The 228,749-nt window shown below is 68.6% G+C and carries 194 protein-coding genes, 5 tRNA genes and 3 pseudogenes (1 of these 202 cut by a window edge); 131 read left to right on the top strand and 71 right to left on the bottom strand.

What is annotated here, in order from left to right; genetic code table 11:
* From BpN12_RS27780 to iscX, 7 genes are all read left to right on the top strand, one after another.
* Positions 1-682: the 3' portion of an IscS subfamily cysteine desulfurase gene (locus BpN12_RS27780; RefSeq protein WP_246795398.1), read on the top strand. Its footprint begins 542 nt before the window's first position; the window shows 682 of its 1,224 coding nt (coding positions 543-1,224); its start codon lies off the left edge, out of view; it ends in the stop codon at positions 680-682.
* 52 nt (positions 683-734) lie between these two features.
* Positions 735-1,142, top strand: coding sequence for a Fe-S cluster assembly scaffold IscU (iscU, locus tag BpN12_RS27775; RefSeq protein WP_246795397.1), 408 nt, complete (start codon positions 735-737; stop codon positions 1,140-1,142).
* A gap of 94 nt (positions 1,143-1,236) precedes the next feature.
* Positions 1,237-1,560, top strand: coding sequence for an iron-sulfur cluster assembly protein IscA (iscA, locus tag BpN12_RS27770; protein ID WP_246795396.1), 324 nt, complete (start codon positions 1,237-1,239; stop codon positions 1,558-1,560).
* A gap of 106 nt (positions 1,561-1,666) precedes the next feature.
* Positions 1,667-2,194: a Fe-S protein assembly co-chaperone HscB gene (gene hscB / locus BpN12_RS27765; protein ID WP_246795395.1), complete on the top strand. Its 528-nt coding sequence runs from the start codon at positions 1,667-1,669 to the stop codon at positions 2,192-2,194.
* A gap of 71 nt (positions 2,195-2,265) precedes the next feature.
* Positions 2,266-4,134, top strand: coding sequence for a Fe-S protein assembly chaperone HscA (gene hscA / locus BpN12_RS27760; RefSeq protein WP_246795394.1), 1,869 nt, complete (start codon positions 2,266-2,268; stop codon positions 4,132-4,134).
* 67 nt (positions 4,135-4,201) lie between these two features.
* Positions 4,202-4,543: an ISC system 2Fe-2S type ferredoxin gene (fdx, locus tag BpN12_RS27755; protein ID WP_246795393.1), complete on the top strand. Its 342-nt coding sequence runs from the start codon at positions 4,202-4,204 to the stop codon at positions 4,541-4,543.
* A 26-nt stretch (positions 4,544-4,569) separates the two neighbouring features.
* Positions 4,570-4,776 (top strand): Fe-S cluster assembly protein IscX, encoded by a 207-nt coding sequence (gene iscX, locus BpN12_RS27750; RefSeq protein WP_246795392.1) that lies wholly within the window; start codon positions 4,570-4,572, stop codon positions 4,774-4,776.
* Between the two features lie 95 nt (positions 4,777-4,871).
* Here iscX and BpN12_RS27745 read toward each other — a convergent pair whose 3' ends face one another.
* The 5 genes from BpN12_RS27745 to BpN12_RS27725 form a co-directional block, all read right to left on the bottom strand.
* Positions 4,872-5,594, bottom strand: coding sequence for a glycine zipper 2TM domain-containing protein (locus tag BpN12_RS27745; protein WP_246795391.1), 723 nt, complete (start codon positions 5,592-5,594; stop codon positions 4,872-4,874).
* A gap of 305 nt (positions 5,595-5,899) precedes the next feature.
* Positions 5,900-7,426 (bottom strand): lysine--tRNA ligase, encoded by a 1,527-nt coding sequence (lysS, locus tag BpN12_RS27740; protein ID WP_246795390.1) that lies wholly within the window; start codon positions 7,424-7,426, stop codon positions 5,900-5,902.
* A gap of 174 nt (positions 7,427-7,600) precedes the next feature.
* A complete protein-coding gene (prfB, locus tag BpN12_RS27735) occupies positions 7,601-8,629 on the bottom strand; it encodes a peptide chain release factor 2 (RefSeq protein WP_246798025.1) in 1,029 nt (342 codons plus the stop codon).
* Between the two features lie 369 nt (positions 8,630-8,998).
* Positions 8,999-10,693: a single-stranded-DNA-specific exonuclease RecJ gene (gene recJ / locus BpN12_RS27730; RefSeq protein ID WP_246795389.1), complete on the bottom strand. Its 1,695-nt coding sequence runs from the start codon at positions 10,691-10,693 to the stop codon at positions 8,999-9,001.
* Positions 10,694-10,702: 9 nt separating this feature from the next.
* Positions 10,703-11,839: a regulator gene (locus BpN12_RS27725; RefSeq protein WP_246795388.1), complete on the bottom strand. Its 1,137-nt coding sequence runs from the start codon at positions 11,837-11,839 to the stop codon at positions 10,703-10,705.
* Positions 11,840-12,162: 323 nt separating this feature from the next.
* Here BpN12_RS27725 and BpN12_RS27720 point away from each other — a divergent pair, with 323 nt between their 5' ends.
* The 9 genes from BpN12_RS27720 to ftsB all read left to right on the top strand — a co-directional run bounded on the left by BpN12_RS27720 (position 12,163) and on the right by ftsB (position 23,665).
* Entirely contained in the window at positions 12,163-13,416 is a 1,254-nt protein-coding gene (locus tag BpN12_RS27720; protein ID WP_246795387.1) for a lipoprotein-releasing ABC transporter permease subunit, read from the top strand.
* Positions 13,409-14,158 (top strand): lipoprotein-releasing ABC transporter ATP-binding protein LolD, encoded by a 750-nt coding sequence (gene lolD, locus BpN12_RS27715; protein ID WP_425306330.1) that lies wholly within the window; start codon positions 13,409-13,411, stop codon positions 14,156-14,158. The genes BpN12_RS27720 and lolD overlap by 8 nt, the downstream gene beginning before the upstream one ends.
* Positions 14,159-14,162: 4 nt before the next feature.
* Positions 14,163-14,951 carry a TatD family hydrolase gene (locus BpN12_RS27710; protein WP_246795385.1) on the top strand — a complete coding sequence of 263 codons (789 nt, stop codon included), beginning with the start codon at positions 14,163-14,165 and terminating at the stop codon, positions 14,949-14,951.
* Between the two features lie 250 nt (positions 14,952-15,201).
* On the top strand, positions 15,202-17,865 hold the full coding sequence (locus tag BpN12_RS27705) for a DNA internalization-related competence protein ComEC/Rec2 (RefSeq protein WP_246795384.1): 2,664 nt from the start codon (positions 15,202-15,204) through the stop codon (positions 17,863-17,865).
* 233 nt (positions 17,866-18,098) lie between these two features.
* Positions 18,099-18,911, top strand: a complete 813-nt coding sequence (locus tag BpN12_RS27700; protein WP_246795383.1) for an alpha/beta fold hydrolase — start codon at positions 18,099-18,101, stop codon at positions 18,909-18,911.
* A 357-nt stretch (positions 18,912-19,268) separates the two neighbouring features.
* The gene (locus tag BpN12_RS27695; protein WP_246795382.1) at positions 19,269-20,930 is read left to right on the top strand and encodes a CTP synthase; all 1,662 of its coding nucleotides are present in this window, start codon (positions 19,269-19,271) and stop codon (positions 20,928-20,930) included.
* On the top strand, positions 20,927-21,781 hold the full coding sequence (kdsA, locus tag BpN12_RS27690; RefSeq protein WP_055138983.1) for a 3-deoxy-8-phosphooctulonate synthase: 855 nt from the start codon (positions 20,927-20,929) through the stop codon (positions 21,779-21,781). Before BpN12_RS27695 ends, kdsA begins: the two co-directional genes overlap by 4 nt.
* A gap of 98 nt (positions 21,782-21,879) precedes the next feature.
* Positions 21,880-23,163, top strand: a complete 1,284-nt coding sequence (gene eno / locus BpN12_RS27685; RefSeq protein WP_042625464.1) for a phosphopyruvate hydratase — start codon at positions 21,880-21,882, stop codon at positions 23,161-23,163.
* Between the two features lie 82 nt (positions 23,164-23,245).
* On the top strand, positions 23,246-23,665 hold the full coding sequence (ftsB, locus tag BpN12_RS27680) for a cell division protein FtsB (protein WP_246795381.1): 420 nt from the start codon (positions 23,246-23,248) through the stop codon (positions 23,663-23,665).
* 90 nt (positions 23,666-23,755) lie between these two features.
* Here the strand turns inward: ftsB and BpN12_RS27675 are convergent, their stop codons facing one another.
* Genes BpN12_RS27675 through BpN12_RS27665 form a run of 3 tightly spaced genes read right to left on the bottom strand, consistent with a single transcriptional unit; the run spans position 23,756 to position 25,730 of the window.
* Complete coding sequence (locus tag BpN12_RS27675) at positions 23,756-24,163, bottom strand: hypothetical protein (RefSeq protein ID WP_246795380.1); 408 nt, start codon at positions 24,161-24,163, stop codon at positions 23,756-23,758.
* A gap of 53 nt (positions 24,164-24,216) precedes the next feature.
* The gene (hslO, locus tag BpN12_RS27670) at positions 24,217-25,167 is read right to left on the bottom strand and encodes an Hsp33 family molecular chaperone HslO (RefSeq protein ID WP_246795379.1); all 951 of its coding nucleotides are present in this window, start codon (positions 25,165-25,167) and stop codon (positions 24,217-24,219) included.
* Between the two features lie 38 nt (positions 25,168-25,205).
* A complete protein-coding gene (locus BpN12_RS27665; protein ID WP_246795378.1) occupies positions 25,206-25,730 on the bottom strand; it encodes a gamma carbonic anhydrase family protein in 525 nt (174 codons plus the stop codon).
* A 180-nt stretch (positions 25,731-25,910) separates the two neighbouring features.
* On the opposite strand from BpN12_RS27665, the gene BpN12_RS27660 reads away from it, so the two are divergent.
* From BpN12_RS27660 to BpN12_RS27615, 10 genes are all read left to right on the top strand, one after another.
* On the top strand, positions 25,911-26,768 hold the full coding sequence (locus tag BpN12_RS27660) for a ferritin-like domain-containing protein (RefSeq protein WP_246795377.1): 858 nt from the start codon (positions 25,911-25,913) through the stop codon (positions 26,766-26,768).
* 138 nt (positions 26,769-26,906) lie between these two features.
* Entirely contained in the window at positions 26,907-27,803 is an 897-nt protein-coding gene (locus BpN12_RS27655) for an alpha/beta fold hydrolase (protein WP_246795376.1), read from the top strand.
* Positions 27,804-27,894: 91 nt separating this feature from the next.
* Entirely contained in the window at positions 27,895-28,725 is an 831-nt protein-coding gene (locus tag BpN12_RS27650) for a 3',5'-nucleoside bisphosphate phosphatase (RefSeq protein ID WP_246795375.1), read from the top strand.
* Between the two features lie 86 nt (positions 28,726-28,811).
* The gene (locus BpN12_RS27645) at positions 28,812-29,447 is read left to right on the top strand and encodes an L-threonylcarbamoyladenylate synthase (protein WP_246795374.1); all 636 of its coding nucleotides are present in this window, start codon (positions 28,812-28,814) and stop codon (positions 29,445-29,447) included.
* Between the two features lie 93 nt (positions 29,448-29,540).
* Positions 29,541-30,203 carry a site-2 protease family protein gene (locus tag BpN12_RS27640; RefSeq protein ID WP_246795373.1) on the top strand — a complete coding sequence of 221 codons (663 nt, stop codon included), beginning with the start codon at positions 29,541-29,543 and terminating at the stop codon, positions 30,201-30,203.
* A 9-nt stretch (positions 30,204-30,212) separates the two neighbouring features.
* Complete coding sequence (locus BpN12_RS27635) at positions 30,213-31,415, top strand: tryptophan--tRNA ligase (RefSeq protein ID WP_042625457.1); 1,203 nt, start codon at positions 30,213-30,215, stop codon at positions 31,413-31,415.
* A 23-nt stretch (positions 31,416-31,438) separates the two neighbouring features.
* A complete protein-coding gene (locus tag BpN12_RS27630) occupies positions 31,439-32,071 on the top strand; it encodes a class I SAM-dependent methyltransferase (protein WP_425306378.1) in 633 nt (210 codons plus the stop codon).
* A 44-nt stretch (positions 32,072-32,115) separates the two neighbouring features.
* Positions 32,116-33,018, top strand: a complete 903-nt coding sequence (gene dapA, locus BpN12_RS27625; protein WP_246795371.1) for a 4-hydroxy-tetrahydrodipicolinate synthase — start codon at positions 32,116-32,118, stop codon at positions 33,016-33,018.
* A 102-nt stretch (positions 33,019-33,120) separates the two neighbouring features.
* Positions 33,121-34,266 carry an outer membrane protein assembly factor BamC gene (gene bamC / locus BpN12_RS27620; protein WP_246795370.1) on the top strand — a complete coding sequence of 382 codons (1,146 nt, stop codon included), beginning with the start codon at positions 33,121-33,123 and terminating at the stop codon, positions 34,264-34,266.
* A 4-nt stretch (positions 34,267-34,270) separates the two neighbouring features.
* Entirely contained in the window at positions 34,271-35,044 is a 774-nt protein-coding gene (locus BpN12_RS27615; RefSeq protein WP_246795369.1) for an MBL fold metallo-hydrolase, read from the top strand.
* Positions 35,045-35,650: 606 nt separating this feature from the next.
* Here the strand turns inward: BpN12_RS27615 and BpN12_RS27610 are convergent.
* On the bottom strand, positions 35,651-36,874 hold the full coding sequence (locus BpN12_RS27610; protein WP_246798024.1) for a cupin domain-containing protein: 1,224 nt from the start codon (positions 36,872-36,874) through the stop codon (positions 35,651-35,653).
* Positions 36,875-36,906: 32 nt separating this feature from the next.
* On the opposite strand from BpN12_RS27610, the gene BpN12_RS27605 reads away from it, so the two are divergent.
* Complete coding sequence (locus BpN12_RS27605; protein ID WP_246795368.1) at positions 36,907-37,458, top strand: FKBP-type peptidyl-prolyl cis-trans isomerase; 552 nt, start codon at positions 36,907-36,909, stop codon at positions 37,456-37,458.
* Positions 37,459-37,507: 49 nt separating this feature from the next.
* Here BpN12_RS27605 and BpN12_RS27600 read toward each other — a convergent pair whose 3' ends face one another.
* Positions 37,508-38,851 (bottom strand): hypothetical protein, encoded by a 1,344-nt coding sequence (locus BpN12_RS27600; RefSeq protein WP_425306329.1) that lies wholly within the window; start codon positions 38,849-38,851, stop codon positions 37,508-37,510.
* A complete protein-coding gene (gene mutS / locus BpN12_RS27595; RefSeq protein WP_246795367.1) occupies positions 38,835-41,546 on the bottom strand; it encodes a DNA mismatch repair protein MutS in 2,712 nt (903 codons plus the stop codon). Before mutS ends, BpN12_RS27600 begins: the two co-directional genes overlap by 17 nt.
* Before the next feature lie 159 nt (positions 41,547-41,705).
* Here mutS and BpN12_RS27590 point away from each other — a divergent pair, with 159 nt between their 5' ends.
* The 6 genes from BpN12_RS27590 to BpN12_RS27565 all read left to right on the top strand — a co-directional run bounded on the left by BpN12_RS27590 (position 41,706) and on the right by BpN12_RS27565 (position 44,347).
* Positions 41,706-42,023: an integrase arm-type DNA-binding domain-containing protein gene (locus tag BpN12_RS27590; RefSeq protein ID WP_342346209.1), complete on the top strand. Its 318-nt coding sequence runs from the start codon at positions 41,706-41,708 to the stop codon at positions 42,021-42,023.
* A complete protein-coding gene (locus BpN12_RS27585) occupies positions 41,989-42,447 on the top strand; it encodes a hypothetical protein (RefSeq protein WP_246795366.1) in 459 nt (152 codons plus the stop codon). Before BpN12_RS27590 ends, BpN12_RS27585 begins: the two co-directional genes overlap by 35 nt.
* The gene (locus BpN12_RS27580) at positions 42,444-42,677 is read left to right on the top strand and encodes a hypothetical protein (RefSeq protein ID WP_246795365.1); all 234 of its coding nucleotides are present in this window, start codon (positions 42,444-42,446) and stop codon (positions 42,675-42,677) included. Before BpN12_RS27585 ends, BpN12_RS27580 begins: the two co-directional genes overlap by 4 nt.
* Before the next feature lie 65 nt (positions 42,678-42,742).
* Positions 42,743-43,009, top strand: coding sequence for a BrnT family toxin (locus tag BpN12_RS27575; protein WP_246795364.1), 267 nt, complete (start codon positions 42,743-42,745; stop codon positions 43,007-43,009).
* Complete coding sequence (locus tag BpN12_RS27570; protein ID WP_246795363.1) at positions 42,993-43,280, top strand: BrnA antitoxin family protein; 288 nt, start codon at positions 42,993-42,995, stop codon at positions 43,278-43,280. The genes BpN12_RS27575 and BpN12_RS27570 overlap by 17 nt, the downstream gene beginning before the upstream one ends.
* 245 nt (positions 43,281-43,525) lie before the next feature.
* A complete protein-coding gene (locus tag BpN12_RS27565; RefSeq protein WP_246795362.1) occupies positions 43,526-44,347 on the top strand; it encodes a c-type cytochrome in 822 nt (273 codons plus the stop codon).
* 45 nt (positions 44,348-44,392) lie between these two features.
* Here BpN12_RS27565 and BpN12_RS27560 read toward each other — a convergent pair whose 3' ends face one another.
* Positions 44,393-45,223 (bottom strand): SDR family oxidoreductase, encoded by an 831-nt coding sequence (locus BpN12_RS27560; protein ID WP_246795361.1) that lies wholly within the window; start codon positions 45,221-45,223, stop codon positions 44,393-44,395.
* 110 nt (positions 45,224-45,333) lie between these two features.
* Here BpN12_RS27560 and BpN12_RS27555 point away from each other — a divergent pair, with 110 nt between their 5' ends.
* Positions 45,334-46,245 (top strand): LysR family transcriptional regulator, encoded by a 912-nt coding sequence (locus tag BpN12_RS27555; protein ID WP_246795360.1) that lies wholly within the window; start codon positions 45,334-45,336, stop codon positions 46,243-46,245.
* A 54-nt stretch (positions 46,246-46,299) separates the two neighbouring features.
* Here the strand turns inward: BpN12_RS27555 and BpN12_RS27550 are convergent, their stop codons facing one another.
* From BpN12_RS27550 to BpN12_RS27540, 3 genes are all read right to left on the bottom strand, one after another.
* A complete protein-coding gene (locus BpN12_RS27550; protein ID WP_246795359.1) occupies positions 46,300-47,340 on the bottom strand; it encodes a hypothetical protein in 1,041 nt (346 codons plus the stop codon).
* Between the two features lie 289 nt (positions 47,341-47,629).
* A complete protein-coding gene (locus tag BpN12_RS27545) occupies positions 47,630-48,574 on the bottom strand; it encodes a response regulator (RefSeq protein WP_425306377.1) in 945 nt (314 codons plus the stop codon).
* Between the two features lie 34 nt (positions 48,575-48,608).
* Positions 48,609-52,262 (bottom strand): hybrid sensor histidine kinase/response regulator, encoded by a 3,654-nt coding sequence (locus BpN12_RS27540; protein ID WP_246795357.1) that lies wholly within the window; start codon positions 52,260-52,262, stop codon positions 48,609-48,611.
* A gap of 177 nt (positions 52,263-52,439) precedes the next feature.
* On the opposite strand from BpN12_RS27540, the gene urtA reads away from it, so the two are divergent.
* From urtA to BpN12_RS27495, 9 genes are all read left to right on the top strand, one after another.
* Positions 52,440-53,711 carry an urea ABC transporter substrate-binding protein gene (gene urtA / locus BpN12_RS27535; RefSeq protein WP_055139522.1) on the top strand — a complete coding sequence of 424 codons (1,272 nt, stop codon included), beginning with the start codon at positions 52,440-52,442 and terminating at the stop codon, positions 53,709-53,711.
* A gap of 82 nt (positions 53,712-53,793) precedes the next feature.
* Entirely contained in the window at positions 53,794-54,711 is a 918-nt protein-coding gene (urtB, locus tag BpN12_RS27530) for an urea ABC transporter permease subunit UrtB (RefSeq protein ID WP_246795356.1), read from the top strand.
* 46 nt (positions 54,712-54,757) lie between these two features.
* The gene (urtC, locus tag BpN12_RS27525) at positions 54,758-55,975 is read left to right on the top strand and encodes an urea ABC transporter permease subunit UrtC (protein ID WP_246795355.1); all 1,218 of its coding nucleotides are present in this window, start codon (positions 54,758-54,760) and stop codon (positions 55,973-55,975) included.
* Between the two features lie 2 nt (positions 55,976-55,977).
* Positions 55,978-56,721, top strand: a complete 744-nt coding sequence (gene urtD / locus BpN12_RS27520; protein WP_246795354.1) for an urea ABC transporter ATP-binding protein UrtD — start codon at positions 55,978-55,980, stop codon at positions 56,719-56,721.
* Between the two features lie 38 nt (positions 56,722-56,759).
* The gene (gene urtE / locus BpN12_RS27515) at positions 56,760-57,449 is read left to right on the top strand and encodes an urea ABC transporter ATP-binding subunit UrtE (RefSeq protein ID WP_198251713.1); all 690 of its coding nucleotides are present in this window, start codon (positions 56,760-56,762) and stop codon (positions 57,447-57,449) included.
* Positions 57,450-57,552: 103 nt separating this feature from the next.
* A complete protein-coding gene (gene fmdA / locus BpN12_RS27510) occupies positions 57,553-58,791 on the top strand; it encodes a formamidase (protein ID WP_246795353.1) in 1,239 nt (412 codons plus the stop codon).
* Positions 58,792-58,838: 47 nt separating this feature from the next.
* A complete protein-coding gene (locus BpN12_RS27505; protein ID WP_246795352.1) occupies positions 58,839-59,237 on the top strand; it encodes an FmdB family zinc ribbon protein in 399 nt (132 codons plus the stop codon).
* A 103-nt stretch (positions 59,238-59,340) separates the two neighbouring features.
* Positions 59,341-60,387: an aliphatic amidase gene (locus tag BpN12_RS27500; protein ID WP_246795351.1), complete on the top strand. Its 1,047-nt coding sequence runs from the start codon at positions 59,341-59,343 to the stop codon at positions 60,385-60,387.
* Positions 60,388-60,498: 111 nt separating this feature from the next.
* Complete coding sequence (locus BpN12_RS27495; protein WP_246795350.1) at positions 60,499-61,143, top strand: LysE family translocator; 645 nt, start codon at positions 60,499-60,501, stop codon at positions 61,141-61,143.
* Between the two features lie 38 nt (positions 61,144-61,181).
* On the opposite strand, the gene kdgR is transcribed toward BpN12_RS27495, so the two are convergent.
* From kdgR to kduI, 3 genes are all read right to left on the bottom strand, one after another.
* The gene (kdgR, locus tag BpN12_RS27490) at positions 61,182-62,015 is read right to left on the bottom strand and encodes a DNA-binding transcriptional regulator KdgR (RefSeq protein WP_246795349.1); all 834 of its coding nucleotides are present in this window, start codon (positions 62,013-62,015) and stop codon (positions 61,182-61,184) included.
* Between the two features lie 63 nt (positions 62,016-62,078).
* The gene (kduD, locus tag BpN12_RS27485; protein ID WP_246795348.1) at positions 62,079-62,840 is read right to left on the bottom strand and encodes a 2-dehydro-3-deoxy-D-gluconate 5-dehydrogenase KduD; all 762 of its coding nucleotides are present in this window, start codon (positions 62,838-62,840) and stop codon (positions 62,079-62,081) included.
* Between the two features lie 37 nt (positions 62,841-62,877).
* On the bottom strand, positions 62,878-63,714 hold the full coding sequence (gene kduI / locus BpN12_RS27480) for a 5-dehydro-4-deoxy-D-glucuronate isomerase (RefSeq protein ID WP_246795347.1): 837 nt from the start codon (positions 63,712-63,714) through the stop codon (positions 62,878-62,880).
* A 285-nt stretch (positions 63,715-63,999) separates the two neighbouring features.
* Between kduI and kdgT the strand changes: the two genes are divergently transcribed.
* Positions 64,000-65,028, top strand: coding sequence for a 2-keto-3-deoxygluconate transporter (kdgT, locus tag BpN12_RS27475; protein ID WP_246795346.1), 1,029 nt, complete (start codon positions 64,000-64,002; stop codon positions 65,026-65,028).
* A 403-nt stretch (positions 65,029-65,431) separates the two neighbouring features.
* Positions 65,432-66,052, top strand: a complete 621-nt coding sequence (locus BpN12_RS27470) for an HAD family hydrolase (RefSeq protein WP_246795345.1) — start codon at positions 65,432-65,434, stop codon at positions 66,050-66,052.
* 128 nt (positions 66,053-66,180) lie between these two features.
* Here BpN12_RS27470 and BpN12_RS27465 read toward each other — a convergent pair whose 3' ends face one another.
* On the bottom strand, positions 66,181-67,002 hold the full coding sequence (locus BpN12_RS27465; RefSeq protein ID WP_246795344.1) for an inositol monophosphatase family protein: 822 nt from the start codon (positions 67,000-67,002) through the stop codon (positions 66,181-66,183).
* 355 nt (positions 67,003-67,357) lie between these two features.
* Here BpN12_RS27465 and BpN12_RS27460 point away from each other — a divergent pair, with 355 nt between their 5' ends.
* Together BpN12_RS27460 and cysE are read left to right on the top strand one after the other, a co-directional pair.
* Positions 67,358-68,215: an RNA methyltransferase gene (locus tag BpN12_RS27460; RefSeq protein WP_246795343.1), complete on the top strand. Its 858-nt coding sequence runs from the start codon at positions 67,358-67,360 to the stop codon at positions 68,213-68,215.
* A 313-nt stretch (positions 68,216-68,528) separates the two neighbouring features.
* On the top strand, positions 68,529-69,293 hold the full coding sequence (gene cysE / locus BpN12_RS27455; RefSeq protein WP_246795342.1) for a serine O-acetyltransferase: 765 nt from the start codon (positions 68,529-68,531) through the stop codon (positions 69,291-69,293).
* A 270-nt stretch (positions 69,294-69,563) separates the two neighbouring features.
* Here cysE and BpN12_RS27450 read toward each other — a convergent pair whose 3' ends face one another.
* The 4 genes from BpN12_RS27450 to BpN12_RS27435 all read right to left on the bottom strand — a co-directional run bounded on the left by BpN12_RS27450 (position 69,564) and on the right by BpN12_RS27435 (position 72,322).
* Positions 69,564-70,367: a UDP-2,3-diacylglucosamine diphosphatase gene (locus BpN12_RS27450; RefSeq protein WP_246795341.1), complete on the bottom strand. Its 804-nt coding sequence runs from the start codon at positions 70,365-70,367 to the stop codon at positions 69,564-69,566.
* Positions 70,368-70,389: 22 nt separating this feature from the next.
* Positions 70,390-70,881, bottom strand: a complete 492-nt coding sequence (locus tag BpN12_RS27445; RefSeq protein WP_042625422.1) for a peptidylprolyl isomerase — start codon at positions 70,879-70,881, stop codon at positions 70,390-70,392.
* A gap of 86 nt (positions 70,882-70,967) precedes the next feature.
* A complete protein-coding gene (locus BpN12_RS27440; RefSeq protein WP_246795340.1) occupies positions 70,968-71,543 on the bottom strand; it encodes a peptidylprolyl isomerase in 576 nt (191 codons plus the stop codon).
* A gap of 62 nt (positions 71,544-71,605) precedes the next feature.
* A complete protein-coding gene (locus tag BpN12_RS27435) occupies positions 71,606-72,322 on the bottom strand; it encodes a tetratricopeptide repeat protein (RefSeq protein WP_246795339.1) in 717 nt (238 codons plus the stop codon).
* A gap of 228 nt (positions 72,323-72,550) precedes the next feature.
* Between BpN12_RS27435 and cysS the strand changes: the two genes are divergently transcribed.
* The 6 genes from cysS (at position 72,551) to BpN12_RS27405 (ending at position 79,340) form a co-directional block, all read left to right on the top strand.
* Complete coding sequence (gene cysS / locus BpN12_RS27430) at positions 72,551-73,945, top strand: cysteine--tRNA ligase (protein WP_246795338.1); 1,395 nt, start codon at positions 72,551-72,553, stop codon at positions 73,943-73,945.
* Between the two features lie 47 nt (positions 73,946-73,992).
* The gene (locus BpN12_RS27425; RefSeq protein ID WP_246795337.1) at positions 73,993-74,904 is read left to right on the top strand and encodes a DNA-3-methyladenine glycosylase family protein; all 912 of its coding nucleotides are present in this window, start codon (positions 73,993-73,995) and stop codon (positions 74,902-74,904) included.
* Positions 74,905-75,009: 105 nt separating this feature from the next.
* Positions 75,010-75,981, top strand: a complete 972-nt coding sequence (locus BpN12_RS27420; protein WP_246795336.1) for an acetyl-CoA carboxylase carboxyltransferase subunit alpha — start codon at positions 75,010-75,012, stop codon at positions 75,979-75,981.
* A 43-nt stretch (positions 75,982-76,024) separates the two neighbouring features.
* Positions 76,025-77,470, top strand: a complete 1,446-nt coding sequence (gene tilS / locus BpN12_RS27415; protein WP_246795335.1) for a tRNA lysidine(34) synthetase TilS — start codon at positions 76,025-76,027, stop codon at positions 77,468-77,470.
* A gap of 351 nt (positions 77,471-77,821) precedes the next feature.
* Positions 77,822-79,072, top strand: coding sequence for an aspartate kinase (locus tag BpN12_RS27410; RefSeq protein WP_070106862.1), 1,251 nt, complete (start codon positions 77,822-77,824; stop codon positions 79,070-79,072).
* Between the two features lie 174 nt (positions 79,073-79,246).
* Positions 79,247-79,340: transfer RNA gene (locus BpN12_RS27405), tRNA-Ser, on the top strand.
* A 198-nt stretch (positions 79,341-79,538) separates the two neighbouring features.
* On the opposite strand, the gene BpN12_RS27400 is transcribed toward BpN12_RS27405, so the two are convergent.
* Positions 79,539-80,552: a hypothetical protein gene (locus tag BpN12_RS27400; RefSeq protein ID WP_246795334.1), complete on the bottom strand. Its 1,014-nt coding sequence runs from the start codon at positions 80,550-80,552 to the stop codon at positions 79,539-79,541.
* Between the two features lie 1,238 nt (positions 80,553-81,790).
* Between BpN12_RS27400 and BpN12_RS27395 the strand changes: the two genes are divergently transcribed.
* The 5 genes from BpN12_RS27395 (at position 81,791) to BpN12_RS27375 (ending at position 87,338) form a co-directional block, all read left to right on the top strand.
* A complete protein-coding gene (locus tag BpN12_RS27395; RefSeq protein ID WP_246795333.1) occupies positions 81,791-82,684 on the top strand; it encodes a transporter substrate-binding domain-containing protein in 894 nt (297 codons plus the stop codon).
* Positions 82,685-82,807: 123 nt separating this feature from the next.
* Positions 82,808-84,370 (top strand): amino acid ABC transporter permease/ATP-binding protein, encoded by a 1,563-nt coding sequence (locus tag BpN12_RS27390; RefSeq protein ID WP_246795332.1) that lies wholly within the window; start codon positions 82,808-82,810, stop codon positions 84,368-84,370.
* An 82-nt stretch (positions 84,371-84,452) separates the two neighbouring features.
* Positions 84,453-85,223 carry a maleate cis-trans isomerase family protein gene (locus BpN12_RS27385; protein WP_246795331.1) on the top strand — a complete coding sequence of 257 codons (771 nt, stop codon included), beginning with the start codon at positions 84,453-84,455 and terminating at the stop codon, positions 85,221-85,223.
* A 5-nt stretch (positions 85,224-85,228) separates the two neighbouring features.
* A complete protein-coding gene (locus tag BpN12_RS27380; protein WP_246795330.1) occupies positions 85,229-86,368 on the top strand; it encodes a M20 family metallopeptidase in 1,140 nt (379 codons plus the stop codon).
* A gap of 97 nt (positions 86,369-86,465) precedes the next feature.
* Positions 86,466-87,338 carry a LysR substrate-binding domain-containing protein gene (locus BpN12_RS27375; protein ID WP_246795329.1) on the top strand — a complete coding sequence of 291 codons (873 nt, stop codon included), beginning with the start codon at positions 86,466-86,468 and terminating at the stop codon, positions 87,336-87,338.
* A gap of 36 nt (positions 87,339-87,374) precedes the next feature.
* On the opposite strand, the gene BpN12_RS27370 is transcribed toward BpN12_RS27375, so the two are convergent.
* The 3 genes from BpN12_RS27370 to BpN12_RS27360 all read right to left on the bottom strand — a co-directional run bounded on the left by BpN12_RS27370 (position 87,375) and on the right by BpN12_RS27360 (position 91,046).
* Positions 87,375-88,475: a porin gene (locus tag BpN12_RS27370; RefSeq protein WP_246795328.1), complete on the bottom strand. Its 1,101-nt coding sequence runs from the start codon at positions 88,473-88,475 to the stop codon at positions 87,375-87,377.
* Between the two features lie 193 nt (positions 88,476-88,668).
* The gene (locus BpN12_RS27365; protein WP_246795327.1) at positions 88,669-89,970 is read right to left on the bottom strand and encodes a dicarboxylate/amino acid:cation symporter; all 1,302 of its coding nucleotides are present in this window, start codon (positions 89,968-89,970) and stop codon (positions 88,669-88,671) included.
* Positions 89,971-90,182: 212 nt separating this feature from the next.
* The gene (locus tag BpN12_RS27360) at positions 90,183-91,046 is read right to left on the bottom strand and encodes an amidohydrolase family protein (protein ID WP_246795326.1); all 864 of its coding nucleotides are present in this window, start codon (positions 91,044-91,046) and stop codon (positions 90,183-90,185) included.
* A 162-nt stretch (positions 91,047-91,208) separates the two neighbouring features.
* Between BpN12_RS27360 and BpN12_RS27355 the strand changes: the two genes are divergently transcribed.
* Positions 91,209-92,165: a LysR family transcriptional regulator gene (locus tag BpN12_RS27355; RefSeq protein ID WP_246795325.1), complete on the top strand. Its 957-nt coding sequence runs from the start codon at positions 91,209-91,211 to the stop codon at positions 92,163-92,165.
* A gap of 50 nt (positions 92,166-92,215) precedes the next feature.
* Here BpN12_RS27355 and BpN12_RS27350 read toward each other — a convergent pair whose 3' ends face one another.
* Both BpN12_RS27350 and BpN12_RS27345 read right to left on the bottom strand, forming a co-directional pair.
* Entirely contained in the window at positions 92,216-92,680 is a 465-nt protein-coding gene (locus BpN12_RS27350; RefSeq protein ID WP_246795324.1) for a GNAT family N-acetyltransferase, read from the bottom strand.
* Between the two features lie 150 nt (positions 92,681-92,830).
* Entirely contained in the window at positions 92,831-93,769 is a 939-nt protein-coding gene (locus BpN12_RS27345; RefSeq protein ID WP_246795323.1) for an AraC family transcriptional regulator, read from the bottom strand.
* A 101-nt stretch (positions 93,770-93,870) separates the two neighbouring features.
* Between BpN12_RS27345 and BpN12_RS27340 the strand changes: the two genes are divergently transcribed.
* From BpN12_RS27340 to BpN12_RS27285, 12 genes are all read left to right on the top strand, one after another.
* Positions 93,871-94,272, top strand: a complete 402-nt coding sequence (locus BpN12_RS27340; RefSeq protein WP_246795322.1) for a hypothetical protein — start codon at positions 93,871-93,873, stop codon at positions 94,270-94,272.
* 349 nt (positions 94,273-94,621) lie between these two features.
* Complete coding sequence (locus BpN12_RS27335; protein ID WP_246795321.1) at positions 94,622-95,647, top strand: porin; 1,026 nt, start codon at positions 94,622-94,624, stop codon at positions 95,645-95,647.
* Positions 95,648-95,874: 227 nt separating this feature from the next.
* The gene (locus tag BpN12_RS27330; RefSeq protein ID WP_246795320.1) at positions 95,875-96,600 is read left to right on the top strand and encodes a GntR family transcriptional regulator; all 726 of its coding nucleotides are present in this window, start codon (positions 95,875-95,877) and stop codon (positions 96,598-96,600) included.
* Positions 96,600-97,652 carry an ADP-ribosylglycohydrolase family protein gene (locus BpN12_RS27325; RefSeq protein WP_246795319.1) on the top strand — a complete coding sequence of 351 codons (1,053 nt, stop codon included), beginning with the start codon at positions 96,600-96,602 and terminating at the stop codon, positions 97,650-97,652. The genes BpN12_RS27330 and BpN12_RS27325 overlap by 1 nt, the downstream gene beginning before the upstream one ends.
* 32 nt (positions 97,653-97,684) lie before the next feature.
* Positions 97,685-99,133, top strand: coding sequence for a purine-cytosine permease family protein (locus tag BpN12_RS27320; protein WP_246795318.1), 1,449 nt, complete (start codon positions 97,685-97,687; stop codon positions 99,131-99,133).
* Positions 99,130-100,059, top strand: coding sequence for a PfkB family carbohydrate kinase (locus tag BpN12_RS27315; RefSeq protein ID WP_246795317.1), 930 nt, complete (start codon positions 99,130-99,132; stop codon positions 100,057-100,059). Before BpN12_RS27320 ends, BpN12_RS27315 begins: the two co-directional genes overlap by 4 nt.
* Positions 100,060-100,566: 507 nt before the next feature.
* Positions 100,567-100,920 (top strand): hypothetical protein, encoded by a 354-nt coding sequence (locus BpN12_RS27310; RefSeq protein ID WP_246795316.1) that lies wholly within the window; start codon positions 100,567-100,569, stop codon positions 100,918-100,920.
* A gap of 314 nt (positions 100,921-101,234) precedes the next feature.
* Positions 101,235-103,151 (top strand): extracellular solute-binding protein, encoded by a 1,917-nt coding sequence (locus tag BpN12_RS27305; RefSeq protein ID WP_425306328.1) that lies wholly within the window; start codon positions 101,235-101,237, stop codon positions 103,149-103,151.
* 85 nt (positions 103,152-103,236) lie between these two features.
* Positions 103,237-104,277 carry a microcin C ABC transporter permease YejB gene (locus tag BpN12_RS27300; RefSeq protein ID WP_042625397.1) on the top strand — a complete coding sequence of 347 codons (1,041 nt, stop codon included), beginning with the start codon at positions 103,237-103,239 and terminating at the stop codon, positions 104,275-104,277.
* A 1-nt stretch (position 104,278) separates the two neighbouring features.
* Entirely contained in the window at positions 104,279-105,376 is a 1,098-nt protein-coding gene (locus BpN12_RS27295) for an ABC transporter permease (RefSeq protein WP_246795314.1), read from the top strand.
* Complete coding sequence (locus BpN12_RS27290) at positions 105,373-107,091, top strand: ABC transporter ATP-binding protein (protein WP_246795313.1); 1,719 nt, start codon at positions 105,373-105,375, stop codon at positions 107,089-107,091. Before BpN12_RS27295 ends, BpN12_RS27290 begins: the two co-directional genes overlap by 4 nt.
* A gap of 114 nt (positions 107,092-107,205) precedes the next feature.
* Positions 107,206-107,889 (top strand): C40 family peptidase, encoded by a 684-nt coding sequence (locus BpN12_RS27285; RefSeq protein WP_246795312.1) that lies wholly within the window; start codon positions 107,206-107,208, stop codon positions 107,887-107,889.
* Between the two features lie 457 nt (positions 107,890-108,346).
* On the opposite strand, the gene BpN12_RS27280 is transcribed toward BpN12_RS27285, so the two are convergent.
* Entirely contained in the window at positions 108,347-109,279 is a 933-nt protein-coding gene (locus tag BpN12_RS27280; RefSeq protein WP_246795311.1) for a patatin-like phospholipase family protein, read from the bottom strand.
* 741 nt (positions 109,280-110,020) lie between these two features.
* Between BpN12_RS27280 and gltX the strand changes: the two genes are divergently transcribed.
* The 6 genes from gltX (at position 110,021) to BpN12_RS27250 (ending at position 113,186) form a co-directional block, all read left to right on the top strand.
* Complete coding sequence (gene gltX / locus BpN12_RS27275; protein ID WP_246795310.1) at positions 110,021-111,421, top strand: glutamate--tRNA ligase; 1,401 nt, start codon at positions 110,021-110,023, stop codon at positions 111,419-111,421.
* Positions 111,422-111,616: 195 nt separating this feature from the next.
* A tRNA-Ala gene (locus BpN12_RS27270) sits at positions 111,617-111,692 on the top strand.
* A gap of 175 nt (positions 111,693-111,867) precedes the next feature.
* A tRNA-Ala gene (locus BpN12_RS27265) sits at positions 111,868-111,943 on the top strand.
* Positions 111,944-112,106: 163 nt separating this feature from the next.
* Positions 112,107-112,182: transfer RNA gene (locus tag BpN12_RS27260), tRNA-Glu, on the top strand.
* Positions 112,183-112,255: 73 nt separating this feature from the next.
* Positions 112,256-112,332: transfer RNA gene (locus tag BpN12_RS27255), tRNA-Asp, on the top strand.
* Positions 112,333-112,718: 386 nt separating this feature from the next.
* A complete protein-coding gene (locus BpN12_RS27250) occupies positions 112,719-113,186 on the top strand; it encodes a GNAT family N-acetyltransferase (RefSeq protein ID WP_246795309.1) in 468 nt (155 codons plus the stop codon).
* 25 nt (positions 113,187-113,211) lie between these two features.
* Here BpN12_RS27250 and BpN12_RS27245 read toward each other — a convergent pair whose 3' ends face one another.
* Entirely contained in the window at positions 113,212-114,114 is a 903-nt protein-coding gene (locus BpN12_RS27245; protein WP_246795308.1) for an AraC family transcriptional regulator, read from the bottom strand.
* A 286-nt stretch (positions 114,115-114,400) separates the two neighbouring features.
* On the opposite strand from BpN12_RS27245, the gene BpN12_RS27240 reads away from it, so the two are divergent.
* A complete protein-coding gene (locus BpN12_RS27240) occupies positions 114,401-114,805 on the top strand; it encodes a gamma-glutamylcyclotransferase family protein (protein WP_246795307.1) in 405 nt (134 codons plus the stop codon).
* A gap of 94 nt (positions 114,806-114,899) precedes the next feature.
* Here BpN12_RS27240 and BpN12_RS27235 read toward each other — a convergent pair whose 3' ends face one another.
* On the bottom strand, positions 114,900-115,673 hold the full coding sequence (locus tag BpN12_RS27235; RefSeq protein WP_246795306.1) for a haloacid dehalogenase type II: 774 nt from the start codon (positions 115,671-115,673) through the stop codon (positions 114,900-114,902).
* Between the two features lie 156 nt (positions 115,674-115,829).
* On the opposite strand from BpN12_RS27235, the gene BpN12_RS27230 reads away from it, so the two are divergent.
* Positions 115,830-116,732, top strand: coding sequence for a LysR family transcriptional regulator (locus tag BpN12_RS27230; RefSeq protein WP_246795305.1), 903 nt, complete (start codon positions 115,830-115,832; stop codon positions 116,730-116,732).
* A gap of 121 nt (positions 116,733-116,853) precedes the next feature.
* Positions 116,854-117,291 (top strand): universal stress protein, encoded by a 438-nt coding sequence (locus BpN12_RS27225; protein ID WP_246795304.1) that lies wholly within the window; start codon positions 116,854-116,856, stop codon positions 117,289-117,291.
* A gap of 272 nt (positions 117,292-117,563) precedes the next feature.
* On the opposite strand, the gene aceA is transcribed toward BpN12_RS27225, so the two are convergent.
* The 3 genes from aceA to BpN12_RS27210 all read right to left on the bottom strand — a co-directional run bounded on the left by aceA (position 117,564) and on the right by BpN12_RS27210 (position 121,595).
* On the bottom strand, positions 117,564-118,871 hold the full coding sequence (gene aceA, locus BpN12_RS27220; RefSeq protein ID WP_246795303.1) for an isocitrate lyase: 1,308 nt from the start codon (positions 118,869-118,871) through the stop codon (positions 117,564-117,566).
* Between the two features lie 406 nt (positions 118,872-119,277).
* Positions 119,278-120,864 (bottom strand): DEAD/DEAH box helicase, encoded by a 1,587-nt coding sequence (locus tag BpN12_RS27215; protein ID WP_246795302.1) that lies wholly within the window; start codon positions 120,862-120,864, stop codon positions 119,278-119,280.
* Positions 120,865-121,325: 461 nt separating this feature from the next.
* Entirely contained in the window at positions 121,326-121,595 is a 270-nt protein-coding gene (locus tag BpN12_RS27210) for an acyl-CoA-binding protein (RefSeq protein WP_246795301.1), read from the bottom strand.
* 144 nt (positions 121,596-121,739) lie between these two features.
* Here BpN12_RS27210 and tsaB point away from each other — a divergent pair, with 144 nt between their 5' ends.
* From tsaB to BpN12_RS27190, 4 genes are read left to right on the top strand one after another with little or no spacing between them, the layout of a single operon-like run.
* Positions 121,740-122,561, top strand: coding sequence for a tRNA (adenosine(37)-N6)-threonylcarbamoyltransferase complex dimerization subunit type 1 TsaB (gene tsaB, locus BpN12_RS27205; protein WP_246795300.1), 822 nt, complete (start codon positions 121,740-121,742; stop codon positions 122,559-122,561).
* Positions 122,558-123,055, top strand: coding sequence for a ribosomal protein S18-alanine N-acetyltransferase (rimI, locus tag BpN12_RS27200; protein ID WP_246795299.1), 498 nt, complete (start codon positions 122,558-122,560; stop codon positions 123,053-123,055). Before tsaB ends, rimI begins: the two co-directional genes overlap by 4 nt.
* A complete protein-coding gene (locus BpN12_RS27195; protein WP_246795298.1) occupies positions 123,042-124,208 on the top strand; it encodes a uracil-DNA glycosylase in 1,167 nt (388 codons plus the stop codon). The genes rimI and BpN12_RS27195 overlap by 14 nt, the downstream gene beginning before the upstream one ends.
* A complete protein-coding gene (locus BpN12_RS27190) occupies positions 124,205-125,164 on the top strand; it encodes a DUF1853 family protein (protein ID WP_246795297.1) in 960 nt (319 codons plus the stop codon). Before BpN12_RS27195 ends, BpN12_RS27190 begins: the two co-directional genes overlap by 4 nt.
* Positions 125,165-125,382: 218 nt before the next feature.
* On the opposite strand, the gene thiD is transcribed toward BpN12_RS27190, so the two are convergent.
* The gene (thiD, locus tag BpN12_RS27185; RefSeq protein ID WP_246795296.1) at positions 125,383-126,192 is read right to left on the bottom strand and encodes a bifunctional hydroxymethylpyrimidine kinase/phosphomethylpyrimidine kinase; all 810 of its coding nucleotides are present in this window, start codon (positions 126,190-126,192) and stop codon (positions 125,383-125,385) included.
* Between the two features lie 145 nt (positions 126,193-126,337).
* Positions 126,338-127,645 (bottom strand): lysophospholipid transporter LplT, encoded by a 1,308-nt coding sequence (gene lplT, locus BpN12_RS27180; protein ID WP_246795295.1) that lies wholly within the window; start codon positions 127,643-127,645, stop codon positions 126,338-126,340.
* 212 nt (positions 127,646-127,857) lie between these two features.
* Here lplT and alr point away from each other — a divergent pair, with 212 nt between their 5' ends.
* The 3 genes from alr to BpN12_RS27165 all read left to right on the top strand — a co-directional run bounded on the left by alr (position 127,858) and on the right by BpN12_RS27165 (position 130,716).
* Positions 127,858-128,928 (top strand): alanine racemase, encoded by a 1,071-nt coding sequence (gene alr / locus BpN12_RS27175; protein WP_042625374.1) that lies wholly within the window; start codon positions 127,858-127,860, stop codon positions 128,926-128,928.
* A 10-nt stretch (positions 128,929-128,938) separates the two neighbouring features.
* Positions 128,939-130,315 (top strand): DNA repair protein RadA, encoded by a 1,377-nt coding sequence (radA, locus tag BpN12_RS27170; protein ID WP_246795294.1) that lies wholly within the window; start codon positions 128,939-128,941, stop codon positions 130,313-130,315.
* Positions 130,316-130,452: 137 nt separating this feature from the next.
* Positions 130,453-130,716 carry a DUF2866 domain-containing protein gene (locus BpN12_RS27165; RefSeq protein ID WP_246795293.1) on the top strand — a complete coding sequence of 88 codons (264 nt, stop codon included), beginning with the start codon at positions 130,453-130,455 and terminating at the stop codon, positions 130,714-130,716.
* Between the two features lie 192 nt (positions 130,717-130,908).
* On the opposite strand, the gene BpN12_RS27160 is transcribed toward BpN12_RS27165, so the two are convergent.
* Complete coding sequence (locus tag BpN12_RS27160) at positions 130,909-132,837, bottom strand: ATP-binding cassette domain-containing protein (protein WP_246795292.1); 1,929 nt, start codon at positions 132,835-132,837, stop codon at positions 130,909-130,911.
* A gap of 232 nt (positions 132,838-133,069) precedes the next feature.
* Between BpN12_RS27160 and BpN12_RS27155 the strand changes: the two genes are divergently transcribed.
* Positions 133,070-133,549 (top strand): glutathione peroxidase, encoded by a 480-nt coding sequence (locus BpN12_RS27155; protein WP_246795291.1) that lies wholly within the window; start codon positions 133,070-133,072, stop codon positions 133,547-133,549.
* 45 nt (positions 133,550-133,594) lie between these two features.
* On the opposite strand, the gene cls is transcribed toward BpN12_RS27155, so the two are convergent.
* The 6 genes from cls to dapC form a co-directional block, all read right to left on the bottom strand.
* Positions 133,595-135,034: a cardiolipin synthase gene (gene cls, locus BpN12_RS27150; RefSeq protein ID WP_246795290.1), complete on the bottom strand. Its 1,440-nt coding sequence runs from the start codon at positions 135,032-135,034 to the stop codon at positions 133,595-133,597.
* A 215-nt stretch (positions 135,035-135,249) separates the two neighbouring features.
* Positions 135,250-136,185: a 50S ribosomal protein L3 N(5)-glutamine methyltransferase gene (gene prmB / locus BpN12_RS27145; protein ID WP_246795289.1), complete on the bottom strand. Its 936-nt coding sequence runs from the start codon at positions 136,183-136,185 to the stop codon at positions 135,250-135,252.
* A gap of 10 nt (positions 136,186-136,195) precedes the next feature.
* Complete coding sequence (gene dapE / locus BpN12_RS27140; protein WP_246795288.1) at positions 136,196-137,335, bottom strand: succinyl-diaminopimelate desuccinylase; 1,140 nt, start codon at positions 137,333-137,335, stop codon at positions 136,196-136,198.
* A 168-nt stretch (positions 137,336-137,503) separates the two neighbouring features.
* Positions 137,504-137,860 carry an ArsC family reductase gene (locus BpN12_RS27135; RefSeq protein ID WP_246795287.1) on the bottom strand — a complete coding sequence of 119 codons (357 nt, stop codon included), beginning with the start codon at positions 137,858-137,860 and terminating at the stop codon, positions 137,504-137,506.
* Positions 137,860-138,687 carry a 2,3,4,5-tetrahydropyridine-2,6-dicarboxylate N-succinyltransferase gene (gene dapD, locus BpN12_RS27130; RefSeq protein WP_246795286.1) on the bottom strand — a complete coding sequence of 276 codons (828 nt, stop codon included), beginning with the start codon at positions 138,685-138,687 and terminating at the stop codon, positions 137,860-137,862. Before dapD ends, BpN12_RS27135 begins: the two co-directional genes overlap by 1 nt.
* A gap of 62 nt (positions 138,688-138,749) precedes the next feature.
* A complete protein-coding gene (gene dapC / locus BpN12_RS27125) occupies positions 138,750-139,967 on the bottom strand; it encodes a succinyldiaminopimelate transaminase (protein WP_246795285.1) in 1,218 nt (405 codons plus the stop codon).
* 289 nt (positions 139,968-140,256) lie between these two features.
* On the opposite strand from dapC, the gene BpN12_RS27120 reads away from it, so the two are divergent.
* The 5 genes from BpN12_RS27120 to def all read left to right on the top strand — a co-directional run bounded on the left by BpN12_RS27120 (position 140,257) and on the right by def (position 149,135).
* Entirely contained in the window at positions 140,257-141,189 is a 933-nt protein-coding gene (locus BpN12_RS27120) for a DMT family transporter (protein WP_246795284.1), read from the top strand.
* Between the two features lie 130 nt (positions 141,190-141,319).
* A complete protein-coding gene (gene smc / locus BpN12_RS27115) occupies positions 141,320-144,838 on the top strand; it encodes a chromosome segregation protein SMC (RefSeq protein ID WP_246795283.1) in 3,519 nt (1,172 codons plus the stop codon).
* A gap of 57 nt (positions 144,839-144,895) precedes the next feature.
* Positions 144,896-146,236, top strand: coding sequence for a cell division protein ZipA C-terminal FtsZ-binding domain-containing protein (locus BpN12_RS27110; RefSeq protein WP_246795282.1), 1,341 nt, complete (start codon positions 144,896-144,898; stop codon positions 146,234-146,236).
* Between the two features lie 134 nt (positions 146,237-146,370).
* Positions 146,371-148,605, top strand: a complete 2,235-nt coding sequence (ligA, locus tag BpN12_RS27105) for an NAD-dependent DNA ligase LigA (RefSeq protein WP_246795281.1) — start codon at positions 146,371-146,373, stop codon at positions 148,603-148,605.
* Positions 148,602-149,135, top strand: a complete 534-nt coding sequence (gene def, locus BpN12_RS27100; protein ID WP_246795280.1) for a peptide deformylase — start codon at positions 148,602-148,604, stop codon at positions 149,133-149,135. The genes ligA and def overlap by 4 nt, the downstream gene beginning before the upstream one ends.
* A 134-nt stretch (positions 149,136-149,269) precedes the next feature.
* Here def and BpN12_RS27095 read toward each other — a convergent pair whose 3' ends face one another.
* The 3 genes from BpN12_RS27095 to map form a co-directional block, all read right to left on the bottom strand.
* On the bottom strand, positions 149,270-151,237 hold the full coding sequence (locus BpN12_RS27095) for a pseudouridine synthase (protein ID WP_246795279.1): 1,968 nt from the start codon (positions 151,235-151,237) through the stop codon (positions 149,270-149,272).
* A 19-nt stretch (positions 151,238-151,256) separates the two neighbouring features.
* Positions 151,257-153,833, bottom strand: a complete 2,577-nt coding sequence (locus tag BpN12_RS27090) for a [protein-PII] uridylyltransferase (protein WP_246795278.1) — start codon at positions 153,831-153,833, stop codon at positions 151,257-151,259.
* A 198-nt stretch (positions 153,834-154,031) separates the two neighbouring features.
* A complete protein-coding gene (gene map / locus BpN12_RS27085) occupies positions 154,032-154,841 on the bottom strand; it encodes a type I methionyl aminopeptidase (protein WP_246795277.1) in 810 nt (269 codons plus the stop codon).
* A gap of 449 nt (positions 154,842-155,290) precedes the next feature.
* Between map and rpsB the strand changes: the two genes are divergently transcribed.
* From rpsB to BpN12_RS27005, 16 genes are all read left to right on the top strand, one after another.
* The gene (rpsB, locus tag BpN12_RS27080; RefSeq protein ID WP_246795276.1) at positions 155,291-156,031 is read left to right on the top strand and encodes a 30S ribosomal protein S2; all 741 of its coding nucleotides are present in this window, start codon (positions 155,291-155,293) and stop codon (positions 156,029-156,031) included.
* Between the two features lie 173 nt (positions 156,032-156,204).
* The gene (gene tsf / locus BpN12_RS27075) at positions 156,205-157,086 is read left to right on the top strand and encodes a translation elongation factor Ts (RefSeq protein ID WP_246795275.1); all 882 of its coding nucleotides are present in this window, start codon (positions 156,205-156,207) and stop codon (positions 157,084-157,086) included.
* A 167-nt stretch (positions 157,087-157,253) separates the two neighbouring features.
* A complete protein-coding gene (pyrH, locus tag BpN12_RS27070; protein WP_042625354.1) occupies positions 157,254-157,967 on the top strand; it encodes a UMP kinase in 714 nt (237 codons plus the stop codon).
* Positions 157,968-158,053: 86 nt separating this feature from the next.
* Positions 158,054-158,614 (top strand): ribosome recycling factor, encoded by a 561-nt coding sequence (frr, locus tag BpN12_RS27065; RefSeq protein ID WP_246795274.1) that lies wholly within the window; start codon positions 158,054-158,056, stop codon positions 158,612-158,614.
* A 55-nt stretch (positions 158,615-158,669) separates the two neighbouring features.
* Positions 158,670-159,452 carry a polyprenyl diphosphate synthase gene (gene uppS, locus BpN12_RS27060; RefSeq protein WP_246795273.1) on the top strand — a complete coding sequence of 261 codons (783 nt, stop codon included), beginning with the start codon at positions 158,670-158,672 and terminating at the stop codon, positions 159,450-159,452.
* A complete protein-coding gene (locus BpN12_RS27055) occupies positions 159,446-160,279 on the top strand; it encodes a phosphatidate cytidylyltransferase (protein ID WP_246795272.1) in 834 nt (277 codons plus the stop codon). The genes uppS and BpN12_RS27055 overlap by 7 nt, the downstream gene beginning before the upstream one ends.
* 16 nt (positions 160,280-160,295) lie before the next feature.
* Positions 160,296-161,492 carry a 1-deoxy-D-xylulose-5-phosphate reductoisomerase gene (locus BpN12_RS27050; protein WP_246795271.1) on the top strand — a complete coding sequence of 399 codons (1,197 nt, stop codon included), beginning with the start codon at positions 160,296-160,298 and terminating at the stop codon, positions 161,490-161,492.
* 13 nt (positions 161,493-161,505) lie between these two features.
* A complete protein-coding gene (gene rseP, locus BpN12_RS27045; protein ID WP_246795270.1) occupies positions 161,506-162,888 on the top strand; it encodes an RIP metalloprotease RseP in 1,383 nt (460 codons plus the stop codon).
* Between the two features lie 67 nt (positions 162,889-162,955).
* Positions 162,956-165,262 carry an outer membrane protein assembly factor BamA gene (gene bamA / locus BpN12_RS27040; RefSeq protein WP_246795269.1) on the top strand — a complete coding sequence of 769 codons (2,307 nt, stop codon included), beginning with the start codon at positions 162,956-162,958 and terminating at the stop codon, positions 165,260-165,262.
* A 67-nt stretch (positions 165,263-165,329) separates the two neighbouring features.
* Positions 165,330-165,833 (top strand): OmpH/Skp family outer membrane protein, encoded by a 504-nt coding sequence (locus BpN12_RS27035; RefSeq protein ID WP_042625347.1) that lies wholly within the window; start codon positions 165,330-165,332, stop codon positions 165,831-165,833.
* Positions 165,834-165,849: 16 nt separating this feature from the next.
* Positions 165,850-166,935, top strand: a complete 1,086-nt coding sequence (gene lpxD / locus BpN12_RS27030; protein ID WP_246795268.1) for a UDP-3-O-(3-hydroxymyristoyl)glucosamine N-acyltransferase — start codon at positions 165,850-165,852, stop codon at positions 166,933-166,935.
* A gap of 123 nt (positions 166,936-167,058) precedes the next feature.
* Positions 167,059-167,526: a 3-hydroxyacyl-ACP dehydratase FabZ gene (gene fabZ, locus BpN12_RS27025; RefSeq protein ID WP_042625345.1), complete on the top strand. Its 468-nt coding sequence runs from the start codon at positions 167,059-167,061 to the stop codon at positions 167,524-167,526.
* Between the two features lie 51 nt (positions 167,527-167,577).
* Positions 167,578-168,366, top strand: a complete 789-nt coding sequence (lpxA, locus tag BpN12_RS27020; protein ID WP_246795267.1) for an acyl-ACP--UDP-N-acetylglucosamine O-acyltransferase — start codon at positions 167,578-167,580, stop codon at positions 168,364-168,366.
* Positions 168,367-168,370: 4 nt separating this feature from the next.
* Complete coding sequence (gene lpxB, locus BpN12_RS27015; protein WP_246795266.1) at positions 168,371-169,540, top strand: lipid-A-disaccharide synthase; 1,170 nt, start codon at positions 168,371-168,373, stop codon at positions 169,538-169,540.
* A complete protein-coding gene (gene rnhB, locus BpN12_RS27010; protein WP_246795265.1) occupies positions 169,537-170,184 on the top strand; it encodes a ribonuclease HII in 648 nt (215 codons plus the stop codon). The genes lpxB and rnhB overlap by 4 nt, the downstream gene beginning before the upstream one ends.
* Before the next feature lie 11 nt (positions 170,185-170,195).
* Positions 170,196-170,978, top strand: a complete 783-nt coding sequence (locus BpN12_RS27005) for a TrmH family RNA methyltransferase (protein WP_246795264.1) — start codon at positions 170,196-170,198, stop codon at positions 170,976-170,978.
* A 94-nt stretch (positions 170,979-171,072) separates the two neighbouring features.
* On the opposite strand, the gene ppsR is transcribed toward BpN12_RS27005, so the two are convergent.
* On the bottom strand, positions 171,073-171,888 hold the full coding sequence (gene ppsR, locus BpN12_RS27000; protein WP_246795263.1) for a posphoenolpyruvate synthetase regulatory kinase/phosphorylase PpsR: 816 nt from the start codon (positions 171,886-171,888) through the stop codon (positions 171,073-171,075).
* Positions 171,889-172,378: 490 nt separating this feature from the next.
* On the opposite strand from ppsR, the gene ppsA reads away from it, so the two are divergent.
* The 3 genes from ppsA to BpN12_RS26985 all read left to right on the top strand — a co-directional run bounded on the left by ppsA (position 172,379) and on the right by BpN12_RS26985 (position 176,349).
* On the top strand, positions 172,379-174,781 hold the full coding sequence (ppsA, locus tag BpN12_RS26995) for a phosphoenolpyruvate synthase (RefSeq protein ID WP_246795262.1): 2,403 nt from the start codon (positions 172,379-172,381) through the stop codon (positions 174,779-174,781).
* A gap of 152 nt (positions 174,782-174,933) precedes the next feature.
* Entirely contained in the window at positions 174,934-175,368 is a 435-nt protein-coding gene (locus BpN12_RS26990) for an NfeD family protein (RefSeq protein ID WP_246795261.1), read from the top strand.
* Between the two features lie 48 nt (positions 175,369-175,416).
* Positions 175,417-176,349, top strand: coding sequence for an SPFH domain-containing protein (locus BpN12_RS26985; RefSeq protein ID WP_246795260.1), 933 nt, complete (start codon positions 175,417-175,419; stop codon positions 176,347-176,349).
* Positions 176,350-176,468: 119 nt separating this feature from the next.
* Here BpN12_RS26985 and smpB read toward each other — a convergent pair whose 3' ends face one another.
* On the bottom strand, positions 176,469-176,924 hold the full coding sequence (smpB, locus tag BpN12_RS26980) for an SsrA-binding protein SmpB (protein ID WP_198251805.1): 456 nt from the start codon (positions 176,922-176,924) through the stop codon (positions 176,469-176,471).
* A 94-nt stretch (positions 176,925-177,018) separates the two neighbouring features.
* Here smpB and BpN12_RS26975 point away from each other — a divergent pair, with 94 nt between their 5' ends.
* Complete coding sequence (locus BpN12_RS26975; protein WP_042625335.1) at positions 177,019-177,456, top strand: type II toxin-antitoxin system RatA family toxin; 438 nt, start codon at positions 177,019-177,021, stop codon at positions 177,454-177,456.
* A 2-nt stretch (positions 177,457-177,458) separates the two neighbouring features.
* Positions 177,459-177,782, top strand: a complete 324-nt coding sequence (locus tag BpN12_RS26970) for an RnfH family protein (RefSeq protein ID WP_246795259.1) — start codon at positions 177,459-177,461, stop codon at positions 177,780-177,782.
* A 182-nt stretch (positions 177,783-177,964) separates the two neighbouring features.
* Here BpN12_RS26970 and BpN12_RS26965 read toward each other — a convergent pair whose 3' ends face one another.
* Positions 177,965-178,957: a DMT family transporter gene (locus BpN12_RS26965; RefSeq protein ID WP_246795258.1), complete on the bottom strand. Its 993-nt coding sequence runs from the start codon at positions 178,955-178,957 to the stop codon at positions 177,965-177,967.
* Positions 178,958-179,314: 357 nt separating this feature from the next.
* On the opposite strand from BpN12_RS26965, the gene guaB reads away from it, so the two are divergent.
* From guaB to guaA, 3 genes are all read left to right on the top strand, one after another.
* Positions 179,315-180,775 (top strand): IMP dehydrogenase, encoded by a 1,461-nt coding sequence (guaB, locus tag BpN12_RS26960; protein WP_246795257.1) that lies wholly within the window; start codon positions 179,315-179,317, stop codon positions 180,773-180,775.
* Positions 180,776-180,781: 6 nt separating this feature from the next.
* Positions 180,782-181,456 (top strand): hypothetical protein, encoded by a 675-nt coding sequence (locus tag BpN12_RS26955; RefSeq protein ID WP_246795256.1) that lies wholly within the window; start codon positions 180,782-180,784, stop codon positions 181,454-181,456.
* Between the two features lie 162 nt (positions 181,457-181,618).
* The gene (guaA, locus tag BpN12_RS26950; RefSeq protein WP_246795255.1) at positions 181,619-183,238 is read left to right on the top strand and encodes a glutamine-hydrolyzing GMP synthase; all 1,620 of its coding nucleotides are present in this window, start codon (positions 181,619-181,621) and stop codon (positions 183,236-183,238) included.
* 18 nt (positions 183,239-183,256) lie between these two features.
* On the opposite strand, the gene BpN12_RS26945 is transcribed toward guaA, so the two are convergent.
* On the bottom strand, positions 183,257-183,472 hold the full coding sequence (locus BpN12_RS26945; protein ID WP_246795254.1) for a hypothetical protein: 216 nt from the start codon (positions 183,470-183,472) through the stop codon (positions 183,257-183,259).
* Between BpN12_RS26945 and BpN12_RS33510 the strand changes: the two are divergent.
* A pseudogene (locus BpN12_RS33510) lies at positions 183,465-184,407 on the top strand (tyrosine-type recombinase/integrase); the annotation flags it as partial. The gene BpN12_RS26945 and the pseudogene BpN12_RS33510 overlap by 8 nt on opposite strands.
* 11 nt (positions 184,408-184,418) lie before the next feature.
* Here the strand turns inward: BpN12_RS33510 and BpN12_RS26935 are convergent.
* The gene (locus tag BpN12_RS26935) at positions 184,419-184,670 is read right to left on the bottom strand and encodes a hypothetical protein (protein WP_246795252.1); all 252 of its coding nucleotides are present in this window, start codon (positions 184,668-184,670) and stop codon (positions 184,419-184,421) included.
* Between the two features lie 296 nt (positions 184,671-184,966).
* On the opposite strand from BpN12_RS26935, the gene BpN12_RS26930 reads away from it, so the two are divergent.
* From BpN12_RS26930 to dddI, 6 genes are read left to right on the top strand one after another with little or no spacing between them, the layout of a single operon-like run.
* Positions 184,967-187,957 carry a type VI secretion system tip protein TssI/VgrG gene (locus BpN12_RS26930; protein ID WP_246795251.1) on the top strand — a complete coding sequence of 997 codons (2,991 nt, stop codon included), beginning with the start codon at positions 184,967-184,969 and terminating at the stop codon, positions 187,955-187,957.
* Positions 187,957-188,826: an ankyrin repeat domain-containing protein gene (locus BpN12_RS26925; protein WP_246795250.1), complete on the top strand. Its 870-nt coding sequence runs from the start codon at positions 187,957-187,959 to the stop codon at positions 188,824-188,826. Before BpN12_RS26930 ends, BpN12_RS26925 begins: the two co-directional genes overlap by 1 nt.
* Positions 188,826-189,260: a hypothetical protein gene (locus BpN12_RS26920; RefSeq protein ID WP_246795249.1), complete on the top strand. Its 435-nt coding sequence runs from the start codon at positions 188,826-188,828 to the stop codon at positions 189,258-189,260. The genes BpN12_RS26925 and BpN12_RS26920 overlap by 1 nt, the downstream gene beginning before the upstream one ends.
* A gap of 52 nt (positions 189,261-189,312) precedes the next feature.
* A complete protein-coding gene (locus BpN12_RS26915) occupies positions 189,313-189,783 on the top strand; it encodes a DUF1795 domain-containing protein (RefSeq protein WP_246795248.1) in 471 nt (156 codons plus the stop codon).
* 21 nt (positions 189,784-189,804) lie between these two features.
* Positions 189,805-194,082, top strand: coding sequence for an RHS repeat-associated core domain-containing protein (locus tag BpN12_RS26910; RefSeq protein ID WP_246795247.1), 4,278 nt, complete (start codon positions 189,805-189,807; stop codon positions 194,080-194,082).
* A 1-nt stretch (position 194,083) separates the two neighbouring features.
* The gene (gene dddI, locus BpN12_RS26905) at positions 194,084-194,455 is read left to right on the top strand and encodes a CDI system double-stranded DNA deaminase immunity protein DddI (protein WP_246798070.1); all 372 of its coding nucleotides are present in this window, start codon (positions 194,084-194,086) and stop codon (positions 194,453-194,455) included.
* Between the two features lie 311 nt (positions 194,456-194,766).
* On the opposite strand, the gene BpN12_RS26900 is transcribed toward dddI, so the two are convergent.
* Entirely contained in the window at positions 194,767-195,681 is a 915-nt protein-coding gene (locus BpN12_RS26900) for a LysR family transcriptional regulator (protein WP_246795246.1), read from the bottom strand.
* A gap of 248 nt (positions 195,682-195,929) precedes the next feature.
* On the opposite strand from BpN12_RS26900, the gene BpN12_RS26895 reads away from it, so the two are divergent.
* The 4 genes and pseudogenes from BpN12_RS26895 to BpN12_RS33470 form a co-directional block, all read left to right on the top strand.
* A complete protein-coding gene (locus BpN12_RS26895; protein WP_246795245.1) occupies positions 195,930-196,733 on the top strand; it encodes an NADPH-dependent F420 reductase in 804 nt (267 codons plus the stop codon).
* Positions 196,734-196,998: 265 nt separating this feature from the next.
* A complete protein-coding gene (locus tag BpN12_RS26890; RefSeq protein WP_246795244.1) occupies positions 196,999-197,700 on the top strand; it encodes an NADPH-dependent F420 reductase in 702 nt (233 codons plus the stop codon).
* A gap of 66 nt (positions 197,701-197,766) precedes the next feature.
* Positions 197,767-198,534 (top strand): SDR family NAD(P)-dependent oxidoreductase, encoded by a 768-nt coding sequence (locus tag BpN12_RS26885; protein WP_246795243.1) that lies wholly within the window; start codon positions 197,767-197,769, stop codon positions 198,532-198,534.
* A 32-nt stretch (positions 198,535-198,566) separates the two neighbouring features.
* Positions 198,567-198,937 (top strand): annotated as a pseudogene (locus tag BpN12_RS33470) (IS66 family transposase); the annotation flags it as partial.
* Positions 198,938-198,983: 46 nt separating this feature from the next.
* On the opposite strand, the gene BpN12_RS26880 reads toward BpN12_RS33470, so the two are convergent.
* The 18 genes and pseudogenes from BpN12_RS26880 to BpN12_RS26795 form a co-directional block, all read right to left on the bottom strand.
* Positions 198,984-200,288 (bottom strand): TIGR02679 family protein, encoded by a 1,305-nt coding sequence (locus BpN12_RS26880; RefSeq protein WP_246795242.1) that lies wholly within the window; start codon positions 200,286-200,288, stop codon positions 198,984-198,986.
* A gap of 23 nt (positions 200,289-200,311) precedes the next feature.
* Positions 200,312-204,439 (bottom strand): annotated as a pseudogene (locus tag BpN12_RS26875) (TIGR02680 family protein).
* A complete protein-coding gene (locus tag BpN12_RS26870; protein WP_246795241.1) occupies positions 204,436-205,698 on the bottom strand; it encodes a TIGR02678 family protein in 1,263 nt (420 codons plus the stop codon). Before BpN12_RS26870 ends, BpN12_RS26875 begins: the two are co-directional and overlap by 4 nt.
* Positions 205,695-207,239 carry a TIGR02677 family protein gene (locus BpN12_RS26865; protein WP_425306327.1) on the bottom strand — a complete coding sequence of 515 codons (1,545 nt, stop codon included), beginning with the start codon at positions 207,237-207,239 and terminating at the stop codon, positions 205,695-205,697. The genes BpN12_RS26870 and BpN12_RS26865 overlap by 4 nt, the downstream gene beginning before the upstream one ends.
* Before the next feature lie 388 nt (positions 207,240-207,627).
* Positions 207,628-209,175: a methyl-accepting chemotaxis protein gene (locus tag BpN12_RS26860; protein WP_246795240.1), complete on the bottom strand. Its 1,548-nt coding sequence runs from the start codon at positions 209,173-209,175 to the stop codon at positions 207,628-207,630.
* A gap of 148 nt (positions 209,176-209,323) precedes the next feature.
* Complete coding sequence (locus BpN12_RS26855; protein WP_246795239.1) at positions 209,324-210,361, bottom strand: XdhC family protein; 1,038 nt, start codon at positions 210,359-210,361, stop codon at positions 209,324-209,326.
* A 48-nt stretch (positions 210,362-210,409) separates the two neighbouring features.
* A complete protein-coding gene (locus BpN12_RS26850; protein WP_246795238.1) occupies positions 210,410-211,768 on the bottom strand; it encodes an MFS transporter in 1,359 nt (452 codons plus the stop codon).
* A 53-nt stretch (positions 211,769-211,821) separates the two neighbouring features.
* On the bottom strand, positions 211,822-213,483 hold the full coding sequence (locus BpN12_RS26845; RefSeq protein ID WP_246795237.1) for a UbiD family decarboxylase: 1,662 nt from the start codon (positions 213,481-213,483) through the stop codon (positions 211,822-211,824).
* A 256-nt stretch (positions 213,484-213,739) separates the two neighbouring features.
* Positions 213,740-215,212: an NAD-dependent succinate-semialdehyde dehydrogenase gene (locus BpN12_RS26840; protein ID WP_246795236.1), complete on the bottom strand. Its 1,473-nt coding sequence runs from the start codon at positions 215,210-215,212 to the stop codon at positions 213,740-213,742.
* Positions 215,213-215,289: 77 nt separating this feature from the next.
* Positions 215,290-215,880, bottom strand: a complete 591-nt coding sequence (locus tag BpN12_RS26835; RefSeq protein WP_246795235.1) for a UbiX family flavin prenyltransferase — start codon at positions 215,878-215,880, stop codon at positions 215,290-215,292.
* Positions 215,873-217,534 (bottom strand): UbiD family decarboxylase, encoded by a 1,662-nt coding sequence (locus tag BpN12_RS26830; protein ID WP_246795234.1) that lies wholly within the window; start codon positions 217,532-217,534, stop codon positions 215,873-215,875. Before BpN12_RS26830 ends, BpN12_RS26835 begins: the two co-directional genes overlap by 8 nt.
* Before the next feature lie 109 nt (positions 217,535-217,643).
* Positions 217,644-218,372, bottom strand: coding sequence for an enoyl-CoA hydratase/isomerase family protein (locus BpN12_RS26825; RefSeq protein ID WP_246795233.1), 729 nt, complete (start codon positions 218,370-218,372; stop codon positions 217,644-217,646).
* A 64-nt stretch (positions 218,373-218,436) separates the two neighbouring features.
* Entirely contained in the window at positions 218,437-220,803 is a 2,367-nt protein-coding gene (locus BpN12_RS26820; RefSeq protein WP_246795232.1) for a xanthine dehydrogenase family protein molybdopterin-binding subunit, read from the bottom strand.
* Between the two features lie 4 nt (positions 220,804-220,807).
* Entirely contained in the window at positions 220,808-221,320 is a 513-nt protein-coding gene (locus BpN12_RS26815; protein WP_246795231.1) for a (2Fe-2S)-binding protein, read from the bottom strand.
* A gap of 19 nt (positions 221,321-221,339) precedes the next feature.
* A complete protein-coding gene (locus BpN12_RS26810) occupies positions 221,340-222,221 on the bottom strand; it encodes an FAD binding domain-containing protein (RefSeq protein ID WP_246795230.1) in 882 nt (293 codons plus the stop codon).
* 35 nt (positions 222,222-222,256) lie between these two features.
* On the bottom strand, positions 222,257-222,958 hold the full coding sequence (locus BpN12_RS26805) for an SRPBCC family protein (RefSeq protein ID WP_246795229.1): 702 nt from the start codon (positions 222,956-222,958) through the stop codon (positions 222,257-222,259).
* Positions 222,959-223,071: 113 nt separating this feature from the next.
* Positions 223,072-223,866, bottom strand: a complete 795-nt coding sequence (locus tag BpN12_RS26800) for an alpha/beta fold hydrolase (protein ID WP_246795228.1) — start codon at positions 223,864-223,866, stop codon at positions 223,072-223,074.
* A gap of 165 nt (positions 223,867-224,031) precedes the next feature.
* Positions 224,032-224,433 carry a carboxymuconolactone decarboxylase family protein gene (locus tag BpN12_RS26795; RefSeq protein ID WP_246795227.1) on the bottom strand — a complete coding sequence of 134 codons (402 nt, stop codon included), beginning with the start codon at positions 224,431-224,433 and terminating at the stop codon, positions 224,032-224,034.
* Between the two features lie 137 nt (positions 224,434-224,570).
* Here BpN12_RS26795 and BpN12_RS26790 point away from each other — a divergent pair, with 137 nt between their 5' ends.
* The 3 genes from BpN12_RS26790 to BpN12_RS26780 all read left to right on the top strand — a co-directional run bounded on the left by BpN12_RS26790 (position 224,571) and on the right by BpN12_RS26780 (position 228,540).
* Complete coding sequence (locus tag BpN12_RS26790; RefSeq protein WP_246795226.1) at positions 224,571-225,254, top strand: GntR family transcriptional regulator; 684 nt, start codon at positions 224,571-224,573, stop codon at positions 225,252-225,254.
* Between the two features lie 399 nt (positions 225,255-225,653).
* On the top strand, positions 225,654-226,952 hold the full coding sequence (locus BpN12_RS26785; RefSeq protein WP_246795225.1) for an MFS transporter: 1,299 nt from the start codon (positions 225,654-225,656) through the stop codon (positions 226,950-226,952).
* A 166-nt stretch (positions 226,953-227,118) separates the two neighbouring features.
* Entirely contained in the window at positions 227,119-228,540 is a 1,422-nt protein-coding gene (locus BpN12_RS26780) for a uracil-xanthine permease family protein (protein ID WP_246795224.1), read from the top strand.
* The last annotated feature ends 209 nt before the right edge of the window (positions 228,541-228,749 follow it).

Raw genomic sequence — 228,749 nt, 5'->3', positions numbered from 1 at the left:
CGTCGACGCGGCGCAGTCGACCGGCAAGGCGCCGATCGATCTCGCGAAGCTGAAGGTCGACCTGATGTCGTTCTCGGCGCACAAGACCTACGGCCCGAAGGGCATCGGCGCGCTCTACGTGCGCCGCAAGCCGCGCGTGCGGATCGAGGCGCAGATGCATGGCGGCGGCCACGAGCGCGGCATGCGTTCGGGCACGCTGGCGACGCACCAGATCGTCGGTATGGGCGAGGCCTTCCGCCTCGCGCGCGAGGAAATGGCGGTCGAGAACGAGCGCGTGCGCGCGCTGCGCGACAAGCTGCTGCGCGGCCTCTCGCAGATCGAGGAAACCTACGTGAACGGCGACATGGAGCAGCGTGTCCCGCACAACCTGAACATCAGCTTCAACTTCGTCGAAGGCGAGTCGCTGATCATGGCGATCAAGGACGTGGCGGTATCGTCCGGTTCGGCCTGCACCTCGGCGTCGCTGGAGCCGTCCTACGTGCTGCGCGCGCTCGGCCGCAACGACGAACTCGCCCACAGCTCGATCCGCTTCACGGTCGGCCGCTTCACGACCGAGCAGGACGTCGACTACGTGATCAACCTGCTGCAGGGCAAGATCGCGAAGCTGCGCGACCTGTCGCCGCTCTGGGAAATGCACAAGGACGGCATCGACCTCTCGACGATCGAGTGGGCCGCACACTGAATGAAGTTCGCGCGGCCCGGCGCCGCGTACACGTAACGCACAGGAGTCGAACATGTCTTACAGCAACAAGGTTCTGGATCACTACGAAAACCCGCGCAACGTCGGTTCGTTCTCGAAGGACGACGACGCGGTCGGTACCGGCATGGTCGGCGCGCCGGCCTGCGGCGACGTGATGAAGCTGCAGATTCGCGTCGGCACCGACGGCGTGATCGAAGACGCGAAGTTCAAGACCTACGGCTGCGGTTCGGCGATCGCCTCGAGCTCGCTCGTCACCGAATGGGTGAAGGGCAAGACGCTCGACCAGGCGCTGGCCATCAAGAACACGCAGATCGCCGAGGAACTCGCGCTGCCGCCGGTGAAGATCCACTGCTCGATCCTTGCCGAGGACGCGATCAAGGCGGCCGTGGCCGACTATCGCAAGCGTCACGACGCGACGGCGGAAGACGGCCAGGCGGCCTGAGCGCCGGCAGCAGGTGCGGTGCGCCGCCGGCACGGCCGGTGGCGAGGTTTATCGAGGAAGACGCACGCGCAAGACGCGTGCGACCAGGAACATCATGGCAATCACACTGACCGAAAAAGCAGCGCAACACGTACAGAAGTACCTGACGCGACGCGGCAAGGGGCTGGGCCTGCGGCTCGGCGTGCGCACGACCGGTTGCTCGGGGCTCGCCTACAAGCTCGAGTATGTCGACGACGTCGCGACCGAGGATCAGGTGTTCGAGAGCCATGGCGTGAAGGTCGTGGTCGATCCGAAGAGCCTCGCCTACATCGACGGCACCGAACTCGACTTCGCGCGCGAAGGGTTGAACGAAGGCTTCAAGTTCAACAATCCGAACGTGAAGGACGAATGCGGCTGCGGCGAGTCGTTCCGCATCTGAGGGCGAACCGCGCGATGCGGGCGACAGGCGGCACTGGCCGCCTTTTTCTTGTGCGGCACGCGCCGCGCCCATGCACTCCCTCATGCCCCTGGTTGGACGCCACGCGATGAATTCGCTGAAAGACAGCTATTTCGAACTCTTTCACCTGCCGGCGCAGTTCGCGCTCGATGCCGGCGCGCTCGACACGGCTTATCGCGCCGTGCAGTCGCAAGTGCATCCGGACCGCTTCGCCGCGGCCGGCGACGCGCAGAAGCGCATCGCGATGCAGTGGGCGACGCGCGCCAATGAGGCGTACCAGACGCTGCGCGATCCGTTGAAGCGCGCGATCTATCTGTTGTCGCTGCGCAGCGTGGACGTCGGCGCGGAAAACAACACCGCGATGGAGCCGGCGTTCCTGATGCAGCAGATGGAATGGCGCGAGGCGATCGAGGATGCGGCGGGCGCGAAGAACGTGCCGGCGCTCGATGCGCTGCTCGCCGAACTGCGCGACGAGAAACGTGCGCGCTTCGACAAGCTCGCGGCCCTGCTCGACAGCGGTTCGGATCAGGGCGCGGCCGAGGCCGTGCGGCAGCTGATGTTCATCGAGCGCGTGGCCGCCGAAGTGGCCGTGCAGATCGAACGTCTCGAAGATTAACCGCGCTTCGCCGTGTCTCGCACACGGCGCGCGATGCAAGCGGGGCCGCAGGCCCCTCACCGAAGATACCGATGGCTTTACTGCAAATCTCCGAACCCGGCATGGCGCCCGCGCCGCATCAGCGGCGCCTCGCCGTCGGCATCGATCTCGGCACGACGAACTCGCTCGTCGCGTCGGTGCGCAACAGCGTGCCCGAAGTGCTGCCCGACGACGAAGGCCGCGCGCTGCTGCCGTCCGTGGTCCGCTACCTCGAGAAGGGCGGCCGCCGGATCGGCCACGCCGCCAAGGACGCGGCGGCCAGCGATCCGCGCAACACGATCGTCTCGGTCAAGCGCTTCATGGGCCGCGGCAAGGCCGAAGTCGAACACGCGGCGAACGCGCCCTACGACTTCGTCGACGCGCCGGGCATGGTGCAGATCCGCACCGTCGACGGCGTGAAAAGCCCGGTCGAGGTGTCGGCCGAAATCCTCGCGACGCTGCGCCAGCGCGCCGAGGATACGCTCGGCGACGATCTGGTCGGCGCGGTGATCACCGTGCCCGCCTATTTCGACGACGCGCAGCGCCAGGCGACCAAGGACGCCGCGCGGCTCGCCGGCCTGAACGTGCTGCGCCTCCTGAACGAACCGACCGCGGCCGCGATCGCCTATGGCCTCGACAACGGCGCGGAAGGGCTCTATGCCGTCTACGACCTCGGCGGCGGCACCTTCGACCTGTCGATCCTGAAGCTGACCAAGGGCGTGTTCGAAGTGCTCGCGGCGGGCGGCGATTCGGCGCTCGGCGGCGACGATTTCGACCACGCGCTGTTCGCGCAGGTGCTCGCGACGGCCGGCATCGAGGCGGCCACGCTGTCGGCCGAGGACGTGCGCGCGCTGCTCGACCGCGCGCGCGCGGTCAAGGAAGCGCTCACCGATCAACCGCAGGTGGCGTTCGAACTGACGCTGTCGAACGGCGTGGCGATCGCGCAGACCCTCACGGCCGAGGCGTTTGCCGCGCTGGTCGAGCCGCTGGTGGCGCGCACGCTGGCGCCGACGCGCAAGGCGCTGCGCGACGCGCAGGTGACCACGGCCGAGATCAAGGGCGTGGTGCTGGTGGGCGGCGCGACGCGCATGCCGGTGATTCGCGCGGCGGTCGAGCGCTTCTTCGGCCAGCCGCCGCTCGTCAATCTCGATCCGGACCAGGTCGTCGCGCTCGGCGCGGCGGTGCAGGCCGACCTGCTGGCCGGCAACCGCGCCAACGGCGACGACTGGTTGCTGCTCGACGTGATCCCGCTGTCGCTCGGCGTCGAAACCATGGGCGGCCTGGTCGAGAAGATCATCCCGCGCAACTCGACGATCCCGGTCGCGCGCGCGCAGGAATTCACGACCTTCAAGGACGGCCAGACCGCGATGGCGATCCACGTCGTGCAGGGCGAGCGCGAACTGGTGGCCGATTGCCGTTCGCTCGCGCGCTTCGAGCTGCGCGGCATCCCGCCGATGACGGCCGGCGCGGCGCGGATTCGCGTGACCTATCAGGTGGACGCGGACGGGTTGCTGTCGGTGTTCGCGCGCGAGCAGCATTCGGGCGTCGAGGCGTCGGTGGTGGTGAAGCCGTCCTACGGCCTCGCCGACGACGACATCGCGAAGATGCTCGAGGACAGCTTCAAGACCGCCGAGGTCGACATGCGCGCCCGCGCGCTGCGCGAAGCGCAGGTCGAGGCGCAGCGCATCGTCGAGGCGACCGACGCGGCGCTCGCGATCGACGCCGACCTGCTCGACGCGGACGAACGCGCGGCGGTGGACGCGCTGATCGCGAAGGTGCGCGCGCTCGCGGGCGGCGACGACGCCGACGCGATCGAGGCGGCCACCAAGGCGCTCGCCGAGGGCACCGACGAATTCGCGGCGCGGCGCATGGACAAGAACATCCGGCGCGCGCTCGCGGGGCGCAGGCTCGACGAAATCTGAAACCGGCATCGCGCCCGGGCGCGATGCGATGTGGCGCGATGCGCCATCGATGAATCACGGAACCAACATGCCTCAACTCGTAGTGCTGCCTCACGTGGAACTCTGTCCGGACGGCGCGGTGATCGACGCGACGCCCGGCAAGAGCATCTGCGACAACCTGCTCGACAACGGCATCGAGATCGAGCACGCGTGCGAGAAGTCGTGCGCCTGTACGACCTGCCACGTGATCGTGCGCGAAGGCTTCAACTCGCTCGATCCGTCCGACGATGACGAGGACGATCTGCTCGATCGCGCCTGGGGGCTCGAACCGCAGTCGCGCCTGTCGTGCCAGGCGATCGTGAAGGACGATTCGGAGCTCGTCGTCGAGATTCCGAAGTACACGATCAACCACGCGAAAGAAAACCACTGATCCCCAACCCGTCACGAGGTGCGACGATGAAATGGACCGATTCGCGCGAGATCGCGATCGCGCTCGCCGACAAGTATCCCGACGTGGATCCGAGGACGATCCGCTTCACGGACCTGCATCAATGGGTGCTCGGACTCGACGGTTTCGACGATGCGCCGGACCGTTCGGGCGAGAAGATCCTGGAGGCAATCCAGCTGCTCTGGATCGACGAAGCCGACTACGACGACGTTTGATTCTGAGTCGCCTCGGCGTCCCTCCATGCAAAAACGCCTCGCGATCCGATGATCGCGAGGCGTTTTGCTTTGCGGCGCTGGCGTTGCCGCGGCGGTCAGCCCGCCACCAGCGTGCCGCGCTCGATGTGGACGCGCTGGCCCTGGCCGAACGGCGGAGGCTTGCGATAGGTGAACGTGCGGGTCGTGCCGTTTTCCATGTGGACGCGCACGTGGTAGTCGGTTTCGCTGCGCAGATGCTTCTCGACCGAGTTGCCGGCCAGGCCGCCGCCGAGCGCGCCGATGATCGTCATCGCGGTGCGGCCGCCGCCGCGCCCGAACTGGTTGCCGACGAGCCCACCGGCGGCCGCGCCGCCGACCGCGCCGAGCCCGGTGCCATGGCCCTCGGTGCGCGTCTCGGTGATGGCCACCACGGTGCCGCAGGTGTGGCAGACCGAGGCTTGCGGCTCGGCCGGCTGCTGCGCGTATTGCGGCGGCTGCGGCGTGGCGGGCGCGGCGCTCTGCGCCGGCGCGCGGGCCACGACGACGGGGGCGGGCGCGGGCGCCGGCTCGGCAGCCTGCGTCGGAGCCGGCTGCTGCGGCTGTTGGGCCTGCAGCGTCGCCGGGCTGGCCGTGCCGTTGGCCGGCGCGGCCGTATCGATGGTGGCGGGCGGCGTGTCGGCGGCCGGCGTGCCGCCGGCCTTCGGGAATACGCCGGTGATCGCGGCGGTGGCCGCGAGGCTCGCGACGATCACGGCGCCGGCGGCCGTGGCCACGAGCGGATGAAGGCGCTTGCGCGGCGCGGATGCGGTGGAATTCGTAGCGTTGTCCGGGTTGTCCATGTCGACTCTCCTGCGCACTCGATGTGCGTTTTTTCTATCGGAAAGTGTCGATCAACCGGACGCAGGGCGCGGTATCAAGTTGTAACGATTGCCGCGCCCGGGCGCTGAGCAAACGGGGCGGGAAGGCGGGAGGAGGGTGGCGCGGCCGGCCCGGCGCGGGGTGCGCGTCAGCAACCGCCGTGCCGCGGGAGCGGGAAATTTTACGTGCCGTTACAAAGCTGCCGCACGGGCCGCCCGGCAAAAGCGCGGCGGCCGGATCGTTCACGCGGATGGATGATCCGTGCGAGCGATCCGGTATGCGGGCATCAGTCCTCGCGGCGCAGATGCGGGAACAGCAGCACGTCGCGGATCGTCGGGCTGTCGGTCAGCAGCATCACGAGGCGGTCGATGCCGATCCCGCAGCCACCCGTCGGGGGCATGCCGTACTCGAGCGCGCGGATGTAGTCGGCGTCGAAGAACATCGCTTCCTCGTCGCCGGCGTCCTTCTGCTCGACCTGCTTCCTGAAGCGTGCGGCCTGGTCTTCCGGATCGTTGAGCTCCGAGAAGCCGTTGGCGATCTCGCGGCCCGTCATGAACAGCTCGAAGCGCTCGGTGATGCCGGGCACCGTGTCGGAGGCGCGCGCGAGCGGCGAGACCTCGACCGGGTAGTCGATGATGTAGGTCGGCTCCCACAGCTGCGACTCGGCGGTTTCCTCGAACAGCGCGAGCTGCAGCGAACCGAGGCCGGCGTTCAGGAACGCGGGCTGGTTCACGTCCACGCCGAAGCGCTTCAGCTCGGTGCGCAGGAACGCCGGATCGGCGAGCTGCGCGTCGCTGTAGTCAGGCGCGTACTTCTGGATCGCCTGCGTGATCGTGAGGCGGTGGAACGGCTTGGCGAGATCGAGTTCGCGGCCCTGATACTGGATCGTCGCGGTGCCGAGCGCGTCGATCGCGGCCTGGCGGATCAGCTGTTCGGTGAAGTCCATCAGCCAGCGGTAGTCGGTGTACGCGGCGTAGAACTCCATCATCGTGAATTCCGGGTTGTGACGCGGCGAGACGCCCTCGTTACGGAAATTCCGGTTGATCTCGAACACGCGCTCGAAGCCGCCGACGATCAGGCGCTTCAGGTACAGCTCCGGCGCGATGCGCAGGAACATCTGCATGTCGAGCGCGTTGTGGTGCGTGACGAACGGCTTGGCCGCCGCGCCGCCCGGGATCGGGTGCAGCATCGGCGTCTCGACTTCCATGAACTCGGCGTCGCTCATGAACTTGCGGATCGACGAGATCGCCTTGGTGCGCGCGCGGAACGTGCTGCGCGTCTCGGGCGTGACGATCAGGTCGACGTAGCGCTGGCGATAGCGCATCTCCTGGTCGGCGAGGCCGTGGAACTTGTCCGGCAGCGGACGCAGCGCCTTCGACAGCAGCCGCAGCTCGCTGCACTTGACCGACAGCTCGCCCTTGTTGGTGCGGAACAGCACGCCGCGCGCGGCGACGATGTCGCCGAGGTCCCACTTCTTGAACGCGTCGTAGGTCTCGGCGCCGACGTCGGCCGGCGTCACGAAGAACTGGATCTGGCCCGAGCCGTCCTGCACGGTCGCGAAGCTCGCCTTGCCCATCACGCGCTTGAGCATCATCCGGCCGGCGAGCCGGACCTCGAGCGTCTGCGCCTCGAGCGCGTCCTTGTCGGCATCCGCGTAGGTCGACTGCAGGTCGGCCGCGTGGTGCGTGGGCTGGAAGTCGTTCGGGTACGCGATGCCTTGCTCGCGCAGCGCGCGCAGCTTCTCGCGGCGCTCGGCGATGATCTGGTTTTCGTCGGTCGCGGGCGCGGCCTGCGGTTGGGTCGGTTCGGTCATGATGGTCGGAATTCGATGGGTAACTCGGGTGCGGCTTGCAACGAGCGTGGCGGCCCGGGCCGTCGCCACGCGCGGGGCGCGCTCGCGGCGCCGGCTCGCCCGCGGCGTCCGCGCGGGGCGCGGTGCCGCCGCGGCGGACTTGGCGGATCGGGCGGCGCGCGGCGCCGCCCGCGCTCAGACGCCCTGTTTCAGGCTCGCGCCGATGAAGTCGTCGAGATCGCCGTCGAGCACGGCTTTGGTGTTGCTCATTTCGACGTTGGTGCGCAGATCCTTCACGCGGCTCTGGTCGAGCACGTAGGAGCGGATCTGATGGCCCCAGCCCACGTCCGTCTTGCTCGATTCGAGCTTGTCCTGCTCGGCCTGGCGCTTGCGCATCTCGGCCTCGTAGAGGCGCGACTTCAGCATCGCCATCGCCTCGGCGCGGTTGCGGTGCTGCGAGCGGTCGTTCTGGCACTGCACCACGATGCCGGTCGGCATGTGCGTGATCCGCACCGCCGAATCGGTCTTGTTGATGTGCTGGCCGCCCGCGCCCGAGGCGCGATAGGTGTCGATGCGCAGGTCGGCCGGGTTCACCTCGACCTCGATCGAATCGTCGATCTCCGGATAGACGAACACCGACGAGAACGAGGTGTGGCGGCCGCCCGACGAGTCGAACGGCGACTTGCGCACGAGGCGGTGGATGCCGGTCTCGGTGCGCAGGAAGCCGTAGGCGTAGTCGCCGCTGACCTTGATCGTCGCGTTCTTGATGCCGGCCACGTCGCCGTCGGATTCTTCGAGCACCTCGGCCTTGAAGCCCTTGCGCTCGCAGTAGCGCAGGTACTGGCGCAGCAGCATCGACGCCCAGTCGCAGGCTTCGGTGCCGCCCGCGCCGGCCTGGATGTCGATGAAGCAGTTGTTCGGATCGGCCGGGTTCGAGAACATCCGGCGGAACTCGATGTCGGCCACGCGTTTTTCCAGCGCGGCGGCATCGCTCTCGCTCGCGACGAGCGTGTCCTCGTCGTCCTCTTCACGCGCCAGGTCGAACAGGTCGCGCGCGTCGCGCAGATCGTCGTCGAGCGCGCTCAGCGTCAGCACGACGCCTTCCAGCGACTTCTTCTCGCGGCCGAGCGCCTGGGCGTTCTTCGAATCGTTCCAGACGTTCGGGTCTTCGAGTTCCTTGTTGACTTCGGCTAGACGCGCGGACTTGGCGTCGTAGTCAAAGATACCCCCGTAGCTCGCCCGCGCGCCGGCGCAGGTCCGAGAGAGAGCTTTCGATCGCGTTGAGGCGTTCCGCTTCCATGATGTTGATCGCTTTTCCGGCTTCGTGAAAAGGCGAAATTATAGCCGATCGGGGGCGCCGGCCGGTGCGCCCGGCCGGGCGGGCGCGCTGCGCGATGGGGTTGGCGTGCAGGGAAATCGGGTACGAACCGCGTTGGCGGCCCCTGGTTGATGTCCCGGGCGCGGTGGCCGCCGGGGCGCGAGGGCAGGCGCGTGCGTTTCGGCCCGCGCTTCGCGGGAGCGGGGCGTTCTTTTGCCCGAAACGCCGTGTTGCCGGCCGTGCTTCGTCGGTACGCCCGCCGCTTTCGCGCCCGCTCAGGCCGCGTGTTCGACGATCAGCTGCACGCGCGTGACGCCGTTCCAGGTGTCGGCCGAGAGCCGGTAGGCGACGGTCGCGCGCGCCGGCAGCGGCTCGGTGTGGTTGAACCAGATCGCGCCGAAGCGCTGGCGGCCGCGCGTCAGTTGCAGCTTCAGGTGCTTGTCCTTGACGAGCGCCTGCGAGGCGACCTCGAACTCGCCCGAGAACAGCGGGGCCGGAAAGCCCTGGCCCCAGACGGCCGCGTCGATCAGCTCGACGAACTGCGGCGTGAAATAGGCGTCCTCGAGGTCGCCGTCGGTTTCGACCACGCGCGCGAGCGCGTCGGCGGACAGCCATTCGCGCGCGACCGCCTCGAACGCGGCCGCGAAGCGCGGCACCTTGTGCGTGTCGAGCGTGACGCCGGCCGCCATCGCGTGGCCGCCGAACGTGACGAGCAGGTCCGGCTCGCGCTTCGAGACAAGGTCGAGCGCGTCGCGCAGGTGGAAGCCCGGAATCGAGCGGCCCGAGCCCTTCACGCGCGCGCCGCTGTCGTCGGCGTGCGCGAACGTGAACGACGGCCGGTGGAACTTCTCCTTGAGCCGGCCCGCGACGATGCCGATCACGCCCTGGTGCCAGTCGGGATTGAACAGCGTGATGGTGGCCGCCTCGGCCGGATCGACGCTGGCCAGGTCGGCCAGCGCCTGCTGCTGCATGCCGGCCTCGATCTCGCGGCGCTCGCGGTTCATGGTGTCGAGTTGCTGGGCCAGATCCCAGGCGCGGCCGGCGTCGTCGGTGGTCAGGCATTCGATGCCGAGCGACATGTCCGAGAGCCGGCCCGCCGCGTTCAGGCGCGGCCCGAGGCCGAAGCCGAGGTCGAACCCCGAGGCGGTGCGCGCCTCGCGCGCGGCGGCGCGGAACAGCGCGGCGATGCCGGGCTGCATGCGGCCGTTGCGGATCCGCTGCAGGCCCTGCGCGACCAGCACGCGGTTGTTGCCGTCGAGGCGCACCACGTCGGCCACGGTACCGAGCGCGACCAGGTCGAGCAGGCCGTCGAGGCGCGGCTCGGGGCGCGCGGCGTCGAACGCGTTGCGGCGGCGCAGCTCGGCGCGCAGCGCGAGCAGCACGTAGAACATCACGCCGACGCCGGCGATGTGCTTGCTCGGGAACGTGCAGCCGGGCTGGTTCGGGTTGACGATCGCGCGCGCGGCCGGCAGCGTGCTGCCGGGCAGATGGTGGTCGGTCACCAGCACGTCGATGCCGAGCGCGTTGGCGGCGGCCACGCCGTCGACGCTGGCGATGCCGTTGTCGACCGTGATCAGCAGCTCGGGCTTGCGCGCCGCGGCGAGCTCGACGATCTCGGGCGTGAGGCCGTAGCCGTACTCGAAGCGGTTCGGCACCAGATAGTCGATCGTCGCGCCGAGCATGCGCAGCCCGCGCACGGCCACCGCGCAGGCGGTCGCGCCGTCGCAGTCGTAGTCGGCCACCACCAGCATCCGCTTGCCGGCGGCGAGCGCGTCGGCCAGCAGCGCGGCGGCGGCGTCGCAGCCCTTCAGGCCGCTGGGCGGCACGAGCCGCGCGAGCGTGGTCTCGATGTCCTCGGGGCAGGTGACGCCGCGCGCCGCGTAGAGGCGGGCGAGCACGGGATGCAGGCCGTGGCGCGCGAGCGCTTCGGCGTCGGCGGGGGAGGCGCGGCGGGTGACGATTCGGGTCATGCGATGTCGTTATTCGAACAGGGAGGCGAGCGCGCGGCGCCGCCAGAATTTGCGGAGCTCGCCGCGCGTCACGGCGAGCGTGGTCGAGCCGGTGTCGCCGCAGAGCGTGAGCGTGAGTTCGCGCAGCTCGCCCGTGCGCAGCGCGTCGAGCGCGGGCGCGAACCAGTCGCGCTCGAGCGCGTCGAGCGCCGCGCGCCAGCCGTACCAGTCCTGCTGGATGAACGGCACGGTGAGCGGATCGAGCTCGATCAGCGTGGCGCGTTCGTCGTCGCCGGCGTTGCCGGACGCGGCATCGGCTGCGGCGGACGCATCGAGCGCGCCGAACGCGCCGAACGCGGCCGGCGGCGCGGCGGCCGGCACGCGCGCCGCGAGCGCGAGCCCGCGCGTCGCGCAGGCGCTCGACAGCACGCGCGCGAACGGGCTCGTGACGGGCCGCAGCGTGCCCTGCCCGTGGAACCAGATCGAGTTCGCGCTGAACTGGCCGCGCGCTTCGCGGGCCTCGTTGACGGGATGGCCGAACCAGGCCATCTGCACCTCGTTCTGCAGTTTCATCCAGAGGCGCGAGCGTTCGCCCGTCTTCGCCTCGTGCGGCAGCCAGATCTCGATGTTGCGGCCGCTCGCGCGCAGCGGCGCGGCGCCGGCCAGCGCCGCGAGCGCCTCGCTCGACAGATACCAGCGGCGCGGGTCCGGCGCCTGCAGCCGTACCCCGAGTTCCTCGACGAGCGGCCGCGCGATCGCGAGCAGCGTCGCCGCCTCGGCTTCGGGCAGTGCCAGCGAGGTCGGGTCGATCAGCACCAGATGGTCGGTCGCGATCTGCACGTGGACCGGCTGCACGCAGGCCCATGGCGTGTCGCCGGGCGTCCCGCTGTCGGCGAGCAGCATGTAGGGGGCGAGCGGCGCTTCGTCGGCCGCGTGGCTATCGATTGCGCCGAAGCGCGCCGCGAGCCAGCGCTCGTGCGGCAGCGTGCGCTGGAAATCCTCGCCGGGCATCCGCTCGACGAGGCGCGCGCGGGCCAGCAGCGCGGCCAGCGCGGGGCTCGCCAGGTCGCGCAGCGAGGTGGCCGCGTCGGCGGCGGACGGCAGGGCGAACGGCAGCAGGAAATGGAGGCGACGGGGGGGAGGGTGGGCACGCATGATGGTGCGCATTGTAGGCCAAACGGCTGGGCCGGGCGGCGCCGATCGCGCGCCGCGCCTCCACGGCGCGGCCCCGGAGGACGGGAGGGAACGGCCACCGGGCGAGGCGCGGCGGCGCGCTGCCCGGCCTGACGTCCGGTCTTCTGTCCGGCGTATCGGCGTGCCTCCGATGCACCTCGCCGACACGGCGCTTTTTCAGAGATGGTTAAGCAATGTGTGGCAAACTTCGCGCGTGATCGGTGATGCCGCGCGCCGGTGCCGCCCCGGCGCATCGCCGCGTGCCGGAACATGCCGCCGGCCTTCCGCGGCCGCCGCAACCAGTGAAAAGGACCCGCTTGAAACTCCCGTATGAATGGCAGATCGGCTGGCGCTATACGCGTGCCGGCAAACGCACGACCGGCAACGGTTTCATCTCGTTCATCGCGGCCGTGTCGATGCTCGGCATCGCGCTCGGCGTCGCGGCGCTGATCGTCGTGCTGTCGGTGATGAACGGCTTCCAGACCCAGGTGCGCGATCGCATGCTGTCGGTGCTCGCGCACGTCGAGATCTTCTCGCCGACCGGCTCGATGCCCGACTGGCAGCTGACCGCCAGCGAGGCACGCCGCAATCCCGAGGTGATCGGCAGCGCGCCCTACGTCGAGGCACAGGCGTTGCTGACGCGGCAGGACGCCGTGAGCGGCGTGCTGCTGCGCGGCGTCGAGCCCACCCTCGAGCCGCAGGTGTCGGACGTCGGCAAGGACATGCGGGCCGGCTCGCTCGCGGCGCTGCAGCCGGGCGGCTTCGGCATCGTGCTCGGCACCGCGCTCGCCGGCAATCTCGGCGTATCGGTCGGCGACAAGGTCACGCTGGTCGCGCCCGAAGGCACCATCACGCCGGCCGGCATGCTGCCGCGCCTGAAGCAGTTCACGGTGGTGGGCGTGTTCGAATCGGGGCATTACGAATACGACAGCACGCTCGCGATGATCGACATCCAGGACGCGCAGACGCTGTTCCGCCTGCCCGCGCCGACCGGCGTGCGGCTGCGCCTGAAGGACATGCAGCGCGCGCCGCAGGTGGCGGTGGAGCTCTCGCATTCGCTGTCGGGCGAGCTTTACATCCGCGACTGGACCCAGCAGAACAAGACCTGGTTCTCGGCCGTGAAGATCGAGAAGCGCATGATGTTCATCATCCTGACGCTGATCATCGCGGTGGCCGCGTTCAATCTCGTCTCGTCGCTGGTGATGACGGTCACCAACAAGCAGGCCGACATCGCGATCCTGCGCACGCTCGGCGCGCAGCCGGGCTCGATCATGAAGATCTTCGTGGTGCAGGGCGTGACGGTGGGCTTCGTCGGCACGCTCTCGGGCGTCGCGCTCGGCAGCCTGATCGCCTGGAGCATCCCGTGGCTGATCCCGATGGTCGAGCACGCGTTCGGCGTGCAGTTCCTGCCGCCGTCGGTCTACTTCATCAGCGAGCTGCCGTCGGAACTCGTCGCGGGCGACGTGATCCGGATCGGCGTGATCGCGTTCGTGCTGTCGGCCGTGGCCACGCTCTATCCGAGCTGGCGCGCCGCGAAGGTGCGTCCGGCGGAGGCGCTGCGCTATGAATGACCGAATCGTGGAACCGGCAATGAACCAGAACAACCATCGGCCCGGCGCGCGCGAAGTCGTGCTCGCGGCAAGCGGCATCACCAAGTCGTTCGGCCAGGGCGGCCTCGACGTGAGCGTGCTGGCGAGCGCCTCGGTCACCGTGCATCGCGGCGAGAAGCTCGCGATCGTGGGCGCCTCGGGCTCCGGCAAGAGCACGCTGTTGCACGTGCTGGGCGGGCTCGACGAGCCGGGCACGGGCGAGGTGTCGCTGCTCGGCAAGCCGTTCACGCGGCTCGCCGAGCGCGAGCGCAACGAGCTGCGCAATCGCGCGCTCGGCTTCGTCTATCAGTTCCACCATCTGCTGCCGGAATTCTCGGCGCTCGACAACGTCGCGATGCCGCTGCGGATCCGCCGGCTGACCACGGCCGAGGCGCGCCATCACGCGCAGGACATGCTCGAGCGCGTGGGCCTCGGCCATCGCGCGAAGCATCGTCCCGGCGAGCTGTCGGGCGGCGAGCGGCAGCGCGTGGCGGTGGCGCGCGCGCTCGTCACGAAGCCGGCCTGCGTGCTGGCCGACGAGCCGACCGGCAACCTCGACGGCAGCACCGCCGATCACGTGTTCAACCTGATGCTCGAACTGTCGCGCACGCTCGACACGAGCTTCGTGATCGTCACGCACGATCCGGAACTGGCCGGGCGCTGCGACCGCATCCTGCGGCTGCGCGACGGCGTGCTGCACGAGGAGCCGGCCGTGCCGGCCTGAGGCCATGTGGATCGATACGCACTGCCATCTCGACGCCGGTGAATTCGACGCCGACCGCGACGCGGTGGCGGGCGCGGCGCGGGCGGCGGGCGTGTCGGGCATCGTGATCCCGAGCGTCGGGCGCGGCAATTTCGAGGTGGTGCGCGAACTCGCGCATCGCACCGCGGGCGGCAGCTACGCGCTCGGCATCCATCCGTTGTTCACGCCCGCCGCGCGCGACGAGGATCTCGACCGGCTGCGCATGGAGATCGAGGCGAGCCTCGACGATCCGCGTTTCGTCGCGATCGGCGAGATCGGCCTCGATTACTTCGTCGACGGGCTCGACAATCCACGCCAGGAACATTTCTATTACGAGCAGTTGAAGCTCGCGCGCGAGTTCGACCTGCCGGTGCTCTGCCACGTGCGCAAGTCGCAGGACCGTGTGCTGGCCGGGCTGCGCCGCTTTGGCGTGCAGCGCGGCATCGCGCACGCGTTCAACGGCAGCTTCCAGCAGGCCGAGGCGTTCATCGCGCACGGGCTGCATCTGGGCTTCGGCGGCAACGTGACGTTCGAGCGTGCGCGGCAGATCCGGCGGCTCGCGGAACAACTGCCGCTGGAGGCGCTGGTGATGGAGACCGATGCGCCCGACATCGCTCCAGAGTGGCGCTACAAGCAGCGCAACACGCCCGATCAGGTGCCGCGTATCGGTGAGACGATCGCCGCGCTGCGCGGTAGTGATATCGAGGCGATTGCGCGTGCGACTTCGGCGAACGCGCACGCGGCGCTGCCGCGTCTGGGTGGCGTGCCGGGCTGAGCGGGGCGCTTGCCGGGCTGTTGCTGCTTTTTTCTTCTTCCTTCTTCCTGCTTGCTGTTTCGGGCGTCGCGTTCTCGTTGCGTCGTTGAGCCGTTGTGTCGTCGCGCGATGCGGCGGCGACGCCGCACTACGCTGTCGCTCGTTATCCCGTTCGGCTAACGCGTGGGCGATGCCGGCCCCGCGCGCCCGATCGTCCGCATAATGATTCGCACGATGCGTCGCCTTCGCGGCGCGCGGGACGGGAGGCGCGATGCGGGAAGGCTGGATCGCGTTCGCGCTCGGCGTCGTGCTGTTGCAGCGGCGGCCCGTGCTGCCGGATGCGTTCGGGATGGCGGCCGTGGTGGCGGGCTGCGTGCTGCTGGCCGCCGTGTCGTGGCGCTGGCGCCGCGCCGCGGACCGGCGCGCGAGATGGGCCTCGGGCGTAGCGACGCTGGCGCTCGCGCTGCTGATCGGATTTGCGTATGCCGCCGTGCGCGCGCACTGGCGGCTTGCCGATTCGCTGCCGCTCGAATGGGAGCGGCGCGACATCGTCGTGACGGGCGTCGTGCATGGCCTGCCGGCGCGTGATGAAGCGGGCCTGCGCTTCCGGTTCGACGTCGACGGCAACGATGCCGGGCTCGCGCGGTTTCCGGCGCGGCTGCGCTTGTCGTGGATCGCGCGCGGCCGGCAGCCGGCGCCGCCCGTGATGCGGCCCGGCGAGCGCTGGCGCCTGACGGTGCGGCTGAAGCGTCCGCACGGGTACGCGAACCAGGGCGGGCGCGACGCGGAGGCGGGCTGGCTCGCGAACGGCATTCGCGCGCTCGGCTATGTGTCGGCGCCACGTCTTGCGACGCGCCTCGATACGCGGCTGCATGTGGGGCGACATATGCCGCGCGCGGCCATCGACCGGTTGCGCTTCGCGCTGCGCGAGCGGATTCGCGCGGTGCTCGGCGGCGCGCCGCACGCGGGGATCGTCGTCGCGCTCGCGATCGGCGCGCAGGACGACATCCCCGAAGCCGACTGGCAAGTGCTGCGCGCCACCGGCACGAGCCATCTGGTCGCGATCTCGGGGCTGCACATCAGCCTTGTCGGCGGCCTCGCGGGCTGGTTCGCGGCGGCGCTGTGGCGGCGCGCCTCGCTGCGCGGACGCGCGTTGCCGCTCGTGCTGCCGGCGCAGTACGCGGGCGCCTGCGTGGCCGTCTGCGCGGCGGGAGCCTATGCCGCACTGGCCGGGTTCAACGTGCCGGCGCAGCGCGCGTGGTGGATGCTGGCGGCGGCCTGCGTCGCCTATCTGAGCGGGCGGACCATCGCGCCGTCCACGACGCTCGCGTTCGCGCTCGGCTGCGTGCTGATCGCGGACCCGTGGGCCGTCCTCGCGCCGGGCTTCTGGCTGTCGTTCGGCGCGGTGGGAGTGATCCTGTTCGCGGTGTCGGGGCGGCGGGGGCGGCGGGCACGACGCGACGAGTCCGATCTCGATGACGCCGGCGAGGTGCCGCGGCAGGCGGGGCCGAACGGTGCGAGCGAGGCGGAGAGGGCGACAACGGGTGCAAGATGCGCCGCGAGGGCGGCTAGCGCGGCGAATATGGCGACGACGACGGCAGCGCCGATGCCGGCTGCGTCGCGCGTCGGTCCGGCATTGGCTGCCGCCGTGCGGGCCGGGAGACGCGCGCTGTTCGAACGCCTGCGCCGCGCCGGCCATCGCCTCGTCGAGGGCGCGCGCGTCCAGTATGCGGTGACGCTCGGACTCGCGCCGTTGACGGTCGTCTGGTTCGGCCAGATTCCGCTCGGCGGCGCGCCGGCGAACGCCATCGCGATTCCCTGGGTAAGTTCGCTCGTCACGCCGCTCGTGCTGATCGGGGTGATCGTGCCGGCGCCGCTCGATGCGTTGGCGTTCCATGCCGCGCGGGCGCTGCTCGCCGTGCTGTTCGCCGGTTTCGACGCGGCCGGCATGGACGGGCGCGCGATGCTGTGGATGCCGGCGCCGGGCTGGCCCGCACTCGCGGCGGCTTGCGTCGGCGCAGGCTGGGCGCTGATGCCGCGCGGCTGGCCGCTGCGCTGCGCCGCGCCGCTGGCCTGCTTGCCGTTCGTGTTGCCGCCGTCGCAGGCGCCGCCGCCCGGTGCGTTCCGGCTGACCCTGCTCGATGTCGGGCAGGGCTTGTCCGCGGTGGTCGAGACGGCGCGTCACGTACTCGTGTTCGATGCCGGACCCGGTGCCGAGTCGACGCACGCAGGCGAGCGCGTGGTCGTGCCATACCTGCGCGCGCGCGGCATCCGCACGCTCGACACGCTGATGATCAGCCATCCGGACGCCGATCACGCCGGCGGCGCGGTTGCCGTGCTCGAGGCGCTGCGGGTGCGCCAGCTGACCGGCGGCCTGCCGCGCGACAACGGCCTGTGGCGGCTCGCGCGCGAACGCGGCGTGCGCGACCGTCTGGTCTGCGCGGCCGGGCAGCGCTGGCGCTGGGACGGCGTCACGTTCGCGGTGCTGTGGCCGCGCGGCGGCCCGCGGTCGGGGCCGTCGAACGCGCAGTCCTGCGTGCTGCGCGTCTCGGCCGGCGGCCAGGCGGCGCTCCTGACCGGCGACATCGAGCGCGGCGCCGAGCAGGCGCTGCTGGCCGGCGCTCGCGCGAGTCTCTCGGCCGACGTGCTGGTGGTGCCGCACCACGGCAGCCGGACCTCGTCGTCGGAGCCGTTCGTCGACGCGGTCGCGCCGCGCAGCGCGTGGTTCCCGCTCGGCTACGCGAACCCGTTCGGGCATCCGCATCGGACCGTCTGGGCGCGCTTCGTCGCGCGCGGCATCCCGCTCGCGCGCAGCGACCGCGACGGCGAGGTCAGCACGATGCTCGGCGAGACCGGCACGGAGGGGAGGGCAGGCGGCGAGCCGCGCATCGAGCGCTATCGAACCACGCATCGCCGTTACTGGATGGAACGCTGACGCCCCGCCCGGGCCGCGACGGCACCCGAGTAGAGGGAACCATCGAAGCGTCGTCGGTGGCGGCGAATCGATATAAATCAATCGCTTACCGGGCCATTTCGAAAGCCGGGCACGGCATCCGGCGCGAATCGGCGGCCCATGCGACGACCGGGCCGCCGGGACGCGCTATGCTCGCTGGCAACGGCTCGTGCGGCCCCATGCGCACGGCCACGGAAACAGGAGACCCCGCCGTCTTGAAGGACATCCTCCATTTCTCGCACGCGAACGGCTTTCCCGCGTCGACCTACCGCACGCTGTTCGCCGAACTCGCCGATCACTACGAGATCCGCCATCTCGAACGGATCGGCCACGACCGCCGCTACCCGGTCACGCGCGACTGGCCGCATCTGGTCGAGGAACTGCTTGCCGAGGTCGGTCGCCAGTACACGCACCCGGTCTGGCTGGTCGGCCATTCGCTCGGCGGTTACCTGTCGCTGATGGCGGCGCTGAAGAAGCCGCAGTGGGTGAAGGGCGTGGTGATGCTGGACTCGCCGGTGATCGCGGGCTGGCGCAGCAGCCTGCTGCGCGTGAGCCAGTGGACGGGGCTCGACGAACGACTCTCGCCGGCCGCCGCCACGCGCACGCGGCGCACCCACTGGCCGAGCCGCGACGCCGCCTGGAAGCACTTCCGCGAGAAGCCGGCCTTCGCGCGCTGGGACGAACGCATGCTGGCCGACTACATCGACTACGGCATTCCGCAGACCGGTCCGTCGGGCGAGCGGCGCCTCGCGTTCGAACGCGACATCGAATACATGATCTACCGGACGCTGCCGCATACGCTCGGTGCGCGGCTCGCGCACGGCGCGCCGGTGCCGGTCGGGTTCCTGGCCGGCACGCGGTCGCGCGAAGTGCGGCAGGTCGGCCTCGACGCCACGCGCCGCGTCACCCACGGCCGCATCGAATGGCTCGAAGGCTCGCATCTGTTTCCGATGGAGCGGCCGATCGAGACGGTCCGCGCCTTGCAGCGGATGCTGAATACGTTGCGCGCCGTGCATGGCGGCGCGTGAGCCGCGCGCGGTGACGCGGCGATGACACGGACATGGCGCGCGGCAAGCGCAGGGAAGCGGCCGGCATCCACCGGCCCTGCCAGCGGCACCAGTGAGGCTCCTGCGCAAGACATGCCCGGACACGGCAGCGCTGGCACGATACCGGCATGATTAGCGGCAAACCCGGCGGCAAACCCGGCGGCAAACCCGGCGGCAAACCGGTGCCGCCACCGCCGCGCCGGCAAGCCACCCGGCGCCCCGCGCGACGCATTGAACGCTGCACCGACGGCGCGCGTGGATAGGGTGGGATCGACCCACAATTGCTGAGGGATGGGCGGCCTTTACGGTATAATCCGTTTTTCCCGCGAGCATCCAGCGATGACCAAATATGTTTTCGTCACCGGCGGCGTAGTGTCTTCACTCGGCAAGGGTATTGCCGCCGCTTCTCTCGCCGCGATCCTCGAATCGCGCGGTCTCAAAGTCACCCTCCTCAAGCTCGATCCGTACATCAATGTCGACCCCGGCACGATGAGCCCGTTCCAGCACGGCGAAGTGTTCGTGACGGAAGACGGCGCGGAGACGGACCTCGACCTCGGCCACTATGAGCGCTTCATCAGCACGAAGATGCGCAAGGCCAACAACTTCACGACCGGTCAGATCTACGAGTCGGTGATCCGCAAGGAGCGCCGTGGCGACTACCTGGGCAAGACGGTCCAGGTGATTCCGCACATCACGAACGAGATCCAGGCGTTCATCGAACGCGGCGCCGCGTCGGCGACCTGCGGCGAGCCCGACGTGGCGATCGTCGAGATCGGCGGCACGGTCGGTGACATCGAATCGCTGCCGTTCCTCGAGGCCGCGCGCCAGATGAGCCTGCGCATGGGCCGCAACAGCGCCTGCTTCGTCCACCTGACGCTGGTGCCGTATATCGCCACCGCCGGCGAACTGAAGACCAAGCCGACCCAGCACAGCGTGCAGAAGCTGCGCGAGATCGGCATCCTGCCGCACGTGCTGCTGTGCCGTGCGGACCGCCGCATCCCGGACGACGAATCGAAGAAGATCTCGCTGTTCTCGAACGTGCCCGAAGACGCCGTGATCTCGGTGTGGGACGTCGACAGCATCTACAAGATTCCGCAGATGCTGCACGACCAGGGCCTCGACAAGATCATCTGCGAGGAGCTGAAGCTCTCGCCGAAGGACGCGGACCTGAGCATGTGGGCGGGCCTCGTCGACAAGCTCGAGAATCCGCGCCACGAAGTGACGATCGGCATGGTCGGCAAGTACGTCGAGCTGACCGAATCGTACAAGTCGCTGATCGAGGCGCTGCGCCACGCGTCGATCCACACCTCGACGAAGGTCAACATCCAGTACCTCGACTCCGAGGAGATCGAGGCGAACGGCGTCGACAGCCTCAAGCATCTCGACGCGGTGCTGGTGCCGGGCGGCTTCGGCCGGCGCGGCACGGAAGGCAAGATCGCGGCGATCCGCCATGCGCGCGAGGCAAAGGTGCCGTATCTCGGCATCTGCCTCGGCATGCAGCTGGCGGTGATCGAATTCGCGCGCGACGTGGTCGGCCTGGCCGACGCGAACAGCACCGAGTTCGATCCGAACACGCCGAACCGCGTGGTCGCGCTGATCACCGAGTGGTACGACCGCGAAGGCAAGGTCGAGAAGCGTACCGAGGAATCGGATCTGGGCGGCACCATGCGGCTCGGTTCGCAGCGCTGCCCGATCAAGGCCGGCACGCTCGCGCAGGAAATCTACGGCACCGACGTCAACGAGCGTCACCGCCACCGCTACGAAGTGAACAACCGCTTCGTGCCGCAGCTGGAAGCGGGCGGCCTCGTGATCAGTGCGCGCACGCCGAGCGAGGATCTGCCGGAAATGATGGAGCTGCCGCGTTCGATGCACCCGTGGTTCGTCGGCGTGCAGTTCCACCCGGAATTCACGTCCACGCCGCGTGACGGCCATCCGCTCTTCAAGTCGTTCGTCGAAGCCGCGCTGGCTGGCCAGCAGGCGCGTGCCGGAGTGCAAGCATGAAACTGGGCGATTTCGAAGTCGGCCTCGACCGGCCGTTCTTCCTGATTGCCGGCACCTGCGTGGTCGAATCGGAGCAGATGACGATCGACACGGCGGGCCGGCTCAAGGAAATCTGCGCGAAGCTGAACGTGCCGTTCATCTACAAGTCGTCCTACGACAAGGCGAACCGCAGCTCCGGCAAGTCGTTCCGCGGGCTCGGCATGGACGAGGGGCTGCGCATCCTGTCCGAGGTCAAGCGCCAGCTCGGCCTGCCGGTGCTGACCGACGTCCATGCGATCGAGGAGATCGACGCGGTCGCGTCGGTCGTCGACGTGCTGCAGACGCCGGCGTTCCTCTGCCGCCAGACCGATTTCATCCAGGCCTGCGCGCGCTCGGGCAAGCCCGTCAACATCAAGAAGGGCCAGTTCCTCGCGCCGCACGACATGAAGAACGTGATCGACAAGGCCCGTGACGCGGCGCGCGAAGCGGGGCTCTCGGAAGACCGCTTCTTCGCCTGCGAGCGCGGCGTCTCGTTCGGCTACAACAATCTCGTGTCGGACATGCGCTCGCTCGCGATCATGCGCGAGACGGGCGCGCCGGTCGTGTTCGACGCGACCCATTCGGTGCAGCTGCCGGGCGGGCAGGGCACCAGCTCGGGCGGCCAGCGCGAATTCGTGCCGGTGCTCGCGCGCGCGGCGGTGGCCACCGGCGTGGCCGGGCTGTTCATGGAGACTCACCCGAATCCGGCCGAAGCGAAGTCCGACGGCCCGAACGCGGTGCCGCTGAACCGCATGGCCGCGCTGCTCGAGACGCTCGTCACGCTCGACGCGGCGGTCAAGCGCACGCCGTTCCTGGAAAACGATTTCAACTAATGCATGAACTTGACGGCGGGTGCGGGCGTCTGTAGCAAGGGTCCGCTTCGCCGTCACAGCCATCAAGACGGAATCCATCGTCATCCTCAGAGGAAATCATGAGTGCAATCGTAGATATCATCGGCCGCGAGATTCTGGATTCGCGCGGTAATCCCACTGTCGAGTGCGACGTGCTGCTGGAGTCGGGCACGATGGGCCGCGCGGCGGTTCCGTCGGGCGCCTCGACCGGTTCGCGCGAAGCGATCGAGCTGCGCGACGGCGAAGCCGGCCGCTACAACGGCAAGGGCGTGCTGAAGGCGGTCGAGCATATCAATACGGAAATTTCCGAAGCGATCATGGGCCTCGACGCCTCGGAGCAGGCATTCCTCGACAAGACGCTGCTCGAACTCGACGGCACCGACAACAAGTCGCGTCTCGGCGCGAACGCGATGCTGGCCGTCTCGATGGCCGTCGCGAAGGCCGCCGCCGAAGAGGCCGGCCTGCCGCTGTACCGCTACTTCGGCGGGTCGGGCGCGATGCAGCTGCCGGTGCCGATGATGAACATCGTCAACGGCGGCGCGCACGCCAACAACAGCCTGGACATCCAGGAATTCATGATCGTCCCGGTCAGCCAGCCGAGCTTCCGCGAAGCGCTGCGCTGCGGCGCCGAGGTGTTCCATGCGCTGAAGAAGATCCTGTCGGATCGCGGCATGAGCACGGCGGTCGGTGACGAAGGCGGTTTCGCGCCGAACTTCGGCAGCAACGACGAGTGCCTGTCCACCATCCTGCAGGCGATCGAGAAGGCCGGCTACCGCGCCGGCGAAGACGTGCTGCTTGCGCTCGACTGCGCGGCCTCCGAGTTCTACCACGACGGCAAGTACCAGCTCGCGGGCGAAGGCCTGCAACTGTCGTCGTCCGAATTCGCCGACTACCTGGCCGCGCTGGCCGACAAGTTCCCGATCGTCTCGATCGAGGACGGCATGCACGAAAGCGACTGGGACGGCTGGAAGATCCTGACCGAGCGTCTCGGCAAGAAGGTGCAGCTGGTGGGCGACGACCTGTTCGTCACCAACACGCGGATCCTGAAGGAAGGCATCGAGAAGGGCATCGCGAACTCGATCCTCATCAAGATCAACCAGATCGGCACGCTGACGGAAACCTTCGCGGCGATCGAGATGGCCAAGCGCGCCGGCTACACGGCCGTGATCTCGCACCGCTCGGGCGAAACGGAAGATTCGACGATCGCCGACATCGCCGTGGGCCTGAACGCCGGCCAGATCAAGACCGGCTCGCTGTCGCGCAGCGACCGCATCTCGAAGTACAACCAGCTGCTGCGCATCGAGGAAGATCTCGGTGACATCGCCAGCTACCCGGGCAAGTCGGCGTTCTACAACCTGCGCTAACGCGCTACTATCCGGACTTGTCATCCCTGTCGCCGCTTCGCGTCTGTCGTGAAGCGGCGCTTCTTATATCTGCGGCTCGTAAATGCGGCTCGTCACTGTCGTCCTGATCGCCTTGCTGGTGTTGATTCAGTACCCACTGTGGTGGGGGCATGGCGGCTGGCTGCGTGTTCACGAGCTGCGCCAGCAGCTGCTGGACCAGACGCAGAAGAACGCCGACGAGAAGCTGCGCAACGAGAGGATCGCGGGCGAGGTGCAGGACCTGCAGAACGGCACCGCGGCCATCGAGGAGCGTGCGCGCTACGAGATGGGGATGGTCAAGGACGGCGAGGTGTTCGTGCAGTTCGTCTCGCCGAATTCGCCGGCGCCCGCGACGCCGGCCGACAATTCGACGGCCTCGCTGACGAACCACGGCGACACCACCGGCTCGCCGGTGCGGGTCGTGCCGAATCCCGTCTCACGGGCGAAGCCGGAGCGCCACCACGGCCACGGCGCTGCGCATTGAGCACCCGGCAGGATAAAAAAACGCGACCCGAAGGTCGCGTTTTTTATGCGTGAATGGATGCCTGAAGCCCGCGCCGCCGGGCCGCGCGCCTCACCAGCCCCAACCCCAGCCGGGATAGCCGTAGCCATACCCGTAGCCCGAATTCCAGCCGCCGTAATAGCCACCGTAGTAACCGCCATAGTAGACGGGCGTGGGCGCGTAGTAATAGGTGCGCGCGAGCGCATCGGCCGCGATTGCCTCGTTCTGCTCGCGCAGCACCTGCTTGTCGATCGCGTCGTAGCGCTTGCGTTCGGCGGGCGTGAGCACCGTACCGGGCGCGGCCGCCGCGCCGGGTTGGCCCTCGGGCAGCCGGCTCAGCACCGTCGAGGTGGGCGGCACCACGCAGCCGGCGAGCGTCGCGGCGAGCGCGACGGCCAGCGCGGCGGTGCCCGGCGACGGCCGGACCACGGCCGTGGCGCGCGCGGCGCCGTGGCGGACAAAGCGGAACTTGGACTTCATGCTGGCTTCTCCTTCGGCGCGCGAGCCGTGAGGCGGCGCGCGCCGCATGCTGCTCAGTGGCGCTGTTCGCTCGCCGGCGCGACGCCGGCGCCGAGTTCCGGCGTCACGAACAGCTGCTCGACGTCGACCGGATCGAACTCGTAGCGCTGGTTGCAGAACTCGCAGTGGATTTCGACGTGGCCGCGCTCCTCGATCACGCTGTCCACTTCCTCGCGGCCCAGCATGCGCAGCATCCCGCCCACCTTCTCGCGCGAGCAGGTGCACTGGAAGCGCGTGCCGGCCGGCTCGAAGTGGCTCACGTTCTCCTGCCAGAACAGACGCCGGAACACCGTCTCCGGTTCCACCTCGAGCAGTTCCTTCGACGACAGCGTGCTGCCGAGCGTGCAGACGCGCTCCCAGGTGTCGGCGTCGGGCGCGTCAGCGCGCGGCACGATGCCGCCGTCACCGGGCAGCTTCTGCAGCAGCATGCCGACCGCGCGCTCGCCGTTGGCCGCGAGCCAGAGCCGCGTGTCGAGCTGCTCCGAGTGGTGCATGTAGTGTTCGAGCACGCGCGCGACCGATTCGAGCGGGCCGTCGTGGTCGTTGAGCGGCACGATGCCCTGGTAGGGCTGCTGGCCCGGCTGCTTGTCGGCCGGATCGAGCGTGATCACGCAGCGGCCGTGGCCGCTCGCGTTGACGAGTTCGGCGAACGGCATCTCGTCGCCGAGCGTCTGCTCGGCGCCTTCCGAGAGCTTCGCGGTGGCACGGATCGACAGGTCCGAGCCGCACTGCACGACCAGCATCTTCACCGGCCCGTCGCCGTAGATCTGCATGATGAGCGTGCCGTTGAACTTCAGGTTCGCGGACAGCAGCGCGCAGGCGGCCATCATCTCGCCGAGCACGTTGCGCACGGGCGCCGGATAGGCACGGCGCGTCAGGACTTCCTGCCAGGTGTTGCGCAGCGAGACGATCTCGCCGCGCACCGGCGCCGTGTTGAACATGAATTTCTGTAACTGGTCGCTCACTTCGGTTCCTCGATTGTCGGACAGCGGCGGCGCGGCGTTCAGCCGATCCGCACGAGCTGTTCCTTGAAATACACGCGTCGCTGCGCGTAATTTTGCGTGTTGGTGCGCATCCGCGCGATGTCCTCGTCGGTCAGCGTGCGAACCACCTTGGCGGGCGCCCCCAGAATCAGCGAATTGTCCGGAAAGGTCTTGCCCTCGGTCACCACCGCGCCCGCGCCGACCAGACAGTTGCGGCCGATCACCGCGCGATTCAAGACCACCGCCTGGATTCCGATCAGCGAACCCTCGCCGATCGTGCAGCCGTGCAGCATCGCCTGGTGCCCGATCGTCACGTCGCGCGCGACCGTCAGCGGGCAGCCCGGGTCGGTATGCAGCACCGCGCCTTCCTGCACGTTGCTGCCCTCGCCGATCACGATCGGCTCGTTGTCGCCGCGGATCGTCGCGCCGAACCAGACGCTCGCGTTCTCCTCGAGCACCACCTTGCCGATGATCGCCGCGGTATCCGCGACGAACACGCTTTCATGAATGGTCGGGGCGTCGTCGCCGAGCTTGTAGATGGTCACGTTGTCTCCTGGGTTTGCTGCCGGGCCGGTATCGCGCGTCGGTACAATGTGCGTGGCGCGCCGGTTGCCGCCGGGCCGCCACCGTGTTGCGAGGGGTCATGCGCGGGTTGCGCACGCCGTGATCCGTCATTGTAAATGCTTGCGTGGTTTGGCCGCGCACGCCGTTCCGGCGCTGTTTTCATGTCCGACCCGAATTCCCTGTCCGAACCCGCTTCCTGCGCCCGTGCCGCCGCGCTGGCCGCGCTGCTGGAGACCGATCCCGCCGCCAAGGCCGGGCAGACACGCGCGCTGCATGCAGCGCTGCTCGCCGGGCACGTCCGGCTCGACGCCGCGGCCCGTTTCGAGGCGCCGCCGGCGCTGCCGGGGCGCCCGGCACGGCCTGAGCTGGTCGAGCCGCGCCTGCTGCGGCGCCGCTCGATGCGTTCGCCGGAAGGGCGCGCCACGCTGCTGCACGCGCTCGCCCATATCGAATTCAACGCGATCAATCTCGCGCTCGACGCGGTCTGGCGCTTCGCCGGCATGCCCGAGGCGTTCTATGCGGACTGGCTCAAGGTGGCGGCCGAGGAGGCCTGTCACTACGGACTGCTGGCCGGGCGCCTGCGCGACTACGGCCACGCCTACGGCGATTTCCCGGCCCACGACGGCCTCTGGGAGATGTGCGAGCGAACCGCCGGCGACGTGCTGGCGCGCATGGCGCTCGTGCCGCGCACGCTCGAGGCGCGCGGGCTCGACGCGTCGCCGCCGATCCGCGCGCGGCTCGCGCAGGCCGGCGACGACGCCTCGGCGGCGATCCTCGACGTGATCCTGCGCGACGAGATCGGTCACGTCGCGATCGGCAACCGCTGGTTCCGCTACCTATGCGGGCAAGCGGGGCTCGACGCGCATCCAACCTATCTGCGGCTTGCCGCGCAATACCACGCGCCGCGCCTGCGCGGGCCGTTCAACTTCGACGCGCGCCGCGACGCCGGTTTCGACGAGACCGAACTGGCCGCACTGGTCGCCCAGGACCGCGACGCGTCGCCGCCCGCCACGGCGTGAGCGTCGGCCCCGGCGCCGGGCCGGCGCGCCTCGCCGGCTAGAGAAGTGCCTCGACACGCACGCAGCTTGCGCCTGCCGGGGCGCATCGTTCGGCGGGTATCGATATAATCGAACGGTCATTCTTTTTTGGCGGCCGCAATGATCCGAACCCAATCCGATTCCATTTCCGAATTCGTGACCGTGCGCGGTGTGCGGCTGCACGTGCGCCGCTGGGGCCGTCCGGACGCCCCGACGCTCTACATGCTGCACGGCTGGATGGACGTAGCGGCCTCGTTCCAGTTCGTGGTCGACGCGCTGGCTGGCGACTGGCAGGTGATCGCCCCGGATGCGCGCGGCTTCGGGCTGTCCGACTGGCCGGTGGCCGCGCAGGGCGGCGGCCACTACTGGTTCAGCGACTATCTCGGCGACCTCGACGCGCTGATCGACCACTACACGCTGGCCGGCGAGGTCAATCTGGTCGGCCACAGCATGGGGGCGAACGTGGTGTGCCTGTACGCGGGCGCGCGGCCCGAGCGCGTGCGCCGCGTGGTCGACCTGGAGGGCTTCGGGCTCGCGCCGCCGCCGGCCTCGCTCGCGCCGGTGAGGCTGCGCGGCTGGCTCGACGACCTGCGCGAACCGCCGCGGCTGATGAGCTATGCCTCGCTCGCCGAGGTGGCCGGGCGCCTGATCAAGACCAATCCGCGGCTCGCGCCGGAACGCGCCACGTTCCTCGCCCACCACTGGTCTCGCCGCGAGGCGGACGGCCGCTACCATCTGCTCGCCGATTCGGCGCACAAGCAGATCGGCCCGCTGCTGTACCGGCTCGACGAGGTGATGGCGATCTGGTCGCAGGTGAGCGCGCGCGTGCTGCATGTCGAAGCCGTCGATTCGCCGATGCTGCGGCGCCTGGCCGGCGGCATTCCGCTCGACGAATTCAGGGCACGCTTCGCCGCGTTTCCGGACTGGCGCGAGAAACACGTCGAGGATGCCGGCCACATGGTCCACCACGACCAGCCGGAGCAGATCGCCGCCCTGATCGAGGCGTTCTGCGCCTGACGCCAGACCGGCCGACCGGAAGCCGGCAACGGGGCGTCGCGGCGATCGCGCGACCTTGCAGTAGAATGGCCGGATGCGCCCGACACCGACCATGAACGCCGATCTGCACTGCCATTCCAACGTTTCCGACGGCCATTTCGCGCCCGCCGAGGTTGCCCGGCGCGCCCATGCGGCCGGCGTGACGCTCTGGGCGCTGACCGATCACGACGAGGTCGGCGGCCAGGCGGCCGCGCGCGAGGCGGCCGAGGCGTTCGGCATGCGTTATCTGAGCGGCGTCGAGGTGTCGGTGACCTGGGCCTCGCGGACCGTGCATGTGGTCGGCCTGAATATCGATCCGCTCGATCCGGCGCTCGTCGACGGCCTTCACCAGACCCGCAATGGCCGCGCCGGGCGCGCGAAGGAAATGGCCGAGCAACTCGCGGCGATCGGCATTCCCGGCGCCTACGAGGGCGCGCTGCGCCACGTATCGAATCCGGACCTGATTTCCCGCACCCATTTCGCACGCTTCCTCGTCGAGGCCGGTTACGCGGCCTCGACCTCGGAGGTGTTCGCGCGCTATCTCGGCGACGGCAAGCCCGGCTTCGTGCCGCACCGCTGGGCCACGCTGGCCGACGCGGTCGGCTGGATCCGCGCGGCGGGCGGCGAGGCCGTGATCGCGCACCCGGGCCGCTATCCGTACACGCCGGTCGAGTTCGGCGCGCTGTTCGGCGAGTTCATCGACCTGGGCGGCCGCGCGATCGAAGTCGTCACGGGCAGCCATACGCCCGATCAATACCGGGAATACGCGGACGTGGCGCGGCGCTACGGCTTCGAGGCGTCGCGCGGTTCCGATTTCCACGCGCCCGGCGAGAGCGTCGTCGAGCTCGGCAGCCTGCCGCCGCTGCCGCCGGACCTGACACCGGTCTGGGAGCGCTGGCTCTGACCCGATCCAAGACCGCGTCACGTTCGGCGCGGCGCGTCCCCGGCGCATGAGGCGCACGGGCGGCGCTCCTCCTCAGCACAGTCCCCATGTCCCAGTTCTTCAGGATTCATCCGGAAAACCCGCAGCCGCGGCTGGTACGCCAGGCGGTCGAGATCGTGAAGCAGGGCGGCGTGATCGCCATGCCGACCGATTCGAGCTACGCGCTCGCCTGCCAGCTCGATGACCGCGCGGCCGTCGAACGCGTGCGCCGCATCCGCGGCCTCGACGAGAAACAACTGCTGTCGCTGCTGGTGCGCGACCTGTCCGAGCTCGCGAACTTCGCGATGGTCGACAACCACCAGTACCGGCTGATCAAGTCGGTCACGCCCGGCCCCTACGTGTTCGTGCTGCAGGCCACCAAGGAGGTGCCGCGCCGGCTCTCGCATCCGTCGCGCAAGACGATCGGGCTGCGCGTGCCGGATCATGCGATCACGCTGGCGGTGCTGGAGGCGCTCGGCGAGCCGCTGCTCGGCACCACGCTGATCCTGCCGCCCGACACCGATCCGCTCAACGATCCGGAGGAGATTCGCGAACGCCTCGAGAAACAGGTCGATCTCGTGATCGACGGCGGCGCGTGCCCGCGCGAGCCGTCCACGATTGTCGACCTGACGGGCGCCGAGCCGGTGCTGGTGCGCGCCGGGCGCGGCCCGCTCGAGCCGTTCGGACTCAGCGCCGACGCCTGAGCGCGCGCCTGCTTACACGCCGTAACGCGAGCCCGCTATTTCGGTGTCCGCGTTTCGGCGTTCGACTTTTCCTGCTTGTTACAATACCGCGCTATGGACAACCTGATTCAGACGATTGCCGTCTACGCATTGCCCGTGATCTTCGCGATCACGCTGCATGAGGCCGCGCACGGCTATGCCGCGCGCCTGCTCGGCGACAACACCGCCTACGCGCTCGGCCGCGTGTCCTTCAATCCGATGCGCCACATCGATCCGATCGGCACGATCGCGATGCCGCTGGTGCTGTATTTCCTGACGAGCGGCGCGTTCCTGTTCGGCTACGCGAAGCCGGTGCCGGTAGCGTTCCGCAACCTGCGCAACCCGCGCTGGGGCAGCCTGCTGGTGGCGGCCGCCGGCCCGGCCTGCAATCTCGTGCAGGCACTGCTGTGGGGCTTCGTGGCGGTCGGTCTCGCGGTGGCGCAGATCGACGAACCGTTCTTCACGCGGATGGCCGCGGCCGGCGTCGGCACCAATCTCGTGCTGGCCGCGCTGAACCTGTTTCCGCTGCCGCCGCTCGACGGCGGGCGCGTGCTCGCGGCGCTGCTGCCGCCGCGCCCGTCGATCGCGCTCTCGAAGCTCGAGCCCTACGGCTTCTTCATCGTGCTGATCCTCGTCTCGACGGGCCTGCTGACGAAGATCTGGCTGCGTCCGCTGGTCGGCCTCGGTCAAACCGTGCTGGCGGCCATCCTGAATCCCCTTGCTTCGCTTTTCTTCTAAAACATAATCATGTTCCCCGATCGTATCTTTTCCGGCATGCGTCCCACCGGGTCGCTCCACCTCGGCCATTACCACGGTGTGTTGAAGAACTGGGCGAAGCTGCAGTCCGAGTATCCGTGCTTCTTCTGCGTGGTCGACTGGCATGCGCTGACCACGCACTACGAAACGCCCGAGGTGATCGAGAAGAACGTCTGGGAAGTGCTGATCGACTGGATCGCGTCCGGCATCGACCCGACCCAGGCCACGCTGTTCATCCAGAGCAAGGTGCCGGAGCACGCCGAACTGGCGCTGCTGCTCGGCATGAGCACGCCGCTCGGCTGGCTCGAACGCGTGCCGACCTACAAGGAACAGATCGAGAAGCTGCGCGACAAGGATCTGTCCACCTACGGCTTCCTCGGCTATCCGGTGCTGATGGCGGCCGACATCCTGCTCTACCGCGGCTCGCTGGTGCCGGTCGGCGAGGATCAGGTGCCGCACGTCGAGATGACGCGCGAGATCGCGCGCCGCTTCAACTACCTGTACGGCCGCGAGAAGGGCTTCGAGGAGAAGGCGCTCGAGGCCGCGAAGAAGCTCGGCGGCAAGCGCGCGAAGCTCTATCACGAGCTGCGCAACGCCTATCAGCAGGAAGGCGACGACGAGGCGCTCGAACAGGCGCGTGCGATGTTGCAGGAATCGCAGAGCCTGTCGATGAGCGACCGCGAGCGGCTGTTCGGCTATCTCGAAGGCGCGCGCAAGATCATCCTGGTCGAGCCGCAGGCGCTGTTGACCGAGGCGTCGCGGATGCCGGGGCTCGACGGCGGCAAGATGTCGAAGTCCTACGGCAACACGATCGGGCTGCGCGAGGACGCCGAGACCATCACGAAGAAGGTCCGCACCATGCCGACCGATCCGGCCCGCGTGCGCCGCACCGATCCGGGCGATCCCGAGAAGTGCCCGGTCTGGCAGTTCCATCTCGTCTATTCGGACGACACCACGCGCGAGTGGGTGACGCAGGGCTGCAAGTCGGCCGGCATCGGCTGCCTCGACTGCAAGCAGCCCGTCGTCGAAGGCATCCTGCGCGAACAGCAGCCGATGCTCGAACGCGCGCAGAAGTACATGGACGATCCGTCGCTGCTGCGCGCGATCGTGGCCGATGGCTGCGACAAGGCACGCAAGCACGCGGTCGAGACGATGCGCGACGTGCGTGACGCGATGGGCCTGTCCTACAACTGAGCGGGCGGGACGTTCCGATGACGATGTCCGTTCCCGGCGACGCCGCGGCTTCGCAGGCCGCACCCGGCGCGGCGGCTGCGGCTACTGCGGTGGATGCGGCCGCCGCGCCGTCGCGCTGGATCGCCGCGTGGTCGCATCTGGTCGCGCCGGGCGGCGCGGTGCTCGACGTCGCCGCCGGCCAGGGCCGGCATGCGCGCTGGTTCGCCTCGCGCGGCCATCCGGTGCGGGCGCTCGATCGCGATCCGGCCGCGCTCGCGACGCTGGCCGCGCTCGACGGTGTCGAGGCCCACGCGGCCGACCTCGAAGGCACGCCGTGGCCGCTGCCGGCCGGGGTGCGGTTTTCCGCCGTAGTGGTCACGAACTACCTGCATCGCCCGCTGCTGCCGCGGCTCGTCGAAGCGGTCGCGCCGGGCGGCGTGCTGCTCTACGAAACCTTCGCGCGCGGCAACGAAACGCTCGGCAAACCGTCCAACCCGGCGTTCCTGCTCACGCCCGGCGAACTGCTCGACGCGGTGCGCGGCGAGTTGCGCACGATCGCGTTCGAGGACGGTTACGTCGACCGTCCGCGGCCGGCGTTCGTGCAACGAATCTGCGCGGTGCGGGAGCACGCCGCGCAACAAGGGGCGGGATTTCCGCGTTACGGACTGCTCGGGTAATCCGCTACAATCGACGTTTATTGAGTTTACTTTCATTGCGTTTCATGGCTAACGGCACTCAAGACGGTATTCAATTCCGCGGCAGCATTCCCGCGATCGTGACCCCGATGCTCGAAGACGGCAGCCTCGATCTGCCGGCGTTTCGCAAGCTGATCGACTGGCACATCGAGGAGGGGACCAACGGGCTCGTCGTGGTGGGCACGAGCGGCGAATCGGCGACGCTGTCGGTCGACGAGCACGTGCTGACGATCAAGACGGCGGTGGAGCACACGGCCAGGCGGATCCCGATCATCGCGGGCGCGGGCGGCAATTCGACCTCGGAAGCGATCGAGCTGGCGCGCCAGGCGAAGTCGGTCGGCGCCGACGCCACGCTGCAGGTCGTGCCGTATTACAACAAGCCGACGCAGGAAGGCATGTTCCGCCATTTCCAGGCGATCGCCGAGGCGGTGGACCTGCCGGTGATCCTCTACAACGTGCCGGGCCGCACCGTGGCCGACATGGCCAACGAGACGATCCTGCGCCTCGCCGAGGTGCCGGGCATCGTCGGCGTGAAGGACGCGACCGGCAACATCGACCGTGCCGCGCAGCTGATCAAGGCCGCGCCGGCCGGCTTCGGCATCTATAGCGGCGACGATCCGACCGCGATCGCGCTGATGCTGCTGGGCGGCCACGGCAACATCTCGGTCACGGCCAACGTCGCGCCGCGCGCGATGAGCGAGCTGTGCCGCGCGGCGATCGCGGCCGACGCGAAAACGGCGCGCGAGATCCATCTGAAGCTGCTGTCGCTGCACAAGCACCTGTTCGCCGAGGCGAACCCGATTCCGGTGAAGTGGGCGCTGCAGGAAATGGGCAAGATCCGCGGCGGCATCCGCCTGCCGCTGACGCCGCTCGACGAGCGCTATCACGATGTCGTGCGCGGTGCGCTGCGCGAAGCCGGCATCGTTTAACCGATCCGGGCGGCCGCGCCGCCCGGACTTTCGATCCACTCCGACTCCTGTCCGGCCCGCCGGCATCGCGCGTCACACGCCTTTAGCAAGACGAAGGATTTCATGAAACATTTCGCCTTTTCCTCTCGCGCCTTCCAGGCGTCCGTGATGGCGCTCGCGCTCGGCGCGCTGGCCGGCTGCGATACGCTGAACGACTACCTCGCGCCGGACCGGGTCAACTACAAGGCGACCGGCTCGGCGCCGCCGCTGGAGGTGCCGAAGGATCTGACCTCGGTGCCGGTCAACCCGTCCTACATCGCGCCGCCGACCAACGCCGGCCTCGGCTCGCTGCCGCAGCGCGCGGTCACCGCGGCCGGCAATGCGACGGAAGGGCAGCCGAGCGCGCAGGACCCGTTCGGCATGCACGTCGAGCGTGACGGCGACCGCCGCTGGCTCGTCGTCGACGGCCGCACGCCGGAGCAGCTCTGGCCGCAGCTGAAGGACTTCTGGGCCGACAACGGCTTCGCGCTGAAGACCGATGCGCCGCAGACGGGCATCATGGCGACCGACTGGGCCGAGAACCGCGCCAACATCCCCGACGACTGGTTCCGCCGCACGATCGGCCGCGTGATCGATTTCGCGTATTCGTCGGGCACGCGCGACAGCTTCCGCACGCTCGTCACGCGCGCGTCGGACGGCTCGACCGACATCTCGATCACGCACAGCGCGATGGAGGAAGTGCTGACTGGGCCGCAGGGCGGCGACGCCTCGCGCTGGGTCGAACGGCCGCGCAATCCGGTGCTCGAGGCCGTGTTCCTCGCCAAGCTGATGGAGAAGTTCGGGCTGACCGACGCCCAGGCCAAGCAGCTGCTGACCGACGCACGCCCCGCCACGGCGCCGGCGAAGGTGGTCGACACGAGCTCGGGCGCGACCACGCTCGATCTGGCCGAGTCGTTCGAGCGCGCCTGGCTGCGCGTGGGCCTCGCGCTCGACCGCACCAACTTCGCCGTCGACAACCGCGACCGCACCAAGGGCGTCTACATGGTCCGCTACGCGAATTCGGCCGAGGAGCTGAAGCGCGAAGGCGTGTTCGGCAAGCTGTTCTTCGGCGGCCCGAGCGCGGCCAAGCCGGGCAAGGAGTTCTTCGTCAGCGTGCGCGCCAACGGTGACGCGCAAACGCAGGTCGCCGTGGTGGACGAGAACGGCCAGGTCGACAATTCGGCCGATGCGCAGCGCATCATCAAGCTGCTGCACGCGCAGCTGAACTGAGCGCGTGAGATTCACGAGCCTCGGCAGCGGCAGCGAGGGCAACGCGCTCGTCGTCGAGGCCGCGTCGGGCACCACGACCACGCGCGTGCTGCTCGACTGCGGTTTCTCCGCCAAGGAAATCGACCGTCGCCTGACGCGCGTCGGGCTCGCCTCCGACGAGCTCGACGCGATCCTGATCACACATGAGCACAGCGATCACATCGGCAGCGCGCTGACGCTGGCCCGACGTTTCGGACTCCCGTTGTTCATGAGCTGGGGCACCGCGCGCGCGGTGGGCGCCGATGCGGCCGACGTCGACCTGCACGTGATGTGGGGCGACGAAACGACGCCGATCGGCGACCTGGCGATTCATCCGTATACGGTGCCGCACGACGCGCGCGAGCCGCTCCAGTTCGTGTTCTCGGACGGCGCGGCGCGGCTCGGCGTGCTGACCGACGCGGGCATGTCCACGCCGTATCTGTGCGCCGTACTGAGCGGCTGCGACGCGCTCGTGCTGGAGGCCAACCACGACGTCGCGATGCTGGCCGGCAGCCGCTATCCGGCCTCGCTGAAGGCGCGCATCGGCGGTTCGCACGGACACCTTAGCAATGACGCCGCGGCCGCGATCCTCGCCTCGCTCGACCGGGCCCGCCTGCGGCACCTGGTGGCCGCGCACCTGAGTCAGCAGAACAACCTGCCCGAGCTCGCGCAGGCCGCCCTGGCGGCGGCGCTGGGTGGCGCGCCAGGCGACGTCACGGTGGCCTCGCAGGACGACGGCTTCGACTGGCTGAGCCTCTGATCGACGCCGCCTGCGGCGTCTCGTTCCCGCTTCAAAACTTCAAGACGCAGGGACGAAAAAAAACCGGCCCAAGGGGCCGGTTTTTCGTATCAGCGTGAGCTGATGAGCGCTTACTGGCTCGCGCCCGAAGCCGGAGCTGCAGCCGATGCGCCAGCGTCCGATGCCGGAGCAGCAGCAGCGGATGCCGAAGCGGCGTCGCTCGCAGCAGCAGCCGTGCTCGACGCTGCGTCCGAAGCAGCCGTAGCCGCCGACGAAGCAGCCGAAGCTGCTGCCGATGCGTCGCTAGCAGCCGACGAAGCGGCTTGGTCCGAGCTCTTGTTGCACGCAGCGAGTGCAACGGCGGCCAACAGGGAAGCTACGAGGAGGGATTTCTTCATGATCACGTCCTTTTATGGTTAAAGGTAAGCAACAGCGCGAAACAATACCGGTAATGTGCTCCAACACCGACCTGGGCCGCTGGTGGAGATGCACTGCCAGAGCGTGAATCTTCCCTACGGCTTGGGCGGAAATTATATGCACTTTCGTATCGACCGTCGACAAATGCGGGGTCAATACGTTGTCTTTCCCATACAAGTTTGACTCGTATGGGCTCCTGCGAAGGCAACCTTACGACAGGTCGCCCAGCCTGATCCAGCCCGCACAATACCACTCGTGCAGCAAGGCTGTCATGAGGGGGTGGCGGGAGTGTGTTACAAAGCGTTTCGCCCCCAGATGACGTCGATCGGCCAATTCCGGCAGCCATTTCGCGTTGCCGGCGAGCGGATTTTCTTCGCCATTGATGAAGTACGATCGCGCGTTATACAGCAACGCCGCTTTTCTGTCGAGGCGCACGCCGCGGCGGCCGGCCTCGACGATGAACGCGGCCTCGCCGAGCGGCTTGTCTGGGGCGTCGAATACCACGTTCGACTTCGGCTCGCTGAGGTAGCTGCCGAGGAAATTCTCGACGTCGCGCGTGGTCCAGCGGATCCCCTTCAGAATCGTCTCGACGCGCTCGACCAGCGCGGCCGGCAGTCGCGCCGGATCGGCGACGGGCGGCTGCGCGGGATCGCGATAGAGTTCGCCGGCACGCGCGCTTTGCCGCAGCGCACCACGTTCCGCCAGGTAATAGAGGAACTGTCCCGTCAATTCCCCCGCGGACGGGGCGCGAAAGCCGATCGAGCAGGTCATGCATTCGCCCTCGGCGATGCCGTCATGGGCGATGTGCGGCGGCAGGTACAGCATGTCGCCGGGCTCGAGCACCCACTCGTCGGTCGGCTCGAAATGCTCGAGCACCTTCAGCGGCAGATCCTCGCGCAGCGTCAGATCCTTCTGCGCACCGATGTGCCAGCGTCGCCGGCCATGCACCTGCAGCAGGAACACGTCGTAGGAATCGAAGTGCGGGCCCACGCCGCCGCCGTCGGTCGCATAGGAGATCATCAGGTCGTCGAGGCGCGCGTCGGGAATGAAGCGGAACCGTTCGAGCAGCGCGCGCGCGGCATCGTCGTGCAGGTCCGCGCCTTGCACCAACAGCGTCCATTCACGCTTCTTCACGGACGGCAGCGCATCGGGCTCGAACGGCCCCTGCGCCAGTTGCCATCTGTTACGAAAATGGGTGATGAGTCGCGATTCGGCGTCGTAATCGGCGGCCAGCTCGAACAGCGCGTCGCGCGAGAGCGGCGGGACCACGCCGGGGATCGCCTGGCGGATCAGCAGCGGCTTTTTCTGCCAGTAGCGGCGCATGAATTGCGACGGCGTCAGGTTGCCGAGCAGCGGCGTGGCGGTATCGGGCTGGGGCGCGCCGGACGGGGCTCGGGCAGCGCCCGTCGGTTCGGTTTCGGACCGTTGGGACATCGTATAATGCGGCTGGTAATTGGGAGATTTGGATGAAAATCGCAAAAAACACCGTCGTGTCGGTTGCATACAAGCTGTCTGACACTCAAGGCAACCTGATCGAAGAAAGCGACGAGCCGATGGTCTATCTGCACGGCGGCTATGATGGCACGTTCCCCAAGATCGAGGAACAGCTCGACGGGCAGGAAGCGGGCTTCGAGACGCAGGTTCAGTTGGAACCGCAGGATGCGTTCGGCGATTACGATCCGGAGCTCGTGAAGATCGAGTCGCGCGACCGTTTCCCCGAGCCGCTCGAAGTCGGCATGCAGTTCGAAGGCACGCCGGAGGACGGCGACGAGGAAGTCGATTCGCTGATCTATACCGTCACCGACATCGCCGAGGACAAGGTCGTGCTCGACGGCAACCATCCGCTCGCCGGCATGGCGCTGCGTTTCGCGCTGTCGGTCAAGGAGGTGCGCGCGGCCACCGAGGACGAGATCGAACACGAGCACGCGCATGGCGCGGAAGGTCTCGAGATCGTCGATGAAGACGAAGAGGATGACGACGAGGACGACGCGTCGGCGCAAGGCCGCACGCTTCACTGAGTCGCGGGCTGCGCCGGCCGCGGATTGACCGGCGCGCGCCGATCACGATTCAATGCGGGGTGGTGGCCGGGCGGGAAGTCCGCCAGTCGTCGCCTTCCGGCAGGCTGCCCGGCATGGAAGCGGGGAGGTTGCCCGAGCCGGCCGACGCACCAATCGAAGCGGCGGTCGATACGCCCGCCGACGCACCGAGCGATGCGCCGCTCGAGGCCGGCTGCGGCGGCAACGTGCCGCTCGCGGCCGAGTCCGGAATCTCGGGCAGCGCGGGGATCTCCGGCATCGGCGGCAACGGCGTGTCGTCGTGCGGTGTCAGCGGCAGCGCGGGCGGCACCGGCAGGTTGCTCGGCACGTCCTGCACGCTCACCCCGAACATCGGCCGCCGGGCCGGATTCACCGTGATCCTGATCCATTGCACGAGCCGCTCGCGCGGCGCGATCGCGATGCGCGTCAGGTTGTTGATGCGATCCCCTTTTTCGTCGTGCAAGGGCTGGTCGATGCGAAAGCCGCCGCGCAGCGGCTCGTCGTTCGCGTGGATCACCAGGATCGTGCCGTGGAACGTCGCGGCCGCCTTCACCAGCGCGCGCTTGAACTCCAGAAAGCCGTCACGGCGCGTGTGCCCGAACCGCAGCCACGCGAACCGCTCGCGCTCGTAGTGTTCGAACTGCGGGTCGCCCTCGATCAGGATCACTAGCGCGCGCGCGTTGCGGCGCTTCGCGAACTCGGCCGAGTGGTCGATCCAGAACGCGTTGGCGATCGCGCGATCCTCGAATTCCCCGTTGCGCCCGCCCGCCGTCAGGTAACGATTGTTCGGCGAGGGCGCGTTCATCGCGACGAACACCGTGTCGCCCTGCGTCCAGCGAATGTTCTCGCGGAACGGGCGAAAGCGCGCGACCTCGCTCTCGCGCGTCAGCGGCTGCGGCGTCACGCCAAACGATTCGGCATCCGGGAGGAACGTCTGGCGCAGGTAGTCGAGCCGCTCCACCGCGTCGTAGCCGCCGTTCTCGCGCGCCGCGCAGGCGGCCCAGTCGGCCTGCCCGGGGACGTAGAACACCGGCACGCGCGAGGCCTTCAGGATCGCGAAGCGCGCGTCGTAGACCGCGTCTCGACAGACTTCGCGCGGGCCTTTCAGGTTGCCGTCGTAGACGACGAAGGCCACCCCGCGGTCGCGCGAGATCGCGTCGAGCACGCGTTGCGCGGCCGGTTCGTCGGCCGGGCCGACCAGCACGCCGGACAGCACCGCGAACGCGTAGCCGGGCTCGACGCGATCGCGTGCGACCGCGGCCGGCGCCGCCCTCGCGGTGACCGCAGCGGTGGCCATCGCCGCCGCGAGCAGCAGCGCCGCCACGGCCGGCGTGGCGCGCGGGCGGCGTGGCGGCACGTCAGTGCGCCGTCTCATCGTCGGCTTGCCGGCCGGCAAGCGCGTGCAGTTCATAGAGCAGGTCGAGCGCCTCGCGCGGCTTCAGGTCGTCGGGATCGATGCCGCGCAGGCGCGTGAGCGCTGGATGCGGTTCGGCCGGCGGCGCCTCGTGGAGCTCGGCGGCGGGGCGGCCGTAGTCCGGCTCGTCGTCGTAGACGGGCGGCGGCGCCGCGAACAGGTCGAGCTGCGGCGTGGGCTGGCCCGCCGACTGTTGTTCGAGATGGGCGAGGTGCTTGCGCGCCGCGCGGATCACCGCGGGCGGCACGCCGGCGAGCTGCGCCACCTGCAGGCCGTAGCTCTGGTTCGCCGGGCCTTCGTCGACCGCGTGCAGGAACACGATGCCGTGGCCGTGCTCGACCGCCGACAGGTGGACGTTGGCCGCATGCGGGAATTCAGCCGGCAGCTGCGTGAGTTCGAAGTAGTGCGTCGCGAACAGCGTGTAGCAGCCGTTGTGCGACAGCAGATGGCGCGCGATCGCCCAGGCCAGCGCGAGGCCGTCGAAGGTCGAGGTGCCGCGGCCGATCTCGTCCATCAGCACGAGGCTTTGCGGCGTGGCGTCGTTGAGGATCGCCGCGGCCTCGGTCATTTCCACCATGAACGTCGAACGGCCGCCGGCCAGATCGTCGGCAGCGCCGATGCGCGTGAAGATCCGGTCGATCGGGCCGAACGTGGCCGACTTCGCCGGCACGTAGCTGCCGACGTAGGCCATCATCGCGATCAGCGCCGTCTGCCGCATGAAGGTCGACTTACCGCCCATGTTCGGGCCGGTGATCAGCAGCAGCTTGCGATCGTTGCCGAGCCGGCAGTCGTTCGCGATGAACTGCTCGACCTGGGCCTCGACCACCGGATGGCGGCCCTGCTCGATGTCGATGCCGATCTCGTCGGAGAAGCGCGGCGCGACCCAGTCGAGCTCGCGCGCGCGTTCGGCGAACGCGCCCAGCACGTCGAGTTCGGCGAGCGCGCCGGCGACGCGCTGGCAGTCCTCGATGAACGGCAGCAGCGATTGCAGCAGCGCGTCGTAGAGCGCCTTTTCGCGCGACAGCGCGCGTTCCTGCGCCGACAGCGCCTTGTCCTCGAAAGTCTTCAGCTCGGGCGTGATGTAGCGTTCGGCGTTCTTCAGCGTCTGGCGGCGACGATAGTCGTCGGGCACCTTGTCGGTCTGGCCGCGCGTGACCTCGATGTAGAAGCCGTGGACGCGGTTGAACTCGACGCGCAGGTTCGGAATGCCGGTGCGCGCGCGCTCGCGCGCTTCGAGATCGATCAGGAACTGGCCGCAGTTCTCGGAGATGTCGCGCAGCTCGTCGAGTTCGGCGTCGTAGCCGCGCGCGATCACGCCGCCGTCGCGCACCATCGCGGCCGGCTCCGGCGCGATCGCGCGCGTGAGCAGGCCCGCGCAGCCGGCGGGCGGCTCCAGCGCCGCTTCGAGGCGCGCGAGCGTGGCGGCGTGCTGCGTGATCGGGGCGACCAGCTCGCGCAGCGCCGGCAGCGCGGCGAACGTGTCGCGCAGGCTCGACAGGTCGCGCGGGCGCGCCGACAGCAGCGCGAGGCGGCCCGTGATGCGTTCGACGTCGGCGATCTGGCGCAGCGCGCGGCGCAGGTTGTCGAGGCTCGCTTCGCCGGCTGCTTCGAGCAGTGCGCCGATCGCCTGCTGGCGGCCCTGCGCTGCCACCGAGGCGCGCGGCGGATGGTGGAGCCAGTGGCGCAGCAGGCGGCTGCCCATCGTCGAGCAGCAGGTGTCGAGCAGCGAGTAGAGCGTGGGCGACTCGGTACCGCGCAGCGTTTCGGTCAGTTCGAGATTGCGGCGCGTGGCCGGATCGAGGCCGATGTATTCCGATTCCGTCTCGACCTTGAGACTGCGCACGTGGCGCAGCTGCTGGCCCTGCGTGGACGCCGCGTAGAGCAGCAGCGCGCCGGCCGAGCCGCAGGCGCTCGTCAGCGAGTGCGCGCCGAAGCCTTCGAGGCTGGCGACGTCGAGCTGGCTGCAGAGCCGCTGGGTGCCCGAGGCGACGTCGAAATGCCAGACCGGCACGCGCGTGACCGCGCCGGCGCCGGGCGGCACCGCCTCGATCGCGCCGTCGGCCGCGAGGATTTCGGCCGGGCGGATCCGTTCGAGCGCCGCGCCGAGTTCGTCCGGCGCGATCTCGGCGAGCCGCAGCGCGCCGCTCGCGAGGTTCAGCCAGGCCAGGCCGATGTTGGTGACCACGCCGCGCTTGTTGTGGCCGAGGCTCAGCGCGAGCAGGAACACGTCGGCCTTGTCGGACAGCAGTGCCGCGTCGGTCAGCGTGCCGGGCGTGACGACGCGCACCACCTTGCGCTCGACCGGGCCTTTCGAGGTGGCCGGGTCGCCGATCTGTTCGCAGATCGCCACCGACTCGCCGAACTTCACGAGCTTCGCCAGATATTGCTCGACCGCGTGATGCGGCACGCCGGCCATCCGGATCGGATTGCCGCCCGACGCGCCGCGCTGCGTCAGCGTCAGGTCGAGCAGGCGCGCGGCCTTCTCGGCGTCGTCGTAGAACAGCTCGTAGAAGTCGCCCATCCGGTAGAAGACGAGCGTGTCGGGGTGCTCGCTTTTGATGCGCAGGTATTGCTGCATCATTGGCGTATGCGATGAAAGATCGCGTTCCGCAACCTGCTGTTTCGCTTCCGTAATTTCCTGCACTTCCTTTTCCATCAAGGCATTCCCGTCATTTCGCGCGTTCGGTTAGAACCTTTCTGCGCGCCTCGGCATCTTGGCAAATATCGCAGCCCAGCGTAGTTTTTTTTCCTTCCGAGTACCGAAACCTACGCTGGTGCGGGTGTCGGTGCGTCAGAAACCTACGCCGAGTACGAAATGCGATTCGACGCTCGCGCTGCGAAGCAGATGCAGCCTGGCACACACGTAACGATCGACGGCTGTCCTGGCCTGCGTCTGGAGGCCTCGACCACGCGCCGATCGTGGATTTATCGATACAAGTCGCCGGTCGATGGCCGCATGCGGCAAACGAAAATTGGCGAATGGCCAGCACTATCGCTTGCCGCTGCCGCCAGCGAGCGGGAACGGCTGCGCACGGACCGCGAGGCAGGCAGACCCGGCTCTCGCGAAGCGGCTACAGGCCGGTTCCAAGGTTGCCAGTATGGTACCGCAGGACCGGCCGCCGACCGTGCGTGATGTCTGTCGGGCCTATATCGAAGGGCATGTGGAGCGGAGCCGGAAATCGAAGGGCGCCGCGGAAGTGAAGCGCACGTTCGATACGATGCTTGGCGAGTTCGCCGATCGGCCGGCCGACGAGGTGTCGCGCGGCCAGGCGTTCGCCCTGCTCGAAACCTACGCCCATATTCCCGTCCAGGCGCAAAAGCTACGCCGGGAGCTGGGTGCTGCTTGGGAATATGCGCTCGACGCGCAGTTGCTGTCTGATACGACGGCGAACTGGCGGCGAGTCTATCGGAACGACAAAGCGGGTGCTGACGGACGCCGAGGTCGCGCAGTTGCTCGCCTGGTTGCCGAATTTCAGTCGGACGATCGGCGACGGGCTCACGCTATATCGGCGTGCGAGCGCCATTCCGCGATTGCCGCAGCAGTCGCCAATGGATGAGCTACGACGTTATCGACCATCAGCTGCGGGTGGCAACCGGTGAGGCGGTCGAGCAGAGTACTCAAAAGCTGTCCCTTCCGCATCGCATTGCGGTCATGACTGCCGTTCGCAACTTTGCGGCGGGTGTTCCCGTGTTCACGAACCCTCGCAGCCTCGCGACCCAAGACCACGGCTATGCGGAAGCCAAGGCGCTGATGCGCCCCGCGCTGGCGGCAAAAAACCTGATCTGATCGCGGTAGATTGTAGCTACAGATAATTCTTGCACGCATCAATAAGTGTAGCTACATTTATCCAAATGGACATCAGGTACGACAGCACGAAAAACGAAGCGAACATCGCCAAGCATGGCGTCTCGCTGGCGCTGGCAGGTCAATTGGACTGGCCGAACGTGATGGCCTGCGCCGACGACCGCACCGACTACAAGGAAGTGCGGGAAATCGGGTTCGGCGTCATCGATCAGCGCCTTTACTGCGTGGTGTTCACGCGCGGCGACAGCATGCATATCATCAGCATGCGAAAGGCAAACAAGCGCGAGGTGAAAAACTATGTCGAGCAAGACTAAGATCATCATGCCGACGGACGAAGAGGACGCGGCGATCAACCAAGGCATTGCTGCGGATCCTGACACGCACGATGTGTCGGCCGAGGACTTCAAGAAGATGAAGCGGGTCGGCGCGCGTGGTCGGCCGCGCCTCAGTTCGCCAAAGGTGCTGATGTCGATGCGTTACGACGCGGACATTGTTGATGCATTCAAAGCGACTGGCGACGGCTGGCAGACGCGCATGAATGACGCGTTGCGCGAATGGCTGAAGGTGAAAGAAAATTCGCGGTGAATTCGAGGAGGAATTGCAACGCCCCAAACGTTTTGCTAATCAGTCGTCCGTGGGGTGTTCGCTCGCCCAAAGAAAAGCCCGCTAGGTGGAAGCTTCGCGGGCTTTTTCATTTCCACCGTCGTCTTGTCGCATCGTTTGAGAAAGAAAGCCGTGGAGCAGTCCCCTGAAACACCGGGTACAGTCCCTCACTTAAACTAGCGGATAGGCATAAGACCGTGTTTTTGACCAACACCAGGCAGGAAGTGATGAACGTGTTACTTTCGCTCTGGCTGCTGCTGCTCGGCGCGCTCGCCCACGGCGCGCCGGCCCAACCCGCGATCACGATCGCGACCAACGGCAAGCTGCTGACGTTCACCGCCCAGGCCCTGCTGGCGCGCCCCGATGCGGCGGATATCCACGTCGCCCGAGACGTCTCCTACGGCAAGCCGATGACCTACCGCGCCGTGCCGCTGGCCGACCTGATCGACGGCACATCGCTGCCGCCCGACACCGTGATCGAGACGCGCGCCACCGACGGTTTCGCCGCGCAGCTGCCGATGGATCTGGTCCGCAACCGCGATCCCGCGCGCGCCGTGGCGTATCTCGCGGTGGAGGACCCGGCCCGGCCCTGGCCGAAACTGCCGGGCAAGCCGGTGAGCGCCGGGCCGTTCTATCTGGTCTGGGTGGGTGCGCAGGCGGCGTCGGTGCGCAGCGAGCAGTGGCCGTATCAGGTCGCGCAGTTTGCCGTCGAGCGCTCGCCGGCCGCGCGCTGGCCCGCGCTCGCGGTCGATCCGACGCTGCCGGCCACCGATCCGGTCCGTGCCGGGCAGCGCCTGTTCATCACGCAGTGCCTGGCCTGCCATCGCTTCGACGGCGCGGGCAGCTCGGACACCGGCCCCGATCTCGGCAGGCCGGCCAACCCGGTCGATTACTTCCAGCGCGCCGCGCTGCATCGCTACATCCGCAATCCCGCTTCGCTGCGCGACTGGCCCGGCCGCGCCATGCCGGCCTTTTCGTCGGACCAGTTGAGCGACCGCGAGATCGATCTGATCATCACCTACCTCGGCTACATGGCGCATCGGCGATGAAGCCGGGCGTGACGCGCGCGCCACGTCACGCGGCCGGCAATCGGCTCAGGCGTCCGCGTCGGCCGAAAACGCCACCGCCTTCTGCGCTTCGAGCGCATGCAGGCGTTTCGCCAGCGCGGTGCTGATCGACTGGTAGGCGGTGCCGCCGAGCGTGAGTCGCAGCGGCGGCTCGGGCGCGTCGGCTGCCGCGATCATCGCGGCCACGGTCCGGCCGGCATCGCCGCGAATCGCGAACGTGCCGGACGCAATCGCGCGCCGCACCTCGCCGGCCGGCGTGGCATCGTAGTCGGGCATCGGCGCGGCGTGATCGAGCCCGGCGCCGAACTTCGTGCTGGTCGGCCCCGGCTCGACGATCACGAAGTCGATGCCGAACGGCGTCACCTCCTGCGCCACCGATTCGACGAAACCCTCGATGCCCCATTTCGTTGCGTGATAGAGGCTGAAGTTCGGATACGCGATCTGCCCGCCCTCCGACGACACCTGCACGATCCGCCCGCCGCCCTGGCGGCGCAGGTGGGGCAGCGCGGCGCGGATCAGCTGGATCGAGCCGACCAGATTGGTGGCGATCTGCCGGTCGATCTGCGCGTCGGTCAGTTCCTCGGCCGCGCCGAACAGGCCGTAGCCGGCGTTGCTCACGACCACGTCGATGCGCTCGTTCGCCTTGAACGCGGCGTCGATGCCGGCCCGCACCGCGCCGACGTCGGTAAGGTCGAGCGTCAGCACCTGCAGGGCCTCGCCGTGCTGCCGTTTCAGATCGTCGAGCGGCCCCTCGCGCCGCAGCGTCGCCACGACCCGGTCGCCGCGTTGCAGCAGGCGTTCGGCCAGCAGCCGGCCAAGGCCCGTCGAGGTGCCGGTGATGAGCCAAGTCTTCGTCATGATGCGGATCTCCCTGAAGTGAACGACACGGCTTCAGTCTAGGCATCGATGATTGGTCGGGGAAGCCGCTATAGTGCGGATGACCCCGTGAAAATTCCCCACCAATCTCCATGTCCAAGCCGACCCTTGCCGATCTCAGTGCGTTCTCCGCGGTCGCGGCGCACCGGAGCTTTCGCCGTGCCGCCGACGCGCTGGGCGTCTCGCGTTCCTCGCTGAGCCACACGGTGCTGGCGCTGGAGCAGCGGCTCGGCGTGCGCCTGCTGAACCGCACCACGCGCAGCGTCGCGCCGACCGAGGCGGGCGAGGCCCTGCTCGCGCGGCTCGCGCCGGTGCTGCGCGATCTCGACGCGGCGCTCGACGCGGTGGCGGAGGCGCGCGGCGAGCCGAGCGGCACGCTCCGGATCAACGCGAACGAAAACGCGGCGCGGCTGCTGATGAAGACGGTGGTGCCGCGTTTCCTCGCGCGCTTTCCCGGCATGGCGCTCGACCTCGTCGCGGATGGGCGTTTCGTCGACATCGTCGAGCAGGGGTTCGATGCCGGCGTGCGGCTCGGCGAGGCGATTCCGCGCGACATGGTGGCGGTGCGCATCGGCGCTGACCTGCGCTTCGTGGTGGTGGCGGCGCCGTCGTATCTGGCGGCGCGCGGGGCGCCCGTCACGCCCGAGGATCTGGCGCGGCACGCCTGTATCCGCCAGCGGCTGCCAAGCGGCAAGCGCTACCGCTGGGAGTTCCAGAAGCGCGGGCAGGAGATGGCGATCGACGTGCCGGGCGTGCTCACGCTCGACCACAACGGCGTGATGGTGGAGGCCGCGGCCGACGGGCTCGGGCTCGCCTACGTGCCGGAGCCGTCGGCGCGCGCGGCGCTCGACGGCGGGCGGCTCGTGACCGTGCTCGATGACTGGTGCCCGTTGATTCCCGGGCTGCATCTGTATTACCCGGGGCATCGGCATGTGCCGGCGGGGTTGCGGGCGTTCATCGACGTGCTCAGGGAGGTGAACGGCGAGGCGGCGGCACGGGCCTGAAGCGACGCGTCGCCGGGCCGCCCCCGTCCGTGTCCGCCCGTCGTCGACCCGCCGTCAGCCCGGCGCTTCGCTGCGCGCGGTCAAATCGCGACGCGCCTCGTCCGTGATCCAGCCGATCCGGCGCAGCAGGCCGGCCGCGGCGGCGGGCGGCCACGGCTCGGCGTGGAAGCGTTCGCAGATCCGCGCGAAATCGTGCGCGCGGAGATAGTGCAGGCCGAACAGTTGCTTCGCCAGCGCGCCGAGCACGTCGCTGCGCCGCGCTTCGGGCATGCCGTCGGTGCGCTGGAGCAGGGCGGGGATGTCGTCGACGTCGAGGATGTTGTTCGCGGACGCGGCAACGCGCGCGGCGTCGGCGCCCTCCATGTCGGCGAGCCGGACCTGGCAGGCATCGCGCTGGGCCGGCGCCCAGTCGTTGGTCTGGCGGAACAGCTCGGTCAGCAATTCGAAATGCGGCGGACACTGCCGCGCCGCGGCCAGCAGCGTGTCGAAGCTGGCCTGCCGCTCGCGCATCGGCACCCTTTCGAGCCGCGCGGCAAGCTGGGCCAGTGCGCCGCCTTGCCGGCGCACGGGGACGAGCCGCCTCAGCTGAGCGACCGCCGCGTCGATCGCGGCGAAGCTGCGCGCCTTCGCGGGCGCCTCGGCGAGCGACTGGCCCACGGCCTCGCCGTGGAAGAGGTGCGCGTAGCGCCGGCTGGCGAACTGCATCTGCCGCGCGTCGAGATCCATGTTGTGGATCAGTTCGACCGGCATATGGTCGAGCGACGGGCCGGCGTTCGGCGTGGCGTTCGATGTATCGGCAGCCTCAGGGGCGGGCGGGGCGGGCTGGACGTCGTCGATGATCGCGAGGCTCGCGAAGTGCGCCATCGCATGCGCCTCGGCGCCGTCGGGCTCGGGCGTTTGCTCGGCTGCCGTCGAGCGGGCCGCGCCGTGCGAGGCACGGGTCGCGCGGGCGGGCAGGCTGCTCAGCAGCGGATTGCTGGCGGCGCACGCGGGCGCGGCGGCTCGCGGCTCGGCCTGCGTCGGGTGGTGCGTGGCGTCGCTCCGGTCGAGATTGGTCGGGCCAATGCGGTCGGCGCGCGGGAGAGTCGGTTTCATGGGCTCGGCAGTGATGAGAGGAGCGAGGGCCGCGGGATCGGTGCGGCGCTTCCGGCCTCGGATCGGTGCCGTGTCGTGCGATCCGTCCCCGCAGCATCTGCGTGCCGAACATAAAACGTCTCGCGGCCGGCCCACTGCCAAGGCACGAATCGAGGAGCGGGAAACGGAAGCGCGGCACGGGAAATCATGTTTCGTTGCGTGACACCGCGTGCGGCGCGGTGTCGGCCGATTGCTCGATTCGTTGATCCGGCATCGGCGCGGCGGTGTTCCGCGCCGTCGCCCGCAACGTCTATCCGCGTCCCACCGCCTTCACCGCCAGCGCCGCGGCCGCCGAGCGCGTCTCCACATGCAGCTTGCGGAACAGGTGTTCGAGATGCTTGTTGACGGTGCGCGGCGCCATGTCGAGGATGTCGCCGATATCGCGATTGGTCTTGCCACGCGAGACCCACAGCAGCACCTCGGCCTCGCGCGTGGTCAGCCCGAAGCGGTCGAGCAGCGTCACCACCAGCGCGCCGTCGTCGGACGCCTCCAGCACCACCACCCATTCGCCCTGCGCCGGCGCACCCGTCACGCGGGCCGAGCGCCGCACGCCGCCGTCGATCGTCTCGTGGACGGCGTCCTCGGGGCAGCCTTGCTCCCGCCATTGCATGAACCAGTGGCGCAGCCGGGCGGGCAGCGCCGCGCGCGCGAGCGGCGTCGCGCCCGGTTCACCGCTTGCCATGCTGATGGCGTGGTCCGCATCGTCGTCGTCGCCATAACCCGCCAGTCGCACCGCCGCCTGCGGACTCTGCCAGCGGATCGCGCCGCCACCGTCGACAATCACGGCCGCGCGCGCCTCGAGCCCGAGCACGGCGTCGGCGTAGCGCTGGGCGCGCGAGCGCTGCACGTGCGCGGCGATCCGCGCGCACACTTCCTCGGGCCGCACCGGCTTGGTCACGTAGTCGATGCCGCCCACCCGGAAGCCCTGCACGACGTGTTCGCTCTCGGCCAGCGCGGTCATGAAGATCACCGGCAGATGTTCGTGGCGCCGTTCGAGCTTCAGGCGCCGGCAGGTCTCGAAGCCGTCGAGCCCGGGCATCATCGCGTCGAGCAGCACGACGTCGGGCGTCACGCGTGCGAGGCACTTCAGCGCGTCGTCGCCGCTCAGCGCGACGAGCACGGCATAGCCGTCCGTGCGCAGCGTGTCGGACAGCAGCGCGAGGTTGTCGGGCGTATCGTCGACGATCAGCACCACCGGACGATTGCCGAGCGCGCCGGGCAGCGCGGCCTCAGTCGCCGGCGCCGGGCGCAATGCGGTCAAGCTCATGCTCGAAATCCTTCAGCTGGAAGAGTTCGGCGCGCGCGCGCAGCGACGCGAGCGGCGCGGCGAGCCCGGGGTGATGCGGCGCGGCCGCGTCGAGCGCCTCGATGATGCCCTGCACGTAGCCGACGTCGAGCAGCGACTTCAGTTGCGCGTGCAGCGGACGCGGCAGCGTGGCGGGCGATGATCCGGTTTGCGCCGCGGATGACAGGTCGGTGGCGAGGCGGGACGGCGGTGCCGCCACGAGTGCGGCCGGCGCGTACCGAGACATATTCGATGCGCTTGACGTGGCCTCGTCGGGCGAGGCGACCGGCGTCACGGTAGCCGGCGAGAGCGGAGCCACGGCATCGGCCGCATCGCTTGCCTCCACAACGCGCTCCGCCGTCTCCATCGATGCCGCCGTCACCCACGTCACGCGCAGCAGCGCCGCCAGCTTGTCGAGCAGCACCGGCATCTGCACCGGCTTCACGAGGTAGTCGTCGCAGCCGATCGCGATCGCGCGTTCACGGTCGTCGGCGAACGCGTTCGCCGACAGCAGCATGATCGGCGCGTCCGAGATGCGGCGCTCGCGAATCAGCCGGCTGGTCTCGTAGCCGTCCATCTCCGGCATCGAGATGTCCATCAGGATCGCGTCGGCGGCGCGCGTGCCGAGCCAGCGCAGCGCGTCCGGCCCGTTGTCGGCCTCGGCGATCTCGAAGCCGAGCGGCGCGAGCATCTGCACGACGATGGCGCGCTGGTCCGGCAGGTCGTCGACGATCAGCAGCGTGCGGCGCGGCCCGCGATAGCCGCGGATCTCGGCCGGCCCGGTGCGCGCGGGCGCGGCGGCATGCACGGCGGGCGCGTAGACCTTGACGATGAAGCGCGTGCCGTGTCCGACCACGCTGTCCACTTCCAGGCTGCCGCCGAGCGCGTGCGTGAGCAGCCGGCAGATGGTGAGCCCGAGCCCGGCGCCGTGGTCGTGCAGGCTCGCGGCCTCGCCGCGCTCGAACGGCAGGAACAGCCGCTCCATCGCGTCGGCCGGGATGCCGGGGCCGGTATCGACGACCTCGAAGGTCAGCGTGTCGAGCGCGTGGCCCACGCGCAGCGTCACGCCGCCGGCGCGCGTGAAGCGGATCGCGTTGCCGATCAGGTTGGTGAGGATCTGGCTCAGGCACTTCTGGTCCGACTTGACGGTGGCGGGCAGCCGCCCCGAGGGCTGCACGACGAACGCGAGCGCCTTCTCCACGGCCTGCGGGCGCAGCATCGAGGTCATCTGCGCGAGGAACTCGGGCAGCGCGATGCGCGTGACGTTCAACTGCAGCTTGCCGGCCTCGATGCGCGCCACGTCGAGCAGCCCGTCGACGAGCGCGAGCAGGTGCTCGCCGCTGCGGTGGATGGTGCGGATCGCGTTGAGGCGCGCGGGCGCGATCTCGTCCTGCGCGAGCAGCAGCAGTTGCGCGTAGCCGAGGATGCTGTTGAGCGGCGTGCGCAGCTCGTGGCTGAGCCCCGTCACGTAGCGGCTCTTGGCGCTGTTGGCAGCCTCGGCCGCGGCGCGCGCGTGCTTGAGCGCGGCGTCGGTCTTGCGGTGCGCCTCGATCTCGTGCATCAGCAGCTCGGTCTGGCGCTGCGATTCCTCCTGCGTGACGCGCCGGTTCTCGCGTTCGAGCACGAGCCACCAGGCGGCGATGCCGCCGATCAGCGACAGCGCGACGAACACCTTCACGTAGCCGTTGGCCACCTCGCGCCAGGCGGGCGAGCCGGGCGCGGCGAGCGAATCGGCGCTCTGCGACCAGATCAGGTAGAGCACGGTGGCGAGCAGCAGCATGGTGGCGAGCACGAGGCTCGCATAGTGGACCAGCCGCACGCCGGTCGCGCCGAGCCGCGCGCGCGGGAACAGCCGGTGCAGCGCGCGGTCGAGCTGCGCGGTGATCCGCGCGTGCGGTTTGCAGCGGTCGTTGCAGCGCGAATCGAGCGAGCAGCAGAGCGAGCAGATGGTGCCGCCGTAGGCGGGGCAATAGGCGGTGTCGTCGTGCTCGAATTCGTTCTCGCAGATCGCGCAGCGGCGCAGCGCGCCGGCCACGCCGGGCTCGGCCTGGCGCGCGAGGTAGTAGCGCCCGCGCGTGGCGATCGCGATGGCCGGCGCGCAGACGAACGCGACGCCGAGCGCGATGAACGGCGACAGCGCGCGCGCCAGTTCGCCGAACGCGCCGCCGTGCGCGAGCATCGCCACCACGGTGGCGATCCCCATCGCGCCGACGCCGACCGGATTGATGTCGTACAGGTGCGCGCGCTTGAACTCGATGTCGCGCGGGCTGTAGCCGAGCGGCTTGTTGACGACGAGATCGGCGAACAGCGCGCCGACCCAGGCGATCGCCACGTTCGCGTACATCGACAGCACCTTGCCGATCGCCTCGAACACGCCCATCTCCACCAGCAGCAGCGCGATCAGCACGTTGAACACGAGCCAGACCACGCGGCCCGGGTGGCTGTGCGTGAGCCGCGCGAAGAAGTTCGACCAGGCGAGCGAGCCGGCGTAGGCATTGGTCACGTTGATCTTCAACTGCGAGACCAGCACGAACAGCGTCATCGCCGGCAGCGCCCAGGCGGCGAGCCCGAGCGGATCGAACAGCAGGTGATAGGCGACCAGGTACATCTGGGTGGGCTGCGCGGCATGCGCCGGATCGATCTCGTGCTGGATCGCGACGAACGCGAGGAACGCGCCGCCCAGCATCTTCAGCGCGCCGGGCACGATCCAGCCGGGGCCGGCCGCGAGCAGCGCGATCCACCAGCGCCGCCGGTTGCGCGAGGTGAGCGGCGGCAGGAAGCGCAGGTAGTCCACCTGCTCGCCGACCTGCACGATCAGCGCGAACACCACGGTGGCGGCCTGCCCGAACGCGATCGCGCTGAACGCGTGGCCGTCGTGCGCGAAGCCCGAGAAGGTGGTCCATTCGCGCAGCAGCGACGGCTGATGCCAGAGCACGGCGCCGTAGGGCAGCACGAACAGCACCAGCCACAGCGGCTGGGTCCAGCTCTGCAGCCGGTTGATCAGCGTGATGCCGAACATCACGATCGGGATCACCACCAGCGAACTGATCACGTAGGCAAGGCCGATCGAGATCGGAAACACCAGCTGCAGCGCGAGCGACATGATGGCCGCCTCGAGCGCGAAGAAGATGAACGTGAAGCTCGCGTAGAGCAGCGAGGTGACGGTCGAGCCGATGTAGCCGAAGCCCGCGCCGCGCGTGAGCAGATCCATGTCGACGCCGTGGCGCGCGGCGTAATAGCTGATCGGCAGGCTCGTCAGCCAGATCAGCAGCGAGACGGCGGCGATCGCGCAGACCGCGTTGGTGAAACCGTAGTCGATCACGAGGCTGCCGCCGATCGCCTCCAGCACGAGGAACGAGACGGCGCCGATCGCGGTGTTGGCGACGCGGAACTCGGACCAGCGGCGAAACGAACTCGGCGTGTAGCGCAGCGCGTAGTCCTCTAGCGTCTCGTCGCCGACCCAGGCGTTGTAGTCGCGGCGCACCTTGACGATGCGCTGCGTGCTGGGCGGCGCGTCGGGCGCATGCGGTGCACAAGCGGCTCGGGAAGTCGCTTCCGACGCGGCTTGGGAAGCGACGGGCTGGGGCATCGGTGCCATCTCGGGTGATCCAGATTGGTGCGCGCGGGGCGGGCGGGATGCGTCATGCAAATTACATTCCAGGCGCGCGCCGGGCCATACGTCAATCGACGTATTCCGGTCGTTTATTTGGTTTCCTACATTTCGCCTCACACGCCGGCCCCGTCCGCCGGCCACCGACACGACAAGGAGAATGTGATGCCCGTAGACGATCGATTCGATGACGACGGCGCGCCGTCGTCGCTGCGCCGGCGCCTGATCGGCGGCCTCGCCGCCGCGCCGCTGATGGCGCTGGGCCTGCCGCGCGCGTCGTTCGCGCAGACCCCGCCCACGGCGAAGGTCAACACCACCAGGCTGGCCGTGACCGACACCACGGTGACGGTCGGCCAGCTGCACTCGGCCACCGGCACCATGGCGATCTCGGAGACGGGCTCGATCCAGGCCGAGCGCCTCGCGATCGAACAGATCAACGCGATGGGCGGCGTGCTCGGCCGCAAGATCCAGATCATCCAGGAGGACGGCGCCTCCGACTGGCCGACCTTCGCCGAGAAGTCGCGCAAGCTGCTCGAGAACGACCACGTGGCCGCCGTGTTCGGCTGCTGGACCTCGGCCTCGCGCAAGGCGGTGCTGCCGATCTTCGAGAAGGACAACGGGCTGCTCTATTACCCGACCTTCTACGAGGGGCTGGAGCAGTCGAAGAACGTGTTCTACACCGGCCAGGAAGCGACCCAGCAGATCCTCTGGGCGCTCGACTGGGCCTCGAACACGAAGAAGGCGAAGACGTTCTTCCTGGTCGGCTCCGACTACATCTGGCCGCGCACCTCGAACAAGATCGCGCGCCGCCACATCGAGCAGCACCTGCACGCGAAGGTGGTGGGCGAGGAGTACTACCCGCTCGGCACCACCGATTTCTATTCGCTGATGAACAAGATCAAGCTGGCGCGCCCGGACTGCATCTTCGCGACCGTGGTAGGCGGCTCGAACGTGGCGTTCTACAAGCAGCTGAAGGCGGCCGGGATCACGCCGGCCAAGCAGTTCCTGCTGACGCTGTCGGTTACCGAGGACGAGGTGCTCGGCATCGGCGGCGAGAATTTCGCGGGCTTCTATTCGTCGATGAAGTATTTCGAATCGCTGGCGAACGACACCAACCAGAGCTTCGTGAAGGCGTTCAAGGCGCGCTACGGGCAGAAGGCCGTGATCGGCGACGTCACGCAGGCCGCCTACCTCGGCCCGTGGATCTGGAAGGCCGCCTGCGAGCGCGCCGGCAGCTTCGACGTGGACAAGGTGGTGGCCGCCTCGGCCGGCATCGAGCTGAAGAACGCGCCGCAGGGCTACGCGAAGGTGGACGCGAACCATCACCTCTGGAGCCGCTCGCTGATCGGCGAGGGGCAGCCGGACGGGCAGTTCAAGGTGGTCGCGCAGTCGAACGAGCCGATCCAGCCGAACCCGTTCCCGAAGGGCTACATGTAAGCGCGCGCCGGCATCGCTTCGTGACCCGAGGCGATGCGCCGCCGCGTGTGCTCCCACCGTCATCCGCCCGAGGAGGCAAGCGATGTCCGCCACCGACATTTTCAATATCACGCTGATGCAGGGCTTCGCCGGCCTGAGCCTGTTCAGCGTCCTGCTGCTGATGGGCCTCGGCCTGGCCGTGATCTTCGGCCAGATGGGCGTGATCAACATGGCGCACGGCGAGTTCATGACGATCGGCGCCTATACCGTCTACCTGTTCTCGTGGTTCGCGCAGAACGTCTGGCACGCGCTCACGCCGGTCTACTTCTTCATCGCGATCGCGGCCGCGTTCGGCCTCGCGTTCGCGGCGGGCTGGCTCGCCGAATGGGCACTGATCCGCCATCTGTACCGGCGCCCGCTCGACACGCTGCTCGCCACCTGGGGCCTGAGCCTCGGCATGCAGCAGGTGTTTCGCTCGACCTTCGGGCCGAAGGAGGTCAGCCCGGCGCTGCCGGACTGGCTGATGGGCTCGTGGGAGCCGTCGCAGGGGCTCGACATTCCCGTCAGCGGCCTGTTCGTGATGGGGCTCGCGCTGGTGATGACGGGCGGCCTGCTGCTCGCGCTCTATCGCTCGCGCTGGGGGCTGCGGGTGCGGGCCACCGTCGCGAACCGGTCGATGGCGAACGCGGCCGGCATCAACACGCGGCTCACCGACCGCATGACGTTCGCGATCGGCTGCGGCGTGGCCGGCGTGGCCGGCGCCGCGTTCACGGCGATCGGCTCGACCGGGCCGACCAGCGGCTCGCTCTACATCGTCGACTCGTTCCTGGTGGTCACGTTCGGCGGCGCGGCGAGCCTGCTCGGCACGGTCGCCTCGGCGTTCGGCATCGCGCAGATGCAGTCGGTCAGCGAGTTCTTCCTGTCGGGCTCGACGGCGCGCGTGCTGACGCTCTTGACCGTCGTGATCATCCTGATGCTGCGCCCGCAGGGGCTGTTCGCCTCGAAGGTGCGCCGTGCCTGAGGCGTGCCGTGCCGGCACTCGTTCAATCGTTTCTACGGAGAGGACCATGGAACCCATCCAATCCGCCGCGGGCGGAGGTGTCGTGCCCGCTGGCGCGCGTTCGCCGGGCGGCTGGCGCGCGCTGGCACGGCGCGCCGAGCACTCCGGCTATGCCGGCATCGCGCTGCTCGCGCTCGTGATCGTCGTGGTGTTTCCGCTCGCGCTCGATCCGTTCCGGCTCGGCATGATGGGCAAGTACCTGACCTATGCGTTCGTCGCGATCGGGCTGGTGATCGCCTGGGGCTACGGCGGCGTGCTGAGTCTCGGGCAGGGCGTGTTCTTCGGCCTGGGCGGCTACGCGATGGCGATGTTCCTGAAGCTGGAGGCGTCCGATCCGGTCTCGACGAAGACCCAGACCACGCCCGGCATCCCCGACTTCATGGACTGGAACCAGCTCACGGCGCTGCCGTTCTGGTGGAAGCCGTTCCACTCGCTGCCGTTCGCGATCCTCGCGGTGCTGGTGGTGCCCACCGCGCTCGCGTTCGTGATCGGCTTCGCGATGTTCAAGCGGCGCGTGGGCGGCGTCTACTTCGCGATCATCACGCAGGCGGTGGCGCTGATCCTGTCGGTGCTGATCATCGGCCAGCAGGGCTTCACGGGCGGCGTGAACGGCATCACCGATCTGCGCACGCTGCTCGGCTGGAGCATCCAGTCGAACCAGGCGAAATACGTGCTGTATTTCGTCAACGCGGCGCTCCTGATCGCGGCCATGCTGGGCTGCCGCTGGATCCAGCGCGGCAGGCTCGGCACGCTGCTGCTGGCGATGCGCGACAAGGAGGACCGGGTGCGCTTCTCGGGCTACGACGTCGCGATGTTCAAGGTGTTCGCGTTCTGCGTCGCGGCGCTGCTCGCGGCGGTGGGCGGCGCGATGTTCACGCTGCAGGTGGGCTTCATGTCGCCGTCGTTCGTCGGCATCGTGCCGTCGATCGAAATGGTGATCTACGCGGCGGTGGGCGGGCGCATGTCGGTGGCGGGCGCGGTGCTCGGCACGATCCTCGTCAATCTCGGCAAGACCTGGTTCTCGGAGAGCCTGCCGAACCTCTGGCTGTTCCTGATGGCGGCGATGTTCATCGGCGTGGTGATGGCGTTCCCGAACGGTATCGCCGGGCTCTACGAGGCTCACCTGCGCGGGCGTCTGCGCCGCTGGCTGGCGGGCGCGGACAACGTGGCGGACCAGGCAGCGCTCGCGTCCGACGCGACCGCTTCCGTCGAACGGGAGGCATGACGATGAGCAATACCGACTTCCTGCTCGCGGTCGAGGACCTGACCGTCTCGTTCGACGGCTTCAAGGCGATCGACGCGCTGAACCTCTATCTGGAGCGCGGCGAGCTGCGCGTGGTGATCGGCCCGAACGGCGCCGGCAAGACCACGCTGCTCGACCTGATCTGCGGCCGCACTCGCGAAACCGCCGGCAGCATCAAGTTCCGCAACGAGGAGATCACGCGTCTGGCCGAATTCCGGCGCGTGCGCAAGGGTATCGGCCGCAAGTTCCAGACGCCGTCGATCTACGAAAACCTCTCGGTCGCGCAGAACCTGGAAGTGTCGTTCCCGCGCGGGCGCGGCGTGTTCGGCGCGCTGGCGTTCCGGCTCGACAGCGAGGTGACCGACCGCGTGCGGGCGGTGGCCGACGAGATCGGGCTCGGCGCCGCGCTCGATCTCGAGGCGGGGCTGCTCTCGCACGGCCAGAAGCAGTGGCTCGAGATCGGCATGCTGCTGATGCAGGACCCGGAGCTGCTGATGCTCGACGAGCCGATCGCCGGCATGAGCGTGAAGGAGCGCGAGATCACCGCCGAGCTGCTGGCGCGCATCTGCCGGCAGCGCTCGATGATCGTGATCGAGCACGACATGGCGTTCGTCGAGCGCATCGCGCACAAGGTCACGGTGATGCACCAGGGAAGGATTCTCGCCGAGGGGCCGATGGCGAAGGTGCAGGCCGACCCGCGCGTGATCGACGTCTATCTCGGCCATTGAACCGGCACGCCGGTTCGGCCACGCAGGAGGAAACCAACATGCTCGAAGTCGACGATCTCGTCGTCAGTTATGGCCAGAGCGAGGTGCTGCACGGCATCGGCTTCTCGGTCGCGAACCGTGAAAGCGTCGCGGTGATGGGGCGCAACGGGATGGGCAAGACCACGCTGTTCAAGGCGCTGATCGGCATGCTGCCGGCCAGCCGCGGCACCGTGAAGGTGGGCGGCGCCGACGTCTCGAAGGACGAGAGCTACCGGCGCGTCGCGAAGGGCATCGGCTACGTGCCGCAGGGCCGGCAGATCTTCGCCTCGCTGACGGTGGAGGAGAACATCCGCACCGGCCTCGAGAACGCGAAATCGCAGAGCGTGCCCGACGATCTCTATGCGCTGTTCCCGGTGCTGTTCGACATGCGCCGGCGGCGCGGCGGCAATCTTTCTGGCGGCCAGCAGCAACAGCTCGCGATCGCGCGCGCGCTTGCCACCGATCCGAAGGTGCTGCTGCTCGACGAGCCCACCGAGGGCATCCAGCCGTCGGTGATCAAGGACATCGCGAAGGCGCTGAACCAGATCCGCGCCACGCGCGACATCGCGATCGTGGTGTCCGAGCAGGTGCTGAGCTTCGCGCTGGAGGTGGCCGACCGCCTGTTCGTGATCGAGGGCGGCCGCTTCGTCCACCAGAGTACGCGCGAGGCCGGCGACACGGGGCGGATTCGCGAGTACCTGTCCGTCTGAGGCCGCGGGCCGGCGCCGTGCGTCGGATTCCAGCGGCGTTGCCCCCGCTTTTCAACCCATTTCCAACCGCTTGACTGCACCCGACAACCGAGGAGCGTGCGAGATGCCCGACACCCTGATCCAGGTCGACCTGAACCAGTCCGCCTACGAGAACGCGCAAGTCCACAACCGCTGGCACCCCGACATCCCGATGGCGTGCTGGGTGAATCCCGGCGACGACTTCGTGCTCGAAACCTACGACTGGACCGGCGGCTTCATCAAGAACGACGACAGCGCCGACGACGTGCGCGACATCGATCTGTCGATCGTCCATTTCCTGTCCGGCCCGGTGGGCGTGAAGGGTGCCGAGCCCGGCGACCTGCTGGTGGTGGACATGCTCGACATCGGCGCGAAGGCCGACAGCCAGTGGGGTTTCAACGGCTTCTTCTCGAAGACCAACGGCGGCGGCTTCCTGACCGACCATTTCCCGTCCGCGCAGAAATCGATCTGGGATTTCCACGGCCTCTACACGAGCTCGCGCCATATCCCGGGCGTGAACTTCGCCGGGCTGATCCATCCCGGGCTGATCGGCTGCCTGCCCGATCCGAAGCTGCTCGAAACCTGGAACGCGCGCGAGACCGGGCTGATCGCGACCGATCCGGCGCGCGTGCCGCCGCTCGCGAACCCGCCGTTCGCGGCCACCGCGCACATGGGCAGCCTCAGCGGCGACGCCAGGGCGAAGGCCGCGGCCGAGGGCGCGCGTACCGTGCCGCCGCGCGAGCATGGCGGCAATTGCGACATCAAGGATCTGTCGCGCGGCTCGAAGGTGTTCTTCCCGGTCTACGTGGACGGCGCGGGGCTGTCGGTGGGTGACCTGCACTTCAGCCAGGGCGACGGCGAGATCACGTTCTGCGGCGCGATCGAGATGGCGGGCTGGGTCCACATGCGCGTGAACCTGATCAAGGGCGGCATGGCGAAGTACGGGATCCGCAACCCGGTGTTCCAGCCGAGCCCGATCACGCCGGCCTACCACGACTACCTGATCTTCGAGGGCATCTCGGTGGACGAGTCGGGCGGCCAGCACTACCTCGACGTCACGGTGGCCTACCGGCAGGCCTGCCTGAACGCGATCGAGTATCTGAAGAAGTTCGGTTATTCGGGCGCGCAGGCCTACTCGCTGCTCGGCTGCGCGCCGGTGCAGGGGCACATCAGCGGCGTGGTCGACATCCCGAACGCCTGCGCCACGCTGTGGCTGCCCACCGGCATCTTCGATTTCGACATCCGTCCGAACGCCGAGGGGCCGATCCGCCACGTGACGGGCGAGGTCGACCTGCCGATCTCCTACGACCTCGCGAAAGCCTGAGCGCGCGAGCCCAGTCCATCCGCACCGGCCGAGCCGAAGGAGCCAGCATGCCGATCTACGACTTCCACTGCGACACCTGCGGGCCGTTCGCGGCCCTGCGCCCGATCGCCGAGCGCGACCGGCCCGCGCTGTGCCCCGCCTGCGGCACGGCGGCCTCGCGGTTGGTGAGCGCGCCGTCGCTCGCGCTGATGTCGGGCGAGCGGCGCATCGCGCACGCCACCAACGAGCGCGCCGCGCACGCCCCGCGCCAGTCCGGCGAGCCGGGCGCGGGGCGGCACGGCGCCGGCTGCGGCTGCTGTTCGGGGCGGCGCGTGTCGCTGGCCGGGGCGAGCGGCGGCAGCGGGCTGGACAGTGGACCCAGCGGTGGGGCAGGTGGTAGCCCGGGCGGCGCGGCGGGCGGCGGCCTGAAGCGGCCGGCCGGGCGCCCCTGGATGATCAGCCACTGAAGCGAGAAACCCGGCCGCCCCGGCGCATGCCGGACGCGGCCGGCCGAACGCGCGGCGCCGGCCATCGGCGCCGGGCGAAGCGAACCGAGCAACGGAGCACAGCATGCGACATGGAGATATTTCGAGCAGCCGCGACAGCGTGGGCGTGGCGGTGGTCAACTACCGGATGCCGCGCCAGCACACGCGCGCCGAAGTCCTCGACAACGCGCGCGCGATCGGCGAGATGCTGATCGGCATGAAGCGCGGCCTGCCGGGGATGGATCTCGTGATCTTCCCCGAGTATTCGACGCACGGCATCATGTACGACGAGGCCGAGATGCTCGAGACCGCCTCGACCGTTCCCGGCGCCGAGACCGAGGTGTTCTCGGCGGCCTGCCGGCAGGCCAACGTCTGGGGCGTGTTCTCGATCACCGGCGAGCGCCACGAGCAGCACCCGGCCAAGGCGCCGTACAACACGCTGATCCTGATCGACAACCACGGCGAGATCGTCCAGAAGTACCGCAAGATCATGCCGTGGACGCCGGTGGAGGGCTGGTATCCGGGCGACCGCACCTACGTGACCGACGGCCCCAAGGGCATGAAGATCAGCCTGATCATCTGCGACGACGGCAACTACCCCGAGATCTGGCGCGACTGCGCGATGCGCGGCGCCGAGCTGATCGTGCGCTGCCAGGGCTACATGTACCCGGCCAAGGAGCAGCAGGTGCTGGTGTCGAAGGCGATGGCGTGGATGAACAACACCTACGTGGCGGTGGCCAACGCGGCCGGCTTCGACGGCGTCTATTCCTACTTCGGCCATTCCGCGATCATCGGCTTCGACGGCCGCACGCTCGGCGAATGCGGCGAGGAGGAGATGGGCATCCAGTACGCCGAGCTGTCGCTGCCGCTGATTCGCGACGCGCGGCGCAACATGCAGTCGCAGAACCATCTCTACAAGCTGCTGCACCGCGGCTACACCGGCACGATCCATTCGGGCGACGGCATGCATGGCGTGGCCGAGTGCCCGTTCGCGTTCTATCGCGACTGGGTGGCCGATCCGCAGAAGACGCGCGCGGCCGTCGAGGCGCTCACGCGGCCGATGCCGGGCACGCCGGAGTGCCCGGTCGAGGGGATTCCGCACACGCCGGGCGAAGGGGAGCACGCGGGCTGAGTCCATGTAGAACCCGGGTGGCCGACGCGGACCCGGCCCGCGCCCGTGCGAAGGTCACGGTTCGCCCGACCGCCCGGCGGCGGCGCCGGACCGATCGCACGGAGGCGTCGCATGGGCGTGTCGAGTCTGCTGGTGTTGGCCGTCGCGCTCGTCGTCACGACCGGTTCGCCCGGGCCGAGCGTGGCCGCGCTGGTCGCGCGCGTGATGACCGAGGGGCTGCGCGAGGTGCTGCCGTTCCTCGCCGCGATGTGGCTCGGCGAGGCGCTCCGGCTGACCTGCGCGGTGGCCGGGCTGTCGGTGCTGGCGCGGACCTTCGCGCTGGCGTTCCTCGTGCTGAAGTTCGCCGGCATCGCCTATCTGCTGTGGCTCGCCGTGCGGATGTGGTTCGCGCCGGTGGTCGTGCAGGACCGCGCGCTGCCGCGCGGGCAGTCGCCGCTGCGGAGGTTCGCGGCGGGCCTGACGGTCACGCCCGGCAATCCGAAGTTCATGGTGTTCTCTCTCGCGCTGCTGCCGACCCTCGTCGATCTCTCGCGGACCGGCCCGCTCGCGTGGTTCGAGCTGACGCTGACGATGCTGGTGATGCTGATGGTGCTGCTGGCCGTCGATTTCGGCTGGGCGCTGCTGGCCGTGCGTGCGCGCCGGCTGTTGCGCAGCCGCCGCGCGGTGCGGATCGCGAATCGCACGAGCGCGACGATGATGGCCGGCACGGCGGCCGTGATGGCGACGCGTCGAGGCGTTGAAGCATTGAAGGGGTGAGGGCAGGCCGTCGAGGCGTGCCTTGCGCCCCTCTCGCTTCAGCCCCCCGTGCCGCGATAGCCGAGCCGGCCCGAAATGGCCCGCCCGGCCTGCTTCAGCAGCGCGACGTAGTGCGCCTTCGTGTCGGCGCCGCAGCGCATGGTCGGAAACGAGATCGACAGCCCCGCGATCACGCGGCCGAAGCGGTCGAACACCGGCACCGCGAGGCACACGAGCCCATCTTCCTGCTCCTCGTTGTCCTCGCCGTAACCCTGCTCGCGCACGTGCGGAAGAATGCTCCAGACCGCCTCGGCCGAGGCCAGCGTCTTCTGCGTCGACTTCCTGAACTCGATTCGCGAGAGCGCTTCGCGCGCCTCCTCGGGCGCCATCCAGGCCAGCAGCACCTTGCCGATCGCGGTGCTGTAGAGCGGGTTGGTGCGGCCGATCCGCGAGTGCATGCGCAGCCCATAGTCGGCGTCGATCTTGTGGATGTAGATGATGTGGTCTTCGTCGAACGCGCCGAGGTGCAGCGCCTCGCGCGTGAGCCGGCCGATGCGGCGCATCTCGACGTCGGCCTCGCGCACCAGGTCCACGCTCTCGAGCGCCTGCGAGCCGAGTTCGAACAGCCGGATCGTCAGGCGATAGCGCTCTGTCTCGTCCTCCTGCGCGACGAAGCCGAGCGTCTTCAGCGTCTGCAGGAACCGGTGGACGGTGGTCTTCGACATGCCGAGCCGGTGCGACAGTTCGCTGATGCCGCTCGGCCCGTGCGCGCCGAGCGCCTCGAGCACGGCGAACACCTTGCCCGCGGCCGAGGCCGATTCCGCTTTCTCGGCGCCGCCTTCGGCCTGCGCCTGCGGCGCGTCTTCCTTGCGCCGCCCGAGCATCGCTTCCATGTGCAAAACATCCGTCGATGTGGATTCAGGCGTGAGCATAGCGCGTCCCGGCATGGAGTTGAATCAGCGGGCGAGCCAGCCGCCGTCGACGGCGAGCGTGTGCCCGTGGACGTAGTCGGAGGCCGACGAGGCGAGGAACACCACCGGCCCGGCCAGATCCTCGGGCTCGCCCCAGCGCGCGGCCGGGATCCGCCCGACGATTTCCTCGCTGCGCTGCGCGTCGTGACGCAGCTGCGTGGTGTTGTTGGTCGCCATGTAGCCGGGCGCGATCGCGTTGACGTTGATGCGCCGCGCGGCCCATTCGTTGGCGAGCAGCCTTGTCAGGCCCAGCACGCCGCTCTTCGAGGCCGTGTAGGACGGCACGCGGATGCCGCCCTGGAACGACAGCATCGAGGCGACGTTGATGATCTTGCCCGCGCTGTCCTGCCTGACGAACTGCCTGGCTACCGCCTGCGCGAGGAAGAACACGGTCTTCAGGTTGGTGTCGATCACGGCGTCCCAGTCGTCCTCGGTGAACGCGAGCGCGTCGTTGCGGCGGATGATGCCGGCGTTGTTGACGAGGATGTCGATGCGCCCGCAGCCCTCGCAGGCCGCGTTGACGATGTCGTCGATCGGCCGCGTGGTCGACAGGTCCGCGCGCAGGTCGAGAAAGCGGCGGCCGAGCGCCTCGACGCGCGCCAGGGTCTCGGCCGGCGCGCCGCGATTGACGCCGACGATGTCGCAGCCGGCCGCCGCGAGCGCGAGCGCCATCCCGGCGCCGAGCCCGGTGTTGCAGCCGGTGACGATCGCGACCTTGCCGGTCAGGTCGAAAAGTGGGGCGGACATGCAGGTTCCTCTCGATAACCAGGAATGGGGACGCGGCTCAGCGCAGATCGGCCACGGCGACGTGGTCCATGTCCTTGAACACCTGGTTCTCGCCGACCATGCCCCAGATGAACGTGTAGGCCCGCGTGCCCACGCCCGAATGGATCGACCAGCTCGGCGAGATCACGGCCTGCTCGTTATGCACGAGGAGGTGGCGCGTCTCCTGCGGCTCGCCGAGCATGTGGAACACCGCCGCGTCGTCCTGCATGCCGAAGTAGAAGTACACCTCCATGCGCCGCTCGTGCGTGTGGCACGGCATGGTGTTCCAGAGGTTGCCGGGTTCGAGCTTGGTCATGCCCATCGACAGCTGGCAGGTCTGCACGACCTCCGGGACGATGAACTTGTAGATGGTGCGGTGGTTGCTGGTGGACGGATCGCCGAGCGTCTCGGGCGAGGCCTGTTCGAGCGTGATCACGCGCGTCGGGTAGGCCGTGTGGGCCGGCGCGCAGTTCAGGTAGAACCTGGCCGGCTTCGCGGCGTCGTCGCTGCCGAACGTGACCGACCGCGCGCCCTGGCCGATGTAGATCGCCTCCTCGAAGCGCACCGCGTGGCGCTGGCCGTCCACCTCCACCCAGCCGTCGCCGCCGATGTTGATCGCGCCGAGTTCGCGGCGTTCGAGCAGGTAGCCGACGCCGATCGCGCTGCCGAGCGAGGCCGGCACCTCCACCGCGTGCGTGGCCGGCCAGACGCCGCCCACGATGATCCGGTCGATGTGGCTGTAGGTCAGCTTCAGCGCGTCCGGTTCGAACACCTGCTCGATCAGGAAATGGCGCCGCAGCCCGGCGGTGTCGAGGGTTTTCGCGTGCTCGCTGTGAATGGCCTGCCTGACTTCCATCTGCTGTCTCCGTGGGGATCGGGGCGGCGGGGCGTGGCGCGCCCGCTCGATGCGTTGATGTTCCGCTGATGTTCCGCATTAGATCACAGGATGAAAATAATCGGAACGATGTTCCGACTATTTTTGCGCGTCGGCCAAAGCCGCCCACGGGCGCGTTGTCGTGCCGAGGAAAATTACAGGGTTAACCGCGATGTAAGGCGCTCTGAGAATGGAATAACGTTCCGAAATCGCCGAGGAGACGGCGGGAACGATAACGGACGCGCACGTCCACGCATGGAGAAGCCTGTGAATATCAAAAGAGTGATCGACCGCGTGCCGGGCGGGTTGATGCTGGTGCCGATGGTGCTGGGCGCCTGCGTGCATACCTTCGCGCCCGATGCGGGCAAGTATTTCGGCTCGTTCACGAACGGGCTGATCTCGGGCACGGTGCCGATCCTCGCGGTCTGGTTCTTCTGCATGGGCGCGACCATCGACCTGCGCGCCACCGGCGTGGTGCTGCGCAAGTCGGGCACGCTGGTGATCACCAAGACGCTGGTGGCGTGGCTCGTGACGCTGATCTGCGCGCAGTTCATTCCCGACGACGGGATCAAGAGCGGGGTGCTGGCCGGGCTGTCGCTGCTCGCGATCGTGGCCTCGATGGACATGACCAACGGCGGCCTCTATGCGGCCGTGATGCAGCAGTACGGCACGCGCGAGGAAGCCGGCGCGTTCGTGCTGATGTCGCTCGAATCGGGGCCGCTCGTCAGCATGACGATCCTCGGCGCCACCGGAGTGGCGGTGTTCGAGCCGAGGCTGTTCGTGGGCGCCGTGCTGCCGTTCCTGATCGGCTTCGCGCTCGGCAACCTGGACCGCGAGCTGCGCGACCTGTTCGGCCGCTGCGTCCATCCGTTGATCCCGTTCTTCGGCTTCGCGCTCGGCAACGGCATCGATCTGCACGTGATCGCCCGCAGCGGGATTCCGGGCCTGCTGCTCGGCCTCGCCGTGATCGTCGTGACGGGCGTGCCGCTGATCCTGGCCGACCGCCTGGTCGGCGGCGGCAACGGCACGGCCGGGCTGGCCGCCTCGTCCACGGCGGGCGCCGCGGTCGCGAACCCGGCCATCATCGGCGAGATGGTGCCGAAGCTGAAGCCGCTCGTGCCGGCCGCGACGGCCACCGTCGCGACGGCCTGCCTGATCACGGCGATCCTCGTGCCGATCCTCACTGCGATGTGGTCGCGCCGCTTCGCGAAAGCGGGCGCGACGGCCGCCGGCGACACGAACCCGGCGGCGGGGCTGCCGGAGGTGGGGGTTCACGGACATCAGGGGCACATCTGATTCGTTGATGCGACTCGCGCCGCGCGCCGAGGGGATCGGCGCGTCGGCAAGGGAAAGCGGCGCCGCGGGCAGCGGTCGCCGCTTTCTTTTTTGGCGATCGGGTGTCGCAGGGCGAGGGGCGCCGGCGCGATTTCACGCGATGGTCTTGATGCGGTTTCGAAGCGGTGGGGCAAGCGCGGTGGCGAGGCCCGGCGGCGGCCGTCGCCGGTCGTTCGATGACGCCGCTCGCGGCCGGGGCATCGTGGCCGGCGCGTGATGGCCGCCGTTCGGTGCCGGTGTGTGCCGGTGTATGCAGGCTTCTTGCCGGCATTCAGGCCCCGGTCAGACGCCGTGCGACTCGCGCGAGGCCGCGCAAATTTGCTATCTTCCGGGCTCGCCCGTTTCCTTCCCGGCAGAACCCGCCATGACCGACCGCATCGTCGCCGCCTTCGATTTCGACGGCACCATCACCACCTCCGACAGCTTTCGCCATTTCGTGCAGCAGGCCGTGGGCACGCGCCGTTTCGCCTGGGCGGGGCTGCGCGCGCTGCCGTGGATCGTCGCGATGAAGGCGGGATGGATCTCGCGCGGTGCCGCGAAGGCGAAGTTCGCCTGGTTCGCGTTCGGGCCGATCGGCGAGCGCGAACTCGACGCGCTCGCGACGCGCTTCGTGGCCACCGACCTGCCGCGTCTGGTGCGCCCCGAGATGCTGGCGCGCGTGCGCGAGCATCAGGCGCGCGGGCATCTGGTGGTGCTGGTCAGCGCGTCGCCGTCGATCTATCTGGAGAAGTGGGCGGCGCCGCTCGGCTTCGAGGCGGTGCTGGCGACGCGGCTGCGGTTCGAGCGCGGCGTGTTCACCGGCCGGTTCGACGGCGAGAACTGCTGGGGGCCGCAGAAGGTCGTGCGGCTGAACGCATGGTGGGGCGCGCAGCCGCCCGCGACGCTCTATGCTTACGGCGACAGCCGCGGTGACAAGGAGATGGCCGAGCGCGCCGATCGGGCCTGGATTCGCGGCAAGGGGCCGATGGCGGCGATCGACGGCTGAACGGCGCGATCACGACTCCGGCTCGCCGCGCTTGCCCGTCAACGCAAACGGCCCGCTTCGGTAACGAAGCGGGCCGTTGGTCCATCTGGTGCCGTGCCGCGCCTCGTCCGGGCGCGGCACGCGCGCCGTCACTGCTGCTGCGCGGCCTGCGCGGCGTCGCCGCCGATGCGCGAATAGCGGTTCAGGATCGGGATCATCTGCGCGTAGATCTTCGGATTCGCCGCGACGATCTCGTGGCGGTGCAGGAAGTCGGCATCGCCGTGATAGTTGCCGACGAGGCCGCCCGCCTCGGTGATCAGCAGACTGCCCGCGGCCATGTCCCAGGCGTGGATGCCCTGCTCGAAGAACGCATCGAGCCGGCCCGCCGCGACGTTCGCGAGGTCGAGCGCCGCCGCGCCCGGGCGACGCAGCCCGGTACACGACTGCGTCATCTCCACGAACAGCTTCATGTAGTTCTCGAGGCCGTCCTTCTCGCGGAACGGGAAACCGGTGCCGACCAGCGCGTCCGACAGGCGGTCGCGGCGGCCGACGCGGATGCGGCGGTCGTTCAGGAACGCGCCGCGGCCGCGCGTGGCCGTGAACAGGTCGTTGTTGTTCGGATCGTAGACGACGGCCTGCTGCACCACGCCGCGATGCGCGAGCGCGATCGACACGCAGTAGTACGGGAAGCCGTGGATGAAGTTGGTGGTGCCGTCGAGCGGATCGATGATCCAGACGTATTCGGATTCGTTGTCCGACTTGCCCGATTCCTCGGCGAGGATCGCGTGGTCGGGGTAGGCCGTCTTCAGCGTCTCGATGATCGCTTCCTCGGAGGCCTTGTCGACTTCCGTCACGAAATCGTTCTGCTGTTTCTTGCGGATCTCGATCATGTCGAGGTCGAGCGACGCGCGGTTGATGATCTGTCCGGCGCGGCGCGCAGCCTTGACAGCGATGTTGAGCATGGGATGCATGAGCTGAATCCTGAAGCCGGCGGCACGGGCCGCCACGAGGTGGATCGAACCGGCGAAGCGACGCCCGGCAAGGCAGGGCGGACGTTTCGTCGACGGAAGACGCGAATTGGCAAAGAGCGGGGCGCTGGCCGCACGGGCGGCCTGGTGTATCGGCCGGCCAATCGGGAGCGGATGGGCTTATCCGAAAGCCGGCGAGCGCGAAACCGGCATTTTACCCGAGTCGGACCGTTTTTCCGAAATCGTGCCGCCGAGGGCCGATACGCGCCGTCGCGGCGCGGTTCGCCGGCATGTGATCGACGGCGATCGAGCGTGATTGAGGGCGCTGGCCGTTCGGCCGAGTGGGATTGGCGCGGCGTTGGCGATACCATACCGGCAATTCTTTCAGTCGGGCCGAATCACGTTGGAAACCTCGCACACCCCGCCGGCGGCGCCCGCCGGCCCCTCGTCCGCGCCGCTTCCTGCCGCGGGCGGCTTCGCGTCGGCGCGCTTCGTGCTGGTCGAGCCGAGCCATCCCGGCAACGTCGGCGCGGCGGCGCGCGCGCTGAAGACGATGGGCTTCTCGCGTCTCGTGCTGGTCGCGCCGCGCGTGGCCGGCGTGCTGGCCGATCCCGAGGCGATCGCGATGTCAAGCGGCGCCGACGACGTGCTCGCCGCCACGCAGATCGTGCCGACGCTGGCCGATGCGCTGGCGAGCGTGCAGTGGTCGGTCGCGCTGACCGCACGCAGCCGCGAGTACGGGCCGCCGCGCCTCGCACCGCGCGCGGCCGCCGAGACGGCGCGCGCGCAGCTCGCCAGCGGCGAGATCGCGTTCGTGTTCGGCAACGAGCGCGTCGGGTTGTCGAACGAGCACGTCGAGCGCTGCAGCGCGATCGCGCACATCCCGGCGAACCCCGAATACAGCTCGCTGAACCTGTCCCAGGCGATCCAGGTGCTGGCCTACGAGCTGCGCGTCGCGCTGCTGGCGGGCCAGCCCGGCGAAATGCACGACGGCGCGGCCGGCACGCTCGCGCAGGCCGACGAGATCGAAGGGATGTTCGCGCATCTGGAGCAGGCGCTCGTCGCGCTCGATTTCCTCGATCCGCGCAACCCGAAGAAGCTGATGCCGCGGCTGCGGCGGCTGTTCTCGCGCGCGGGGCTCGAGCGCGAGGAGGTCAACATCCTGCGCGGCATCGCCAAGCACATCGTGCTGAAGACGGGGGGCGGCGAGCGCTGAGCGGCCCGGCGGTCCGGCCCGCCCGGTTGCCAGGGCGAGCCCGATGAGGCAAGCCGGTCGGGCGGAAATGGCGAGAAGGGGCGCGAAGCGAGACGGACGCACGAGCAGCGTTGCGCCGCCAGCCGGCCCGCGGGACACACGCTGGCCAGCCCGCGTACCGCCCAAAAACCCCGGCGCCGTTGGGGACAACGCGGCGGCGCCAGCGCGCCCGCGCGAGTGCCCCTACAATCGCTGCACGTGATAAGCAAATAGCGATTGCGTATAAGGGCCGCGCGGCACGCGGCGACGATCCCCCTCCCGGTCAAGACACGCCATGTTCACGAGACTTCGAGAAGACATCGCGACGATTCGCGAGCGCGATCCCGCTGCTCGCAGCGCCTGGGAAGTGCTGACCTGCTACCCCGGCATCCACGCGCTGATCTTCCACCGCGTCGCGCACGCCTGCTGGCGGCGCGAACAGCGCTGGCTCGGGCGTTTCATCTCGCAGGTCGGGCGCTTCATGACCGGCATCGAGATCCATCCGGGCGCCACGCTCGGGCGGCGCGTGTTCATCGATCACGGCATGGGCGTGGTGATCGGCGAGACCGCGATCATCGGCGACGACTGCACGATCTACCAGGGCGTGACGCTCGGTGGCACCTCGCTCACGCGCGGCGCGAAGCGCCATCCCACGCTCGAGCGCGGCGTGATCGTCGGCGCGGGCGCGAAGGTGCTCGGCGGCTTCACGGTGGGCGAGGGGGCCAAGATCGGTTCGAACGCGGTGGTCGTCAAGCCGGTGCCGGCGGGCGGCACGGCGGTCGGCAATCCCGCGCGCGTGGTGCTGCCGGCCGAGGCCAAGCCCGCGCCGACGCGCACCACGTTCAGCGCCTACGGCATCACGCCGAACGCCGACGATCCGATGTCGCTGGCGATTCACGGCCTCGTCGATCATGCGGCCCGGGAAGCGCAGCGCGTCGACGAGATCGTCGCGGCGCTGGAGCGGCTTGGTGAACGATTCGAGGCCCTGCAGGCCGACGGCCGGCTCGACCTGCGACGGCTGTCGGCCGTGCTCGACGGCCGCGTCGGCGAGCCGCGCTGAGCGGTGCCGGGCAGCGGCGAGTCGCGCCGCAGTCCAGGCTGACCGGCCGCCGCGGCGCGATAGCCATGCTCGTGTTTTGCGGCAGTTGCCCGCCGTGCTCTACCGCCACATCGGCGAGCGGCGCCAACGGCGCCAGCCAGGTCAGTCAGTGCCGGCAGCCGAACGGCCGCCGCGGCACGGCAACTCCCTAGACGACGGGATGATGAGAAAAAGAGACTGGCGCACCGGCCGGCCTCGCGCGCTCACGCAGGCACAGCGCCCGCGCGCGACTCAGTCGCCGAGCGGCAGCGCCTGCACGCCGTCCGCGTCGATTCGCAGATAGCCGCCGCGCGGCGTACCGTGATCGAGATCCCAGTCGGGCAGCACCCAGCGCGCGCCTTCAGGCTCGACATGCCGCGCCGGGCGATGCGTGTGGCCGTGGATCATCGTGTCGGCGCCGCTGCGCTCGAACAGTTCGGCGATGCCGCGCCGCGTGACGTCGTAGCGCGGCAGCATCGGCCGCTCGCGGCCGGCCTCGCTCTTCGCGCGCATGCGCTCGGCGAGCGCGCGGCGCCAGCCGAGCGGGCGCGCGAGGAACAGCCACTGCGCGGCGCGATTGCGCGCGAAGCCGCGAAACCATTGATAACCGCGATCGGCCGTGCATTGCGCGTCGCCGTGCGCGAGCACGATGCGCCGGCCGAACGCGAGCACCACCGACGGGTCGGGCACCAGCATCGCGCCCGCGGCCTTCATGAAACGCCGGCCGAGCAGGAAGTCGCGATTGCCGTGCATCACGTAGAGCGCGATGCCGCGCTCCGAAAAGGTGTGCAGCAGCGCGGCGATGCGCTGTGCGAACGGATCGACCGCGAGGATGTCGTCGCCGATCCAGTATTCGAACAGGTCGCCGAGGATGAACACCGAGTCGGCGCTGTCGGCCGTGACGCGCACGAAGTGCTCGAACGCGGCCACGGTGCGGGGGATCGCCTCGCCCAGGTGCAGATCGGAGACGAACAGAAACGGGCGTGCCGCGTGCGCGAGCCCATGCTCGCCCGGCACGCCCCCGGAGACGCTTCGCGGCGGTGCTTCCTGCAGCATCGGAATGCGTCCCCGTAACGCGTCAGACCACCACGGCCTTTTCGATCACGACGTCGTCGTTCGGCACGTCCTGATGGAAGCCCTTGCTGCCCGTCTTGACGCCCTTGATCTTGTCCACCACGTCCTGGCCTTCGACGACCTTGCCGAACACGGCGTAGCCCCAGCCTTGCGGCGTCGGCGACGAGTGGTTCAGGAAGTCGTTGTCGTTGACGTTGATGAAGAATTGCGCGGTCGCCGAATGCGGATCGTTGGTGCGCGCCATCGCGACCGTGTAGTTGTCGTTCTTCAGGCCGTTGTTCGCTTCGTTGTCGATCGGCGCTTCGGTCGGCTTCTGCTTCATGCCGGGCTCGAAACCGCCGCCCTGGATCATGAAGCCGTTGATGACGCGATGGAACACCGTGCCGTCGTAGTGGCCGGCCTTCACGTAGTTGAGGAAGTTCTCCACCGTCTTCGGTGCCTTGGCGTCGTCGAGTTCGAGCTTGATCACGCCGTGGTTCGTATGCAGTTCAACCATGATGGTTCCTTCTTTAGAGGTGGGTGAAACGGCACGCGGCCGGTCGGGACGACGCGGCCGCGTGGAAGGGCGCAGCGCGCCCGGGCTTACTTGCTGACGATGCTCGCCGATTCGATCACGACCGGCTTCTGCGGGACGTCGCGCATCGGGCCGCGCACCGTGGTGGGCGTCGCCTCGATCTTCTTCACGACGTCCATGCCCGAGACCACCTTGCCGAATACCGCGTAGCCGTTGCCGTCCGGGTTCGGATAGTCGAGCCCGGCGTTATCGACCGTGTTGATGAAGAACTGCGCCGTTGCGGAATTCGGATCGCTGGTGCGCGCCATGGCGATGGTGCCCGTCAGGTTCTTCAGGCCGTTGCGGCTTTCGAGCGGGATCGGCGCGCGCGTCGGCTTCTCGTCGAAATTCTCCTTGTAGCCGCCGCCCTGGATCATGAAGCCCGGGATCACGCGGTGGAAGATCGTGCCGCTGTACTGGCCGGCCTTCACGTAGTCGAGGAAGTTCGCCACCGTCTTCGGCGCTTTCTCGGGATACAGCTCGACGCGGATGTCGCCCTGCGTGGTCTTCAGCTGTACGACCGGATGCGCGGCGGCCGTTTGCGCATAGGCGGGCGCGGTCGCGACGAGGGCGGCGCTGCCGAGCGCCAACAACAGACGTTTCATGACGATCCTCTGGGTGAGTGAATGGGTTGGGACGCCGCGCCGAGGCGCGCCGGGCGCCCGCGTCAGTTCGACGGCGCCACGTAGGGCGGCGCCGCGAGCGAGCCGCCCGAGACGCCGAACTGGAACGACGGCGACAGCGGCAGCGTGGTGGTGGACACGTTCGAGGCGGCCTGGTCGGTCAGCGCGCGGGTCCGGCTCGCCGGCGCGGGCGCCGCGGCGCGCTTGCCGGCCGGCGGCGAGACGATGCGCTGCAGGTCGGCGAGCCGCTGCGCGGTGGCGCCGCTCGTGTGGCCGAGCGACTGCGCGCGCTTGTACGATTCCGCCGCGAGCCGCAGGTACAGGTCGCCGAGATTCTCGTAGGCGAGGCCGTAGTCGGGGTTCGCCTTGGTCGCCGTGACGAGCGCGGCGCGCGCCTCGTCATAGCGGCCGTGTTTCGCATACAGCGCGGCGAGATTGTTGTACGGCTCGGGCAACTCGGGGTAGGCCTGCGTGATCGCGACGAACTGCTCGATCGCATCGTCGTCGCGGTTCAGCCGGGCCAGCACGGTGCCGCGCTTGAACTGCGCCTGCACGTCGTGCGGGTTCGCCGCGATGCGCGAGTCGAGTTGCGACAGCGCCGCCGACCAGTCGCGGTTGGTGATCGACGTGTCGATCTCCGGCGTGCCGTCGGCGGTGGCGGGTGCCTTCTGTGCAAAGGCCGGAAGCGCCAACGCGAGACCGAGGACAGCGGTCGCAACGAGGGTCGCAGCGCTCGGCGCGCGGCCGCGGGAAGATTTCATAGGCTCAAATCGCAATGTTATACTCCGAGCCATTCTAGCAAATCGTCCGCGCATTCCGGCGAGCTGCGGACTGTCTTTTGCCTCTCGCGCCGTTACCGCTTCGCCCGTCGTTCGACCGACGCCTCGTTCACCGACGGTGTCGCTTCCGATCGCGGCGGACGCACCGAGCGGGTTCTCATGCAGGCGCCCGTCGCCAGGGCGGCATCCTTCGGCTCTCGTTTCATCTCTATGGAATCACTGCGCATCTACAACACGCTCGCGCGTGACAAGCAAGTCTTCGTGCCACGGCATCCCGGCGAAGTCCGGATGTACGTCTGCGGCATCACCGTATACGACTACTGTCACATCGGGCATGCGCGAATGATGGTCGTGTTCGACGTCGTGCAGCGCTGGCTGCGCACGCTCGGCTATCGCGTCACGTATGTGCGCAACATCACCGACATCGATGACAAGATCATCCGCCGCGCGGTCGAGAACGGCGAGACGATCGCCTCGCTGACCTCGCGCTTCATCGCGGCGATGCACGAGGATCTCGATGCGCTCGGCGTCGAGCGGCCCGAGCACGAGCCGCGCGCGACCGATTTCATCCCGCAGATGCTCGGCATGATCGAGACGCTCGAGGCAAACGGCTACGCGTATCAGGCGAGCGACGGCGACGTCAACTACGCCGTGCGCAAGTTCGCGAACTACGGCCGCCTGTCGGGCAAGTCGCTCGACGACCTGCGCGCCGGCGAGCGCGTGGCCGCCAACGACGCGAAGCAGGACCCGCTCGATTTCGTGCTGTGGAAAAGCGCCAAGCCCGACGAGCCGGCCGACACGAGCTGGGATTCGAAGTACGGGCGCGGCCGCCCCGGCTGGCACATCGAGTGCTCGGCGATGGGCTGCACGCTGCTCGGTCATCACTTCGACATCCACGGCGGCGGCCAGGATCTGCAATTCCCGCATCACGAGAACGAAATCGCGCAAAGCGAAGGCGCAACCGGTGAAACGTTTGTCAATTACTGGATGCACAACGGCTTCGTGCAGGTGGACAGCGAGAAGATGTCGAAGTCACTCGGCAATTTCTTCACGATCCGCGAGGTGCTGGAGCGCTACGACGCCGAGGTGATGCGCTTCTTCATCGTGCGCACCCACTACCGCTCGCCGCTCAACTACAGCGAGGTGCATCTCGATGATGCGCGCGCCTCGCTCACTCGGCTCTACACGGCGCTCAAGGACGCGACACCCGACGCCGCGCCGCTCGATCGCGACGAGCCCTACGCGCAGCGTTTCGCTGCGGCGATGAACGACGACTTCAACACGGCGCTGGCCGTGTCGGTGCTGTTCGAACTCGCGGGTGAGGTGAACCGCACGCGCGAGCCGGCGCTCGCGCGCCAGTTGAAGCAACTCGGCGCGCTGCTCGGCCTGCTCGGCCGCGAGCCGCGCGCCTATCTGCAACAGGCCGCGGGCGCCGCCTCGGGCGCGCTCGATGCCGAGGCGATCGAGGCGCAGATCGCCGCGCGCGTGGCCGCCAAGCAGGCGAAGCATTATGCCGAAGCGGACCGGATCCGGGCAGCGCTGCTCGAAGCCGGCGTCGCGCTTGAAGACAAACCGGGCGGGTTGACCGAATGGCGTCGCGTTTGATCGCACGTCGTCCGTTCCGCTGATCGACTCGTCAGGCAGGAGGCAGGATGGCAACGGGCAGGAAAGTGCCGGCAAAGCGGGCGGCGCGCGCGACGACGGGTTCGTCGGCGGCCGCGAAGCGCGCGCCGGCCGGGAAGGTCGCCGCGAAGCGCGCGGCCGCTCCCGCCGCGGGCGCCAACGGCGTCGCGCACAAGCCGGTCGCACGCGGCGCGACGAAGCCCGCGCGCGCCGACGCGGCCGAGCGTCGCGAGCTCGCGGTCGATGCCGCCGACAGCGGCGCGCGGCGTGTGCGCGCGGCCGAGGCGGCCGTGCCGGTGCAGCTTGCCGACGCGGACGTGGTGGTGCGCCCGCCGTATTGGGACAAGGCGTGCGCCGACCTCGTCAAGCGCGACCGGATCCTCAAGAAACTGATTCCGAAGTTCGGCCCCGCGCATCTCGTCAAGCGCGGCGACCCGTTCGTCACGCTCGCGCGCTCGGTGGTCGGCCAGCAGATCTCGGTTGCCTCGGCGCAGGCCGTGTGGGCCGCGATCGAGGCCGCCTGCCCGAAACTCGCGCCGCAGCAGGTGATCCGGCTCGGCCAGGAGAAGCTCGCCGCCTGCGGCCTGTCGAAGCGCAAGTCCGACTACATCCTCGATCTCGCCCAGCATTTCGTGTCGGGCGCGCTGCACGTCGACAAATGGACCTCGATGGAAGACGAGGCCGTGATCGCCGAGCTCACGCAGATCCGCGGCATCGGCCGCTGGACCGCCGAGATGTTCCTGATCTTCAACCTGTCGCGCCCGGACGTGATGCCGCTCGACGATCTCGGCCTGATCCGCGCGATCAGCGTCAACTACTTCAGCGGCGAGCCCGTCACGCGCAGCGAGGCGCGCGAGGTCGCGGCGAACTGGGAGCCGTGGCGAACCGTCGCGACCTGGTACATGTGGCGCAGCCTCGACCCCGAATCCGCTGACGCGTAACCCGCTTTGGCTATTGTTTTGCTTGGGTTGATAGTTTTGACCCGGTTTTGACGTGGGTGAGCGCGGTTAGAATACGCGCTGCCGCACGACCTAGGACTCCCATACATGAAGACCACGTTTCTGGATTTCGAACAGCCGATCGCCGAACTGGAAGGCAAGATCGAGGAACTGCGATTCGTGCAGGACGATTCGGCCGTCGACATTTCGGAAGAAATCGAGCGCCTGTCGAAGAAGAGCCAGCAACTGACGAAGGACCTCTACGCGAACCTCTCGCCGTGGCAGGTCTCGCAGATCGCGCGCCATCCGCAGCGCCCGTACACGCTCGATTACGTGAACGAGCTGTTTACCGATTTCCACGAACTGCATGGCGACCGCGCGTTTGCCGACGATCAATCGATCATCGGCGGTCTCGCGCGCTTCAGCGGCACCCCGTGCATGATCATCGGCCACCAGAAGGGCCGCGACACCAAGGAGCGCGCCGCGCGCAACTTCGGCATGCCGCGCCCCGAGGGCTATCGCAAGGCCGAGCGCCTGATGCGCCTGGCCGAGAAGTTCGGCCTGCCGATCTTCACGTTCGTCGACACGCCGGGCGCGTACCCGGGCATCGGCGCCGAGGAGCGTGGCCAGTCGGAGGCGATCGGCCGCAATCTCTACGTGATGGCCGAGCTGAAGACGCCGATCATCACCACCATCATCGGCGAAGGCGGTTCGGGCGGCGCGCTCGCGATCGCCGTGGCCGACAGCGTGCTGATGCTGCAGTTCTCCACCTATTCGGTGATCTCGCCCGAAGGCTGCGCCTCGATCCTCTGGAAGAGCGCGGCGAAGGCGCCCGAGGCCGCCGAGGCGCTGGGCCTGACCGCGCACCGCCTGAAGGCGCTGGGCCTGATCGACAAGATCGTCAACGAGCCGCTCGGCGGCGCGCACCGCGATCCGAAGGGCATGGCCGCGCTGCTGCGCCGCGCGCTCGCCGATACGCTGCGCCAGTTCCAGGGCATGAGCATCGATGCGCTGCGCGAGCGCCGCGTCGAGCGCCTGCTTGCCTACGGCAAGTTCAAGGAAACGACGCCGGGCGTCTGAGCGCCGCCGTCGTTTTCGCGAGCCGCGCATGAGCGTGCCGCCGATGATTCCCCCGAATGAAACTGCCGCGGACCGCGTCGTGCTCGACGCGGTCCGCGTCGCTTTGGGCGCGCTGCCCGAGGCGGCCACGATCGCGATTGCGTACAGCGGCGGGCTCGACTCGTCGGTGCTGCTCGACGCGACGGTGCGCGTGGCCGGTGCCGCGCGCTGCGTCGCGCTGCACGTCCACCACGGGCTGAGCCCGAACGCCGACGCCTGGCTCGCGCATGCCGAGGCAAGTGCCGCCGCGCTCGGCGTGTCGTTCGACGCGCAACGCGTCGAGGTGCCGCGCGAGAGCGGGCTCGGCGTCGAGGCGAGCGCGCGCGAGGTCCGCTACCGCGCGCTCGACGCGCTGGGCGAGCGCCGTGGCGCGCAGGCGTTGTGGATCGCGCAGCACGCCGACGACCAGGCCGAAACGGTGCTGCTGCAGCTGTTGCGCGGCGCGGGGCTGGCCGGCATCGCCGCGATGGCGCCGCGCTATCTGCCCGACGGGGCGACGATCGTGCGCATGCGCCCGCTGCTGTCGCTGCTGCGCGCGCAGCTCGAACGCTATGCCGAGGCGCGCGCGCTGCGCTGGATCGACGACGAATCGAACGCCGACACGCGCTATGCGCGCAACGCGCTGCGCGCGCAGGTGCTGCCCGAGCTCGCCGTGCACTTTCCCGGATTCCGCGACGCGCTGGCACGCACCGCCCAGCATGCGGCCGCCGCGCAGCGGCTGCTCGACGTGCTCGCGGCCGACGATCTGGCCGGCGTGGCGCGCGACGACGGCCGCGTGCTGTCGCGCGAGCGCCTGCTCGGCTTCGACGACGAACGCGGCGCGAACCTGCTGCGTCACTGGATGCGCACGCTCGGCCTGCCCGGCGCCTCGGCCGCGCGGCTTGCCGAGATGATCAAGCAACTGCGCGCCACCCGGGTCTCGCACGCCTTGCGCATCGATCACGCGGGGCAGTGCCTGCGACTCTATCGCGACGACGTCTATTGGGAGGCCGGCGACAGCGCCGATCCGGCCGACGACGGCAGCGCGCGCGAGCGTCCGCTCGCGCGGCTCGAGTGGGCAGGGCAGGAGGTCTGGCATCTGCCGGCGTGGCGCGGCAGTTTCGTGTTCCGGCCGGTCGACGACGTGGACGAGGCGATGGCCGGCCCCGGTGCCGAGCACGTGATCGCCGAGGCCGTGCTGTCTGGCGCGCCGCTCGTGGTGCGCGCGCGGGCCGGCGGCGAACGGATGCGGATGGCGCCGGGCGGGCCGTCACGCACGCTCAAGAACCTGTTCCAGGAGCGCGGCGTGCCGGCGTGGCAGCGCGACGTGCCGCTGCTGCATGCCGGCGAGACGCTGCTGTTCGTGCCGCAGCTCGGCGTCAATCGCGCCCCCGAGGCGGGTGGGGCGGCGGCGGGCGGTACCGGCCCATGCCGCCGCATCGAATGGCGCCCCGATCTGCTGATCGCCTGAATGCCGATCGCTGACCAGAAAAAGGGCCGGATTGATCGACGAAATCGAGATCAATCGCCGATTTGAATAACAAAAAGTGCCAGACCAATCCCGGCAACTTGTCAAGCGAACCTCGATAGAGTACGCTCGGACGTTTGCTCGGCTCGATTTTTCGAGCGTTTTGTGCAGGTTTTCCGCGTGACGTACCCGGTTTGCGCGGCCTGATCCGCCGACCGGGCAAATCCGCCACGCCAGCACACTGTTTTCCCCGTCGCCTTTCCCGTCGTCCCCTGCCACAAGCCGCGAGACCGAACGGTGGCGCGGCTTCCGGCGCAGTGTACCCGCGCGGTCAATTTCCAGTTCAGAACGACAATGGCACTCATCGTACATAAATACGGCGGCACTTCGATGGGCTCGGTCGAGCGCATCAAGAACGTCGCGAAACGCGTCGCGAAATGGCATCAGGCCGGTCACCAGATGGTGGTCGTGCCGTCGGCGATGTCCGGCGAAACGAACCGCCTGCTCGGTCTCGCGAAAGAGATCTCGAGCCGGCCCGATCCGCGCGAACTCGACATGATCGCGTCGACGGGCGAGCAGGTCAGCGTCGGTCTGCTGTCGATCGCGTTGCAGGAGATCGGCATTCCGGCCGTCAGCTACGCGGGTTGGCAGGTGCCGATCAAGACCGACAACGCGTACACGAAGGCGCGCATCCAGTCGATCGACGACGAACGCGTGAAGCGCGACCTCGCGGCGGGCAAGGTGGTGATGATCACCGGCTTCCAGGGCGTGGATCCGGCCGGCAACATCACGACGCTCGGCCGCGGCGGCTCGGACACCTCGGCGGTGGCGGTGGCCGCGGCGCTGCAGGCCGAGGAATGCCTGATCTATACCGACGTCGACGGCGTCTACACGACCGACCCGCGCGTGGTGGACGGCGCGCGCCGCCTCGACCGCGTGACCTTCGAGGAGATGCTGGAAATGGCCAGCCTCGGCTCGAAGGTGCTGCAGATCCGCTCGGTCGAATTCGCCGGCAAGTACCGCGTGAAGACGCGCGTGCTGTCGAGCCTGACCGATCCTCTCATCGCCCTCGACGAAGAAATGAAGTCGGGCACCCTGATTACTTTTGAAGAAGACGAGACCATGGAAAAGGCAGTCATTTCCGGCATCGCATTTCAGCGCGACGAAGCGCGCATCGTGGTGATGGGCGTGCCCGACAAGCCCGGTATCGCCTACCAGATCCTCGGCCCGGTGGCCGACGCGAACATCGATGTCGACATGATCATCCAGAACCAGAGCGTGGCCGGCAAGACCGACTTCACGTTCACGGTCGGCCGTGGCGACTACCAGCGCGCGATGGAGATCCTGACCAACCAGGTCAAGGGCCACGTCAACGCCGAGCAGGTGCTTGGCGATCCGAAGGTGTCGAAGGTGTCGGTGGTCGGCGTCGGCATGCGCTCGCACGTCGGCGTGGCGAGCACGGCGTTCCGCACGCTGTCGGAAGAGGGCATCAACATCCAGATGATCTCGACCTCCGAAATCAAGATCTCGATCCTGATCGACGAGAAGTACATGGAGCTCGCCGTGCGCGCGCTGCACAAGGCGTTCGAACTCGACCAGGCGTAAGCGGCGCGAACGCGCGGCACCGGCATCCATCGTTCGATGACGGCGCCGTGAACCACCGCCGGATTCGGGCCGCGACGGCACGAAAAAAGCGTGCCGAAACATTTGACCTTCGTGCCGTGGCCAGATAAAATCTTGTTCTCGTCGCGCTGCCTCCCTGGCGCGAGCGAAAGTTTGGGAGACGTGGCCGAGAGGTCGAAGGCACTCCCCTGCTAAGGGAGCATCTGGGCCAAAACCTGGATCGAGGGTTCGAATCCCTCCGTCTCCGCCAAAAGCGGTGACAAAGCCCCGCAAGTTCTCGGACTTACGGGGCTTTTTCTTTCGCGGTTCTTTTCGGCGTTGCAGGCTGGATTCGGGTCTCTGCGGCTTCAGGTGGATTTTCCGGGGCCGATGTGTCGGTCCGCGGCCGGTGCGCTTCATGCATGGCGACATCTCGATCACGAGCAGGCCATCCGCCGCCACGCATCGCTTACTTCGAAAACTGCTCCGGAATGTCGGTAAGGCGACGCTGCGAGATCTGCTCGGCCCATTCGGTGCCGGCAGGCACCATGCCGTCTCGCGGGGGCATCGAGTCGCGTTGCCGCAACTCGTCGGCGAGAGCGGCGTAGTCGTCGATGTCGAAATCATCCGACGCAATCGTGGCGGGACGGGCTTTGGCGCCACGGTGGATCACGGGACGGGAGGCGCGGCGAGCCGGCTTGTCGCTGCCGATCATCGCGCCCGGTCGGGCGGATTCACGGGCTATCGCAACGGTGCGTGAAGGCGCGAGGCGGCGTGAATCGGCGCGCAGAGGCTCGGTCATCGAATCATCGTGAAAGCGTGCGTCCGCGTCGGCATGCCTGGAGATCGGCGTGCGGCGCGGACTTGTCACGATATCGGCAAGATCACGCCCAGGTGCGACGCCGGCACGCCCCTGCAACGGCGCGTTCGATGCTGCTCCACGGGAACTCGAGCCATCGGCAGCATCCGGCCAGGTGTTGATCGTCGCCTTTCCTTCCGGACGCGACGGCAGATGATCGATCACGATCCAGCCGAGCAGCATGGCCGCCCCCACGATGCCGATTCCGCCCACGAGACGCCGGAACGAACGTGAGGGGCGTCGCGCGGCGCGATACCGTGGTGCCTCGGATATGCCGATCGGGCGCGCCGTCTGAGGGAAGGGTTCCGCCGCCGCGCACACGGCCTCCCGGGGATTGATTTCGTGCGGCGCCTCCGCAGCCGGGATCGCATGAACTGCCGCGGCAATCGTGGCCGGGACAGAAAAGCCGTTTCGTTCGCTATCCCAACGATACAAGGTGAGAAATGCGTCGACGTCGAGGCAGGCGGTATGCACGATCGCCGCATAGAGCGAACGGATGCCCGTGCGCGGCACCATCTCGGGCGGCAGCAGCGCCCATTCGTGACCATAGGAGGATGGCGCGGACGAGCGCGACGGCGGCATCGTGAACCGGCCTTCCACCTCGATAAATGCAATGCTGGACATGGATTCCTCGCGGTCGCCGCGTATCGGGAGCACCGGTGGAGAATGCCGGCGCGATGCGGCTGGCCATTCGGCAGGCTGAAAATGCGGAAACTGACGACCGGCTGCGTGAGACGTGAGGCGCTGGCCTTCGCGGCGTTGGGACGGCGTGCCTTGGGGCGGCGTGCCGTTAACCGCCGAGCCCCGAGACCGATACCGTCGTGGCACGAGCGAAACGGGAAGCCGTCATCGGGGCAGCCGTCATCGCGTGTGAGGATGCCGATTCCGGTCGCGCACCCGCAATCAGAACATTTCGATGAACTTGCGATTTCCGCGCAACCATTGACGGCGGCACCCGCTTGCACGCAAGGCGCGAGGGAGCGATGCGCGAGGGGAGGGAGTCGCCGCCGGTGACCCTCACCGGCGGCGGCAGGAATAAAAAAGTAGCGTGCGTGGTCGAAGTTGCACGCTACGAGACCGCCTGCTTCCGAGCATCGAGAGCATATAGGGTCCAGGCGGGACGCGAGAGAGAGAGGCTCGCGCCGAGAGAGCACGCGCATGCGCGCGAAAAGCCGTCAGTAAAAAACAGGTGGTCGCCTCGCGCCATGCCGATGGCCATGGGCGCGGCGGCATGCAGGAATCGCAATGCCGCCGGTCATGCATATATGCCGCCGAGAAAGCCAGAACGAATCACGACACATCGGGCGAGCCGCTCGCGCATTTCGTGATGCGTGGCCTCGCCATAATCGGTGCGGCAATATTCATGTCCCCGATCACGGGGCTTTCTCGAATCGATTTATTTCTATTCGAATGGATGCCGTGCATATTGCGCCGGCATTCATCGCTTCAATTAATCTACCGCTACCCGCGGCTTTATTACCGAATCGTGACAGTTTGCGGGCCGTTCGTGGCCATGGCGCGAGTTATTGGTGCGCGTGCCGGGTCATGCGCCGACTCCCGTTTCAGCAGGGTTCCGACCCGTCTCGGGACCTGTAAGGATTCGACGTTTTGCCGATTTCGTGATCGATGCCCGACCTCGGCCCGCATTCCCAGATGGTACGGGCGACTGCCGGGAAAATAAAAGCTGGATTTTCTTACTGCGATGTCACTATTTCTGACATCGTGATACCGTTCGTCTCTTTTTTATTCTGATATGATTTTCGATAAAGAGTGATTGCAGTGTATTAAGTTTTTCTAATGGTCGAATAGTTTTCCTCGCTTGTGCCGTAACTTTCTATCGTCAATCATGCCGATCCGGCTGAATGGCCCGGCAATGGCGGGCCCGGGCGGGCGCAGTCATGCCGCACGCAGGGGGGGCGCTTCCCCGCAAAGATTCTGATGAAGAACGAGGAGTCCAAGTGAAGGCTGTTTTCAAAGCTGTAGGCATTCTGCTTTTGACGATTACCGTGGCGCATGCGCAGAGCCTGACCGGCAAGACCTTGCGGGTCGGCAGCGATATTACGTCTCCGCCGTATATCTATTTCAATGACGCGAAACAGCCGGCCGGTTTCGACGCGGACCTGATGAACGCATTGGCCACGGCCGGTGGTTTCAAGCTGCAGTTTCTCGACACGCGTTTCGAAAGCCTGATTCTCGGCATCGAGGCGGACAAATTCGACGTGATCGCTTCGTCGATGTTCGTCAATCCGGCACGCGCCAGACAGATCGACTTCATTCCCTACGCCACCGCGGGGCTCGGCTTCATCGTGCCGGCCCATGGCACGTTCAGCCCCGCGACGGCGACGGCGCTGTGCGGCAAGCGGGTCGGCATCATCAAGGGCGCGGCCTACATCGACACGATCCGCAAGGCCTGCGCGGCCGACGGCAAGAGCGTCGACATCCACGAATTCCCGACCTCGGCGGAAGGCACCCAGGCCGTGATGTCGGGCAACGTCGACGCGCAGGCCGACGACGTCGCGGTGCTGAAGGTCGCGGTCGGCAAGACCGGCGGCCGCCTGAAGATCAGCACGCCGGAAATCCTCTACCCGGTGGTGCTCGGCCTCGGCGTGTCGAAGCAGCATCCCGAGATCAAGGCGGCGCTCGAGGCCGCGCTCGCGAAGATCCGTGCCAACGGCGTCTACGACAAGCTGGTGCGGCGCTACAGCATGGGCGTGCCGACCGAGGCGCAATACCAGGCCGCCATCGGCGCGCAGTAACGCGATGCCGCGGGTGGTGCGCGCCGCGAGAACGGTCGGCCCGACGGTGGCGCGCCGGCGGCGCGCCGTTGTCTCCAATGTTGCCCGCAAGGTGGCCAGCGGCGCGGCGCGGGGAGGGCGGGCGTGACCGAGATCGACTGGCGCTACGTGCTGGGCCTGTTCGCGGACGGCGATTTCTGGCGTGCCGCCGGCACGGTGGTGCTGCTGTCGGCGCTGACCTGGTGCCTCGGGATCGGCTTCGGGCTGGGCCTCGCGCTCGGCAAGGCGTCGCGTTTCGCGCCGCTGCGGCTCGGCGCACGTGCCTACGTCTGGTTCTTCCGCAGCCTGCCGCTGCTGGTGCTGCTGATCTTCGTCTACAACCTGCCGCAGCTGGTGCCGGCGGCTTCGGGCGTGCTGTCCGATCCGTTCCGCGCCGGCCTCGTCGCGCTGGTCGCGAGCGAATCGGCCTATCTCGCGGAAATCCTGCGCGGCGGCCTGCTCGGCGTGCCGGCCGGGCAGCACGAGGCCGGCCGCGCGCTCGGCATCGGCTTCGTCGGGCGGCTGCGGCTGATCGTGGTGCCGCAGGCGTTCCGCCTCGCGCTGCCAAGCCTCGCCAATGAATTCATCACGATCGTCAAGCTGACCTCGCTGGTCTCGGTCATCTCGCTGGCCGAGATCCTGCTCGTCGGGCAGCGCCTCTACACGCAGAATTTCAAGGTACTCGACACGCTGATCGTGGTGGCCGCGTTCTACGTGGGAATCGTGACGGTGTTCAACGCGCTGGTCGGCGCGCTGGAGCGCCGGCTCGACGTCACGCGCGCGCGCGAACGCGCGGAGCCGCCGCCGCCGGATGCGCCGCGGCCGGCGCGGCCCGAGGCGCCGCCGCGCCGCGCGCTCGCGCCCGACAGCCCGGTGCTGATCGAAGTGGACGGCGTCTCGAAGCGGCTCGGCGCGCGCCGCGTGCTCGACGACGTGTCGCTGCGGGTCCGGCAGGGCGAGGTGGTGTCGATCATCGGGCCGTCGGGCTCCGGCAAGACCACGCTGTTTCGCACCTTCAACGGCCTGCAGGACATCGACGCGGGCCGCATCTCGTTCGACGGCCGGCCGTGGATCGACGCGACGGGGCCTGGCGAGGTGGGCGGCAATTCAGACGGCAATTCAGACGGCAACCCGGGCCGCAATCGCATCGCGCCGGATTTCCGCCGCCGCATCACCGGGATCGGCATGCTGTTCCAGAGCTTCAACCTGTTCCCGCATCTGAGCGTGCTGCAGAACGTGACGCTGGCGGTGCGCCATCACGGTCGTGCGCGCGGCGCCGCGGCGCGCGAGCTGGGCATGGCGGCGCTCGCGCGCGTCGAGATGCAGGCGCATGCGCACAAGTATCCGCACCAGCTATCGGGCGGCCAGCAGCAGCGCGTGGCGATCGCGCGCGCGCTGGCGATGGCGCCGCGCGTGATGCTGTTCGACGAACCGACCTCGGCGCTCGATCCGGAACTCGTCAACGAGGTGCTGCGCACCATCGAGGCGCTCGCCGAGAGCGGCATGACGATGGTGATCGTCACGCACGAAATGCGCTTCGCGCGGCGCATCTCGGATCGCATCGTGTTCATGGAGGACGGCCGCGTGGTGGCCGACGAGGCGCCGGCGACGCTGTTCGGCGGCGGCCATGCGCGCGTGGCGGCGTTCCTGCGGGAGTCCGCGCAGTAGTCGGAGCAGAATCGGAGCAGAATCGGAGCACTTCGCGGCGCCGGTCGCGGTGCTCATCGGAATTGAAAAAGGAAGGTGCAGGATGGAAGCAGTCGCGCCCGTGATCCACGACCCCGACGTCAGGCTCGGCGAACCGTATGGCGCCGCGGCCCGCATCGGCCTGATCGTGCTGTCGACCGACCCCGTCATCGAGCGCGATTTCCATCGCCTCGTGCCGGACGACCGGGTGGGCGTGTTCTCGACGCGCATCCCGCTGGAGACACCGAACAGCGACCGCACGTTCCTCGCGCTGGCCGACGAGCTGGAGGGCGCGGCGCGGCTGCTGATCCCCGATTCGCGGCTCGACGCGGTGGTGTTCGGCTGCACCTCGGCTTCCACGCTGATCGGGCCGCGGCGCGTGGCGGAGCTGGTGCAGCGCGGCCGGCCGGGCGTACCCGTCACGAACCCTGCCACGGCCGCGCTGGCGGCGCTGAACGCCCTGAACGCGCGGCGCGTCGCGCTCGTCACGCCCTACACGGCGGCGATGACGCGCAACGTGATGCGCTTTCTCGCCGACGGCGGCATCGAGCCGACCTCAGTGCGCATCGCCGGCTACGATACCGACCACGCGATCGGCTCGCTGCCGGAGGCGTTCTTCGTCGAGGCCGCGCTGGCGTCGCGGCTCGACGGCGCCGATGCGATCTTCATTTCCTGCACCGGCACCCGGGCGCTGAACGTGATCGACGAGATTGAGGCGCGCACCGGGCTGCCGGTGGTGGTCAGCAACCAGGCGGCCTTCTGGCACGCCCTGCGCCTCACCGGCTGGCGCGCCCCGATCTCGGGCCACGGCCGCCTGCTCAGCGAACCCAGGTGACAACCATGAGTGCAATCATGAGCGAGACCGTCGAACTGACCCGCGCGCTGATCGCGCAGGACACCATCGATCCGCCCGGCAACGAGCATCGCGCGGCGCGCGTCGTCGCCGAGGCGCTGCGCGCGGCCGGCATCGAGCCGCTGATCGAGGAGATCGCGCCGGGCCGCACCAACCTGGTCGCGCGGATTCGCGGCGCCGGCCAGCGTGCCGCGCTGGCGTTCTCGGCGCATTTCGACACGATCGGCGTGGCGCGCGAGCAGTGGCGCGTCGACCCGTTCGCGGGCGAGATCCGCGCCGGGCGGCTGTATGGCCGCGGCGCCGCCGACATGAAAGGCGGGATGGCGGCGATGACGGTGGCCGCGCTGAACCTGTGCCGGACCGGCTGGCGGCCGCGGGGCGACCTGCTGCTGACGTTCTCGGCGGCCGAGAACTCGAACTGCCTCGGCGCGCGCCGCCTGCTCGACGGCGGCCACTTCGAGGGCGTCGGCGCGCTGCTGATCTCGGAGCCCACCGGCAATCGCGCGTTCGTCACCGAGAAGGGCGCGCTGTGGCTGCGCGCGAGCGCGTGCGGCGACTACGGGCACAACGCGTTCTCGGAGGACCGCACGGGCGATCGCGGCAACGCGATCGTGCGGCTCGCGCGCTATCTCGACCGCGCGCACGACCTGCCACTCGCGGCGCCCGCGCATCGCCACGTCGGCGCGCCCACCATCAACGTCGGCACGATCCGCGGCGGGCTGGCGACGCCGCTGGTGCCGCCCGAGGCGTCGGCCGACATCGACGTGCGGCTGGTGCCGGGCCAGTCGCCCGAATCGGTGGTGGCGGCGTTTCGTGCGATTGCCGGACCGCACATCACGATCGAGCTGCTCGATTTCAAGCCGCCGGTGGACACGCCCGACGATCATCCGTTCGTGACGCAGTGCGTCGCGGCCTGCCGCGCGCAGGGCGTGGCCGAGCCGGGGCCGGCCGGCGTCGCCTATTACTCGGACGGCGCCGTGATCGCGCCCGCGCTGGGGCTGCCGATGGTGATCATCGGCCCGGGCGAGGTAGGCATGAGCGGCGCGATCGACGAATACGTCGAGCTCGACAAGCTGGAAGCGTCGGTGCGCATCTTCGAGCGCGTGGCCCGCGCGCACCTGGAATGAGCGCGCGGATCGCAGCCGCACCCGGCGCGCCGGCCCGGCGCCGAACGTTTCGATTATCCCGATCGTCCCGACCGTTGCCGAATGGAGCCGCCCGGCCATGATCCTGCCGCCGCTGAACGCCCTGCGTGCCTTCGAGGCCACCGCGCGCCTGAAGAGCCTGTCGCGCGCGGGCGAGGAACTGCACGTGACGCACGCCGCCGTGAGCGGCCAGATCAAGAAGCTCGAGACCTGGCTCGGCCGGCGCCTGTTCGAGCGCACCGGGCGCGGCGCCGTGCTGACCTCGGCCGGCGAGCAGTATTTCCACACGATCCAGCCGGCGCTGACGGCGATCTCGGCGGTGTCGCAGTCGCTGAGCATCAACCGCCACCGCAAGGGCATCTCGGTGGCCTGCATCCCGTCGGTCGCCGCGCGCTGGCTGATTCCGGCGCTGCCGCGTTTCACCGCGCTCTATCCCGACATCGCGATCGAGGTGTCGTATTCGCGCGCGCACGAGCTGTTCGATCCCGAGCGGCACGACGTGCTGATCACGCACCAGCACATCCCGTCGAAGAACATCGCGCACGCGATGCTGTTCTCGCGCACCAACAAGCCGGTGGCGAGCCCGCAGTATCTGGCGCAAAAGCGCTGCGACGCGCAGCTGAACCACGCCACGCTGCTGCACGACGAGTTCGTCTCGGCCTGGGAGGCCTGGTTCGAGGAAGCCGGCCTGCATCCCGAGGGGCTGGTCCATGGCCCCGTGTACCAGGACTTCAACCTGCTCGCGACGGCCGTGATCGCCGGGCACGGCGTGGCGCTGTGCCCCGTGGAGGTGTTCCGCCGCGAGCTCGCGCGCGGCGAGCTGGTGGTGCTCTCGGACGTGTCCACGCTCGACGATCACGGCTACTACCTTGTCTACGACCGGGAAAGCAGCCACGCCACGCAGGCGTTCTGCAAGTGGTTCATCGCGATTTGCGCCGAGGACCGCGACTGAGCCGCCATCGCTGGAACCTGCGGCTGGAACCCGCGGCTAGAACGTGTGCTGCATGCCCACGCCGTAGGTGCTGCCCGACGGGTTGCCCGAGAGCCGGTCATACGAGTAGACGACGTAGACCTGCGAGCGCTTCGACAGCGTGTAGTCGTAGGCGATGCTGGCCGTGTTGCGCGTGTCGCTGGCCGAGCGCGGCGCGCTGTGGCGCGTGCGCGCCCACTCGGCGAGGATCCGCGCGGCGGGCGACAGCGGCACGGTGAGGCCGAGTTCGTAGGTGTGCGAGCCGGTTTCGACGCCGGCGTTGCTGGTGATCTGCGCGGCGCCATAGAGCTTCACGAACTTCGCGTCGTAGGCCGCGCCGGCGAGGTAGAGCGTCTGCCCCGTCATCGGCGCGACCGCCGCGGTGCGGTCGCGCTGTGCCGAGAACACCGCCGTCCACGGCCCGCGCACGTAGGTCAGGTGCAGGCCGACGTCGTCCTTGCCCTGGTGTCCCGTGGTGCTGCTCACGCTGTAGATCGCGGTGCCGGTCAGGCCGCCGTAGCTCGGCGTGACGTATTCGACGGCGTTCTGCCAGACCGTGTCGCCGATCTGCGTGTTGTTGTAGCTCGCCGTGTAGGACTGCACGATCAGCGGCGAGAACACCACCGACGAGCCGAACGGATTGACGAGCTGCTGGTTCAGGTAGGTGGGGTTGGTCTGCTCGCCGAACTTCAGCGTGCCGAAGCCGCCCGTCAGGCCGACGTAGGCGTTGCGCGAGAACAGGCCGTCGGTGGTGTTGCGGCCCATCTGGCCGGTGTTCGGCCGGAAGAAGCTCTCGAGGCTGAAGACGGCCGCGTAGCCGCCGCCCAGATCCTCGCGGCCGCGAATCCCCCAGAACGAGGTGGTCAGGCCGCCGCCGCCTTCCTGCACGGTGCTGGCGCGCGCCGTGCTCAGCTTCGAGCTGTCGAGGTACATGCCGATCAGGCCGTACATCTGCACGGTCGAGGTGCTCAGCTGCGCGGCGCCGGCGTTGATCTGCGAGGGATCGGCGTGAGCCGCGCCGGCGCCGCCTGCGAGCCAGACGACGGTGGCGGCGCAGGTGGCGCAGGCAGGCGTGAAGCGCCGCGCGCGGCGGGCGAGGGCCGAGGGGGTGCGTTGCATGATTGTCTCCAGACGTTGTTATGGAACTGCGGTGATCGCGCCGCGTCGTCGCCGTGCTGGCGACGTACGCAGGCGTCCCCGCCGCGCGTGCCGTGGCAGGCGCGGGCAGGTAGGCGCCCGCCGTGAGCGGGTCGCCGGATGCGAGAGAAAAAGGGAGGGCGGCTGTCGGGCGGGCCGGGGCCGGGGGACGGGCTCAGCCGCCGCGGCGGCGCGACATTTCCTCGTTCAGCCGCTCGCGGTCGAGTTCGCGTTCCCAGGCCGAGACGACCAGCGTGGCCACGCCGTTGCCGATGGTGTTGGCGATCGCGAGGCCGGTGCCCATGAAACGATGGATGCCGAGGATCAGCACCATCCCCGAGACCGGGATGATCGGGAACACCAGCAGCGTGGAGGTCAGCATCACGAAGGCCGCGCCGGCCACGCCGCTTGCGCCCTTCGAGGTCAGCATCGCGACGCCCACCAGCGTGAGCTGCTGGGTCAGCGTGAGGTCGACGTTGAAGGCCTGGGCGATGAACAGCACGGCCATCGTCAGGTAGATGTTGGTGCCGTCGAGGTTGAACGAATAGCCGGCCGGGATCACGAGGCCCACCACCGATTTCGAGCAGCCGAGCCGTTCGAGCTTCTCGAGCATCTGCGGCAGCGCCGCCTCCGACGAGCTGGTGCCGAGCACGATCAGGATCTCCTCGCGGATGTAGCTCATGAAGCGCAGGATGCTGAAGCCGAGCAGCCGCGCGATCGCGCCGAGCACCACCACCACGAAGATCACCAGCGTGGCATAGAACGCGCCGATCAGCTTGAGCAGCGGCACCACCGCGCCGATCCCGTAGGTGCCGATGGTGAACGCGATCGAGCCGAACGCGCCGATCGCCGCCACCTTCATGATGATGTGGACGATGCCGAAGCAGGTCTGCGCGAACTGGTCGATCATCGTCACGAGCGGCCGGCCGCGTTCACCGGCGGCGGCCAGCGCCGCGCCGAACAGCACCGAGATCAGCAGGATCTGCAGCACGTTGCCGGTGGTGAACGCGCTCGTCATCGTCTCGGGGATGATGTGCATCAGGAACTCGACCGTGTTCTGCGCGTGCGCGGCGGTGGCATAGCCGGCCAGCGCCTTGGTGTCGATGGTCGCCGGATCGAGGTTGAAGCCGCGCCCCGGGTGGAACAGGTGGCCGGCCACGAGGCCGATCACGAGCGAGATGGTGGAGACCACCTCGAAGTAGAGCAGCGCCTTGCCGCCCACGCGCCCGACCTTCTTCATGTCGCCCATGCCGGCGATGCCGGTCACCACGGTGCAGAAGATGATCGGGCCGATCACCATCTTGATCAGCTTGATGAACGCGTCGCCGAGCGGCTTCATCTTGACGGCCAGCTCCGGCGCCAGATGGCCGAGCAGCACGCCGAGCACGATCGCCACCAGCACGTGGACGTAGAGCTTGCGGTAGAACGGCGTCTTCGCCTGTCGCCGCGGCGGGGTGATGGCTGCGCTGTCGTTCATGACGCCGCTCGCGCGAGGATGAGGGGGGCGTTGGGGTGCATCGTCGTCTCCTGATCGGGTAGATCGCGCGGGCGGCGGCTTGCATGCCGCCGTCCGGCGAGGCGGCCGCCTGATCCGGCGGCTCGTGTGTATTGTCGCAATTCGGTCGCAATTCTTCGGGGCGCCCCGGCATGGCGGCTTGGGAGCCGCCTGCCGGGCCTGCCGCGCGCGGCTCAGAAACCGTAGAGGCGCGCCGGGTTCGTCACCAGCAGCTGCTCGCGCAGGCCGGCGTCGGGGCAGAAGCGGAACAGCAGGTCGACCAGTTCGCCGTCGTTCGGCATGTCCTTGCTGATGTTCGGATGCGGCCAGTCGGTGCCCCACAGCACGCGATCCGGCGCGGCCTCGATCAGCGCGCTCGCGAACGGCGCGGCGTCGTCGAACGGCCGCTTGCCGGCCGAGACGCGTTCCGAGCCGCACACCTTGACCCAGGCGAGCGGGTTGCGCATCAGCTCGAGCAGCTGCCGGAACGGCTCCTGGTCGAGACCGGCCTCGGCGCGCACGCGGCCCATGTGGTCGATCACGAACGGCACCTCGATGCGAGCGATGCGCTCGGCGTACTGCACGATGTCCTGCGCGTCGAGGTGCAGCACCACGTGCCAGCCGAGCTGCTGGATGCGGCCGAGCACGCGGTCGAACACGTCGAGGTCGGGCGCGCCGCCCAGATGCGCGACGAAGTTGAAGCGCACGCCGCGCACGCCGTTGGCGTCGAGTTCGGCCAGTTGCGCGTCGGTCACGTCGCCGTCCACGATCGCCACGCCGCGATAGCGGCCCTGGCCGCGCGCGATCGCGTCGAGCATCGCGCGGTTGTCGGTGCCGTGGCAGCTCGCCTGCACGATCACGCCACGTTCGAGGCCGAGATGGTCGTGCAGCGCCACCAGCTGTTCGAACGGCGCGTCGGGCGGCGTGTAGCTGCGGTCGTCGGCATACGGGAAGGTGGCGGCCGGGCCGAACACGTGGCAGTGCGCGTCGCAGGCGCCGGCGGGCAGCGCGTGGGCCGGCTTGACGGGATGGGGATCGGGGGGCAGGCAGGATTTCATCAAACGGCGTCTCGTGGCTTCGGTATGGTGAGCCGGCCCGCGCGTGGCGTGGGGCCGGCCATGGCGGACGAATCCGGCAGTCAAATTGTGATGGCGCGGGTATCTGGCTACAATCGCCATACCCAACTATCTGCTATGTGAATTTCACATACCAAGGCCGCCATGGATCTCAAGCAGTTCGAGGCCTTCGTCCACGTCGCCGAGCTTGGCAGCTTCACGCGCGCGGCGATCACGCTCGACACCAACCAGCCCGCGCTGAGCCGGCTGGTGCGCCAGCTCGAGGTGGAATTGCGCCATACGCTGCTCGAACGCAACGGCCGCGGCGTGACGCCGACGCAGGCCGGGCAGCGCATGCTCGAACACGCCAAGGGCATCCTGCAGCAGGTGCAGCGCGCGCGGCAGGATCTCGACGCACTGCGCGGCGAGTCGGGCGGGCAGTTCGCGATCGGCATCACGCCGAGCTTCGCGAAGGTCGCCACGCACGGGCTGGTACACGGCTTTCGCGCGGCGTTTCCGGGCGCCACGATCTCGGTGGCGCAGGGCCTGTCCACGCACCTGATCGAATGGCTGATGATGGGGCGCATCGACGTCGCCGTGCTCTACGACACGTTCGACACGCCGCTCGTCGAGAAGCGCACGGTGTTCACGGAGGAACTGTTCCTGATCGGACCGGGCGGTGATGGGGAGGCCGAAGCCGGTGTCTCGACCAGCGCGGACGGCGCGGGCCTCGCGATCGGCGCGGCACCGGCGGCCGTGCCGCTGCGCGAGATCACGCGCTACCCGCTCGTGATCCCGGGGCGCATGCATGCGATCCGGCGCATGGTCGAGGCGGCGGCGGCCGAGCAGGGCGTGCGCCTGCGCATCGAGCTGGAGGTGGACGCGGTCGCCTCGATCCTCGACCTGGTCGACGAGGGGATCGGCTATGCGGTGCTGCCGCGCCGCGCGCTCGCGAGCGACCCGCTGCGCCGCCGCTTCCGCTCGCAGCGCATCACCGAGCCGTCGCTGTTCACGCGCCTCGCGATCGCCACGAGCACGAAGCACACGCTGTCGCAACTGGCGGTGGAGGCGATCGCGATGCTCGAGGCGCGCATCCTGCCGTTGTATGGCGAGGCGATTTGAGGCGAGGGCGGGGCGGCGGCGTATGACCTCGCGCCGACCCGCGCACGCGCTCAGCGCGCGGCCAGATCGAGATGGAGGAACTGGTTGAAATCGCTCGCCGTGTAATCGCCGAAGCCTTCGCCGCCGACGAAGCCATGGCGCCGGTACATCGCCAAGGCCGGCTCGAACGCCGCCCCCGAGCCGGTTTCGAGGCTCACGCGCGCGTAGCCGCGCTCACGGGCCAGCGCGAGCAGATGCCCGAGCAGCCGCGAGCCGACGCCGCGCCGCAGATGCGCGGCAGCGGTGCGCATCGACTTGATCTCGCCGTGCGTCGGCGAGAGTTCGCGCAGCGCGCCGCAGCCGAGCAGCGCGTCGCCGTCCCATGCCGTGAAGAACGCGATGTCGGGCCGCTGCAGGCCGGACAGGTCGAGCGCGAACACGCTGCCCGGCGGCGAGTCCGCCTGCATGCCCTGCAGATGCAGGCGCAGCAGGGCCGTCACCTGCGGATGGTCGAAGTCGCCCGGTTTGATGATCATGAAGGGAGTCGGTCGAGTGGCGGGATGAGGGAGGACGTGCGTGAGGCGGGGCAGGCCCCGCGCCAGTATCGCATTCGCGACGGCCCGACAGAAATCGGTCTTCGTTCTGTTTTTTGAAACGTCGCGCCAGGTCCGGCCACGCCCGCCGACTCAGCGCTCGCGCCGCGCGAAGTAATGCGCCGGCGAATCGCCGAACGCGCGCCGGAACATCGCGATGAAGTTGCTCGGCGTGGCGTAGCCGAGCGCGTCGGACACGTTCGCCACGCTCTCGCCGTTGGCGAGGCGTTCGAGCGCGAGCGTCAGGCGCGCCTGCTGCCGCCATTGCGCGAAGCTCGTGCCGGTCTCGGCCGCGAACAGCCGGCTCAGCGTGCGCGCCGACAGCCCGCCCCAGTCGGCCCACTGCTCCAGCGTGCGGCCGTCGTGCGGCTGCGCGAGGATGCGCTTCGTGATCCTCACCAGGCGCCGGTCGGCCGGCATCGGCAGATGCAGCGGCTCGTGCGGCGCGCGCCGCATCTCGTCGAGCAGCACGCGGCCGATGCGCGTCTCCTCGGCCGTCAGCGCGTCGCGTTCGCTCCAGGTCACGGCGCGCCGCACCAGCGCGCCCATCAGTTCGGTGATCGCGATCACGCAGGGCCGCTGCGGCAGCGCGCGGCTCGCGGCCGGCGAGATCACCACGCTCCAGCCGCTCAGCACGCCGCTGATCGCCACCTTGTGCGGTACGCCGGGCGGAATCCAGCCCGCGCGATTGGGCGGCAGCAGCCACGAGCCGTGCGGCGTGCGCACATGCGCGCAGCCGCTCTCGATGCAGAACACCTGGCCGCGCCGATGCTCGTGCCAGTCGATCTCGTGCGTGCCGAGCCGGTAGGCGTCGCCGTGCCGCTCGCCGCCGCGCAGCGCGATCAGCGCGGGGCCGTCCTCGCGCTCGCTCGGATCGGGCAGCGTGACGAGCGGCGCGGGGCGGCTCGCGGACGCCGTCGCCGAAGTTGCCGCTGACGTCGCGGCAGCCCCCGCCCCCGCGACCGCGCGCGAACGGGATCGGACGCGTGCGGGCGAGGCCGGCGAAGCGGGCACGGAACGGGATGAGGTCATGGCCGGAATTCATTATTTTTTGACCAAACAACATTATCAGCTTGGGTCGCGGCCGGCCAACAATATCGAGTATACCCGCCCAATCCGAAGGAGTGTCAGCGATGCTGAGCCAACCCACGCTGTCCGTGTTCGACGTGACCGAATTTCCGTTCGTCGTCGTGCGCAACGAGGCGATCGTCAGCGGCTACGCGCCGCGCTGGATCGACAACATGCAGATGCTGCTGCGCATCGGCACGCCGTTCGTGATGATCTTCCCGGCGGGCCGCCCCGAGGAAACGCACGAGGATCGCAAGCAGCGCGGCCTCTGGCTCAAGGAGAACCGCGACGTGCTGGCCGCGGTGTGCCGCGCGCTGATCACGATCGAGCCCGACGCGGCCGAGCGCGCGGCCGCGCAGGCCACCGCGCCCGGCATCGAGAAGGCGTTCGGCGTGCCCGTCGACGTGGTTGCCTCGCCCGACGAGGCCCGACAGGTCGCGCTGCGGCGCATGACCGAAACGGTCTGACGAACTGAACGGGCGCGTCGCGCCCGACCCGTGGCCGTCGATCTTCCGGCTGGCCGCCGCTTCATCCATCTGCCAGCTCCGCCGCGGGCGAGCGTAAAACTCCGCCGCCGCTCCCGCGGTATCCGCGCCGACAACCCCGCCGCGTCCGTCTTCTCACGACCCGTTCCCTCTCTCTGACGCCGGTCCCCCGGTCGTCGCGCGTCGCCTCGTCCTGAGGTTTTCCCTAGGCACGTCAGCCTTGACTTGTGCAAATTGGAACCTTAATTTTGCGCCTGTTCCTACATGTACTTTTATGAGGAACAGGCGGGTCGCCAGGCGGCCTCCATCCAATCGGCCACAAGGATTCACGATGTCCCTGCGTCTGCCGCGTGTCACGTTAGCGCTCGCCTTCGGTGCGTTGCCGCTCGTCGCCCACGCCGATTCGAGCGTCACGTTGTACGGCATCGTCGACGAGTTCTTCCAGTACGTGAACACGGGCAGCGGCTATACGGCCGGCGTCGGCTCGTCGGGCCAGTGGGCGAGTCGCATCGGCCTGCGCGGCCACGAGGATCTGGGCGCCGGCAATTACGTCGGCTTCGATCTGCAGAACGGCTTCAATCCGAACGACGGCAGCTTCGCCACGCCGGGCTCGATGTTCAACCGGCAGGCCTGGGTCGGCATCGGCGGCAACTGGGGCGAGGCGCGCATCGGCCGCCAGAACTCGCCGCTGTTCAACGACCAGGGCGGGCTCGACGCGTTCGGCGCGTCCACCCAGGCCTCGGGCTTCAGCAACATGATGACGTTCGTGGTGCGCACCAGCAACACGCTGTCGTACACCTCGCCGACGCTGGCCGGCCTGCAGTTCAGCGTCTACGTCGGCTTCGGCGACGCGGGCGGGCTGCGCTCGGGCGGCTCGAGCTACCAGGCCGACGTGACCTACGCGCACGGTCCGTTCTCGGCGGTGGCCGCCGCCCAGGCGGTGCGCAGCGCCGACAGCGGCACGCTCGACCGCACCGCCGAAGTGGGCGCCGGCTACCAGATCGGCAAGACCACCGTCTATCTCGGCTGGAGCGGCGCGAAGTGGGCCGACCTCGGCCTCGACGTGAACATCTACGGCGTCTCGGCGCTCTACCAGCTCACGTCCGCGCAGGCGCTGTCGTTCGGCGGCACCTACCTGCACGACGAAACCGGGCAGGGCGCCAACGCGAAGCAGCTCGCCGCGCTCTACACCTACACGCTGTCGAAGCGCACCTCGGTGTACGGCACGGTGTCGTTCCTGCAGAACCGCGGCACCGCCTCGTATCGGCTCGCCGGCTCGGCCAACGCGGGCCTGCCGCTCGCCTATCCGGGCTCGGACGCGCGCGGCTTCCAGCTCGGCATCGTGCATCGCTTCTGACGCGCCGCACCCGCACCCGCGCCCGCGCCCGCACCCGAGTCGTACCCGTACCCGAACCCGCTCCGCCACGCGCCAGCCATCGCCCGAACCTGATGTCCCTCATCCGAACCACGCCCGGACGCCACCTGTCGGCAAACCTGTGCATACTTGTACCTTTTGCGACGCGCGGCGCGCGCGCCGGTACGAGCCGGCGCGGCCGCGCGCCGATGGCTGACAGGAGACAGAAGATGGTTCGCAAACCGGCCAGGGCGTCCGACGTCGGGCGTTCGAAGGCACACATGGTCGCGGCGGCGCTCGAGCGCGACATCCTGAGCGGACGGCTGCCGCACGGCGGCCAGCTGGAAAGCGAGAGCGAGCTGGTGGAGCGCTTCGCGGTGAGCCGCAACACGGTCCGCAAGGGCCTCGACCTGCTGACGACGAGCGGCCTCATCACGCGGCGCGGCGGCATCGGCTCGTTCGTCACGTTCCACGGGCAGACCATCGACGGTTCGCTCGGCTGGAGCACCGCGCTCGAACGCGCGGGCGGCAGCACGCAGACCAAGCTGCTGCAGCTCGCGATCGTCGACGACGAGGCGCTCGCGCACGAGCTCGGTCTCGCCTCGCCGCGCTTCGTCGCGATCGACCGGATGCGGCTGATGGGCGAGGGCGCCGCGATCTCGCTCGAACGCAGCCGCCTGCCGTTCTCGGACGAACTCGCCGCGCTGCCGCTTGAAGGGCTGGTGGGCGGCTCGCTGTACCGCACGCTCGCGCAGCACGGCATCGTCGCCGACCACGGCGAGCAGTGGGCCGAGGTGGTCGCGCTCGAGGCCGACGACGCGAAGCGGCTCAAGCGCCGCGCCGGCACGCCGTTCCTGCGCTCGCGGCGCCTCACGCGCGATCGCGACGACCGGATCATGGAGTACGTCGTGAGCCTGCTCGATCCCGCCCACTTTGCCCTGCACCTGGAATTCTGATGTCGAACCCCCGCACCGATTCTCCTTCCACGACCGCCGACGCCGCCCGCTTCGACCGCGCGCGCGGCGCGTTCTACGGCCTCGCGCTCGGCGACGCGTTCGGCATGCCCACCCAGTCGCTGAGCCGCGAGGCGATCCGCGCGCGGTTCGGCCGCATCACGCAGCTCGTCGATGCCGGCCCGGACCAGCCGATCGCGCCGAACCTGCGCGCCGGCTCGATCACCGACGACACCGAGCAGGCCGTGCTGGTCGCGCAGCTGCTGGTGGACGGCCGCGGCACGATCGCGCCGCTCGAATTCGCGCGCCGGCTGATCGCCTGGGAAGCGGACATGAAGGCGCGCGGCTCGCTCGACCTGCTCGGGCCGTCCACGCGGCGCGCCACCCAGGCGATCGTCGACGGCGAGGACGTGACGCGCGCGGGCCGCTTCGGCACCACCAACGGCGCGGCGATGCGCGTGACGCCGGTGGGCATCGCCACGCCGCTCGACGCGCCCGAGGCGTTCGTCGACGCGGTGGTCGGCTCGTGCCTCGTCACGCACAACACCACGCTCGGCATCGCCGGCGCGGCCGCGGTGGCGGCCGCGGTATCGGCCGGCATCGACGGCGCGCCGCTCGCCGAGGCGCTCGAGGCCGGCGCCGTGTTCGCCGAGCTCGGCGAGCGGCGCGGCTACTGGGTGGCCGGCGCGCGGATCGGCGCACGGATCCGCTGGGCCGCCGAGCTGGCCGCGCAGCACACGGGCGAGGCGCTCGCGGGCTGGCTCGTCGACGTGGTCGGCACCTCGGTCGCCTCGCAGGAATCGGTGGTGGCCGCCTTCGCGCTCGCGCACGACGCCGCGCGCCGCGCCACCCGCATCGCCGACTCGCTCGCCACCGCCGCGAGCCTCGGCGGCGACACCGACACCATTGCCGCGATGCTCGGCGCGATGCTCGGCGCCTGCGCCGGCTACGACGCGCTGCCGCGCGAATCCGTCGAGACCGTGCGCCGCGTCAGCGCGCTCGATCTCGATGCCCTGACCCGGCAGTTGCTCGCGCTGCGCACCGCGCGCGGCTAGGCGACCGCCCAACCCGCCCCAGGAGACTGTAGATGGCATCGACCCGCCCACCCGCCCACGCCGGCAAGATCGAGGCGCGCGGCATCGAACCCGTGCCCGCCGACGAATGCCGCGGCCATCCGCTGCAACTGTTCTGGGTCTGGTTCGCCGCGAACATCAGCATCCTGGGGCTGCCGCTCGGCGCGACGCTGGTGGCGTTCCAGCATCTCGCGATCTGGCAGGCGGCGCTGGTGGCGGTGCTCGGCGCGGCCGGCTCGTTCGCGCTGGTCGGGGTGATCTCGATCGCGGGACGGCGCGGCCACGCGCCGAGCCTGACGCTCTCGCGCGCCGTGTTCGGCATGCGCGGCAACATCGGCCCGACCATCGTCTCGCTGCTCTCGCGGCTCGGCTGGGAGACCGTCAACACCACCACCGGCGCCTACGTGCTGCTCTCGCTCGGCTCGATCGTGTTCGGCAGCCCGGCCGACGCGAAGGCCGCGCCGCTGCTCACGCTCGTGTTCATCGCGATCTTCGTGGCGGCCACGCTGGTGGTTTCGGGGCTCGGCCACGCCACGCTGCTGGTGATCCAGAAGTGGTCGACCTGGATCTTCGGCGCGCTGAACCTGGTGGTGGCCGCGTTCCTCGCCGAGTCGATCGACTGGCAGGCCGTTTTCGCCGCGGCGCCGGCGCCGGCCAGCGCGGTGATCATCGGGATCGGCACGATCGCGGCCGGCACCGGCATCGGCTGGGCCAACGCCGGCGCGGACATGTCGCGCTACCAGGCGCGCGACGTGAAGGGCGGCGCGCTGGTGGCCTCGGCCGCGTTCGGCGCCGGCATCCCGCTGGTGCTGCTCGTCACGCTCGGCGCGCTGTTGTCGGTGGGCAACGACCGGCTTGCCTCGGCCACCGATCCGATCGCCGCGATTCGCGATCTGCTGCCGCACTGGATGGCGATCCCGTACCTGATCGCCGCGTTCGGCGGGCTGCTGCTGTCGAACTATCTGTCGGTCTATTCGGCCGGGCTCACCACGCTGACGCTGGGCCTCAAGGTGCGGCGCGTGCAGGCGGTGGTGGTGGACATCGTCGCGATCAGCACCGGCTCGGTCTACTTCATGCTGATCGAGGGCAGCTTCTACGGTCCGTTCATCGGCTTCATCTCGCTGCTCGCGGTGCCGATCACGGCCTGGGTCGGGATCTTCATCGTCGACCTGTTCGGGCGCGAGACCTACGACGCCGCCGCGCTGCTCGACGTGAGCCCGCGCAGCGCCTACTGGTATCGCGGCGGCATCGAATGGCGCGCGTTCGGCGCCTGGGCGATCGCGATCGTGCTCGGCTTCTGCTTCCTGTCGATCGGCGCGCACGGCTTCCACGGGCCGTTCGCCGACACCTGGCTCGGCCGCAACGGGCTCGGCTGGATCGTTACGTTCGTGGTCGGCGGCGGGCTCTACGCGCTGCTCGGCGGCGCGCGGCGCGCGCGCGGACTGCGGGAGGGCACGGCATGAGCGCGCAGCCCCGTCTGATCCATACCGGGCAGGTGCTGGTGGACCTGATCATGCGCGTCGGCGCGCTGCCGCCGCCGGGCGGCGACGTGCTGGCCGACGACGCGCGCTTCGAGGTGGGCGGCGGCTTCAACGTGATGGCCGCCGCGCGGCGCAGCGGCATGACGGTGGTCTACGCGGGCGGCCACGGCAGCGGCCGCTTCGGCGAGATGGTGCGCGCCACGCTGGCGGCCGAGGGCGTGACGCCGGCCGCGCCGCGCGTGGCCGGGCACGACACCGGCATCTGCGTGGCGCTGGTCGACGCCACCGCCGAGCGTACCTTCGTCACGCACCTCGGCGCCGAGGCGCGGCTGGAGCGCGGCGTGCTCGACGCGCTGGCCGTGACGCCGCGCGATATCGTCTATGTGAGCGGCTACAGCCTCTGCGTTCCCGACAAGGCGGCGGTGCTGGTGGACTGGCTGGAAGCGCTGCCGCGCGACACGCGCGTTGCCTTCGATCCGGGGCCGCTCGTCGCCACGATCGAGCCGGCGCTGCTCGCGCGCGTGATGCGATGCACGCGGATCTGGACCGGCAACCGCGAGGAAGCGCTGCGCGAGGCGCGGTGCGACACGGCCGAGGCGGCGCTCGCCGCGATCGCGGCACGGCTGCCGGCCGACGCGCTGACGCTGGTGCGCGACGGCGAGCACGGCTGCCTGCTGGCGTGCGAGGGGCAGGTCACGCGCGTGGACGGCTTCGCGGTGACGGCCGTCGACAGCAATGGCGCCGGCGACGCGCATACCGGCGTGCTGCTCGCCGCGCTCGCCGAAGGCACCGCGCCGGCCGCCGCCGCGCACCGCGCAAACGCGGCCGCGGCGCTCGCGGTCACGCGCTTCGGGCCGGCCACGGCGCCGTCGCGCGCCGAGATCGACGCGCTCGTGGCCGGCGCCTGAGCCGGCGTGCGGGCTGGCCCGGGCCGGCGTCGCGGCCCGTCGATTGACCCGTCGAGTGACCCGTCGAGTGACCCGTCGAGTGGCGGGCAAGCGCGACCAGCGCGGTTCGTCGGCGGCCGTGACGGTCGTGACGAGCCGTGAGGCGGATCCCGATGCCGGCCGTCATGCCGGTCGCGCCGCTTCGAACGATCGGCCCGCCCGCGCCCGACGCGCCGCTTCACCATCCGCACGCAACCCGATTCCTGGTATTGATACGTTTGCAAGCGCAGATTCACGACACCGCCGCTACAATACGCGCGCCGCAAGGCAAACGATCGGCAAACGATCGAACCATACGCCCCGCATGCGTCGGTATCCGCCTCCCTCACGCTCGTCAAATGTAACAAGACGTTAGCCGGACGGACGCCGCGCGACGCCACGCATCAGTTCTTACAAAGTGGAAATATGCGTGGGGGGCGCGAGTCGTTATAGTCGAATCACCCAATCAAACCACCGTAAGGGGACTTCATGAAAAGCTTGCGTATTGCCTCGCTCGTGACTGGTCTGGCAGCGTTGTTCGTGTCCGGCGCCGCAATGGCGGGCGTCCATGTCGGCATCAATCTCGGCGCGCCGGCCTACGTTGCGCCGGCACCGGTCTACGCGCCGCCGCCGCCCGTCGTCTATCAGCCGGCACCGGTCTATGCGCCGCCGCCCGCCATCGTGATCGGCTGGCACGGCGATCGTTACTGGGACGGCCGCCGCTACTGGGGCCGCGATGAATGGAATCGCCGCCACGGCGGCTGGCACGGCGGCGGCCCGGGTTGGCACGGCGGCCATGGCGGCCCGGGCTGGCACGGCGATCACGGCGGCTGGCGTCACTGAAGCCGGTATGCACTCCGCCGTCGCGACGGGGGCCGGCAGCTGATCCACCCGTGCCGGGGCCGCGCGGGCGGAGGTCTGCCGCGCTTCACGCTTCATCTGGAAACCGCCCGGATTCGGGCGGTTTTCTTTTGTGCGTCGCGATCGTGCCGGCCGGCCGGTGCGAAGCCGTCGATGCGACGCACGTCGCGACGGCGGCCGCCATCGCGCAGCCGTTTGCGCCCGGCGGCGCATGGCGTCGCCGCTGTCGCCCGCTGGCACGGCGGACTCGGTAGAATGCCCGGCATCGTCATTGACCATCGAGCGATTCCGCCTTCATGCCGATTCCGCCGTTCCGGGCCGCCGCGCCTCGTCGTGTTTCCGATGTCCGTGCGCCGGATGGCCGGCGGTCCGCCGCGTGGCGCCTGCCGTTCATGCTGCTGGCGCTGCTGTGGAGCGCCGCCGCGTCGTTTCCCGCCCACGCGGTCTACGCGATCGCGCAATACGGCGAGCCGAAATATCCGCCCGGCTTCCGGCACTTCGACTACGTGAATCCCGCTGCGCCGAAGGGCGGCACGCTGGTGCTCGCGAACCCGAACCGGCTCACGACCTTCGACAAGTTCAATCCGTTCACGCTGCGCGGCAACCCGGCGCCGGGCCTCGACGCGATCTTCGAAAGCCTGACCACCGGCAGCGCCGACGAGCCCGCGAGCGCCTACGGGCTGCTCGCCGACGACATCGCGATCGCCCCCGACCAGCTCTCGGTGACGTTCCACCTGAACCCGCGCGCGCGCTTCTCGAACGGCGACCCGGTCACGGCGGCCGACGTCAAGTATTCGTTCGACACGCTGAAGAGCCCGCAGGCGGCGCCGCAGTACGCCGCCTATTTCTCCGAGATCGCGCGCGTGGTGGCGGTCGATCCGGCCACGGTGCGCTTCGAGTTCACGCGCACCGACCGCGAGCTGCCGCTGATCGCGGGCGCCGTGCCGGTGTTCTCGCGCAAGTGGGGGATGAAGCCGGACGGCACGCGCGTGCCGTTCGACCAGCTCGCGTTCCAGCCGCCGATCGGCAGCGGCCCCTACCTGATCGACCACTACGACAGCGGGCGCACCATCACCTACCGGCGCGATCCGCACTACTGGGGCGCCGCGCTGCCGGTTCGGGTCGGCACCAACAACTTCGATCGCATCGTCTACAAGCTCTACGGCGACAGCGTCGCGCGGCTCGAGGCCTTCAAGGCCGGCGAGTACGACGTGCTGGTCGAATACATCGCGCGCAACTGGGTGCGCCGCGACGTGGGCAAGCGCTTCGACGACGGCGAGCTGATCAAGCACGAGTTCCGCCAGCACAACGGCGCGGGCATGCAGGGCTTCCTGATGAACCTGCGCCGGCCGCTGTTCCAGGACGTGCGCGTGCGCGAGGCGCTCGATCTCGCGTTCGATTTCCAGTGGCTGAACCGGCAGCTGTTCTACGGCGGCTACACGCGCCTGAACAGCTATTTCGCCGACACTGAACTGCAGGCGCGCGGCACGCCGGACCAGGGCGAACTCGCGATCCTCGAGCCGCTGCGCAGGCAGCTCGACCCGGCCGTGTTCGGCCCGATGCCCGAGCAGCCCGACACGAATCCGCCCGGCTCGCTGCGCGCCAACCTGCTCAAGGCGCGCGCGCTGCTGGCCGAGGCCGGCTGGACCTATCGCGACGGCGCGCTGCGCAACGCGAAGGGCGAGCCGTTCCGCTTCGAGATCCTCGACGATTCGGGCGGCGGCATGGAGCCGGTGGTCACCGCCTATCAGCGCAATCTCGCCAAGCTCGGCATCGAGGCGCGCTTTCGCACGGCCGATTTCGCGCTGCTGCAAAAGCGCCTCGACGCGTTCGACTACGACATGACGACGGTGCGCTACCCGGGCGTGCAGGTGCCCGGCGCCGAGCAGGCCACGCGCTTCGCGAGCCGCTACGCGGACCAGCCCGGTTCGAGCAACCTGATCGGGCTGAAGTCGCCGGCCGTTGACGCGATCCTGAAGACGCTGGTGCAGGCGCAGACGCGCGAGCAGCTGCTCGACGCCACCCATGCGCTCGACCGCGTGCTGATGCATGGCTATTACGTGGTGCCGCAGTGGTACAGCGCGATGCACCGCGTCGCCTACAAGCACACGCTCGCCTATCCGTCCACGCTGCCGCTGTACTATTCGGCCGATGACTGGGTGGCGTCGATGTGGTGGGCGAAACCCGACGCGGCGGCGCGCCCGGCACCTTGAGCGCATCGCCGCATTCCGCACGCGGTGGCCGGGCCGGCCGCCGTTTCTCCAACCGCGCCGCGCGCGCCGCATGCCGACCTCGCCTATGTGGAGCTACATCCTCAAACGCCTGCTGCTGATGATCCCGACCCTGCTCGGCGTGCTGACGATCACGTTCGCGGTGATCCAGTTCGTGCCGGGCGGCCCGGTGGAACAGGCCGTGCAGGAACTGCGCAAGGGCGCCGAGCAGGGCCGCGCGCCGTTCGGGCTGCGCAACTATTCAGGCGTCGACGCCCAGCAGCTCGCGCAGCTCAAGACGCTGTACGGCTTCGACAAGCCGCCCCTCGCGCGCTACGGGCTGATGCTCGAGCGCTTCGCGCGCTTCGACCTGGGCCAGAGCTATTTCCATCACCAGAGCGTCTGGTCGCTGGTGGTCTCGAAGCTGCCGGTGTCGATCAGCATCGGCGTCTGGACCTTCCTGCTGACCTACCTGATCTCGATCCCGCTCGGCATCGCGAAAGCCGTCTACAACGGCTCGTCGTTCGATCTCGTGACGAGCCTGGTGGTGCTGGTCGGCTACGCGATCCCGGGCTTCGTGCTCGGCGTGCTGCTGCTGGTGCTGTTCGGCGGCGGCTCGTTCTGGCAGCTGTTCCCGTTGCGCGGCCTGACCTCGGACAACTTCGCGCAGCTGAGCCTGCTCGGCAAGCTCACCGACTATCTCTGGCATCTGGTGCTGCCGATCACGGCCTCCGTGGTGGGCAGCTTCGCCGTGATCACCATGCTGACCAAGAACGCGTTCCTCGACGAGATCCGCAAGCAATACGTGCTGACCGCGCGCGCCAAGGGGCTCAGCGAGCGGCGCGTGCTCTGGAAGCATGTGTTCCGCAACGCGCTGCTGCCGCTCGTGGTCGGCTTCCCGGGCGCGTTCGTCGCCGCGTTCTTCACCGGCAGCCTGCTGATCGAGACGCTGTTCTCGCTCGACGGGCTGGGGCTGCTGTCCTACGAATCGGTGGTGCGCCGCGACTACCCGGTGGTGCTCGGCACGCTCTACCTGTTCACGCTGATCGGCCTCGTCACGAAGCTGGTCTCCGACCTCTGCTACGTCTGGGTCGACCCGCGAATTCAATTCGACCAACTGGAGCGCTGACGTGAGCCGAGCCGCCGTTTCCTCCCGGATCGACGCCGCCCGCGCGCGCGTCTCGCCGTCGCCGGCGCGCCGCGTCTGGCGGCGTTTTCGCGGCCAGCGCCTCGGCTACTGGAGCTTCGTGGTGTTCGTGGTGGCGTTCGCCGTCGCGCTGGCCGCGCCGCTCTGGTCGAACGACCGGCCGCTGGTGGTGCGCTACGACGGGCACACCTATTTTCCGATCGTGAAGGACTACGCCGAGACCACCTTCGGCGGCGATTTCCCGACCCCGGCCGACTATCTCGACCCCTACGTGCGCGGCAAGCTCGAGGCGCCCGGCAATTTCGTGCTGTATCCGCCGAACCACTATTCGGCCACCACGCTCAACTATTTCTCGGCGCTGCCGAACCCGGCGCCGCCTTCGCGCGACAACTGGCTCGGCACCGACGCGCAGGGCCGCGACCTGCTCGCGCGGCTGGTCTACGGCTTCGCCGTATCGGTGGAGTTCGCGCTGGTGCTGACGCTGATCGGCACCGTGCTCGGCATCGCGGCCGGCGCCGTGCAGGGCTTCTACGGCGGGCGCATCGACATCGTCGGGCAGCGTCTGATCGAGATCTGGAGCTCGATGCCCGAGCTGTACCTGCTGATCATCTTCGCGTCGATCTTCGAGCCGAGCTTCGTGCTGCTGATCGTGCTGCTGTCGCTGTTCGGCTGGCTCGGCCTTGCCGACTACGTGCGCGCCGAGTTCCTGCGCAACCGCACCCAGGACTACGTGCGCGCCGCGCGCGCGATGGGCCTCTCCAACTGGCAGATCATCTGGCGCCACGTACTGCCCAACAGCCTCACGCCCGTCATCACGTTCCTGCCGTTCCGCATGAGCGGCTCGATCCTCGCGCTGACCAGCCTCGACTTCCTCGGGCTCGGCGTGCCGCCGCCCACGCCGAGCCTGGGCGAGCTGCTCGCGCAGGGCAAGGCGAACCTCGACGCGTGGTGGATCTCGCTCGCGACGTTCGCGGTGCTGGTCTTCACGCTGCTGCTGCTGACCTTCATGGGCGACGCGCTGCGCAACGCGCTCGATTCGCGTATCGCCGATACGTCGCGCGCGGCGGGAGGCGTGCGATGACGCCGCCGCCGAACTCGTCTGCCCATCCGCCGCGCCCGGCGGGACGTGCTCCGGCCGATGCCGTGCCGTCGACGGCCGGTGGTCCCGCGTCCACCCATGACGCCGCCGCCGCGCCGTTGCTGTCGATCGAGCACCTGCGCGTCGCATTCGGCGAAACGCTGGCCGTCGACGACGTCTCGCTGACGATCGGCCGCGGCGAACGCGTGGCGCTGGTCGGCGAATCGGGCTCGGGCAAGAGCGTCACGGCGCTCGCGATCCTGCGGCTGCTGCGCGACGCCGAACAGGGCGGCACGATCCGCTTCGACGGCGCCGAACTCGGCGCGAAAAGCGAACGCGCGATGCGCGGCCTGCGCGGCGCCGAGATCGCGATGATCTTCCAGGAGCCGATGAGCGCGCTGAACCCGCTCTACACGATCGGCGACCAGATCATGGAGACCATCGTGCTGCACGACGGCGTCTCGAAGCGCGAGGCGCGGGCGCGCGCGATCGCGCTGCTGGGCCGCACCGGCATCGCGGAGGCCGAGCGCCGCGTCGACAGCTATCCGCACCAGCTCTCGGGCGGCCAGCGGCAGCGCGCGATGATCGCGATGGCGCTGGCCTGCCGGCCGCGCCTGCTGGTCGCCGACGAGCCCACCACGGCGCTCGACGTGACGATCCGCGCCCAGATCGTCGAGCTGCTGCTCGACCTGCAGCGCGACGCCGGGCACGGCCGCGGCATGGCGATCCTGCTGATCACGCACGACCTGAACCTGGTGCGGCGTTTCGCGCAACGCGTCGCCGTGATGGAGAAGGGGCGCCTGGTCGAGAGCGGGCCGGTCGAACGGATCTTCAGCGAGCCCGACCATCCCTACACGCGCCGGCTGCTCGACAGCCGGCCGCGGCGCACGGCCGCGCCGGTGCTGCCGATCGCGCCGGTGGTGCTCGACGCGCGCGAGGTGACCGTGACCTATCGGCAAAAGCTGCCGGGTATCGGCGGCTGGTTCCGCAGCGGGCAGTTCATCGCGGTCGAGCGCGCCAGCGTGTCGGTGCGGCAGGGCGAGACGCTCGGCGTGGTCGGCGAATCGGGTTCGGGCAAATCGACGCTGGCGATGGCGCTGCTGGGCCTGCAGCGGATCGCCGGCGGCAGCATCGAATTCGACGGCCGGCCGCTCGCGAGCTGGCGCGGCGCCGAGGCGCGCACGCTGCGTTCGCGGCTGCAGGTGGTGTTCCAGGACCCGTTCGGCTCGCTGTCGCCGCGCCATACCATCGAACGCATCGTCGGCGAGGGGCTCGAACTGCATCGGCCCGAGCTGTCGGCCGAGGCGCGCCGCGAGCGCGTGATCGCGGTGCTGCGCGAGGTCGGGCTCGACCGCACGGTGCTGCATCGCTATCCGCACGAGTTCTCGGGCGGTCAGCGGCAGCGTGTCGCGATTGCGCGCGCGCTGGTGCTGGAGCCGCGCGTGCTGGTGCTCGACGAGCCCACCAGCGCGCTCGACGTGTCGATCCAGCAGCAGGTGCTGAAGCTGCTTGCCGGCCTGCAGCGCAAGTACAACCTCGGCTACGTGTTCATCAGCCACGATCTCGAGGTGATCGGCGCGATGGCGCACCGGGTGGCGGTGATGCAGGGCGGGGTGATCGTCGAGACCGGCGATGTGGAGAAAATTTTCACGGAACCGTCACACGCGTACACGCGCAAATTGCTCACGGCACTTGAGGGGCGGAACCTGCCCCAATGATGTGCAGAATTTGATTGAATTTTTCAATTCATTTTGACAAACAAATACCGTCTGGCTAGTATCGACCGAAATTTCCGCCAATCAGCTGATTTTTAAGCACAATATTACCGACCGATGCAGCACCGAACTATCACTCAGGTTTGCAGGCGCGCCGTAGCCGGGTTGTTTTTTGGCGTTCTGATCGCAGCGGCTCCCGGCGCGTTCGCCGACGAAGCCGGCAGCTTTAACCAGAACGTCGCATTTTCGACACAATCCGGTTCGAATTCTTCCCCCGTGAATGCCCAGTCGAGCGCCCCGAGCGAAGGCGGCGCACGCTCGTTCCTGTCCGGCATGGCCGGCAAGGCGGGCGACGTCGTGGTCGGCGCGCTGAACATGATCGGGGTCCGTTATCGCTGGGGCGGCAACTCGCCCGATTCGGGGCTCGACTGCAGCGGCTTCGTGCGCTACGTGTTCCAGGACACGCTCGGCATGTCGCTGCCGCGCCGTGCCGAGGAAATGAGCCGCGTCGGCGAGAAGGTCCGCATGAGCGAGTTGAAGCCGGGCGATCTGGTGTTCTTCAACACGATGCGCCGCACCTTCTCGCACGTCGGCATCTACATCGGCGACAACAAGTTCGTGCATTCGCCGTCCACCGGCAGCACGATCCGCGTCGACGATCTCGAAAGCAGCTATTGGGAAAAGCGTTTTACCGGCGCGCGCCGGCTCGAGTCGGAGTTCCCGACCAAGCCCGACGATCTGCGCCAGCGCGTGAGCGCGACGATCGGCGGCAACCCGGCCGATTTCAACCCCGGCAACTGAGCGCGGGCGGGCCGCGCCCGCTTGACGCCGCCCCGCGTCACGTTCAGGTAGCAATCGGTCGAATGACCCCGGTTTCCGCAAGGAGGCCGGGGTTTTTTCTTTGGCGCGGCGATGTGAGGGGAGCGCCAGGGCGGCGGCTCGCCCGGGCGGGCGACTGGGCGAGGGTGTGGTGTGCGCCGTGTGCCAGGTATGGCGGATGCGCCATTGCCTGCGGCCGGTGGCCGGCCGCGGGCGCCCGGCTCAACGCGGCGCCGCGGCGAATGACTCCGCGGTGGCGGCCGGCGCACGATTCGCCGCTTGCGTTGCTGCCGTGTGGCGGCCCAGGTTGGGCTCGCTTCAGCTTGCCTCGAGCTTGCCCAAGCCCGCCCTAAGCTCGCTTCTCAACCCGCTTTCCAACCCGCTTTTCAGGCCCGGCTCAGCCCCGCGTTCCAGGCACGCCGCGCCGCTGCGGCCCGCTTCAAGCCGCGGCACGCGCGGCCGCCGCCGCAAGCTTGCTCTGCAGCTCCGCCATGATCTTCGCGCCCGCTTCCTCGCCGGCCAGGATCGCCGCGTTGCGCTGCGTGAAATCGCTCGCGCTCATCTCGGCCAGGTTCGGGCGGATCACCACGTCGGCGTATTTGTCGAGTTCGTAGGCCTTGATGGTCTGGCCCATGATCGTGAAGGTCTGCAGCAGCAGCTCGATCGGATTCTGCGTCGGCGCGCCCTCGGGGCGGGCCGAGATGTCCACGGCGATCACGAAATCAGCGCCCATCTTGCGCGCGAACGCGGCCGGCACCGGGCTCACGAGGCCGCCGTCCACGTATTCGCGCGTGCCGATCCGCACCGGCTCGAACACCGACGGCACGCTGCTCGACGCGCGCACCGCGAGGCCCGTGTTGCCGCGCTGGAACAGGATCGGCTGGCCGTTCTGCAGGTCGGTGGCGACGATGCCGAGCGGCTTGGCCATCTTCTCGATCGGCCGGTTGTTCAGCGTCTTGTTGATGTAGTTCTGCAGCGCCACGCCCATCAGCAGCCCGCGCGAGCGCCACGGCAGCGCCCAGTCGCTGATCGAGGCCTCGTCCATGGTCAGCGCGAGCTTGTTGATCTCGAACGCGTTCATGCCCGAGGCGTAAAGCGCGCCTACCACCGAGCCCGCGCTGGTGCCGGCCACGATGTCGATCGCGATGTTGCGCGCCTCGAGCGCCTTCAGCACGCCGATGTGTGCGAAGCCGCGCGCGGCGCCGCCGCCGAGCGCGATGCCGATCTTCAGCGGCCGGCGCGTGGCGGCGGCCACGGGCGGCGCGGTTTTACCGGCATCCGGCTTGCCGCCGAACGAGGTGCAGGCGGCCAGCGAGGCGGACATCGCGGCGAGTGAAAAATGGCGGCGGGACAGGCGAGGGGACGACGACATCGACGAATTCTCCGGCAGGCGATCGTCGCGCGGGACGGGCGCGACCGACAGCGAGGCGGCACGGCGCCCGACGGCCGGCGCGGCCTCGCGCGCGGCCCATGCGCCGCGGCGCGCACATCATAAAGCAAGCGCGGTGGCGCCGGCGAAAAGGGCGCGGCGCGAGCGGGCGGGCCGGCGTGCGGCGGTAGTGAACCGGTTTCGCGACCGCTCGGTTTGGCAAGCTGCGGTTCCCGGCGGCCGACGCGCTTGCCATCCGCGGCTTACGAGGTGCGAAGTCATAGGCCATCATTTCTGGCCGTTGAGGTATCGATGACGATCTGGCTTCCGAATCGATGAGGTAGTCTCGCCACCCACCACGGCAACGCTGATGGCGCCCATCGAGGCGAAGACAGATTTGACCGTGCAACCCGATCACGCTTGTCGCCCGTCATGCCGCCCGCGGTGTGCCCGTAGTGGCCGGTCCGTGCCTTGTGGCGAGTCAAGGGCGGCCGGCGGCCAATCACTAAGCTGAGCGTTGCCGGCGATTTCGCATGCGGGCCTTTCGGTGTGCCGGATTTCTCGCCCGGCCCGGCCTCCGTGCGGTATCCCGCCCCCCGGCCGCATCGGGAATCGCGCGGCCGGCGGGTATAATTTGTCCCTTTCCGTTCCGGTGCCGGCGGTGTCGCGCAGTCGCTCGCGTCGCGCGCCGTTACCGAACCGTCATTCATCGGGCCGCCGCGCGCGGCCATCGAGTTATCGTCCATGACCCGTCAAGTCCGTACCCGTTTCGCGCCGAGCCCGACCGGCTTCATCCATCTCGGCAACATCCGTTCCGCCCTCTATCCGTGGGCCTTCGCCCGCAGCACCAACGGCGTGTTCGTGCTGCGCATCGAGGACACGGACGTGGAGCGTTCGTCGGACGCCTCGGTCGACGCGATCCTCGAGGGCATGAAGTGGCTCGACCTCGATTTCGACGAAGGCCCGTTCTACCAGATGCAGCGCATGGACCGTTACCGCGAGGTGCTCGCGCAGATGGTCGAGAAGGGGCTCGCGTACCCGTGCTACATGTCGACCGAGGAACTCGACGCGCTGCGCGAGCGCCAGCGCGAGGCCGGCGAGAAGCCGCGCTACGACGGCACCTGGCGCCCGGAGGAGGGCAAGGTGCTGCCGCAGCCGCCCGCGGGCGTGCAGCCGGTGCTGCGTTTCCGTAACCCGCTGACGGGCTCGGTGGTCTGGGACGACGCCGTGAAGGGCCGCGTCGAGATCTCGAACGAGGAACTCGACGATCTCGTGATCGCGCGCCCGGACGGCACGCCCACCTACAACTTCTGCGTCGTCGTCGACGATCTCGACATGGACATCACGCACGTGATCCGAGGCGACGATCACGTCAACAACACGCCGCGCCAGATCAACATCCTGCGCGCGCTCGGCGGCGAGGTGCCGGTCTACGCGCACCTGCCCACCGTGCTCAACGAGCAGGGCGAGAAGATGAGCAAGCGCCACGGCGCGATGAGCGTGATGGGCTACCGCGACTCGGGCTATCTGCCCGAGGCGGTGCTCAACTATCTCGCGCGGCTCGGCTGGTCGCACGGCGACGCCGAGATCTTCACGCGCGAGCAGTTCGTGGCGTGGTTCGACCTCGAGCATCTCGGCAAGTCGCCGGCGCAGTACGACCTGGCGAAGCTGAACTGGCTCAACAACCACTACATCAAGGAAGCCGACAACACGCGCCTCGCGGCGCTCGCCAAGCCGTTCTTCGCGGCGCTCGGCATCGACGACACCGCGCTCGAGGGCGGCCCGGAGCTGGCCGCCGTGATCGGCCTGATGAAGGATCGCGCCTCGACCCTCAAGGAGATCGCCGAGGGCGCGACGATGTTCTATCGCATGCCGGCGCCCGACGCGGACGAACTCGCGCAGCGCGTGACCGACGCCGTGAGGCCGGCGCTCGCCACGCTCGTCGAGGCGCTGAAGACGGCCGAGTGGACCAAGGAAGGCATCGCGGCCGCGCTGAAGGCGGCGCTCGCCGCGCACGGGCTCAAGATGCCGGCGCTGGCGATGCCGGTGCGGCTGCTGGTGGCGGGCACCACGCATACGCCGTCGATCGACGCCGTGCTCGCGCTGTTCGAGCGTGACGTGGTGATCTCGCGTCTGAGCGTCTGAGCGTCTGAGCGTCTGAGCGTCTGACCGTCTGACCGTCTGACCGGTAGGAACGGAGAGGGCGCACGGCCGGCGAAAGCGGCCGCGCGCCTTGCACGCCGGGGCTGGCCGGCGCTTCGCAAAAAAGTATGCGGGTTTGAGAAAAGGGGTATTTACAAGCCGCGAAAAGCCCTCTAAAATCGCATTTCTGTTCTGCAAGGGGGTATAGCTCAGCTGGGAGAGCGCTTGCATGGCATGCAAGAGGTCAGCGGTTCGATCCCGCTTACCTCCACCATCAGAACGGTCTCAGCGATTTTGGCAGTTTTCGTTTGAGCGGGCCGCGTGAAGAGGTTTGAAAAATACTTCACGAGGCACGAAAAGCAGGTAAAAATTTTGGGCTCCGCTGAAGTTGATGAGCAGCGAAGGCCAGCAGTCGGGCAAATTCAAAAAAAATTTGCCTGGTGCGAAAAGGGGGTATAGCTCAGCTGGGAGAGCGCTTGCATGGCATGCAAGAGGTCAGCGGTTCGATCCCGCTTACCTCCACCATCAAAACGGTCTCAGCGGTTTTGGTAGTTTTATGTTTGAGCAGATGTTGAAGTAATTTTGAAAAAAATGCTTCACAAAATGCGAAAAACAGGTAAGAATCTCGGTCTTTGCTGAATGCGACAAGCAGCAAATTCCAGCAGTAAGACAAATCTGAAAAGATTTTGTCCCCTTCGTCTAGAGGCCTAGGACATCACCCTTTCACGGTGAGTACAGGGGTTCGAATCCCCTAGGGGACGCCAAGGTTTCGGCGTCGTTCGAGATTCGGGCGATGTAGTGGTGGAGCCGATGGCCCACCGGTTAGCAAGGAAAGCTGGAGCGGTAGTTCAGTTGGTTAGAATACCGGCCTGTCACGCCGGGGGTCGCGGGTTCGAGTCCCGTCCGCTCCGCCAGTTTTGAAAAATGCCCGCGCCAGCGGGTATTTTTTCGTCCGTATGCGGAGCGGAGGAAGCCGCCTGCGCGGCTTCCGGCGGGAGTCGAAGGGTTGCGCATGCATGCGCAACCGCGGCCCGCGGAATGTGGACGAGTCCCGTCCGCTCCGCCAGGTTTGAAAAATGCCCGCGCCAGCGGGTATTGTTTCGTCTGTCCTGCGCGACCGAAGTCCGTTCACGCTCGCGCGGGCGCGCTGTTTGCCCGATTGCGTCGATGCCGGGCCCTCTCATCAATCATGCCGCGGTAATGCATCGTATTGTCCGGGTGGCGAATGCGTGCAATTTGCCATTGCATCGGCGGCCCGCTGCGCTATCGTGACGGGGATCCGAGGATCTCTGTCGACGCCATGCTCGATCCCACCGAAGTCCGATTGCTGTTCCAGCTGCGCCCGGCCGAGCCGGACGATTTCGAATTTGCCGAGACGCTGACGCACGGCAACATGGGCAGCTACTATCTGCGCCACGGCCTGCAATGGCGTTCCGACCTGTTCTATCTGAGCTGGTGCGAATCGGAGAACTTCATCCTCGAACGCGACGGCGAACGGATCGGCGTGATGCGGCTGACCGAGGAACGCGACTCGCTGCATATCCGCGACGTGCAGATCCGCGAAGGCCATCGCGGGCTCGGGGCCGGCGGCTATCTGCTCGACACCGCGCATCGCTGGGCGCAGGCGCGCGGCCTGCGCGAGACGCAGTTGCGCGTGTTCGTCGACAATCCTGCCGCGCGGCTCTATCTGCGCCTGGGCTATCGGCTCGCCGGGCCGCGGCTCGCGCAACTGGGCTCGATCCGCCACATGGTGCGGCCGGTCGACTGAAGCAGCCGGCGGCGTGCTGCCGGGCTCAGCGCAATGCGGCTTCGTCGCTCGTGGCCGACCCGGCGGCGGAGGAGGACGCGGCGGCCGGCTCGCTCGAGGCAGAGTCGGTCGGCTCGGCGGGATCGGCCGTCGCGGCGCCCGCGTCGCCGAGCATGAACGCGCGCGGGCTCTTGCCGAACGCGCGTCGGAACATCGCCGAGAACGCGCTCTGGCTCTGGTAGCCGAGTTCGTGCGCGACATGCGACATCGGCCGCCCCTGGTTCAGCAGCGGAATCGCGCGCGCGAGCAGCGCCTGCTGCTGCCATTGCGTGAAGCTCACGCCAAGCTCCTGGCGAAACAGCCGCGCGATGGTCCGCGTGCTCGCGCCGACGCCGGCCGCCCAATGGTCGAGCGACTCGGCCTGCGCCGGATGTGCGAGCACCGCCTCGCAGAGCGCGCGCAGGCGCTTCTCGGTCGGCATCGGCACCGCGAGCGGCAACGGTTCGCTGCGCGTGAGCTCGTCGAGGATCAGCGGCGTGAGCAGCCGTTCACGCGTCTGCGCGAGCGTGCGCACGTCGAGCGCCACGATCAGCTCGCGCAGCAGGCCCGACACTTCCACCACGCGGCAGGCGTCGAGGCCGCCCGGGATCGTCGATTCGTCGATGTAGAGCGTGCGCAGGAACGCATCCTCGACCACCACGATCTCATGCGCGGTGTGCGGCGGAATCCAGATCGCGCGCGAGGGCGGCACCATCCAGGTCGTGCCGGCCGTCGCCACCCGCAGCACGCCGCGCGAGGCGTAGGCGAGCTGCCCCCACGCGTGCGTGTGCTGCGGGATGCGCATGCTCGATGCCATTGGCCGCGAGCGCACGCGCACCGGGTGTTCGGACGTCGGCGAGAACTCGGGCGGGATGTCGATCGTGATCGACGTGGCGGCGGACGGTTTCATCGTGAGCGGCGCGGCTGGACGAACCGGTATTGTAGGGTGGTCGGCCAAAAGGCATGCGCCGGGGCCGTTTGCTTCGATAATGAGCGGCCGGCGCCGACGCCGACGCCGGCGCGGGGGCGCCGTGCCGATCATGCCGCCCCGGAGCGGTCGTCGCGGCAAGGCGCGAGGCGGCCCGGAACGGAACCGGCGGCGGTGATGCCGGTCGATTCGCGACGGGCGGCGCGGTCCGTGCTCGCGCGTCAGCGGTTTCACCATCCAAACGACACCATCGGAGAAGGACATCACGATGCGCCACGTATTCGTCTACGGCACGCTGCGCGCCGGCGAGATCAACGATATCGGCCGCGCGGCGGCACGCCATGGCATCGCGCCGCCGCAGCTGGTCGGCCCGGGCGTGCTGAAGGGGCGGCTCTACGACTTCGGCGCCTATCCGGGGATGGTGGTGGCCGACGGCGACGACGTCGTGCGGGGCGACATCTATGCGATCGACGAGCGGCTGGTGCCGGTGCTCGACGAGATCGAGGAGGTCTATCCCGGCGTCGAAGGCCTGTTCGTCGCGCGGCAGACCCACGTCGAGCTGGCCGGGCGGCACTACGATTGCCTGTACTACCCGGTGGACGAACAGTCGGTCGCGGACCGTCCCCGCATCGCGTCGGGCGACTGGGTCGGCTACCGGCTCGCGCGCATCTGAATCGCGGACGGCGCCGGATTTCTCCGCGCGGCGCATGTCACGACTCGTACCCCGGCGAACGTGAGCGCGGCCATGGAGGCCACGGAACGCAAACTCAGTCCGCCGCGCCGGGACGCGACATCGAACTCCCCGCGGTACCCATGAACGCAAGCAGATCGTCCATCCGCGCGCCGGTGCCGGCGGGCGTGATGCCGAGTTCCTCGGCCGGCGCGCCGGTGCGGTTGAGCCAGAACACGGTATAGCCGTACCAGCCGGCGCCGGCCGCGTCCCAGCCGTTCGACGACACGAACACGAGCTCGTTCGGGCTCGCGTCGAACGCCTCGGTACCGAGCCGGTACGCGGCGGCGGCGGGCTTGTAGGCATGCACCGCCTCGACCGACAGCACCTGCTCGAACAGCCCCGCCATGCCCGCGCTCTTGACGGCGATATCGAGCATCCGCGCGTCGCCGTTCGAGAGGATCGCAAGACGCGGCGCGCCGGGCATCTCGCGCAGCCGGCGCAGCGCCGGCACCGTGTCGGGATGTGTCGACAGGCACGCGTATTCGTCCATCAGCCGTTTCTCGGCCGCCGCCGCGAGCGGCAGGCCGAGCGCGCGGCAGGCATGGCGCAGCGCGTCGCCGGTGATGTCCCAGAACGGCCGATAGTGCGTGCCGGCCGGGTCGGCCAGCGTGCGCAGCTGCGTGTATTCGATCTGCTTGCGCCGCCATAGCCGGGACAGCGCCTCGCCGTGGCCGGCAAACAGCTGCTCCGCGGCGGCGTGTACCGAGTGGACGTCGAACAGCGTGCCGTAGGCATCGAACAGGATGGCTTTCGGGAACGCCGCAGGGGCGGAGTGGGCGGTGGCGCTATCGGACGTGGCGGGTGACATCGGGGGACACTCGGGGCGGACAGGTTGAGGCGATTCTATTCGTGATGTGTCGGCGCTGGAAATGTGTTCTACATCACTTGATCTTTTACTTTCACCAACCTAATCTGGCCGGCATTGTGTTTTTGGCGACCGGCGCGCCGGCGTCGCCCTGCTGTCATGGATCGCTTCAAGCAAATCGAGACCTTCATCGCGGTCGCCTTGAAAGGCAGCCTGTCCGCTGCCGCACATGCGGAGGGCGTCGCCCCCGCGATCATCGGCCGCCGCCTCGACGCGCTCGAGGAGCGGCTCGGCGTGAAGCTGCTGGTGCGCACCACGCGCAAGCTGTCGCTGACCTTCGAGGGCTCGGCGTTTCTCGAGGATTGCCAGCGCATCGTCAACGACATGCAGAACGCCGAGGCCAGCGTGTCGGCCGGTGGTGTGAAGGCGAGCGGGCACCTGCGCGTGTCGGGGCCGGCGGGCTTCGGCCGCCGCCATGTCGCGCCGCTCGTGCCGGCGTTCACGGCCGCGCATGCCGACGTGTCGATCACGCTCGACCTGTCGGACCGGATGGTCGATCTCGTCAACGAGGGTTTCGACTGCGCGGTGCGGTTGGGCGAGCTGCCCGATTCGTCGCTGGTGTCGCTGAAGCTCGGCGAGAACCGGCGCGTGTGCGTGGCCTCGCCGGCCTATCTCGCGCGCGCGGGCACCCCCGCCACGCTCGACGATCTCGCCGGCCACCAGTGCCTCGCGCTCGCCGCGAACGCGAACCAGCAGCGCGGCTGGACCTTCCAGCACGAGGGCGGGACCGTCTCGATCCGCGTCAACGGCACCATGGAATGCTCGGACGGCGCGGTGCTGCACGAATGGTGCCTCGACGGCTACGGGCTCGCCTGGCGCTCGTGGTGGGAGGTGGGCGCGGATATCCGGGCGGGGCGCCTCGTCAGCGTGCTCGACGCGTTCGCCGCACCGCCGATCGGCATCCACGCCGTGTTTCCGCAGCGCCGCCACCTGCCGCTGCGCGTGCGGCTGTTCCTCGATTTCCTCAAGCACACCTACGATCAGCCCGATTACTGGGGCTGAAGCCGGCGCGCGGCCTTGCGCGTTTCCGATATCAGGGCGAACCCTTTGCCGCGCCGGCATGCGTCGTTTCGCGCACTAGAATCGAGCGAAGCAACGCCGCCGCGGCGGCAGGGAGGGCGCCATGTTCAAGCACATCCTGGTGCCGACCGACGGGTCGGAACTCTCGCAGAAGGCGATCGACGGCGCGATCGATCTCGCCCAAACCGTGGGCGCGCGCGTGACGGCCTACGCGTGCCTGCCGCAATACCCTTATTCGCCGTTCGCCTCCGAGGCGATCATCGAGCCGCCGGCCGATTTCCGCGTGCGCAGCGAACGCGAGGCGCGCGCCCATCTCGACGAGGTCATGGATGCCGCGCGCCGCGCCGGCGTGGCCTGCGACAGCTGCACGAGCCTGCATCCGTCGCCGTATCTCGGCATCATCGAGGCGGCCGAGCGCGGCGGCTGCGACGTGATCTTCATGGCCTCGCACGGCCGGCGCGGGCTCGGTAGCCTGCTGATCGGCAGCGAGACGCAACGCGTGCTCACGCACACGAAAATCCCGGTGATCGTCTATCGCTGAAGGTGTGTCGCGCCGTGGCTGGTGCGGCGAGAGGGAAAAACCGCGCGCCAGGGCCGGCGCGTGGATTCAATGGCCTTCGGACGCCGTCGGCGCCGAAATGCCGGACGCGTGCGTTGCGCGCCCGGCTTGTGTCGCGAGCTGGCGGTGCCAGTCACCGCGCTCGTTCTTTTTGCTCCCTGAAGGGCGCCCCGGCGAACCGGCCGAGGCGAGCCCCGCGGCCGCGACGCACGGATTCCCGCGTCGCGGCCGTGCCTGTCGTGCTGCCCGATGCGTCAGGCCACCTTCTTGCCGTCGAAGAACTGTTCGTCCTCGGTCGAGCCGTGCAGCGCCGTGGTCGACGCTTCGCGCTCGACGGTCTGCGTGACCGCGTCGAAGTAGCCGGTGCCCACCTCGCGCTGGTGCTTGACGGCGGTGAAGCCCTTCTCGGCCGCCGCGAACTCGGCCTGCTGCAGCTCGACGAACGCGCTCATCTGGTTGCGTGCATAGCCGTGCGCGAGGTTGAACATCGAGTAGTTCAACGAATGGAAGCCGGCCAGCGTGATGAACTGGAACTTGTAGCCCATCGCGCCGAGCTCCTTCTGGAACTTCGCGATGGTCGCGTCGTCGAGGTTCTTCTTCCAGTTGAACGACGGCGAGCAGTTGTAGGAGAGCAGCTTGTCCGGGAACTGCTTGTGGATCGCCTCGGCGAAGCGCTTCGCGTATTCGAGGTCGGGCTTGCCGGTCTCGCACCAGACGAGGTCGGCGTAGGGCGCGTAGGCGAGGCCGCGCGAGATCGCCTGCTCGATGCCGGGCTTGGTGCGGAAGAAGCCTTCGATGGTGCGCTCGCCGGTCAGGAACGGCCGGTCGTTGTCGTCGATGTCGGAGGTGATGAGGTCGGCCGCCTCGGCGTCGGTACGCGCGATCAGCACGGCCGGCACGCCCATCACGTCGGCCGCGAGCCGCGCGGCCGTCAGCTTCGCGACGTTCTCGCGGGTCGGCACCAGCACCTTGCCGCCCATGTGGCCGCACTTCTTCACGGAGGCGAGCTGGTCCTCGAAATGCACGCCCGAGGCGCCGGCCTCGATCATCGCCTTCATCAGCTCGAACGCGTTCAGCACGCCGCCGAAGCCGGCTTCCGCGTCGGCCACGATCGGCGCGAAGTAGTCGACGTAGCCCTCGTCGCCGGGGTTCCTGCCCTCGGACCACTGGATCTGGTCGGCGCGCGTCAGCGTGTTGTTGATGCGCTTGACGACGAGCGGCACCGAGTTGGCCGGGTACAGCGACTGGTCCGGATACATCTCGCCGGCCACGTTGGCATCGCCGGCGACCTGCCAGCCCGACAGGTAGATCGCCTTGAGGCCCGCCTTGACCTGCTGCATCGCCTGGTTGCCGGTCAGCGCCCCGAGCGCGTTGACGAACGGCTCGGTGTTGATCAGCTTCCAGAGCTTTTCGGCACCGTGCTTCGCGATGCTGTGCTCGACGGCGAGCGAGCCGCGCAGGCGGACCACGTCGTCGGCCGTGTAGCTGCGCTTGATGCCGTTCCAGCGCGGATCCTTGTCCCACTGTTGTTGCAGTTCCTTCGCCTGTTGCTGACGCGACATGATGAGCTCCTTGATGGATTGAACGTGAATCGATGGATGAAGCGAATCGGCGAATCACGAACCGTGGGGGAGCCGGGCGCCCGGCGCTGCGTTTCGTGAACTCTTGTAGAAGAGTCTAGGGAAGCGACGGGCAGTGCGACAGCGTGTTTCAGGCGGGACTCTAAAATAAATAATCGATATAAATCATTGGCTTATGAGGCGTGTTTCGTGATGAGAAACGTGGTTTTTCATCTCGCAATCGCCTTCCTTGTGCCACGCAGCACGATTTTTTACGACGCAAAAAAATTTTCCGTATCGTGAAATGCCGGCGGCGGACGAAAAAAAACCGGTGCCGAAGCACCGGTTCTTGCTGGATTCGCCGGCCGCGCGCGGCGGCGGGCGATCCTTGTGCGATCCGGCAGCCGGATCAGGCAGCCGAGCCGCGGCGCGGGCCGCGCGGCGCGTCGCTGCGACGGCCGCCGTAGCCGCCTTCGCGATTGCCGCCGCCGCTGGCCGACTTGTTGCCCCAGCTGTTGCCGTTGCCGCTGCCATAGCTGCGGTTACCGTCGCGGTTGCCACCGCCGTAGCCGCCTTCACGGCTGCCGCCCGGCTTGCCGCTGCCGCTGCCGAAGCGCCGGCCGCCGCCGTTGCCGCCACCCGGACGGCCACGGCCCGGACCGCCACGCGGCGGCGCCTTGCGCGGCTCGAAGCCTTCGATCACGTTGACCGGCAGAGGGGTGCGCACGAAACGCTCGATGCGCTTCAGCGCGCCCTGTTCGGCGTGATGCACGAGGCTCACCGCGATGCCCGAACGGCCCGCGCGGCCGGTACGGCCGATCCGGTGGACGTAGTCTTCCGCGAACTTCGGCAGGTCGTAGTTGAACACGTGCGTGATGCCCGGGATGTCGATGCCGCGCGCGGCGACGTCGGTGGCCACCAGCACGCGCACGCGGCGCTCGCGCAGCGCGCGGATGGTGCGGTTGCGTGCGCCCTGCGGCAGGTCGCCGTGCAGCGCGGCCGATTCGAAACCGGCGTCGGCCAGACGGCCGGCCAGCTGGTCGGCGTCGATCTTGGTGGCGGTGAAGATGATCGCCTGATCGAGCGCGTCGTCGCGCAGCAGATGGTCGAGCAGACGATCCTTGTGATCGCGGTCGTCGACGTAATGCACGGTCTGCGCGATGTTGGTGCGCGCTTCGAGCTTCTGGACGATCTCGATGCGTTCCGGATCCTTCAGCAGGCGGCTCGTCAGCGAACCGATCTTGCCGTCGAGCGTGGCCGAGAACAGCATGGTCTGGCGCGTCGCGGGCGTGGCGGCGACGATCGTCTCGATGTCGTCGATGAAGCCCATGTCGAGCATGCGGTCGGCTTCGTCGAGCACCAGCATCTTCAGTTCGGACAGGTCGATGCGGCCGCGCTCGAGGTGGTCGAGCAGGCGGCCCGGCGTGGCGACCAGGATTTCCGGGTTCTTCGCGAGCAGCATCAGCTGCTGGCCATAGGCCACGCCGCCGAGGATGCTGACCGTGCGCAGGCGGCGCAGGTGCTTGCCGTAGGTCGAAGCGGCCGTGGTGACCTGCATCGCGAGTTCACGGGTGGGCGTGAGCACCAGCAGGCCGGGGCGCGCCACCGGCTGCGGACGGCGCTGGCGGCGGTCGGCCGACTGCGGCTCGCGCGGAGCGCGCGGCTGCTGGGCCAGGGTCTTCTGCAGCTGGGCGAAGCGCTCGATGGCGGGCAGCATGAACGCGGCGGTCTTGCCCGAACCGGTCGGGCTCGACACCAGCAGGTCGCGACCCGCGATGCCGGCGGGGATCGCGCGCTGCTGCACCGGCGTCGGCTTCACGTAGCCGGCGGCCTGCAGCGCGGAGACGATCTCCGGCGACAGCCCGAGCGACGCGAAGGACGGTTCGTCGCTGGCCGGCTCGGCGGCAGCAGCTTGCTGCTCGGGGGCGGCGGCGGACAAACCGAGTGCCTCGTCGGCAATCGCGTTGAGCGGGCTTTGGGGTTGGCTCGAAGTCATATCAATCCTTGAAACACGGTGGGTGAAACGTCGGCGCCAATCGTGCATGCCCAAGTCGACGGATGCATCGAGCAAATCGGGAACGTGACAGACGTCCGCGTTCTGGAAACACGGACTCACTCACGGGTGCTGTTAGAAGCTGTTTCGGATGCGGCGCGTACCGACTATCGGTCACGCTTGCCGCCAGCCTGATACTTGAAGGGCGCGAAGACCCAGAGAGGCAGGAGGGGACAGGTTCTAAACTGGATTGGAGCGAAACGTACTAGACGTCAGGCGGTGGGGCCTGCTGGCCGGCCGGTGCGGTGACGCAAACGGCATTGTAGCGGGATTTGCTGCGCCGCGCCACTTTTTGTCGCATCGTTTTGCGGAAATGCCGGCGAAATGCCGGCGGGTTCGATACGTTTCGTCACGTTTCGGGTGGCCGTTTCGGACCGGCGCCGCGTGCGGCGGCGCCCGGCGGATCACGACGCGGTGCCGTTCTTCAGCGATTCGACCAGTTCGACGTACTGCTGCTGCGCGGCTTCCTGCGGGGTGCCCTTGAGGGCCGCCCAGGCGTCGTACTTGTACTTGCCGACGATGTCGGCGAAGCCGGGCTTGTCGCCGTGTGCGTCGCCTTCGGTGCCCTGCTTGAAGAGCGCGTAGAGGCGCAGCAGCGTCAGGTTGCCCGGGCGCTCGGACAGTTGCTTGACGTCTTCCTGCGCTTGGTTGAACTGGGCGGTGATGTCGCTCATCGGGTGTCTCCGAGGGGTTTTCAGGTCGGCAGATGGTAGCAAGCGCCGCCGCCGGGCGGGTCGAGCGTTTCTTCCAAACCGCGCCGGCGCCGCGCGCGACGCGGGCCGCCGGAAAGATCCGGTACGGCGAGGCGCCGCATTACAATGTCGGCCATGACGCAAAACGTGCTCCTCGCCATCGATACCTCGACCGAATTCTGCTCGGTCGCCCTGATTGCCGCGTCCGCCGGGGCGGACGCTTCTTCCTCCGCCGCGCCGCGCGTCTGGTTCCGCCACGACGAGACGGGCGCCGTCTCCAGCACGCGCGTGCTGCCCGCCGTGCGCGAGCTGCTCGACGAAGCCGGCTTCACGCTCGCCGATTGCGCCGCGATCGCGTTCGGCGCCGGCCCCGGCTCGTTCACCGGCCTGCGCACCGCCACCGGCGTCGCGCAGGGGCTCGCATTCGGCCGCGACCTGCCGGTGGTGCCGGTCGGCACGCTGCTCGCCTGCGCCGAGCATGCGCGGCTCAACGCGCTCGCCGCCGGCCGCGAGCCGCCCGCGCGCGTGCTCGCCGCGCTCGACGCGCGTATGGACGAAGCCTACTGGGCCGATTATGCATGGGACGCCGCCGCTGCCGACTGGCAGGTGCTGCAGCCGGCCTCGCTCGACGCGCCGGCGGCGCTGGTGGTGCCGGACGCCGCGTTCGTGCTGGCCGGCAACGCCGCCGCCGCGTTCGGTGAGCGGCTGCCGGCCGCCGCCCGCGCCGCGTTCGTCGATGCCGCCGCGCTGCCGCATGCCGTGCCGCTCGCCCAGGTCGCGCTGCGCGCGTTTCGCGCCGGGCGCACCGTGCCGGCCGACCAGGCCGCGCCCGAGTACGTCCGCAACAAGGTCGCGCAGACCACCGCCGAGCGGCTCGCCGCGCGCGAGCTTGCGAAGGGTGCCGAGAAGGCGGGGGAGACGGTGAAGGACAAGGGGAGCGGCCGATGAGCGGCGTGCTGATGACCGACCGTTATCTCGCGCCGATGACCGACGCCGACCTCGACGAGGTGGTCGCGATCGAGAAGGTCGCCTACGAGTTTCCGTGGTCGCGCGGCAACTTCGAGGATTCGCTGCGCAACGGCTATTTCGGCGTCTGCATGCGGCACGTGACGGGGACGCTGATCGGCTACTGCGTGCTGATGCCGGTGGTCGACGAGATGCATCTGCTGAACCTGTGCGTGGCGCCCGCCGCGCAGCGCACCGGCTGCGGGCTCGCGCTGCTGCGCGAGGCGGTGCGACTCACGCAGGCCGAGCGGCTGGTGGGCGTGCTGCTCGAGGTGCGGCCATCGAACCCGCGCGCGATCGAGCTGTACGAGCGCTTCGGCTTCGAGATCATCGGCCGCCGCAAGAACTACTACCCGGCGAAGCATCGGATGCGCGAGGACGCGATCGTGATGCGGCTGTCGCTGAATTTGCAAGGAGGCGCGCATGAGCTGGCTTGACTCGGCACTCGACGAAATGGGCCTGGGGCCGCTGTGGGTGCGGCGTGGCGCTGCCGCCGGCGCGCCGGCGGCCGAGGGCGGGGTGGCGCTGGCCGACGGCGAGGCGCATGCCGCGGCCGGCCCGGTGTCGGGCGCCGCGCTCGCGAGCACGGCGGACGCCGCCGGGCCGATGCCGGATGCCGGCGTGGCGCGGCCGGTCGCGCCGGCGGGGCGCGGCGTGGCCGAGGCGCCGGTGCCGCCGGCCGCGCGGGCAGGTGCCGGCATGGTGGCGCGTGAGGCCAGGCCGCCGCGCGGCAAGCCGGCGAACGCCGGGACGCGTGCCGCCTCATTCGATGCGGCGGGCGAGGCGGATTCCGCGCCGATGCAAGCCGCACGCGAACCGGCCGCCGGCCGCGCCGCTGCGTTGGCGCCGGCCACCCGCGAGCACGAGGTCCGCCCCGACACCGCCGTTCCCGTCGACTCGGCTAGCGACATGCCGCCCGACGACGATCCGTCGTGGTTCGACCTGGTGCCCGTGTCCGAGGCCGGCCACGCGTTCGAGCCGATGGAGCCTGCCGTCGCGCGCTCGCCCGTGGCCGGGCTCGGCTGGGACGAGCTGGAGGCACGCGTCGCCGAATGCCAGCGCTGCCGGCTTTGCGAGAAGCGCACCCAGACCGTGTTCGGCGTCGGCGACCGCGAGGCCGACTGGATGCTGATCGGCGAGGCGCCCGGCGAGAACGAGGACAAGCAGGGCGAGCCGTTCGTCGGCCAGGCCGGCAAGCTGCTCGACAGCATGCTGCACGCGCTGTCGCTCAAGCGCGGCGAGAACGTCTACATCGCGAACGTGATCAAGTGCCGCCCGCCCGGCAACCGCAATCCCGAGCCCGACGAAGTGGCGCGCTGCGAGCCCTACCTGCAGCGTCAGGTCGAGCTCGTGAAGCCGAAGCTGATCGTCGCGATGGGCCGCTTCGCCGCGCAGACGCTGCTGAAGTCCTCCGGCAGCATCGCCTCGATGCGCGGCCGCATCCACCATTACGAGGGCGTGCCGGTGGTGGTGTCCTATCACCCGGCCTACCTGCTGCGCAGCCTGCCCGACAAGGCAAAGGCATGGGCCGATCTGTGCCTCGCGCGCGATACCTTCGGCGGCAAGGGGAACCCGGCGGGGGACGCATGACGGCCGTCGCGCAGTCCGTACCGTGGGTCGGGCTGCGCGACACGGCGGTGCGCGATCTCGGCTGGCTGCTGGCCAGCGCCGACCTGCTGACCGCCTCGGCCGAGGCGCCGCTCGCACGCCCCTGGCGCGGCCCCGACGAGGCGGCGCGGATCGCCGCATGGCTGGCCGCGCTCGATGCCGATCCGGCGCCGCTGGCCGCCGCCCTCGATGCGGCACGGCCGACCCGGCTCGGCCGCTACGCCGAGACGCTGCTCGAATTCTTCGCCGCGCAGGCGCCGGCCTGGACGCTGGTCGCCGCGAACCTGCCGGTGCGCGTGAGCGGCCGCACGCTCGGCGAATGCGACTTCCTGCTGGTCGCGCCCGATGGCGAGCGCTTGCACTGGGAACTCGCCGTCAAATGCTATCTGTGCGCCGCGCCGGACGGCACGGCCGCACTGCGCGACTACGTCGGCCCGAATCTCGCCGACCGCTTCGACCTCAAATATCGCCGGCTCGTCGATCACCAGCTGCGCCTGAGCGCGCGCGACGAGTTCGCGTTCGCCGGGCAGCCCGGACCGTGGGCCGCGCGCATGCTCGTGAAGGGCTGGCTGTTCTATCGCGATGGCGCTGCCGTGACGGCGCCCGCCGCGCTCGATCCCGCACATTCGCGCGGCTTCTGGATCCCGTGCGGCGACTGGCCGAATCTGGTGGCTCGGCAGCCGGCCGGCACGCGCTGGGTGGTGCTGCCGAGGCTCGCGTGGCTCGCGCCGCGGCGCTTCTCCGAAGGCGAGGGCGATGCGCTCGACCCGCTCGACGCGGCGGCGCTGTCCGAGGCGGTGCTGGCGCGCCCGGCGCCATCGCTGGTGGCGGCCGTCAGGCGAGGCGAGGATGGGGCCTGGCACGAGACGCTGCGCGGTTTCATCGTCGATGACGACTGGCCGGCGCGTGCGCTCGCGTTCGCGGCGCCGGGGCGTTGAGACCGTAAAGGTGGCGTCGCCGTCGCGGCCGCCTCGGGCATCGGTCGAGGGGCTACCGGACGTGATGGAGGTCGCCGGGAACGGCGGTGCGAGCCTGGCAAGCCGCCATGGATTCCGCTCCTCCGCCGCAGCGCGGTAAAGCTCGATCCCGCCTGACGCCGGGTTCGCCACCGGCCCGGTAGATGCCGCGTCGACCGACCCGCCCCCTCACGCGCCGCTCACCACCACCGATGGAAATGATGAACCGGCCCGATGCCGTGTCCGACCTCGAGCCGCGTGCTCGCGGCGATTGCCTCGGCCAGATAGCGTTTCGCGTCGGCTACCGCAGTCGCCAGATCGGCGCGCTGCGGCCGCAGCGCCGCGATCGCGGCCGACAGCGTGCAGCCGGTGCCGTGCGTATGCGTGACGGCGATCCGCTCGCCGCCGATGCGCAGTTCGCCGTCGGCGCGGATCAGCCAGTCGGGGCAGTCGGCGGCGCCCGCCAGATGGCCGCCCTTCATCAGCACGGCGCGCGCGCCGCGCGCGACGAGCGCGCGCCCCTGTTCGACCATCTCGGCCTCGTTCGCCGCCTCGTCGCAGTCGAGCAGGGCGGCCGCCTCGGGCAGGTTCGGCGTGACCAGGTCCGCGCGCGGCAGCAGCGTGTCGCGCAGCGCGGCCACCGCGTCGGGCGCGAGCAGCGCGTGTCGGCTTTTTGAAATCATCACCGTGTCGAGCACGACGAACGGCGGTGCGTACCGTTCGAGCGCCGCCGCCACCGCGGCCACGATCGAAGCGTTGGCGAGCATGCCGATCTTCACGGCGTCGATCCGGATGTCGTCGAACACGGCGTCGAGCTGGGCACGCACGAAATCGGCCTCGGGCGCATGCACGGCCGTGACGCCGCGCGTGTTCTGCGCGGTCAGCGCGGTGATCACGCTCGCGCCGTAGGCGCCGAGCGCGGAGAAGGCCTTCAGGTCGGCCTGGATGCCGGCGCCGCCGCCCGAGTCGGAGCCGGCGATGGTCAGCGCATTGGGAATGGATCGGGTCATCGTGCAGGGGCCGGCCGCGCGGGCCGGCGTATCGGAAACGCACAAGGCCGGACGGGGTCCGGACGGGCCGATCGAGCCGGGCAGCGGCGGATCGGGACGGCCCGGCGCGCGGCCTCGCCGCCCGGCCGGGGCTGGGTGCCGCGCCTCAGTGGCGGGATTCGCCGATCAGCGCGACGGAATCGAACTGCCGCTGGTTGGCGAGGTGGCGGCGCATCACGAGCCACATCGTCAGGCACACGAAGGTGCCGAACAGCACGATCACGATGCCGACCGGCACGTCGAGCCAGACCAGCATCGCGTAGAGACACAGCATCACGAGCACCGACAGGTTCTCGTTGAAGTTCTGCACCGCGATCGAGTGGCCGGCCGACAGCAGCACGTGGCCGCGGTGCTGCAGCAGCGCGTTCATCGGCACCACGAAGAAGCCGGACAGCGCGCCGACGATCATCAGGAACACGTAGGCGACCACCAGGTAGCAGGGGATCCGGATGTGCCAGACGTGCAGCACCCATTTGGCCGGCAGCAGGTCGCGCGTATAGAACGCCATCAGCATCACGGCGATGCCCATCATGATGCCGACCGGCAGCACCTTCAGCGATTTCTTGAGCGGAATCTTGCTGGCCGCGGCCATCGCGCCGCCGGCCACGCCGAGCGCCACCACGGCCTGCAGGATCGCGCCCTCGGACAGCGACATGCCGAGCGAGACCTCGGCCCACTTCAGTACGATGAACTGCAGCGTCGCGCCGGCGCCCCAGAACAGCGTGGTGACGGCCAGCGAGATCTGGCCGAGCTTGTCGCGCCACAGCACCACGAAACAGTCCGCGAAGTCGGTGACGAGGCGCAGCACGCCGTGCTGCTGGCGCGGATAGCGCGCGCCGGTGTCGGGGATGCGCAGGTTGAATAGCGCCGCCACCACGTAGATCGCCATGATCACCAGCATCGCGGCCTCGGCCGGCGTGTTGACCCAGGGCGGGGTGTACTTGATGACGTGCGAGGCGAGGTGCGGGCTGATCAGCGCGCCGCCGAGCACCGTGCCGAGGATGATCGAGCCGACCGTGGTGCCCTCGATCCAGCCGTTGGCGGCCACCAGCCGGTCGGGCGGCAGCAGCTCGGTGAGGATCCCGTACTTGGCCGGCGAATAGGCGGCCGCGCCGAAGCCGACGATGCCGTAGGCGATCAGCGGATGCGCGCCGAGCAGCATGACCAGGCAGCCGACCACCTTGATCGAGTTGGTGATGAACATCACGCGCCCCTTCGGACGCGAATCGGCGAACGCGCCCACGAAGGCGGCCAGGACGACGTAGGACAGGACGAAGAACAGCTTGAGCAGCGGAATCATCCAGTTCGGCGCATGCAGATCTTTCAGCAGGGCGATGGCGGCGATGAGAAGCGCACTGTCGGCCAGCGAAGAGAAAAACTGCGCGGCCATGATGGAGTAAAAACCTTTTTTCATCTGAAGCGATGCTTTCCTCGCTGCGGCTCGGCCGCAGGGGCCGTGCAATCGGACTGATCCCGTGCAAAATAGGTTGTGCGCACGGCTTTATATCACGAAAATACGGCAAATCCGACTAGCAAGAATCCCCGATCGCTCCTTGCTGCTCGCGGCACCGAGCCCACGAGGTGCGGTAAGCTGCTGATTCGCCTGCGTCTTTATGACATTTCCCTATGCCGCGCCCGATTTCCGCCACGATTCACACCGCCGCACTCGTTAACAATCTCGCGGCCGCCCGCCGTTTCGCCCCCCGGTCGAAGGTCTGGGCGGTCGTCAAGGCCAACGCATACGGGCACGGCCTCGCGCGCGCGTTCCCCGGGCTGCGCGGCACCGACGGCTTCGGCCTGCTCGACGTCGACGAGGCGGTGCGCCTGCGCGAACTGGGCTGGGCGGGACCGATCCTGCTGCTCGAGGGCTTCTTCCGCTCGACCGACGTGGACGTGATCGACCGCTACAGCCTCACCACCGCGGTGCATAACGACGATCAGCTGCGGATGCTCGAGACGGCGCGGCTGTCGAAGCCGGTCAACATCCTCCTGAAGATGAACAGCGGCATGAACCGGCTCGGCTACTCGGTCGACAAGTACCGCGCGGCCTGGGAGCGTGCGCGGACCTGCCCCGGGATCGGCCAGATCACGCTGATGACGCATTTCGCCGATGCCGACGGCGAGCGCGGCGTGGCCGCGCAGATGGCCGCGTTCGAGCGCGGCGCCGAAGGCATCGCCGGCGCGCGCAGCCTGGCGAACTCGGCCGCCGTGATGTGGCACGCCGAGACCCACCATGACTGGGTGCGCCCCGGCATCCTGCTGTACGGCGCGTCGCCCTCGGGGCGCGCGGCCGACATCGCCGACGCGGGTCTGCAGCCGGCCATGACGCTCGCCTCCGAGCTGATCGCGGTGCAGTCGATCAAGCCGGGCGACGCGGTCGGCTACGGCGGCGCGTTCGTCGCCACGCAGGCGATGCGGATCGGCGTGGTAGCCTGCGGCTACGCCGACGGCTATCCGCGGATCGCGCCGGAAGGCACGCCGGTGCTGGTCGACGGCGTGCGCACGCGGATCGTCGGACGCGTCTCGATGGACATGATCACGGTCGACCTGACGCCGGTGCCGCAGGCCGGGATCGGCGCGCGCGTCGAGCTCTGGGGCCGCACGCTGCCGGTCGACGACGTGGCCGCGCACTGCGCGACGGTGGGCTACGAGCTGATGTGCGCGGTCGCCCCGCGCGTGCCGGTTCGCGCGGAATAAGGGCGGATTCGTGGCAAAACAGAAAACGGTTTACGTCTGTACCGAATGCGGCGGCCAGTCGCCGAAATGGCAGGGCCAGTGCCCGTCCTGCCATGCCTGGAACACGCTGGTCGAATCGGCCGCCGAAACCCCGTCCACGCACCGCTTCCAGGCGCTCGCCAAGAGCGCGCCGGTGCAGCGCCTGGCCGACATCGACGCGGCCGACGTGCCGCGCTTCACGACCGGCATCGGCGAGTTCGACCGCGTGCTCGGCGGCGGGCTGGTGGCGGGCGGCGTGGTGCTGATCGGCGGCGACCCCGGGATCGGCAAGTCCACGCTGCTGCTGCAGTCGCTCGCGCAGCTCGCGAGCGAACGGCGCGCGCTCTATATCAGCGGCGAGGAATCGGCCGCGCAGATCGCGCTGCGCGCGCAGCGGCTCGCGCTGCTCGACCACGGCGGCGACGCGGCCGACCTCAAGCTGCTGGCCGAGATCCAGCTCGAGAAGATCCAGGCCACGATCGACGCGGAGCGCCCCGACGTGGCCGTGATCGACTCGATCCAGACGGTCTATTCCGACGCGCTGTCGTCGGCGCCGGGCTCGGTCGCGCAAGTGCGCGAATGCGCGGCGCAGCTCACGCGCATCGCCAAGCAGTCGGGCACCGCGATCATCATGGTCGGCCACGTCACGAAGGAGGGCGCGCTGGCCGGGCCGCGCGTGCTCGAGCACATCGTCGACACGGTGCTCTACTTCGAGGGCGACACGCATTCGTCGTACCGGCTGGTGCGCGCGATCAAGAACCGCTTCGGCGCCGTCAACGAACTCGGCGTGTTCGCGATGACCGAGCGCGGGCTGCGCGGCGTGGCGAACCCGTCGGCGCTGTTCCTCTCGCAGCACGAGGAGGTGGTGCCGGGCTCCTGCGTGCTGGTCACGCAGGAGGGCTCGCGGCCGCTGCTGGTGGAAGTGCAGGCGCTCGTCGACACCGCCAACGTGCCGAATCCGCGCCGCCTCGCGGTGGGGCTCGAGCAGAACCGGCTGGCCATGCTGCTGGCCGTGCTGCACCGCCACGCGGGCATCGCCTGCTTCGACCAGGACGTGTTCCTGAACGCGGTGGGCGGCGTCAAGATCACCGAGCCGGCGGCCGATCTGGCCGTGCTGCTGGCGATCCATTCGTCGATGCGTAACAAAGCGTTGCCGAAGGGCCTGATCGTGTTCGGCGAAGTCGGGCTGGCCGGCGAGATCCGGCCGTCGCCACGCGGCCAGGAGCGCCTGCGCGAGGCCGCCAAGCTGGGCTTCACGATGGCCCTGATTCCCAAGGCCAATGCGCCGAAACAGCCGATCGAGGGGCTCACGGTGATGGCCGTCGAGCGCATCGAGCAGGCCATCGACCGCGTGCGCGGCCTTGAATGACGCCGCGCGGCGCCCGCCGCGCGGTAACTCCATGTAACGTTTCCGTCCGCCGCTGTAACTCGTCGCGCCGCGGTTTTCCCCTATGCTTGGCCGCATCGTATCTCGCCGGTGTGGCCGGTAGGAAAGGAAACCCCACCTTGAAACAGTCACAGCAAGCTGTCGGTCAGCACCTCTACAATCTGCGCGGCTGCCGCGTGTCGGAGCCGATCCGGCCGCCGTTCGGCCGGGGCTGCCGGATCGTGGAGTGGGTCGACGACGAGGGGCGGATTGCGCGGCGCGTGGTGTCCGAGCACGTGACCGAGGCCGAGGTGGTGGCGACGATGCGCCGGCCGCTCGACGGGCGCCGCTACCTGATGCACGACGACGAGCAGATGCCGCGCGAAACGCTGCCGCGCCGTTGAAGCGCGTCAGCCTTGGCCGGTAGCCGCAGTCGGAGCGGGGCGCGGCATCGGCCGGGTGGCCATTGACAGCCATTCCGTCGTTATCAGCGGGGTGCGCCGGCTCCGGCGCCATGACGGCCGAGCGCGCCGCCTGAATCTCGCGCAGCCGGTTCCGGAAATCGTCCCCCAAGCCCGGCCCGCGCGGCCTTTCCCTCAGCCGATCTGTTCCAGCTGCTCCTGAAGATCGAGCCAGTCGAGTTCGAGCGATTCGAGCCGGCTCGTCACCTCGCCGAGCCGGCGGATCGCCTCGGTCAGTTCGGCCTTCTTCTCGGCCGCGTAGCTGCCGGCGTCGGCGACGAACGCATCGAGCCGCGCCTTCTCGGCGTTGAGCGTCTCCATCTCCTTTTCGAGCTTCGTCAGCTTCGTCTGCAGCGGCTTCTTGAGCTGCGACAGACGTTGCCGCTCCTGCGCTTCCTGCCGCTTCAGATCCTTGCGATTGGCCGCCGCGCCGGCGCCGCCGTCGCCGGCCTCGCCGCGCGCCGCCGCGCGTTGCTCGGCCGCGTGCTGCAGCAGCCAGTCGCGGTAGTCGTCGAGGTCGCCGTCGAACGGCTGCAGCCGGTGGTTCGCGACCAGCATGAACTGGTCGGTGGTGGCGCGCAGCAGGTGGCGGTCGTGCGAGACGAGGATCAGCGTGCCGTCGAACTGCGCGAGCGCCATGGTCAGCGCGTCGCGCGTCTCGAGGTCGAGGTGGTTGGTCGGCTCGTCGAGCAGCAGCAGGTTCGGCTTGCGCCAGATGATCAGCGCCAGCGCGAGGCGCGCCTTCTCGCCGCCCGAGAACGGCGCGATCGGCGCCGACGCCATGTCGCCCGAGAAATTGAAGCCGCCGAGGAAGTCGCGCAGTTCCTGCTCGCGCGTGTCGGGCGCGAGCCGCGCCAGATGCGCGAGCGGCGAATCGTCGGGCCGCAGCGTTTCGAGCTGGTGCTGCGCGAAATAGCCGATCGTCAGGCCCTTGCCGCCGCGCACCTCGCCGGCCAGCGGCGCGAGCGTGCCGGCCAGCGTCTTGATCATGGTCGACTTGCCCTGGCCGTTTGCGCCGAGCAGGCCGATGCGCTGGCCATTCTGGATCGACAGCGCGACGCGTTCGACGATCGGCAGTGCCTGGCCGGCGTCGTCGCGATAGCCGCACACCACGTCTTCCATCACCAGCATCGGGTTCGGCGCCGAATCGGGCGTGCGGAACTCGAACGTGAACGCCGAGGCCGCGTGCGACGGCGCGATCCGCTCCATCCGTTCGAGCGCCTTGACGCGGCTCTGCGCCTGCTTGGCCTTCGAGGCCTTGGCCTTGAAGCGGTTGATGAAGCTCTGCAGATGCTCGATGGTCTTCTGCTGCTTCTCGTAGGCGCTCTGCTGCAGCGCCAGCTGCTGCGCGCGCAGCACTTCGAACTGCGAGTAGTTGCCGCCGTAGCGCTTCACCTGGCGGTTCTCCAGATGCAGCGTGACGTTGCAGATCGCGTCGAGGAACTCGCGGTCGTGCGAGATCACGACCAGCGTGCCGGCGTAGCGGTGCAGCCAGTCCTCCAGCCAGACGATCGCGTCGAGATCCAGGTGGTTGGTCGGTTCGTCGAGCAGCAGCAGGTCGGAGCGGCACATCAGCGCCTGCGCGAGGTTCAGGCGCATGCGCCAGCCGCCCGAGAAGTTCGCGACCTGCTCGCGCGTCTGCGCGAGCGTGAAGCCGAGCCCGAGCAGCAGCGCCTCGGCGCGCGCGGGCGCGGTGTAGCCGTCGGCGTCGGCGAACGCGGCGTGTGCCTCGGCTTCGGCGGCGCCGTCGTGGGCGGCCGCGGCCGCGGCGATGCGGGCCTCGATGTCGCGCAGCTGGGCGTCGCCGTCGAGCGTGTAGTCGAGCGCGCTGCGATCGACGGCGGGCGTCTCCTGCGAGACATGCGCGATCTGCCACGACGGCGGCATCGAGAAGTCGCCGGCGTCGGCGTGCAGCTCGTTGCGCAGCACCGAGAAGAGTGTCGACTTGCCCGCGCCGTTTGCGCCGACGAGGCCGGCCTTCTCGCCGGGGTTGAGCGCGAACGTGGCGCCCTCGAACAGCGGCTTGGTACCGCGGGCGAGGCTGAACTGATTGAAACGGATCACGACGGGAGCAGGGAAGAGGCGGGAAAGACCGCTATTCTAGACCGGCCGCCCGCCGCGGGCGATGCTCCGTTCGGACGGCCGGCGCGCGCGGCCGGTTTCGCATAGACTGCGTGACAAGCGGCGGCCGGCTTCGCGGCACGGCAGGCCCGGCGCCTCGGCCTTGCCGGCCGCCGCATTTCGATACGCCACCATGCAGGTTCCCCTTCGCTCATATCCGTCAGGAGGCACACCGATGTCGACACTCTATTCATTCAGCGCGAACGCGCTCGGCGGCGGCGAGGTCTCGCTCGACGCCTATCGCGGCCAGGTGCTGTTGATCGTCAACACCGCGAGCGAATGCGGGTTCACGCCGCAGTACGCAGGCCTGCAGCAGCTGCACGAGCGCTTCGGCGCGCGCGGGCTCGCCGTGCTCGGTTTCCCGTGCAACCAGTTCGGCGGCCAGGAGCCCGGCGACGCCGCGCAGATCGGCGCGTTCTGCGAGCAGCGCTTCGGCGTCACGTTCCCATTGTTCGAGAAGATCGACGTGAAGGGCGAGCATGCGCATCCGCTGTTCCGCTACCTGACCGACGAGGCGCCGGGCCTGCTTGGCACCAGGATGATCAAGTGGAACTTCACGAAATTCCTGGTCGACCGCAGCGGCAACGTCGTCAAGCGCTACGCGCCGCAGACCAAGCCCGACGAGATCGCCGAGGACATCGAAACGCTGCTGTGAGCGCGGCCGGCGGCGCCGGTTCCGGAGCCGCGGGACTGGTTCCGTTCAGAGGATCGGCGCGAACAGCCGCGCGACGTGCATCAGCATGCGCCGCCAGGCGCCCGCGCGTTCGATCTCGCCGGCATCGACCTCGTCGGCGCAGGCGAAGTCGGCCGTGAGCATTGCATCGACGTCGGCCGCGAAGCCGGCGTCCACGGTCAGCACCATGATCTCGAAGTTGAGGCGGAACGAACGGTTGTCGAGGTTCGCGCTGCCGATCGCGGCGGCCGTGCCGTCGATCAGCACCACCTTCTGGTGCAGGAAGCCGGGCCGGTAGCGGAAGATCCGCACGCCGGCGTCCACCAGGTCGCGCGCATAGAGCTTCGAGGCCTCGAACACCACGTAGTGATCGCGCCGGATCGGGATCAGGATCCGCACGTCCACGCCGCGCATCACCGCGAGCTTGAGCGCCGCGACCACGGCCTCGTCGGGCACCAGGTAGGGCGTGGTGATCCAGACCCGCTCGCGCGCCGCGTGGATCGCCTCGACGAAGAACAGCGAGCCGGTTTCCTGCTTGTCGGCCGGCCCCATCGGCACCACCAGGCAGTGCATGTCCTCGTCGGGCACCGCGCGCGGCGGCGGCGGCGCGACCGGCAGCGACTGGGTGGCCCAGTGCCAGTCCTCGGCGAACACGTACTGGATGTTGGCCACCACCGGCCCGCGCAGCTCGATGTGCGTGTCGCGCCACGGCGAGAGCGGCGGGTTCGCGCCGAGATACTCGACGCCCACGTTGTGGCCGCCCACGAACGCGGATTCGCCGTCCACCACCACGATCTTGCGGTGATTGCGGAAGTTGAGCTGGAAGCGGTTGACGAACTGCTTGTTGGTGGCGAACGGATGGACCTCGACGCCGCCCGCGCGCAGCCGGTTCACGTAGGCGTGCGGCAGGTCGAAGCTGCCGATGCTGTCGTACAGCAGGTAGCAGCGCACGCCGCGCGCGGCGCCGGCGAGCAGCGCATCGCGCAGCATCTCGCCGAGCGTGTCGTCGCGCACGATGAAGAACTGCACGATCACGTAATGACGCGCGGCCTCGATCGCCGTGAGGATCGCCGAAAACGTCGCCTCGCCGTTCACCAGCAGCCGCACCGCGTTGCCGCCCACGAACGGCATGCCGCCGAGGTGGGTCAGCGCGCGCACCGGCGCGAGGCCGAGCGAGTCGGCCGGCGTGCCGAGCGAGCTGCCGTGCGTGTCCCAGCCCGAGGGCCGCGAGCGCGTGCGAAGCGCGGCTGTTTCGTGGCGGCGCGCGTCCACGTAGCCGGAGAACTTGCTGCGGCCGAGGAACAGGTAGGGAATCAGCGTCAGGTACGGCATCGCGGTCAGCGAGACCGCCCAGGCGATCGCACCCTGCGAGGTGCGGGTGTTGAGGATCGCGTGGCACGCCGCGATCAGCCCGAGGATGTGGGCGAGCGCGACGAAGGTGCCGAGATGGAGCCAGTCGAGTTGCATCGAGGCGTGGAGGTCCGATGGTTCGCGGCGGGCCGCGGGATGCGGCCGCCGGTCCTGCATCTTATCGAAGCGGGGCGGCCGGCGCGAGTTGCGGGGTCCGCGAGGCCCGCGGCGGGCGCCCGAGGCAGCCGGCTTTCGCCCCGCTCCGGCCCGGCTTGTTTCCGGCCTTCGCCGGGCGATTACGCGGTCCGTCGGCCCAGCCGCCCGGCGCGCCCTTACGCCGAATGCGGCAGGTCGGCCGCGTGGATCAGGAACACGCAGTCGTCGCCGGCGCTGGTCGGCAGCCAGATCAGGTCGAGCCCGCCGAACGCGGCCTCGACGTGCGGCCGCTCGTTGCCGATCTCGACCACCAGCACGCCGTCGTCCTTCAGCCACTTCTTCGCGTCGCGCAGGATCCGGCGTACCACGTCCATGCCGTCGTCGCCGCCCGCCAGCGCCATTTCGGGCTCGTGACGGTATTCGTCCGGCAGCGCGGCCATCGAATCGGCGTTCACGTAGGGCGGATTGCTCAGGATCACGTCGTAGCGCAGCTCCGGCTCGGCGAGCCGCTCGACGGGCAGCGGCGCGTAGAGGTCGCCGTGGTGCAGCGCGATGCGGTGGTCGAGCCCGTAGTCGGTCACGTTGATCTCGGCGACGGCGAGCGCGTCCTCGGACAGGTCGACCGCGTCGATGTCGGCGTTCGGGAACGCCTCGGCCGCCAGCACCGCGAGGCAGCCCGAGCCGGTGCAGAGCTCGAGCACGGCGCCGACGTGCTCGGGATCGGCCACGTAGGGCTGCAGGCCGTCGTCGAGCAGCTCGCCGATGAACGAGCGCGGCACGATCACGCGTTCATCGACGTAGAAGCGGTGGCCATGCATCCACGCCTCGTTGGTCAGGTAGGCGGCCGGCAGGCGCTCGCTGGTGCGGCGCTCGATGCGCTGCAGCACCGCGTCGATCTCGTCGGCCAGCAGGCGCGCGTCGAGGAACGGCTCGAGCGTGTCGAGCGGCAGGTGCAGCGTGTGCAGCACCAGATAGACGGCTTCGTCGTAGGCGTTGTCCGAGCCGTGGCCGAACGCGAGCTGCGCGGCCGAGAAGCGCGTGACCGCATAGCGGACCAGGTCGCGGATGGTCTGGAACGGCGTGGTGGGCATGGTGGGCGCGAGGGTCGTCATGGCGGCTCCGTCAGGCAATCAGTTGTTCGAGCACGCGGCGGTACACGTTCTTGAGCGGGTCGACGAAGCGCACCTCGACGTGCTCGTCGATCTTGTGGATCGAGCCGTTCGGCGGGCCGAACTCGATCACCTGCGGGCAGATCCGCGCGATGAAGCGGCCGTCGGAGGTGCCGCCGGTGGTCGACAGCTCGGTGGCCACGCCGGTCTCGGCGAGGATCGCCTGCTCCAGCGCGCCCGACAGCTCGCCGCGCGGCGTCAGGAACGGCAGCCCGCTGATCGACCAGTTCAGGTCGTACTCGAAGCCGTGCCGGTCGAGGATCGCGTGGACGCGCGCCTGCAGCCCCTCGACCGTGCTCGCGGTCGAGAAGCGGAAGTTGAACAGCAGCGTGACTTGGCCCGGGATCACGTTGGTGGCGCCGGTGCCGCCGTGCAGGTTCGAGACCTGCCAGGTGGTGGGCGGGAAATACTCGTTGCCGTCGTCCCAGCGTTCGGCGGCCAGCTCGGCCAGCGCCGGCGCGAGCAGGTGGATCGGGTTCTTCGCCAGGTGCGGATAGGCGATATGGCCCTGCACGCCCTTCACGACGAGTTCGCCCGACATCGAGCCGCGCCGGCCGTTCTTGACCATGTCGCCGAGCGTGGCCGACGAGGTCGGCTCGCCGACGATGCAGTAGTCGAGCCGCTCGCCGCGCGCGGTCAGCGCCTCGATCACCTTGACGGTGCCGTCGGTGGCGGGGCCTTCCTCGTCGCTCGTGATCAGCATCGCGATCGAGCCGCGGTGGTTCGGATGCGCGGCGACGAATTCCTCGCTCGCCACCACGAAGCCGGCCAGCGAGGTCTTCATGTCGGCCGCGCCGCGGCCGTAGAGCTTGCCGTCGCGATGCGCGGGGATGAAGGGCGGCGAGGTCCACTGTTCGAGCGGGCCGGTCGGCACCACGTCGGTGTGGCCCGCGAACGCGAGCAGCTTGCCGTCGCGCGCGTCGGTGCCGCGCTTGACGGCCCACAGGTTCGTCACGCCGTTCGACGCGAGGGTCTCGCAGTCGAAGCCGATCGCGGCGAGGCGCTCGATCATGATCTGCTGGCAGTGCTGGTCGTCGGGCGTCACGGACGGACGGGCGATCAGCTGTTCGGTAAGGGCAAGGGTGGCGGACATGGTTCGGACCACTTTCGATGAAAAATGCCGGCGCGACGGCCGGCAGGTCGGGTTGGCGCGCGGGCGGCGCGCCGGCGGCGGCGGGGCGGAGCCGGCAGGCCGCGACGTCGTGAAACGCCGCGACGCATGCCCCGGCCGCGTCTGATGCGGGTGGCCGCGACGCGCGCGTTACGCGGCGAACAGCGCCGCGTACTGGTCGGCCACGAAGCCGACCGTCTTCACGCGGCCGTCGACGACGATCACCGGGCGCTTGATCACCGCCGGCTTGTCGAGCATCAGCGCGATCGCGCCGGCCTCGCTGTCGGCGGCGGCCTTGACGTCGTCCGGCAGCCCGCGCCAGGTGGTGCCGCGGCGGTTGACGAGCACTTCCAGCGGCACGTCCTTCAGCCAGCCCTTCACGACGGCCTCGGTGAGCCCGTCCTTCCTGAAGTCATGGAAGTCGAACGCGACGTCGTGATCGTCGAGCCAGGTGCGGGCCTTCTTCACCGTGTCGCAGTTCGGGATGCCGTAGACGACGGTCGTCATCAGTCGCCCCGCAGCAGTTCGTTCAGGCCGACCTTGGCGCGCGTCCTGGCGTCGACCTTCTTGACGATCACGGCGCAGTACAGGCTGTGCGAGCCGTCCTTCGACGGCAGGTTGCCGGCCACCACCACCGAGCCGGCGGGAATCCGGCCGTAGCTGATCTCGCCCGTCTCGCGGTCGTAGATCTTGGTGCTCTGGCCGAGGTAGACGCCCATCGAGATCACCGAGTTTTCCTCGACGATCACCCCTTCCACCACTTCCGAGCGCGCGCCGATGAAGCAGTTGTCCTCGATGATGACGGGGTTCGCCTGCAGCGGCTCCAGCACGCCGCCGATGCCGACGCCGCCCGACAGGTGGACGTTCTTGCCGATCTGCGCGCACGAGCCGACGGTGGCCCAGGTGTCGACCATCGTGCCTTCGTCGACGTAGGCGCCGATGTTGGTGTACGACGGCATCAGCACCACGTTCTTCGCGATGAACGAGCCGCGGCGCGCGACGGCCGGCGGCACCACGCGGAAGCCGCCCGCGGCGAAGTCCTCGGCCGTGTAGTTGGCGAACTTCGAGGGCACCTTGTCGTAGAACTGCGAGTAGCCGCCGGCCGGCATCGGCGCGTTGTCCTCGAGGCGGAACGACAGCAGCACGGCCTTCTTCAGCCATTGATGGACGATCCAGTCGCCGTCCTGCTTCTCGGCCACGCGCAGCGCGCCGCGATCGAGCTGCTCGATCGCGTGGGCGACGGCTTCGCGGACTTCGGCGGGGGCCGCCTTCGGCGACAGGTCGGCGCGGTTTTCCCACGCGTTATCGATGATTTGCTGAAGTTGTTGCGACATGGTTGATTGCTTCGCTGGAAGTTGGATGAAGGGGGAAACGGGCAGGCTCAAAACGGGCAGGCTCAGCGGGCGAGGCCGCGGCAGAACTCGACGATGCGCCGCGCACCCTCGACGCACTCTTCGGTGCCGGCGACGAGCGCGATGCGCACGAAATCGCGGCCCGGATTCGTGCCGTGCGCGTCGCGCGCGAGGTACGAGCCGGGCAAAACCGTCACATTATAGTCGGCGTACAGACGCCGGGCGAACTCGGTGTCGGTCAGGCCGGTGCGCGCCACGTTGGCCCACAGGTAGAACGCGGCGTCGGGCAGCGCGACGTCGAGCACCTCGGCCAGCATCGGCGTGACGGTGTTGAACTTCTGCGCGTAGCGCGCGCGGTTCTCGCGCACGTGGGTCTCGTCCTCCCAGGCGACGATGCTCGCGCGCTGCCAGACCGGCGAGAGCGCCGCGCCGTGGTAGGTGCGGTAGAGCAGGAAGCGCTTGAGGATCACCGCGTCGCCGGCCACGAAGCCCGAGCGCATGCCCGGCACGTTCGAGCGCTTGGACAGGCTCGACAGCATCACCAGCCGCTCGAAGCCGCGGCCGAGCCGGCGCGCCGCGTCGAGGCCGCCGAGCGGCGGGGCCGCTTCGTCGAAGTAGATTTCCGAATAGCACTCGTCGGAGGCGATCACGAAGCCGTGGCGGTCCGACAGCGCGAACAGTTCGCGCCAGTCGTCGAGCGTGAGCACGGCGCCCGTCGGGTTGCCCGGCGAGCAGACGAACAGCAGCTGGGTGCGCGCCCAGACGTCGTCGGGTACCGTCGAGAAATCAGGCGCGAAATTGCGTGCCGGATCGCTGTTGACGAACCAAGGCTCGGCACCGGCCAGCAGCGCCGCGCCCTCGTAGATTTGATAGAACGGATTGGGACAGAGTACGATCGCGGTCTCGCCGTCCGCGCGCGGCGTCGCGTCGATCACGGCCTGGGCCAGCGAGAACAGCGCCTCGCGCGAACCCGACACCGGCAGCACCTCGTTCGCCGCGTCGATCGCCGGCAGCCCATAGCGGCGCTCGACCCAGCGCGCGATCGCGGCGCGCAGCGGCTCCGAGCCGGCCGTGGCCGGATACGACGCGAGCCCGTCGAGCGCGCCGACCACGGCCTCGCGGATCAGGGCCGGCGTCGGGTGCTTGGGCTCGCCGATGCCGAAACTGATCGCGGGGAACGCGGCGGACGGCGTGACGTCCTTGAACAGCGCGCGGAGCTTTTCGAACGGATAGGGCTGGAGCGTATCGAGTCGTGGATTCACGGGCTTGGGGTCGGGGCGGTGGAAGGCCGTCGGGGACGGATCGAATCGGGTCGGATTGCGGCCGGGCCGGGCGGACGCCGGTCGCGGCGGCCGGCGACGCATGGCAGGCATCGCAGCCTCGGGCGCGCGGCGCCGGGCCCGGCCCGGCCCGTCGGGCTTCGCTGGCCGGGATCTCGACGCGCCCGGCGCGCCGGGCCGGTAACCGGACGATTATAGCGTGCCGCCACCGGGGCGCGGGGCCGGCGGGCGCACAGCAACGTGGAAGGTCGGACATGTCGGAACAGAGGAAATGACGGGCAATCAACGGTCGGCGCTGCCGACCCTCGCGATCCTGGTGGGCGCCTCGGTGTGGGGCGTCGTCTGGTACCCGCTGCGGCTCCTGGCCGGACAGGGGCTGACGGGCACCGCGGCCGGCGCGCTGACCTGCCTCTGCTCGTGCCTGTTCGTGGTGGTCTGGCGCCGCCGCTCGCTGCGCACGCTGCGCTGGCACTGGCTGCTGCTCGCGCTCGGCGTGGCCTCCGGCATCACCAACCTCGGCTTCGTCTGGGGCACGATCCACGGCCAGGTGCTGCGCGTGATGCTGCTGTTCTATCTGACCCCGGCCTGGACCGCGATCTACGCGCACTTTCTGCTGCGCGACCGGCTCACCTGGGCCACCGCCGCGCTGGCGGCGCTGTCGATCTCGGGCGCGATGCTGATGCTCTGGTCGCCGGGGCTCGGCCTGCCGCTGCCGTCGAACCCGGCCGAATGGGCCGGGCTCGCCGCCGGCCTCAGTTTCGCGATGGGCAACGTGCTGTCGGTGCGAATCGCGCGCGACCTGCCCGGGCTGCGGCCCGAGATGCGCACCGCCACGCTGTTCGCGGGCGGCGCCGCGTTCAGCTGCGTCGCGATGTTCGTCGAGGGCCTGCCGCCGCTGCCGGCGCCGCACGCGCTCGGCGTGGCGCTCGGCATCGCCGCCGCGATCGGGGTGGCCACCGCGCTCAACAACGTGCTGGTTCAATACGGGCTTGCCCGGGTACCGGCCAACCGCGCCTCGATCATCATGCTGTTCGAGATCGTCGTGACCGCGCTGTCGGCGTGGCTGTTCGCGGGCGAGCTGCCGGGCGCGCGCGAGTGGGCGGGCGGCGCCTGCATCGTGGTTGCGACGCTGCTGTCGAGCCGTGTCCACAAGGCCCCGGCCGGCGACGCGGCCGGCCGGGACGGCGCGCGCGCGATGGTATGATTGACCCGCTTCACGAGGCCCGCGGCACCACGGCGCGGCCTGGTGGTCCGATTTTCTTCGGAACGGGCGGCGCGCGCGATGTGCCGCCGGCTGCCGTCCGCTTCAATCAACACTCAATACCGATACCGACGTGCGACTGAGCTCGATCAAACTCGCAGGCTTCAAATCCTTTGTCGATCCCACGCATTTCCAGGTTCCGGGCCAGCTCGTCGGCGTGGTCGGCCCGAACGGCTGCGGCAAGTCCAACATCATCGACGCCGTGCGCTGGGTGCTCGGCGAATCGCGCGCCTCGGAGCTGCGCGGCGAGTCGATGCAGGACGTCATCTTCAACGGCTCGACGGCGCGCAAGCCCGGCAGCCGCGCCAGCGTCGAGCTGATCTTCGACAACTCCGACGGCCGCGCGGCCGGCCAGTGGGGCCAGTACGGCGAGATCGCCGTCAAGCGCGTGCTGACGCGCGACGGCACCTCCAGCTACTACATCAACAACCTGCCGGCGCGGCGCCGCGACATCCAGGACATCTTCCTCGGCACCGGCCTCGGGCCGCGCGCCTACGCGATCATCGGGCAGGGCATGATCGCGCGCATCATCGAGGCCAAGCCCGAGGAACTGCGCGTGTTCCTGGAGGAAGCCGCGGGCGTCTCGAAGTACAAGGAGCGCCGCCGCGAGACCGAGAACCGCCTGCACGACACGCGCGAGAACCTGACGCGCGTGGAGGACATCGTGCGCGAACTCGGCGCGAACCTCGAAAAGCTGGAAGCGCAGGCCGTGGTGGCCACCAAATACAAGGAACTGCTCGCCGACGGCGAGGAGAAGCAGCGCCTGCTGTGGCTGCTGCGCAAGAACGAGGCGCAGGGCGAGCAGCAGAAGCAGCAGCGCGGCATCGAACAGGCCCAGATCGACCTGGAGGCGCAGACCGCGAAGCTGCGCGAGGTCGAGGCCCAGCTCGAAACGCTGCGGGTGGCGAACTACGCGGCCAGCGACGCGATGCAGGGCGCGCAGGGCTCGCTCTACGAGGCCAACGCCGAGGTCAGCCGGCTCGAGGCCGAGATCAGGTTCATCGTCGAGTCGCGCAACCGCGTGCAGGCGCAGATCGCCGCGCTCACGGCGCAGCGCGAGCAGTGGCAGGCGCAGACGCAGAAGGCGCAGGACGATCTCGAAGAAGCCGAGGAAGCGCGCGCGATCGCCGACGAGAAGGCCGCGATGGCCGAGGACGACGCGGCCGCCAAGCACGACGCGCTGCCGGCGCTCGAAGCGCGCTGGCGCGATGCGCAGGCGCAGCTCAACGACGAGCGCGGGCGGATCTCGCAGACCGAACAGGCGCTGAAGCTCGAAGCCGCGCACCAGCGCAACGCCGACCAGCAGCTGATGCAGCTGCAGCAGCGTCACGAGCGGCTGAAGTCGGAGGCGGGCGGGCTCGACGCGCCCGACGAGGCGCAGCTCGAGGAACTGCGCATGCAGCTCGCCGAGCAGGAGGAAGTCCTGCACGACGCGCAGGCGCGCCTCGCCGACGCGCAGGAAGCGCTGCCGCGCCTCGACGCCGAGCGCCGCGCCGCGCAGGAGCGCGTGCAGGCCGAAAGCGCGCAGATCCACCAGCTCGAAGCGCGCCTCGTCGCGCTGCGGCAGCTGCAGGACAACGTCCAGACCGAAGGCAAGGTCCAGCCCTGGCTCGACAAGCACGAACTCGGCGCGCTGCCGCGGCTCTGGAAGAAGCTGCACGTCGAGGCCGGCTGGGAAACCGCGCTCGAGGCGGTGCTGCGCGAGCGGCTCGCCGCGCTCGAAGTCTCGAACCTGGACTGGGTCAAGGCGTTCGCCACCGACGCGCCGCCCGCCAAGCTCGCGTTCTTCTCGCCGCCGCCGGCGGGCGAGCCGCTCGCGGCGCCGGCCGGCCTGCGCGCGCTGCTCTCGCTGGTGCGGATCGACGACGCCGGCCTGCGCGCCGTGCTCAACGACTGGCTCGGCGCGGTGTTCATCGCCGACGATCTCGGCCAGGCGCTGGCCGCGCGCGCGCAGCTGCCGGCCGGCGGCGCCTACGTGGTGAAGGCCGGCCACGTGGTCACGCGCTCGGGCGTGCAGCTCTACGCGGCCGATTCCGAGCAGGCCGGCATGCTGGCGCGCCAGCAGGAAATCGAGAACCTCGGCCGCCAGGTGCGTGCGCAGGCGCTGCTGGCCGACGAGGCGAAGACGGCCGCGGTGCGCGCCGAGGCGGCCCACACGCAGGCGGCCACCGCGCTCGGCGAGCTGCGCGGCGCGGCCGAACGCGCGACGCAGCGCGTCCACGCGCTGCAGATGGACGTGCTGAAGCTGGCCCAGGCCCATGAGCGCTACACGCAGCGCAGCACGCAGATCCGCGAGGAACTCGAGGAGATCGGCGCGCAGATCGACGAGCAGCGCGCGCTGCGCGCCGAGTCCGAGGCGAACTTCGAGCGGCACGACGGCGAGCTCGCCGAGCTGCAGGCGAAGTTCGAGGACAACCAGCTCGCGTTCGAGGCGCTCGACGAGCAGCTGAGCGCCGCGCGCCAGCACGCGCGCGATCTCGAACGCGCCGCCAACGACGCGCGTTTCGCGGCCCGCAATTCGGCGACCCGCATCGACGAGCTGAAGCGCACGATCCAGATCGCGCACGACCAGATCGAGCGCGTCGCCGCCTCGCTCGAGGACGCGCGCGCCGAGCTCGAAACCATCAACGAGCAGACCGCGCACACCGGCCTGCAGGACGCACTGGAAATCCGCGCGGCGAAGGAAGCGGCGCTGGGCGCCGCGCGCCTCGAGCTCGACGACCTGACCGCGAAGCTGCGTGCGGCCGACGAGCAGCGCCTCGTGGCCGAGCGCTCGCTGCAGCCGCTGCGCGACCGCATCACCGAGCTGCAGCTGAAGGAGCAGGCCGCGCGCCTGTCGGCCGAGCAGTTCGGCGAGCAGCTTGCCGCGGCCGGCGTGGACGAGGCGGCGCTGCTGCCGAAGCTGACGCCGGACCTGAAGCCGTCCTACCTGCAGGGCGAGGTCACGCGCCTGAACAATGCGATCACGGCGCTCGGCCCGGTCAACATGGCCGCGCTCGACGAGCTGGCCGCCGCCAGCGAGCGCAAGGTGTTCCTCGACGCGCAGTCGGCGGACCTGCTGAGCGCGATCACCACGCTCGAGGACGCGATCCACAAGATCGACCAGGAAACGCGCACGCTGCTGCAGGGCACCTTCGACGAGGTCAACCACCACTTCAGCGACCTGTTCCCGAAGCTGTTCGGCGGCGGCCAGGCCAGGCTGATCATGACCGGCGACGAGATCCTCGACGCCGGCGTGCAGGTGATGGCGCAGCCGCCCGGCAAGAAGAACGCGACGATCCACCTGCTGTCGGGCGGCGAGAAGGCGCTGACCGCCACCGCGCTCGTGTTCGCGATGTTCCAGCTCAATCCGGCGCCGTTCTGTCTGCTCGACGAAGTGGACGCGCCGCTCGACGACGCGAACACCGAGCGCTTCGCGAACCTGGTGCGCGCGATGTCCGACAAGACGCAGTTCCTGTTCATCTCGCACAACAAGATCGCGATGGAGATGGCGCAGCAGCTGATCGGCGTGACGATGCAGGAGCAGGGCGTGTCGCGGATCGTGGCGGTCGACATGGAAACGGCCGCTGGTTTTGCACAGAATTTGAATTGATGGGCGCGGGCCGCCCAGGCGCGGCGCGCTCGAAGCAGCATTCCTGATGGAGCATGCATGGACGAGTTGACACTCGGGTTGGTCGGTACTGGCGTGGTCGTGATCGGCGGCATCTGGATTTACAACATGTGGCAGGCCGCGAAGGTGCGCCGCCGGATGCCGCGGCCGATGCCGGCCGACGCGGCCGACACGCTGGCGCGCCAGGAGCGCGACGACGACGCGCCGTTCATCGAGCCGGTGCGGCAGCCCACGCGCCGCGAGGCGGCCCCGGTCGAGCCGGTGGTACCGCCGGCCGCCGCCGCCGCGCCGGGCGACCGCGACACGCGCGTCGAGCCGACCTTCGGCGGCGCGCCCGCGGTGCCGGCCCCGATCGATACGCCGGCCGACCTGCAGGCCGACGAGACGCTGACGGCCGCCACCGACGGGGCAGCCGAAGCGGGCCGGATCGCTGCCGAGGGCGAGGGCGCCGCGGCGGACCGCGCGCACGCCGCCGCCGTGCCGGCCGAACCATCGGCCGATGCCGGCGAGGCGATCGCGGAGCCGGTGCTGCCGGCCGCGACCACGATCTCGGCCGCGCCGCCCGCCATCGTCGATCGCCGCATCGACTGCATCGTGCCGATCCGGCTCGGCGCGCCGCTGGTCGGCGAGCGCATCGTGCCGGCCGCGCAGCGGCTGCGCCGCGCCGGCAGCAAGCCGGTCCACATCGAAGGCAAGCCCGAGGGCGGCAGCGGCTGGGAGCTGCTGCAGAACGGCGTGCGCTACGAGGAACTGCGCGCGGCCGCGCAGCTCGCGAACCGCAACGGCCCGTTGAACGAGCTCGAATACTCGGAATTCGTCTCGGGCGTCAGCCAGTTCGCCGACGCGATCGACGGCGCGCCCGAGTTCCCCGACATGCTCGAGACCGTCGCGATGGCGCGCGAGCTCGACGGGTTCGCCGCGCAGTGCGACGCGCAGCTGTCGATCAACGTGATGTCGGACGGCGCGCCGTGGTCGGCGAACTACGTGCAGGCGGTGGCCTCGCAGGACGGCCTGCTGCTGTCGCGCGACGGCACGCGCTTCGTCAAGCTCGACGCGAACCAGAACCCGGTGTTCATGCTGCAGTTCGGCGACACCAACTTCCTGCGCGACGACCTGACCTACAAGGGCGGCAACATGATCACGCTGGTGCTCGACGTGCCGGTGGCCGACGAGGACATCCTGCCGTTCAAGCTGATGTGCGATTACGCGAAATCGCTGTCGGACCGGATCGGTGCGCGCGTGGTCGACGATTCGCGCCGGCCGCTGCCCGAATCGACGCTGGTCGCGATCGAGCAGCAGCTGATGAAGCTCTACGCGAAGCTCGAGGAAGCCGGGATTCCAGCCGGCTCGCCGGTCACGCGGCGACTGTTCAGCCAGTGAACCGCCGGTGAACGCCGGCGGGCGGACCGGTCCCGGCTGAAAATCGCGGGTTTCTCCCATCCGGCAGGCGCGCCAAAGCGCGCGCCGCCTGAGATAATCGTCCCCTGATTGTCATCCGGAAGAGTGCTGCCAGCATGGCCCGAACCACCCCAGCCGAACCTCCCGCCAGCCAGCCGTCCGAACGCGCGGCGTGGCTGCGCCAGGAACTCGAGCGCGCGAATCACGCGTATTACGTGCTCGACCAGCCCGACCTGCTCGATGCCGAGTACGACCGGCTGTTCCGCGAACTGCAGCAGATCGAGGCCGAGCATCCCGACTTCATCACGCCCGATTCGCCGACCCAGCGCGTCGGCGGCGAGGCGGCCGACGGCTTCACACCGGTGCTCCACGACGCGCCGATGCTGTCGCTCAACAACGGCTTCTCCGACGAGGATATCGCCGCGTTCGACAAGCGCGTGGCCGACGCGCTCGACAAGCCGGTCGATCTCGCCGGCACCGCCGAGCCGGTCGAATACGCCTGCGAGCTGAAGTTCGACGGGCTCGCGATCTCGCTGCGCTACGTGCATGGCAAGTTCACGCAGGCCGCCACGCGCGGCGACGGCACCACCGGCGAGGACGTGACCGAGAACGTCCGCACCATCAAGTCGATCCCGCTCACGCTGAAGGGCAGGAACCTGCCCGCGCTGCTCGACGTGCGCGGCGAGGTGCTGATGTACAAGCGCGATTTCGCGCGCCTCAACGAGCGCCAGCGCGCGGCCGAGCAGCGCGAGTTCGCCAATCCGCGCAACGCGGCGGCCGGCAGCCTGCGCCAGCTCGACTCGAAGGTCACCGCGCAGCGCCCGCTGTCGTTCTTCGCCTACGGCATCGGCGTGCTCGACGGCGCGCCGATGCCCGACACGCACAGCGGCCTGCTCGACTGGTACGAGTCGCTCGGCCTGCCGGTCAATCGCGAGCGCGCCGTGGTGCAGGGCGCCGAGGGGCTGCTCGAATTCTTCCGCAAGGTCGGCGAGAAGCGCGAGGCGCTGCCGTATGACATCGACGGCGTGGTCTACAAGGTCAACCGGCGCGACGAGCAGGACCGGCTCGGCTTCGTCTCGCGCGCGCCGCGCTTCGCGCTCGCGCACAAGTTCCCGGCCCAGGAGGCGCGCACGACGCTCGTCGCGATCGAGGTGCAGGTGGGCCGCACCGGCGCGATCACGCCGGTCGCGCGGCTCGATCCGGTGTTCGTGGGCGGCGCGACCGTCACCAACGCGACGCTGCACAACGAGGATGAAGTGCTGCGCAAGGACATCCGGATCGGCGACACGGTGATCGTGCGGCGCGCCGGCGACGTGATCCCCGAGGTGGTCGGCCGCGACGGCCCGCATGCGCTGCAGGTGCGGGTGCGGTTTCGCGGCGTGCGGCCGGTGTCGCGACGCAACCGGCAGCGCGCCGCCGGCAAGCCGATGACGTGGAAGCCGCGCCTGCTGAAGTCTGGCGATCGCAGCGGCATTCGCCTGCGGCAGGGCTGCCTGCGGCCGAGCCTGTTCGAGCTCGTCGAGCAGGAACCGTTCAGGATGCCGACCGAATGCCCGGTCTGCGGCTCGAAGATCGAGCGGCTGCCCGACGAGGCGATCGCGCGCTGCACGGGCGGCCTGTTCTGCCCCGCGCAGCGCAAGCAGGCGCTCTGGCATTTCGCGCAGCGCCGCGCGCTCGACATCGACGGGCTCGGCGAGAAGATCATCGACCAGCTGGTCGAGCAGAACCTCGTGCGCACGCCGGCCGATCTGTTCCATCTCGGCTTCGCCACGCTCGCCGCGCTCGACCGCTTCGCCGACAAGTCCGCGCAGAACCTGCTCGATTCGCTCGACAAGGCGCGCCACACCACGCTCGCGCGCTTCATCTACGCGCTCGGCATCCGCCACGTCGGCGAATCGACGGCGAAGGACCTGGCCAAGCATTTCGGCTCGCTGCAGCCGATCATGGATGCGTCGATCGAAGCCCTGCTCGAAGTCAACGACGTCGGCCCCGTGGTGGCCGAATCGCTGCACCAGTTCTTCGCCGAGGAACACAATCGGACCGTGATCGCGCAGCTGCGCGAGAAGGTGGACTGGCCCGAGGGGCCGCCCGCGCCGCGCGAGCCGCAGGGCGTGCTGGCCGGCAAGACCGTGGTGCTGACGGGCACGCTGCCCACGCTCTCGCGCGACGACGCGAAGGCGCTGCTCGAGGCGGCCGGCGCGAAGGTGACGGGCTCGGTCTCGAAGAAGACCGACTACGTGGTGGCCGGCGCGGAGGCGGGCAGCAAGCTCGTGAAGGCCGAAGAACTCGGCATCCCGGTGCTCGACGAGGACGGGATGCATCAACTGCTGAAGGGGGAATCACCATCATGATCCGCGAGATCCTCAGGATGGGCGATCCGCGCCTGCTCGACGTGGCGAAGCCGGTCGACGCGTTCGACACGCCGGCGCTGCACGAGCTGGTCGCCGACATGTTCGAGACCATGCATCACGCGAACGGCGCCGGCCTCGCCGCGCCGCAGATCGGCGTCGGGCTGCAGCTGATCATCTTCGGCTTCGGCAACAACGCGCGTTATCCCGACGCGCCGCCCGTGCCGGAGACGGTGCTGATCAATCCGACGGTCGAATACCTGCCGCCGGACATGGAGGAGGGCTGGGAGGGCTGCCTGTCGGTGCCGGGCATGCGCGGCGTGGTGAGTCGCTACCGCAAGGTGCATTACACGGGCTTCGACCAGTACGGCAAGCGCATCGACCGCGTCGCCGAGGATTTCCATGCGCGCGTGGTCCAGCACGAATACGATCACCTGATCGGCAAGCTGTACCCGATGCGGATCACCGATTTCTCGAAGTTCGGTTTTACGGAAGTGCTGTTCCCGGGGCTCGATCCGAATTCGGACGACTGAATCGGGCGGCTGGACGGGCGGCGCTTCGTGCGCCGTGAGCGGGCGGGGGAGGTGACTGGCGGCGCGGCGTGACCGCCGCGTGCGCTGGATTTGTCCGGCGGGCCGCGCGTCGTTGCGCGGCGCCGCCGTCAGGATCAGAACGTCTCGTCGGCCGACAGGTAGCGCCACTGGCCTTGCGGCAGCGCGCCGAGCATCACGTGGCCCATGCGCACGCGCTTCAGGCCGACCACCTCGAGCCCGACCAGCTCGCACATGCGGCGGATCTGCCGCTTCTTGCCTTCGCGCAGCACGAACCGCAGCTGTTCGCTGTTCTGCCAGCTCACCATCGCGGGCTTCAGCGGCGCGCCGTCGAGTTCGAGGCCGTGGCGCAGCTGCGCGAGCGATTCGGCCGGGAAATGCTGGTCGATATCGATCACGTGCTCGCCGAAGCGCACGCGCACCAGATATTCCTTGTCGATGTCGGAATGCTCGCCGATCAGCTGCTTGGCGACGCGGCCGTCCTGCGTCAGCACCAGCAGGCCGGTCGAATCGATGTCGAGGCGCCCGGCCGGCGCCAGCGTGCGCAGGTGCAGCGGCGAGAGACGCAGCGGCGAACGGTCGCCGCTCCAGTGATTGTCGCGCGTGATCAGCGTCACGGCCGGCTCGTAGCCGTCCTCGGCCTGACCCGACACGTAGCCGACCGGCTTGTGCAGCAGGATCGTGACCTGCGCGGCCTGGGCGGCGATCGCCTGATCGTCGATCTCGATCTTCTGGTCCGGGCGCACCTTGGTGCCGAGCGTGTCGATCCGCTCGCCGTCGACGAGCACCCAGCCCTTCTCGATCCACTCATCCGCCTCGCGCCGCGAGCAGAGGCCGAGTTCCGACATCCGCTTCGACAGACGCATCATGCCGGCTTCGTCGTCGGAGTCGAACGACGGGCGGGCCTTGACGGGTTGCGCGACCTTCAGGCCCGAGGGCGCGGGGCGTTCGGCGGCGTCGCGCGGCTTGCGGGCCGGGCGGCCGGTGTCGCGGGTGGGGCGGGATTCGGCGCGGAAAGGGCGGTCGCCGTCACGGGGCGGGCGACCCTCGGCACGGAACGGCCGATCACCGTCGCGCGGCGGCCGGCCTTCGGAACGGAAAGGGCGGTCGCCGTCGCGGGGCGGGCGACCCTCGGCACGGAACGGTCGATCACCGTCGCGCGGCGGCCGACCTTCGGAACGGAACGGGCGGTCGCCGTCGCGCGGCGGGCGGCCTTCGGCACGGAACGGTCGATCACCGTTGCGCGGCGGCCGGCCTTCGGAACGGAACGGGCGGTCGCCGTCGCGCGGCGGGCGACCTTCGGAACGGAACGGGCGGTCACCATCGCGCGGCGGGCGGCCCTCGGCACGGAACGGGCGGTCGCCGTCACGCGGCGGACGCCCTTCAGCGCGGAACGGACGGTCGCCATCGCGCGGCGGACGCTCTTCAGCGCGGAACGGTCGATCACCGTCGCGCGGCGGACGACTTTCGGCACGGAACGGCCGATCACCGTCACGCGGGGGGCGTGTGCCGGCACGGAACGGGCGCTCGCCATCACGAGCGGGCCGACCTTCGGCACGGAATGGTCGATCACCATCACGCGGCGGCCGACCTTCGGAACGGAACGGGCGGTCGCCGTCGCGCGGCGGGCGGCCTTCGGAGCGAAACGGCCGATCCCCATCGCGCGGCGGACGCGCACCGGTACGCGCCGGCCGATCGCCATCACGAGCGGGCCGGCCTTCGGAACGGAACGGTCGATCGCCATCACGGGGCGGACGCCCTTCTGCACGGAACGGCCGATCCCCATCGCGTGGCGGACGCGCACCGGTACGCGCCGGCCGCTCGCCATCACGAGCGGGCCGACCTTCGCTACGGAACGGCCGGTCGCCGTCACGCGGCGCACGCGGCTTCACGGCGCCGGCGCCTGCTGGCTTGGCCGCACGCGGCGCCCCGCCTTTCGCGAACGGCTTCGATTTCGGCTTGACGGCGCCCTCGGGCGGCGCGGCGGTGCGCGTCGGCTTGCGCGCGACGAGGCTGCCTGAGCGAACCGGGGCGCGGGACGGCGATGCCGGACGAGGATTCTTGATGGTCAGTTTGGTGCGCATAAACGCTGTCTTTCTTCACTCAGGCTGCGATCGCGCGCAGCAGCTCGGTTTCGACCTGGATCTGGAGCCGGTTGTCGGACAAGCCGGCGCCGTCGAGCAGGAACACGTCCTCGACGCGTTCGCCGAGCGTGTTGATCCGCGCCGCGTGGACGCCGACCCGGTGCTCGGCCAGCACGCGCGCGATCGAATACAGAAGGCCCGGCCGGTCGTTGGCGGACACGGACAGGATGTAGTACTGACCACGCTCGTCCGCGCGCAGGTCGACGCGGGGCGTGATCGGGAAGCTGCGCGACAGCCGCGAGAGCCGGCCCTTGGAAGGCTCCGGCAGCGGTGCCGCGCTGGTCAGCCGGTCGGCGAGCTGCTGCTCGACGAGGTTGGCGATGTCACGGTACTGCACGTCGCGCTCGGTCTGCGTGACGATGAAGTTGTCGAGCGCGTAGCCGTGCTTGGTGGTGCTCACGCGCGCGTCGAGCACCGACAGCCCGTTGCGGTCGAAGTACGCGCAGATGCCCGCGAACAGGTCCGAACGGTCCTTGACGTAGACGAGCACCTGCAGCGCGTCGCCGACGGGCGAGGGCCGCGCCCGCACGATTGCGGTGTCGGCCTGCACGTGGCGGTACAGCACGCGCGTCTGCCATGCGATGTCGGCCGCGTCGTGACGCAGGAAGTAGCCGACGTCGAGCTGGCTCCAGAGCGGACGGTGCGCGTCCTCGGGCACGGTCTCGAGCCGCAGCAGCGCGAGCGCCTCGTCGCGGCGCGTGCGCAGCTCCGAGTGCGCGTCCGGCTGCGCGCCGCCGAGCACCGCGCTGGTGGCGCGGTACAGATCCTCCAGCAGCTTGCCCTTCCAGGTGTTCCAGACCTTCGGGCTGGTGCCGCGGATGTCGGCCACCGTCAGCAGGTAGAGCGCGGTCAGCCAGCGTTCGTTGCCGACCTTGGCCGCGAAGCGCTTGACCACCTCGGGGTCGCTGATGTCCTGCTTCTGCGCGACCTGGCTCATGGTCAGGTGATGCTCGACGAGCCAGACCACGAGCGCCGCGTCGTCGCCGGTGATGCCGTGCTCGCGGCAGAAGCGTCGCGCATCGGCCATGCCGAGCGTGGAGTGGTCGCCGCCGCGGCCCTTGGCGATGTCGTGGAACAGCGCCGCCACGTAGAGCACCCAGGGCCGCTCGAAGTTCGCGATCAGCTGGCTGCAGAACGGATACTCGTGCGCGTGCTCGGCCACCGTGAAGCGGCGGATGTTGCGCAACACCATCAGGATGTGCTGATCGACGGTGTAGACGTGATAGAGGTCGTGCTGCATCTGCCCGACGATGCGCCGGAAGTTCAGCAGGTAGCGGCCCAGCACGCTGGTCTGGTTCAGCAGCCGGAACGCGTGCGTGACGCCCTCGGCCTGCTGCAGGATCTTCATGAACGTCGCGCGGTTGCGCGGGTCGCGCCGCCAGGCGCCGTTCATCACGTCGCGCGAGTTGTAGAGCGCGCGCAGCGTGCGCGCCGACAGCCCCTTCACGCCGCGCGTCGTCTCGTAGAGCAGGAACGCTTCGAGCACGGCGTCGGGATGCCGCTCGAACACGTCGTCGGTGGCGATCTCGAGCATGCCCTGCTTCTCGACGAAGCGGCCCGGCGAGAGCACGCGCGTCACGCCGCTGGTGGCCGGAAACAGCTGCGCCTCGATGTTCTGGATCAGGATCGTCGCGAGCTGGGTGACCGCCTTCGCGGCCCAGTAGTAGCGGCGCATCAGCTGTTCGCTGGCGCGCTTGGCCGGCGTCGGTACGTAGCCGAAGCTCTCGGCCGCCTGGGTCTGCAGGTCGAATACGAGGATGTCCTGGCGGCGCCCGGTGATCACATGCAGCCGCGCGCGCAGCGCCTTCAGGAAGCCCTCGTTGCGGCGCAGCTCGCGTGCCTCGCGCGCGGTGATCAGCCCGCGCGTGTCGAGTTCGCGCCAGCTGGTGCCGAAATCGGCGGCGCGGGCGATCCAGAGAATCGTCTGCAGGTCGCGCAGCCCGCCCGGGCTTTCCTTCACGTTCGGTTCGAGGCTGTACGGCGTGTCCTGGAACTTGGCCTGGCGCTGGCGCAGCTCCAGCACCTTGGCCTGGAAGAACGCGCGCGGGTCGAGCGCCTCGCGGTAGCGGGCCACGGCGCGCCGGAACAGCGTCACGCTACCGGTCACGCGGCGCGCCTCCAGCAGCGAGGTCTGCACCGTCACGTCCTGCGCGGACTCGGCGATGCATTCGTCGACGGTGCGCACGCTGCTGCCGATCTCGAGGCCGAGATCCCAGGCCATGCCGATGAAGCGCTCGATGCGCGTGTCGAACTCGCCATTGTGCGCGTCGGGCAGCAGCACCAGGATGTCGACGTCCGAATGCGGCGCCAGCTCGCCGCGCCCGAAGCCGCCGACGGCGACCAGCGCGAGCGAGCCGGGCAGCTCGCACTGGTCCCAGATCTGGCGCAGCGCGTCGTCGGTGGCGCGCGACAGCGCACGCATCAGCGCCTCGACGCGGGTCGCGGCGCGAAAGCGCGCGATCAGCTCGGCCTTGACGGCGCGGAATTCGGCCTTGCGCGAGGGCACTGCGGTGTCGGAGACGGCGGGGACGCTCATGGTGGCGATGGCGAACGAGGCTGGTGAGGCGATGAAATGGCCGCGGTTGAAACGGATGAGGCGGATGAAACCGGTGAAGCGGGCGAAAACCGATGAAGCAGGTAAGTGCGAGGCCGGGCGCCAGACGCGGCCCGCTGCCCGGCTATCGGCCCGGGCAGCGTGGCCCGGAGCGTGGTGCCGGCGTCAGGGCCGCCCGCCTCAGGCGACGGCCGCGTCGAGCGCCGGCCGCGCCGGCGTGCCGGCCGACACCGTCAGCACGTCGTAGCCGGTCGGCGTGACGAGCACGGTGTGCTCCCATTGCGCCGAGAGGCTGCGGTCGCGCGTCTTGACTGTCCACTGGTCCGGCATGGTGCGGATGTCGCGCTTGCCGGCATTGATCATCGGCTCGATCGTGAAGATCATGCCCGGCACGATCTCGATGCCGGTGCCGGGGCGGCCGTAATGGACCACCTGCGGATCCTCGTGGAACACCGTGCCGATGCCGTGCCCGCAGTACTCGCGCACCACGCTGTAGCCGCGGCTTTCCGCGTGCTTCTGGATGGCGTGGCCGATGTCACCGAGATGCGCGCCGGGCCGGACCTGCTCGATGCCGAGCCACATGCATTCGTAGGTGGTCTGGATCAGCCGCTTGGCCATGATCGACCCCTCGCCGATCAGGAACATCCGGCTCGTGTCGCCGAAATAGCCGTTCTTGATCACGGTGATGTCGATGTTGAGCGCGTCGCCGTTCTTCAGCACCTTGTCGCCGGGAATGCCGTGGCAGATCACGTCGTTGACGGAGGTGCAGATCGCCTTCGGGTAGGGCGGATAGCCGGGCGGCTGGTAGTTGAGCGGCGCCGGCACGGTGCCCTGCACGTTGGTCATGTACTCGTGGCAGAGTCGGTCGATCTCGCCCGTCGTGGTGCCCGCGACGACGAACGGCGTGATGTAGTCGAGCACCTCGCTCGCGAGCCGGCACGCGATGCGCATCTGCTCGATATCGTGATCGTTCTTGATCGTGATGGACATGATTCGTGACCTGGAATGCCTGGAATCCCGGGATTATCGCACCGAATCGGGGTAGTCGCAGCCGTTGCGTGGCTTGTCCGGCATGGGTTTCGGACCGGATCGGCGCCGCTCGGGCGAGGCGGTTTCACGGGTCGGTCCCCGGGCGCCATCCCGGTTCGCCCGTGGCGTGCCCGCGGGTTTGCCCGAATGGCAGCCGGCGCGGCAAAGCGATGGGTGACTTGAGAGCCGTCATTCTCGCGTGCTATACTCTCTGGCTAAGTCTGGATCCCCTTTTGATATCGGCTCGATGGTTTACATTTTGCCGCATCCGAACCGGGTTTCAGCCTTGCCGGCACGAGCATCCCGCCCGTGCCGAATCGCAAGCCGGCGCACCCTTGGGTGTCGCGCGCGCAGGTTCGCCGCGATACGGCAGCCGGCTTAAGACCCAACCCTAGCGGAGATTCACGCTCATGGCAGTCACGATGCGCCAAATGCTGGAAGCCGGTGTCCACTTCGGTCACCAGACGCGCTTCTGGAACCCGAAGATGGCACCGTTCATTTTCGGTCACCGTAACAAGATTCACATCATCAACCTCGAAAAGACGCTGCCGATGTTCAACGACGCACAGAAGTACGTGCGTCAGCTGTCGGCAAATCGGGGCACGATCCTGTTCGTCGGCACGAAGCGCCAGTCGCGCGACACGATCGCTCAGGAAGCACAACGCGCGGGCATGCCGTTCGTGAACGCACGCTGGCTCGGCGGCATGCTGACCAACTTCAAGACGCTGAAGGTATCGATCAAGCGCCTGAAGGACATGGAAGCGGCCGTCGAATCGGGCGAAACCGAGAAGATGAGCAAGAAGGAAGCGCTGCTGTTCGAACGCGAGATCGCCAAGCTGCAGAAGTCGATCGGCGGCGTGAAGGACATGGGCGGCATTCCGGACGCGATCTTCGTGGTCGACGTCGGCTACCACAAGATTGCCATCACGGAAGCGAACAAGCTGGGCGTGCCGGTCATCGCCGTGGTCGATACGAACCACTCGCCGGAAGGCGTGGACTACGTGATCCCGGGTAACGACGACTCGAGCAAGGCTGTCGCGCTGTACGCCGAAGGCGTGGCCGACGCGATCCTCGAAGGCCGTGCGAACGCGGTCAACGAAGTGGTCCAGGCGGTGCGCGGCGGCGACGAGTACGTCGAAGAGAACGCGTAACCGGTCCCGAGCCGGCACAAGAAGGGGGCTCTCAACAAGCCCCCTTTTTTTAAGCCGCGTTCCCGGGCAGCGTGTCGGGCGCCGCGTGGCGCGCCGGCGCGAAACGTCGGAAACGAATCCCCGCCGTCCGGGTCGAAGGGCGGCGTTGTGAATACAGACCCTAGGAGCGAATGATGGCGGCAATTACCGCAAGCATGGTGGCAGAACTGCGCGCGAAGACCGATGCACCGATGATGGAGTGCAAGAAGGCGCTGACCGAAGCCGATGGCGACATGGGCAAGGCCGAAGAGCTGCTGCGCGTGAAGCTCGGCAACAAGGCGAGCAAGGCGGCATCGCGCGTGACGGCCGAAGGCGTCGTCGCGTCGTTCGTCGGCGCCGGCGCCGGCGCGCTCGTCGAGCTGAACTGCGAAACCGACTTCGTCGCCAAGAACGACGATTTCCTCGCCTTCTCGAAGACCGTCGCCGAACTGATCGCGACGCAGAACCCGGCCGACGTGGCCGCGCTGTCGGCGCTGCCGCTCGACGGCAAGACGGTCGACGAAGTGCGTCTCGCACTGGTCGGCAAGATCGGCGAAAACATCTCGATCCGCCGCTTCGTGCGCTTCGAGACCGCGAACCAGATCGCCTCGTACCTGCACGGCGCCCGGATCGGCGTGCTGGTCGAGTACACCGGCGCGGACGAGCAGGTCGGCAAGGACGTCGCGATGCACGTCGCGGCCATGAAGCCGGTCTCGCTGTCGTCGGACGAAGTGCCGGCCGACCTGATCGAGAAGGAACGCCGCGTGGCCGAGCAGAAGGCCGCCGAGTCGGGCAAGCCGGCCGAGATCGTCGCCAAGATGGTCGATGGCAGCGTCCAGAAGTTCCTGAAGGAAGTCTCGCTGCTGAACCAGCCGTTCGTGAAGAACGACAAGCAGACGATCGAGCAGATGCTGAAGGCCGCCAATGCTGCGGTGCAAAAATTCGCGCTGTTCGTGGTCGGCGAAGGCATCGAGAAGCGCCAGGACGACTTCGCGGCCGAAGTGGCGGCGCAGGTCGCGGCGGCCAAGCAGCAGTAAGTCACATGCAGTAATGTTGGACCCGCGGCGGGCGCTCGCTCCGCCGCGGTTCGGCAGCGCCGCACGCCGCGGCCTTCGCGGGCCGCGGAATTTGGCGGCGCTTGCCCGAATCAGTATTTCGCCCCTACAGTTCGTGGTTGTCATCCTCTCGTCGCCTGGAAGCCCCTATGCCCAATGCCTATAAACGCGTCCTCCTCAAACTTTCCGGCGAAGCGCTGATGGGCGACGATGCCTTCGGCATCAACCGCGCGACGATCGAACGGATGGTGGCGGACATTGCCGAAGTCGTCCGCCTCGGCACGCAGCTGGCCGTGGTGATCGGCGGCGGCAATATTTTCCGCGGCGTGGCGGGTGGCGCGGCCGGCATGGACCGCGCGACGGCGGACTACATGGGGATGCTGGCGACGATGATGAACGCGCTGGCGCTGCAGGACGCGATGCGCCACGCCGGCATCGAGGCACGCGTGCAGTCGGCGCTGCGCATGGACCAGGTGGTCGAGCCGTACATCCGGCCCCGCGCGATCCGCCAGCTCGAGGAAGGGCGCGTGGTGATCTTCGCGGCCGGTACCGGCAACCCGTTCTTCACGACCGACACGGCCGCCGCGCTGCGCGGCTCGGAAGTGGGCGCGGAAGTCGTGCTGAAGGCCACCAAGGTCGATGGCGTCTACACGGCCGATCCGAAGAAGGATCCGTCGGCCACGCGTTACGCGTCGATCAGTTTCGACGAGGCGATCGGCCGCAATCTGCAGGTGATGGATGCGACGGCGTTCGCGCTGTGCCGCGACCAGAAGCTGCCGATCCGCGTGTTCTCGATCAACAAGCCCGGTGCGCTCAAGCGCATCGTGCAGGGCGAGGACGAGGGTACGCTCGTCCACGTGTAAACTCACGCCGATTCAGGCCCGGCAGGACGCCGCCGGCGGGATGCGGGCCTGTGTCGTTTTGAAGATTCGAAGGTTCGGAGGTTGAAATGAGTCTCGCTGATGTGAAGAAGGGCGTCGAGCAAAAGATGCAGCGCTCGATCGAAGCGTTCAAGAACGATCTGGCGAAGATCCGCACGGGTCGCGCGCACACGGGCATGCTCGATCACGTGCAGGTCGACTACTACGGCTCGATGGTGCCGATTTCGCAGGTCGCGAACCTGACGCTGGTCGATGCGCGCACGATCGGCGTGCAGCCTTGGGAAAAGCCGATGGTCGCGAAGGTCGAGAAGGCCATCCGCGAGTCGGATCTGGGCCTGAACCCGTCCACCTCGGGCGACCTGATCCGCGTGCCGATGCCCGCGCTGACCGAAGAGCGCCGCCGCGAACTGGCCAAGGTGGTCAAGAGCGAAGGCGAGACGGCCAAGGTGGCCGTGCGCAACCTGCGCCGCGACGCCAACGAGCAGTTGAAGAAGCTCGTCAAGGACAAGGAAATCTCGGAAGACGACGAGCGCCGCGCCGGCGACGAAGTCCAGAAGCTGACCGACAAGCACGTCGCCGAAATCGACAAGCTGGTGCAGACGAAGGACGCCGAGATCATGACGGTCTGACGCGGCTTTTCGCGCGTTCGTTGCACTTTTTCCCGCAGTTACAGTCTCAGCGGCCATGACTTATACCAGCTCTACCGTTCGCGTGCCCGACGTTGCCGCCGTGCCACGTCACATCGCGATCATCATGGACGGCAACGGCAGGTGGGCGACCGAGCGTCGCCTGCCGCGCGTTGCGGGGCACTCGCGCGGCGTCGATGCGGTCCGGTCGGTCGTGGAAGGGTGCGCGCGCGCGGGTGTCGAATACCTGACGCTGTTCGCGTTCAGTTCCGAGAACTGGCGGCGGCCCACCGACGAGGTCTCGTTCCTGATGCGGCTGTTCATCACCGCGCTCGAACGCGAGGTCGGCAAGCTGCACGCGAACGGCATCCGGCTGCGCGTGGTGGGCGATCTCGAACGTTTCGAGCCGCGCATCCGCGAGCTGATCCGGCGCGCGGAAACCAAGACCGCGCGCAACACGCGGCTCACGCTGACGATCGCCGCGAACTACGGCGGCCGCTGGGACATCCTGCAGGCCACCAGGAAGCTGATCGCCGAGGCGGTGCGCGAGGGGCGTGAAATCCCCGTCGACGAAGCCGCGTTCGAGCCGCATCTGGCGATGGCCTACGCGCCCGAGCCGGACCTGTTCATCCGCACGGGCGGCGAGCAGCGCGTGAGCAACTTCCTGCTCTGGCAGCTCGCCTATACCGAGTTCTATTTCACGGGCAAGTTCTGGCCCGATTTCGACGCGACCGCGCTCGCTGATGCGATGGCGTCCTACACCGACCGCGAGCGCCGCTTCGGGCGGACCAGCGCGCAACTCGAACCTCAATCGCAGGACGTCGACTCCCTTTCATGCTGAAGACCCGTGTCATCACGGCGGTCGTGCTGCTGGCGGTGTTGTTGCCGGTCACGCTGTTCGCGCCGCTCGCGGCGTTCGGCGCGCTGATCGCGCTCGTGCTCGTGTTCGCGGCCTGGGAATGGGCGCGCCTGCTCAAGCTCGGCGCGACCGGCTCGGTGCTCTACGCGATCGTCGCGGCGCTCGCGCTCGGCGCCAGCATGCGGCTCGGGGCCGGACCGGATGCCGGTTTCGGGCCGTCACGGCCGCTGGTCGAGGCCGCCGCGGTATTCTGGCTGCTGGCCGGGCCGTTCGCGCTCTGGCGCAAGCCGGTGCTGGCCGGGGGCGCCTGGAAGCCGTTCCTGCTCGCGGCCGGCCTGGTGGTGTTCGCGGCCTGCTGGCACGCGGTGGTCGCCGCGCGCGCGGCCGGCATCGCGTTCGTGCTGTCGATGCTGCTGGTGGTGTGGCTCGCCGATATCGGCGCATACTTCGCGGGCAAGGCTTTCGGCCGGCACAAGCTGGCCCCGTCGATCAGCCCGGGCAAGACCTGGGAGGGCGCGCTGGGCGGCTGGCTCGCCGTGATGATCGTGGCGGGCCTCGCGATCGGCCTCGGCGCGTTCGCGCCGACCCTGTATTCGGCGCTCGCGCAGCGCTTCGGCGCGGCGGGCGCGCTCGTGGCGCTGACGCTGCTGGTGGCCTACAGCGTGATCGGCGACCTGTTCGAATCGTTGCTCAAGCGTCAGGCCGGCGTGAAGGATTCGAGCGGCCTGCTGCCGGGCCACGGCGGCGTGCTCGACCGCGTCGACGCGCTGCTGCCGGTGCTGCCGCTCGCGGTGCTGCTGCTCGGTTAAACACTAGACCCTCACTATGCAAAAACGCCTGACAATCCTCGGTTCGACGGGTTCGATCGGAGACAGCACGCTCGACGTCGTCGCGCGGCACCCGGACCGCTTTTCGGTTTATGCGCTGACCGCGCATCGCAACGGCGACAAGCTGGTCGCGCAGTGCCTGACGTTCACGCCGGAAGTGGCCGTGGTCGGCGACGCCGCCACCGCCGCGCAGGTCGAGGCGAAGCTGCGCGCCGCCGGCAGCCGCACCGAGGTGACCTACGGACCAGACGCGCTCGTCGAGGTCGCGAAGGCCGACGGCTGCGACACCGTGGTGGCCGCGATCGTCGGCGCGGCGGGCCTGCCGTCGAGCCTCGCCGCCGCGCGCGCGGGCAAGCGGATCCTGCTCGCCAACAAGGAATCGCTGGTGATGTCGGGCTCGATCTTCATGGACGCGGTGCGCGACCATGGCGCGATCCTGCTGCCGGTGGACAGCGAGCACAACGCGATCTTCCAGTGCATGCCGCGTGACATCGCCGAGCACGGCGGGATCGAGAAGATCATCGTGACGGCCTCGGGCGGCCCGTTCCGCACCCGCGAGCCGGCCACGCTCGTCGACGTGACGCCGGAGCAGGCCTGCAAGCACCCGAACTGGTCGATGGGCCGCAAGATCTCGGTCGATTCGGCCACCATGATGAACAAGGGCCTCGAGGTGATCGAGGCGCACTGGATCTTCGGACTGCCGAGCAGCCGCATCGACGTGCTGATCCACCCGCAGAGCGTGATCCACTCGCTGGTCTCGTACAAGGACGGCTCGGTGCTCGCGCAGCTCGGCAACCCCGACATGCGCACGCCGATCGCGCATGCGCTGGCGTTTCCGGAGCGCGTCGAGGCCGGCGTCGCGCAGCTCGACCTGGCGCAGATCGCCACGCTCACGTTCGAGCGGCCCGACCTCGAGCGCTTCCCGTGCCTCGCGCTGGCGATCCAGGCGCTCGACGCGGGCGGCGTGGCGAGCACGGTGCTCAACGCGGCGAACGAGCTGGCCGTGGACGCGTTCCTCGAACGCCGGATCGGCTTCATGGACATCGCGCACACGGTGGACGCGGTGCTCAACAGTCTGACGAATCGCGAGGCCTCCGGCCTCGACGACGTGCTCGCGGCCGATGCCGAGGCACGTCGCGCGGCAGCCGCGGTGATCGCGGGCCTGCCAGTTCCGCGCGCGGAGCGCGCAGCCTGAGCGAGAGGGGCGCATGAACGTGCTGATCGAGCTGGTAGCGTTTGCAGTGGCGATCGGCGTGCTGGTCGTCGTCCACGAATACGGGCATTACAGCGTCGCGCGCCTGTGCGGCGTGAAGGTGCTGCGCTTCTCGATCGGCTTCGGCACGCCGCTGCTGCGGCGCACGAGCCGACGCACCGGCACCGAGTGGACGCTGTCCGCGCTGCCGCTCGGCGGCTACGTGAAGATGCTCGACGAGCGCGATCCCGGCCCCGAGGGCATCGCCGCGGCCGACCTGCCGCGCGCGTTCAACCGGCAGTCGGTCTGGAAGCGGATCGCGATCGTCGCGGCCGGGCCGATCGCCAACTTCCTGCTCGCGATCCTGCTGTTCTCGACGATCTTCGCGACCGGCGTGACCGAGCCGGCCGCGATCGTGGCCGCGCCGGCCGCCGACACGGCTGCGGCGCGCGCCGGCTTCGACGGCGGCGAGACCATCGTGTCGGTGCGCGACGCGCGCGGCGGCGCGCCCGAGCCGGTGCGCTCGTGGGCCGACCTGCGCTGGAAGCTGCTCGGCGCGAGCTTCGACCACCGGCAGGTGATCCTGGCCGCCCGCTCGGGCGGCGCGACCTACGATTTCCCGGTCGACCTGCGCCGCCTCGGCGAGCAGACGGCCGACGACGACTACATGACGCAGCTCGGCTTCGAGCCGGGCGGCGGTTCGCTGTCGATCTCGGCCGTCACGCCGGGCAGCGCCTCGGAGCAGGCCGGGCTGCTTACGGGCGACCGGATCGTCGCGCTCGACGGCAAGCCGGTGTCCGGCTCCACGCGCTTCATCGACGCCATCAAGTCGCATGCGGGCCGTCCGCTCGCGCTGCGTATTTCGCGGTCGGGCGTCGAGCACACGCTGACCATCGTCCCGCATGCCGAGCGCGATACCGCGCCGGGCGCGGGCGGCGCGCAGATCGGCCGGATCGGCGCGGCGCTGGCGATGCACACGCCGTCGGTCGAGGTGCGTTACGGCGCGCTCGAAAGCGTCCAGCTCGGCGTGCGCCGCACCTGGGGCATTTCGGTGTATTCGTTGAAGATGTTCGGGCGCATGCTCACCGGCGAGGCCTCGCTGAAGAACCTGTCCGGCCCGGTGACGATCGCCGATTACGCCGGCAAGAGCGCGCGGCTCGGTTTATCGGCGTTTCTGTCGTTTCTCGCGCTTGTCAGCATCAGTCTCGGCGTGCTGAACTTGCTGCCAATTCCGGTTTTGGACGGGGGGCATCTGTTATATTATCTGGTTGAAGCCGCGACCGGGAAGGCCGTTTCGGAACGCTGGCAACTGATTCTGCAAAGAGCGGGGTTGATCTGCATCGTCGCGCTGTCGGCGATCGCGCTGTTCAACGATCTGTCTCGTTTAATCCATTCTTGAAGCGTCGGGCGATGGCTGCGAGGGCCGTCGCCGGATCTGATGCAAGCTTAAATACTGGGGATGCACGTTGTTCAAACCTCATCGCTTCGTACCCAAGACTGTAGCCGCCGCGGCGCTCGCCGTGCACGGACTCGCAGCCCACGCGACGGCACCGTTCGTCGTGCAGGATATCAAGATCGAGGGCTTGCAGCGTGTCGAAGCCGGTTCCGTGTTCGCCTACCTGCCGATCAAGCAGGGTGACACGTTCACGGACGACAAGGCATCCGAAGCAATCCGCGCGCTCTATGCGACGGGCTTCTTCAACGACGTGAAGATCGCCACGCAGGGCAGCGTCGTGATCGTGCAGGTGCAGGAACGTCCGGCGATCTCGGCGATCGACTTCACCGGCATCAAGGAATTCGACAAGGACAACCTCAACAAGGCGCTGAAGGCGGTGGGGCTGTCGCAGGGCCGCTACTACGACAAGTCGCTGGTGGACAAGGCCGAGCAGGAGCTCAAGCGCCAGTACCTGACGCGCGGCTACTACGCCGCCGAAGTCACCACCACCATCACGCCGGTCGACGCGAACCGCGTCTCGATCCTGTTCTCGGTGGCCGAAGGCCCGAGCGCGAAGATCCGCCAGATCAACTTCATCGGCAACAAGACGTTCAGCACCAGCACGCTGCGCAACGAGATGCAGCTGTCCACGCCGAACTGGTTCTCGTGGTACACGAAGAACGACCTCTACTCGAAGGAAAAGCTCACGGGCGACCTCGAGAACGTGCGTTCGTACTACCTGAACCGCGGTTACCTCGAGTTCAGCATCGATTCGACCCAGGTGTCGATCTCGCCGGACAAGAAGGACATGTACCTGACGGTCACGCTGCACGAGGGCGAGCCGTACACGATCTCGAGCGTGAACCTGGCGGGCAACCTGCTCGACCGCAAGGCCGAGCTGCAGAAGCTCGTCAAGATCAAGGCCGGCGACCGCTTCTCGGCCGAGAAGCTGCAGCAGACCACCAAGGCGATCGTCGACAAGCTCGGCGAGTACGGCTACGCGTTCGCGACCGTCAACGCCCAGCCGAACATCGACCAGGCCACGCACAAGGTCGGCATGACGCTGATGGTCGATCCGGGCCGCCGCGTCTACGTGCGCCGCATCAACGTGGTCGGCAACTCGCGCACGCGCGACGAAGTGGTGCGCCGCGAAATGCGCCAGCTCGAAAGCTCGTGGTTCGATTCGGGCCGCCTCGCGCTGTCGAAGGACCGCGTGAACCGTCTCGGCTACTTCACCGACGTCGACGTGACGACGGTGCCGGTCGAAGGCACGAGCGACCAGGTCGACGTGAACGTGAAGGTGACCGAGAAGCCGACCGGCGCGATCACGCTCGGCGCGGGCTTCTCCTCGACCGACAAGGTGGTGCTGTCGGCCGGTATTTCGCAGGACAACGTGTTCGGCTCGGGCACCAGCCTGTCGGTGAACGTGAACACGGCGCGCAGCTACCGCACGCTGACGGTCACGCAGGTCGATCCGTACTTCACGGTGGACGGCATCAAGCGGATCACCGACGTGTTCTACCGCACCTACCAGCCGCTCTACTATTCGACCAACTCGAGCTTCCGGATCATCACGGCCGGCGGCGATCTGAAGTTCGGCATCCCGTTCTCGGAAACGGACACGGTGTTCTTCGGCGTCGGCTTCGAACAGAACCGCCTCGACATCGACGACGACACGCCGGCCAGCTACAAGGCCTACGTGCAGCAGTTCGGCCGCGTCTCGAACACGGTGCCGCTGACGATCGGCTGGTCGCGCGACGCGCGTGACAGCGCGCTGATCCCGAGCCGCGGCTACTTCACCCAGGCGAACGCCGAATACGGCGCGCCGGTGGACAAGATCCAGTACTACAAGATGGACGTGCAGGCGCAGTACTACTACTCGTTCGCGCGCGGCTTCATCCTGGGCCTGAATCTGCAGGGCGGCTACGGCAACGGTATCGGCAACTCGTACCCGATCTTCAAGAACTACTACGCGGGCGGTATCGGCTCGGTGCGTGGCTACGAACCGAGCTCGCTCGGCCCGCGCGACGCCACCACCAACGACCCGATCGGCGGTTCGAAGATGGTGGTCGGCAACATCGAGCTGACGTTCCCGCTGCCGGGTACCGGTTATGACCGCACGCTGCGCGTGTTCACGTTCCTCGACGGCGGCAACGTCTGGGGCAACGTGCCGGGCGGCAACAGCACCGGCGCGAACGGCCTGCGCTACGGCTACGGCGTGGGTCTCGCGTGGATCTCGCCGATCGGCCCGCTCAAGCTGAGCCTCGGCTTCCCGCTGCAGAAGCACGAAGGCGACCAGTACCAGAAATTCCAGTTCCAGATCGGCACGGCGTTCTGATCGGAACCGCAACACCAAACGCATCGAGAGGGTAATTTTGCTAACCGGTAAGTATTCGAAACGGGTGATGTGCGCGCTGGCGCTGACCGCCGCGCTCGGCGCGACGGCCGCGCAGGCGCAGGACGTCGCGCGGATCGCGGCGGTCAATTCCGACCGGATCCTCCGCGAGTCGGCGCCGGCCAAGGCCGCGCAGACCAAGCTCGAAGCCGAGTTCGCGAAGCGCGACAAGGATCTGCAGGACATGGCGGCACGCCTGAAGACCCTGTCCGACTCGCTCGACAAGAACGGCCAGTCGATGTCGGCCGCCGATCGCGCGCAGAAGCAGCGCGATCTCTCGCAGCTCGACACCGACTTCCAGCGCAAGCAGCGCGAGTTTCGCGAAGACCTGAACCAGCGCCGCAACGAGGAGCTCGCGGCGGTGCTGGACAAGGCCAACAAGGTGATCAAGCAGATCGCCGAGCAGCAGAACTACGATCTGATCGTGCAGGAGGCGGTCTACGTCAGCCCGCGCATCGACATCACCGACAAGGTGCTGAAGGCGCTCGCGTCGCCTTCCGGTTCGCTGAACTGACGGGAGCCGAATACGCATGGCATTGACGCTCGAGGCACTCGCCAAACGTTTCGGTGGGGACATCGCCGGGGATCCGCAATGCACGGTGGGCGGCCTCGCGCCGCTTGACCAGGCCGGCCCGCAGCAGCTCGCATTCCTCGCCAATCCGAAGTATCTGGCGCAGGTCGAGACGACGCGCGCCGGCGCGGTGCTGATCGCGCCGCGTGATCTCGAGAAGCTCGGCGCGGCCGCCGAAGGCCGCAACTTCATCGTCACGCCCAATCCCTACGCTTATTTCGCGCGCGTCGCGCAGATGTTCATCGACCTGGCCGCGCCGCAGCGGCCGGCCGGCGTGCATCCGAGCGCGAACGTCGACGCCTCGGCGCAGGTCGCGGCCAGCGCCGTGATCGGCCCGAACGTGACGGTCGAGGCGGGCGCCGTGATCGGCGAGCAGGTGCGGCTCGACGCGAACGTGTTCGTCGGCGCCGGCACGCGGATCGGCAGCGGTTCGCATCTTTACCCGAACGTGGTCGTCTATCACGGCTGCGAACTCGGCGAGCGTGCGATCGTCCATTCGGGCGCCGTGATCGGCTCGGACGGGTTCGGCTTCGCGCCCGACTTCGTTGGCGACGGCGCGGCGCGTACCGGCAGCTGGGTGAAGATCCCGCAGGTCGGCGGCGTGAAGATCGGCCCCGACGTCGAGATCGGCGCGAACACCACGATCGACCGCGGCGCGATGGCCGACACGGTCATCGAGGCGTGCGTGAAGATCGACAACCTCGTGCAGATCGCGCACAACTGCCGGATCGGCGCCTACACCGTGATCGCGGGCTGCGCGGGCATCGCCGGCAGCACCACGATCGGCCGCCATTGCATGATCGGCGGCGCGGTCGGGATCGCCGGGCACCTGACGCTCGGCGACTACGTGATCATCACGGCGCAATCGGGCGTATCGAAATCGCTGCCCAAGGCAGGCATGTACACGAGCGCGTTTCCGGCCGTCGAGCACGGCGACTGGAACCGCAGCGCGGCGCTCGTGCGCAATCTCGACAAGCTTCGCGACCGGATTCGTGCGCTCGAGACCTCGCTCGCCGCGCGCGACGCGGGCCCCGCGCAGGACTGACCGTCACCAGGGCGCGGCGGTTCGGCCGGACCGGCCGCCGCCGCAATCACGAGGGCCGCTCGCCGCGGCCCGTACCAGCATTTGCAGTCACCACCGCGCAGCGATTGCGTGAGACGAACCATCATGAACACCGAACAAATCAACTTCGACATTCACAAGATCCTCACGCTGCTGCCGCACCGTTATCCGTTCCTGCTCGTCGATCGCGTGCTCGAACTCACGCCGCACGAAAGCATCAAAGCCCTGAAGAACGTCACGATCAACGAACCGTTCTTCACCGGCCACTTCCCGCAGCGTCCGGTGATGCCGGGCGTGCTGATCATCGAGGCGCTGGCGCAGGCCGCCGCGCTGCTGACGTTCGCCGAGGAAGAGCCGAAGAATCCCGGCAACACGCTGTACTACTTCGTCGGCATCGACGGCGCGCGCTTCAAGCGCGTGGTCGAGCCGGGCGACCAGCTGATCCTCAACGTGAAGTTCGAGCGCTACATTCGCGGCATCTGGAAGTTCAAGGCCACGGCCGAGGTCGAAGGCAAGGTGGCTGCCGAAGCCGAGCTGATGTGTACGGTGAAGTCGGCCGATGCGGCGCCCTGAGCGGCGCGCGGCATTTCCGACTCCGCACTGACTACTGAGAGGCAACCGCGCATGACCAGGATTCATCCCACGGCGATCATCGAGCCGGGCGCGCAGATCGACGAGACCGTCGAGATCGGCCCGTATGCGATCGTCGGTCCGCACGTGACGATCGGCGCGCGCACCACGATCGGCTCGCACAGCGTGATCGAGGGACACACGACGCTCGGCGAGGACAACCGCATCGGCCATTACGCGTCGGTGGGCGGCCGTCCGCAGGACATGAAGTACCAGGACGAGCCGACCCGGCTCGTGATCGGCCACCGCAACACGATCCGCGAATTCACGACGATCCACACCGGCACCGTGCAGGACGCCGGCGTGACCACGCTCGGCGACGACAACTGGATCATGGCCTACGTCCACATCGGCCACGACTGCCGCGTCGGCAACCACGTGATCCTGTCGAGCAACGCGCAGATGGCCGGCCACGTCGAGATCGGCAACTGGGCGATCGTGGGCGGCATGTCGGGCGTCCACCAGTTCGTGCGGATCGGTGCGCATTCGATGCTGGGGGGCGCCTCGGCGCTGGTGCAGGACGTGCCGCCGTTCGTGATCTCGGCCGGCAACAAGGCGGTGCCGCACGGCATCAACGTCGAGGGCCTGCGCCGCCGCGGCTTCGCGCCCGAGTCGGTCGCCGCGCTGCGCAACGCGTACCGGATCGTCTACAAGAGCGGCAACACGCTCGACGAGGCGAAGGCCGAACTGCGCGAACTGATCGCGGCGGGCGGCGAGCATTTGGCCGAGGTGACGGCGTTCGTCGATTTCATCGACGCGTCGCAGCGCGGCATCATCCGCTGACGCGATGGCGCTCCAACCGAAACCGTTGCGAATCGCGCTCGCGGCCGGCGAGCCATCGGGCGACCTGCTCGCCGCGTCGCTGCTGGGCGGCCTTCACGCGCGGCTGCCGGCGGCGTCGCATTACTACGGGATCGGCGGCCCGCGCATGATCTCGGCCGGCTTCGAATCGCACTGGCCGATGGACCGTCTGACGGTGCGCGGCTATGTCGAGGCGCTCAAGGAAATCCCGGCGATCCTGAAGATTCGCGGCGAGCTGAAGCGCCAGCTGCTGGCCGAGCCGCCCGATGCGTTCATCGGCGTCGATGCGCCCGACTTCAATTTCGGCGTCGAGCAGTCGCTGCGCGAGGCCGGTATTCCGACCATCCACTTCGTCTGCCCGTCGATCTGGGCATGGCGTGGCGGGCGCATCAAGAAGATCGTGAAGGCGGTCGACCACATGCTGTGCCTGTTCCCGTTCGAACCGGCGCTGCTCGAGAAATCGGGCGTGGCCTCGACCTACGTCGGCCATCCGCTCGCCGACGAGATCCCGCTCGAACCCGACACGCACGGCGCGCGCATCGCGCTCGGGCTGCCCGAGCGCGGCCCCGTGATCGCGGTGCTGCCCGGCAGCCGGCGCTCGGAGATCGCGCTGATCGGGCCGACCTTCTTCGCGGCGATGGCGCTGATGCACCAGCGCGAGCCCGGCGTGCGCTTCGTGATGCCGGCCGCGACGCCGGCGCTGCGCGCGCTGCTGCAGCCGCTCGTCGACGCGCATCCGCAGCTGCCGCTGACGCTGACCGACGGCCGCTCGCAGGTGGCGATGACGGCCGCCGACGCGATCCTCGTCAAGAGCGGCACCGTGACGCTCGAGGCCGCGCTGCTGAAGAAGCCGATGGTGATCTCGTACAAGGTGCCCTGGCTGACCGGGCAGATCATGCGTCGGCAGGGCTACCAGCCCTACGTCGGGCTGCCGAACATCCTGGCCGGACGCTTCGTGGTGCCGGAGCTGCTGCAGCACTTCGCGACGCCGCAGGCGCTGGCCGACGCGACACTCACGCAGCTGCGCGATGAAGCGAACCGCCGCACGCTGACCGAAATCTTCACCGAGATGCATCTGGCGCTGCGCCAGAACACGGCCGCGCGCGCGGCCGAGGCGGTCGAGCGCGTGATCGCGAGCCGGAAGCCGCGCGCATGAAGGCTGTCCGCACCAAGCGCACCGCCGCGTCGCTCGCCGCCGAGCAGGTCGGCTTCAGCTTCGACGCGCCGGGCGAGATCGTCTGCGGCGTGGATGAGGCGGGCCGCGGGCCGCTCGCGGGGCCGGTGGTCGCGGCCGCCGTGATCCTCGATCCGGCGCGGCCGATCGTCGGCCTCGACGATTCGAAGGCGCTGAGCGCGAAGAAGCGCGAGCGGCTCTACATCGAGATCGTCGAGCGCGCGCAGGCCTATTGCGTGGCCTCGGCCAGCGTCGAGGAAATCGACACGCTGAACATCCTGCACGCCACCATGCTCGCGATGAAGCGCGCGGTGGAGGGGCTCGCGGTGCTGCCGACGCTCGCGAAGATCGACGGCAACCGCTGCCCGACGCTCGCGGTCCGCAGCGAGGCGATCATCGGCGGCGACGCGCTGGTGCCGAGCATCTCGGCCGCCTCGATCCTCGCCAAGGTCACGCGCGACCGGATGCTGGTCGATCTGCACGCGAGCTTCCCGCTCTACGGCTTCGACGTCCATTCCGGCTACGGCACGCCGAAACACCTCGCGGCGCTGCGCGAACACGGGCCGTGCGAGCATCACCGCCGCTCGTTCGCGCCGGTACGCGCCGCGCTCGATCTCACCCGATAGCAGACGGCGCGATGAAGTCGATCACCTCGCGCGACAACCCGCTCTACAAGCGCCTGAAGGCGCTGGCGGGTTCGACGCAACAACAACGCCGCGGCGCCCAGGCGCTGCTCGAAGGCCTGCATCTGGCATCGGCCTATCTCGACGCGAACGGCCAGCCCGAACTCTGCGTCGTCACCGATGGCGCGCTCGCGCACGACGAGACGCACGCGATCGTCGCGCGCATCGAGCCGCAGCGCGTGGTGGCGCTGCCCGACGCGCTGTTCGGCCAGCTGTCGGGCGTCGTCAACGGCGTCGGCATGCTGCTGCTGGTCGAGCGGCCCGCCGCGCCGCTGCCCGAGCGCGTGACGGGCACGGCCGTGGTGCTCGACGGCGTGCAGGACGCCGGCAACGTCGGCTCGATCCTGCGCAGCGCGGCCGCGGCCGGCGTCGCGCAGGTGTTCTGCGTGAGCGGCACGGCCTACGCGTGGTCGTCGAAGGTGCTGCGCTCGGGAATGGGCGCACACTTCCTGCTCAGCATCCATGAGGACGTCGATGCGGCCGGGCTGATCGCGCGGCTCGGCGTGCCGGTCGCGCTGACCGATTCGCATGGCGCCCGCGCGATCGACGACTGCGACCTGAGCGGCCCGGTGGCCTGGGTGTTCGGCAACGAAGGGGCGGGTGTATCAGCGCCGTGGCGCGAGGCGGCGGCGCTGCGCGTGACGATCCCGCAGCCGGGCGGCATGGAATCGCTGAACGTGGCGGCGGCAGCGGCCGTCTGCCTGTTCGAGCAGTGCCGGCAGCAGCGGCGGCGCTGAGCCCGGCGCTTCAGTCGAAAAAAACGGCGGATGCCCCTGAGGCACCCGCCGTTTTTTCACGCGTGTCGGGTTCTGCCGCGCCGGCCCGCCGCGCTCAGTACGACTGCCGGTCGAGCTTGATCTCCTGCAGGATCGTGGTGGCGATCTCCTCGATCGACTTGTGCGTCGACGACAGCCAGTTGATCCCTTCGCGACGCATCATCGCCTCGGCCTCGTTGATCTCGAAGCGGCAGTTCTCGGGCGACGCGTACTTGCTGCCGGGGCGCCGCTCGTTGCGGATCTCGGAGAGCCGCTGCGCGTCGATCGACAGCCCGAACAGCTTGTCGCGATGCTGGGCCAGTTCGCCCGGCAGCTTGCCGCGCTCGAAGTCCTCGGGAATCAGCGGATAGTTCGCGGCCTTCACGCCGTACTGCATCGCCAGGTAGAGACTGGTCGGCGTCTTGCCGCTGCGCGACACACCCACCAGGATCACTTCGGCCTCGGCGAGATTGCGGTCGGACTGGCCGTCGTCGTGCGCGAGCGAGAAGTTGATGGCCTCGATCCGCGTCTTGTATTCCTCGGTGTCCGCGTTCTGGTGGCCGCGGCCCATCGCGTGGGTCGATTTCAGCTGCAGCTCCTGCTCGAGCGGCTCGACGAAGCGCTGGAACATGTCGAGGATCAGCGCGTTGGAGCGCTTGACGATGTCGTTCGACTCGCCGTCCACCAGCGTCGTGAACACGATCGGCCGGCGGCCGTCGAGCTGCGCCGCGTCGTTGATCTTCTGCACCGTCAGGTATGCCTTGTCGTGCGAATCGACGAACGGCACGCGCACGAGCCGGAACTTCTGGTCGAACTGGGACAGGATCGAGTGCGCGAAGGTTTCGGCGGTGATCCCGGTGCCGTCGGAGACGATGAAAACGGTTGGAAGCATGAATGGCGAGCGTGCGCGATGGCGGCCTGGACGGCCGGAAGCGGCCATTCTAGCAGGGCCGGCGCGCCTCGTTCCGGCCCGCGCGGGCGGGCCGCCGCGCCGTTGCAGGCGTGGCGCGCGGATCGCGCGCGGCCATGCCGGACGCCCGACGCGGGGTTGGCTGGCGCCCTCGCGGCCCCGGTTCGAGCGCGCGCTCGGGCCGCATTCGCACATCGCGCGGCCGGCACGGTAGAATAGCGACCAACCTGTTGGATAAGCCGTTGCGGAAAAGACATCACGATCGCGTCTTTTTTACCGCCGCTGGCTTGTGTTCCCGGCAAATTGGGCGATTTGTCTGCTTGTTCGCCTTTCTGCCGGGATTTTTACAAGCCGCGCCGCTTCGCGAATGCTTATCCAACAGGTCGCGCGATGCACGCCCCGCTTTTTGCAAGCGGTCGTGCATCAAGCCCAATCGCGCGATCGTGAATTTTTTTCACACTTAGGGGCTTGTATGACTAACGCAGCAAACGTCGCAAAGGACCAGGCGTATGTAATCCCGTTCGAGCAGTTGCGGATGAATGATGTCGAGATCGTGGGGGGCAAGAATGCCTCCCTCGGCGAGATGATCAGCCAGCTTTCCGAGGCCGGCGTGCGCGTTCCCACCGGGTTCGCCACGACGGCGCTCGCGTTCCGCGACTTCCTCGCTCACAACGACCTCACCGACCGCATCGCGAAACGCCTCGAGTCGCTCGATATCGACGACGTGAAGGCGCTCGCCGTCGCGGGCGCCGAGATCCGCAAGTGGATCGTCGACGCGCCGCTGCAGCCGCGGCTCGAGGAAGGCATCCGCGAACAGTTCAAGGTGCTCTGCCAGAGCTCGCCGGAAGAGCTGTCGTTCGCGGTCCGTTCGTCGGCCACGGCCGAGGATCTGCCCGACGCATCGTTCGCCGGCCAGCAGGAGTCCTACCTGAACGTGGTCGGCATCGACGACGTGCTCGACCGCATGAAGCACGTGTTCGCGTCGCTCTACAACGACCGCGCGATCTCGTACCGCGTCCACAAGGGCTTCACGCACGCCGAGGTCGCGCTGTCGGCCGGCGTGCAGCGCATGGTGCGCTCCGACGTCGGCGCGGCCGGCGTGATGTTCACGATCGACACCGAGTCGGGCTTCAAGGATGCCGTGTTCGTCACCTCGAGCTATGGCCTTGGCGAAACCGTGGTGCAGGGCGCCGTGAACCCGGACGAGTTCTACGTGTTCAAGACCACGCTCGCCCAGGACAAGTACCCGATCATCCGTCGCTCGATCGGCTCGAAGCTGATCAAGATGGAGTTCACGCAGCCGGGCGAGCCGGGCCGCGTGAAGACGGTCGACGTCACGCACGAGCAGCGCAACCGCTACTCGATCACCGATGCCGACGTGATCGAGCTGGCCAAGTACGCGGTGATCATCGAGAAGCACTACCAGCGCCCGATGGACATCGAGTGGGGCAAGGACGGCCGCGACGGCAAGATCTTCATCCTCCAGGCGCGCCCGGAAACCGTGAAGAGCCAGGCCAACGGCAAGGTCGAGCAGCGCTTCAAGCTGAAAGGCCAGTCGCAGGTGCTCGCGACCGGCCGTGCGATCGGCCAGAAGATCGGCGCCGGCCCGGTGCGCGTGATCCAGGACCCGTCGGAAATGGAGCGCGTGCAGCCCGGTGACGTGCTGGTGGCCGACATGACCGACCCGAACTGGGAGCCGGTGATGAAGCGCGCCTCCGCGATCGTCACGAACCGCGGCGGCCGTACCTGCCACGCGGCGATCATCGCGCGCGAGCTCGGCGTGCCGGCCGTGGTCGGCTGCGGCGACGCGACCGACGTGCTGAAGGACGGCGCGCTCGTGACCGTGTCGTGCGCGGAAGGCGACGAAGGCAAGATCTACGACGGCCTGCTCGAGACCGAAGTGACGGAAGTGCAGCGCGGCGACCTGCCGACCATCCCGGTCAAGATCATGATGAACGTCGGCAACCCGCAGCTCGCGTTCGACTTCTCGCAGCTGCCGAACGGCGGCGTCGGGCTCGCGCGGCTCGAGTTCATCATCAACAACAACATCGGCGTCCACCCGAAGGCGATCCTCGAGTATCCGAACGTCGATTCGGACCTCAAGAAGGCCGTGGAGAGCGTCGCGCGCGGCCATGCCTCGCCGCGTGCGTTCTACGTCGACAAGCTGACCGAAGGCATCGCGACGATCGGCGCGGCGTTCTATCCGAAGCCCGTGATCGTGCGTCTGTCCGACTTCAAGTCGAACGAGTACAAGAAGCTGATCGGCGGCTCGCGCTACGAGCCGGACGAGGAAAACCCGATGCTGGGCTTCCGCGGCGCGTCGCGCTACATCGCCGACGACTTCGCGCAGGCCTTCGAGATGGAGTGCATGGCGTTGAAGCGCGTGCGCGACGAGATGGGCCTGACCAACGTCGAGATCATGGTGCCGTTCGTGCGGACCGTGAAGCAGGCCGAGCGCGTGGTGGGCCTGCTCGCCAAGTACGGTCTCAAGCGCGGCGAGAACGGCCTGCGCCTGATCATGATGTGCGAGGTGCCGTCCAACGCGATCCTGGCCGAACAGTTCCTCGAGCACTTCGACGGCTTCTCGATCGGCTCGAACGACCTGACGCAGCTCACGCTCGGCCTCGATCGCGACTCGGGCATGGAACTGCTCGCCGTCGATTTCGACGAGCGCGATCCGGCCGTAAAGTTCATGCTCAAGCGCGCGATCGACACCTGCCGGCGCCTCGGCAAGTACGTCGGCATCTGCGGCCAGGGCCCGTCCGATCATCCGGACTTCGCGCAATGGCTGACCGAAGAGGGCATCGAGTCGATCTCGCTGAACCCGGATACGGTCATCGCGACCTGGCAGGCGCTCGCGAAGACGCAGAAGTAAGGCGCTTTCGTAAGCGGCCTTCGCGAGGCCGGCTCCGGCGGGCGGCGTTTTGCCGTCATATGCCGGAGTCGCCCGCCGGAGCCCGATTCAGGCACGGCTCTGTGCTATAAACACCCCGGTGGCTACCGGGGTGTTTTCGTTTGGAGGTCGGGATGTTGTCAGGCGAACTGATCTGGTGGATCGGCGTCGGCGTGCTGGTGGTGGCCGAACTGATGACGGGCACGTTCTATCTGCTGATGATCGCGCTCGGCTTCGTCGCCGGCGGCCTCGTCCACCTGGCCGGCGGCGCGCCGCATGCGCAGGTGGCCGCCGCCGCGCTGGTCGCGCTGGTGCTGCTGGTGGCGCTGCGTCGCTCGCGCTTCGGGCGCCGCCAGAAGCGCGACGCGTCGGCCAATCCCGACGTCAATCTCGACATCGGCGCGGCGCTCGATATCGCGCGCTGGCATGAGCGGCGCGCGCGCGTGCCGTATCGCGGCGCCGACTGGGACGTCGAACTCGCCGAGGGCGAGCGCGACGACGCGCTGCACTATGAAGTGCGCGCGGTACGGGGAAACTGTCTGATCGTCGCGGCGCGGCAGCGGGGCTGAGTGCCCGGCGCGCCGCGACGATCCGTCAATCACAGGGAGGCTGGTTTCATGAATGCGCTGATTTTCTGGGTGGTGCTGCTCGTCATCGTGTTCGTGGTGCTGTCGAAGACGGTGAAGATCGTCCCGCAGCAGCACGCCTGGGTGCTCGAACGCTTCGGGCGCTTTCACGCGACGCTGTCGCCGGGGCTCAACGTGGTGCTGCCGTTTATCGACCGGATCGCCTACCGCCACGTGCTGAAGGAGATCCCGCTCGACGTGCCGAGCCAGGTTTGCATCACGCGCGACAACACGCAGCTGCAGGTGGACGGCGTGCTGTATTTCCAGGTCACCGACCCGATGAAGGCCTCGTATGGCTCGAGCAACTTCGTGCTGGCGATCACGCAGCTGTCGCAGACCATGCTGCGCTCGGTGATCGGCAAGCTCGAACTCGACAAGACCTTCGAGGAGCGCGACTTCATCAACCACAGCATCGTGTCGGCGCTCGACGTCGCCGCGTCGAACTGGGGCGTGAAGGTGCTGCGCTACGAGATCAAGGATCTCACGCCGCCCAAGGAGATCCTGCACGCGATGCAGGCGCAGATCACCGCCGAGCGCGAGAAGCGCGCGCTGGTGGCGGCCTCGGAAGGGCGCCGGCAGGAGCAGATCAACCTGGCCTCGGGCGCGCGCGAGGCCGCGATCCAGAAGTCCGAGGGCGAGCGGCAGGCGGCCATCAACCACGCGCAGGGCGAGGCCGCGGCGATCCTCGCGGTGGCCGAGGCCAACGCGCAGGCGATCCAGAAGATCGCGCAGGCAATCCAGTCGCAGGGCGGCATGGAGGCGGTGAACCTGAAGGTGGCCGAGCAGTACGTGAGCGCGTTCGCGAACCTGGCCAAGCAGGGCAACACGCTGATCGTGCCGTCGAATTTGTCTGACCTGAGCACGTCGATTGCTTCGGCGCTGACGATCGTCAACCGCGGCGTGCCGGGGGCCGCGAAGGGCTGATGCCCGGCGCTATGCCGGCGCTATTGGCAAGCGCAGCAAGGAAAACGGCCCGCGGGATGCGGGCCGTCGTCGTTTCAGGGGGCAGGGACGGGTTAGGGGCGGGTGAGCCGCAAGCCGCTTCAGGCGGAACCGGCGCCCGCGCGCATGATCCGCGCCTTTTCGCGCTCCCAGTCGCGCTTCTTCTCGGATTCGCGCTTGTCGTGCAGCTTCTTGCCCTTGGCGAGGCCGATCTCGCACTTGACGCGCCCGCCCTTGTAATGGAAGTTCAGCGGCACGAGCGTGTAGCCGCGCTGCTCGACCTTGCCGATCAGCTTCTTGATCTCGTCACGATGCAGCAGTAGCTTGCGCGTGCGGACCGGATCGGGCTGGATGTGCGTCGAAGCTTCGGGCAGCGGGCTGATGTGCGTGCCGATCAGGAAGATCTCGGCGTTCTTGACGATCACGTAGCCTTCCCTGATCTGGCCACGGCCCGCGCGCAGCGCCTTGACCTCCCATCCTTCGAGCACGAGCCCTGCTTCGTAGCGTTCCTCGATGTGATAGTCGAAGAAGGCCTTTCTGTTGTCTATGATGCTCATGAAAGGAAATGGCCAACTCGTTTAAAATCACGATTTTAGCAAAGCGGGGCGCGGTTGGCCCGGCTCGGCCCCCACTCTTGATGCCGCGAGATTTATGGCAGATGTCCAGAAAACCGTATTGATCCGCCATTCGGCGGAACAGATGTTCGACCTCGTCACCGACGTGGCCGACTACCCGAACTTCCTGCCGTGGTGCGGCGGCATCGAAATCCGCCGCCAGGACGAGACCGGCATGGAGGCGCGGATCGACATCAACTTCAAGGGCATCCGGCAGCACTTCGCGACCCGCAACACGCAGGAGCGGCCGCACCGCATCGACATGGAGTTCGCCGACGGCCCGTTCAAGAAGTTCACGGGCTACTGGCGCTTCACGCCGCTGCGCGCCGATGCCTGCAAGATCGAGTTCTCGCTGCACTACGAATTCACCAACGTGATCCTCGAGAAGATCATCGGCCCGGTGTTCAGCCACATCGCGAACACCTTCGTCGATTCGTTCGTCAAGCGCGCCGACCAGCGCTACGGGAAGGGCTGACGATGCTGGCCGTGCAGGTGTGCTACGCGCTGCCCACGCAGCAGACGCTGATCGATCTGGCGGTGCCGGAGAACACCACCGTGCGCGCGGCGATCGAGGCGAGCGGGATCGTGGCCCGGCACCCCGAGATCGACGTGAGCGTCGCGAAGACGGGCGTGTTCGGCAAGCTCGCGCCGCTCGACACCGTGCTGCGCGACGGCGACCGCGTCGAGATCTACCGGCCGCTGGTGGTCGACCCCAAGGCGGCGCGCCAGCGGCGCGTGGACAAGACGCGCCGCGAAGGGTCCGAGGAGGGCCGCAAGTGGCAGCACAAGGATTCGCGCTGAGGCGTTGACGTTCGTCTTGCCCGCGGACTCGGCTGCCTCGGCGTCCGCGTGCTTTCCGGGGCAGGAGTGCTGGTGCTGGCGCCGTGTAGCGTTGCGCGGCCGTTCCTGCCTGCCACCTCGTTCCGTTTCCCTATCTGGTCATCGATGCAGCGGCGCCCCGGCTTGCCCGGCTGGCGCCCGGCTCAGTGCGCCGGCCGCCTGAGCGCGGCCTCCTGTTCGAGGTCGGGGCTGCCGGGGCCGGCCGGCGGCGGCGCGGTGTTGCCGTGGCGCCGCACGGCGCCGTAGACGCCCGCCAGCAGCAGCACCAGCGCGCCGGCCTCCAGCGGCCGCGGCAGCCGCGCCTCGAACGCGAAGCCGTAAAGCATCGCGAACACCGTTTCGAACACGATCAGCTGGCCCGTCAGCGTGAGCGGCAGGCGCCTGGATGCCGCATTCCACAGACAGTTGCCGAGCCACGACGCGCCGATCGCGAGACCAAGATTGAGCAGCCAGAAGGCCGGCCAGCGGCCCGGCGCCGGCATCGCGACGCTGCCGGCCGGCAGTAGCGCGAGCGCGAGCCAGCCGAGCGCGCCGACCAGCCCGGTAACGACACCCCACAACACCGACCATTCGTTGCCGTCGAAGCGATGGTGCCGCCGCAGGTAGCGCGCGTTGGCGACCGCGTACCAGGTCCAGCTCGCGAGCGCGCCGGCCGCGCAGCCGACGCCGGCGAGCTTGTCGAGGGTGGAGGTGGCGCGCGCCGCGCTCGAGGTGAACAGGTCGACGTTGATGCAGGCGATGCCGGCCGCGACCAGCACGAGCGGCAGCACGAGGCGGCGCAGCGGCACCGCGTCGGCGTCGCGCAGCCCGGCGAGCGTGACCGTGACGGGCAGCACGCCGACGATCAGCGAGCTCGGCGCGATGCCGATCAGGTGGACGGCCGTGGCCAGCAGCATGTAGTAGCCGAGATTGCCGACGATCGCGAGCTGCACGAGCGCGCCCAGATCCTCGCGCGTGAGCCGCGCCAGCAGCGAGCGCGCGGCCGGCAGCGCGACCAGCGCCGAGACCAGCCCGTACATCGTGTAGCGGCCCGCGCTCAGCGCCAGCGGCGAGACCTCGGCGAGCAGCCGCGGGACCAGAAATACCATGCCCCAGAGGGCCCCGGCGAGGATGCCGTAGATGATGCCGCGCTGCATGACGAATTTCCTTGCGACCAGGCGAGATTCAGGGGCAGCGCATCGTAGCGGGGCGGGGCCGGGCCGTCTTGTCGAATCCTGCGCTCGGCGAGGATCTAGCGGGCCGCTTACTTCAATCGGGCGGCGCGTTCCGCGAGACGGCGAGGGGTGGTGGACGTGGCCGAGGCAGCATCCGGGACGGCACGGCCGCCGCCCGATGTTCGGATCCGAACATCGCGGCGCGGCGGCGAAATCCGGACGAACGCCTGACGAAGCACAAAGCGAACGGCTGCCGGGGAAGCCGCTAAGCCGTTGTTCGTGTTGTGAAAATCTGCCGCGCATCGCGTATAATTCGGCTTTGCGCCCATAGGATCTGCCATGCGTCTCATCCAAAAAGCACTCACGTTCGATGACGTGCTCCTCGTCCCGGCGTTCTCCGACGTCCTGCCGCGCGACACCAGCCTCAAGACCCAACTCACCCGCAACATCGCCCTGAACATGCCGCTCGTGTCCGCCGCCATGGACACGGTGACGGAAGGCCGTCTCGCGATCGCGATGGCGCAGCAGGGTGGCGTGGGGATCGTCCACAAGAACCTGACGCCCGCCGAGCAGGCGCGCGAGGTCGCGAAGGTCAAGCGCTTCGAATCGGGTGTGGTGCGCGACCCGATCACGGTGCCGCCGACGATGAAGGTGCGAGATGTAATCGCGCTGTCGCGCCAGCATGGCATTTCCGGGTTCCCGGTCGTCGAGGGCGCGCAGCTGGTCGGCATCGTGACGAACCGCGACCTGCGCTTCGAAAGCCGCCTCGATGACGTGGTGCAGTCGATCATGACGCCGCGCGAGCGCCTCGTGACGGTCAAGGAGGGCACGCCGCTCGCCGAGGCCAAGGCGCTGATGCACAGCCACCGCCTCGAGCGCGTGCTGGTGGTGAACGATGCGTTCGAGCTGCGCGGCCTGATGACGGTGAAGGACATCACCAAGCAGACCGAGCACCCGGACGCCTGCAAGGACGAGCATGGCAAGCTGCGCGTGGGCGCGGCCGTGGGCGTGGGCGCCGACAACGAGGAGCGCGTCGAGCTGCTGGTGCAGGCCGGCGTCGACGTGATCGTCGTCGATACCGCGCACGGCCACAGCAAGGGCGTGCTCGAGCGCGTGCGCTGGGTCAAGCAGAACTTCCCGCGGGTCGAGGTGATCGGCGGCAACATCGCCACCGCCGCCGCCGCGAAGGCGCTGGTCGAGTACGGCGCGGACGCCGTCAAGGTCGGTATCGGCCCGGGCTCGATCTGCACGACGCGGATCGTGGCCGGCGTGGGCGTGCCGCAGATCAGCGCGATCGCCAACGTGTCCGAGGCGCTGCGCGGCACCGGCGTGCCCTGCATCGCTGACGGCGGCGTGCGCTTCTCGGGCGACGTGTCGAAGGCGCTGGCCGCCGGCGCGAACGCCGTGATGATGGGCAGCATGCTGGCCGGCACCGAGGAAGCGCCGGGCGACGTGTTCCTGTACCAGGGCCGCCAGTACAAGTCGTACCGCGGCATGGGCTCGGTGGGTGCGATGAAGGACGGCGCCGCCGACCGCTACTTCCAGGACAACTCCGCGAACATCGACAAGCTCGTGCCGGAAGGCATCGAAGGGCGCGTCGCGTACAAGGGTTCGGTCAACGCGATCCTGTTCCAGCTCGTCGGCGGCGTGCGCGCGAGCATGGGCTACTGCGGCTGCCGCACCATCGAGGAGCTGCACGAGAAGGCCGAGTTCGTCCAGATCACCGCGGCCGGCATGCGCGAATCGCACGTCCACGACGTGCAGATCACCAAGGAAGCCCCCAACTACCACGTGGACTGATCGCCGATGAAACCACTGCTGCGCGTCGTACTCGTCATCGATGCCCTGCTGCTGCTCGCAGGGGGTGTGCTGTTCGTGCTGACGCCCTGGAAGGGGCTGTACGACGCGCTGCAGCTGGTGCCGGTCGATCCGGCGATGGTCGGCCAGGCGTTCGGCATCGCGCTGCTCGGGCTGGCCTGGCTCGCGTTCCATGCCTCGTTCAACGGTGACCTGACCGCCGGCGTCGCGCGCGCGGTCGGCCACGTGAACTGGCTGATCGGCGTGCTGATGGTGGTCTGGCTGATCGGCCTGCACCGACCCGAGCTGACCGCGTTCGGGCAGCTCGTGTCGGTGGCGACCGCCGTCGTGCTGTTCGTGGTCGGATTGGGCGGTGTGCGGCTGGCCTCGGCGGTGCGCCGGCGCGAGCGCGTGCTGGCGGCTGAGGCCAAGACGCAGCAGGTCGTGACGCGGCGCGAGGTGGCTGCCGATGCCGTGCCGGCGCCGGCGCCCGCGCCCGCGCCGGTCGTGGTGCCGCCGCAGCCGCATCCGGCCGCGACGCGCGTCGAGCCCGGCATCGGCGCGGCGGGTACGTCGGCCCCGACCGGGCGCGTGGAGCCGGCGGGAACCGGTGCGCCGTCGTATGCGCCGCCCGCCACGCCCGGTTCCGCCACCGATCCGACGCGGTCGCCTCCGCGCGGCTGAGCGGGGTCGCGCCTCGTTCGCCAGTGCGTTCGCGTGTACCGAGCGCTCGCCGGGCACTCATTGCACGCTGATCGGGCCTTGTGCCCGGACCGTTTTCCGATTCAGATGCAGCGCCGCGTGCGCTGCTTTTCTTACCTGTTTGTATTCATCTCGTAGCCTGCCATGCACGACAAAATCCTGATTCTCGACTTCGGTTCGCAAGTCACCCAACTGATTGCGCGGCGGGTTCGCGAAGCGCACGTCTACTGCGAAATCCACCCGAACGACGTCAGCGACGAATTCGTCCGCGAGTTTGCGCCGAAGGGCGTGATCCTGTCGGGCAGCCACGCGAGCACCTACGAGGACCACCAACTGCGCGCGCCGCAGGCCGTCTGGGATCTCGGCGTGCCGGTGCTCGGCATCTGCTACGGGATGCAGACCATGGCCGTGCAGCTCGGCGGCAAGGTGGAGTGGAGCGATCACCGCGAATTCGGCTACGCCGAAGTGCGTGCGCATGGCCACACGCGCCTGCTCGACGGCATCGAGGATTTCCGCACCGAGGAAGGCCACGGCATGCTGAAGGTGTGGATGAGCCACGGCGACAAGGTGGGCGAGCTGCCGCCCGGCTTCAAGCTGATGGCGTCGACGCCGAGCTGCCCGATCGCCGCGATGGCCGACGAGGAACGCGGCTACTACGCCGTGCAGTTCCACCCGGAAGTGACGCATACCCTGAAGGGCCGCCAGCTGCTCGAGCGCTTCGTGCTCGAGATCGCGGCCGCGAAGCCGGACTGGGTGATGCGCGACCATATCGAGGAAGCCGTCGCGCTGATTCGCGAGCAGGTAGGCAGCGAGGAGGTGATCCTCGGCCTGTCGGGCGGCGTCGATTCGAGCGTGGCCGCCGCGCTGATCCATCGCGCGATCGGCGACCAGCTGACCTGTGTGTTCGTGGACCACGGCCTGCTGCGCCTGAACGAAGGGCAGATGGTGCTCGACATGTTCGCGGGGCGACTGCATGCGAAGGTGGTCCATGTGGACGCGTCGGAGCAGTTCCTCGGCCATCTCGCCGGCGTGACCGACCCGGAAGCGAAGCGCAAGATCATCGGGCGTGAATTCGTCGAGGTGTTCCAGGCCGAGGCGAAGAAGCTCAGCAACGCGAAGTGGCTCGCGCAGGGCACGATCTATCCGGACGTGATCGAGTCGGGCGGCGCGAAGACGAAGAAGGCGACGACGATCAAGAGCCACCACAACGTCGGTGGGCTGCCGGAGACGCTGGGGCTGAAGCTGCTCGAACCGCTGCGCGACCTGTTCAAGGACGAGGTGCGTGAGCTGGGCGTGGCGCTCGGGCTGCCGCCGGAGATGGTGTATCGCCATCCGTTCCCGGGGCCGGGCTTGGGCGTGCGGATTCTGGGTGAAGTGAAGCGCGATTACGCGGAGTTGCTGCGTCGCGCCGATGCGATCTTCATCGAGGAATTGCGCGGCACGATCGCGAACGAGCAGGATCTGGCGGCGGGGATCTGCGATGCGTCGCAGGTCGGGAAGTCGTGGTACGACCTGACGAGCCAGGCGTTTGCGGTGTTCCTGCCGGTGAAGTCGGTGGGCGTGATGGGGGATGGACGGACTTACGACTACGTGACTGCGCTGCGTGCTGTGCAGACGACCGACTTCATGACGGCGCATTGGGCGCATCTACCGTATACGTTGCTGGGGCGGGTTTCGAACCGGATCATCAACGAGGTTCGAGGGATCAATCGGGTGGTTTATGACGTGTCGGGGAAGCCGCCGGCTACGATTGAGTGGGAGTGAAATCAGGTCCTTCGAGGACTACCGCCAGTCAGCAAAAAAGCTGACGATAAAAGTGGCGGTACGAATCGAGACCGGATTAAGACATTCTCGTTCACTATTCAGATCTTTACCGTCTTTGACGGTAAAGATCTTCTCGGAAAAGCTTGTTTTACGCGGCTTTCCAGGCATCAACGGGTCTTTTGATCTCTGACGGTAAAAGCCGTCGAAAAACAAGAGAAAAATCACGGTGCTCATCGGCCCTGCACCGCGCTGTCTGGAGCCAAAGCCCAAGATTTAAGGCGTCTGACCGGTCCGGGATGTGGATGACGGCATCGCCCAGCGGTACTGTCACCTTCCGCTACGTTTCCGTCTCAACGGCCGCCCGCAAAACATTAAATATCGGACGCTAGTCCTGACGGTATTTGATTGGCGATGGCGTGCGAACTGCTGCTGGACGCGCGGAAATCCGTTATCAATGGCATATTTCCCTCGCTTGAAAGTAGCACGTGAAACGCCACGTGACTGAATCAAGACTTTCGGCATGGCGATGGATGCCTATTGGGCCAATACACGATGGGCCGACACCACCCGCGGCGCGCGTCAACATAGCATTGACCCGGAACCCTGCTCCATTTTTCGGAATCGTCTGCTGACTGAAATTCAACCTGAAGACCCGCGGCCCTTTTGCAACAAGGACAAGGACAAGGAACGCGGGGCGCCAGCCACCGCGGTGCAGATTCGGGGCAGCGTGAAGCAGGTCTATGTCTACGCCGTCGCTCACGGGGAAAAGGTGGACAACCCTGCTGACAGGGTGGGGTCGTCCACTATCGTCACCGTCGTGCCAAAGGATCGTGCTTTGTCGCCCTTGGAAATCCGGCTGATGGTCCGGCAGATGGAATCGGTGGCATCAAGCTGGCGTTGCGTCTAATCCTGCTGACGTCGGTGCGCAAGCGAACTGAGCCAAGCCACATGGGATGAGGTCGATTTCTAGAGCAAGACCTGGGCAATCCCCACGCATCGGATGAAAGGGCGCAATCCATGTGATCTATCTGTCGCGCCAGGCGCTCGACATCTTCGTTAAGCTGCATGCCTGCGCAGCCGGCTCGAAATTCGTTTTTCCTTCCCGTTGCGATCCACGGCGTTGCATGTCCAACGCGACCTTGAACCGGGTCACCCAACTCGTGGCGGAAGCTCCAGCATGTTAGCGCCAATATAAAACCGGCCCACCCACCGAAAGGTGGGTTAGTTTTCGGGCGGCGTTGACAGGTACGGCCGTCAGGTAAAAGCGGCCCGGTTGCAACCGAACACGACGTGGGTTCTCAATGCGCTGCTCGTCAAACTGCGCGACGAGCCGTCCGTGCAGTGTCATGCCGGGATGACGTTCGGGTACGGCGGATATCGTGGCGACGGCGAAATATCTTGACGGAAAGACCGCCGGCAATCCGGTTTTCATCGATCTTTGTCAATGGCGCTGATATTCCGTTAATCGCGATGTTGCATCGCAGCGTGCCATCACGTGGAAATTATCAACTGCCTCGAACTAAATCCAGACGATTCGATGGAGATTTTATCGGCTGTTATGCAGAAAATCGTACCTGGATAATCCGCTCACCGATTGACATCGAGTAAAAATTGCCGAATCGATTAAGTGCCAATTCAACGTTTACCATTTCTTTCATTTTTCCCCTAAAGTGGCGGTGCCATAAACAGAATGGCCCTACGAGGAAGAACCTGAGAAGAAGGAAAGACATGAGTACGGCGTCGTCAGGCGGCGTTCTATCCAGCTTTGCGAGCCCGCAGGGAGCACCGGCGGGACTCGGCGGACTGGCGGGTTCGCTTGCCACCCATATCGCTAGCCAGGTCGGCCCGGTGGCCGCGCTTGCCGGTCACGTCGATACCGTGCAGCGCGCGGTGCAATTGGCGCAGACAGGCTTCTCGCTGTTGCAGCGGCCGCCGGCCGCGATTGCCGATTCGATCAATCAGGCGGTGGGCAGCACGGCGAAGCTCACGCAGATGAACCGCTACGTCACGCTCGACACGCCGCTTGGCGATGACGTGCTGCTGGTGAGCGTGGCGGTGGTCGACGAGCACGTCAACCGGCTGCCGGAGATGCATCTCGATCTGCTCTCGCACCGCAACGATCTGAAGCCAGCCGACCTGATCGGCCAGCAGGTCCGGCTCAGGTTCGACCCGCAATCCCAACAATCGCTGCTGGCCGCCGCCACTGCCGTGAGCGGCGACGAGACGCGGTATTTCGACGGTTTCGTGGCGTCATTCGACCGTGTCGGCAACCCAGGCAGCGTGACCCAGTATCACATGTCGGTGGTGCCGTGGTTCTGGTTCCTGACGCGCTCGACCGATTGCCGGATCTTTCAGGAGCAGACGGCGCAGGCCATCCTGTCGACCGTGTTTGCCGATCACGGCTTCAGCGATTTCGCGTTCGACATCCATTCCGAGCAACAGCCGCTCGAATACGTGGTGATGTACCAGGAGTCCTATTACAACTTCTGCGCCCGGCTGATGGAGCAGGAAGGGCTGATCTGGACGCACCGCTACGAAAAGGACAAGCACGTCCTCGTGATCGGCGACGGCAACGCCATGTTCCGCCCGATCAAGGGGCTGGCCAGCGTGCCCTACGCCGACAGCGCCTCGAGCGAATACAACGGCATCGACCAACTCAACCAGGGCGGCCATTTCGGCGTCGGCAGGATCGTCTATCGCGACTTCAACCATCAGACGCCGTCGTCGCCGCTGATGATGGTGGAAATCGAATCGACGCTCAAATACGCGCGGCTCGCCACGACCGAGCGTTTCGAACATCAATCGCTCTACGATCACGCCGCCGACGGCGACCGCTACGCGCTCCAGGCCATCGAGGCCGAGGAGGCCGAGGGACAGCGCTACACGGGCCAGGGCTACGCATGGCGCATGACCACGGCCGGCAGCGTCAGCGTGACGGGCCACCCGGTGGCCGCCGACAATCAGGCCTACGTGATCCTGCAGGTGCGCCACGAGGCGGTCAACGACTACACCGCGCACGCGGCCAAGCTGCCGTACCGCAACAGCTTCGTGCTGCTGCCGCAGAAGGTCTCCTACCGCGCGCGGCGCGTCACGCCCAAGCCGCTGATCCAGGGCACCCAATCGGCCATCGTGGTCGGTCCGAAGGGCGAGCAGATCTATACCAACGGCAGCTGCGTGAAGCTGCATTTCCTGTGGGACCGGCGCGGCAAGCTCGATGGCTCCGATTCGATGTGGATCCGGGTGTCGCAGCCGTGGGCCGGCGCCGGCTGGGGCGCGGCCGCGATTCCGCGGATCGGCCAGGAAGTGCTGGTGGCGTTCAATCAGGGCGACCCGGACAACCCGGTGATCGTCGGCCGCGTGTTCAATGGCGAGCAGGGCAACCCGTACCACGGCGCGGCGGGCCAGACGATGGGCATCAAGAGCCAGACGCACAAGGGCGAAGGTTCGAACGAACTGCGCTTCTCCGACGTGAACGGCAGCCAGGAAGTGTTCCTGCACGCCCAGAAGGACATGAACACGGTCATCAAGGATGCCGAAACGCATACCCTCGAGGCCGGCCCGCGCACCGTCTCGCTGCTCAAGGGCAGCGAATCCAAACGGATCCTCGAAGGCGGCATGACCGAGACGATTGCGCTGACCCGCGACACCTCGGCGAACGTCATCAATACCAAGGCGATCGCCAGCAAGGCCGGCCCCGGCATGCAGAGCCACCAGGCCAGCGACGGCATCGAGCACCGCGTGGGCGAAAGCGTCGTGACCATGACGCCCGACGGCATCAAGCTGAGCCACGGCCCGTCGACGATCCTGATCAACGCGAACGGCATCTATCTCGACGGCCCGGTCATCCACCTGAACCAGGGCAGCGTGCAGACGCCCGAGCAGGCGCTGGCGCTGCAATGGGCCGCCGCGCAGGCCATGATCGCGCAGGGTCTCGCCAGCTCGGACCCGGCCACGCGCGCGGCGGCCTCGAAGCTGGCCGAGTCGCTCAAGGCGCAGCAGCTCGCCAAGCTGGCCGACCACGTCTATCACCCGAACGATCCGCCGCCCACCGGCTGGAAGGCGATCGGCAACGATCCCGAAGCGCTCAAGGCCTACGGCCTCAAGCCGAGCGATCTGCAGAAGCCCGGCAGCAACTTCGGCGCGCAGATGTACGCGCCCGATCCGGCCGTGTTCGGCGACACCATGAAGCCGGCCATCGCGTTCAAGGGCACGCAGCAGTTGTTCGGTGAGGACATGACCAACAACCTCGCGCAGGGCCTCGGCAACGATTCGCCGTATTACCGCAACGCCGTCACGATCGGCAAGGACCTTCAGGCCTCCGGGGCGGCGTCAGGCGTCGATCTAACGGGCCACTCGCTCGGCGGCGGACTGGCCTCGGCGGCCTCGGAAGCCAGCGGCTCGTCTGCGATCACGTTCAACGCGGCGGGCCTCGATCCGGGCACGGTCGCCCAATACGGCGGCACCGCGCAGGCCAGCAACATCACCGCCTACCGCGTCGACGGCGATATCCTGACGGGCATGCAGGAAGGCCGCCTCGGCCCGATCAGCGATGGCACGGCCGCGCTGATGCCGAAGGCAGCCGGCACGCCGGTGACGCTCGACGGCACCAGCGTGACCACCGTCGGCCGCCATTTGATGGGCGAAGTGTCGAATGGCCTGGGCCAACAGGTTTCCAAGGACGAGCTGAGTCTCGCCTCCCATCTGAACTCATCGAACTGATGCGATACAAGAATGCAATTGCCGCCGGCACCGTCGCCGCGCTGATCGGCGCGGCGCTGCCGCTCGGCTGGCCCACTCAAGCGCAAGGGATCACCATGACTGGCTTCAAACGCTATGCGCCGGAAGAATTCTTTTCGGGGCAGCAGCTCACGCTGGCCCAGGCCATCCACGACGGCAACCTCGGCAGCGTGCAGCAGCTCGCGCCGAAGACGGACCTGAACACGCCCGGCGCGAAGCACGTCACGCTGCTGTCGTACGCCGTGCAGGAAATCGTGCCGGTCAAGAACGACGCGTCCAGCCCGCGCTACCAAATCATCGCGGTGCTGCTGAAGAACGGCGCCGATCCGAAGGCGAGCCTCGGCCCCGACGGCGGCTCGGTCGCCGAGCTCTCGCTGCGCGCCGATACGCCGAACCTGCTGCGCGTGCTGCTGGACGGCGGCCTGGATCCGAACTGGCTCTACAACGGCGACACGCCGATGCTGTTCGAGGTGGCCGAGAACAAGCTGCTGCCGCAGTTGAAGCTGCTGATCGAACACAAGGCAAACGTCAACGCGCGCGATTCGCTCGGCAAGACGGCGCTGTTCCAGGCGACGATGATCCAGCAGTGGGACACCGTCGATTACCTGCTCGCGCACGGTGCCGATCCGAAGGTCGCGAGCGAACTGGGCGTCTCCTACGGCTGGGTGCTGCAGAACGAACTGAAGAATCACGCCACGCCCGATTCGCCGGCCGCCGCGAGCATCGAGCAGATCCGCCGCAAGATCGTCGCGGCCGGCGCGCCGTGGCCGCCGCTCGATCCGAGGGCCCAGCGCGCGGCCATGCGCGCGCGCGGCGAGAAGGTCGTGACGCCGGCCGGTCAGGCCGACTGATGGCCGATCCGGTCGAGGCGCCGCCGGCCGTCGGCCGGCGCGCGGTGCTCGGCGCGTCCGTGGCGGGCTATGTGCTGTCGCTGCTGCTGCCGGCGATGTATTTCGACAAGGAGCCGGCGCTGAGCGGCCTGGCGCTGCTCGGGCAAGGCTGGTTCGGCCTGCTGACGCTCAATCCGTCGTGGCTGGCCAATCCGCTTTACCTGTTCGCCGCGGTCCAGCTCGCCCGGCGTCGCGACGGCCGGGCCGCGGCGTTCGGCGGCGCCGCACTGGCGTGCGCGCTGTGCTCGTTCTTCACGAGGCACTGGTATTTCAACGAGGCCAATGCGACGCCGATCGCCGGCCTCGGGATCGGTTTTTATGTGTGGCTGCTGGCGCTGGCGGCGTTGCTGCTGGGCAGCCTGCGTTTGCGCCGGAGCGCCGCCGCAATGCACTGAGTCGCGCGCGGGCCTTCGCTTCATTCGATTTTTTCTGACACGGGCAGCTTGCATGACGGATTCCGACAGCCGTATCCGCATCCACGAAGGCAGCGTCGCGCTGCCGGCCGGTTTCGAGGATCGGACTACCAATCTCTTCGTGCCGGCCGACCTGGCCGCGCAGCCGAACTTGAGCGTCGCGCGCGACTGGTTGAAGGACGGCGAAGCGCTCGACGTCTACGTCGATCGCCAGAGCGCGTTGCTCAAATCGCGGTTGCAGGGTTATCGCCTGATCGCGCGCGCGGCCGAGCGGCTCGGCGCGGAAGACGGCGGCATCGCCGGCGAACGGATCGACACCGCCTACCGCAATGGCGCGAAAACCGTGTTCCAGCGGCAGGCGGCGTTCGTCGTCGCGCCGGGGCGCGTGCTGATCTTCACGGCGTCGAGCGCGAAGCGCTTCGGCGACACCGACAACGCACTCTGGTGCGACTGGCTCGACAGCTATCGGCCGGACGCGCCGGAACCGGCGCCGGACCAGGCCTGACCCGCGCAAAGGAGACGTATCGTGTACGAAGCGGCCCGCGTCACCGATCCGATCGAGCACACCAGCGCGCTGGCCGGCTTCCTGGTGGGCGCCGTGCTCGGCATCGCCCTGATTGCCGCCGTGGCGTTCGCCACGTTCACCTGCGGGTTCGGCGTGGCGCTGCTGGCCGGCATGGCCGCCGGCATCGGCGCGCAGGTGCTGTTGTCGCTAGGGGAATCGATCGGGAAGATGTTCAGTTCGCAATCCGGAGCGATCACGCTCGGCTCGCCGAACGTCTACGTGAACGGCAGGCAGGCCGCCTACGCCACGCTCAGCAGCGTGACGTGCAGCAAGCACAACCCGGTACCGCTCGTCGCGCAGGGCTCCACCAACATCTTCATCAACGGCAAGCCGGCCGCCCGCAAGGACGACAAGATCACCTGCGGCGCGACCATCTCGGACGGCTCGCACGACACCTATTTCCACGGCGGCACCCAGACCTGCCTGCCGATCGACGACGAAGTGCCGCCGTGGCTGCGCACCGCCACCGACTGGGCGTTCGCGCTGGCCGGGCTGGTGGGCGGGCTCGGTGGCCTGCTCAAGGAAGCGGGCGGGCTGTCGCGCGCGGTGATGCCGTGCGCGGCGAAATTCATCGGCGGCTACGTGCTCGGCGAGGCGGCGAGCCGCTACGTGATCGGCCCGGCCATCAACAGCGCGATCGGCGGGATGTTCGGCAATCCGGTGGACGTCACCACCGGGCGCAAGATCCTGCTGGCCGAATCGGAAACCGATTACGTCGTGCCCAGCCCGATGCCGGTGGTGATCCGGCGCTTCTATTCGAGCGACCTCGATTACGTCGGCACGCTTGGGCGCGGCTGGGTGCTGCCGTGGGAGCTGCGGCTGCACGCGCGTGACGGGCGGCTCTGGTACACCGACGCGCAGGGGCGCGAGAGCGGCTTCCCGGTCCTGAAGCCGGGCCAGGCCGCGTTCAGCGAGGCCGACCAGCGCTATCTGACCTGCACGCCGGATGGCCGCTACATCCTGCACGACGTCGGCGAAACCTATTACGACTTCGGCCGCTACGAGCCGGGCTCGGGCCGCATCGGCTGGGTGCGCCGGATCGAGGATCAGGCCGGCCAGTGGTGCCGGTTCGAACGCGACAGCCGTGGCCGCGTGCGTGAAATCCAGACCTGCGGCGGCTTGCTGGCCGTGCTCGATTACGAGCCGGAGCACGAGCGGCTCGCCGAGGTGTCGCTCGTCAGCGGCGATCAGCGCCGCCTCGTCGTGGCCTACGGCTACGACGAAAGCGGCCAGGTGGCCTCCGTGACCGACGCGAACGGCGCGGTGGTGCGCCGCTTCACCTATGCCGACGGGCGCATGACGAGCCATTCGAACGCGCTCGGTTTCACGTCGGGCTATACGTGGAAGGCCATCGACGGCACGCCGCGGGTGGTCGCCACCCACACCAGCGAGGGCGAGGCCTGGGCGTTCGAGTACGACATCGAAGGCCGCCGCACCCACGTGCGGCATGCCGACGGCCGCCACGCGCAATGGCGCTACGACGCGCAATTCCAGATCGTCGAGTACCTCGATTTCGACGGCCGTCGCTACGGGCTCAAGTACAACGCCGCCGGCATGCCCGTGATGCTGACGCTGCCCGGGGAACGAACCGTGATGTTCGAGTACGACGACGCCGGCCGCATCGTTGCCGAAACCGATCCGCTCGGCCGCACCACGAAAACGCGCTACGACGGCAACAGCATGCGGCCCGTCGAGATCATCGTGCCCGACGGCGGCGCCTGGCACGCCGAATACGACCGGCAGGGCCGGCTGCTCGCCACCCGCGATCCGCTCGACCGGGAAAACCGCTACGAATATCCGCAGGCACTGAGCGCGCTGCCGATCGCGCATGTCGATGCGCTGGGCGGGCGCAAGACGTTCGAGTGGAACCGGCTCGGCGAGCTGGTGGCCTACACCGATTGCTCGGGCAAGACCACGCGCAATGTCTTCGACGCATTCGGCCTGCCGCTCGCGCGCGAGAACGCGCTCGGCCAGCGCGTGTCGTTCGACCTGCGCCCGACCGGCGAGGTGCGCCGCGTCACCTATCCCGACGGCAGCTCCGAAAGCTACGAATACGACGCCGCCGGGCTGATGATCCGGCACATCGGGCTGGGCGGCCGGACGCGGGTTTCGCTGCGCAACGCGCGCGGGCAGATCGTGGAGGCGATCGATCCGGCCGGGCGGCGAACCCGCTACCACTACGACGCCGAGGGGCGGCTGCGCGAGCTGCAACAGGCCCACGCGCGCTACGCGTTCGCGTACAGCGCGGGCGGCCGGCTCAGCAGCGAAACGCGGCCCGACGGCGTGCTGCGCCGCTTCGAATACGGCGAGGCCGGTGATCTGGCGGCGCTCGAGATCGTCGGAACGGCCGACGATCGCGCTCCAAACGATCGCCCGGTTCGCACGATCCGCTTCGAGCGCGACCGGATGGGCAACCTGTGCGTGCAGCACACGCCTACCGAGGTGACGCGCTACGAGCGCGACACCGGCGGACGCCTGATCGAGGTCGCGTGCGTGCCGACCGCGGCCGGGCTGGCGCTCGGCATCGCGCCCGGCATGCTGACGTTCGAATACGACAAGGCCGGGCGGCTGAGCGCCGAACACGGCGCGAACGGCAGCGTCCGATACACGCTCGACGCGCTCGACAAGGTGATGAAGCTCGCCCTTCCGCACGAACAGACGCTGCAGATGCTGCGCTACGGCTCGGGGCACGTGCATCAGATTCGCTGCGGTGACCAGGTGGTCAGCGATTTCGAGCGCGACGCCTTGCATCGCGAGCTGACGCGCACGCAGGGCCGCCTGACCGAACGCACCGCGTACGACCTGCTGGGCCGCAAGATCTGGCAATCGGCCGGCTTCCAGCCCGACGCGCTTGCGCGCGGGCAGGGGCAGGTGTGGCGCAACTACGGCTACGACGCCGCTGGCGAACTGGCCGAAAGCCACGACAGCCTGCGCGGCAGCACGCAGTTCAGCTACGACCCGGCCGGCTATCTGACGCAGCGCGTCAACACCGCCGACCGGCAGCTCGAATCGTTCGCCTGGGACGCCGCCGGCAATCTGCTCGACGATGCGCAACGCAGCAGCCGTGGCCATGTCGAAGGCAACCGGCTGCGCATGTGGCAGAACCTGCGCTTCGACTACGACGCGTTCGGCAATCTGGCGACCAAGCTGCGCGGCGCGAATCAGCGCCAGCAGTTCACCTACGACGGGCAGGATCGGCTCGTGGCCGTGCGCACGCAGGGCACGCGCGGGGTGGTGGAGACGCGTTTCGCCTATGATCCGCTCGGGCGGCGCATCGCCATGACCGATACGACGCTCGACGTGCGCGGCGTAACGCTGCGCGAGGAAACGAAACGGTTCGTATGGGAGGGGCTGCGGCTCGCGCAGGAGGTGCGCGACACCGGCGTGAGCAGCTACGTGTACAGCCCGGATGCGCCTTACACGCCTGCGGCGCGGGTTGATGCGGTGAGGGCCGAAGCGCTCGCGAACGCCGCGATCGACAAGGCCAGACAGGCGGCGCGGATCTATCACTTTCATACCGATGTGTCGGGCGCACCGCAAGAAGCGACGAACGAGGCTGGCGACATTGTCTGGGCCGGCCAATATTCAGCCTGGGGCAAGGTGGCACCGAACCAGCATGCCCCCGCCCGGATCGATCAGCCGCTCCGCTACGCCGGGCAATATGCCGACGACGGTACCGAGCTGCACTACAACACGTTTCGTTTCTACGATCCGGATGTTGGCCGGTTCATCAATCAGGATCCGATCGGGTTGATGGGTGGGCTGAATCTTTACCAATATGCACCCAACTCAATCGCATGGACCGACTGGTGGGGTCTGGCCGGAAGCTATACGCTCGGCTCCTATCAAATTTCTGCCCCTCAGCTTCCGGCCTACGACGGGCAGACTGTCGGGACCTTCTACTATGTGAGCGACGCGGGCGGGCTCGAATCGAGGACCTTCTCGTCTGGAGGGCCGACGCCCTATCCAAATTATGCGAATGCCGGGCACGTGGAAGGCCAATCCGCACTGTTCATGAGGGACAACGGAATTTCAGACGGGCTGGTTTTCCACAACAACCCTGAGGGTACTTGCGGATTCTGCGTCAATATGACAGAAACGCTTTTGCCTGAAAATTCCAAGCTTACCGTCGTTCCGCCCGAGGGCTCGATCCCGGTCAAGCGGGGCGCGACGGGTGAAACGAGAACATTTACAGGGAACAGCAAGTCTCCGAAGTCCCCTGTCAAAGGAGCATGTTGATATGTATGCAGACGATTTCGATGGCGAAAATGAAGTCGCGACTCTTGACGAGCTGATCGAGTTCCTCGGCAGGAAGCCGGCATTCAATGCCAACAACTTCACGCTGACGTTCGAGGACGACGGCTTTCCTCAGCTTAATATTTTTTCGAAAGACGAGATTGCCGTCGTGTATTACATGGATGCGGGCGAAAATTTTGTTTCACAAGGAAGATCCCGGGAAGTTGCGGTCGAGACATTCTACGAAAACAAGCTCGGCGGCGAAGTCAAGCTGGCAAAGAGCTGCGTAGTCGCCAAGGATGAAGCGATCGAAGCAGCAAAGCAGTTTTTTTCCACCAGAAAGCGTCCCGACGTGTTGTCGTGGGATGAGCTTTGAAATAATCGAACCCAATCTCCACCCCAGTTTTTCATGAATGAGGCGGGGGAATTTCGAGGTATTTCAAACGGCACGGCGGTTGTAAGACGTCGGCTTGAAGATCGGCGACACGGCGCTGCCGATCTTCGATTTCGCGAAACGAGACGTCGTCGGCTCGGGCGAATGGGAACTGAACGTCGTCGCGTTCCTGCCAACCCCGGCGATCGGCACCTCGACGCACGTTCGCCACGCTGCTCACGTATCAGGCGCACTGCGCGCTCCCGGGCTTCCCGGAAAAACTTGCTCGCCTTCTTGTTCATCGCCCGATTCTCTCAAGAATCCGTGTCCGAACCGCCGCCGTCCACAAACGCAGTCAGGCAGAGATCCACGAAGCCGCGCACTTTGGGATCCATGTAGCGGCTCGATGCGAATACGGCGTGGACCGGCGCCGGAACCTCTGCCCAACCGGGAAGCACGCAAGACAGCGTGCCAGCCGCCAAATAGGGTTTGGCCATGAAACGCGGCAAGTGCGTGATCCCGAGTCCCGCGAGCGCGAGGTTCTTCGCCGCGATCGTGCTGTTGACGGCACAGCGCGGCGACACGGTAACTTTCTCGATGTCCTCGCCGTTTGCCAGAGCCCAATTGGCGCGTCCCCGCGTCGTCTTCATGATCAGGTTGTGGCGCTTCAGGTCGCCGACGACGGAAAGCGCCGGCCCGCGCTTCAGATAGCCAGGGGCAGCATACAGCCCGTAAGACACCTCGCCGAGTTTGCGCGCCGAGAGCCCCGAATCCTCGAGCGCGCCGACACGGATGGCGACGTCGAAGCCTTCATGGATGATATCGACCAGGCGATTGGTGTATTCCGCTTCCACCCTCACCTTCGGGGACATTCGCAGAAACGCCGCGATCCATTCGTCCACGACCATCGTCCCGAACTCGGATCCAGCCGTGAGCTTGAGCAGCCCTTTGGGCTCCCTGGACTGCTGCGCCACCGCCGCCTCCGCGGCTTCGGCGGCGGTCAGGATGCACATGGCGCGCTCGAAGTAATCGCGTCCGACCTCGGTCACGCTGAGGCGACGTGTCGAGCGGGTGAGGAGTCGTGCACCGAGCTTCTGCTCCATGCGACTGACGATGCGGCTGATGCGCGCCTTGTCGGTGCCCAGCCGATCCGCAGCCGTCGTGAAGGAGCCATCGGTCACAACCGCCACGAAGACGCGCATCTCCGGCAAATCGATTGATGTATTCATGGACAACAGTATGTGAGATGTGCCGATATTTATGAATCAAGAGGTTAAGTCCATAGTGCGATTCATGCAACGCGTCGCACCGAATACAGCGGTGGCACTGACCTGCTGCGGTCGTAAGCGTCACGGTGAGCGAGACGCGCACCGCCCTGTCGTTCGAACGACTTGCTTGCATCAGGGCGCGCCTGGGCGTGCGTCCCGTGAAACCTGTCGGCGGGTTCCCGCCGTTCTTCCATAGAAGGCATGTGTAGATGACGCAAACAATCGGAATTATTGGCACCGGCCTCGTAGGCAAAGCCGTTGCGCGCCTGGCCGTCGCGGCGGGGTACAACGTCGTGATCAGCAATTCGCGTGGTCCCGACACACTTTGGAAACTGGTCAGGGGCCTTGGTCCACGCGCCCGTGCCGGAACCGTCGAAGACGCGATCGCCGCCGGCGATATCGTCACGCTCTCGATTCCGATCGCTGTATTCGCGCAGTTGCCGGGCGACAAGTTCGCCGGCAAGGTCGTCCTCGACCAGACGAACTACTATCCCGGCTTCGGTGATTTCCGCCGCGATGAACTGGATCGGGGCGAACTCACCTCGAGCGAACTCATTGCGCGTCATCTCAAGGGCGCCAAGGTCGTCAAGGGCCTTCACAACCTCAGCTGGATCCACATGCAGGCGAACGCCACGCCCAAGGGCGATGCGAACCGCACCACGCTGCCGGTTGCCGGCGACGATGCGGGCGCCAAGCAGGCCGTGACCGCCTTCCTTGACGACATCGGCTACGACGCGGTCGACGCCGGCTCGCTCGCTGACAGCTGGCGCATCGAGCCCGGCACGAACACGTACTTCTGGCGCTACGCCCCCGAGGTGCCGCTCGACGCCACCGACGAGGAGACCCGCCGCAAGTATCTGCGGCCGGGTAAGCAGCTGTCGCGCGAAGAGGCGCGCAAGCTCGTCGACGGTGCCGTGCGTCCGTCGCCGATCGGCGGGACTTTCGAAGGCATGCCGCAGATTCACGTGACCCTGTTCTTCGAGCAGGCCAGCGCCGGCACGGTCAAGCGGTAAGGCTTGCGCGTCGGGGGCGCCGGTGCGGGCGCCCGATGACGGTTTGCAGCCTGTCGCCGACAGGGTGCGCCCGTCCCGGCGGACACGGGCAGCATGCAGCCGGCCTATCCCGTCGAGCCGATGCTTGCCACTCGCGTGTCCTTTTCCCAGCCGGTCTACTGATGTAGTTATAGACAACGGTATGTGGTTTTCTTTGCTATTTATCGATTCCTAGATCATACCTAGAGTCATGCTTTCAACACACTACCGGGAAGCGCGAAAGCAAATGAAGATTGGAATTTTGAATGCCGGCAATGTCGGCAGTCGCCTGGCGCGAGCCTGGGCAGCCGCAGGCCATGAGCTCGTCATTGCGAAGGACGGCGAGGATCGCAAGATCGCACCGTTGCTCGCAGAACTGGGCGACAGGGCCCGGCTCGGCACGATCCGCGAGGCCGCCGAATTCGGCGAGGCCGTTCTGTTCTCCGTCTACTGGCCGAGAGTCGACGCGATCGTGAGCGAAGTGGGCGGTGCGCTCAATGGCAAAATCGTCATCGAGACCATGAACCCGCTCGGCGTCACTGCGGAATTTCAGCATTTCCACGAGCTGGACTTCATGCGTGACAACTCGACCTCCGAGTTTCTGCAACAACGCCTCCCGAAGGCTCGAATAGTCAAGGCGTTCAATCTGCTCGGATCGCCATTGCTCGAGGCCGCGGCGTGGTCGAAGTCGCCGGTGCGGCCCAACGTTTTCTATGTCAGCGACGACGCGTCGGCCGGGCAGATGACGCGCGGCCTGATCGCTGATGCCGGCTTCAAGCCCATCAACGCCGGCCCCCTCAATGGCGCCCGGCAACTGGAGCAGGCCGGCATCCTGTTGCACCACATTGCCGAGCATGAATATGCCGGGGACGCGGAGGGTCTTGTCCGGTTGGCGCTGTCGGTCATCGAGGCAAGCCCCGGCCCGATCGCACGCGAACGGATCACCTGAGCCACCTCGCAATCCGACTCGCAAGGCCACTGAAACCGCATTTCGTTTATTACCCAGGAAAATCTCATGTCCCAGCCCCTCAAGGGCAAAACCGCTCTCGTCACTGGCGGATCGCGCGGCATCGGTCGCGCGATTGCCGAACGGCTCGCGGCCGACGGTGCGACCGTCGCCATCACCTACAACGCAAGCAATGCAGGCGCGGAAGAAGTGGTTGCGACCATCGAAAAAGCCGGCGGCACCGCGTTCGCACTTCACGCCGACCTGGTCGATGCCGCGGCGATCCCGGCATTGTTTGATGCGCTCGACCGCGAGCTCATTGCAAGGAAGGGCAGCAAGGCGCTCGACATCCTGGTCAATAACGCCGGCAATTCCGGCTGGGGCGGCCTTGCCGATGCGACGCCGGACGCCTGGAACACGATGTTCGCGGTTCACGCCCGCGCACCGTTCTTCATCGTTCAATCCGCGCTGAGCCGTCTTTCCGAGGGGGGGCGGATTATCAATACGTCCTCCGGCCTGGCCACGCGCCCATTGCCGGCTGTCCCCATCTACTCGATGGCCAAGGCGGCCATCAACAACCTGACCCATGCGCTGGCGATGGAGCTGGGGCCGCGCGGAATCACGGTGAACGCCGTAGCGCCAGGCTGGACGCGAACGGACATGAACGCCGCTGTCCGCGAAAACACCGACATGGTGAAGGCGATCGAAGCCGCAACCGCGCTGGGACGCTTTGGCGAAACCTCGGACATCGCCGCAGTCGTGGCTTTCCTGGCCTCCGATGAAGGCCGTTGGGTGACGGCCCAGGTGATCGAAGCGAGTGGCGGCTACAAGCTCTGATTCCGCTTGGGCGGAACTGGCGGCTCGTCGATCCGCGAGCCTGCCTTGGTGGCTACGCGGGAACGCGGATGACGGGCGGCTGGCCTGCCCGATGCACGATCAAGGCGGCGACGCATCCCGGATGCCTCGTCCACGAGGAGGCGGTTGACGGACGCGCTCGAGTGCCAGAAGGACAAGCCGAGCCCGGGCATCATGAAAGCCCTCGAGTTCCTTCCTGGCGTGGCGTCGGGTCGAGGCGCCGGGGAAGCAGACGGTTCGTGGAAGCGAAACGCTGACCGATTACCGGTATTGCCCGCGGCAGCAGCAGAGCGTGCCGCCGTCGGCAATGGCAGTAGCTGATTCGATACGTTGACGACGGCACGGCCCGCCACTTGATGACAACCTCGAGCGCGACATCAGGCCCTCCGATTGTTTGCCACCGCGAAAAAATGCAGCCCGGTGGAGGCCAATCATTTTTTTGCTGGACCCGGAACGCGCAGATCTTCAATCAGAATGGTTGCGACGGCCTCCTCCGCGATGGCAGTGCCATGGTTCTGCATTGCGGTTGCGAGATGAATATCCCAGTCGGCGTTGACAGGCATGGCGCCAAGCTCATGCCGCACGCGTGTGGAACTTGCGGCGGCTTCGTAGTCCTGGGTACTCATTCGCCAAGGCGCTGTATTCCAGGTGCGGATCACGAAATTCGCGATGCCGATGCCGGGCCAGTCGAAGTCCCCGTGATAGTGCAGCTTTGCGCCGGCGGCCTGCAATTGATCGAGCAGGATGCGTTGCGCGGCCGATGGCATGCCGTCCGTGCAGACGAGGGGAGCGCATCGGGCGCCCAACTGGTCGGCTGCGATGGCGAGGAAGTTGGGGTTCTCGCAGACATGGACGACGCGATCGGCGACGGACCAGGTCGGGCTGGCTCGAAGTAATTGCCGCAGTGAAATGTACGACGGCTCGCCTGGATGCCCCTGCGCTCCTTGAGAGGCGGCCACCGGCAGATTAAGGAAAAGTGCGGGCCTTGCCAATTCGTTGACCAGGATACCGGCGCGTGCCCAGACATCGCGTTGACGTTCCTCCGTGCCTTCTCCCTTGGGAGCATTTTCGGGACCGTCCCCGGTTTCGTGGTTGGTCGGGGGCTGCCGTTCGTGATGCCGCCAAACGGCGAGCACGAGGGTGGCCACCGGTCGCCCGGCGTCGAGGGCATGGGCGTCGCCGAGCAGGCTGGCCGCCAGCTGCGAGCGGGGCTGTCCCTGCGCTGGAAGCGCGCGCAGCACGCTGTCGGCGGCGTTCAACAGTGGCGTGGCACCGTCCGGGGTACGACCCAGGCGCTTCAGTAGCGGCGCGGCCGAGGGGGCCTTCAGCCAATCCTGCAACAGCGGGCACGCGTCGACCGAGTCGACTTCGGCGGCCCAGCGTGCCTGCAGTTGCAGGCGCTGCCGCGTCTTGTCGACGATGGGGCCGTCCAGGCGTTCCAGTGCGTCACGCAGCGAGTCCGCGAGGCCGGCTTCGCGCAACGCCCTGTCCAGCTGGCGGATGTCCAGGGTCATGGAGCGCGCCGGTCGCGCGGGCCTGCCGGTCATTTGGCAGAGCGCTTGATGCGCGGCGGGGGCGAGTTTGTCCAGACGCAGCGTCGATGCGATGGTATCGGAACCGATGCGCTCGAAGTGCCGGCGCAACCGCCGACGCAGCGGAGCGAGGGCGTCGCCGCCCAGCAGACGTTGCAGGCGTGGGTCCGGTGGGGCGGTTGGTAGCGTGGCGTCGGTGGACATGCGGGTTGGGTTCAAGCGGGCGGTCAGGCGGCAGGTGGGAACCGGCGGTCGGGATCGGGTTCCTGGCGCTTGGCGCGGCCATCCCAGGTCCACCGCGAGACATGCACGGCGTCGATGCCTTCGTGGCGTTGCAATTGCGCGATCGCCACTCCGGGCAATTCGGCCGAGCAGGCCCATTCGCGTTCGCTGGTGACCACGAAGTCGAGGTCGAATTCGCGGATCAGCGCCCAGCAGTGATGGCGCGCGGCGTCGTCGATGCCGGCGAAGACCTCGTCCAGCAGCACTAGCCTCGGCGCATGCGCGTAGCCGGCCTGGGAGTAGTAGCTGGAGACGGCGGCGAACAGCGGTACGGTGAGCCCCAGGGCGCGCTCGCCGCTGGAAGCCGGGCCCGACAGCGGGCGCCATTGCCCATCCCAACGCTGGACGCGGAAGCGGTGCCAGCGGCGGTAGTCGAGTGCGCGCGCCAGTTGTTCATGCAGGCTGCCGCCTTGGTCGGCGTCGGCGCGGCTGCGCTCGGCGGCGATGCGTTGTTGCAGCATTTCGCCGACCACGCGGCGGTCGTCGGCGCTCCACAAATCGGTGCTGGTGTTGAGCAGGCGCTGGCGAGCGGCCTTGAGGCCGACCGGGGCGCCGCCATCGCCGTTCTCGGACAGGGTCTCCCACAGCAGCCGGAAACGCACGCCGGTGGAGGTCGGGCGTCTGGTCAGTTCTTCGTTGATCGCCAGCACTTGCTGCTCGGCGTCGTGCAGCAGCTTGTGGATCGCGCTGGCGATCTCGGCCTGCAAGTGATTCTCCAGCACCTGGCGTTCGCCAGCGGTCAGCAGCTCTCGGCGTTGGGCGATTTCGCCGGCCAGGCGCGTGCCTAGTTGATCGGGACGCTCGGGCCGGTTCTGGTAGACGATGCTGACGATCAGGCCGAAATCGCTGGTTTCAGCCTGGGCGCGGTGGCTGAGCGCGGCCAGCGCACGGCCGAGCTCGGTATAGTCCTGCGACACCTGGTTCTGCACGCGGCTCCAGGCGTCGTCGTCGTCCTTGACCTGCAGTAGCCCCTGTTCGGCGCGGCGTGCCAGGGCCAGGGCGGATTCGATGGTCCAGGGCGCAGCCTGCGGCGGCAGTTCGGCATCGGGCAGCGCGATTTCGAGCAGGCCGGTGGCGGCGAAGCCCTGCCAGTGCTCGATGGCTTGCTGGCGCGAGGCGATGCGTTCGCTCAGGATGGCGTCGGCGGCCTCGACTTTCTGTTCGGCCCGGGCCCGCGTTTCGCCTGCAAGGCGAAGCGCTTCGTTGCTCGATTTGAGTTCCAGATCTGCACTGCTGACGGCCTGTCGGGCATCGCGGATGCGCTGCTGCAGTTCCTCGACCTTGGCACCGACGGATTCACGCAGCGTCTGCAGGCGGATGCGGGCTTCTTCGGCCAGGCGATCGCGTTCGGCTGCTTGCTCCGCCGCGTGTTCAGCATCTGTCCGCGCTTGCTGTTCGCGTTCGACTTGTTGGCGGTGTTCGGCCAAGGTGTCGTGGCAGGCGCGCGCGGCACTGGCCAGGGCATGCAGCCGATCGCCGAAGGCGAGCAGCGCGTGATCGATGGTGCGCAGGGCGTCGCGCGCCGGCGGCAGCGCAAGATCCCGGGCGTCCTGCTCCAGGGTCTGGCTGGCAGCTTCCCATTGCTGGATGGCGCTGCGCAAGGCGTGCTCTGCCTGGTTCAGGCGCAGCCTGGCCGCATCGAGCTCGCGCACGCGCGTGCTGGCTTGCAGGTGCGCGGCGCGCAGGGCGTCGTCGGTGGGCGCGGACTGCCATTCATTGGCAGCTTGGCGCTGGTCGGCGGCGAGTTGTGCGAAGCCGGCTTGCAGCCGCGCGAGCGCTAGGTCGAGTTCCTCCAGTCGCTGGGCGATCTCGGTCAGGCGGCGCGCACGGGCGGCGGCGCGTGCCGCGTAACCGATGAACTCGGCGCGGGGCTTGTGCCAGGCACCGGCCAATGTGCCCAGCCTGAAGCGGCCGCCGAGGCCGATTCAGGTTTCGGCGCCCGGGTCGTCCTCCTCGCCGCAGGCGACGCCCTCAAGCAGGCGTTGCAGCACGGCGGGGGCGACCATCGGCGTGGCTTCGGCCAGGGCAGCCGGCTGCAGCCACGCTGCCAGCGAATCCGGGCGCGCTGGCCGGCCAAGCCACTGGGCATCGTGCGGTAGCGGCGCGCCGCCGCAATCCTGCAACTGTCCGTCGGGCGTCACCCAGGCGTCGAGCAGGCCCGAGGCCAGCAGCGCGGCTTCGAGGCCGGGCTGCAGATCGGCCGGCACTGCCGGCGCGAATTCGACCAGTTGCCATAGCGGCGCGCCGGCGCGGCCTTCGCGCGCGCCGGGCGCGCGCCATGCCGGTGGCGGGGGCAGGGCGTCTTCGCCGGATTGCAGGCGCGTGCGCTCCGCGTGCAGCGTGGCTTGTTCCTGCTCCAGGGCCAGTTGTTCGGTCTGCAAGGTGGCTTCGCGCTGGGCGAGGCGCAGGCTGGCGGTCTGCTGGGCGCGGTGCAGGGCGGCGCGCGCGGGATTGTCGCCGTGCAGACTCGCGGTCCAGACGGCAAGCGCTTCGAGGACGCCATCGCTGTCAGGCACCTGCAGCTGCCGCGCATCATCCAGATGGGATTGCCAGGCTTCGAGCAGATGCTGACCTTGCCGTTCGACCGCTTCGTCGGCTTCTTCGCGGCGGGCGGCGGCGTCCTCGGTTTCGGCGGCGCGGTCGTCGCGCAGGTCCTGCGCGCGTGCCCGGATCTGGGCTGCCTGCTCGACTTCGTCGTAGCGGCGCTGCAGATGGGCGACCTGTTCGCGGCGGCCGGTGGTGGTAAGGCGCAGATCCTGCTGTGCCGATGCCAGCGCCGACAGCGTCAAGGAGGCCGCATCCTGGTGGGCCAGCGGGCTGGCGCCATAGTCGGACGCCAGGCCGGCCGCATCCGCGTCCTCGCCGGCCTGGATGCGGGTGTCGGCCAGTGCGCGGCTCGCGCCCTCGGCGCGCTGGGCGCGCCGCTCGGTGGCCTGCTGCTCCTGCTCCAGGCGGGTCTGCCGGTGTCGGTGATCGCCGCGGGCGGCGTCGGCCTCGTGCTGGCGCTGGCTGGCATCAGCGACGGCCTTGTCGAGGGTTTTGGCATCGGCCATCGCCGGGTCGTTCTGCAACTCGTCGAGCCGGGTGCGATGGGCGGCCAGCGCGGTTTCCGCTCGCTGTTGCGCTTGCGTGGCGCCGGTTTCGGCGGCGCGCGCGGCGTCCAGGGCGAGGCGGGCTTCGTTGAGTTCGCGGCTGGCGTTGTCGAAACCGGTCTGTGCGCTGCGCAGGCTGCGCGCGCGGCGTCGAGCCTGCGTGGCGGCATACCGCTGGTAACGCTGATTGAACTGGCCGACGGCGCGCTCCAACGCTTCGTACTCCTCCAGCTCGCGGCGGTATTCCTCGAGCTGGTTCAGGGCGTCGGCGACGTCGGCGAGCAGGTCGCTGGAGATCGGCGGCAGCGCCTCGGTCAGGGCGTTCGAGAGGTTGGTTTCGTCCGGCTTCTTGGAGAGCTGCGGCTGGCGCAGCTGGATCAGCGTGTCCATCAGCGCGGTGTAGCGCTGCAGCCCGAGGTGGAACAGGCGCTCGTCGACCGCGCGCCGGTAAGCGGTCGCGGTGTCGAACACCTGCCCATGTTCCTGCAGCGCGTCGCGCAATCGCTCGCGTGTGAGCACCACGCGCGACGGGCTCATCAGCCAGAGGTCGTGGCCGATGCGTTGTTGCTCGAGCACGAAGAACCAGCTGTCGACCTGGGGGCGCGCGGCCACGGCCAGCAGTCCGCAGCCCAGCGTGAGATAGTGCGGCTGGCCGTCGGGGCCAACCCGGCCAAGCTCCAGCCAGGTGTAACCCATGCGGCGGTCGCGGCGTCCCATCAGCAGATTCCAGGCCATCTTCTTGCTGGCGTCGCCATCGGGTTCGATGCGCGAGGGCTTGAGCTGGGCGTCGAACAGGAACGGCAAGGTCAGCGAGAGCACCTTGGACTTGCCGGTGCCGTTGTTGCCGCGCAGTAGCAGGTGGCCGTCGCGGAACCAGAACTCCTCGCTGTCGTAGTGGAACAGCTCGACCAGCCCCAGCCGCAGCGGCTGCCAGCGCGCGAGGGTCGGGACAGGCAAGGGCGGGGAGGGAATGTCGGTCATTCGAACAGGGACGAAGAGGTGGGCGCGGGTGCGGCGGGCTGGCGGATATCGACCGCGCCGAGAGCGAAGCGCGCCAGCGCGGGCAGGGGCTGGATGTGGTCCGGGTTGCATGCCACGAGTTGCAGTTTCTGCAGGCGCTCCAGCGCGAGGCTGGCGAGTTCGCGCTCGGCACCGGCTTCGCGCGCCGATTTGCGCCAGTAGCGGCCATATTCTTCACGGGCGGTGGCGAGGAAGCCGACGACGTCGTCGTGGTCGATCGCCTCGTTGGCGTCGCACGGCCGGGAGAGGAACTCGGCGACCAGCAGGGTGACGTGGGCTTCGGTGCCTTCGGCGGGCATGGCAATGTCGGTCAGTTCGCCGTCCTCGTCGGCCAGGGCCAGGCCTTCGGCACGCTGCTCGGCGACCAGCGCGGCGGCCTCGCACAGGCGGCTGGCCATTGCGCCGCGCTGGTTGACGAAATAGGCGCGCAATTCGGCGTCGAGAGTCTCCAGGTAGACCACGGGGTCATCCAGCAGGCGGCGTGCGAGGTAATGGCGCAGGGCCGTGCGCCGGCCCTCCTCGCTGTCGGGCTGGTGTTCAACGACCAGCGAGGCCAGGCGCGCTTCCAGATCCACCGGAGCTTGCTCGGCGGGCCAGGTGGACGGGCCGCGGACCGCGGCGAGTACGCCGGCCAGTACCCGGCGGCGCACGTCGTACAGGGCGTCGGAGCCCTCGGCTGCATCGCCGCTGTTGCGTACGTAGCCTTCTTCGTCGCCGGCCACGCGCTGCAGCACACCGAGTTCCAGCAGGCTGCGGCAGACGGCGACCAGTTCGCGGCGCTCGTGCGCGGTGCCGAGGGTGAAGCGAAAGCCGCGCGATTCCAGCATCGGGTCGGCGGCCAGCGCCAGCAGCCGCTCGCCCAGGATGCGCAGGGTGATCTGCGGATTGGCACGTTCGAGCACCGCGCACGCCAGGCACAGCAGCACATAGTGCCTGCGCTCGTAGCCGGGCAGGCCGCGGCTGGCGTCGCGCAGGTCGGCCGGCCGCTTGTACAGGCGGGCGCAGTCGCGTTCGATGTGCAGCGTCCAGCCCGTCTCGCGTGCGAACCAGGCGCGCAACTCGTCGGCGTGGCGCCGCACGGCGGCGAAGTCCTGGTGTGCCGGGGTCATCAGCGGCGCCATCAGCAGGGCGCGCAGCGCCTGGGTGCGTTCATCGTCGCGGTGGCAGGCCTGCTGGCGACCGATGCTGTGGCTGTTCGCACGGCTGTCGCTGCGGCTCATGGGGCGATGTCCGTGCGGGTGATGGTGATCAGGTGGTCGCGGCCGCTGAATGCTCCGGTGGCGGTGTGGATGGTGGCTCGGCTGTCCTCGGCCAACGGTTGAAGGCGGACGCGCAGCAGGCCGTCGCCGCTGGGCACCTCCACTTCGGCGCCGGGCGAGGATTGTGCGGTCAGCGCTTCGCCCAGCAGCCCGAGGAACAGGGCGAACGCATGCGGGTCGAGCGTGCCGAATTCGGAGAGGCGCGTGCTGCGGCCGTTGACCAGTCGCTGGCGAGCGGCTTCGATTTGCGCATGTTCCTCATGCAGCCGGGCAGCCAGCAGTTGACGCTCGGCATCGCGCGCCTGCACACGCGGCAGCGCCCCGCGTGGCGATGCCTGGCCGTATTCGCGCAGGCGCGGATGGATGCGCAGCGGCGGCGCATCGGCCCACGGCGTGCTGGCAGGCAGGTCCTGCGCCCCGGGCGCCAGTTCGGGGTTCAACGAGAAGTGGCGGGCCGGATTGAGCGCGAATGCCGCGCGTGCCAGTCGATGGGCCTGGGCATCATCCTCACAGGCGGCAAACCAACCGGCCAGCGTGCGGAAGTCCGCAGAGCGGTCGCTGCGGCCGCTGCGGCGCTCGTTGATCGTGGCCACGGCCGATAGCAGCTGCGGGATTGCCGCGCGCGCCTTGGCGCGCAGCAGCTCGGACTGCGCTGGTGCATGACCGCTGGACAGGAACCAGCGGCGCAGCCCCGTCCAGCGTTCGCGCCAGGCCTGCCAGCCGCGCGTGGCTGCATCGAGTTGTTCGGCTTCATCGCCCGGCGCGCTGTCGCGGGCCTGGCGCCGGGCGGTCAGCCACAGCAGCGAGTCGATGCGCGGCTGCAGTGCGAGGATGTGCTGGGCGATGCCGCCGGAACGCGCGACCAGATCGCCGATGAAACGCTCCAGGTAGTCGATCAGCCGCTTCTTGTAGGCGAGCACGGCTGCGGCGTCGGCCTGCTGCAATTCGATGCCGCGGCCGACGCCCGCCATGAAGGCCTGCGCGTTGTCGGCCAGACTCTCGAACACGCGCACCAGGTCGCGCAGGGTTTCATGCACCTTGATGGCATCGGGTTCGGCGCTGTCGGCCAGGACCAGCAACGCCTTCAGGCGCAGGGCGATGTCTTCAAGGGCGACGCTCTGCAACTCGGCTCGCCGGCGCATCGTGCGGCTAAAGGCTGCAAGCGCGGCTTCCACCGCCTCGCCGCCCAGCGAGAGCCGGTAGACGAAGCGCGCGCGATAGAAGTCGCTGATGCTGGCGACACGGGCGGTGTCCGGCTGGGATTCGAGGTTGCCCCATTCGGCCAATTGCGCCAGCGCCGCCTGGATCTCTTCCATCCGGGGCGGCGCCGGGTTGGCCAACGTGGACCAGTCGCTGTCTTCCAGTACCTCGTCGGGGCGAAGATGTAGTCGGAACTGCCGCTTGGCAGCGGCGAAGCAATCCATGATGCAGCGATACAAAGTAGCCTTTTCCGCACTGACGTGGCGAAACAGATCGGCTTGGGTTGTTGCTGGCAGCGTCATCTCATAGGCTGGGCGATAGGGATTGCAAGGGCAGCGCCACACGCATCCGGCTTGCGGCGCCTGACTTTGGCAGTCCCAGTTTGCGCGCCATCGCAGTATATCTCGATTCGCCTTGAGCACCGCGCGCGGAGGCGGTTGTCGCGTCCGCCCGACCCGCTGCTGGCGCCGGTACACGAGCGGGTCGAGGCGCTCGCTCCGCAGGCGGTAGCGGGTGTCGCGAGCCCATGAAGGGTGCGAGGGGCGCAGGGGAGACCGGGGCGGCTCGTGAGGGTTGGCGAGCCTGGCGCGGCGGCGCGGCAGAACACGTGGAGGCCGCGCGTGCCGATCCGCCGCGCGTGCCGTCACCGGCCGCGCAGCGTGACTGCGGGCCGACGCGCCCGAGCGCCGGCTATTTCAGCCGGAACACCGACACGGCATCGCGCAGCCCATGCGCCTGATTGTCGAGCGACGCGGCGGCCGCCGCGGCTTCCTCGACCAGCGCGGCGTTCTGCTGCGAGACCTGGTCCATCTGCGACACCGCCAGGCACACCTGCTCGATGCCGTCGCGCTGCTCGTCGGAGGCGGTCGCGATTTCCCGCATGATAGTCGTGACGCGCGCGATCGAGTCGCTGATCTCCCGCATCGTTGCGCCGGCCGCGTTGACGAGCTGCGAGCCCGACGCGACGCGCTGCACCGAGTCGTCGATCAGCGTCTTGATCTCCTTGGCGGCCGTGCCGGCGCGCTGCGCGAGCGAGCGCACCTCGGCCGCGACCACGGCGAAGCCGCGTCCGTGGTCGCCGGCGCGGGCGGCTTCCACGGCGGCGTTGAGCGCGAGGATGTTGGTCTGGAACGCGATGCCTTCGATCACGCCGGTGATGTCGGCAATCTGCTGCGAGCTGCGATCGATTTCCGTCATCGTGCCGACCACGTCGCTGACCACGCGCGAGCCGCGCTCGGTCACGCCGTGTGCCGCTTCGGTCAGGCTCTGCGCGGTGCGCGCGTTGTCGGCGTTCTGGCGGACCGTCGACGTGAGCTGTTCCATGCTGGCGGCGGTTTGCTGCAGCGAGGCGGCCTGCTCCTCGGTGCGCTGCGAGAGATCGTTGTTGCCGGCCGCGATCTGCCGCGTCGTGGTGGCGATCGATTCGGCGCCGTGCGTGACCTGCCGCACGGTCTGCGCGAGGCCGCCCTGCATCTGCGCGAGCCCGGCCACGAGCTGCCCCATCTCGTCGCGCGCGTGCGTGTCGAGCTGCGCGGTCAGGTCGCCGCGCGCGATGCGCTGCAGCGCCGCCAGCAGGCCGGCGAGCGGCGTCGCGATCGAGCGGCGCAACCCGGCGGCGCAGATCGCGCAGATGCCGAGCCCGATCACGATCAACGCCAGGCCGGTGAGGCGCAACTGCCCGTTGAAATGCTCCGCGGCGTCGAACGCCTGCTTGCCGTGCCGGTTCTTCCAGCGGTCGAGCGCATCGGCGTTGGTCGAGAGCACCGTCGAGAGCTGCGACATGGTCTTCGACGAGATGATGTGGTCCGCCGCTGCGCTGTCGCGTTGCTTGAGCGCATTGGCGAGCGGCACGATGCCGTTCCTGACCAGCGCGGAGCGAGCCTCGTCCACGCGGTCGGCAAGCGTCTGCTCGTCGGGCGCGAGCTTCAGCGCGCGGTAGATGTGCCACGCGCGATCGGAGTCCGAGAGATGGCCGAGTGCCTTGCCGACGGCCGCCGGCGAATCGGCGGCCTCGGGATGCATCATCGCGCGATCGAGCACCACGCGCGCGATCTGCAGTTCCAGATTGGCGCGCCCGACGGCGATCGAGGCCGCCAGCTGGTTCGAGTACGCGTAGTCGAGTTCGTCGTTCGAACGCTGGATGGCGAGTTGCCCGAGCAGGCCGACCACGATGATGAGCAGGCCCAAGAGGGCCATCACGGCCGACAGTTTGCCGGCAATGGAAAGACGAGAAAACATGCTGCTCCCCCTTTGTCTGGTCTATGAAGTTTTATTCGTATAACGAACCATCCGGGCGGGTGGCCCGGCCGGGGACGCGGGCCTGGCGCTGCGAGGCGATGCCCGCGCGGGTGGGGACTGCCGATGTCGATCTTGATGCCGATGCCGTTCAGTGGCGGATCGCGCCGGCGCAGGAGGTCTGTTCGTCCATCGCGATGTCGAGCATCGTCTTGGCCTGCCCGACGCGGAATTCACGCGGCAGCGCGACCCCGTTCTTGACCGCCGTCACCTCGGCCAGGATCGACACCGCGATTTCGGGCGGCGTCCGGCTGCCGATATAGATGCCCACCGGCCCGCGCAGGCGGCCGAGTTCATCCGGGTTCAGGTCGAAGTGAGTCCCGAGTCGCTCGCGCCGCGCGGCGTTGTTGCGGCGCGAGCCGAGCGCGCCGACGTAGAAGGCGGGCGTCTTGACGGCCTCCATCAGCGCGAGGTCGTCGAGCTTCGGGTCGTGCGTCAGCGCGATGACGGCGCAGCGCGCGTCGAGTTGCATGGCGTGGACGGTATCGTCCGGCATCGAGCGCACGAGCGTCGTGCCGGGCACGCGCCAGGTGTCGGCGTAGCCTTCGCGCGGGTCGCAGACGGTCACCTGGTAATCGAGCCCGGCCGCGATCCGGCACAGATAGCTCGACAGCTGGCCGGCGCCGATCACGAGCATCCGGTAGCGCGGGCCGTGGACGGTCAGCAGCCGGCGTCCGTCGAATTCGGTGGCGTCGGCGCCGTGCGCCGGCAGCAGCCGCGCCGCGCCGCTTTGCATGTCGAGCGAACGCGCGACGAGTTCGCCGGCCGCCACGCGGCGGCACAGCTCGCCGATGCCGCTCGCGCGCGTCAGCGGCTCGAGCACCAGTTCGATCGTGCCGCCGCACGGCAGGCCGAAGCGGTGCGCCTCGTCGGCGGAGATGCCGTACTTCAGCGCCTGCGGCCGCGTCTGCTCGATGCCGAGCCGGCGCACGCGGTCGATCAGGTCGTCCTCGATGCAGCCGCCCGATACCGAGCCGACCACCGCGCCGTCCTCGCGGATGGCCAGCATCGACCCTTCAGGCCGCGGCGACGAGCCCCAGGTCTTGACGACCGTGACGAGCAGCACGGCGCGGCCGGCCTCGATCCAGCGAACGCTCGCCTTCAGCACTTCGAGATTGACGCTATCCATGAACGCACCGAATGGTTGGCCCGCGGCGCGGGCGTCGAAACATGGCCGTCAATGCCGCGACAGCGCCGAGCGCAACGACATCTCGCGCGCGGCTTCCGGCGTGATGGCCCGGTTCAGCATGAAGCAGGCGACCCCGGAGGCCACCAGCGGCAGGGCGCCGAGCAGGAAGATCGTCGCGATCGGCGTGCCGATCGCGATCAGCACGCCGGCCAGCAGCGGGCCGATGATGGCGCCGATGCGGGCCACCGCGAACGAGGCGCCGGTGGCGGTCGAGCGGATGAAGGTCGGGTAGATCATGCTCGAGATCGCGTTCAGGCCGATGTTGCCGCCCAGCACCAGCAGGCCGGCGACCAGCGCCATCGTCATGGTCAGGCCGGCGCCGCTGCCGACCGCCAGCCCGATGGCCGCCACCGGAATGGCGCCGACGATCATCGTCAGCGTCATCACCGACACGCCCTTGCGATCGATCATCCAGCCGAAGAACCAGCTGAAGCCGGCGCCGAGCTGGAACAGGGCCTGGCTGCGGGCCGCGTTGGCGAAGCCGATCTGGTCGGTCAGGAGCGTCGTCATCCACTGCGACAGGAAGAAGTGCGTGACGAACGACAGGCCGAGCGCGAGCCACAGGAACGCCGTCATGGCCGAACGGCCCTCGGTGAACAGGTGGGTCACCGGCACGCCGGTGCGCACCTGCTCCTGGATCGTGAAGCGCGTGTCGTCCGCGAAATGCGCGCTCGGCTTGAGCTTGCGGGCGTAGGCGAGGATCCGCCGGCTGCCGGGATTGCGCAGCGTCAGGTAGCGGATCGATTCGGGCAGGCCGATGAACAGCACGATGCCCGCCACCACGGCACCGGCGCCGCCGACGTAGAACACCGAGCGCCAGCCGTAGGCCGGGATGATCTCCGCGGCGAGCAGGCCGCCGCCGGACGAGCCGGCGGTGTAGCCGAGATAGAGCAGCGTGATGATCAGCCCCCGGTTGCCCGAGCGCGCGTAGTCGGTGATCAGCGAGACCGCCATCGGCATGCCGCCGCCGATGCCGAGCGCGGCGCAGAAGCGCAGCACCGACAGGTCGACCAGGTTGTGGGCGAACGGCACGGCGAACGTGAAGACGCCGAACAGCGCGGTAGCGAGCAGGATCGCGCGCCGCCGGCCGATGCGATCGGCCAGCATCGCGAACACCACCGAGCCGGCCATCCAGCCGACGATGCTGATGTTGAACACGGGTGTCATCAAGGCCCGGTTGATACCCCATTCCCGGATGATGCCCGGGGCGGCGTAGTTCAAGGCCTGATTGTCGAAGCCGTCCGCCAGCATGACGAGCGCGCACAGGACGAACAGCATCACGGTGAACCCGCTGCGCTCCTGCGTCTCGACGACTTGGGCGATATCGACGGTATTTCTTTGAGTCATGGCGTCTCCGGCCTCTGCTCCAGGTTGATTCAGTTCGGCTGGCGCGTGGGCGCTCATTCGCCGTGACCGCCCGCAGCGTCGCGCACCGGCGTTTCCGGTTTCACGCCGCCGCGCCGGTTGGCCCAGGTGCGCTCGCCCGTCTCGCGCCAGCCGCCGGAGGTGGCCGCCTCGGCGTATTCGTCCCAGCGCTTGTCCCAGTCGCCGAGGTGGTAGCCGTGCCACGGCGGCTGCGGTGTCAGCGACGGCAGGTCGAGTTCTTCCCAGATCCTGCGCGCGGCGCTCATGTACGGCTCGGTCGGCAGCGCGAGCGGCGGCATCGCGTGCTTCAGCGTCGCGTCGATCAGCAGCGTGCTTTCGAGCGGCGCGCGGCCGGACTTCGGACCGTGGCCGCTGGTGCGGTAGGGCGTGACGTGGACGTCGTGCGTGAAGTCGGAGCGATAGGCGAGCGACCAGAACACGGCGTCGGCGTTTTCCGGATTGATGTCCTCGGAGACGGCGATCACCAGCTTGCCGCACTGCGCCTGCAGCGTGGCCGCGCCCTGCAGGCCGCGCCAGACCTCGGCCTGCGGCGTGCCGCGCGCGAACTGCACGAAGATCACCTTGCGCAGGTTGGTGAGCGGCTCGTGCATCACCACGCGCTTGACGCCGCGCACGCCCATCACCTTCTGCAGATGCTCGAGGAACAGCGGCTCGTAGGCCACCTTCTTCAGCACCGAGCTTTCGCTGGGCGTGACCTGGCTGATGATCGAGACGAACACGGGCTGCTTCTTCATCGTGATCGCGGTGACGTGCATGGACATGTTGTAGTCCTCGAGCGCGATGTGGCCGTGGCTCTCGCCGAACGGGCCTTCGGGCTCCAGCGCGTCGGTGTCGATCAGGCCTTCGATGACGATTTCCGCGTCGGCGGGGACCACCAGGTCGATGGTCTTGCAGCGCACCACCTCGACCGGCGCGCGCATCAGGCCGCCGGCGACGGCCATCTCGTCCTGGTCGATCTGCAGCTTCTGCGGTCCGGTGAACAGCACGGCGGGCGCGCAGCCGAGCACGATCGCGCACGGCATCTGCCGGCCCTGCGCGCGGTACTTTTCCCAGTGCAGGTAGCCGCCGGCGCCCGACAGGCGGCTCGCCATGCGCACGCCGAGCCGGTTCTCCGACTTCAGGGCGGCGCGGTAGGTGCCCATGTTCTGCACGCCGCTTTCGGGGTCCCTGGTCACGCACAGCGTCGCGGTCAGGTAGGGCGCGGCGTCGAAGCCGGGCGTCGAGACCGGCACCGGCAGGCGCGACAGGCCCCGTTCCTTCAGCGCGTCGCCGCTGATCACCACTTCCTGGCACGGCGCGTCGCCCACCATCACGGGCGCGACCGGCTCGGCGATCGCGTCCGTCCACGCCCGGCCGATCTGCTCGACCGGCAGGCCGAGGCCGGTGGCATAGATTTCCGGCGAAGCGGCGAGGCCGCCGATCAGCACCGGGATGTCGTAGCGCTGGCCGTCGCCGTCGACCACGTTGGTGAACAGGAACGCGCGGCGCTGGTCTTCATGCAGGCCGCCCTGGAACTGCCAGCGCGCGAGCGGATGCAGCTCCGTGTCCTTGTTGATCGGCCGGTCGATGCGGGTCAGCAGCCCCTTGGCCTCGAGCCGGGCGATGTGTTCCTGCAAGTCGCGCGGGGCACCGTCGGCGGTGGCCGTTTGCGCGAGATCCTGAGATGACGACGACATGTTGTCTCCTAGATGTGAGACCCAGCAGAGGGGTATTCGGTGTGATTGTATGATTGCATGGCAATGTTACGAGTGTCAACGCGGGCTTTCCCGCCGACACGCGCCCGGCGCCGGTGGCGCGGGTCCCGCCGTCGAACGCTCGCCGTGCGTCGGTCCCGACTGGACGAAGCCGGCGGCGCGCCTCGTCCGACAGTCGGCGCCGCGGCCGTTCATCGGTCGCGGCGGCGCCAGGTTCGACGCCCGACGCCTCGCGCGTTCAGAGCCCGCCCATGCACAGGTATTTGGTCTCGAGATATTCCTCGATGCCGTATTTCGAGCCTTCGCGGCCGAGGCCGGATTGCTTGATGCCGCCGAACGGCGCGACTTCGTTCGAGATCAGGCCGGTGTTGATGCCGACCATGCCGTATTCGAGCGCTTCGGACACGCGCCAGACCCGGCCGATGTCGCGGCTGTAGAAGTACGCGGCGAGGCCGGACTCGGTCGCGTTGGCGGCGGCGACGGCTTCCTGCTCGTCGTGAAAGCGGAACAGCGGGGCGACCGGGCCGAAGGTCTCCTCGGTCGCGAAGCGCATCGACGCGGTGACGTCGGCCACCACGGTCGGCTCGAAGAACAGCGTGCCGGCCGCGTGGCGCGCGCCGCCCGTGAGCAGCCGCGCGCCGTGTTCGAGCGCGTCGGCCAGATGTGCCTCGACCTTCCGGACCGCGGCCTCGTTGATCAGCGGCCCCTGCGTGACGCCGCTCTCGAAGCCGTTGCCGACCCGGATGCGCGCGACCGCCGCCGTGAATTTTTCGGCGAACGCGTCGTACACGCCGTCCTGCACGTAGAAGCGGTTGGTGCAGACGCAGGTCTGGCCGGCATTGCGGTACTTCGAGGCGAGCGCGCCTTCCACCGCCGCGTCGAGATCGGCGTCGTCGAACACGATGAACGGCGCGTTGCCGCCCAGTTCGAGCGAGAGCTTCTTGACGGTCGGCGCGCACTGGTTCATCAGCAGGCGGCCGACCGGCGTCGAGCCCGTAAACGAGAGCTTGCGCACGATCGGGTTGCTGGTCAGCTCCGCGCCGATCGCGCGCGGATCGCCGACCACGACGCTGAACACGCCGGCCGGCACGCCCGCGCGATGCGCGAGTTCGGCGAGCGCGAGCGCCGACAGCGGCGTGGCCTCGGCCGGCTTGACGATCATCGCGCAGCCGGCGGCGAGCGCGGGCGCGGCCTTGCGCGTGATCATCGCGGCCGGGAAGTTCCACGGCGTGATCGCGGCGCACACGCCGATCGGCTCCTTCGTCACCAGCATCCGCTTGTCGGCGGCGGGCGAGGCGAGCACGTCGCCGTCCACGCGTCTGGCCTGCTCGGCGAACCATTCGATGAACGAGGCCGCGTAGCCGATCTCGCCCTTCGCCTCGGCGAGCGGCTTGCCTTGCTCGGCCGACATGATGGTCGCGAGATCGTCGGCGTTGGCGATCATCAGCGCATGCCAGCGCTTCAGCACCGCCGCGCGCTGCGCCGCCGTGAGCGCGCGCCAGCCGCGCTGCGCGCGCTCGCCGGCCTCGATCGCGCGGCGCGTCTCGGCGCCCGTCATCAGCGGCACCTCGGCGAGCGTCTCGCCGGTGGCGGGATCGTCGACGGCGAACGTGCGCGCGTCGTCGGCACCGCACCATGCGCCGTCGAGATACGCGAGCGTGCGCAGCAGGCTCGGGTCCGCGAGCCGGGAAAGCAGGTTGGATTCAGTCATGATGGTCGCAAAGGGCGGCCCGCCGGCACGGGTCGCGCGGCGAGCCTGGGGAGAGGGTGAAACGCGCCGCGGCGGCCTTACTCGTCGTCCTGCCGCTGTTCTTTCCAGCGCTTCACCACGCCGGTCTCGATGTCGAACAGGTCGAGCAGGCGGCCGACCGTGTGGTTGACGATGTCGTCGATCGACTGCGGCTTCTGGTAGAACGCCGGCACGATCGGCGCGATCACCGCGCCCATGTCGGAGAGCTGCACCAGCGTGCGCAGGTGGCCGCCGTGCAGCGGCGTCTCGCGCACGCCGAGCACCAGGCGCCGGCGCTCCTTGAGCACCACGTCGGCCGCGCGGCTGACCAGCGAGCTGGTGATGCCGGTGGCGATCTCGCTCATCGAGCGCACCGAGCACGGCACCACCAGCATGCCCCGGGTCTTGAACGAGCCGGAGGAGATCGCCGCGCCGATGTCGCCGGGCGCATACCAGCACGAGGCCCGCGCGCGCAGGTCGGCCGCGCGGATATCGGTCTCGTAGGTCATCGTCAGCTCGGCGGCCTTGCTGATCACGAGATGGGTCTCGACGCCCGCCTCGGCGAGCAGTTCGAGCGCGCGGATCCCGTAGATCACGCCCGATGCGCCGGTGATGCCGACGATGATGCGTTCCGGGGTGCCGTTACTCATGATCGTTCTCGTAGCCGCGCACCGGGGAGTTCGGCTCCACGCCGGCGCGGCGGCGTGCCTGGTAGGACGCGTCGCGCTGCATCCACTCGCCGCGCGTCGCCTGCTCGGCGTTGCGGTCCCATTCCTCGGTCCAGTCGCCGAGCGAGTAGCCGTACCACGGCGACTCGGGCTTCAGCTTCGGCAGGTCGAGACGTTCCCACAGCGCCTTCGCGTTTTCCATGTATTCCTTCTTGGGCAGCGCGAGCGGCGGCATCGGCGCCTTCATCGTCGCGTCCACCAGCATCGCCGAATCGAGCCCCGTGTCGTGATCCGAGCGCGGGCCGTGGCCGTGCTCGCGGAACGGAATCAGCTTGACGTCCTCGACCGGGTTGCAGCGGTAGCCCATCGCCCAGAACACGGCGTCGGCGTTGTCCGGATCGATGTCGTCGTCGACGGCGATCACGAACTTGCCGATCGCGGCCTGCAGCGACATCGTGCCGTACAGCGCGCGCCAGACCTCGGTCTTCTTCGAGCCGCGCTCGAACTGCAGGAACACGAAGCGGCGCAGGTTCGTCAGCGGCTCGTGCAGGAACACCTTCCTGATGCCGCGAATGCCGAGGTGGTCGCGCAGATGGCGCAGGAACATCGGCTCGTAGGCGAGCCGCTTGATGACGCTCGATTCGGACGGCGTGACCTGCGAGATGATCGAGGTCAGCACGGCGTCCTTGCGGCGCGTGATCGCGGTGACCTCGATCGAGACGTTGTAGTCCTCGAGCGCGACGTAGCCGTGGCTCTCGCCGAACGGGCCTTCCGGTTCGAGGTAGGTCGGGTCGACGTAGCCCTCGACCACGACTTCCGCCTCGGCCGGCACCAGCAGGTCGACGGTGCGGCCCTTGACGACGCGGATCGGCTCGCCGGCGAGGGCGCCCGCCACGCTCAGTTCGTCGGTGTTCGGGCGCAGCTTCTGCGGGCCCTGGAACGCCACCAGCGGCGGCGCGCCGAGCACGATCGCCACCGGCATCTTCTCGCCCCTGGCCGCGAACTTGCGCCAGTGGTCGAGGCCGCCCGCGCGCAGGTTCACGAGCATCATCATGCCGAGCCGGGTCGGCGACTTCAGGTGGCCGCGGTAGGTGCCCATGTTCTGCACGCCGGTTTCCGGGTCGCGCGAGATCACGCCGGTCATCGTCATGTACGGCGCGGCGTCGAAGCCCGGCGTCGAGATCGGCAGCGGCAGCGATTCGAGGCCGTTGCCCGGGCCTTCGAGATCCTTGCCCTCGATCACGATGTCATGCACGGGGCCGCTTTCGACCACCACCGGCGGCACCGGATTGTCGATCGCGCGGTTCCAGGCGTCGCCGATGTCGTCGAGCGACGGCACGTTCATGCCGATCCGGTAGATCTCCGGATTGGCGGCGATCCCGCCGACGATCACCGGCATGTCGTACTTGCGGCCCTTGCTGTCGACGATGTTGGTGAACAGGAAGGCCTTGCGTTCGGCTTCGGGAATGCCGCCGCGGAACTGCCAGCGCACCAGCGGGTGCATTTCGGTGTCCTTGTTGACCGGCTCGTCGATCCGGTACAGCAGGCCCGCCGCGTCGAGGCGTGCGATGTGGTCGTGCAGGTCCGCGTAACCGGTTTTCGCGGCGGACGCGGAGGAGGTGTCTTGATCAGCCATGGCTTGAGTCCCGTGGAGCGCCGCGTTGCGCGGCGCCCTCATTGCTTGAAGTGTTGCCCGACCCGGGCGGGGTGTTGCGGCTCCGAGCCGTCTCGCGGCTCGCGGCGGATCAGCGGCGCATCGAGGTCATCGCGTTCGCGAGCGCGGCGCCCGCCGTTTCGCTCGCGAGCGAGAAGTCGGGGATCGTGATCTCGCGGAAGTAGGTCTTCAGCGTCGCGATGGCGATCCGGTCGCGCGTGCAGATCGAGGCGACCATCGCGTCCGCGCGCTCGCTCAGGCTCGCGGCCGGCACGACTTCGGCCACGATGCCCCATTCGCGCGCATTCGCGGCGTCGATCGTCTCGGTCAGGTAGACCAGGTGCGCGGACGCCTTCGGCGGCACCTTGTGGCGCAGCACCGACAGCACCAGCGTCGGCGGCAGGTTCTTCTGCAGCTCGGGCAGGTTGAAGCGCACGCTGTCGGCGGCCACCGCCAGGTCGCATGCGGTGACGAGCGCGCAGCCGAAGCCTTCGGCGTCGCCCTGCACCTCGGCCAGCAGCGGCACCTGGCTTTCGTGCATCGCGCGGTAGACGTCGAGGATCGGATCGGCCACGTTGCGGCGGAACTGCTCGGCGCTCGGCGGCGCGGCCGGCGGCGCGCCGACCGCGCGGCCGCGGCAGAACGCGGGCCCCGACGCGCGGATCCGGATGATCTTCACCGCGCTGTCGCGGCCGGCCTGGCGGATCTCGGCGGCGAGCGCGCGCATCGCCTCGAGCGTCAGCGTGTTGCCCAGCTCGGGCTGGGCCAGGGTGATCCGGTATTCGGAGTCGTGCAGTGCGGCGGTGAATTCGGTCGTCATGGAAAAAAAGTCCGAACAATGAAAGCAGGGAAGGGCGCCCGCGCCGGGCGGGCGCCGGCGCAGGTCAGCGCGCGTAGGCGCCGGCCTCCTTGAGTTTCTGGAACACGCGCTGGGGCACCAGCGGCGCCTCGGTGAACGTGACGCCGTATTCCGACAGCGCGTCCTCCATCGCCGAGATGATCGCCGCCGCGGCCGGGATCGTGCCGCCTTCGCCGGCGCCCTTGACGCCGAGCGGATTGAGCGGCGACGGCGTTTCGAGATGCACGATGTCGATGTTCGGCACGTCGGTGGCCATCGGCAGCAGGTACTCGCCGAAGTTGGTGGTGGTTGGCTGCGCGTTCTCGTCGTACTGCATCCATTCGAGCGTCGCGTTGCCGATGCCGTGCGCCACCGAGCCGATCACCTGGCCGTCGACGAGCAACGGGTTGATCAGCTTGCCCGAATCGTGCGCCATCACGTAGTTGAGGATCGTGATGTGGCCGGTCTCGCGATCGACCTCGAGTTCGACGACGGCGGTGCCGTTGCAGTAGGTCGACTGCGCGGGCGAGAAGTACCTGGTCTCCTCCAGGCCGGCGGTGAGGCCCGTCGGCATCGTGAAGCCGGGCATGCCCTGCGAGATCTTCGCGAGCTGGCCGTAGCTCATGCGCTGCTCGATGCCCGAGCGGCGCGCCACGTGCCCCTCGATCAGCACCAGTTCACCGGGTTCGCACTTCCACAGGTGGGCGGCCAGCGTCAGCATCTTCTCGCCCACCGCCTGCGCGGCGATGTAGACCGAGTTGCCGGCGTTGACGGTCGCGCGGCTCGCGAACGTGCCGACGCCCATCGAGATGCCGCCGGTGTCGCCGGTGATGACGTCGATCGTCTCGAGCGGCAGGTTCAGCTGCTCGGCGCAGATCTGCGCGAAGGTGGTCTTGTGGCCCTGGCCCTGCGGCGACGCGCCGGTGATCACGACCACCCGGCCGTTGGCCTGCACCCGCACCGTGGCGCCCTCGAACGGGCCCATCCCGGTGCCTTCCACGAAGCTCGCCATGCCGATGCCGATGAAGCGGCCCTGGCTGCGCGCCGCGGCCTTGCGCGCCGCGAAGCCCGCGTAGCCGGCGCGTTCGAGCGCAGCCTGCTGGCAGGCCGGATAGTCGCCGCTGTCGTAGCGCAGCGGGCTGCCGTCGCGATAGATGAAGCCCGCGTCGTAGGGCATCTGTTCCGGCTGGATCAGGTTGCGCCAGCGCAGTTCCGCGCGATCCATGCCGAGCGTGCGCGCGGCCTTGTCGAGGATCCGCTCCATCGCGAACACCGCCTGCGGGCGGCCGGCGCCGCGCACCGGCGAGGTCGCGCACTTGTTGGTGTAGACCACGTCGAGCTTCGCGCCCATCGCCGGGATCACGTAGGGGCCGGGCGTGGTCGTGATCGAGATGTACGGCGTGATGATGCCCCACGGCAGGAACGCGCCGTTGTCATGCACCATCTCCAGCCTGACGCCGCGGATCTTGCCGTCGGTGCCGAGCGCCATGCGCATGGTCCACCACTGGTCGCGCTCCTGCGTGACCGACAGGAAGTGCTCGCGCCGGTCCTCGATCCACTTGACGGGACGCTTCAGCGCGACCGCCGCGATCGCCACCAGCGCCTCTTCCGGATAGAACGGCAGCTTCGGCCCGAAGCCGCCGCCGACGTCGTGCATCAGCACCCGCAGCTTCTCGGCGTCCCATTCGAGCAGTTCGACGAGGTTCTTCTTCTCGTGGTGCGGCGCCTGGCCCGACGACCAGACGGTCAACTCGCCCTGGGTCGCGTGATACTCGGCGAGGTAGCCGCGCGTCTCCATCGGATGCGCGGAGCCGCGGTTCTGCCAGTAGGTTTCCTCGACCACGTGCGGCGCGTCCTGGAACGCCGCGTCGAGATCGCCGAACGCCATCTCGATGTGGGCGACCACGTTGTCCTTCGCGTCGGTGTGGCAGAGCGGCGAGTCGGCACGCAGGCCGTCGCGGCAGTCGGCGACGGCGGGCAGGATGTCGTATTCGATTTCGATCAGGCCGCAGGCGTCTTCCGCGATATAGCGGTTGTCGGCGACCACGAACGCGACCGCCTCGCCCGCGAACGTCACCTCGGTCGAGGCGAGCAGCTCCTGGGTGCGCTCGAAGCGGATCGCCGGGTTCGGCAGCATCGACGGCACGCGGGCGCGGGCGCGGCCGCTCAGGTCCGCGTGCGTGTAGACGGCATGCACGCCCTTCAGCTCGCGGGCGGCCGTGCAGTCGATCGAGACGATCTTCGCGTGCGCGTGCGGGCTGCGCAGCACCGCGGCCTGCAGCATGTTCGGCAGATGCAGGTCGTCGACGTAGGTGCCCTGGCCCTGCAGCAGCTTCTTGTCCTCGGTGCGCGCGACGCGCTTGCCGATGTAGCGCTGGTCGGTGGGCGCGCCCTTCAGGTCGGAAATTTCCATCGTGTCACTCCGTGGCTTGCGCGGCCGGCGCGCCGGCACGCTGATCGCGGATGCGCTGGGCGGCGAGCAGGGCGGCCGCCACGATCGGCTGGTAGCCGGTGCAGCGGCACAGATTGCCGGTGATCGCCTCGCGGATCTCGGCCTCGGTCGGCGAGTCGGTTTCGTTCAGCAGTTCGGTCAGCGTCATCAGCATGCCGGGCGTGCAGAAGCCGCATTGCAGCGCATGAGCCTCGGAAAAGGCCTTCTGCAGCGCGTTGAGCGTGCCGTCCGCGTGGGCCAGCCCTTCGACCGTGGTCAGCGAGCGGCCGTCCACCTGGGCGGCGAGCGTGAGGCAGGCGCGCGCGGTGCGGCCTTCGATCAGCACCGTGCAGGCGCCGCAGACGCCGTGCTCGCAGCCGTAGTGCGTGCCGGTGAGTTCGAGGTCGTGACGCAGGAAGTCGCCGAGCATGCGGCGCGGCTCGACTTCGCGCTCATAGGCGGCGCCGTTGACGATGACCCTGACGGTACGAGTCTCCATGTCCATCTCCTCTGTCACTCTAGGATTGTCTTGCGACGCGCGAGAACGCCGTCTTCAGCGCTCTTTCGGTCAGGACGCCGGCGAGATGCTGGCGGTAGTCGGTGCTGACGTGGGCGTCGGTCATCACGTCGAGCTCGCGCGCGGCGTCGCTCGCGATGCGCAGCGCGCTGTCGCCCATCGGCAGGCCGCGCAGCGCGGTCTCGACCTCGTGCATCCGCACCGGGCCGGGCGCGACGCCGCAGACCGTCAGCGACACGCGGTCGAGGCAGCCGCGCGCGTCGGCGGTGCAGAGCGCGGCGACGCCGACGATCGCGTAGTCGCCATGGCGCCGCGCGAACTCCTCGAACGCGTAGCCGTGGCCTTCGGGCCAGATTTCGAGCGAGATGCCCGCGAGCAGCTCGCCTTCCTCGATCGCGGGCGTCATGTACATCAGCGCCCACTCCGAGATCGGCAGTTCGCGCGTGGTGACGGCGCCGTCGTCGTAGCGCGCGATCGTCAGGATGCCGTCGAGCGCGGCGGTGAAGCACGGCTGCTCCGACGACGGATCGAGCTGGCACAGGCTGCCGCCGAGCGTGCCGCGGTTGCGGATCTGCTTGTGGCTCACCAGCTGATACGCCTCGCGGATCAGTGGCGCGCGCCGGGTGACGAGCGGCGACAGCTCGATGTCGCGCTGCCGCGCCACGGCGCCGATGTGCAGGCGGCCGTCGCGTTCCTCGATGCGGGTCAGCGCCTCGACGCCGTTCAGGTCGACCAGGTGGCTCGTCATCAGATACCGGAAGTTCATCATCGGCATCAGCGACTGGCCGCCGGCGAGCACGCGGGCGTCCTCGAGCGTGCCGAGCAGTCGCGCGGCCTCGTCGACGGTGGTTGGCGCGTGATACTGGAATTCACTGGGTTTCATGCGTGCTCCGATAGGGCGGCGGTGGCGGCTTCGTGTCAGTGATGCTGTTTGATGCCGAAGAGCCGCGCGAAGAAATTCCGCACCGACTGCCACATGGCCTTGCGCATCAGCGCGCCGGCATCGAGCGGCACGACCGGCGCGGGAGCGGGCGGCGGGCGGCGCGTTGCGGCGGCGGGCGGCGGTGCGTCCGCGGCGGCGGACGGGTTCGACGCGTCGGGCTCGCCCGCGGTGGGGGCGGCCGATGCAGCCGGAGCGGTTTCGGCGGCATGCGCGGCGTCCGCCTCGATCAGCGCGGCCAGGTTCTTCGCGAACTGGTTCAGCAGCTGCTGCGAGAGCGCCTCGATCATCCCGGCGCCGCGCCCGTACTGCGCGACCGTGCCCGACAGGTTCACGTCCGAGACCACCTCGACGCGGGTCTTGCCGCCGCCCGCGTCGCTGACGGCCGCGTTGATCTGCGCATCGGCGCCGCCGCGGCCCTTCGTGTCGGTGCCGCTTGCCGACACCACGACCGTGCGGTCGGCGTCGTTCTGTCCGGCGATCCTGAACTTGCCCGCGAACTTCAGCGTGAGCGGGCCGAGCTTGACGGTGAAGCCGCCCTTGTAGCTGCCGTCGGGCTGCTGTTCCTTGAGTTCCGCGCCGGGAAAACACGGTGCGGACCGTTCGATGTCGATCATGGTCGTCCAGACGGCGGACGGCGGTGCTTCGACCGTGAAGGATGAACGGATAGTGATTGCCATGCTGCCTCCTGAGAGCAATCGGCCCGTGCCTGGGTTGCTCCGTTTATTGATGACTACCGGGCCGCGCCGCGCGTCGAAACCGTTCCGGCGCGCGGGCGGCCATCTGCCTTATTTCATCGGCCGAGGGCCGACAGGAAATCGTCGAACACCGCGGTGAAGATTTCGCGCATCTCGAACGCGCCGAAGTGCGAGGCGCCCGGCACCACGACGAAGCGGGCGTTCGGCAGCGCGTCGGCGATCTTCTGCGAGACCGCCGGCGGGATGCTCGCGTCGGCCTCGCCGGCGACGACCAGCGCCGGCACCGTCACTGCCGGCAGTTCGTCGAGCGTGTCGAGCAACGAGATGGCGCGCCAGTTCGCGCTCCAGCTATGCCAGTCGTCCGCGGCGAGCCGCGCGCGGCACTTCGGGATCAGCTCGGGACGCGGCGGGTTGGCGGCGAACCAGCGCGTGATGGTGTCGTCGATCACTTCCGACATCGAGCCCTGCCGGTTCATGTCGCCGCGCGCGAGGATGCGCGGGCGCACCTCGTCGGGGAAGCCGCCGGCCGTGGCGCACAGAACCAGCGCGCCGGCCAGCTCGGGGAACTGGATCGCCACGTGCTGCGCGATCATGCCGCCCATCGACACGCCGATCAGCGTGGCGCCGCTGAGGCGCGCCTGGCGCAGCACCGCGGCGACGTCCGCCGCGTGTTCGGCCAGCGTGACGGGCGCGGTGACGGCGCTCGACGCCCCATGGCCGCGGATGTCGATCGCGACGACATCGTAGGAGGCGGCCCAATGCTCGACGTATTCGTCCCACCAGCCGCGGTCGACGCCGATCGGATGGAGCAGGACCAGCGGCCGCCCGGTGCCGCGACGCGTGTAGGCGATGCGGCCGGCTGGAATTTCGCAGAAAGTTGCTTCGGACATGACTGACTCGGTAAGGCGCGGAGCGCGACTGGGACACGATGAAAAGGAGCGCCGGGCCGGCGATCCGGGGGCGCGGCGCCCGCGGCCACCCTGGGCTTCGAGGCAGGCGCGCCCGGCAACGGGATGACGGATCGCGGCGCGCCTTGCGCCGGCCGCGCGCCGCCTTCAGGCCGCCTCGGCCTTCGCCTTCAGTTCGAGCACGACGGCCTTCGCGCGGCGCAGCCCTTCGGCGGCGACCGGAATGCCCGCATAGACGCCGGCTTGCAGCACCACCTCGGCGATTTCCTGCTCCGTCACGCCGTTGTTCACCGCGCCGCGCGTGTGCACTTCGAATTCATGCCAGCGGCCGAGCGAGGCCAGCATCGCGAGGTTCAGCATGCTGCGCGTCTTGCGCGTCAGGCCGTCGCGATTCCAGATGTTTCCCCAGCAGACGTCCTCCGTGTACTCGAGGAAGGTGGCATCGAACAGATTGGGGGTGGCGTTGCTCTGCGTGTGGCTCGCACCCAGCACTTCCGTGCGGATCTTCGCGCCGATGGCGCGGCGTTGGGACAGCGTGATGTCTTCCATGAGTACCCTTCCGGTTTATCGAACGGTTGTAGGATTGTATAATCAGACGCAGTATCGGAGCGCCGCCGTCAAAAGTCAATATGATTGTATTACTGTATTGAGCGTCGCTCCCATCAATCCCTATGCAAAGAGGTGGAATGAATACCAACAGATTGGTAGTGAGGCCGGTGGCAACGCTGCGCCAGCAGGTGATCGACGGTTTGCGCGCATGTATCAGCGATCTGACCTTCAAGCCCGGCGACCGGCTGATCGAGCGCGAGCTCTGCGAAATGCTGGGCGTGAGCCGCACGCTCGTGCGCGAGGCGTTGAGCCAGCTGGTGGCCGAGGGGCTCGTGCAGATCATTCCGCACAAGGGGCCGATCGTCTCGCTGATGACGGGGGACGAGGCGAGGGGGCTCTACGAGGTGCGCGCGGTTCTCGAGGCGCTGGCGGGCCGCCAGTTCACCGAGCGGGCGAACGACGAGCAGCGCGTCGCGCTGAAGCAGGCGCTGACGGAACTCGCGACGATCCAGGACGCGCAGGGCCAGGACGGCATCATGCAGTTCCTGAAACAGAAGGCGCAGTTCTATGACGTGATGCTCGAAGGCGCCAACAATCCGGTGCTCACGGAAATGCTGCGGCTCGTCCATACGCGCGTGATGATGCTGCGCGCGACGACGCTGTCGCAGGAAGGGCGCTTGCCGCAAAGCTATGAGGAAATCTCGGCGATCGTCGATGCCGTCCTGCGCAACGATGCCGACGCCGCCGCGGCTGCCTGCAAGCGCCATGTCGAGCAGGCGGAGCGGCTGGCGGTCCAGGTGCTCTCCGAGACGGTCGACTGAGTCGGCGTCCCGCCGCGGCTTTCCGCGGCTTCCCGGTTCGATGCGCCGGGGCCGGGGCGAAAGCCCCCGGCCCCGGCTGCCTGCTGCCTGCCGAGCGTGGCCGGCGGTCGGCTCGCCGGCCGGTATCCGGCGCGACGTTCTGCGCCTTGTTCCGCGTCTCCGTGTGTCTTCGTCGCTGGCGCCATGCGTGGCGGCCAGGCGATCCCGCACGCGTACCGATTCTCTCCTGCGATCCCGAACTGCCCGTCCGTGCACGCCGTCGGACTGCATGTATGACGTAATACAATATTCTATATTGCAATCTAATTGCATTACGTTATACTGCGTCAACCGACGGACCGGGCAGGCGACCCGGGCAAGTCGTTCGCCTTGGCGGCGAGAGATCAGGAGACGGAGACGATGCGCACTACGCAGGGCGCCCGCGCGGCCACCATGGCCCCGGCCGAGACACACGGATTCAGGCTGTCGCGCTACCAGTGGCTGGCGCTGATCTCGGCGTTCCTCGGCTGGATGTTCGATTCGATGGACCTGAATCTCTTCACGCTCGTGCTCGTGCCGAGCGTGAGCCAGCTGCTGCACAGCACCGACGCCACCGAAATCAGCCGGATCGGCAGCTTCATCATCGCGGGCAAGCTGCTCACCTGGGGCATCGGCGGCGTGCTGTTCGGCGTCGCCGCCGACCGGTTCGGCCGCTCGCGCGTGATGGGCCTGACCATCCTCATCTACGCGGCGTTCACGCTGCTCAGCGCATTCGCGAAGACCTGGCCGCAGCTTGCGATCGCACAGGCGCTGGCCGGCTTCGGGATCGGCGGCGAGTGGGCGGCCGGCGCCGCGCTGGTGGCCGAATCATGGCCCGGCAAGCAGCGCGCCCGCGCCATGCAGATCATGCAGATGGCGTTCGCGTTCGGCTTTCTCGCGGCGGCGCTCGACAACCTGCTGCTGGGCCGCTTCGGCTGGCGCGTCGTGCTCGGCGTGGGCGCCGCGCCGGCGCTCGCCACGATTCTGGTGCGCCGCTTCGTCCCCGAGCCGCAGCGCTGGGTGCAGGTGCGCGACAGCGTGATCGCCGAGTCGGCGCTGCAGACCTTCAGTGCGATCTTCGCGCCGGGACTGCGCCGCAAGACGATCATCGGCGTGGTCGTGTCGTCGGCCGCCATGCTCGGCTGCTGGGGCGGCCTCACGTTCCTGCCGAGCTGGATCCATCAGTTGTCGGTGGCGGCCGCCGATCACCGCGACGTCGGCACGACGGTCAGCTACGCGTTCATCCTCATGATGATCGGCGCGTCGCTCGGCTACCTGTCGTTGATCTGGATGCTCGACGCGCTCGGCCGCCGGATGTCGTACTTCATCTTCTCCGTGGGTTCGCTCGTGGTCTCGCTCGTGCTGTTCATGACGGTGCATGACATCGGCCGCGTGCTGTGGCTGATGCCGGTGTACGGCTACTTCGTGATCGGCGCGTTCGGCACCTTCGCCGCCTATCTGCCCGAGCTGTTCCCGACCCGCGTGCGCGCCACCGGGCAGGGCTTCTGCTGGAACATGGCGCGGGCGCTGACCAGCATCGGGCCGATCGCCGGCAATGCGGTGGTCGCGAGGTTCGGTTCGTTTCCGGCGGCATCGGCCGCGGTGTCGCTGCTGTTCGTCGTCGGCATGGTGTCGATCTGGTTCGGCCCGGAGACGCGCGGCATTCCGCTCGACGATTGAGCGCCGTCGCATCACGCCGGGCGGGTGGCGCGTTCGTATCGTTTGGGTCGCTCGCAGCGGGGAGGCCGGCTCGCCATGGCGCGCCGCTGCCCGAGGGCAATCAGTGCGACACGGCCGCGGGCTGCGTCGTTAGGCAGGACTCCTTTTTTATTGAACGGAACACATCGTGAGCCAGGAAATGCCGGATTCCGGCGCGTCAAGCCGGGACGCCACTGCCGAAGCCTCGCCCGCGCGCATCTTCGATGTCGGCATCAACGAGCGCCTGCCGCTGCCGCAGCTGGCCGTGCTCGCGCTGCAGAACGTGTTCGGCATGACGGGCATGTTCGTGTTCCCCGGGCTGCTCGGCCGAGCCTTCCATCTATCCGATCCGCAGATCGCGTACCTGTACGGGATGACCTTCATCGCGTGCGGCGTCATCACGATCCTGCAATCGGTGCTGCTGCTGCGCCTGCCGGTGGCGCAGGGGCCTTATGCGGGCAGCTTCGGCGCGCTGCTGGCGGTCGGCCATCTGCAGTCGGGTGGCCTCGGCATGGCATTCGGGTCGTTCTTCGCCGCCTCGCTGATCTGGTGCCTGCTCACGGTGCCGGTCCGCGGGCGCAGCGTGGCCGGCATGTTTGCGCGGCACCTGCGCCTGCCGATCATTTCCGGGATGATCGTGATGCTGATCATGGTGCAGATCGCGAGCGTCGCGCTGCCGACCTGGATCGGCCACCCCCGCACGCCGGGCTTCCCGGTCGTCAACCTGCTGTCGGGCGCGATCGCCGTGGCCGGCATCGTATTCGCGATGCTGTGGGGCGGCCGCCGGCTGCGCCGCGTCGCGATCCTGCTCGGTCTCGCGCTCGGCACGCTGGCCTACACGCTGTGGCAGCCGGTGTCGTTCGCGGCGGTGGCCGCGGCGCCGCTGCTCGTCGAGCCGCGCATCTTCCCGTTCGGCTTCGGGGTGCGTCCGGATCTGGTCGCGGTGTTCCTGCTGGTGCTGATTCCGGCCGGCATGGGATCGATGGCGCTTTACCAGACCGTCGCCGAATGGGGCAATGAGACGTTGAGCCCGGGCCGCATGTCCGAAGGGCTGTTCGGCGTCGCGCTCGGCTCGGTGGTCGCGGCGATGTGGGGCGGCTTCAGCACGATCGCGTATCCGGACAACATCGGGATTCTGCGCGCGACGCGCGTCGGCTCGCGCTTCGTCACGCTCGCCGCGGGCATCCTGCTGATCGCCCTCGGCGGCTGCGTGAAGTTCGACATGCTGCTCGTGATCGTGCCGATCCCGGTGATCTCGGCCGCCGCGACGCTGCTGTTCGGCATCGTCTTCATGCACGGCGTCCATATTCTCGCGCAGGTCGAGTGGGACGATCGCCGCCTGATCGCGGCGGGGCTCGCGTTTCTGGTGGGCCTCGGCGGGCTGTTCATCGAGCCGGAGGTGATCCATGCGATGCCGCTGATGCTCCAGCTCGTGCTGCAGCAGCCGGTGATCTCCGGTGGCCTCACGCTCGTCGTGTTGCATACCCTGCTGTGCGCGAAGCCGCAGCCGTCGGACATCTCACCGGCCGCGGGGGCCGGTGCGCGGCAGCCGGTTCGGGTCAGGCAGTAGGGCGGGCCCGGCCGGCCGCGGCGGTGGCGGCGCGCCGCCGTGGTCGAGGCGCGACCGGGTATCGTCGGGCGCCCGGAAATCAGGGTTTTTATTTAGCAATGCAGATCAATGAGGCATGCGGGATGCCGACGCGCGATGCGGCGCGGACCAACAGATGAGCGGGAACGCCTCACGGGCGTCAACCCGGGTTCGGGCAGGGAGGAGACACG

This window comes from Burkholderia perseverans (assembly GCF_022870505.1).
Classification (GTDB): Bacteria; Pseudomonadota; Gammaproteobacteria; order Burkholderiales; family Burkholderiaceae; genus Burkholderia; species Burkholderia plantarii.
This window is presented reverse-complemented; position numbering and strand designations above follow the sequence as displayed.

Bases quoted from the DNA above. Each gene is read 5' to 3' on its own strand.
- BpN12_RS26920 (WP_246795249.1), top strand. From the start codon at position 188,826: ATGGCCGATCCGGTCGAGGCGCCGCCGGCCGTCGGCCGGCGCGCGGTG.
- BpN12_RS26945 (WP_246795254.1), bottom strand. From the start codon at position 183,472: ATGAGCACCGTGATTTTTCTCTTGTTTTTCGACGGCTTTTACCGTCAG.
- BpN12_RS26850 (WP_246795238.1), bottom strand. From the start codon at position 211,768: ATGACTCAAAGAAATACCGTCGATATCGCCCAAGTCGTCGAGACGCAG.
- BpN12_RS27440 (WP_246795340.1), bottom strand. From the start codon at position 71,543: ATGAAACGTCTGTTGTTGGCGCTCGGCAGCGCCGCCCTCGTCGCGACC.
- lplT (WP_246795295.1), bottom strand. From the start codon at position 127,645: ATGAAAAAAGGTTTTTACTCCATCATGGCCGCGCAGTTTTTCTCTTCG.
- BpN12_RS27250 (WP_246795309.1), top strand. From the start codon at position 112,719: ATGCTCGATCCCACCGAAGTCCGATTGCTGTTCCAGCTGCGCCCGGCC.
- BpN12_RS27610 (WP_246798024.1), bottom strand. From the start codon at position 36,874: ATGTCCCAACGGTCCGAAACCGAACCGACGGGCGCTGCCCGAGCCCCG.
- BpN12_RS26785 (WP_246795225.1), top strand. From the start codon at position 225,654: ATGCGCACTACGCAGGGCGCCCGCGCGGCCACCATGGCCCCGGCCGAG.
- BpN12_RS27710 (WP_246795385.1), top strand. From the start codon at position 14,163: ATGTGGATCGATACGCACTGCCATCTCGACGCCGGTGAATTCGACGCC.
- BpN12_RS27090 (WP_246795278.1), bottom strand. From the start codon at position 153,833: ATGAGCGTCCCCGCCGTCTCCGACACCGCAGTGCCCTCGCGCAAGGCC.
- BpN12_RS27400 (WP_246795334.1), bottom strand. From the start codon at position 80,552: ATGTCCAGCATTGCATTTATCGAGGTGGAAGGCCGGTTCACGATGCCG.
- urtE (WP_198251713.1), top strand. From the start codon at position 56,760: ATGCTCGAAGTCGACGATCTCGTCGTCAGTTATGGCCAGAGCGAGGTG.
- BpN12_RS27640 (WP_246795373.1), top strand. From the start codon at position 29,541: ATGGACAACCTGATTCAGACGATTGCCGTCTACGCATTGCCCGTGATC.
- BpN12_RS26800 (WP_246795228.1), bottom strand. From the start codon at position 223,866: ATGTCCGAAGCAACTTTCTGCGAAATTCCAGCCGGCCGCATCGCCTAC.
- BpN12_RS27590 (WP_342346209.1), top strand. From the start codon at position 41,706: ATGCGATTCGACGCTCGCGCTGCGAAGCAGATGCAGCCTGGCACACAC.
- def (WP_246795280.1), top strand. From the start codon at position 148,602: ATGATCCGCGAGATCCTCAGGATGGGCGATCCGCGCCTGCTCGACGTG.
- BpN12_RS27550 (WP_246795359.1), bottom strand. From the start codon at position 47,340: ATGAAACCGACTCTCCCGCGCGCCGACCGCATTGGCCCGACCAATCTC.
- dapA (WP_246795371.1), top strand. From the start codon at position 32,116: ATGGCTAACGGCACTCAAGACGGTATTCAATTCCGCGGCAGCATTCCC.
- BpN12_RS27470 (WP_246795345.1), top strand. From the start codon at position 65,432: ATGACCGACCGCATCGTCGCCGCCTTCGATTTCGACGGCACCATCACC.
- BpN12_RS27445 (WP_042625422.1), bottom strand. From the start codon at position 70,881: ATGGTTGAACTGCATACGAACCACGGCGTGATCAAGCTCGAACTCGAC.
- BpN12_RS27725 (WP_246795388.1), bottom strand. From the start codon at position 11,839: ATGCGCACCATCATGCGTGCCCACCCTCCCCCCCGTCGCCTCCATTTC.
- BpN12_RS26815 (WP_246795231.1), bottom strand. From the start codon at position 221,320: ATGGAGACTCGTACCGTCAGGGTCATCGTCAACGGCGCCGCCTATGAG.
- tsaB (WP_246795300.1), top strand. From the start codon at position 121,740: ATGTCGGCCATGACGCAAAACGTGCTCCTCGCCATCGATACCTCGACC.
- gltX (WP_246795310.1), top strand. From the start codon at position 110,021: ATGACCCGTCAAGTCCGTACCCGTTTCGCGCCGAGCCCGACCGGCTTC.
- BpN12_RS26870 (WP_246795241.1), bottom strand. From the start codon at position 205,698: ATGAGCCGCAGCGACAGCCGTGCGAACAGCCACAGCATCGGTCGCCAG.
- BpN12_RS26915 (WP_246795248.1), top strand. From the start codon at position 189,313: ATGACGGATTCCGACAGCCGTATCCGCATCCACGAAGGCAGCGTCGCG.
- BpN12_RS27055 (WP_246795272.1), top strand. From the start codon at position 159,446: ATGCTGAAGACCCGTGTCATCACGGCGGTCGTGCTGCTGGCGGTGTTG.
- urtC (WP_246795355.1), top strand. From the start codon at position 54,758: ATGGAACCCATCCAATCCGCCGCGGGCGGAGGTGTCGTGCCCGCTGGC.
- BpN12_RS27355 (WP_246795325.1), top strand. From the start codon at position 91,209: ATGGATCTCAAGCAGTTCGAGGCCTTCGTCCACGTCGCCGAGCTTGGC.
- lpxB (WP_246795266.1), top strand. From the start codon at position 168,371: ATGGCGCTCCAACCGAAACCGTTGCGAATCGCGCTCGCGGCCGGCGAG.
- fmdA (WP_246795353.1), top strand. From the start codon at position 57,553: ATGCCCGACACCCTGATCCAGGTCGACCTGAACCAGTCCGCCTACGAG.
- BpN12_RS26930 (WP_246795251.1), top strand. From the start codon at position 184,967: ATGAGTACGGCGTCGTCAGGCGGCGTTCTATCCAGCTTTGCGAGCCCG.
- tsf (WP_246795275.1), top strand. From the start codon at position 156,205: ATGGCGGCAATTACCGCAAGCATGGTGGCAGAACTGCGCGCGAAGACC.
- BpN12_RS27190 (WP_246795297.1), top strand. From the start codon at position 124,205: ATGACGGCCGTCGCGCAGTCCGTACCGTGGGTCGGGCTGCGCGACACG.
- BpN12_RS27300 (WP_042625397.1), top strand. From the start codon at position 103,237: ATGTGGAGCTACATCCTCAAACGCCTGCTGCTGATGATCCCGACCCTG.
- BpN12_RS27210 (WP_246795301.1), bottom strand. From the start codon at position 121,595: ATGAGCGACATCACCGCCCAGTTCAACCAAGCGCAGGAAGACGTCAAG.
- dddI (WP_246798070.1), top strand. From the start codon at position 194,084: ATGTATGCAGACGATTTCGATGGCGAAAATGAAGTCGCGACTCTTGAC.
- BpN12_RS27290 (WP_246795313.1), top strand. From the start codon at position 105,373: ATGACGCCGCCGCCGAACTCGTCTGCCCATCCGCCGCGCCCGGCGGGA.
- recJ (WP_246795389.1), bottom strand. From the start codon at position 10,693: ATGACCCGAATCGTCACCCGCCGCGCCTCCCCCGCCGACGCCGAAGCG.
- alr (WP_042625374.1), top strand. From the start codon at position 127,858: ATGCCGCGCCCGATTTCCGCCACGATTCACACCGCCGCACTCGTTAAC.
- BpN12_RS27380 (WP_246795330.1), top strand. From the start codon at position 85,229: ATGAGTGCAATCATGAGCGAGACCGTCGAACTGACCCGCGCGCTGATC.
- BpN12_RS27540 (WP_246795357.1), bottom strand. From the start codon at position 52,262: ATGGCACCGATGCCCCAGCCCGTCGCTTCCCAAGCCGCGTCGGAAGCG.
- ppsR (WP_246795263.1), bottom strand. From the start codon at position 171,888: ATGCTTCCAACCGTTTTCATCGTCTCCGACGGCACCGGGATCACCGCC.
- BpN12_RS27555 (WP_246795360.1), top strand. From the start codon at position 45,334: ATGTCCAAGCCGACCCTTGCCGATCTCAGTGCGTTCTCCGCGGTCGCG.
- BpN12_RS26840 (WP_246795236.1), bottom strand. From the start codon at position 215,212: ATGACTGAATCCAACCTGCTTTCCCGGCTCGCGGACCCGAGCCTGCTG.
- BpN12_RS26965 (WP_246795258.1), bottom strand. From the start codon at position 178,957: ATGCAGCGCGGCATCATCTACGGCATCCTCGCCGGGGCCCTCTGGGGC.
- BpN12_RS27155 (WP_246795291.1), top strand. From the start codon at position 133,070: ATGTCGACACTCTATTCATTCAGCGCGAACGCGCTCGGCGGCGGCGAG.
- BpN12_RS27215 (WP_246795302.1), bottom strand. From the start codon at position 120,864: ATGACTTCGAGCCAACCCCAAAGCCCGCTCAACGCGATTGCCGACGAG.
- BpN12_RS27110 (WP_246795282.1), top strand. From the start codon at position 144,896: ATGGACGAGTTGACACTCGGGTTGGTCGGTACTGGCGTGGTCGTGATC.
- BpN12_RS26990 (WP_246795261.1), top strand. From the start codon at position 174,934: ATGTTGTCAGGCGAACTGATCTGGTGGATCGGCGTCGGCGTGCTGGTG.
- bamC (WP_246795370.1), top strand. From the start codon at position 33,121: ATGAAACATTTCGCCTTTTCCTCTCGCGCCTTCCAGGCGTCCGTGATG.
- rnhB (WP_246795265.1), top strand. From the start codon at position 169,537: ATGAAGGCTGTCCGCACCAAGCGCACCGCCGCGTCGCTCGCCGCCGAG.
- BpN12_RS26880 (WP_246795242.1), bottom strand. From the start codon at position 200,288: ATGTCCACCGACGCCACGCTACCAACCGCCCCACCGGACCCACGCCTG.
- uppS (WP_246795273.1), top strand. From the start codon at position 158,670: ATGACTTATACCAGCTCTACCGTTCGCGTGCCCGACGTTGCCGCCGTG.
- BpN12_RS27195 (WP_246795298.1), top strand. From the start codon at position 123,042: ATGAGCTGGCTTGACTCGGCACTCGACGAAATGGGCCTGGGGCCGCTG.
- BpN12_RS27095 (WP_246795279.1), bottom strand. From the start codon at position 151,237: ATGCGCACCAAACTGACCATCAAGAATCCTCGTCCGGCATCGCCGTCC.
- BpN12_RS27120 (WP_246795284.1), top strand. From the start codon at position 140,257: ATGACGGGCAATCAACGGTCGGCGCTGCCGACCCTCGCGATCCTGGTG.
- BpN12_RS27575 (WP_246795364.1), top strand. From the start codon at position 42,743: ATGGACATCAGGTACGACAGCACGAAAAACGAAGCGAACATCGCCAAG.
- BpN12_RS27280 (WP_246795311.1), bottom strand. From the start codon at position 109,279: ATGTCGTCGTCCCCTCGCCTGTCCCGCCGCCATTTTTCACTCGCCGCG.
- BpN12_RS27395 (WP_246795333.1), top strand. From the start codon at position 81,791: ATGGCCCGGCAATGGCGGGCCCGGGCGGGCGCAGTCATGCCGCACGCA.
- BpN12_RS27560 (WP_246795361.1), bottom strand. From the start codon at position 45,223: ATGACGAAGACTTGGCTCATCACCGGCACCTCGACGGGCCTTGGCCGG.
- BpN12_RS27585 (WP_246795366.1), top strand. From the start codon at position 41,989: ATGGTACCGCAGGACCGGCCGCCGACCGTGCGTGATGTCTGTCGGGCC.
- BpN12_RS26885 (WP_246795243.1), top strand. From the start codon at position 197,767: ATGTCCCAGCCCCTCAAGGGCAAAACCGCTCTCGTCACTGGCGGATCG.
- BpN12_RS27600 (WP_425306329.1), bottom strand. From the start codon at position 38,851: ATGAGACGGCGCACTGACGTGCCGCCACGCCGCCCGCGCGCCACGCCG.
- iscX (WP_246795392.1), top strand. From the start codon at position 4,570: ATGAAATGGACCGATTCGCGCGAGATCGCGATCGCGCTCGCCGACAAG.
- lysS (WP_246795390.1), bottom strand. From the start codon at position 7,426: ATGACCGAACCGACCCAACCGCAGGCCGCGCCCGCGACCGACGAAAAC.
- rseP (WP_246795270.1), top strand. From the start codon at position 161,506: ATGAACGTGCTGATCGAGCTGGTAGCGTTTGCAGTGGCGATCGGCGTG.
- BpN12_RS26860 (WP_246795240.1), bottom strand. From the start codon at position 209,175: ATGTTTTCTCGTCTTTCCATTGCCGGCAAACTGTCGGCCGTGATGGCC.
- BpN12_RS27435 (WP_246795339.1), bottom strand. From the start codon at position 72,322: ATGAAATCTTCCCGCGGCCGCGCGCCGAGCGCTGCGACCCTCGTTGCG.
- BpN12_RS27500 (WP_246795351.1), top strand. From the start codon at position 59,341: ATGCGACATGGAGATATTTCGAGCAGCCGCGACAGCGTGGGCGTGGCG.
- kdsA (WP_055138983.1), top strand. From the start codon at position 20,927: ATGAAACTGGGCGATTTCGAAGTCGGCCTCGACCGGCCGTTCTTCCTG.
- cls (WP_246795290.1), bottom strand. From the start codon at position 135,034: ATGCAACTCGACTGGCTCCATCTCGGCACCTTCGTCGCGCTCGCCCAC.
- cysS (WP_246795338.1), top strand. From the start codon at position 72,551: ATGGAATCACTGCGCATCTACAACACGCTCGCGCGTGACAAGCAAGTC.
- kduD (WP_246795348.1), bottom strand. From the start codon at position 62,840: ATGTCCGCCCCACTTTTCGACCTGACCGGCAAGGTCGCGATCGTCACC.
- BpN12_RS27135 (WP_246795287.1), bottom strand. From the start codon at position 137,860: ATGACGACCGTCGTCTACGGCATCCCGAACTGCGACACGGTGAAGAAG.
- BpN12_RS27385 (WP_246795331.1), top strand. From the start codon at position 84,453: ATGGAAGCAGTCGCGCCCGTGATCCACGACCCCGACGTCAGGCTCGGC.
- lpxD (WP_246795268.1), top strand. From the start codon at position 165,850: ATGGCATTGACGCTCGAGGCACTCGCCAAACGTTTCGGTGGGGACATC.
- BpN12_RS27660 (WP_246795377.1), top strand. From the start codon at position 25,911: ATGTCCGACCCGAATTCCCTGTCCGAACCCGCTTCCTGCGCCCGTGCC.
- BpN12_RS27330 (WP_246795320.1), top strand. From the start codon at position 95,875: ATGGTTCGCAAACCGGCCAGGGCGTCCGACGTCGGGCGTTCGAAGGCA.
- BpN12_RS27580 (WP_246795365.1), top strand. From the start codon at position 42,444: ATGAGCTACGACGTTATCGACCATCAGCTGCGGGTGGCAACCGGTGAG.
- BpN12_RS27325 (WP_246795319.1), top strand. From the start codon at position 96,600: ATGTCGAACCCCCGCACCGATTCTCCTTCCACGACCGCCGACGCCGCC.
- BpN12_RS26805 (WP_246795229.1), bottom strand. From the start codon at position 222,958: ATGGCAATCACTATCCGTTCATCCTTCACGGTCGAAGCACCGCCGTCC.
- BpN12_RS27375 (WP_246795329.1), top strand. From the start codon at position 86,466: ATGATCCTGCCGCCGCTGAACGCCCTGCGTGCCTTCGAGGCCACCGCG.
- BpN12_RS27570 (WP_246795363.1), top strand. From the start codon at position 42,993: ATGTCGAGCAAGACTAAGATCATCATGCCGACGGACGAAGAGGACGCG.
- BpN12_RS26845 (WP_246795237.1), bottom strand. From the start codon at position 213,483: ATGTCGTCGTCATCTCAGGATCTCGCGCAAACGGCCACCGCCGACGGT.
- BpN12_RS27420 (WP_246795336.1), top strand. From the start codon at position 75,010: ATGAAGACCACGTTTCTGGATTTCGAACAGCCGATCGCCGAACTGGAA.
- BpN12_RS27035 (WP_042625347.1), top strand. From the start codon at position 165,330: ATGTGCGCGCTGGCGCTGACCGCCGCGCTCGGCGCGACGGCCGCGCAG.
- BpN12_RS27340 (WP_246795322.1), top strand. From the start codon at position 93,871: ATGCTGAGCCAACCCACGCTGTCCGTGTTCGACGTGACCGAATTTCCG.
- BpN12_RS27705 (WP_246795384.1), top strand. From the start codon at position 15,202: ATGCGGGAAGGCTGGATCGCGTTCGCGCTCGGCGTCGTGCTGTTGCAG.
- BpN12_RS26790 (WP_246795226.1), top strand. From the start codon at position 224,571: ATGAATACCAACAGATTGGTAGTGAGGCCGGTGGCAACGCTGCGCCAG.
- urtB (WP_246795356.1), top strand. From the start codon at position 53,794: ATGTCCGCCACCGACATTTTCAATATCACGCTGATGCAGGGCTTCGCC.
- BpN12_RS27450 (WP_246795341.1), bottom strand. From the start codon at position 70,367: ATGCTGCAGGAAGCACCGCCGCGAAGCGTCTCCGGGGGCGTGCCGGGC.
- BpN12_RS26985 (WP_246795260.1), top strand. From the start codon at position 175,417: ATGAATGCGCTGATTTTCTGGGTGGTGCTGCTCGTCATCGTGTTCGTG.
- map (WP_246795277.1), bottom strand. From the start codon at position 154,841: ATGTCCATCACGATCAAGAACGATCACGATATCGAGCAGATGCGCATC.
- BpN12_RS26935 (WP_246795252.1), bottom strand. From the start codon at position 184,670: ATGAAAACCGGATTGCCGGCGGTCTTTCCGTCAAGATATTTCGCCGTC.
- BpN12_RS27320 (WP_246795318.1), top strand. From the start codon at position 97,685: ATGGCATCGACCCGCCCACCCGCCCACGCCGGCAAGATCGAGGCGCGC.
- BpN12_RS27370 (WP_246795328.1), bottom strand. From the start codon at position 88,475: ATGCAACGCACCCCCTCGGCCCTCGCCCGCCGCGCGCGGCGCTTCACG.
- BpN12_RS27425 (WP_246795337.1), top strand. From the start codon at position 73,993: ATGGCAACGGGCAGGAAAGTGCCGGCAAAGCGGGCGGCGCGCGCGACG.
- BpN12_RS27345 (WP_246795323.1), bottom strand. From the start codon at position 93,769: ATGACCTCATCCCGTTCCGTGCCCGCTTCGCCGGCCTCGCCCGCACGC.
- BpN12_RS27505 (WP_246795352.1), top strand. From the start codon at position 58,839: ATGCCGATCTACGACTTCCACTGCGACACCTGCGGGCCGTTCGCGGCC.
- BpN12_RS27655 (WP_246795376.1), top strand. From the start codon at position 26,907: ATGATCCGAACCCAATCCGATTCCATTTCCGAATTCGTGACCGTGCGC.
- BpN12_RS27315 (WP_246795317.1), top strand. From the start codon at position 99,130: ATGAGCGCGCAGCCCCGTCTGATCCATACCGGGCAGGTGCTGGTGGAC.
- rimI (WP_246795299.1), top strand. From the start codon at position 122,558: ATGAGCGGCGTGCTGATGACCGACCGTTATCTCGCGCCGATGACCGAC.
- BpN12_RS27635 (WP_042625457.1), top strand. From the start codon at position 30,213: ATGTTCCCCGATCGTATCTTTTCCGGCATGCGTCCCACCGGGTCGCTC.
- BpN12_RS26970 (WP_246795259.1), top strand. From the start codon at position 177,459: ATGCTGGCCGTGCAGGTGTGCTACGCGCTGCCCACGCAGCAGACGCTG.
- ftsB (WP_246795381.1), top strand. From the start codon at position 23,246: ATGCGGCTCGTCACTGTCGTCCTGATCGCCTTGCTGGTGTTGATTCAG.
- BpN12_RS27495 (WP_246795350.1), top strand. From the start codon at position 60,499: ATGGGCGTGTCGAGTCTGCTGGTGTTGGCCGTCGCGCTCGTCGTCACG.
- BpN12_RS27005 (WP_246795264.1), top strand. From the start codon at position 170,196: ATGAAGTCGATCACCTCGCGCGACAACCCGCTCTACAAGCGCCTGAAG.
- ligA (WP_246795281.1), top strand. From the start codon at position 146,371: ATGGCCCGAACCACCCCAGCCGAACCTCCCGCCAGCCAGCCGTCCGAA.
- ppsA (WP_246795262.1), top strand. From the start codon at position 172,379: ATGACTAACGCAGCAAACGTCGCAAAGGACCAGGCGTATGTAATCCCG.
- BpN12_RS26835 (WP_246795235.1), bottom strand. From the start codon at position 215,880: ATGAGTAACGGCACCCCGGAACGCATCATCGTCGGCATCACCGGCGCA.
- BpN12_RS27240 (WP_246795307.1), top strand. From the start codon at position 114,401: ATGCGCCACGTATTCGTCTACGGCACGCTGCGCGCCGGCGAGATCAAC.
- BpN12_RS27310 (WP_246795316.1), top strand. From the start codon at position 100,567: ATGAAAAGCTTGCGTATTGCCTCGCTCGTGACTGGTCTGGCAGCGTTG.
- BpN12_RS27285 (WP_246795312.1), top strand. From the start codon at position 107,206: ATGCAGCACCGAACTATCACTCAGGTTTGCAGGCGCGCCGTAGCCGGG.
- frr (WP_246795274.1), top strand. From the start codon at position 158,054: ATGAGTCTCGCTGATGTGAAGAAGGGCGTCGAGCAAAAGATGCAGCGC.
- BpN12_RS26820 (WP_246795232.1), bottom strand. From the start codon at position 220,803: ATGGAAATTTCCGACCTGAAGGGCGCGCCCACCGACCAGCGCTACATC.
- BpN12_RS26900 (WP_246795246.1), bottom strand. From the start codon at position 195,681: ATGAATACATCAATCGATTTGCCGGAGATGCGCGTCTTCGTGGCGGTT.
- iscA (WP_246795396.1), top strand. From the start codon at position 1,237: ATGGCAATCACACTGACCGAAAAAGCAGCGCAACACGTACAGAAGTAC.
- thiD (WP_246795296.1), bottom strand. From the start codon at position 126,192: ATGACCCGATCCATTCCCAATGCGCTGACCATCGCCGGCTCCGACTCG.
- BpN12_RS26855 (WP_246795239.1), bottom strand. From the start codon at position 210,361: ATGGATAGCGTCAATCTCGAAGTGCTGAAGGCGAGCGTTCGCTGGATC.
- mutS (WP_246795367.1), bottom strand. From the start codon at position 41,546: ATGGAAAAGGAAGTGCAGGAAATTACGGAAGCGAAACAGCAGGTTGCG.
- prmB (WP_246795289.1), bottom strand. From the start codon at position 136,185: ATGACGACCCTCGCGCCCACCATGCCCACCACGCCGTTCCAGACCATC.
- eno (WP_042625464.1), top strand. From the start codon at position 21,880: ATGAGTGCAATCGTAGATATCATCGGCCGCGAGATTCTGGATTCGCGC.
- BpN12_RS27305 (WP_425306328.1), top strand. From the start codon at position 101,235: ATGCCGATTCCGCCGTTCCGGGCCGCCGCGCCTCGTCGTGTTTCCGAT.
- iscU (WP_246795397.1), top strand. From the start codon at position 735: ATGTCTTACAGCAACAAGGTTCTGGATCACTACGAAAACCCGCGCAAC.
- BpN12_RS27050 (WP_246795271.1), top strand. From the start codon at position 160,296: ATGCAAAAACGCCTGACAATCCTCGGTTCGACGGGTTCGATCGGAGAC.
- BpN12_RS27245 (WP_246795308.1), bottom strand. From the start codon at position 114,114: ATGAAACCGTCCGCCGCCACGTCGATCACGATCGACATCCCGCCCGAG.
- BpN12_RS27465 (WP_246795344.1), bottom strand. From the start codon at position 67,002: ATGCATCCCATGCTCAACATCGCTGTCAAGGCTGCGCGCCGCGCCGGA.
- BpN12_RS27230 (WP_246795305.1), top strand. From the start codon at position 115,830: ATGGATCGCTTCAAGCAAATCGAGACCTTCATCGCGGTCGCCTTGAAA.
- pyrH (WP_042625354.1), top strand. From the start codon at position 157,254: ATGCCCAATGCCTATAAACGCGTCCTCCTCAAACTTTCCGGCGAAGCG.
- BpN12_RS27630 (WP_425306378.1), top strand. From the start codon at position 31,439: ATGTCCGTTCCCGGCGACGCCGCGGCTTCGCAGGCCGCACCCGGCGCG.
- cysE (WP_246795342.1), top strand. From the start codon at position 68,529: ATGTTCACGAGACTTCGAGAAGACATCGCGACGATTCGCGAGCGCGAT.
- BpN12_RS27695 (WP_246795382.1), top strand. From the start codon at position 19,269: ATGACCAAATATGTTTTCGTCACCGGCGGCGTAGTGTCTTCACTCGGC.
- smpB (WP_198251805.1), bottom strand. From the start codon at position 176,924: ATGAGCATCATAGACAACAGAAAGGCCTTCTTCGACTATCACATCGAG.
- urtA (WP_055139522.1), top strand. From the start codon at position 52,440: ATGCCCGTAGACGATCGATTCGATGACGACGGCGCGCCGTCGTCGCTG.
- hscA (WP_246795394.1), top strand. From the start codon at position 2,266: ATGGCTTTACTGCAAATCTCCGAACCCGGCATGGCGCCCGCGCCGCAT.
- BpN12_RS27675 (WP_246795380.1), bottom strand. From the start codon at position 24,163: ATGAAGTCCAAGTTCCGCTTTGTCCGCCACGGCGCCGCGCGCGCCACG.
- dapE (WP_246795288.1), bottom strand. From the start codon at position 137,335: ATGTCCGCCACCCTTGCCCTTACCGAACAGCTGATCGCCCGTCCGTCC.
- aceA (WP_246795303.1), bottom strand. From the start codon at position 118,871: ATGTCGCGTCAGCAACAGGCGAAGGAACTGCAACAACAGTGGGACAAG.
- BpN12_RS27360 (WP_246795326.1), bottom strand. From the start codon at position 91,046: ATGAAATCCTGCCTGCCCCCCGATCCCCATCCCGTCAAGCCGGCCCAC.
- kdgR (WP_246795349.1), bottom strand. From the start codon at position 62,015: ATGGAAGCGATGCTCGGGCGGCGCAAGGAAGACGCGCCGCAGGCGCAG.
- BpN12_RS27605 (WP_246795368.1), top strand. From the start codon at position 36,907: ATGAAAATCGCAAAAAACACCGTCGTGTCGGTTGCATACAAGCTGTCT.
- guaB (WP_246795257.1), top strand. From the start codon at position 179,315: ATGCGTCTCATCCAAAAAGCACTCACGTTCGATGACGTGCTCCTCGTC.
- tilS (WP_246795335.1), top strand. From the start codon at position 76,025: ATGATTCCCCCGAATGAAACTGCCGCGGACCGCGTCGTGCTCGACGCG.
- BpN12_RS26975 (WP_042625335.1), top strand. From the start codon at position 177,019: ATGGCAGATGTCCAGAAAACCGTATTGATCCGCCATTCGGCGGAACAG.
- BpN12_RS27335 (WP_246795321.1), top strand. From the start codon at position 94,622: ATGTCCCTGCGTCTGCCGCGTGTCACGTTAGCGCTCGCCTTCGGTGCG.
- urtD (WP_246795354.1), top strand. From the start codon at position 55,978: ATGAGCAATACCGACTTCCTGCTCGCGGTCGAGGACCTGACCGTCTCG.
- kduI (WP_246795347.1), bottom strand. From the start codon at position 63,714: ATGGAAGTCAGGCAGGCCATTCACAGCGAGCACGCGAAAACCCTCGAC.
- BpN12_RS26795 (WP_246795227.1), bottom strand. From the start codon at position 224,433: ATGGAAGACATCACGCTGTCCCAACGCCGCGCCATCGGCGCGAAGATC.
- fdx (WP_246795393.1), top strand. From the start codon at position 4,202: ATGCCTCAACTCGTAGTGCTGCCTCACGTGGAACTCTGTCCGGACGGC.
- rpsB (WP_246795276.1), top strand. From the start codon at position 155,291: ATGGCAGTCACGATGCGCCAAATGCTGGAAGCCGGTGTCCACTTCGGT.
- BpN12_RS27225 (WP_246795304.1), top strand. From the start codon at position 116,854: ATGTTCAAGCACATCCTGGTGCCGACCGACGGGTCGGAACTCTCGCAG.
- BpN12_RS26810 (WP_246795230.1), bottom strand. From the start codon at position 222,221: ATGAAACCCAGTGAATTCCAGTATCACGCGCCAACCACCGTCGACGAG.
- fabZ (WP_042625345.1), top strand. From the start codon at position 167,059: ATGAACACCGAACAAATCAACTTCGACATTCACAAGATCCTCACGCTG.
- BpN12_RS27350 (WP_246795324.1), bottom strand. From the start codon at position 92,680: ATGATCATCAAACCGGGCGACTTCGACCATCCGCAGGTGACGGCCCTG.
- BpN12_RS27565 (WP_246795362.1), top strand. From the start codon at position 43,526: ATGAACGTGTTACTTTCGCTCTGGCTGCTGCTGCTCGGCGCGCTCGCC.
- BpN12_RS26865 (WP_425306327.1), bottom strand. From the start codon at position 207,239: ATGACGCTGCCAGCAACAACCCAAGCCGATCTGTTTCGCCACGTCAGT.
- BpN12_RS27365 (WP_246795327.1), bottom strand. From the start codon at position 89,970: ATGAACGACAGCGCAGCCATCACCCCGCCGCGGCGACAGGCGAAGACG.
- hscB (WP_246795395.1), top strand. From the start codon at position 1,667: ATGAATTCGCTGAAAGACAGCTATTTCGAACTCTTTCACCTGCCGGCG.
- BpN12_RS27645 (WP_246795374.1), top strand. From the start codon at position 28,812: ATGTCCCAGTTCTTCAGGATTCATCCGGAAAACCCGCAGCCGCGGCTG.
- BpN12_RS26895 (WP_246795245.1), top strand. From the start codon at position 195,930: ATGACGCAAACAATCGGAATTATTGGCACCGGCCTCGTAGGCAAAGCC.
- BpN12_RS27410 (WP_070106862.1), top strand. From the start codon at position 77,822: ATGGCACTCATCGTACATAAATACGGCGGCACTTCGATGGGCTCGGTC.
- lolD (WP_425306330.1), top strand. From the start codon at position 13,409: ATGAATGACCGAATCGTGGAACCGGCAATGAACCAGAACAACCATCGG.
- BpN12_RS26925 (WP_246795250.1), top strand. From the start codon at position 187,957: ATGCGATACAAGAATGCAATTGCCGCCGGCACCGTCGCCGCGCTGATC.
- guaA (WP_246795255.1), top strand. From the start codon at position 181,619: ATGCACGACAAAATCCTGATTCTCGACTTCGGTTCGCAAGTCACCCAA.
- BpN12_RS26830 (WP_246795234.1), bottom strand. From the start codon at position 217,534: ATGGCTGATCAAGACACCTCCTCCGCGTCCGCCGCGAAAACCGGTTAC.
- BpN12_RS27745 (WP_246795391.1), bottom strand. From the start codon at position 5,594: ATGGACAACCCGGACAACGCTACGAATTCCACCGCATCCGCGCCGCGC.
- BpN12_RS26955 (WP_246795256.1), top strand. From the start codon at position 180,782: ATGAAACCACTGCTGCGCGTCGTACTCGTCATCGATGCCCTGCTGCTG.
- BpN12_RS27235 (WP_246795306.1), bottom strand. From the start codon at position 115,673: ATGTCACCCGCCACGTCCGATAGCGCCACCGCCCACTCCGCCCCTGCG.
- lpxA (WP_246795267.1), top strand. From the start codon at position 167,578: ATGACCAGGATTCATCCCACGGCGATCATCGAGCCGGGCGCGCAGATC.
- BpN12_RS26825 (WP_246795233.1), bottom strand. From the start codon at position 218,372: ATGACGACCGAATTCACCGCCGCACTGCACGACTCCGAATACCGGATC.
- BpN12_RS26890 (WP_246795244.1), top strand. From the start codon at position 196,999: ATGAAGATTGGAATTTTGAATGCCGGCAATGTCGGCAGTCGCCTGGCG.
- dapD (WP_246795286.1), bottom strand. From the start codon at position 138,687: ATGTCGCAACAACTTCAGCAAATCATCGATAACGCGTGGGAAAACCGC.
- BpN12_RS27650 (WP_246795375.1), top strand. From the start codon at position 27,895: ATGAACGCCGATCTGCACTGCCATTCCAACGTTTCCGACGGCCATTTC.